The 223,401-nt window shown below is 62.8% G+C and carries 213 protein-coding genes, 3 tRNA genes, 1 other RNA gene, 2 pseudogenes and 1 riboswitch; of the genes and pseudogenes, 113 read left to right on the top strand and 106 right to left on the bottom strand.

Going from position 1 to position 223,401, the window contains the following annotated elements:
• The first annotated feature begins 346 nt into the window (after positions 1-346).
• From ACI3KW_RS11225 to ACI3KW_RS11190, 8 genes are all read left to right on the top strand, one after another.
• Positions 347-547, top strand: a complete 201-nt coding sequence (locus ACI3KW_RS11225; RefSeq protein WP_404848138.1) for a Flp family type IVb pilin — start codon at positions 347-349, stop codon at positions 545-547.
• 147 nt (positions 548-694) lie between these two features.
• Positions 695-1,195, top strand: coding sequence for a prepilin peptidase (locus ACI3KW_RS11220; RefSeq protein ID WP_404848137.1), 501 nt, complete (start codon positions 695-697; stop codon positions 1,193-1,195).
• Positions 1,196-1,413: 218 nt separating this feature from the next.
• Entirely contained in the window at positions 1,414-2,334 is a 921-nt protein-coding gene (gene cpaB / locus ACI3KW_RS11215) for a Flp pilus assembly protein CpaB (protein ID WP_404848136.1), read from the top strand.
• 14 nt (positions 2,335-2,348) lie between these two features.
• Positions 2,349-3,764: a type II and III secretion system protein family protein gene (locus tag ACI3KW_RS11210; protein ID WP_262169973.1), complete on the top strand. Its 1,416-nt coding sequence runs from the start codon at positions 2,349-2,351 to the stop codon at positions 3,762-3,764.
• A gap of 24 nt (positions 3,765-3,788) precedes the next feature.
• A complete protein-coding gene (locus tag ACI3KW_RS11205) occupies positions 3,789-5,060 on the top strand; it encodes a CpaE family protein (RefSeq protein WP_404848135.1) in 1,272 nt (423 codons plus the stop codon).
• Positions 5,061-5,090: 30 nt separating this feature from the next.
• A complete protein-coding gene (locus tag ACI3KW_RS11200; protein WP_262169970.1) occupies positions 5,091-6,578 on the top strand; it encodes a CpaF family protein in 1,488 nt (495 codons plus the stop codon).
• Positions 6,575-7,549 (top strand): type II secretion system F family protein, encoded by a 975-nt coding sequence (locus ACI3KW_RS11195; RefSeq protein ID WP_113122646.1) that lies wholly within the window; start codon positions 6,575-6,577, stop codon positions 7,547-7,549. Before ACI3KW_RS11200 ends, ACI3KW_RS11195 begins: the two co-directional genes overlap by 4 nt.
• Positions 7,550-7,565: 16 nt before the next feature.
• Positions 7,566-8,582 carry a type II secretion system F family protein gene (locus ACI3KW_RS11190; protein WP_113122647.1) on the top strand — a complete coding sequence of 339 codons (1,017 nt, stop codon included), beginning with the start codon at positions 7,566-7,568 and terminating at the stop codon, positions 8,580-8,582.
• A 77-nt stretch (positions 8,583-8,659) separates the two neighbouring features.
• Here ACI3KW_RS11190 and ACI3KW_RS11185 read toward each other — a convergent pair whose 3' ends face one another.
• Positions 8,660-9,424, bottom strand: a complete 765-nt coding sequence (locus ACI3KW_RS11185; protein WP_404848134.1) for a tetratricopeptide repeat protein — start codon at positions 9,422-9,424, stop codon at positions 8,660-8,662.
• 142 nt (positions 9,425-9,566) lie between these two features.
• Between ACI3KW_RS11185 and ACI3KW_RS11180 the strand changes: the two genes are divergently transcribed.
• Both ACI3KW_RS11180 and ACI3KW_RS11175 read left to right on the top strand, forming a co-directional pair.
• Complete coding sequence (locus tag ACI3KW_RS11180; RefSeq protein WP_404848133.1) at positions 9,567-10,919, top strand: leucyl aminopeptidase family protein; 1,353 nt, start codon at positions 9,567-9,569, stop codon at positions 10,917-10,919.
• Between the two features lie 55 nt (positions 10,920-10,974).
• Positions 10,975-11,916 carry a GNAT family N-acetyltransferase gene (locus ACI3KW_RS11175; RefSeq protein WP_404848132.1) on the top strand — a complete coding sequence of 314 codons (942 nt, stop codon included), beginning with the start codon at positions 10,975-10,977 and terminating at the stop codon, positions 11,914-11,916.
• A 6-nt stretch (positions 11,917-11,922) separates the two neighbouring features.
• Here the strand turns inward: ACI3KW_RS11175 and ACI3KW_RS11170 are convergent, their stop codons facing one another.
• The 3 genes from ACI3KW_RS11170 to ACI3KW_RS11160 all read right to left on the bottom strand — a co-directional run bounded on the left by ACI3KW_RS11170 (position 11,923) and on the right by ACI3KW_RS11160 (position 14,561).
• Complete coding sequence (locus ACI3KW_RS11170; protein ID WP_404848131.1) at positions 11,923-12,606, bottom strand: YqaA family protein; 684 nt, start codon at positions 12,604-12,606, stop codon at positions 11,923-11,925.
• 97 nt (positions 12,607-12,703) lie between these two features.
• Positions 12,704-13,642 (bottom strand): 2-hydroxyacid dehydrogenase, encoded by a 939-nt coding sequence (locus ACI3KW_RS11165; protein ID WP_404848130.1) that lies wholly within the window; start codon positions 13,640-13,642, stop codon positions 12,704-12,706.
• A 79-nt stretch (positions 13,643-13,721) separates the two neighbouring features.
• The gene (locus ACI3KW_RS11160) at positions 13,722-14,561 is read right to left on the bottom strand and encodes a c-type cytochrome (RefSeq protein ID WP_404848129.1); all 840 of its coding nucleotides are present in this window, start codon (positions 14,559-14,561) and stop codon (positions 13,722-13,724) included.
• A gap of 260 nt (positions 14,562-14,821) precedes the next feature.
• Between ACI3KW_RS11160 and ACI3KW_RS11155 the strand changes: the two genes are divergently transcribed.
• A complete protein-coding gene (locus ACI3KW_RS11155) occupies positions 14,822-15,646 on the top strand; it encodes a prephenate dehydratase (RefSeq protein WP_404848128.1) in 825 nt (274 codons plus the stop codon).
• An 81-nt stretch (positions 15,647-15,727) separates the two neighbouring features.
• Here the strand turns inward: ACI3KW_RS11155 and ACI3KW_RS11150 are convergent, their stop codons facing one another.
• Positions 15,728-16,291 (bottom strand): hypothetical protein, encoded by a 564-nt coding sequence (locus ACI3KW_RS11150; RefSeq protein ID WP_404848127.1) that lies wholly within the window; start codon positions 16,289-16,291, stop codon positions 15,728-15,730.
• Between the two features lie 145 nt (positions 16,292-16,436).
• Between ACI3KW_RS11150 and dapD the strand changes: the two genes are divergently transcribed.
• From dapD to ACI3KW_RS11125, 5 genes are all read left to right on the top strand, one after another.
• Complete coding sequence (gene dapD / locus ACI3KW_RS11145; protein ID WP_113122680.1) at positions 16,437-17,279, top strand: 2,3,4,5-tetrahydropyridine-2,6-dicarboxylate N-succinyltransferase; 843 nt, start codon at positions 16,437-16,439, stop codon at positions 17,277-17,279.
• 76 nt (positions 17,280-17,355) lie between these two features.
• Positions 17,356-17,841, top strand: coding sequence for a DUF805 domain-containing protein (locus ACI3KW_RS11140; RefSeq protein WP_404848126.1), 486 nt, complete (start codon positions 17,356-17,358; stop codon positions 17,839-17,841).
• 32 nt (positions 17,842-17,873) lie between these two features.
• The gene (gene dapE, locus ACI3KW_RS11135; protein ID WP_404848158.1) at positions 17,874-19,031 is read left to right on the top strand and encodes a succinyl-diaminopimelate desuccinylase; all 1,158 of its coding nucleotides are present in this window, start codon (positions 17,874-17,876) and stop codon (positions 19,029-19,031) included.
• Positions 19,028-19,570 (top strand): hypothetical protein, encoded by a 543-nt coding sequence (locus tag ACI3KW_RS11130; RefSeq protein WP_404848125.1) that lies wholly within the window; start codon positions 19,028-19,030, stop codon positions 19,568-19,570. The genes dapE and ACI3KW_RS11130 overlap by 4 nt, the downstream gene beginning before the upstream one ends.
• A gap of 15 nt (positions 19,571-19,585) precedes the next feature.
• Positions 19,586-20,152 carry a hypothetical protein gene (locus ACI3KW_RS11125; RefSeq protein WP_404848124.1) on the top strand — a complete coding sequence of 189 codons (567 nt, stop codon included), beginning with the start codon at positions 19,586-19,588 and terminating at the stop codon, positions 20,150-20,152.
• Here ACI3KW_RS11125 and truA read toward each other — a convergent pair.
• The 3 genes from truA to def all read right to left on the bottom strand — a co-directional run bounded on the left by truA (position 20,149) and on the right by def (position 22,503).
• Positions 20,149-20,886 (bottom strand): tRNA pseudouridine(38-40) synthase TruA, encoded by a 738-nt coding sequence (truA, locus tag ACI3KW_RS11120; protein ID WP_404848123.1) that lies wholly within the window; start codon positions 20,884-20,886, stop codon positions 20,149-20,151. The two genes, ACI3KW_RS11125 and truA, sit on opposite strands and share 4 nt — an antisense overlap.
• A gap of 2 nt (positions 20,887-20,888) precedes the next feature.
• Positions 20,889-21,809 (bottom strand): methionyl-tRNA formyltransferase, encoded by a 921-nt coding sequence (fmt, locus tag ACI3KW_RS11115; RefSeq protein ID WP_404848157.1) that lies wholly within the window; start codon positions 21,807-21,809, stop codon positions 20,889-20,891.
• 178 nt (positions 21,810-21,987) lie between these two features.
• Entirely contained in the window at positions 21,988-22,503 is a 516-nt protein-coding gene (gene def / locus ACI3KW_RS11110; RefSeq protein WP_113122662.1) for a peptide deformylase, read from the bottom strand.
• Positions 22,504-22,625: 122 nt separating this feature from the next.
• On the opposite strand from def, the gene ACI3KW_RS11105 reads away from it, so the two are divergent.
• The 3 genes from ACI3KW_RS11105 to ACI3KW_RS11095 all read left to right on the top strand — a co-directional run bounded on the left by ACI3KW_RS11105 (position 22,626) and on the right by ACI3KW_RS11095 (position 25,034).
• Complete coding sequence (locus tag ACI3KW_RS11105; protein ID WP_404848122.1) at positions 22,626-23,003, top strand: GFA family protein; 378 nt, start codon at positions 22,626-22,628, stop codon at positions 23,001-23,003.
• A 44-nt stretch (positions 23,004-23,047) separates the two neighbouring features.
• Positions 23,048-24,460, top strand: a complete 1,413-nt coding sequence (locus tag ACI3KW_RS11100; protein ID WP_404848121.1) for a DNA recombination protein RmuC — start codon at positions 23,048-23,050, stop codon at positions 24,458-24,460.
• A gap of 79 nt (positions 24,461-24,539) precedes the next feature.
• Positions 24,540-25,034 (top strand): hypothetical protein, encoded by a 495-nt coding sequence (locus ACI3KW_RS11095; RefSeq protein ID WP_404848120.1) that lies wholly within the window; start codon positions 24,540-24,542, stop codon positions 25,032-25,034.
• Positions 25,035-25,114: 80 nt separating this feature from the next.
• On the opposite strand, the gene recR is transcribed toward ACI3KW_RS11095, so the two are convergent.
• From recR to ACI3KW_RS11060, 7 genes are all read right to left on the bottom strand, one after another.
• Positions 25,115-25,711, bottom strand: coding sequence for a recombination mediator RecR (gene recR / locus ACI3KW_RS11090; RefSeq protein WP_035103847.1), 597 nt, complete (start codon positions 25,709-25,711; stop codon positions 25,115-25,117).
• Positions 25,712-25,945: 234 nt separating this feature from the next.
• Positions 25,946-26,269: a YbaB/EbfC family nucleoid-associated protein gene (locus ACI3KW_RS11085; RefSeq protein WP_404848119.1), complete on the bottom strand. Its 324-nt coding sequence runs from the start codon at positions 26,267-26,269 to the stop codon at positions 25,946-25,948.
• Positions 26,266-28,038 carry a DNA polymerase III subunit gamma/tau gene (locus ACI3KW_RS11080; protein ID WP_404848118.1) on the bottom strand — a complete coding sequence of 591 codons (1,773 nt, stop codon included), beginning with the start codon at positions 28,036-28,038 and terminating at the stop codon, positions 26,266-26,268. The genes ACI3KW_RS11085 and ACI3KW_RS11080 overlap by 4 nt, the downstream gene beginning before the upstream one ends.
• A 121-nt stretch (positions 28,039-28,159) precedes the next feature.
• An RNA gene (gene ffs / locus ACI3KW_RS11075) (signal recognition particle sRNA small type) lies at positions 28,160-28,255 on the bottom strand.
• Positions 28,256-28,294: 39 nt separating this feature from the next.
• Positions 28,295-28,621, bottom strand: coding sequence for a type II toxin-antitoxin system PemK/MazF family toxin (locus ACI3KW_RS11070; RefSeq protein ID WP_404848117.1), 327 nt, complete (start codon positions 28,619-28,621; stop codon positions 28,295-28,297).
• Positions 28,609-28,866, bottom strand: coding sequence for an AbrB/MazE/SpoVT family DNA-binding domain-containing protein (locus tag ACI3KW_RS11065; RefSeq protein ID WP_113122668.1), 258 nt, complete (start codon positions 28,864-28,866; stop codon positions 28,609-28,611). Before ACI3KW_RS11065 ends, ACI3KW_RS11070 begins: the two co-directional genes overlap by 13 nt.
• 141 nt (positions 28,867-29,007) lie before the next feature.
• Positions 29,008-30,312: a phytase gene (locus ACI3KW_RS11060; RefSeq protein ID WP_404848116.1), complete on the bottom strand. Its 1,305-nt coding sequence runs from the start codon at positions 30,310-30,312 to the stop codon at positions 29,008-29,010.
• A gap of 161 nt (positions 30,313-30,473) precedes the next feature.
• On the opposite strand from ACI3KW_RS11060, the gene ACI3KW_RS11055 reads away from it, so the two are divergent.
• Together ACI3KW_RS11055 and sthA are read left to right on the top strand one after the other, a co-directional pair.
• Positions 30,474-31,334: an LOG family protein gene (locus ACI3KW_RS11055; RefSeq protein WP_262169934.1), complete on the top strand. Its 861-nt coding sequence runs from the start codon at positions 30,474-30,476 to the stop codon at positions 31,332-31,334.
• 103 nt (positions 31,335-31,437) lie between these two features.
• The gene (sthA, locus tag ACI3KW_RS11050) at positions 31,438-32,856 is read left to right on the top strand and encodes a Si-specific NAD(P)(+) transhydrogenase (protein WP_404848115.1); all 1,419 of its coding nucleotides are present in this window, start codon (positions 31,438-31,440) and stop codon (positions 32,854-32,856) included.
• Positions 32,857-32,871: 15 nt separating this feature from the next.
• Here sthA and ACI3KW_RS11045 read toward each other — a convergent pair whose 3' ends face one another.
• From ACI3KW_RS11045 to ACI3KW_RS11005, 9 genes are all read right to left on the bottom strand, one after another.
• A complete protein-coding gene (locus ACI3KW_RS11045) occupies positions 32,872-33,693 on the bottom strand; it encodes a substrate-binding periplasmic protein (RefSeq protein ID WP_404848114.1) in 822 nt (273 codons plus the stop codon).
• Between the two features lie 112 nt (positions 33,694-33,805).
• On the bottom strand, positions 33,806-35,569 hold the full coding sequence (locus ACI3KW_RS11040) for a pyrroloquinoline quinone-dependent dehydrogenase (RefSeq protein WP_404848113.1): 1,764 nt from the start codon (positions 35,567-35,569) through the stop codon (positions 33,806-33,808).
• Between the two features lie 50 nt (positions 35,570-35,619).
• The gene (locus ACI3KW_RS11035) at positions 35,620-36,249 is read right to left on the bottom strand and encodes a c-type cytochrome (RefSeq protein WP_404848112.1); all 630 of its coding nucleotides are present in this window, start codon (positions 36,247-36,249) and stop codon (positions 35,620-35,622) included.
• 192 nt (positions 36,250-36,441) lie between these two features.
• A complete protein-coding gene (locus ACI3KW_RS11030; RefSeq protein ID WP_404848111.1) occupies positions 36,442-37,263 on the bottom strand; it encodes a substrate-binding periplasmic protein in 822 nt (273 codons plus the stop codon).
• Positions 37,260-38,072: an ABC transporter permease gene (locus tag ACI3KW_RS11025; RefSeq protein ID WP_404848110.1), complete on the bottom strand. Its 813-nt coding sequence runs from the start codon at positions 38,070-38,072 to the stop codon at positions 37,260-37,262. Before ACI3KW_RS11025 ends, ACI3KW_RS11030 begins: the two co-directional genes overlap by 4 nt.
• A complete protein-coding gene (locus ACI3KW_RS11020; RefSeq protein ID WP_404848109.1) occupies positions 38,069-39,043 on the bottom strand; it encodes an ABC transporter ATP-binding protein in 975 nt (324 codons plus the stop codon). The genes ACI3KW_RS11025 and ACI3KW_RS11020 overlap by 4 nt, the downstream gene beginning before the upstream one ends.
• A gap of 65 nt (positions 39,044-39,108) precedes the next feature.
• Positions 39,109-39,711: a nitroreductase gene (locus ACI3KW_RS11015; protein WP_404848108.1), complete on the bottom strand. Its 603-nt coding sequence runs from the start codon at positions 39,709-39,711 to the stop codon at positions 39,109-39,111.
• A complete protein-coding gene (locus ACI3KW_RS11010) occupies positions 39,708-40,676 on the bottom strand; it encodes an ABC transporter permease (RefSeq protein WP_404848107.1) in 969 nt (322 codons plus the stop codon). The genes ACI3KW_RS11015 and ACI3KW_RS11010 overlap by 4 nt, the downstream gene beginning before the upstream one ends.
• A 4-nt stretch (positions 40,677-40,680) precedes the next feature.
• Positions 40,681-42,192, bottom strand: a complete 1,512-nt coding sequence (locus ACI3KW_RS11005; RefSeq protein WP_404848106.1) for a sugar ABC transporter ATP-binding protein — start codon at positions 42,190-42,192, stop codon at positions 40,681-40,683.
• A gap of 133 nt (positions 42,193-42,325) precedes the next feature.
• Between ACI3KW_RS11005 and ACI3KW_RS11000 the strand changes: the two genes are divergently transcribed.
• Positions 42,326-43,705 carry an FAD-containing oxidoreductase gene (locus ACI3KW_RS11000; protein WP_404848105.1) on the top strand — a complete coding sequence of 460 codons (1,380 nt, stop codon included), beginning with the start codon at positions 42,326-42,328 and terminating at the stop codon, positions 43,703-43,705.
• Positions 43,706-43,998: 293 nt separating this feature from the next.
• Here ACI3KW_RS11000 and ACI3KW_RS10995 read toward each other — a convergent pair whose 3' ends face one another.
• From ACI3KW_RS10995 to ACI3KW_RS10980, 4 genes are all read right to left on the bottom strand, one after another.
• On the bottom strand, positions 43,999-44,832 hold the full coding sequence (locus tag ACI3KW_RS10995) for a sugar phosphate isomerase/epimerase family protein (RefSeq protein ID WP_404848104.1): 834 nt from the start codon (positions 44,830-44,832) through the stop codon (positions 43,999-44,001).
• A 74-nt stretch (positions 44,833-44,906) separates the two neighbouring features.
• A complete protein-coding gene (locus ACI3KW_RS10990; protein ID WP_404848103.1) occupies positions 44,907-45,728 on the bottom strand; it encodes an amidohydrolase family protein in 822 nt (273 codons plus the stop codon).
• A gap of 75 nt (positions 45,729-45,803) precedes the next feature.
• Positions 45,804-46,397 carry a YdcF family protein gene (locus ACI3KW_RS10985; RefSeq protein ID WP_404848102.1) on the bottom strand — a complete coding sequence of 198 codons (594 nt, stop codon included), beginning with the start codon at positions 46,395-46,397 and terminating at the stop codon, positions 45,804-45,806.
• Between the two features lie 315 nt (positions 46,398-46,712).
• Positions 46,713-47,951, bottom strand: coding sequence for an aminopeptidase (locus tag ACI3KW_RS10980; RefSeq protein WP_404848101.1), 1,239 nt, complete (start codon positions 47,949-47,951; stop codon positions 46,713-46,715).
• Between the two features lie 209 nt (positions 47,952-48,160).
• Between ACI3KW_RS10980 and ACI3KW_RS10975 the strand changes: the two genes are divergently transcribed.
• Complete coding sequence (locus ACI3KW_RS10975) at positions 48,161-49,051, top strand: lipid kinase (protein ID WP_404848100.1); 891 nt, start codon at positions 48,161-48,163, stop codon at positions 49,049-49,051.
• Between the two features lie 642 nt (positions 49,052-49,693).
• On the top strand, positions 49,694-51,502 hold the full coding sequence (locus tag ACI3KW_RS10970; protein WP_404848099.1) for an ABC transporter ATP-binding protein: 1,809 nt from the start codon (positions 49,694-49,696) through the stop codon (positions 51,500-51,502).
• A 175-nt stretch (positions 51,503-51,677) separates the two neighbouring features.
• Here ACI3KW_RS10970 and ACI3KW_RS10965 read toward each other — a convergent pair whose 3' ends face one another.
• Both ACI3KW_RS10965 and ACI3KW_RS10960 read right to left on the bottom strand, forming a co-directional pair.
• Complete coding sequence (locus ACI3KW_RS10965; RefSeq protein ID WP_404848098.1) at positions 51,678-52,103, bottom strand: organic hydroperoxide resistance protein; 426 nt, start codon at positions 52,101-52,103, stop codon at positions 51,678-51,680.
• Positions 52,104-52,180: 77 nt separating this feature from the next.
• Positions 52,181-54,481, bottom strand: coding sequence for a Tex family protein (locus ACI3KW_RS10960; RefSeq protein ID WP_404848097.1), 2,301 nt, complete (start codon positions 54,479-54,481; stop codon positions 52,181-52,183).
• Positions 54,482-54,649: 168 nt separating this feature from the next.
• Here ACI3KW_RS10960 and ACI3KW_RS10955 point away from each other — a divergent pair, with 168 nt between their 5' ends.
• The 6 genes from ACI3KW_RS10955 (at position 54,650) to ACI3KW_RS10930 (ending at position 60,066) form a co-directional block, all read left to right on the top strand.
• On the top strand, positions 54,650-55,036 hold the full coding sequence (locus tag ACI3KW_RS10955) for a hypothetical protein (protein WP_404848096.1): 387 nt from the start codon (positions 54,650-54,652) through the stop codon (positions 55,034-55,036).
• A gap of 54 nt (positions 55,037-55,090) precedes the next feature.
• Complete coding sequence (locus ACI3KW_RS10950; protein WP_404848095.1) at positions 55,091-55,615, top strand: YcnI family protein; 525 nt, start codon at positions 55,091-55,093, stop codon at positions 55,613-55,615.
• A gap of 233 nt (positions 55,616-55,848) precedes the next feature.
• Positions 55,849-57,432, top strand: a complete 1,584-nt coding sequence (locus ACI3KW_RS10945; protein ID WP_404848094.1) for a copper resistance CopC/CopD family protein — start codon at positions 55,849-55,851, stop codon at positions 57,430-57,432.
• A 110-nt stretch (positions 57,433-57,542) separates the two neighbouring features.
• A complete protein-coding gene (locus ACI3KW_RS10940; RefSeq protein ID WP_404848093.1) occupies positions 57,543-58,463 on the top strand; it encodes a VOC family protein in 921 nt (306 codons plus the stop codon).
• 44 nt (positions 58,464-58,507) lie between these two features.
• Positions 58,508-59,509 (top strand): zinc-binding alcohol dehydrogenase family protein, encoded by a 1,002-nt coding sequence (locus tag ACI3KW_RS10935; RefSeq protein WP_404848092.1) that lies wholly within the window; start codon positions 58,508-58,510, stop codon positions 59,507-59,509.
• Between the two features lie 11 nt (positions 59,510-59,520).
• On the top strand, positions 59,521-60,066 hold the full coding sequence (locus tag ACI3KW_RS10930; protein ID WP_404848091.1) for a DUF924 family protein: 546 nt from the start codon (positions 59,521-59,523) through the stop codon (positions 60,064-60,066).
• A gap of 165 nt (positions 60,067-60,231) precedes the next feature.
• On the opposite strand, the gene ACI3KW_RS10925 is transcribed toward ACI3KW_RS10930, so the two are convergent.
• Complete coding sequence (locus tag ACI3KW_RS10925) at positions 60,232-61,143, bottom strand: sugar kinase (protein ID WP_404848090.1); 912 nt, start codon at positions 61,141-61,143, stop codon at positions 60,232-60,234.
• Between the two features lie 129 nt (positions 61,144-61,272).
• Between ACI3KW_RS10925 and ACI3KW_RS10920 the strand changes: the two genes are divergently transcribed.
• Positions 61,273-62,742, top strand: a complete 1,470-nt coding sequence (locus ACI3KW_RS10920; RefSeq protein ID WP_404848089.1) for a mannitol dehydrogenase family protein — start codon at positions 61,273-61,275, stop codon at positions 62,740-62,742.
• A gap of 122 nt (positions 62,743-62,864) precedes the next feature.
• Here the strand turns inward: ACI3KW_RS10920 and ACI3KW_RS10915 are convergent, their stop codons facing one another.
• The 5 genes from ACI3KW_RS10915 to ACI3KW_RS10895 all read right to left on the bottom strand — a co-directional run bounded on the left by ACI3KW_RS10915 (position 62,865) and on the right by ACI3KW_RS10895 (position 69,499).
• A complete protein-coding gene (locus ACI3KW_RS10915) occupies positions 62,865-64,019 on the bottom strand; it encodes an iron-containing alcohol dehydrogenase (protein ID WP_404848088.1) in 1,155 nt (384 codons plus the stop codon).
• 187 nt (positions 64,020-64,206) lie between these two features.
• A complete protein-coding gene (locus tag ACI3KW_RS10910) occupies positions 64,207-65,589 on the bottom strand; it encodes an aldehyde dehydrogenase family protein (protein WP_404848087.1) in 1,383 nt (460 codons plus the stop codon).
• A gap of 143 nt (positions 65,590-65,732) precedes the next feature.
• The gene (locus tag ACI3KW_RS10905; RefSeq protein WP_404848086.1) at positions 65,733-67,094 is read right to left on the bottom strand and encodes a glutamine synthetase family protein; all 1,362 of its coding nucleotides are present in this window, start codon (positions 67,092-67,094) and stop codon (positions 65,733-65,735) included.
• Positions 67,095-67,170: 76 nt separating this feature from the next.
• Positions 67,171-68,685 (bottom strand): amino acid permease, encoded by a 1,515-nt coding sequence (locus tag ACI3KW_RS10900; RefSeq protein ID WP_404848085.1) that lies wholly within the window; start codon positions 68,683-68,685, stop codon positions 67,171-67,173.
• A 43-nt stretch (positions 68,686-68,728) separates the two neighbouring features.
• Entirely contained in the window at positions 68,729-69,499 is a 771-nt protein-coding gene (locus ACI3KW_RS10895; protein WP_404848084.1) for an N-formylglutamate amidohydrolase, read from the bottom strand.
• A gap of 100 nt (positions 69,500-69,599) precedes the next feature.
• Between ACI3KW_RS10895 and ACI3KW_RS10890 the strand changes: the two genes are divergently transcribed.
• On the top strand, positions 69,600-70,445 hold the full coding sequence (locus ACI3KW_RS10890; protein WP_113123990.1) for a MurR/RpiR family transcriptional regulator: 846 nt from the start codon (positions 69,600-69,602) through the stop codon (positions 70,443-70,445).
• Positions 70,446-70,588: 143 nt separating this feature from the next.
• On the opposite strand, the gene ppk2 is transcribed toward ACI3KW_RS10890, so the two are convergent.
• Entirely contained in the window at positions 70,589-71,446 is an 858-nt protein-coding gene (gene ppk2 / locus ACI3KW_RS10885; protein WP_404848083.1) for a polyphosphate kinase 2, read from the bottom strand.
• Between the two features lie 62 nt (positions 71,447-71,508).
• Between ppk2 and ACI3KW_RS10880 the strand changes: the two genes are divergently transcribed.
• Complete coding sequence (locus ACI3KW_RS10880) at positions 71,509-72,828, top strand: sensor histidine kinase (protein ID WP_404848082.1); 1,320 nt, start codon at positions 71,509-71,511, stop codon at positions 72,826-72,828.
• Between the two features lie 224 nt (positions 72,829-73,052).
• Here the strand turns inward: ACI3KW_RS10880 and ACI3KW_RS10875 are convergent, their stop codons facing one another.
• Complete coding sequence (locus ACI3KW_RS10875) at positions 73,053-73,637, bottom strand: GcrA family cell cycle regulator (protein ID WP_404848156.1); 585 nt, start codon at positions 73,635-73,637, stop codon at positions 73,053-73,055.
• A gap of 360 nt (positions 73,638-73,997) precedes the next feature.
• Here ACI3KW_RS10875 and ACI3KW_RS10870 point away from each other — a divergent pair, with 360 nt between their 5' ends.
• From ACI3KW_RS10870 to ACI3KW_RS10850, 5 genes are all read left to right on the top strand, one after another.
• Complete coding sequence (locus ACI3KW_RS10870; RefSeq protein ID WP_404848081.1) at positions 73,998-75,197, top strand: aspartate aminotransferase family protein; 1,200 nt, start codon at positions 73,998-74,000, stop codon at positions 75,195-75,197.
• A gap of 127 nt (positions 75,198-75,324) precedes the next feature.
• Positions 75,325-76,257: an ornithine carbamoyltransferase gene (gene argF / locus ACI3KW_RS10865; RefSeq protein ID WP_113123994.1), complete on the top strand. Its 933-nt coding sequence runs from the start codon at positions 75,325-75,327 to the stop codon at positions 76,255-76,257.
• A 320-nt stretch (positions 76,258-76,577) separates the two neighbouring features.
• Positions 76,578-77,579 (top strand): Hsp33 family molecular chaperone, encoded by a 1,002-nt coding sequence (locus tag ACI3KW_RS10860; protein WP_262169874.1) that lies wholly within the window; start codon positions 76,578-76,580, stop codon positions 77,577-77,579.
• A 244-nt stretch (positions 77,580-77,823) separates the two neighbouring features.
• Positions 77,824-78,663, top strand: coding sequence for a hypothetical protein (locus tag ACI3KW_RS10855; protein ID WP_404848080.1), 840 nt, complete (start codon positions 77,824-77,826; stop codon positions 78,661-78,663).
• 15 nt (positions 78,664-78,678) lie between these two features.
• Positions 78,679-79,107: a hypothetical protein gene (locus tag ACI3KW_RS10850; protein WP_404848079.1), complete on the top strand. Its 429-nt coding sequence runs from the start codon at positions 78,679-78,681 to the stop codon at positions 79,105-79,107.
• Positions 79,108-79,338: 231 nt separating this feature from the next.
• Here the strand turns inward: ACI3KW_RS10850 and ACI3KW_RS10845 are convergent, their stop codons facing one another.
• Positions 79,339-79,734: a hypothetical protein gene (locus ACI3KW_RS10845; RefSeq protein ID WP_404848078.1), complete on the bottom strand. Its 396-nt coding sequence runs from the start codon at positions 79,732-79,734 to the stop codon at positions 79,339-79,341.
• A 33-nt stretch (positions 79,735-79,767) separates the two neighbouring features.
• The gene (locus tag ACI3KW_RS10840) at positions 79,768-80,727 is read right to left on the bottom strand and encodes an IS1595 family transposase (protein ID WP_404848077.1); all 960 of its coding nucleotides are present in this window, start codon (positions 80,725-80,727) and stop codon (positions 79,768-79,770) included.
• A 105-nt stretch (positions 80,728-80,832) separates the two neighbouring features.
• Here ACI3KW_RS10840 and ACI3KW_RS10835 point away from each other — a divergent pair, with 105 nt between their 5' ends.
• The 8 genes and pseudogenes from ACI3KW_RS10835 to ACI3KW_RS10800 all read left to right on the top strand — a co-directional run bounded on the left by ACI3KW_RS10835 (position 80,833) and on the right by ACI3KW_RS10800 (position 87,419).
• Complete coding sequence (locus ACI3KW_RS10835; RefSeq protein ID WP_404848076.1) at positions 80,833-81,054, top strand: DUF6471 domain-containing protein; 222 nt, start codon at positions 80,833-80,835, stop codon at positions 81,052-81,054.
• Complete coding sequence (locus ACI3KW_RS10830; RefSeq protein ID WP_404848075.1) at positions 81,015-81,893, top strand: hypothetical protein; 879 nt, start codon at positions 81,015-81,017, stop codon at positions 81,891-81,893. The genes ACI3KW_RS10835 and ACI3KW_RS10830 overlap by 40 nt, the downstream gene beginning before the upstream one ends.
• Positions 81,894-81,963: 70 nt before the next feature.
• A pseudogene (locus tag ACI3KW_RS10825) lies at positions 81,964-83,022 on the top strand (glycosyltransferase family 2 protein); the annotation flags it as partial.
• A gap of 143 nt (positions 83,023-83,165) precedes the next feature.
• Positions 83,166-84,206 (top strand): sulfate ABC transporter substrate-binding protein, encoded by a 1,041-nt coding sequence (locus ACI3KW_RS10820; protein ID WP_404848074.1) that lies wholly within the window; start codon positions 83,166-83,168, stop codon positions 84,204-84,206.
• A gap of 105 nt (positions 84,207-84,311) precedes the next feature.
• Positions 84,312-84,536, top strand: coding sequence for a hypothetical protein (locus tag ACI3KW_RS10815; protein ID WP_404848073.1), 225 nt, complete (start codon positions 84,312-84,314; stop codon positions 84,534-84,536).
• Positions 84,537-84,545: 9 nt separating this feature from the next.
• A complete protein-coding gene (locus ACI3KW_RS10810) occupies positions 84,546-85,100 on the top strand; it encodes an RBBP9/YdeN family alpha/beta hydrolase (protein ID WP_404848072.1) in 555 nt (184 codons plus the stop codon).
• 20 nt (positions 85,101-85,120) lie between these two features.
• On the top strand, positions 85,121-86,473 hold the full coding sequence (locus ACI3KW_RS10805; protein ID WP_404848071.1) for an FAD/NAD(P)-binding protein: 1,353 nt from the start codon (positions 85,121-85,123) through the stop codon (positions 86,471-86,473).
• A gap of 58 nt (positions 86,474-86,531) precedes the next feature.
• Entirely contained in the window at positions 86,532-87,419 is an 888-nt protein-coding gene (locus tag ACI3KW_RS10800) for a siderophore-interacting protein (protein ID WP_404848070.1), read from the top strand.
• Here the strand turns inward: ACI3KW_RS10800 and dgcA are convergent.
• The 4 genes from dgcA to ACI3KW_RS10780 form a co-directional block, all read right to left on the bottom strand.
• Positions 87,416-88,405, bottom strand: a complete 990-nt coding sequence (gene dgcA, locus ACI3KW_RS10795; RefSeq protein ID WP_404848069.1) for an N-acetyl-D-Glu racemase DgcA — start codon at positions 88,403-88,405, stop codon at positions 87,416-87,418. The two genes, ACI3KW_RS10800 and dgcA, sit on opposite strands and share 4 nt — an antisense overlap.
• Before the next feature lie 108 nt (positions 88,406-88,513).
• Positions 88,514-89,341, bottom strand: a complete 828-nt coding sequence (locus ACI3KW_RS10790; protein ID WP_404848068.1) for an ABC transporter permease — start codon at positions 89,339-89,341, stop codon at positions 88,514-88,516.
• Positions 89,338-90,288, bottom strand: a complete 951-nt coding sequence (locus ACI3KW_RS10785) for an ABC transporter permease (protein WP_404848067.1) — start codon at positions 90,286-90,288, stop codon at positions 89,338-89,340. The genes ACI3KW_RS10790 and ACI3KW_RS10785 overlap by 4 nt, the downstream gene beginning before the upstream one ends.
• 54 nt (positions 90,289-90,342) lie before the next feature.
• Positions 90,343-91,842 (bottom strand): ABC transporter substrate-binding protein, encoded by a 1,500-nt coding sequence (locus tag ACI3KW_RS10780; RefSeq protein ID WP_404848066.1) that lies wholly within the window; start codon positions 91,840-91,842, stop codon positions 90,343-90,345.
• A 177-nt stretch (positions 91,843-92,019) separates the two neighbouring features.
• Here ACI3KW_RS10780 and ACI3KW_RS10775 point away from each other — a divergent pair, with 177 nt between their 5' ends.
• The 4 genes from ACI3KW_RS10775 to ACI3KW_RS10760 are packed head-to-tail and all read left to right on the top strand — an operon-like array spanning position 92,020 to position 96,013.
• Complete coding sequence (locus tag ACI3KW_RS10775; RefSeq protein ID WP_404848065.1) at positions 92,020-92,976, top strand: ABC transporter ATP-binding protein; 957 nt, start codon at positions 92,020-92,022, stop codon at positions 92,974-92,976.
• Positions 92,973-93,908, top strand: coding sequence for an ABC transporter ATP-binding protein (locus tag ACI3KW_RS10770; protein ID WP_404848064.1), 936 nt, complete (start codon positions 92,973-92,975; stop codon positions 93,906-93,908). Before ACI3KW_RS10775 ends, ACI3KW_RS10770 begins: the two co-directional genes overlap by 4 nt.
• Positions 93,890-94,894 carry a serine hydrolase domain-containing protein gene (locus tag ACI3KW_RS10765; protein WP_404848063.1) on the top strand — a complete coding sequence of 335 codons (1,005 nt, stop codon included), beginning with the start codon at positions 93,890-93,892 and terminating at the stop codon, positions 94,892-94,894. Before ACI3KW_RS10770 ends, ACI3KW_RS10765 begins: the two co-directional genes overlap by 19 nt.
• A gap of 3 nt (positions 94,895-94,897) precedes the next feature.
• Positions 94,898-96,013: an anhydro-N-acetylmuramic acid kinase gene (locus ACI3KW_RS10760; RefSeq protein ID WP_404848062.1), complete on the top strand. Its 1,116-nt coding sequence runs from the start codon at positions 94,898-94,900 to the stop codon at positions 96,011-96,013.
• Here the strand turns inward: ACI3KW_RS10760 and ACI3KW_RS10755 are convergent, their stop codons facing one another.
• The 3 genes from ACI3KW_RS10755 to ACI3KW_RS10745 form a co-directional block, all read right to left on the bottom strand.
• Positions 96,014-96,889: a DMT family transporter gene (locus ACI3KW_RS10755; RefSeq protein ID WP_404848061.1), complete on the bottom strand. Its 876-nt coding sequence runs from the start codon at positions 96,887-96,889 to the stop codon at positions 96,014-96,016.
• Positions 96,889-97,302 (bottom strand): GNAT family N-acetyltransferase, encoded by a 414-nt coding sequence (locus ACI3KW_RS10750; RefSeq protein WP_404848060.1) that lies wholly within the window; start codon positions 97,300-97,302, stop codon positions 96,889-96,891. Before ACI3KW_RS10750 ends, ACI3KW_RS10755 begins: the two co-directional genes overlap by 1 nt.
• Positions 97,303-97,628: 326 nt before the next feature.
• Positions 97,629-98,507: an N-acetylmuramic acid 6-phosphate etherase gene (locus ACI3KW_RS10745; RefSeq protein WP_404848059.1), complete on the bottom strand. Its 879-nt coding sequence runs from the start codon at positions 98,505-98,507 to the stop codon at positions 97,629-97,631.
• Between the two features lie 137 nt (positions 98,508-98,644).
• On the opposite strand from ACI3KW_RS10745, the gene ACI3KW_RS10740 reads away from it, so the two are divergent.
• The 7 genes from ACI3KW_RS10740 (at position 98,645) to hpt (ending at position 104,982) form a co-directional block, all read left to right on the top strand.
• Positions 98,645-99,706, top strand: coding sequence for an ABC transporter ATP-binding protein (locus ACI3KW_RS10740; RefSeq protein ID WP_404848058.1), 1,062 nt, complete (start codon positions 98,645-98,647; stop codon positions 99,704-99,706).
• Between the two features lie 23 nt (positions 99,707-99,729).
• Positions 99,730-100,968 carry an extracellular solute-binding protein gene (locus tag ACI3KW_RS10735; RefSeq protein ID WP_404848057.1) on the top strand — a complete coding sequence of 413 codons (1,239 nt, stop codon included), beginning with the start codon at positions 99,730-99,732 and terminating at the stop codon, positions 100,966-100,968.
• A 79-nt stretch (positions 100,969-101,047) separates the two neighbouring features.
• A complete protein-coding gene (locus ACI3KW_RS10730; RefSeq protein WP_035099835.1) occupies positions 101,048-101,968 on the top strand; it encodes a carbohydrate ABC transporter permease in 921 nt (306 codons plus the stop codon).
• Positions 101,965-102,828 carry a carbohydrate ABC transporter permease gene (locus ACI3KW_RS10725; RefSeq protein ID WP_262169843.1) on the top strand — a complete coding sequence of 288 codons (864 nt, stop codon included), beginning with the start codon at positions 101,965-101,967 and terminating at the stop codon, positions 102,826-102,828. The genes ACI3KW_RS10730 and ACI3KW_RS10725 overlap by 4 nt, the downstream gene beginning before the upstream one ends.
• Positions 102,825-103,496, top strand: a complete 672-nt coding sequence (locus tag ACI3KW_RS10720) for an N-acetylmannosamine-6-phosphate 2-epimerase (RefSeq protein ID WP_404848056.1) — start codon at positions 102,825-102,827, stop codon at positions 103,494-103,496. The genes ACI3KW_RS10725 and ACI3KW_RS10720 overlap by 4 nt, the downstream gene beginning before the upstream one ends.
• On the top strand, positions 103,493-104,377 hold the full coding sequence (locus ACI3KW_RS10715; protein WP_404848055.1) for an N-acetylglucosamine kinase: 885 nt from the start codon (positions 103,493-103,495) through the stop codon (positions 104,375-104,377). Before ACI3KW_RS10720 ends, ACI3KW_RS10715 begins: the two co-directional genes overlap by 4 nt.
• 65 nt (positions 104,378-104,442) lie before the next feature.
• Complete coding sequence (gene hpt / locus ACI3KW_RS10710; protein ID WP_113122526.1) at positions 104,443-104,982, top strand: hypoxanthine phosphoribosyltransferase; 540 nt, start codon at positions 104,443-104,445, stop codon at positions 104,980-104,982.
• Positions 104,983-104,985: 3 nt separating this feature from the next.
• Here hpt and ACI3KW_RS10705 read toward each other — a convergent pair whose 3' ends face one another.
• From ACI3KW_RS10705 to ACI3KW_RS10695, 3 genes are all read right to left on the bottom strand, one after another.
• Positions 104,986-105,885: a DMT family transporter gene (locus tag ACI3KW_RS10705; protein ID WP_404848054.1), complete on the bottom strand. Its 900-nt coding sequence runs from the start codon at positions 105,883-105,885 to the stop codon at positions 104,986-104,988.
• Positions 105,886-105,961: 76 nt separating this feature from the next.
• Positions 105,962-108,049, bottom strand: coding sequence for an ATP-dependent helicase (locus tag ACI3KW_RS10700; protein WP_404848053.1), 2,088 nt, complete (start codon positions 108,047-108,049; stop codon positions 105,962-105,964).
• Positions 108,050-108,093: 44 nt separating this feature from the next.
• On the bottom strand, positions 108,094-108,459 hold the full coding sequence (locus ACI3KW_RS10695) for a response regulator (protein ID WP_404848052.1): 366 nt from the start codon (positions 108,457-108,459) through the stop codon (positions 108,094-108,096).
• Between the two features lie 199 nt (positions 108,460-108,658).
• Between ACI3KW_RS10695 and ACI3KW_RS10690 the strand changes: the two genes are divergently transcribed.
• The 10 genes from ACI3KW_RS10690 (at position 108,659) to cysG (ending at position 122,379) form a co-directional block, all read left to right on the top strand.
• Positions 108,659-109,249, top strand: a complete 591-nt coding sequence (locus tag ACI3KW_RS10690; protein ID WP_113122522.1) for an ANTAR domain-containing response regulator — start codon at positions 108,659-108,661, stop codon at positions 109,247-109,249.
• A gap of 8 nt (positions 109,250-109,257) precedes the next feature.
• Positions 109,258-110,472 (top strand): CmpA/NrtA family ABC transporter substrate-binding protein, encoded by a 1,215-nt coding sequence (locus ACI3KW_RS10685; protein WP_404848051.1) that lies wholly within the window; start codon positions 109,258-109,260, stop codon positions 110,470-110,472.
• Between the two features lie 318 nt (positions 110,473-110,790).
• Positions 110,791-112,077, top strand: a complete 1,287-nt coding sequence (locus ACI3KW_RS10680; protein WP_404848050.1) for a CmpA/NrtA family ABC transporter substrate-binding protein — start codon at positions 110,791-110,793, stop codon at positions 112,075-112,077.
• Positions 112,078-112,144: 67 nt separating this feature from the next.
• On the top strand, positions 112,145-113,038 hold the full coding sequence (ntrB, locus tag ACI3KW_RS10675) for a nitrate ABC transporter permease (RefSeq protein WP_404848049.1): 894 nt from the start codon (positions 112,145-112,147) through the stop codon (positions 113,036-113,038).
• A 10-nt stretch (positions 113,039-113,048) separates the two neighbouring features.
• Positions 113,049-113,840, top strand: coding sequence for an ABC transporter ATP-binding protein (locus ACI3KW_RS10670; RefSeq protein WP_262169829.1), 792 nt, complete (start codon positions 113,049-113,051; stop codon positions 113,838-113,840).
• A gap of 328 nt (positions 113,841-114,168) precedes the next feature.
• Positions 114,169-115,452 (top strand): nitrate/nitrite transporter, encoded by a 1,284-nt coding sequence (locus ACI3KW_RS10665; protein ID WP_404848048.1) that lies wholly within the window; start codon positions 114,169-114,171, stop codon positions 115,450-115,452.
• A 23-nt stretch (positions 115,453-115,475) separates the two neighbouring features.
• Complete coding sequence (gene nirB, locus ACI3KW_RS10660; RefSeq protein ID WP_404848047.1) at positions 115,476-117,932, top strand: nitrite reductase large subunit NirB; 2,457 nt, start codon at positions 115,476-115,478, stop codon at positions 117,930-117,932.
• A 5-nt stretch (positions 117,933-117,937) separates the two neighbouring features.
• Entirely contained in the window at positions 117,938-118,270 is a 333-nt protein-coding gene (gene nirD / locus ACI3KW_RS10655) for a nitrite reductase small subunit NirD (RefSeq protein ID WP_262169824.1), read from the top strand.
• A 7-nt stretch (positions 118,271-118,277) separates the two neighbouring features.
• A complete protein-coding gene (locus tag ACI3KW_RS10650; protein WP_404848046.1) occupies positions 118,278-120,902 on the top strand; it encodes a molybdopterin-dependent oxidoreductase in 2,625 nt (874 codons plus the stop codon).
• Positions 120,874-122,379, top strand: a complete 1,506-nt coding sequence (cysG, locus tag ACI3KW_RS10645) for a siroheme synthase CysG (protein WP_404848045.1) — start codon at positions 120,874-120,876, stop codon at positions 122,377-122,379. The genes ACI3KW_RS10650 and cysG overlap by 29 nt, the downstream gene beginning before the upstream one ends.
• Here the strand turns inward: cysG and ACI3KW_RS10640 are convergent.
• Complete coding sequence (locus ACI3KW_RS10640) at positions 122,272-123,303, bottom strand: LacI family DNA-binding transcriptional regulator (protein WP_404848044.1); 1,032 nt, start codon at positions 123,301-123,303, stop codon at positions 122,272-122,274. The two genes, cysG and ACI3KW_RS10640, sit on opposite strands and share 108 nt — an antisense overlap.
• Before the next feature lie 146 nt (positions 123,304-123,449).
• Between ACI3KW_RS10640 and ACI3KW_RS10635 the strand changes: the two genes are divergently transcribed.
• The 5 genes from ACI3KW_RS10635 to ACI3KW_RS10615 all read left to right on the top strand — a co-directional run bounded on the left by ACI3KW_RS10635 (position 123,450) and on the right by ACI3KW_RS10615 (position 130,064).
• The gene (locus tag ACI3KW_RS10635) at positions 123,450-125,822 is read left to right on the top strand and encodes a family 78 glycoside hydrolase catalytic domain (RefSeq protein ID WP_404848043.1); all 2,373 of its coding nucleotides are present in this window, start codon (positions 123,450-123,452) and stop codon (positions 125,820-125,822) included.
• Between the two features lie 55 nt (positions 125,823-125,877).
• Positions 125,878-127,173 carry an ABC transporter substrate-binding protein gene (locus ACI3KW_RS10630; RefSeq protein WP_404848042.1) on the top strand — a complete coding sequence of 432 codons (1,296 nt, stop codon included), beginning with the start codon at positions 125,878-125,880 and terminating at the stop codon, positions 127,171-127,173.
• Between the two features lie 67 nt (positions 127,174-127,240).
• Positions 127,241-128,152: a carbohydrate ABC transporter permease gene (locus ACI3KW_RS10625; RefSeq protein ID WP_262169816.1), complete on the top strand. Its 912-nt coding sequence runs from the start codon at positions 127,241-127,243 to the stop codon at positions 128,150-128,152.
• On the top strand, positions 128,149-128,976 hold the full coding sequence (locus ACI3KW_RS10620; protein ID WP_262169814.1) for a carbohydrate ABC transporter permease: 828 nt from the start codon (positions 128,149-128,151) through the stop codon (positions 128,974-128,976). Before ACI3KW_RS10625 ends, ACI3KW_RS10620 begins: the two co-directional genes overlap by 4 nt.
• 5 nt (positions 128,977-128,981) lie before the next feature.
• Positions 128,982-130,064: an ABC transporter ATP-binding protein gene (locus ACI3KW_RS10615; RefSeq protein WP_404848041.1), complete on the top strand. Its 1,083-nt coding sequence runs from the start codon at positions 128,982-128,984 to the stop codon at positions 130,062-130,064.
• A 116-nt stretch (positions 130,065-130,180) separates the two neighbouring features.
• Here the strand turns inward: ACI3KW_RS10615 and ACI3KW_RS10610 are convergent, their stop codons facing one another.
• Positions 130,181-131,431 carry a glycosyltransferase family 2 protein gene (locus tag ACI3KW_RS10610; RefSeq protein WP_404848040.1) on the bottom strand — a complete coding sequence of 417 codons (1,251 nt, stop codon included), beginning with the start codon at positions 131,429-131,431 and terminating at the stop codon, positions 130,181-130,183.
• A 15-nt stretch (positions 131,432-131,446) separates the two neighbouring features.
• Entirely contained in the window at positions 131,447-132,925 is a 1,479-nt protein-coding gene (locus ACI3KW_RS10605; RefSeq protein ID WP_404848039.1) for an oligosaccharide flippase family protein, read from the bottom strand.
• A 228-nt stretch (positions 132,926-133,153) separates the two neighbouring features.
• Between ACI3KW_RS10605 and ACI3KW_RS10600 the strand changes: the two genes are divergently transcribed.
• Positions 133,154-134,809, top strand: coding sequence for a GMC oxidoreductase (locus ACI3KW_RS10600; RefSeq protein ID WP_404848038.1), 1,656 nt, complete (start codon positions 133,154-133,156; stop codon positions 134,807-134,809).
• A 286-nt stretch (positions 134,810-135,095) separates the two neighbouring features.
• Here the strand turns inward: ACI3KW_RS10600 and ACI3KW_RS10595 are convergent, their stop codons facing one another.
• Genes ACI3KW_RS10595 through ACI3KW_RS10575 form a run of 5 tightly spaced genes read right to left on the bottom strand, consistent with a single transcriptional unit; the run spans position 135,096 to position 142,056 of the window.
• On the bottom strand, positions 135,096-137,093 hold the full coding sequence (locus ACI3KW_RS10595; RefSeq protein WP_404848037.1) for a CocE/NonD family hydrolase: 1,998 nt from the start codon (positions 137,091-137,093) through the stop codon (positions 135,096-135,098).
• Between the two features lie 16 nt (positions 137,094-137,109).
• The gene (locus ACI3KW_RS10590; protein WP_404848036.1) at positions 137,110-138,717 is read right to left on the bottom strand and encodes an ABC transporter ATP-binding protein; all 1,608 of its coding nucleotides are present in this window, start codon (positions 138,715-138,717) and stop codon (positions 137,110-137,112) included.
• The gene (locus ACI3KW_RS10585) at positions 138,714-139,541 is read right to left on the bottom strand and encodes an ABC transporter permease (protein WP_404848035.1); all 828 of its coding nucleotides are present in this window, start codon (positions 139,539-139,541) and stop codon (positions 138,714-138,716) included. Before ACI3KW_RS10585 ends, ACI3KW_RS10590 begins: the two co-directional genes overlap by 4 nt.
• Entirely contained in the window at positions 139,538-140,485 is a 948-nt protein-coding gene (locus tag ACI3KW_RS10580) for an ABC transporter permease (RefSeq protein WP_262169801.1), read from the bottom strand. The genes ACI3KW_RS10585 and ACI3KW_RS10580 overlap by 4 nt, the downstream gene beginning before the upstream one ends.
• Positions 140,485-142,056 (bottom strand): ABC transporter substrate-binding protein, encoded by a 1,572-nt coding sequence (locus tag ACI3KW_RS10575; RefSeq protein ID WP_404848034.1) that lies wholly within the window; start codon positions 142,054-142,056, stop codon positions 140,485-140,487. The genes ACI3KW_RS10580 and ACI3KW_RS10575 overlap by 1 nt, the downstream gene beginning before the upstream one ends.
• Before the next feature lie 254 nt (positions 142,057-142,310).
• Here ACI3KW_RS10575 and ACI3KW_RS10570 point away from each other — a divergent pair, with 254 nt between their 5' ends.
• Positions 142,311-142,562, top strand: coding sequence for a cyclic nucleotide-binding protein (locus tag ACI3KW_RS10570; protein ID WP_113123465.1), 252 nt, complete (start codon positions 142,311-142,313; stop codon positions 142,560-142,562).
• Here ACI3KW_RS10570 and ACI3KW_RS10565 read toward each other — a convergent pair.
• The gene (locus tag ACI3KW_RS10565; RefSeq protein WP_404848033.1) at positions 142,559-143,485 is read right to left on the bottom strand and encodes a LysR substrate-binding domain-containing protein; all 927 of its coding nucleotides are present in this window, start codon (positions 143,483-143,485) and stop codon (positions 142,559-142,561) included. The genes ACI3KW_RS10570 and ACI3KW_RS10565 overlap by 4 nt on opposite strands.
• 455 nt (positions 143,486-143,940) lie before the next feature.
• Positions 143,941-144,912 carry an aldo/keto reductase gene (locus ACI3KW_RS10560; RefSeq protein ID WP_404848032.1) on the bottom strand — a complete coding sequence of 324 codons (972 nt, stop codon included), beginning with the start codon at positions 144,910-144,912 and terminating at the stop codon, positions 143,941-143,943.
• A 135-nt stretch (positions 144,913-145,047) separates the two neighbouring features.
• On the opposite strand from ACI3KW_RS10560, the gene ACI3KW_RS10555 reads away from it, so the two are divergent.
• Complete coding sequence (locus ACI3KW_RS10555) at positions 145,048-145,929, top strand: AraC family transcriptional regulator N-terminal domain-containing protein (RefSeq protein WP_404848031.1); 882 nt, start codon at positions 145,048-145,050, stop codon at positions 145,927-145,929.
• A gap of 313 nt (positions 145,930-146,242) precedes the next feature.
• On the opposite strand, the gene ACI3KW_RS10550 is transcribed toward ACI3KW_RS10555, so the two are convergent.
• Positions 146,243-146,713, bottom strand: coding sequence for a RidA family protein (locus ACI3KW_RS10550; RefSeq protein WP_404848030.1), 471 nt, complete (start codon positions 146,711-146,713; stop codon positions 146,243-146,245).
• A gap of 109 nt (positions 146,714-146,822) precedes the next feature.
• Between ACI3KW_RS10550 and ACI3KW_RS10545 the strand changes: the two genes are divergently transcribed.
• The gene (locus ACI3KW_RS10545) at positions 146,823-147,794 is read left to right on the top strand and encodes a helix-turn-helix transcriptional regulator (RefSeq protein ID WP_404848029.1); all 972 of its coding nucleotides are present in this window, start codon (positions 146,823-146,825) and stop codon (positions 147,792-147,794) included.
• A 194-nt stretch (positions 147,795-147,988) separates the two neighbouring features.
• On the opposite strand, the gene ACI3KW_RS10540 is transcribed toward ACI3KW_RS10545, so the two are convergent.
• The 5 genes from ACI3KW_RS10540 to ACI3KW_RS10520 form a co-directional block, all read right to left on the bottom strand.
• Positions 147,989-148,062, bottom strand: a tRNA-Gly gene (locus tag ACI3KW_RS10540).
• A gap of 103 nt (positions 148,063-148,165) precedes the next feature.
• Positions 148,166-149,215: an HlyD family secretion protein gene (locus tag ACI3KW_RS10535; protein ID WP_404848028.1), complete on the bottom strand. Its 1,050-nt coding sequence runs from the start codon at positions 149,213-149,215 to the stop codon at positions 148,166-148,168.
• 22 nt (positions 149,216-149,237) lie between these two features.
• Positions 149,238-150,893 (bottom strand): MFS transporter, encoded by a 1,656-nt coding sequence (locus ACI3KW_RS10530; RefSeq protein WP_404848027.1) that lies wholly within the window; start codon positions 150,891-150,893, stop codon positions 149,238-149,240.
• Positions 150,890-151,357 carry a MarR family winged helix-turn-helix transcriptional regulator gene (locus tag ACI3KW_RS10525; RefSeq protein WP_404848026.1) on the bottom strand — a complete coding sequence of 156 codons (468 nt, stop codon included), beginning with the start codon at positions 151,355-151,357 and terminating at the stop codon, positions 150,890-150,892. Before ACI3KW_RS10525 ends, ACI3KW_RS10530 begins: the two co-directional genes overlap by 4 nt.
• Before the next feature lie 439 nt (positions 151,358-151,796).
• Positions 151,797-152,909, bottom strand: a complete 1,113-nt coding sequence (locus ACI3KW_RS10520; protein ID WP_404848025.1) for a 2'-deoxycytidine 5'-triphosphate deaminase — start codon at positions 152,907-152,909, stop codon at positions 151,797-151,799.
• A gap of 77 nt (positions 152,910-152,986) precedes the next feature.
• Positions 152,987-153,064, top strand: a riboswitch (SAM riboswitch).
• A 35-nt stretch (positions 153,065-153,099) separates the two neighbouring features.
• Here ACI3KW_RS10520 and metZ point away from each other — a divergent pair.
• Together metZ and ACI3KW_RS10510 are read left to right on the top strand one after the other, a co-directional pair.
• The gene (gene metZ / locus ACI3KW_RS10515) at positions 153,100-154,308 is read left to right on the top strand and encodes an O-succinylhomoserine sulfhydrylase (RefSeq protein WP_404848024.1); all 1,209 of its coding nucleotides are present in this window, start codon (positions 153,100-153,102) and stop codon (positions 154,306-154,308) included.
• 178 nt (positions 154,309-154,486) lie between these two features.
• Positions 154,487-155,278 (top strand): transporter substrate-binding domain-containing protein, encoded by a 792-nt coding sequence (locus ACI3KW_RS10510; protein ID WP_404848023.1) that lies wholly within the window; start codon positions 154,487-154,489, stop codon positions 155,276-155,278.
• On the opposite strand, the gene ACI3KW_RS10505 is transcribed toward ACI3KW_RS10510, so the two are convergent.
• Together ACI3KW_RS10505 and ACI3KW_RS10500 are read right to left on the bottom strand one after the other, a co-directional pair.
• Positions 155,217-155,789: a hypothetical protein gene (locus ACI3KW_RS10505; RefSeq protein WP_404848022.1), complete on the bottom strand. Its 573-nt coding sequence runs from the start codon at positions 155,787-155,789 to the stop codon at positions 155,217-155,219. The two genes, ACI3KW_RS10510 and ACI3KW_RS10505, sit on opposite strands and share 62 nt — an antisense overlap.
• Before the next feature lie 79 nt (positions 155,790-155,868).
• The gene (locus ACI3KW_RS10500; RefSeq protein ID WP_404848021.1) at positions 155,869-156,282 is read right to left on the bottom strand and encodes a tellurite resistance TerB family protein; all 414 of its coding nucleotides are present in this window, start codon (positions 156,280-156,282) and stop codon (positions 155,869-155,871) included.
• A gap of 145 nt (positions 156,283-156,427) precedes the next feature.
• Here ACI3KW_RS10500 and ACI3KW_RS10495 point away from each other — a divergent pair, with 145 nt between their 5' ends.
• Positions 156,428-158,041, top strand: coding sequence for a lysine--tRNA ligase (locus ACI3KW_RS10495; protein WP_404848020.1), 1,614 nt, complete (start codon positions 156,428-156,430; stop codon positions 158,039-158,041).
• Positions 158,042-158,217: 176 nt separating this feature from the next.
• On the opposite strand, the gene ACI3KW_RS10490 is transcribed toward ACI3KW_RS10495, so the two are convergent.
• The gene (locus ACI3KW_RS10490; RefSeq protein ID WP_404848019.1) at positions 158,218-158,442 is read right to left on the bottom strand and encodes a helix-turn-helix domain-containing protein; all 225 of its coding nucleotides are present in this window, start codon (positions 158,440-158,442) and stop codon (positions 158,218-158,220) included.
• Positions 158,443-158,444: 2 nt separating this feature from the next.
• Positions 158,445-159,026 carry a hypothetical protein gene (locus tag ACI3KW_RS10485; RefSeq protein WP_404848018.1) on the bottom strand — a complete coding sequence of 194 codons (582 nt, stop codon included), beginning with the start codon at positions 159,024-159,026 and terminating at the stop codon, positions 158,445-158,447.
• Between the two features lie 107 nt (positions 159,027-159,133).
• Here ACI3KW_RS10485 and ACI3KW_RS10480 point away from each other — a divergent pair, with 107 nt between their 5' ends.
• A complete protein-coding gene (locus tag ACI3KW_RS10480) occupies positions 159,134-159,511 on the top strand; it encodes a chlorophyllide reductase (protein WP_404848017.1) in 378 nt (125 codons plus the stop codon).
• Between the two features lie 26 nt (positions 159,512-159,537).
• Here ACI3KW_RS10480 and ACI3KW_RS10475 read toward each other — a convergent pair whose 3' ends face one another.
• Genes ACI3KW_RS10475 through ACI3KW_RS10465 form a run of 3 tightly spaced genes read right to left on the bottom strand, consistent with a single transcriptional unit; the run spans position 159,538 to position 160,969 of the window.
• Positions 159,538-159,885, bottom strand: a complete 348-nt coding sequence (locus tag ACI3KW_RS10475) for a DUF2087 domain-containing protein (RefSeq protein WP_404848016.1) — start codon at positions 159,883-159,885, stop codon at positions 159,538-159,540.
• Positions 159,882-160,331, bottom strand: a complete 450-nt coding sequence (aac(6'), locus tag ACI3KW_RS10470) for an aminoglycoside 6'-N-acetyltransferase (RefSeq protein WP_404848155.1) — start codon at positions 160,329-160,331, stop codon at positions 159,882-159,884. Before aac(6') ends, ACI3KW_RS10475 begins: the two co-directional genes overlap by 4 nt.
• A complete protein-coding gene (locus tag ACI3KW_RS10465; protein WP_404848015.1) occupies positions 160,328-160,969 on the bottom strand; it encodes a helix-turn-helix transcriptional regulator in 642 nt (213 codons plus the stop codon). The genes aac(6') and ACI3KW_RS10465 overlap by 4 nt, the downstream gene beginning before the upstream one ends.
• A gap of 133 nt (positions 160,970-161,102) precedes the next feature.
• On the opposite strand from ACI3KW_RS10465, the gene ACI3KW_RS10460 reads away from it, so the two are divergent.
• Complete coding sequence (locus tag ACI3KW_RS10460; RefSeq protein ID WP_404848014.1) at positions 161,103-161,459, top strand: DUF952 domain-containing protein; 357 nt, start codon at positions 161,103-161,105, stop codon at positions 161,457-161,459.
• Entirely contained in the window at positions 161,456-162,565 is a 1,110-nt protein-coding gene (locus tag ACI3KW_RS10455; RefSeq protein WP_404848013.1) for a quinone-dependent dihydroorotate dehydrogenase, read from the top strand. The genes ACI3KW_RS10460 and ACI3KW_RS10455 overlap by 4 nt, the downstream gene beginning before the upstream one ends.
• A gap of 109 nt (positions 162,566-162,674) precedes the next feature.
• Here ACI3KW_RS10455 and ACI3KW_RS10450 read toward each other — a convergent pair whose 3' ends face one another.
• Positions 162,675-163,055, bottom strand: coding sequence for a winged helix-turn-helix transcriptional regulator (locus tag ACI3KW_RS10450; RefSeq protein WP_404848012.1), 381 nt, complete (start codon positions 163,053-163,055; stop codon positions 162,675-162,677).
• Between the two features lie 83 nt (positions 163,056-163,138).
• Here ACI3KW_RS10450 and ACI3KW_RS10445 point away from each other — a divergent pair, with 83 nt between their 5' ends.
• Positions 163,139-164,125, top strand: a complete 987-nt coding sequence (locus tag ACI3KW_RS10445; RefSeq protein WP_404848011.1) for an NADPH:quinone reductase — start codon at positions 163,139-163,141, stop codon at positions 164,123-164,125.
• 51 nt (positions 164,126-164,176) lie between these two features.
• On the opposite strand, the gene ACI3KW_RS10440 is transcribed toward ACI3KW_RS10445, so the two are convergent.
• From ACI3KW_RS10440 to ACI3KW_RS10430, 3 genes are read right to left on the bottom strand one after another with little or no spacing between them, the layout of a single operon-like run.
• Positions 164,177-164,383: a hypothetical protein gene (locus ACI3KW_RS10440; protein WP_404848010.1), complete on the bottom strand. Its 207-nt coding sequence runs from the start codon at positions 164,381-164,383 to the stop codon at positions 164,177-164,179.
• A 2-nt stretch (positions 164,384-164,385) separates the two neighbouring features.
• Positions 164,386-165,057 carry a nucleoside/nucleotide kinase family protein gene (locus tag ACI3KW_RS10435; protein ID WP_404848009.1) on the bottom strand — a complete coding sequence of 224 codons (672 nt, stop codon included), beginning with the start codon at positions 165,055-165,057 and terminating at the stop codon, positions 164,386-164,388.
• A complete protein-coding gene (locus tag ACI3KW_RS10430; protein ID WP_404848008.1) occupies positions 165,057-165,350 on the bottom strand; it encodes a DUF6460 domain-containing protein in 294 nt (97 codons plus the stop codon). Before ACI3KW_RS10430 ends, ACI3KW_RS10435 begins: the two co-directional genes overlap by 1 nt.
• 94 nt (positions 165,351-165,444) lie before the next feature.
• On the opposite strand from ACI3KW_RS10430, the gene ACI3KW_RS10425 reads away from it, so the two are divergent.
• Both ACI3KW_RS10425 and pdeM read left to right on the top strand, forming a co-directional pair.
• Positions 165,445-167,928 carry a ligase-associated DNA damage response DEXH box helicase gene (locus ACI3KW_RS10425; protein WP_404848007.1) on the top strand — a complete coding sequence of 828 codons (2,484 nt, stop codon included), beginning with the start codon at positions 165,445-165,447 and terminating at the stop codon, positions 167,926-167,928.
• A 38-nt stretch (positions 167,929-167,966) separates the two neighbouring features.
• Complete coding sequence (gene pdeM / locus ACI3KW_RS10420; RefSeq protein ID WP_404848006.1) at positions 167,967-168,632, top strand: ligase-associated DNA damage response endonuclease PdeM; 666 nt, start codon at positions 167,967-167,969, stop codon at positions 168,630-168,632.
• An 18-nt stretch (positions 168,633-168,650) separates the two neighbouring features.
• Here the strand turns inward: pdeM and ACI3KW_RS10415 are convergent, their stop codons facing one another.
• The 4 genes from ACI3KW_RS10415 to ACI3KW_RS10400 all read right to left on the bottom strand — a co-directional run bounded on the left by ACI3KW_RS10415 (position 168,651) and on the right by ACI3KW_RS10400 (position 175,373).
• The gene (locus ACI3KW_RS10415) at positions 168,651-169,943 is read right to left on the bottom strand and encodes a sulfurtransferase (RefSeq protein WP_404848005.1); all 1,293 of its coding nucleotides are present in this window, start codon (positions 169,941-169,943) and stop codon (positions 168,651-168,653) included.
• Between the two features lie 125 nt (positions 169,944-170,068).
• A complete protein-coding gene (locus ACI3KW_RS10410) occupies positions 170,069-170,827 on the bottom strand; it encodes a TIGR02186 family protein (protein WP_262169753.1) in 759 nt (252 codons plus the stop codon).
• Entirely contained in the window at positions 170,824-171,750 is a 927-nt protein-coding gene (locus ACI3KW_RS10405) for a sulfite exporter TauE/SafE family protein (protein ID WP_113123769.1), read from the bottom strand. Before ACI3KW_RS10405 ends, ACI3KW_RS10410 begins: the two co-directional genes overlap by 4 nt.
• Before the next feature lie 134 nt (positions 171,751-171,884).
• On the bottom strand, positions 171,885-175,373 hold the full coding sequence (locus tag ACI3KW_RS10400; protein ID WP_404848004.1) for a peptidoglycan-binding protein: 3,489 nt from the start codon (positions 175,371-175,373) through the stop codon (positions 171,885-171,887).
• Between the two features lie 206 nt (positions 175,374-175,579).
• Between ACI3KW_RS10400 and ACI3KW_RS10395 the strand changes: the two genes are divergently transcribed.
• Positions 175,580-176,251: a response regulator transcription factor gene (locus tag ACI3KW_RS10395; RefSeq protein ID WP_113123771.1), complete on the top strand. Its 672-nt coding sequence runs from the start codon at positions 175,580-175,582 to the stop codon at positions 176,249-176,251.
• 3 nt (positions 176,252-176,254) lie between these two features.
• Here ACI3KW_RS10395 and ACI3KW_RS10390 read toward each other — a convergent pair whose 3' ends face one another.
• Positions 176,255-177,877 (bottom strand): hybrid sensor histidine kinase/response regulator, encoded by a 1,623-nt coding sequence (locus ACI3KW_RS10390; RefSeq protein ID WP_113123772.1) that lies wholly within the window; start codon positions 177,875-177,877, stop codon positions 176,255-176,257.
• Positions 177,878-178,049: 172 nt separating this feature from the next.
• Here ACI3KW_RS10390 and mscL point away from each other — a divergent pair, with 172 nt between their 5' ends.
• Both mscL and ACI3KW_RS10380 read left to right on the top strand, forming a co-directional pair.
• Positions 178,050-178,484 carry a large conductance mechanosensitive channel protein MscL gene (mscL, locus tag ACI3KW_RS10385; RefSeq protein ID WP_404848003.1) on the top strand — a complete coding sequence of 145 codons (435 nt, stop codon included), beginning with the start codon at positions 178,050-178,052 and terminating at the stop codon, positions 178,482-178,484.
• Positions 178,485-178,778: 294 nt separating this feature from the next.
• Positions 178,779-179,414, top strand: a complete 636-nt coding sequence (locus ACI3KW_RS10380; RefSeq protein WP_404848002.1) for a response regulator transcription factor — start codon at positions 178,779-178,781, stop codon at positions 179,412-179,414.
• Positions 179,415-179,605: 191 nt separating this feature from the next.
• Here ACI3KW_RS10380 and hemA read toward each other — a convergent pair whose 3' ends face one another.
• Positions 179,606-180,886, bottom strand: coding sequence for a 5-aminolevulinate synthase (gene hemA / locus ACI3KW_RS10375; RefSeq protein WP_113124037.1), 1,281 nt, complete (start codon positions 180,884-180,886; stop codon positions 179,606-179,608).
• A 263-nt stretch (positions 180,887-181,149) separates the two neighbouring features.
• Here hemA and ACI3KW_RS10370 point away from each other — a divergent pair, with 263 nt between their 5' ends.
• Both ACI3KW_RS10370 and ACI3KW_RS10365 read left to right on the top strand, forming a co-directional pair.
• Positions 181,150-181,920, top strand: coding sequence for an SDR family NAD(P)-dependent oxidoreductase (locus tag ACI3KW_RS10370; RefSeq protein ID WP_404848001.1), 771 nt, complete (start codon positions 181,150-181,152; stop codon positions 181,918-181,920).
• Between the two features lie 101 nt (positions 181,921-182,021).
• Positions 182,022-182,684, top strand: coding sequence for an OmpA family protein (locus ACI3KW_RS10365; protein WP_404848000.1), 663 nt, complete (start codon positions 182,022-182,024; stop codon positions 182,682-182,684).
• 48 nt (positions 182,685-182,732) lie between these two features.
• On the opposite strand, the gene ACI3KW_RS10360 is transcribed toward ACI3KW_RS10365, so the two are convergent.
• Positions 182,733-183,032, bottom strand: coding sequence for a hypothetical protein (locus tag ACI3KW_RS10360; protein ID WP_262169745.1), 300 nt, complete (start codon positions 183,030-183,032; stop codon positions 182,733-182,735).
• 155 nt (positions 183,033-183,187) lie between these two features.
• Here ACI3KW_RS10360 and ACI3KW_RS10355 point away from each other — a divergent pair, with 155 nt between their 5' ends.
• Positions 183,188-183,577: a PRC-barrel domain-containing protein gene (locus tag ACI3KW_RS10355; protein ID WP_113124041.1), complete on the top strand. Its 390-nt coding sequence runs from the start codon at positions 183,188-183,190 to the stop codon at positions 183,575-183,577.
• Positions 183,578-183,671: 94 nt separating this feature from the next.
• Here ACI3KW_RS10355 and ACI3KW_RS10350 read toward each other — a convergent pair.
• Positions 183,672-183,746, bottom strand: a tRNA-Thr gene (locus tag ACI3KW_RS10350).
• A 180-nt stretch (positions 183,747-183,926) separates the two neighbouring features.
• Between ACI3KW_RS10350 and ACI3KW_RS10345 the strand changes: the two genes are divergently transcribed.
• The 3 genes from ACI3KW_RS10345 (at position 183,927) to ACI3KW_RS10335 (ending at position 185,992) form a co-directional block, all read left to right on the top strand.
• Entirely contained in the window at positions 183,927-184,091 is a 165-nt protein-coding gene (locus ACI3KW_RS10345; protein WP_404847999.1) for a hypothetical protein, read from the top strand.
• A gap of 229 nt (positions 184,092-184,320) precedes the next feature.
• A complete protein-coding gene (gene murA, locus ACI3KW_RS10340) occupies positions 184,321-185,613 on the top strand; it encodes a UDP-N-acetylglucosamine 1-carboxyvinyltransferase (protein ID WP_113121644.1) in 1,293 nt (430 codons plus the stop codon).
• Between the two features lie 4 nt (positions 185,614-185,617).
• Positions 185,618-185,992: a VOC family protein gene (locus ACI3KW_RS10335; protein WP_404847998.1), complete on the top strand. Its 375-nt coding sequence runs from the start codon at positions 185,618-185,620 to the stop codon at positions 185,990-185,992.
• Here the strand turns inward: ACI3KW_RS10335 and ACI3KW_RS10330 are convergent.
• Genes ACI3KW_RS10330 through ACI3KW_RS10315 form a run of 4 tightly spaced genes read right to left on the bottom strand, consistent with a single transcriptional unit; the run spans position 185,989 to position 189,639 of the window.
• Positions 185,989-187,125 carry an ABC transporter permease gene (locus ACI3KW_RS10330; RefSeq protein ID WP_404847997.1) on the bottom strand — a complete coding sequence of 379 codons (1,137 nt, stop codon included), beginning with the start codon at positions 187,123-187,125 and terminating at the stop codon, positions 185,989-185,991. The genes ACI3KW_RS10335 and ACI3KW_RS10330 overlap by 4 nt on opposite strands.
• The gene (locus tag ACI3KW_RS10325; RefSeq protein WP_404847996.1) at positions 187,122-188,060 is read right to left on the bottom strand and encodes an ABC transporter ATP-binding protein; all 939 of its coding nucleotides are present in this window, start codon (positions 188,058-188,060) and stop codon (positions 187,122-187,124) included. The genes ACI3KW_RS10330 and ACI3KW_RS10325 overlap by 4 nt, the downstream gene beginning before the upstream one ends.
• Positions 188,057-188,995 carry an HlyD family secretion protein gene (locus ACI3KW_RS10320; protein ID WP_404847995.1) on the bottom strand — a complete coding sequence of 313 codons (939 nt, stop codon included), beginning with the start codon at positions 188,993-188,995 and terminating at the stop codon, positions 188,057-188,059. The genes ACI3KW_RS10325 and ACI3KW_RS10320 overlap by 4 nt, the downstream gene beginning before the upstream one ends.
• Entirely contained in the window at positions 188,992-189,639 is a 648-nt protein-coding gene (locus ACI3KW_RS10315) for a TetR/AcrR family transcriptional regulator (RefSeq protein WP_404847994.1), read from the bottom strand. Before ACI3KW_RS10315 ends, ACI3KW_RS10320 begins: the two co-directional genes overlap by 4 nt.
• Before the next feature lie 254 nt (positions 189,640-189,893).
• On the opposite strand from ACI3KW_RS10315, the gene ACI3KW_RS10310 reads away from it, so the two are divergent.
• The 12 genes and pseudogenes from ACI3KW_RS10310 (at position 189,894) to ACI3KW_RS10255 (ending at position 200,015) form a co-directional block, all read left to right on the top strand.
• Complete coding sequence (locus ACI3KW_RS10310) at positions 189,894-190,325, top strand: DUF2948 family protein (RefSeq protein ID WP_262169735.1); 432 nt, start codon at positions 189,894-189,896, stop codon at positions 190,323-190,325.
• A gap of 26 nt (positions 190,326-190,351) precedes the next feature.
• Positions 190,352-191,644: a histidinol dehydrogenase gene (gene hisD / locus ACI3KW_RS10305; protein WP_404847993.1), complete on the top strand. Its 1,293-nt coding sequence runs from the start codon at positions 190,352-190,354 to the stop codon at positions 191,642-191,644.
• Between the two features lie 8 nt (positions 191,645-191,652).
• Positions 191,653-192,126, top strand: a pseudogene (locus ACI3KW_RS10300) (UPF0262 family protein); the annotation flags it as partial.
• Positions 192,127-192,183: 57 nt separating this feature from the next.
• Positions 192,184-192,651 (top strand): protein-tyrosine-phosphatase, encoded by a 468-nt coding sequence (locus ACI3KW_RS10295; RefSeq protein WP_404848154.1) that lies wholly within the window; start codon positions 192,184-192,186, stop codon positions 192,649-192,651.
• A gap of 115 nt (positions 192,652-192,766) precedes the next feature.
• Positions 192,767-192,985, top strand: a complete 219-nt coding sequence (gene infA / locus ACI3KW_RS10290; protein ID WP_035082742.1) for a translation initiation factor IF-1 — start codon at positions 192,767-192,769, stop codon at positions 192,983-192,985.
• Positions 192,986-192,997: 12 nt separating this feature from the next.
• The gene (locus tag ACI3KW_RS10285; protein WP_113124003.1) at positions 192,998-193,636 is read left to right on the top strand and encodes a Maf-like protein; all 639 of its coding nucleotides are present in this window, start codon (positions 192,998-193,000) and stop codon (positions 193,634-193,636) included.
• On the top strand, positions 193,636-193,833 hold the full coding sequence (gene yacG / locus ACI3KW_RS10280) for a DNA gyrase inhibitor YacG (RefSeq protein ID WP_404847992.1): 198 nt from the start codon (positions 193,636-193,638) through the stop codon (positions 193,831-193,833). The genes ACI3KW_RS10285 and yacG overlap by 1 nt, the downstream gene beginning before the upstream one ends.
• Positions 193,834-194,011: 178 nt before the next feature.
• Positions 194,012-194,087: transfer RNA gene (locus ACI3KW_RS10275), tRNA-Phe, on the top strand.
• A 150-nt stretch (positions 194,088-194,237) separates the two neighbouring features.
• A complete protein-coding gene (locus ACI3KW_RS10270; RefSeq protein WP_404847991.1) occupies positions 194,238-196,652 on the top strand; it encodes a methyl-accepting chemotaxis protein in 2,415 nt (804 codons plus the stop codon).
• A 373-nt stretch (positions 196,653-197,025) separates the two neighbouring features.
• A complete protein-coding gene (locus ACI3KW_RS10265; protein ID WP_404847990.1) occupies positions 197,026-197,970 on the top strand; it encodes a Bug family tripartite tricarboxylate transporter substrate binding protein in 945 nt (314 codons plus the stop codon).
• A complete protein-coding gene (locus ACI3KW_RS10260; RefSeq protein ID WP_404847989.1) occupies positions 197,967-198,452 on the top strand; it encodes a tripartite tricarboxylate transporter TctB family protein in 486 nt (161 codons plus the stop codon). The genes ACI3KW_RS10265 and ACI3KW_RS10260 overlap by 4 nt, the downstream gene beginning before the upstream one ends.
• 15 nt (positions 198,453-198,467) lie before the next feature.
• Positions 198,468-200,015: a tripartite tricarboxylate transporter permease gene (locus ACI3KW_RS10255; RefSeq protein ID WP_113124031.1), complete on the top strand. Its 1,548-nt coding sequence runs from the start codon at positions 198,468-198,470 to the stop codon at positions 200,013-200,015.
• 174 nt (positions 200,016-200,189) lie between these two features.
• On the opposite strand, the gene ACI3KW_RS10250 is transcribed toward ACI3KW_RS10255, so the two are convergent.
• The 4 genes from ACI3KW_RS10250 to ACI3KW_RS10235 all read right to left on the bottom strand — a co-directional run bounded on the left by ACI3KW_RS10250 (position 200,190) and on the right by ACI3KW_RS10235 (position 204,089).
• Entirely contained in the window at positions 200,190-200,360 is a 171-nt protein-coding gene (locus ACI3KW_RS10250; protein ID WP_262169691.1) for a hypothetical protein, read from the bottom strand.
• A 197-nt stretch (positions 200,361-200,557) separates the two neighbouring features.
• Entirely contained in the window at positions 200,558-203,023 is a 2,466-nt protein-coding gene (locus ACI3KW_RS10245) for an extracellular solute-binding protein (RefSeq protein WP_404847988.1), read from the bottom strand.
• 7 nt (positions 203,024-203,030) lie between these two features.
• Positions 203,031-203,702, bottom strand: coding sequence for a response regulator transcription factor (locus tag ACI3KW_RS10240; protein WP_404847987.1), 672 nt, complete (start codon positions 203,700-203,702; stop codon positions 203,031-203,033).
• Between the two features lie 234 nt (positions 203,703-203,936).
• Entirely contained in the window at positions 203,937-204,089 is a 153-nt protein-coding gene (locus ACI3KW_RS10235) for a hypothetical protein (protein WP_404847986.1), read from the bottom strand.
• Between the two features lie 214 nt (positions 204,090-204,303).
• Here ACI3KW_RS10235 and uxaC point away from each other — a divergent pair, with 214 nt between their 5' ends.
• A complete protein-coding gene (uxaC, locus tag ACI3KW_RS10230) occupies positions 204,304-205,719 on the top strand; it encodes a glucuronate isomerase (RefSeq protein WP_404847985.1) in 1,416 nt (471 codons plus the stop codon).
• A 214-nt stretch (positions 205,720-205,933) separates the two neighbouring features.
• On the opposite strand, the gene ACI3KW_RS10225 is transcribed toward uxaC, so the two are convergent.
• Complete coding sequence (locus ACI3KW_RS10225; RefSeq protein ID WP_262169683.1) at positions 205,934-206,107, bottom strand: hypothetical protein; 174 nt, start codon at positions 206,105-206,107, stop codon at positions 205,934-205,936.
• 223 nt (positions 206,108-206,330) lie between these two features.
• Between ACI3KW_RS10225 and ACI3KW_RS10220 the strand changes: the two genes are divergently transcribed.
• Complete coding sequence (locus ACI3KW_RS10220) at positions 206,331-207,182, top strand: aminoglycoside phosphotransferase family protein (protein WP_262169681.1); 852 nt, start codon at positions 206,331-206,333, stop codon at positions 207,180-207,182.
• Positions 207,183-207,197: 15 nt separating this feature from the next.
• Positions 207,198-207,713 (top strand): CAP domain-containing protein, encoded by a 516-nt coding sequence (locus tag ACI3KW_RS10215; protein WP_404847984.1) that lies wholly within the window; start codon positions 207,198-207,200, stop codon positions 207,711-207,713.
• A 161-nt stretch (positions 207,714-207,874) separates the two neighbouring features.
• On the opposite strand, the gene ACI3KW_RS10210 is transcribed toward ACI3KW_RS10215, so the two are convergent.
• The 3 genes from ACI3KW_RS10210 to glpD form a co-directional block, all read right to left on the bottom strand.
• Positions 207,875-208,267, bottom strand: a complete 393-nt coding sequence (locus tag ACI3KW_RS10210; protein WP_404847983.1) for a GFA family protein — start codon at positions 208,265-208,267, stop codon at positions 207,875-207,877.
• 31 nt (positions 208,268-208,298) lie between these two features.
• Positions 208,299-209,786 carry a glycerol kinase GlpK gene (gene glpK, locus ACI3KW_RS10205; protein ID WP_404847982.1) on the bottom strand — a complete coding sequence of 496 codons (1,488 nt, stop codon included), beginning with the start codon at positions 209,784-209,786 and terminating at the stop codon, positions 208,299-208,301.
• Between the two features lie 205 nt (positions 209,787-209,991).
• A complete protein-coding gene (gene glpD / locus ACI3KW_RS10200) occupies positions 209,992-211,482 on the bottom strand; it encodes a glycerol-3-phosphate dehydrogenase (RefSeq protein WP_404847981.1) in 1,491 nt (496 codons plus the stop codon).
• Between the two features lie 143 nt (positions 211,483-211,625).
• Here glpD and ACI3KW_RS10195 point away from each other — a divergent pair, with 143 nt between their 5' ends.
• The gene (locus ACI3KW_RS10195) at positions 211,626-212,561 is read left to right on the top strand and encodes an AEC family transporter (RefSeq protein ID WP_404847980.1); all 936 of its coding nucleotides are present in this window, start codon (positions 211,626-211,628) and stop codon (positions 212,559-212,561) included.
• On the opposite strand, the gene ACI3KW_RS10190 is transcribed toward ACI3KW_RS10195, so the two are convergent.
• From ACI3KW_RS10190 to ACI3KW_RS10180, 3 genes are all read right to left on the bottom strand, one after another.
• Positions 212,558-213,364 (bottom strand): transglutaminase domain-containing protein, encoded by an 807-nt coding sequence (locus tag ACI3KW_RS10190; RefSeq protein WP_404847979.1) that lies wholly within the window; start codon positions 213,362-213,364, stop codon positions 212,558-212,560. The two genes, ACI3KW_RS10195 and ACI3KW_RS10190, sit on opposite strands and share 4 nt — an antisense overlap.
• A 15-nt stretch (positions 213,365-213,379) precedes the next feature.
• Positions 213,380-214,354: an alpha-E domain-containing protein gene (locus tag ACI3KW_RS10185; RefSeq protein WP_404847978.1), complete on the bottom strand. Its 975-nt coding sequence runs from the start codon at positions 214,352-214,354 to the stop codon at positions 213,380-213,382.
• Between the two features lie 289 nt (positions 214,355-214,643).
• Positions 214,644-216,065, bottom strand: coding sequence for a circularly permuted type 2 ATP-grasp protein (locus tag ACI3KW_RS10180; protein WP_404847977.1), 1,422 nt, complete (start codon positions 216,063-216,065; stop codon positions 214,644-214,646).
• A 198-nt stretch (positions 216,066-216,263) separates the two neighbouring features.
• On the opposite strand from ACI3KW_RS10180, the gene ACI3KW_RS10175 reads away from it, so the two are divergent.
• The gene (locus ACI3KW_RS10175) at positions 216,264-217,196 is read left to right on the top strand and encodes a 2-hydroxyacid dehydrogenase (RefSeq protein ID WP_404847976.1); all 933 of its coding nucleotides are present in this window, start codon (positions 216,264-216,266) and stop codon (positions 217,194-217,196) included.
• A 59-nt stretch (positions 217,197-217,255) separates the two neighbouring features.
• Here ACI3KW_RS10175 and ACI3KW_RS10170 read toward each other — a convergent pair whose 3' ends face one another.
• Entirely contained in the window at positions 217,256-217,594 is a 339-nt protein-coding gene (locus ACI3KW_RS10170) for a cupin domain-containing protein (RefSeq protein WP_404847975.1), read from the bottom strand.
• Positions 217,595-217,732: 138 nt separating this feature from the next.
• Between ACI3KW_RS10170 and ACI3KW_RS10165 the strand changes: the two genes are divergently transcribed.
• Positions 217,733-219,358, top strand: a complete 1,626-nt coding sequence (locus ACI3KW_RS10165) for an alpha-glucosidase family protein (RefSeq protein ID WP_404847974.1) — start codon at positions 217,733-217,735, stop codon at positions 219,356-219,358.
• Positions 219,359-219,549: 191 nt separating this feature from the next.
• On the opposite strand, the gene ACI3KW_RS10160 is transcribed toward ACI3KW_RS10165, so the two are convergent.
• The 3 genes from ACI3KW_RS10160 to ACI3KW_RS10150 all read right to left on the bottom strand — a co-directional run bounded on the left by ACI3KW_RS10160 (position 219,550) and on the right by ACI3KW_RS10150 (position 221,437).
• Positions 219,550-219,858: a PepSY domain-containing protein gene (locus ACI3KW_RS10160; protein WP_262169657.1), complete on the bottom strand. Its 309-nt coding sequence runs from the start codon at positions 219,856-219,858 to the stop codon at positions 219,550-219,552.
• 170 nt (positions 219,859-220,028) lie between these two features.
• Positions 220,029-220,334, bottom strand: a complete 306-nt coding sequence (locus ACI3KW_RS10155) for a hypothetical protein (protein WP_404847973.1) — start codon at positions 220,332-220,334, stop codon at positions 220,029-220,031.
• A 47-nt stretch (positions 220,335-220,381) separates the two neighbouring features.
• Positions 220,382-221,437, bottom strand: coding sequence for an AbrB family transcriptional regulator (locus tag ACI3KW_RS10150; protein ID WP_113121126.1), 1,056 nt, complete (start codon positions 221,435-221,437; stop codon positions 220,382-220,384).
• Positions 221,438-221,479: 42 nt separating this feature from the next.
• Between ACI3KW_RS10150 and ACI3KW_RS10145 the strand changes: the two genes are divergently transcribed.
• Positions 221,480-221,782: a hypothetical protein gene (locus ACI3KW_RS10145; RefSeq protein ID WP_404847972.1), complete on the top strand. Its 303-nt coding sequence runs from the start codon at positions 221,480-221,482 to the stop codon at positions 221,780-221,782.
• A 174-nt stretch (positions 221,783-221,956) separates the two neighbouring features.
• On the opposite strand, the gene ACI3KW_RS10140 is transcribed toward ACI3KW_RS10145, so the two are convergent.
• Together ACI3KW_RS10140 and ACI3KW_RS10135 are read right to left on the bottom strand one after the other, a co-directional pair.
• Complete coding sequence (locus ACI3KW_RS10140; protein WP_404847971.1) at positions 221,957-223,126, bottom strand: M20 aminoacylase family protein; 1,170 nt, start codon at positions 223,124-223,126, stop codon at positions 221,957-221,959.
• Positions 223,092-223,401, bottom strand: a 310-nt coding sequence (locus ACI3KW_RS10135) for a hypothetical protein (protein WP_404847970.1), incomplete at its 5' end; no start/stop codon positions are given. The genes ACI3KW_RS10140 and ACI3KW_RS10135, both read right to left, overlap by 35 nt.

The following is a 223,401-nucleotide window of genomic DNA, read 5'->3' as shown; positions in this document are numbered from 1 at the left end:
CCATTGGAATGGTGAATTTTTTGACAAACACCCGGCAAACAAGGGTTTGGCAGGCATTCCTCGCATGCGCGGAGTTGATGGCCGGGCAATGCTATGTGGCCTTGAAGCAAATAAGTATAGCCGCGCCCTATACTTGCTGACGCCCGACGGCACAGCGACAGATAAAATGCCATAGATTTAATTAACGCTTTGATTATCATACGGAAATCGGCGCCAAAATCACTCTCTGACTGTCCGGCCGATTAACTCAATTGCAACAAGTCACGACTAGTTTTTGCCTCATGTTCGATGTGTGACGTGTCGAACGACGGCGTCACCCGATGACGTTATTTAAAGGAGCCTGGGAATGACTATTTTCGCACGTTTCGCCAAGGACGAGTCCGGCGCAACCGCAATTGAATACGGCCTGATCGCCGCACTGATTTCCGTTGGTATCATTGTTGCCGCGACCGCTTTGGGGGGGAGCCTGAGTGACCTGTTCGAACGTATCTCTGATACGCTCGATGGCACCATCCCAGCGACTGCGACACCGCCCGCGACGCCATAATAGCCAAGACGCTTCGGCGTCGCTGTAAACGATAGGGGAAGGCGTTTAGCGCTTTCCCCTTTTCTTTTTGTCGTTTCTTAACGCGCTCCGTCGCAATGTTTTTGCCGCGGCGGTACTATGCCCGTGCCGTTTTTTGGGGACGTTCTAATGGCCACGATCGCATTGCTGTTTTTTCCGCTCGGCATGGCTTTCGCTGCCTCCTCCGATCTGCTGACCATGCGAATATCCAACAAGCTCGTGCTGCTGCTGGTTGTCGGCTTTTGCATTACGGCTATGGCCATCAACCTGCCCTTGCAGCAATTCGCCATGCATGTCGTTGCCGCGTTGATCGTTCTGGTTGCCGGTTTCACGTTTTTCGCCCTGCGCTGGGTCGGCGGGGGCGACGCCAAGCTGGCAGCTGCCACCGCGCTTTGGCTCGGCTTCGGCCTTACACTGCCTTATCTGGTTTACGCCGCCGTGCTGGGGGGCGTACTGACGCTGCTTATCCTCGCCCTGCGCCGGCTTCCCCTCACGCCGTTCCTAGCCCGCTATCGCTGGCTTGAGCGGTTGCATGACCGCAAATCCGGCATTCCTTATGGTGTCGCCTTGGCCCTTGCCGGCCTCATGACATATTCCAACTCGGTGATCTTCGAGCGCTTGTCCGCCTAGGCGCCCCTCGACGGAGCCTTGCAGGCCGTAAGCCGCAAAGATCAATAAGCCCTCACGGCGAATACTTGTCCTTTCTGGAAAATTACTAAATTCGCTAAAATTTACATCCCGTTAACTGAATTCGCAAACGCCCGGTTAACCAAACTTTGACCCTTTGGGTTCACACTCACAATTGTGGAATTGGGCCAGAACGGCTCCATCCCTAAGCGGAGTGTGGCATGAAGCCGGCGCGTCTCATCTTGATCCTAGTGGCAGTGGTCGCCGCCGGGCTGGCCGCATTTCTGGTGACCCGTGGTGGCCCAGCGCCCGAACAGGTCGTGAGCGAAGTGGTGCGGCAGGAGGCCAAGGCCCAGGTCCTAGTCGCCCGCAGCGCCGTTGGCATTGGCGAGCGCCTCACTGCAGAAAATCTAGAATGGCAGGATTGGCCCGAGGGCGCCGTACGCCCCGAATACGTCACCTCCACCGCCATGCCCGATGCTCCCGCTCAATTGACGGGTGCCGTGGTGCGGTTCGAATTCTTTCCCGGCGAGCCGATCCGCGAGGCCAAGCTGGTCCGCGCCGACCAGGGCTATCTCTCGGCCGTTCTCGGCCAGGGTATGCGCGGCGTTTCGGTCGGCGTCACGGCGGTCTCCAGCGCTGGTGGCTTCGTCGTCCCCAATGATCATGTCGATGTGGTGCTGACCACCGCCACCGAAATGGGCCAACAATCCCAAGTCATCCTCTCCAATGTGCGGGTACTCGCCATCGGCAAACGCTTGGGCGAGATGGGCGTCACCGGCACCGAAGTCGGACAGACACCAACAGGTTCGCCCACGCCCGTTGTGTTCGACAACGCCACCATTGCCACGCTCGAATTGCTGCCGCCCCAGGCTGAGGTGCTGATCAATGCCGCCACCCGTGGCGAACTCAGCCTGACCCTGCGTTCGATGATTGATTTCAAGGACAATAGCGTGGCCGATGCCGGCGGCAGCCAGTCGATCCGACTGATCCGCTTCGGCCGGGAACAAAGCGTGCGCTCGACCAACGGCGGCCAGGCCTTCAATCCGCCGGCCGTCACAGGTTTCCCCGTCGATAGTGTCTACACTCCTCCCCTCAATGTGCCGGCCAGCGTCACCGCGCCGCAAGTGTTGCCCCAGTAGGGCGAGAGGCAACCATGCTCACATCCATTTCCGTTTTGCCCCGCAAGTTCCTGGCTTCGGCCGTCATGGCGCTGTTGGCCGGCGCCACTCTGCTTCAGCCGGCGGCTGCTCAGGAGGCGCAGATAACCATCTCGTCCGCCGCCTACGGCGGCACGCGGCAAATGGAACTCGACCTCAACAAATCCATCATCGTCGATCTGCCCGCGGGTGTGGCCGAAGTGGTGGTGTCCCAGCCCACTGTGGCTGCCGCCATCATGCGCACCCGCACCCGGGCGATCGTGCAGGGCATTTCGGGTGGCGATACCAATATCTTCTTCCTTGACGATCAGGGCCGCACGATTTCCGTGCTCGATATCCGCGTCATCAAGGAGCCATCCCAGGTCGGCAATGCCCTCCAGGAGGCATTGGCCCGCGTCATTCCCGGCTCCAATATCCGCGTTGAATCTGTAACGCTGGGTGATGAGACCAACCGCGTTGTGCTCACTGGCACGGTTCTGTCGACCGACGACAAGCAGCGTGCCGAACAGGTGGCCATCCAGTTTGCGGGCGATCCGCTGAACGTGGCCAATATTCTCGACATTTCCGGTTCCCAGCAGGTCATGCTGCAGGTCACCGTAGCTGAAGTGTCACGCGATACCGTCAAGCAGCTTGGCATCAATCTCTCTGGCAGTCTCTCCATCGGCAATTTCAACGCCGGCATTAACAGCACGCAGTCCACCCTACCCAATGGCGTTACGGGTGGCTTTTCGGCCGGCAATGTCTCGCTCACGGCCGAGCTGCGGGCGCTCGAACAGCGCGGCGCGCTCCGCACCCTGGCCGAACCAGTTCTCACCGCCATTTCCGGTGAACCCGCCGAATTTCTCGCGGGCGGGCAGATTCCTATTCTCTCGGCCATCGATCCGGCCACCAATAACCGCACCTATACGCTCAAGGATTTCGGGGTGAAGCTCAAATTCACGCCCACTATCAAGTCCAACGGCGTGGTGGGGCTCGAGGTCGAAACCGAGGTTTCCGAAATCGCCGAGACCGGTTTCAATATCGGTGGTGAAACCGTCCCCGGCTTCAACAATCGCAGCGCCAAGACCTCCATCGAGCTGCGCCCGGGCCAGACCATCGCCATTGCCGGCATGATCCAGGACAAATTGCGCCAGCAGATTTCAGGCCTGCCGGGCCTGGGTGATATCCCTATCCTGGGCACCCTGTTCCGCTCGCGCAATTTCCAGCGCAGCCAGACCGAGCTGGTCATCATCGTCACGCCGTATCTCGCCGCGCCGATGACCCAGCAGCCCATTCTGCCCACCGACAAGTTCGAAGCAGCCAGTGATGCCGAAGCCATTTTCCTCGGCCGCATGGAGCGAAATTATGGCGTCGGTGGCGATATCGAAATGCGCGGCGGTTTCAACGGATCTGTCGGCTTCGTGCTCGATTGAGCACGGCCCCAGGAGTTTAGTACGATGAGTTTTCTCTCTCCCGAAAAAACCAAGAGCGAAGAAGCCGCGGCCGAAATTTCGGCCGGCGCCCGCCTCATTCCGCGCATCACCATCCAGGCCTTTTGCGAGCATTCTCAAACCGCCCAATTGGTGGAAAGCGCCATTCATGACCGGCGCATGTCTAAGGTGGCGCTGACCACGCACAATGGGGGTATCGAAGGCGCCGTCGAAACCTACAAATCCAACCCCACGCCCAATCTGATCATCGTGGAAACCGCGCTCTCGCCGTCCGAGATTCCGCTGGCGCTGGAGCGGCTGGCCGAAGTCTGCGATGCCTCCACGCGCCTGATCGTGCTCGGCCATGTCAATGACGTGCCGCTCTATCGCGAACTGATCCGCTCGGGCGTTTCCGAATATGTGGTGCTGCCCGCCACCTCGGCGCAGATCGTCTCGGCCATCACCGACCTGTTCGCGGCCGAAGGGGGCGCTCCCATCGGCCGCACTATCGGCTTTGTCTCGGCCAAGGGCGGGGCAGGGGGTTCCACCGTGGCACATAATGTCGCCTGGGCCGTCGCGACCGCCCTGCGTCAGGATAGCCTCATCCTCGACATGGACCTGGCCTTCGGCACGGCAGGGCTCAATTTCAATCAGGACCCACCCCATGGCCTGGCCGATGCGGTGCTCGCCAACCAGAAGGTCGACCAGACCATGCTGGATCGGCTGATGAGCAAGGCGGCCAACCACATCAACCTGCTGACCGCTCCCGTCACGCTCGACCGTACCTTCGATTTCGAGGAGCGGGAATTCGAGCAGATCATCGAGATGAGCCAGAACACCATGCCCGTCGTGGTGCTCGACATTCCCCATGCCTGGAATGCCTGGATCCGCCATACCCTGGCGACAGTGGACGAAGTGGTCATCGTGGCCGAGCCGGACCTGGCCAATCTGCGCAATGCCAAGAATCTGGCCGACACCATCAAGGCCCTGCGCCCGACGGAAGCCATGCCCAATCTGGTGCTCAACAAGGTGGGCATGCCCCGCCGCCCCGAGATCAGCTCCGCCGAATTCGCCGCTTCGGTCGAATGCCAGCTGCTGGGTGCCATTCCGTTCGATGCGGCCCTGTTCGGCACTGCCGCCAATAATGGGCAGATGATCGCCGAGGTCGCCGCCAACAACAAGATCAACGACATCTACCGCGCCATCGGCATGCAGGTGACGGGCCGGCAGGTGTCGCACGCCGGAGGCAAGTCATCGAGCCTGATGAAGCTGCCTTCGTTTCTCAAGAAGCGGGCTTGATCGGGTTCCGATCAGCCGGATAGGACGAACATGTTTGGCAAGCGCACGACATTTGGTGGCAATACGCCGGGCCTGGCCGAAACGCGTCCGGCGCCCGCCATGCCGCTTCGCGCGGAAACCCCGGCCCCGCGCCGCGGCGTTGATAGCGACGCCATGTCGGCTCGCATGCGCACAAGCGAGGAAGTGGTCGACGTCCGCACCCCGATCGATACGCAGCGCGACAAGGATTATTTCCAGACCAAGTCGGCCATTTTCAGCGCCCTGATTGATTCCATCGATCTGAGCCAGCTCGCCACCATGGATCAGGATGCCGCGCGCGAGGAAATTCGCGACATCGTCGCCGAGATCATCGCGCTCAAATCCATCATCATGTCGATTGCCGAGCAGGAAGATCTGCTCGAGGACATCTGCAATGACGTTCTGGGCTATGGTCCACTCGAGCCCTTGCTGGCGCGCGACGACATTGCCGATATCATGGTCAATGGTTCCCAGCGTTGCTACATCGAAGTGGGCGGCCGGGTGAAGCTCACCAATGTGCGCTTCCGCGACGACGCCCACCTGATGAATGTGTGCCAGCGCATCGTGTCCCAGGTGGGTCGCCGCGTCGATGAAAGCTCTCCGATTTGCGACGCCCGCCTCCCCGATGGCTCGCGCGTCAACGTCATCGCCCCGCCGCTGGCCATCGATGGCGCGGCTCTTACCATTCGTAAGTTCAAAAAGGACAAGCTGACCCTGCCACAACTGGTCAAATATGGCTCTATCTCCCCCGAAGGCGCTGAAGTGCTGCGCATTCTGGGCCGGGTTCGGGCCAATGTGCTGATCTCGGGCGGTACCGGCTCGGGCAAGACGACACTGCTCAATTGTCTCACCGCCTTTATTGAAAAGGACGAGCGGGTCATCACCTGCGAAGATTCCGCCGAACTCCAGCTTCAACAGCCCCATGTGGTGCGGCTGGAAACCCGCCCGCCCAATCTTGAGGGCGAAGGCGAGATCACCATGCGCGATCTCATCAAGAATTGCCTGCGTATGCGGCCCGAACGCATCATCGTCGGCGAAGTCCGCGGCCCCGAAAGCTTCGATCTGCTGCAGGCCATGAATACGGGCCATGACGGCTCCATGGGCACGCTGCACGCCAACAGCCCACGCGAGGCCCTGTCGCGTCTTGAATCCATGATCACCATGGGCGGCTATTCCCTGCCCAGCCGCACCATCCGCGAAATGATCACCTCGTCCATCGATGTCGTGGTGCAGGCCGCCCGCCTGCGCGATGGCTCGCGCCGCATCACCCACATCACCGAAGTGCTGGGCATGGAAGGCGATGTCATCGTCACCCAGGATATCTTCCTCTACGACATCATGGGCGAAGACCAGTCTGGCATGCTGATGGGCCGCCATCGCTCGACCGGCATCACCAAGCCGCAATTTGCCGAACGCGCCCGCTATTTCAACGAGGAAGCCAATCTCGTCGAAGCGCTCGAGCGCTCCAATATCGAACAGCGTGAGCTGCTGGATTCATGACCACGCTCCTGCTCATCATCCTGGCCATGGTTGCCGTCGGCGCCGCCGGCTTTGCCCTTGTCCCTTCGGCGCTGGGCGACAGCACTGCGGACAAGCGGCGCAAGGCCTTCCAGGGCGACCTGCGGGTCAATCGCCTGGAGGTGGACGCGGCGCGCAGCCGCGATCAGCGCCGCAAGAGTGTGCAGCAAGCGCTCAAGACCCAGACTGACGCGCTCAACGCCAAGAAGCGTCTCACGCTGCCTCAATTGCTGTTTCAGGCCGGCATGACCATCAAACCTGCCGCATTCATCCGCAACAGCATTATCCTTGGTGTGGTGCTGTTCGTTCTTTTGGTGCTGGTGCAGGTGCCGTTCTATTTCGCCGCCATTTTCGCGCTTGCCGCCGCCTATCTGCTGCCGCGCTTCTATGTCGGCCGCAAGCGCCGCAAATATCAGGACCAGTTTCTTGACGAATTGCCCAATGCCGTTGAAGCCATCGTGCGCGGCGTCAAGACTGGCTTGCCGCTCAACGATTCCATCCGCGTCGTTGCCAAGGATGCCAAGGACCCGGTGAAATCCGAATTCGCCCGGGTGCTCGATCAGCAGGCCTTCGGCATGTCCATGACCGAAGCAGTCCAGGTGTTGCTCGACCGGGTGCCACTGCCCGAGGTCAATTTCTTCGTCGTCGTCATCACCGTGCAGCAGCAGGCTGGCGGCAATCTCAGCGAAGCCCTGGGCAATCTGGCGCGCGTGCTGCGCAACCGCAAGAAGATGAAACAGAAGGTCAAGGCCATGTCGTCCGAGGCCAAGGCCTCCGCCGGCATTATCGGCTCGCTGCCTTTCGTGGTGGGCATTCTCGTCAGCGTGGTGTCGCCCCGCTATCTCGAGCCGCTGGTCACCACCTCGCTGGGCCATATCTGGCTTGGCATCGGCGCGATCATGCTCTCCGCGGGCATTTTCGTCATGAAACGCATGGTCAAATTCGACTTCTAGGCGCGGGGAGCATGTCATGAACATCGTCGAAATGCTGACCCAGCGGGAATCGCTCATCGCCATTCTGGCGGCCATTTCCGCCGCTGCCATCGTCTATACCTTCGGCTCGTCCTTCATCGTCAGATCGGAAATGAAGACGCGCATTCGTCGGGTGGCGCTGGAGCGCGACAAGATGCGGGCAGAGGAAATGGCGCGCCTGCGGGGCCTCGCCTCCAATGGCGGGGAAGGGCGCGGCTCCATCAGGCGGGCCGGCGAAACCAAGTCCTACATGAAAAAGGTGGTCGAGCGGTTCGACCTCAAAAAGGCATTTCAGGACGATGCCACCGTCGACAAGCTCGCCATGGCCGGCTTCCGCGGACAAGGGCATTTGACCACGTTCCTGTTCATGCGCCTTGCCACTCCGCTCGGCATCTTCCTGTTCGCCGCGCTCTATCTGATGGTGCTCGCACCCGGCGGCCGCCCGCTTTATCTCAACCTGGTCTATTCGATCGGGGCCGGCATTGTCGGCTCCTATCTGCCCATTCTTTTGCTCAAGAACACGACGAGCAAACGCCAATTCTCCATCCGCCGCGCCTGGCCCGATTGCCTCGATCTGCTGTTGCTTTGCGTTGAAGCCGGCATGTCGATGGAACACGCCTTCAAGCGCGTCGCGCGGGAGATCGGCCAGCAAAGCGCCGAACTGGCTGAAGAGCTGACCTTGACCACGGCCGAGCTGTCCTTCCTCGAAGACCGCACGCGCGCCTATGACAATCTAGGCCGCCGCATCGGGCTCGATAATGTGCGCTCGGTGATGACTGCCCTGATCCAGGCCGACCGCTACGGCACCTCCGTCGGCCAGGCATTGCGCGTCATGGCCGAGGAAGGCCGCGAAGCGCGCATGATGGAAGCCGAGAAGAAAGCCGCCTCCCTGCCGCCCAAACTGACCGTGCCGTTGATCCTGTTCTTCCTGCCGGTGCTGTTCATCGTCATCCTGGCCCCGGCCGCGATCAAGATCTTCGGGCCCGGCGGCGCAGCAAGCGGCGGCATGGGTTAGCCGACTGAAAAGGTCGGGCTCATCTTGCCCGCTCATTGAATGGGTGAAGGAGCGGCAGGTCTGGTCACGTGCTAGGCCTAACCCTTCGCAACCGCGTCCCACCGGTTCTGCTGGGTCAGCATCGAGCGCACATAGGCCATGTTGCTCTCGACCTGATCGGGCGGCAACTCAGCCGCATAGAGTTTGCGCGCCTCATCGAACCGGCCCTGCAGGCCGACGATCAGTGCCAGATTCTGCCGTATCTTGCTGGTCGCGCCCGGCATCTGGGCGGCCCGGCGCAAATGCTGTTCGGCAGCGCCGAGTTCATTGGTCATGGCATAGGAGAGGCCAAGATTGGCCTCGATCGAGGCTTCGCCCGGCGCCATGACCAGGGCTTGGCCATAAACCTGCCGCGCCTCGGCATTGCGCCCCAATTGGTCGAGCGCCGCCCCCTTGACCAGGAGCGCATTCCAGTCCGGCGCATCCGGCCGGATGACGCGATCGAGTACGCCCAGCGATTGCTCGAACCGCCCGTCCGCCGTCAGTGCCTTGGCATAGGCCACGGCGATGTCGGGGTCGTTGGGATAAATCCCGACGCCCTGTTCGAGCACCGCCACGGCCTGTCCGCTCTGCCCCGCAGCGCGCAAGGCGGCGGAGTAGGTGATGATCGTGCCCTTGTCCTTGGGATTGGCGCGGTAACGCGTCGTCAGTTCGGCAATGCCCACCTGTGGTTGCCCCGCTGCGTAGCCCAGCGCCGACGCGGGAGCCCTCGTAGCGGCGCAGGCCGAAATTGACACCATGGCCGAACCAGCCAGCAACACGATGCGCAGGGGCTTGAACAATGGGGACAACAACGACAGCACGCTAGGCACTCCTCGGGCAGCCTCGCCCGCTTCCAGCAATAAATCATTAACCCTAACAGCCCGTTAAAACGGCGTTTGAGCAATTGTGAGCGCCGCGCCCGCCCGCTACAAATGCACCGGAAAATCCCTGCCGGAGCCCGCCATGTTGCACGCCCAATCCCTGCCCATCATCGTCATTGAAGAGGGGCAGCTCGCTGCGGCCGGCCTCACGCCGGCACGGACTGCCTGGGCAATGGCCAACGGCTTTTCCGGCCAGCGCGGGCGCCTGCTGGCGCTGCCAGGCGACGATGGCGCGGTGACTGGCTATCTGTTCGGCATTGGCGAGCCCGCCAACCGCTCTGCGCTGGTCATGGGCCTGGCCGGCGCAACGCTGCCGGCCGGCGACTATCACCTCGAAGGCGCCTTTGGTGACCCCGTCCTGGCCGTAGTCGGTTTTCGTCTCGGCGCCTATCGCTTCGCCCGGTACCGTAAAGCCGAACCCGCCCCAAATCTCACCCCGCCTGATGGCGCCGACACGGCTGAGATCGACCGTCTCGTCGAGGCCGCCACGCTCGCCCGCGATCTGGTCAATACGCCCACCAACGATCTTGGTCCCGAGGCTTTCGAAGCCGCCATCCGCGACTTCGCCATCACCCGCGGCATGAGCGTTTCGTCCATTGTCGGCGATGACCTGCTCGCCGCCAATTTCCCGATGATCCACGCCGTGGGTCGCGCCGCGCCCCAGGCACCCCGCCTGCTCGATCTGAGTTGGGGCCGCGACACCGATCCCAAGGTAACCCTGGTAGGCAAGGGCGTCACCTTCGATACCGGCGGGCTCGATATCAAATCGGCCACCGGCATGCTGCTGATGAAAAAGGACATGGGCGGCGCCGCCAATGTGCTGGGCCTGGCTCACGCCATCGTCTCGGCCGGCCTTGCAGTGCGCCTGCGCGTGCTCATTCCCATCGTTGAGAATGCCATTGCCGGCAATGCTTTCCGCCCGGGTGATGTGCTCACCTCCCGCAAGGGTCTCACCGTCGAAATCGGCAATACCGATGCCGAAGGCCGGCTGATCCTGGCCGATGCACTGGCCCTGGCCGACGAGGAAAGCCCCGAGCTGATCGTGGACATGGCCACCCTGACCGGCGCTGCCCGCGTCGCGCTCGGCCCTGATCTGCCGGCACTCTATTCCACCGATGACGCCCTGGCGCGAGACTTGATGGCGGCGGGCCTGCTCGCCGACGATCCGCTCTGGCAGATGCCGCTCTGGTCCCCCTATGACGGCATGATGTCGTCCAAGATCGCCGATGTGAACAATGCCGGCAGCGGCGGCTTTGCCGGCTCGATCACCGCCGCCCTGTTCATGCGGCGTTTCGTCAGCAAGGCCAAGGCGTGGGTGCATCTCGATATCATGGCCTGGGCCCCCGAGGCCCGTCCTGGCCGCCCACAGGGCGGCACCGACCATGGCATCCGCGCCGTCTATGGCGTGCTCAAGCAGCGCTATCCTGCAAACTAGTTGACTTTGACAACAAACTATTTGACTATGTCATTCATCGACATGGAGCAAATCTATGGCTGAGCAGCCGGACCAAAGCCAACAGATCGCGACCATCCGGGCGTTCAATCGGTTCTATACGGGCGTTATCGGCCTGCTGAATGAGGGCATGCACAAGAGCCCTCATCCCTTGGCCGAGGCCAGGTTGATTCATGAAATCGGCAAGCGGGTGTCGACCACCTCCGCTGGCCTTGCCGCCGATCTGGGCATGGATCGCGGGCAGATGAGCCGGCTGGTCTGGCGGCTGATCGATCAGGGCCTGCTCGCCATGGTGCCGCATAGCGATGACCGTCGATCCAGTACGCTGGCACTGACAGCCGATGGTGATCGCATCTATCGTCAGCTCAACGAATGGAGTGATGGCGCCGCTGCCGAACTGCTCGCTCCGCTGGACAATTTTCTCCGCCGCGACTTGGTGGATTCAATGCGGCGCATCCACACCATCCTGGCTGAGCCCGACCCTGCCGAGACGCTCATCCTGCGTCCCCACCGGGTGGGGGAACTGGGCTGGCTGATCCACCGCCAGGGCCTGCTCTATCATCTCGAGCAAGGCTGGAATGGCGAGTTCGAGGCCCTGATCGCCCGCATCTATGCCGAGTACGAAGCCGCACCCGCCACGCCATCTAAATCGCTCTGGGTCGCTGAAATGGCGGGGCAGGTGGCCGGCTCGCTTTTCATCGTGCCCTCAGCCGCCGATCCGGCCACGGCCCAATTGCGCATGCTCTATGTCGAACCCGCCTTCCGCGGCCATGGCATAGGCAAGCGCCTCGTCGAGGAAGCCATCCGCTTCTCCCGCGCCTCGGGCTATTCCAGCATCCTGCTCTGGACCCAGGACTGCCTCACCGCCGCCCGCAAGATCTACCAGGCGGCCGGCTTCCTTCTCGAACGCGAAGAGCCTCATCATTCCTTTGGCGCCGACCTGAACGGCCAATATTGGCGCCTGCAGCTCAAGCGATAGGATTCGCTAGCCCTCCGGGGTCAGATCCCCCAACGTATGATCGATCGCCTCCACCACGCTTTCCACCTCGGCCACGCCAGATTTGGGAAACAGCAGCGGGGCCGCGGCAAAGCCGATAATGGTCAGCGCCACCAGGGACCAGCCGGCAATCGCCTTGTGCTTTTCGATGAAATGGTTGGCGGCTGGCCCAAAGAAATAGAACAGCCCGCAGGGCCCGAAATAGCGCGTGGCGCGTCCGACCAGCCCGTAGAAAATGAAAGTCCACAGATCCAGCCCCGCCACCCCGCTGGTGATGGTCACCACCTTGTAGGGAATGGGCGAGATCGCGCCGATCAGGATCATCAGCGGGCCATTGTCGTTGAAGCTCTGCATCAGCGAGGCAAAGCCGTCTCCGGCGCCATAAAAGGCGATAATGGCGCGCCCCACCGTATCGAACAGGAAATAGCCTACCGCATAGCCGACCAACCCGCCCAGCACCGAGGTCACCGTACAGATCGTCGCCAGCCGCCACGCCCGCTTGCGGTCCGCGATAATCATCGGGGCCAGCATGATTTCGGGAAAGATCGGCAAGATACTGGCTTCGAGAAAGCACAGCAGTCCCAGTATCGGCTCGGCTAGCCGGTGCTTGGTCGCCAGTTTCAGGCGGTCATAGAACTTGATCTTCTGCGGCTGCGGCGTGGCGTCGCTCATCCGGCCCCCTGGCTGTGTGCGATGTCGGAACGGCAACAGACCGTGTTGCGCTTAACAAATCCACCCGCCGCGGGCCATCCAGTGGATAACAATCGCGTCAGTAGCCGCGCGTCCGATCCACTACATTGATCAATGGCTTGCCTGCTTCATGCGCGGCAATGATGCCGGCATAATAGGCCACCCCGGCCGTTTCGCTGGAAATCGCCGCAATGTGAGGGGTGATGTAGCAATTCTCGATTGCCCAGAGCGGGCTTTCCTGCGGCAGCGGCTCCGTCTCGAACACATCAAGACTGGCCGCGCCCAAAGTGCCATCGCCCAGCGCCCGCACGATATCGGCCTCGCGCTGATGCCCGCCTCGCGCCGCGTTAATGATCACCGGCCCCCCATGGAGTCCGCCGCGCCGCAGCTTGGCAAAGGTCTGGTAATTGAGAATGCCCGTGGTTTCGGGCGTCAGCGGCAGCAGATTGACCAGGATGTCGGTGCCCGCCAGGAACGCATCGAACTGCTCGGTCCCGGCAAAACCCTCCACACCTTCGATGGCCTTGGGCGTGCGGCTCCAGCTGCGCAGTGCAAAGCCCTGCGGCTTGAGCCTTGCGACGGCATCCTGCCCCAATACGCCCATGCCCATTATGCCCACGCTCGTTTGCGAGGCAGCTGGCGGATAAAGCTGGTCCCAACGCCGCGCCAGCTGCGCCGCGCGAAAACGGCTATAGAGTCGCTGATGCATGGTGACATGGGCCACCACATAATCGCTCATGCGCTGGCTCAGGTCCTCATCGACAAACCGCACCACCGGCACATCTGGCAGTCTGGGATGCTTGAGCAGCGCGTCCACGCCGGCGCCCAGCGACAAAATGGCCTTGAGATTGGTCAGCCCATCAAAAGCCCCCGGCTTGGGCTTCCACACAAAGATATAGCGGATGTCCTTGGGGTCGAAGGCATCGCCCTGCCGCACCACGGGATAGGGCGCCAGTGCCGCGCGCAGCTTTTCCGCCCAGCTCGCCTCGTCGACATCGGAAAGGTGCAATAGCAGCATTTTGGCCTCCCGGCTTTGACATGAAAAAGGCCGCGCCAGAATCTGGCGCGGCCCGATCGATTGGCCTGCAAATGGCCGTTTAGGGCGTGGCTGGCGCCGGTGGGGTCGTGGGAGCCGGAGCCGTCGTGGCAGGCGGTGGCGCAGTGGTGGTCGGCGTGCCTTCCACCGGCGTTTCCGGCTGGGTGGTCTCGGGCGTTTCCGTTGCTGCGCCGGCCTCAGGCGCCGCAGGAGCAGGTTCAGCTGCGGGGGCGGGTTCAGCCGCCGGAGCAGGCTCGGCAGCCGGGGCAGGCTCTGCTGCAGGGGCGGGTTCGGCAGCCGGAGCAGGCTCAGCCGCAGGGGCTGCTTCCTCAGCAGCCGGCGCTGCTTCTTCTGCCGCCGGGAATGGCACCGGATTGGCCGACAGCGTCTGCAGATAGGCCAGGATGTCGGCGCGTTCCTCGGGGGTACGCACGCCGGCAAAGTTCATCTTCGTGCCGGGGACATAGTCCTTCGGGCTGGTCAGGAAGTGGTTGAGATTTTCATAGGTCCAGGTGTCGCCGGCGTCATGATGCGCCTTCATCCCGTCCGAATAGGCGAAGTCGGGCACGCTGCCTTCAGGACGGCCCACCACGTCATAAAGGTGGGGACCGGTCTTGTTGGGATCACCCTCACCGAAATTGTGGCAGGACTGGCATTTCCGCGCCGCCGCCGCACCGCGCTCGGCACTGGCGCTGGCCAACAGCGTCCCCAGTGGCACTTCCGGCTCGGCCGGGCCGGCTTCGGCCACCGCCGTGGTCGGCTCGGGTTCGGGCAGGGCATAGCCCGGGCCGCGATCTTCGATGGGATGATAGATGGCTTCGGCAACGAGACCGACACCCATGACAAACAACAGGGTGCCCAGAACGGCGCCCATGATCTTGTTAAGTTCGAACGAATTCATTTGGTCTTCCTGCCGGTCCATCCCCTGCGGACGTCAGCCGTGCCACCCAACTTTCGATTGTCCCACAAGGAAATCGCCTCAACGGAGGGGCCCGACGCGCGCGGAAGATAGTCGCAAAAAGGCGTGAGGTGCAACAGGGCAAAGCCCAGTTGCGACAATTCCTCCACCCTCTTGGCGTGTGCCACCCCGCCCATGGCCGAATTGACACCCGATCCGCCCGGGTTCAAAAGCCATCAGCCGATAGACCTACGGACAGTGTCATGACGAAAAAGATCGCCTTCCAGGGTGAGCCGGGCGCCTTCAGCCACGCCGCCGCCGCCAATGTCTTCCCCCATGACGAGGTGATCGGCTGTGTGACCTTCGAGGAGACCATCGCTGCGGTGCAGAACGGCAAGGCCGATTTTGCCGTCGTGCCGGTGGAAAACTCGCTCTATGGCCGTATCACGGATATTCACCACCTGCTGCCCGAAAGCGGTCTCTTCATCATCGGCGAGACCTATCTGCGCGTCGAGATGAACCTGCTCGCCGTGCCCGGCGCTACGCTGGCCGATATCAAGGCGGTGCAGTCGCTCTCGGTCGCGCTCGGCCAGTGCCGCAAATTCATTTCCGAACACGGCTTCCGCACCATCAATGCGGTGGACACGGCCGGTTCTGCCCGCGAAGTCGCGGAAAAGGCCGACAAATCCGTCGCCGCCATCGCCTCCCGCTTTGCTGGCCAGATCTATGGCCTTAACGTGCTGGCCTCCAATATCGAAGATGCCGAGCACAACACGACCCGCTTCCTCGTGCTCTCGCGCGAGCAAAAAGAGGCGGCTCCCGGCGACGTCAAAACCACTTTCGTCTTCCGCGTCCGCAACGTCCCGGCCGCGCTCTACAAGGCCATGGGAGGCTTTGCCACCAATTCCATCAACATGACCAAGCTCGAAAGCTACATGGTCGGCGGCGCCTTCACCGCCACCCAATTCTACGCCGATATCGAGGGGCACCCTTCCGATGTGGGCGTGCAGCATGCCTTTGAGGAACTGGGCTTCTTCACTGACTATTTCCGCGTGCTTGGCGTCTATCCCAAGAACGAGCTGAAATAGCGTCTCTTTTGGAGAGAGCCTCCCCCTGTCAGGGGGAGGCTAGGTGGGGGTACTCCAATCCCGCAGTAGACTCGCCGGGCCTCAACCCTGCCCGCGAAAATCCTCGACCAACCGCCAGCACCCATCAAACGGCTCAAAGCTGAGCACAGCCGGCTCGCCGAACCGTTCCACGATCTCTCCCTGATCGTCTCCGCCCTCCGAATTGCCGTCAAAGCGGACATGCTGCCACTCCACGGCCCATTGATCGTACTGGCTCTGGTTGAATTCCATATCCAGATATTCCAGCTCGGCATCCGGATTGCTGTCCCAGGCCTGCATCGAGGCCCGGCTGACATAATAATAATCCATCATGCCGATAGGAAAATCGGCATAGTCCTCGCTCGCTACAGTGTTCGTTGCCCCATCTTTCACCACGGTGATTTCCGGCGCGCTATATTTGAGGCGCACCGCGTCGGATATCGCCATGGCGCCCATCAGCGCGTTAAAATCTTCATCCTTGCAGGCCGCTGCCGCCGTTTCGAGCGCATAGGTATCGGTCTCGCTCAGCGCTGGCGCCGTCTCTGCATGGATGCGGGCCGCCTGCGCCTGGCTCCCAAGCAGTCCAAAAGCCATTGCCACGCCAATAATCACTGCTTGTTTGTTCACGCCATGCTCCCTCGGGCAAGTAGTTCTGCCGCAATTGTTTAGCCGTCCATTTGCGGCGGGAAAAGGGCCTAACCAACGCTCCGAGATTGACACTATCCCGCTCCCCGCTATGGTCCGCCCAAACGCCCACCAGGATGATGAACTGATGTCCCACGCCGATCTCGCCGCCACAATCGACGCCGCCTTCGAGGCCCGCGCAGAGATCAACCTTGCCACCAAAGGCGAAGTCCGCGAGGCCGTCGAGACCGCCCTGGCCCTGCTCGATAGCGGCCAGGCCCGCGTCGCTGAAAAGATCGACGGCAAATGGCAGGTCAATCAATGGCTCAAAAAGGCCGTGCTGCTCTCCTTCCGCCTCAATGACAACAAGCTCATCGAAGGCGCCCCTGGCGGCTCCTCCTATTGGGACAAGGTGCCCACCAAGTTCGAAGGCTGGGGCGAAAACCGCTTCCGCGAAGCTGGCTTCCGCGCCGTGCCGGGCGCGATCGTCCGCCACTCCGCCCATATCGGCAAGGGCGTGATCCTGATGCCCAGCTTCGTCAACCTCGGTGCGTTCGTCGATGAAAACACCATGGTCGATACCTGGGTCACCGTCGGTTCCTGCGCGCAGATCGGCAAGAATGTCCACATTTCGGGCGGCGTCGGCATTGGCGGCGTGCTCGAGCCGCTCCAGGCCGGTCCCGTCATCATCGAAGACAATTGCTTCATCGGCGCCCGTTCCGAAGTCGTCGAGGGCGTCGTCGTGGGCGAGGGCGCGGTGATCTCCATGGGCGTCTTCATCGGGGCCTCCACCAAGATCGTCGACCGCGCCACCGGCGAAATCCACATCGGCAAAGTGCCGCCCTATTCGGTCGTGGTCTCGGGCAGCCTGCCTGGCAAACCCCTCCCCAACGGCAATCCCGGCCCCTCGCTCTACTGCGCCGTCATCGTCAAAACCGTCGACGCCCAGACGCGGTCCAAGACGGGCATCAACGAATTGCTCCGCGACTAGAAATCACGTCCCTCTCTGAACTAAACTCCTCGCGCCGGGCATGTCCGCCCGGTCCGGTGATTCTGAGGGGGACATCATGGATTTCAAAGCACTCTACACCACCACGGCGGGCCGCGTGTCGCGCAAGACCTGGTGGACCGGCGTGATCATTCTGGCTGTTGTCGGCATCGTGCTGACGCTGCTGCTGGGCGCAATTGGCCTCGGGCCCAGCGCAAGCAGCGCCGGCTGGGGCTCGCTGCTAGTCACCTTGCTGCTGCTCTATCCGAGCTATTGCCTGTCGCTCAAGCGTCGGCAGGATCGTGGCAATAATGGCCTTGATCTCAAAATCCTGCTCGGCCTGTCGCTGCTGAGCTCCGTGCTGCAAACCCTGGGCGTCGGCATCACCGCCAGCGATATCGGCAATGGCGTCATGGTGCCCGTACCCGCCGGCTGGTTCTCCATTCTGCTGCTGGCCATCGCCGCCTATGCCATCTACATGCTGGTGCAACTCGGCTTCCTGCGTGGCACGATCGGCAGCAATGCCTATGGCGCCGACCCGGTGGCCAATCCGGCCACGGCCTGATCATCAACAGACGGGATTGTCTCGTGACTGACATTGCTGCGGACGATCCCGTCCAGCTTCTCAAAGCCCTCATCGCCTGCCCCTCGGTGACCCCCGACGCCGCCGGCGCATTGGACGTGCTCGACACCGCCCTCGCTAGCCTAGGCTTCACCACGACTCACCTGCGCTTTGAGGGCGACGGCTCCTATCCCGTCGACAATCTCTTTGCCGTTCGCGGCAATTCCGGCCGCTGTCTACTGTTCGCCGGCCATACCGATGTGGTACCGCCCGGCGATCTCTCTGATTGGACGGCTGATCCGTTCGCGCCACGCGAGGCCGATGGCAAGCTCTATGGCCGCGGCGCCGCCGATATGAAATCGGGCATCGCCGCCTTCATCGCTGCCGCAGCATCCATTCCCGCCGACGCGGGCACGATTATGCTCGCCATCACCAATGACGAGGAAGCCGACGCCATCAACGGCACCGACAAGCTCATGGCCTGGGCCAAGGACCAGGGGCATAGTTTCGATTTCGCCATTGTTGGCGAACCCAGCTCGGCCGCCTTGCTCGGCGACGGTATCAAGATCGGCCGGCGCGGCTCCTTCTCCGGCGTCATCACCGTCGAAGGCGCGCAGGGACACGTGGCCTATCCACACAAGGCCAACAACCCGCTGCCCACATTGGCCCGCATCGTCACCGCCCTCAGCGACACGCAGATCGATCAGGGTAGCGAACATTTCCCCGCGACCAATCTCGAAGTCACCACGATTGACGTCGGCAATCCCATTTCCAACGTCATCCCGGCGCGCGGCACGATCCGCTTCAACATTCGCTACAATGATCTGTGGACGCCCCAGACCCTGGCCGAATGGGTGCGCGGCCGCATAGCCAGTGTCCATGCCAATGGCACCACAATTCGCTTGGAGGTCTCCGGTACGCCCTCCCGCTCCTTCCTCTCTCCGCTTAGCGCGGATGTGCAAACCCTCTCCGCGACAATCGAATCCATCACCGGCCGCCGCCCCGAACTCTCGACCGGCGGCGGCACGTCGGATGCCCGTTTCATCGCCCAATATGGCCCCGTGGTCGAATGTGGCCTGGTCGGCCCGTCCATGCACAAGGCCGACGAGCATATCGCGCTCGATGACCTCACCGGCCTCACGGAAATCTACCGCGCCTTCATGGCGCGCTTTTTCGCTGGTGCTGCGGCATGAAGCTCTGGGCCGCTCTCGCCAATGCATTTGCCGGCTGGATCAAGATCACCCGCGGAGAGGCCGATTGGCGCAGCCATTTCGCCTTCACCGCCCCCGGGCTGGTCACCGCGATCCTGATCTATTTCTTCTTTGCCTTCCTCGCCGTAGCCTTCGCCTCGATGAATATCGGCATGCCGGGTCTGACGGGCATTGCCAGTGCGCTCATCGTGCAGGGCCTGTCGCTGGTCGCGCTGGCCCTCGCCATCCAGGGCACCAAGGCGATGCTCAAATCCCCCCAGCCCATGCTCGATCTGATGGTGCCGGGCACTTACGTTCTGGTGTTCTACCTGATCGTAGGGGCGATTCTCTCGCTGATCGGTGGTCCAGTCCTCGTGCTGCTCTGGGTCGTTTTGGGCTATCTGCTCTATCGCCTGGCCCGCGTTGCGACCCCCTGGAGCACAGGCATAAGCCTGGCCTTTGCAGTTTTGACCGTCCTGCTGCTTGTCGCCATGCCGGTGACGCTTTACATGCTGTCCAACCCTGCCACCCCTCCCATCTAACATCCGAGACAGCTTTTGGCCCAATCGACCTCGACCTTTCTCGAAGAACTCAAGAACGCGGCGCGTGGCTGTTTTGCCCTGCTGACCGGCGACCGGCAGGCCCCCACGTGGTTTGATTTCAGTCAGCGCGGCCTGATCGGCAGCCTCATCGCGACCACCATTGCCATCGCCCTGGCTGGCTTCGGCCCCGTGCTGATCGGTGTGCCGCTGCCCGCGGGCGCTGCCACCCAGTCGATCGTGGTCAATGCCGTGCTTTTTGCGGCTCAGGCGGCCACTGGCTTCCTCGCTCTGCGCCAGATGGGCCGGCAGGATGGCTTCGTGCCCTATCTGGTGGCGTCCAACTGGGTCACCCTGGCCTCAGCCGTCCTGCTGCTGCTCTCGGCGCTATTGGGACCGCTGGGCGTCGTTATCCTGGCTCTCGTGGTCATCCTGGCGCTGGCCACCTTCATCAATATCGGCCGTTTCATTGTCACGCTGACGCCATTGCAGATCGGCATCCTGTTCGTCTCGCAAGCCGTCGGCGTGTTTCTGGCCCTGGCTGTTGTGGCCATCCTCTTCGTCCCGCCGGCCGCAGCGGTCTAATAGTCTACCCGCGTCAGATAGAGCCCATCCGACGGCGCCATGGCGCCACAACGCTGGCGATCCCGCGCATCCAGTGCTGCTCGTAAATCACGCGGCTTCCATTTGTCTTCGCCCACGAGCTTGAGTGAGCCCACCATGGAGCGCACCTGATGGTGCAGGAAGCTTCGCGCACTGGCCGTGATCACGATATGCTCCGCCTCCCGCCGCACCGCAAAGGCGTCGAGTGTGCGCAGTGGCGATTTGGCCTGGCATTCCGCGGAACGGAACGTAGTGAAATCATGCGTCCCCAGGATCATCCCGGCTGCATAATCCATCGCATCGGCATCAAGCGGCATGGGCAGGTGCCACACATGATTGCGCTCGATCACCGGTGGCGCCCGCCGGTTCAAAATCCGATATTCGTAATGCCGCGCCTTGGCTGAAAACCGCGCCTCGAAATCATCCCCGACTGCCTCGGCCTCGATGATCGCCACCGGATCGGGCCGCAAATGATAGTTCAGCGCTTCGCGAATGCGGAACGGGTCCCAATCTTTGCTGAGGTCAAAGTGCACCACCTGGCCCAGCCCGTGCACGCCCGCATCGGTCCGCCCCGCCGCCTGCGTGGTCACGGCTTCGCCAGAAAACCGCTCAATCGCCTCTTCCAGCGCCTGCTGTACACTCGGCCGGCTGGTCTGCCGCTGCCAGCCCGAAAATGGCGTGCCGTCATATTCCACTGTGAGCTTGTAGCGCGGCATGGCTACTGGACGATCCCCGGCATGGTCCCAACGCCGCGCAGGAACGTCGCCGCATCCATGGCCGACTTGCCCTCGCGCTGCACCTGCACCAGCCGCACGGCGCGATTGCCGCACGCAATCGTCAAATCCCCCAGCACTGTCCCCGGCGCACCGGAGCCCTCCGCCAGGCTCGAGCGCAACACCTTGACCCGCACCGGCTTGCCGCCCAATTCCACCTCGAACCAAGCCCCCGGAAACGGCGAGAGCCCCCGAATATGGTTGTGCACCTCACCCGCCGGCCGCGACCAGTCGACCCGGCTTTCGGCCTTTTCGATCTTTTTGGCATAGGTCACACCATCCTCAGGCTGCGGCTTGAAGTCCAGGCTCCCCCGCTCCAGCGCCGCCAGTGCGCGGCCCATCAGGTCCGCGCCCACCCGCATCATCTGGTCGTGCAGTTCGCCCGAGGTCATGTCCGGCGCAATGGGAATGACCTCGCCCAGAGCGACTGCGCCGGTATCGAGCCCTTCGTCCATCTGCATCACCATGACGCCGGTCTGGCTATCGCCCGCCATCACCGCCCGCTGGATCGGTGCCGCGCCGCGCCAGCGCGGCAAGAGCGAGCCATGCAGGTTAAGACACCCCATGCGCGGCGCCTCAAGGATCGCCTTGGGCAGCAGCAGCCCATAGGCCACGACAACAGCGACATCGGCATCATGCAGCGCAAACACACCCTGCTCATCCAGCCCCTTGAGGGACTTGGGCGTAAACACCGGAATGCCGAACCCTTCGGCTGCCTCATGCACCGGCGATTTGCGCTCAGCCTGCCCACGTCCTGCCGGCTTCGGCGCCCGCGTATAGACCGCCACCACCTCATGGCCGGACGACACGATCTCGGTCAGCGTAGGCACGGAAAATTCGGGCGTACCCATGAATACGACGCGCATAGTCACTCGCTTTCTTCCTTCTCCCTTGAGGGAGAAGGTGCCCGTAGGGGCGGATGAGGGGTCAGCGACGCTAGGGCAGGACGGAGGCGTCAGAAAGAACCCCTCACCCGTCTGGCGCTGCGCGCCATCCACCCTCTCCCTCAAGGGGCGAGGGTTGACGACTGATGGGGCAGAAGACCTACCCAGCCATCCGCTTGGCAGCCTTGTCGAACTTCTTGATCACCCGATCGCGCTTCAGCCGGCTCAGATAATCGATATAGAGCACGCCATCGAGGTGATCGAGTTCATGCTGGATGCACACAGCAAGCTTGCCCTCGGCATCCTTGGTGACTTCCTTGCCATCCAGATCGGTGTATTTCACCGTCACCGTACTGGGCCGCTCCACCTCGTAGAACAGCTCGGGAATGCTGAGGCACCCTTCCTCGGTCACCTGCATCTCGTCGCCAAACTTGGTAATCTCAGGATTGATCAGCACCATCGGATCAGGCGTTTCCCCTTCGGGCGCCAGGTCGATCACCACAATGCGCTTCATCACCCCGATCTGGGGCGCGGCCAGGCCAATGCCGGGCGCGTCATACATGGTGTCGAGCATGTCCTTGGCCAGCGTCTTGATCTCGTCATCGACCTCGATGATGGGGTCGGCAACGGCGCGCAGGCGCGCATCGGGAATGACAAGAATGGGGCGGATAGCCATGGGTCAATGTCCAGCGAAACAGGATTTGCCTTTCGATATGGTATTTTCCGCCCCTGGGTCAACTCCGGAGCGGAACCGCACTGCGCCAAGCTCGTTGCCGATGCAGTGACAGGAGGGTGCCGATGAACTCGATTTATGCCGGCGGCTGCCGCTGCGGGGCGGTTCGCTATCAGCTCGAAGGCGAACCCGATGTGGTCGGGCTCTGCCACTGCGCCGATTGCCGGCGCGAAACCGGCAGCTCGTTTCTGGCCTATGCCGATTGGCCGCGGGAGCGATTTTCCACTACCGGCGCCTATGCCACCTATGAAGGCCGCAGCTTTTGCCCCCAGTGCGGTGCGCCGGTCTTCCACCTGTCCGACGACCGTGCCGAAATCGTGCTGGGCTCCCTCGACGCCGTGCCCAGCCCCTTCGTGCCCTCCCGCGAAGGTTGGATCATTCGCCGCGAGCATTGGCTGACCGCGCTTCCGGGCGCCGGGCAATTCCCCCGCGACCCCTCCTAAGCTGGAACATTCCGCGAACGCGCGAATCGCGGTACAAGAGGGGCATGGATAATGTGCTTTTTCTCGTCGGCGATTTTCCCGTGACCCAGGCGCAGGCCGCCATCGGCGCGGTCATTATGCTGGCGTTGCTGGTCTTTGTTATGCTGGTTGCCGTCATGCGAGCCAGTGCGCAGCGCGCGTCCGAAGCCGCCGGTCAACTGGCCGAGCAATTGCGCACGGGTTTTCTCGACCAGCTGGCCGATCGTGACGCCCGCATTCAGGCGCTCGACCATCAGGTGCGCGTCGAGCGCGAGCGAGGCGTCGACCTGCTCGACAGGGAACGCGAGAAAACTGCCGAATTATTGACTGAAGTGTCCGCCCTGCGCGCCCGCATGGCTGAACAGGCCAAGCAGGCCGAGGCTAATCTCGCGCGCTTTCTCGAAGCTCGCCAGCAGATGACCGACGAGTTCAAGTCCATCGCCGGCGACGTCCTCAAGACCCACAGCGAGACCTTTTCCAAGCAGAACCGCGAGCAGGTCGATGTGCTGCTCAAGCCGCTCAACGACAAGATCGTCGAGTTCCAGAGCAATATGATCAAGGATCGCTCGGCCATGGGCGAACAGATCCGCCAGCTCTACGAAAGCAATATCCAGATCACCACCGAGGCCAACAATCTCACCCGCGCGCTTAAGGGCAATGCGCAGTCGCAAGGCGCCTGGGGCGAGATGATCCTCTCGACGATTCTCGAACGCTCCGGCCTGCGCGAAGGCGAGCAATTCGTCACCCAGCAGAGCCACACCGCCGAAGACGGCTCGCGCGTCCGCACCGATGTCGAAGTGCTGATGCCCAATAATGATCGGCTGGTCATCGATTCCAAGGTCTCGCTGACCGCCTTCGAGGCCTATACATCAAGCGAGGACGATACCCGTCAGCAGCACTTGCAGGCCCATATCACCTCGATCCGCACCCATATCCGCACTCTGGGCGAAAAGACCTATCAGCGCCACGCGCAGTCCAAGATGGACTTCGTGATGATGTTCGTGCCCATCGAATCCGCTTTGGCCACCGCCATGCAGGCCGACCCGCAATTGGTGGAATTCGGCATGAGCCGGGGCGTCATGCTGACCACGCCCACGACGCTGATGACCGTGCTGCGCACCGTGCGCAATGTATGGGACATCGAAAAGCGCCATCAGAATGCCGAGGAAATCGCCTCCCGCGCCGGCAGCCTTTACGACAAGGTCGTGGGGTTCCTCGCCACCATGGACAAGATGGGCACCCATATCGACCGCGCCCAGCAGAGCTTTGCCGATGCCAAGGGGCAATTGTCCGGCAAGGGCAGCGTCGTGCGCCAGGTGGAAATGCTGCGCGAATTGGGCGCTAAATCCAGCAAGCAACTCCCCGCCGGCTGGGATGGCGGTTCCGAGGATGTCCGCGTGCTGCGTCTTGTCGGCGAGGAACCCGGCGACCTCTCCTGACTTTATCGCATTCCTGTCGAACCTCTGGCGGCGCCCCGCGTTATTCAGCCACGCAAGCTGTTCAACATGGGAGACGATAATGGCTCAGCATCACGACCATCACGGCACCATGGTGCCGCAACAGACCAACTTCGATAATGCAGACCAGCCCGGCATCGCCCAACCCTATAGCCAGAGCGAAATCGAAGAGCTGCTCTATGGCGATGACCGTCCGGCCATGGAGCGGCTGGCGCGCTTACGCGAATTGCGCGAAGAAACGAGCATTCGCGAAAGCGGCGACTGGGGTGGTCAGGACCCGGCGGCCATGCTGGACGAGCTCGATCGCGCCATTGATGAATTGAGCGCCACGATCGCCAATGCCGACGACACCAATGATTTTGCCGATCTCGACGCCCCGCTCGACCGCGATCCCGACGGCCGCCTTGACATGCTGTCCCCAGACGATGAGGAAGGCCGCCAGGCCATAGAAGGCGATCCGGAGGAAGAATTCTTCGAAGAGGATGACCTTGGCCCCATCGAGGAAACTCCTTGGGATGGCAGCGACGAATTTCACCCGGAGAAGGACCTGCACTAGGACGGCGAACGGCGGGTCAGAGGCGCACCGTTCGCGTGCGGTCACGGACTTCTCGGGCCCCTCCCTTCGAGGAGGGGCACCTAAATCTCGGTTCGCGCCTTGAGCGCCTGGCTTAGCGTGCCTTCATCGAGATAATCCAGCTCCCCGCCAACCGGCACGCCATGGGCGAGGCGCGTTACCTTGGCGCCCGATCCTGCCAGCCGGTCGGTGATGTAATGGGCGGTGGTCTGCCCCTCCACCGTGGCATTGACTGCCAGCACGATCTCGCGGAATTCCGCCGCGCGCGCCAGCAGCGCCTCAATCGTCAGGTCTTCCGGGCCCACGCCGTCAAGTGGCGACAATACGCCGCCGAGCACATGATATTTGACCGCGCCCACCCCGGCGCGCTCCAGCGCCCACAGGTCAGCCACATCCTCGACGACGATCAGCATGCCGCTCTCATTGCGACGCGGATCGGCACAGATCGAGCAGGGGCTGACCGTATCGACATTGCCGCACACTTCGCAGCTACGCACGGCAATCACCGCCCGGTCCAATGCGGCCGACAGCGGGATCATCAACTGCTCTTTTTTCTTGATCAGCTGCAACACAGCTCGCCTGGCTGACCGCGGCCCCAACCCCGGCAACCGCGCCAGCAACTGGATCAATTGTTCAATCTCGGGTCCGCCGGAGGCCATTTTTTGTCACCGCTCTGAGCATACTTCCCCTCTCCCCTTGAGGGAGAGGGACGGCATTTCTGCGTTCAGCAGAAATGACAGGGTGAGGGGTTCTGCGCTCTCCCATGCCAAAAGCGCAGAAGTAGAAAGCGACCCCTCATCCCAACCGAAATTCGCCTTCGCGAATTCGCTGCCCCTTCGGGCACCTTCTCCCTCAAGGAGAGAACGAAGAACGCGCAGACAAAAGCCCAAAACCTAAAACGGAAACTTCATGCCCGGGGGAATCGGCAGCCCCGATGTCACTTCCGCCATACGCTGCTGCATCTCGGCTTCGCTCTTGGCCTTGGCGTCGGCATGCGCCGCCACGATCAGGTCCTCAAGCACCTCGACATCATCTTCCTTGAAGAGGCTCGGGTCGATCTTGACGCCGCGCAAATCGCCCTTGCCCGACAGCGAAACGACCACCAGCCCGCCGCCCGAGCGGCCTTCCACCACGAGATTGGAGAGGTCGGCCTGCATGGCCTCCATCTTGCCTTTCATCTCGCTGGCGGCCTTCATCATGCCCATAATGTCTTTCATTCGTCGTCCTCTTCTGGTGGGGGCGGTGGCACGTCAGGCGCCGCCGCGGCGGCCTCTTCGCGCACGGTCACATTGACCACCTTGGCTCCGGGAAATGTCTCGAGAATGGCTTTGACCAGGGGGTCTTCATGGGCTGCGGCATGCGCGGCCTCGACCTTTTTGGCCTGCTCCTGCTTAAGGGTCAGCCCCTCTGGCGGCTTGCTCGAAACGGTGATCAGCCAGCGCTCGCCGGTCCAAGCCTGCAGCCGCGCCGAGAGCGTCGCTATAATGCCGGGGTCGGCGCCATCGGCCAACGCCACCTCGATCCGCCCCTGCTCGAACGAAACCGGCCGCATCGAGCCTTCCAGCGCCATGCGCACGATAATGTCGCGCTTGGCGCCCGCCAGCGCGATCAAATCCTTGTAGCTACCCACGCTTGCCAAGACCGGCGCAGCAATGGGCCTGGGTGCCACTTGCGGCTGCAACGACGCCTGCGGCTGCCCCGGCTGCGGCGCCACCGCTTCCGTCCGCACAATCTGCGGCGCTTCCACCCGCATGGCATTGGAGCCACCCGAGGGTCCACGCGGCATCATGCCATTGCCCTGTGGCAGGGCAGGGGCCGGCGCCGGCTGGTTGGCCAGCTTGGCGATCAATTCATCGGGGCCGGGCAGGTCGGCAGCATAAGCCAGCCGGATCAGCGCCATCTCAGCAGCCTGCAGGCCATTATTGGCCCGCGCCACCTCATCATGCCCCTTGAACAAGATCTGCCAGGCCCGCGTCAGCGCCCGCATCGAGAGCTTGCCGGCAAATTCGGCCCCGCGCACCCGCTCGTCGGGCGTCAGCGACATATCTTCGGCCGCTGCGGGCACCACTTTGATGCGGGTGACCAAATGGGTGAAATCAGCAAGATCGGCAATCAGCGTCTGCGGATCGGCGCCCATGTCATAGAGCGCTCGCATGGTCTCTATGGCCTCGCCAATGCGCCCGCCCAAAACCTCTTCGAAGAGATCAATGATCCGCGCCCGGTCACCCAGCCCCAGCATGGCCTTGACGGTCGCAGCGGTCACACTGCCATTGCCATGGGCAATGGCCTGATCGAGCAAAGAAAGGTTATCGCGCGCCGAGCCTTCGCCCGCCCGCACGATCATCGCCAAGGCCTCGGGCTCAAACCCGATCCCTTCCTGCGCCAGGATCGATTCCAGATACCCCGACATGATTTCGGGCGTGATGCGCCGTAGATCAAACCGCTGGCAGCGGCTCAAAATCGTCACCGGCACCTTGCGGATTTCGGTGGTGGCGAAAATGAATTTCACATAGGGCGGTGGCTCTTCCAGCGTCTTCAGCAGCCCGTTAAAGGCGGCTGTCGAGAGCATATGCACCTCGTCGATCACATAGACCTTATAGGGTGCCGAGGCCGGCGCATATTTCACCGAGTCGATGATTTCGCGGATGTCGTTGATGCCCGTATTGCTCGCGGCGTCCATCTCGATGACGTCGACATGCCGCCCCTCGATAATGGCGCGGCAGTGCTCGCCCTCCACGCGCAGATCAAGCGTGGGGTGCGGCCCGCTGGCATCTTCATAATTGAACGCCCGCGCCAGAATGCGCGCCGTCGTGGTTTTGCCCACGCCGCGAACGCCAGTCAGAATAAAGGCGTGGTGAATACGGTTTTGTGCAAAGGCATTGCCCAGCGTCTGCACCATGGCGTCCTGACCGACCAGGGTGGTGAAGTCACGCGGGCGATATTTGCGCGCGAGGACGAGATAGGGCGATGTCGCAGCGTCAGCCATCGTGCCCTTCCGCATCGGTTAGTTGGAATCTGCCTGAAGCCATTTGGCCATCATAGGCATGGCAGCGTTTCCAGCAAAAGTGCATACCGGCTTTACCGAACCGAACGCCACAGGAAAACACAGTAGGAGGCTGGCAACGACCCGTGAAGGTCTCGTTGGGGCTGCTTCCTTCCGGACCTGACCCGGTTGGCGAGGAACACGTCCGCGCCAACCTCCCGACCGCTATATGCGAATAAAATGTGCCCTTGGCAAGACCTCAGAGGGAGAAGAACACGCGCAACGCGGCCAGCGTTTTCTCCAGAACGGTTTCCTCAACCTTTCCCAGACGCTTGATCAAGCGCCGCTTGTCGATCGAGCGCATTTGCTCCAGCAACAGCAGGCCGCTTTTCTCCGCGAAGTCGATTGGCAATCTGAACGGGGCAGGCCGGCTACCCGAGGTCAGGGGGATGATCATCACCAGCCGTAAATGCGCGTTGAGATCGTCCGGTGACACGACCAAGACTGGCCTTGTTTTCTGAATTTCGGATCCGACAGTGGGATCAAGCCCTGCCAGCCAGACCTCGCCACGCTTCACCAGGTCCACTCAGTGTCGTCATCATCGTTGGCGAAATCGCCCAGGACCAGTTCATCGTCACCTGCCGCCGCAATGGCCGCAGCGGCTTCGGCCCAGCCCTCGCGCACATTTTTGACGATGGGCTGCATGATAATGCGCCCGTCCACAACGCGCAGATCGACCTTGTCTCCGGCCTCTGCTCCGATCTCCTGAAGCATGGGTTTGGGAATTACAACGCCGGCAGAATTGCCGATTTTTTTGACTGCGGTTTCCATGATGTTCTTGTATCGCAAAAGCAGCGTTGTATCAACATTGTTCTAACAAAATGTGATGCAAAGTCCGCGCAACTGCTTCCCTCCCTTTGAGGGAAGGGACAGTATTGGGTGCTGAACGCTCCACCAACGCCCAGGAGGCTCTTATTTCCGCGGATCGAACGCCGCCGGCGTGACTACCAGAGGCGGCGTAAAGCTGTTGGCGATCTCAGCCCAGTCGACGAATTTGAAATTGGTCGAGGCCACTTCGCCATCCAGCCCGTTGAGGTCGCCGGCATAGCCATCCTGGGTGACGAACACCCCATTCTCGAACCCCGGCAGACTCACCGAGGTCACATCGGCGCCGTCGCTTTCCTGGACCGCATCCATTGCACCCGCCGCCGCGACCCGGAACGAGCCGAGCAGTTCGAGTGTGTCGCCGATGGCAAAGGCGGCAAAGCTGTCGTCATAGGGCGCGTCGGCCACCCCGCCTTCGCCATGGGCGCCGCCCTGGCTCGAGGCCAGCAGATATTTGACGGCGTCGGCGCCGTAATAGATCGTCAGCCCTTCGACATCGCGCGAAATGACGCTGTCGGGATTGTTGAACGGGCTCTTGGTTGAGCCGCGCGTCGCATAGACCAGCTTGGGTTCGCCCCCGCTGACCGGCACCTGCCAGATGCCCACATCTTCCTGACCCGCATAGATCACGCCCGTCGTCCGGTCGATCACACTGCCCTCAAATTGAGGGCTGAAATCGAGCAAGGCATCGTCGTCATTCTCGCTGAACAGGTCCTGCCCGTTCTGCGTCGCCGGGGCACGGAAATCATGATCCAGTTCGGCATGAACGCCATCGGCAGTCGCCACCAGCTTGAACACGCCAACCGTGGGCTGATGCCGCTGCGTACCCACGACCCACACTGTGCCGCTCGCCGTGTCATGCCACGCCGCCAGCCCATAGACGGTGTTCTGGTCATCCACTGGATTATCTTCGGTTTCCGGCGCATCCGGCAGATAGCGCGTCGGGAAAGCCCGCGCCGCTGCCGGGTCGGTAATCTCGCTCAGCGGCTCGGCCGCATCCGCGTCGATCCGATAGATGCGGATAATGTCGAGCCCGCGATCGGCCCCCACAATGATATCGGCCTTGCTGCCATCGGCCAGCGCAAAGCCATAGACCACGTCAACATTGTTGATCCGCCCATCCTCGGCCGGCAGCAACGTCTGCTTGAGCGTGCCATCGAGCCCATAAACCCTTATGCCGCCATTCTTGACCGCCGTGACCATCAGGCTGTGCGCCGGATCGGTGGGATGCACATAGATGGCCGGATCATCCGCATCGGCGTCGGCATCCGTCTCGGTCAGCACCGGCGTCTGCAACACCGGGGTCACCTCGGCGACACTCCAGTCGGCCGCCATTGCGGGCATTACGGTCAACAACGAAACGGTACACAGCAATGCGCTCAGCGTCTTCATAGCAATCTCCATGGCGCCACCGCGCCGCTGGGCGGCAGTCATGATCCGGCAATGTTACGGGCCGATGACAAGTCCGTGCGCCGCCAGCTTGCGCTTTACCGCCATGGCCGGGCGAGGTAATCCGGGTCCCATCGAATCGGACTGCACCTGCCGGAGCTCCTATGGCCAAACGCCGCCCCACCCCCTTGCGCACATCCGAGCAGGACGTTGCCGCCTCCAAGCGGGCCCCGCAGACGCCGCAGACCCAGTCCCCGGCCTTCCGCCTCGCCTTTGCCGATGATGATTTCCTCACCTCCGAGGATACCCGCGGCATCCGTTTCCAGCTCGAATATCAAAAGACCGAACACCGGCTGCGCGAACACGGCATCAATTCGACAGTTGTGCTGTTCGGCGGCGCGCGCATTCCCGAGCCTGGCAAGCCCGCCTGGGCCGCCAAGAACGAGACGCAGAAGAAAAATCTCGAACTCGCCTCCCGCTATTATGACGAAGCCCGCCGCTTCGCCCAATTGGCGGCCATGACCTCCAATAGCCTCGATGACAAGGAATTCGTCGTGGTCACCGGCGGCGGTCCCGGCGTCATGGAAGCGGGCAATCGCGGCGCGGCGGACCTGGGTGCGCAATCGATCGGGCTCAATATCGTGCTGCCGCACGAACAGGCCCCCAATCTTTTCGTCACGCCGGAACTCAGCTTCAATTTCCACTATTTCGCCACGCGCAAAATCCACTTCCTGCTGCGCGCCAAGGTGGTCGCCATTTTTCCCGGTGGCTTCGGAACGCTGGACGAGTTTTTTGAAACTCTCACCCTGATCCAGACCGGTCGCATGGAGCGCATTCCCCTGCTGCTGTTCGGGGCAGAATTCTGGGGCAAGGTCATCAATTTCGAGGCCCTCGCCGAAGCCGGCACCATCGCCCCCACCGATCCGGACCTGTTCACTGTGGTTGATACCGCCCAGCAGGGCTGGGACGTGGTGCGCGCCTTCTATGAGTTGCCCGATTTGGGGCCGCCGCCGGGTTGGAAGTAATCCGAGCATCCCTGCTCTACCCACCCCGCCATTGCCACCGTCGCAATCGCAGTGTCACACTCCTCCGCTAGGGCAGACCAACACACCAAATCGGGGCAGGGGCTTGGAGCACTATAATCTCGTCGTCATCGGCAGCGGACCGGCCGGGCGCCGCGCCGCCATTCAGGCGGCCAAGCTGGGCAAATCCGTGCTGGTGGTGGAAAACCGTCTCCGCTTGGGCGGCGTCTCGGTCCATACCGGCACCATCCCCTCCAAGACCCTGCGCGAAACCGTGCTCAATCTCTCCGGTTGGCGCGAGCGCGGCTTTTATGGCCTGGCCTATCGCGTCAAGAAGGATATCGAGGGCAAGGACCTCGGCGCCCGCCTGCGCATGACGCTCGATTACGAAATCGAAGTGCTCGAGCATCAATTCGCCCGCAACGGCGTGCGCACTTTCGGCGGCATGGCCAGGTTCACCGACGCCAACCACATCACGGTTATCGACCATGCCGGGGACGATCACGCCTTCAGCTTCGATTTCGCTGTCATCGCAGTGGGCACAGCGCCCTATCGCCCGGCCAATATCCCCTTCAACGACCATTCGGTGCTCGATAGCGATAGCCTGGTCACCGAGCCGCGCGTGCCGCGCAGCCTCACCGTGGTGGGGGCCGGCGTTATCGGCATGGAATATGCCACCATTTTCTCGGCGCTGGACGTGCCCGTCACCCTGATCGAGCCCAAGGAAAACTATCTCGATTTCATCGACCGCGAGATCATCGAGGAATTCACCCACGACTTGCGCAAGCGCGGCATGACCATTCGCCTGGGGGCCAAGGTCGACCGCGTCGAGCTGGATGAACAGGGTTGGGCCATTGCCATCCTTACCGATGGCCGCCGCGTCCGCTCCGACATGCTGCTCTATGCCGCCGGCCGGGTCGGCGCCACGGCCAATCTGGGGCTGGACGCCTGTGGCGTCGTTCCTGATGATCGCGGCCGCCTCAAGGTCGATCCGGCAACCTTCCAGACGCAGATCCCCAATATCTATGCTGCTGGCGACGTCATCGGCTTTCCCTCGCTGGCCTCCACCTCCATGGAGCAGGGCCGCATTGCGGCGCTGCACGCCTTCGGCGCCGCCATGCCGCCCGCGCCGCAGTTTTTCCCCTATGGCATTTATGCCGTGCCCGAAATCTCCACTATCGGGCTTACCGAGCAGCAGGTCCGCGCCGCCGGCACGCCGTATGAATGCGGCGTCGCGCGCTTCCGTGAAACCTCGCGCGGCCACATTATGGGCCTGCAATCGGGCATGATGAAAATGATCTTCGCGCTCGACACCCGCAAATTGCTCGGTGTCCATATCGTGGGCGAGGGCGCGACCGAATTGATCCATATCGGCCAGGCCGTGCTCAACCTGGGCGGTACGCTCGATTATTTTGTCGAGAATACCTTCAATTATCCCACTCTGGCTGAGGCCTATAAGATTGCCGCGCTCGATGCTTGGAACCGCATGCCGCGGACCACGCCCATCGCGCCACTAGCCGAATAGGTCTCCGCTGGAGGCCTATTCGCCGGCATGCCCGGCATAGCCGTATTTTTCCAGGAACCCGGCAATAGTCCCATCGGCGACCAGCGCATCGATGGCTTGGTCGACCTGGCTGCGCAGGAAGCTGTTGCGGCTCGATACCAGCGCCCCGACACGCACTTCGGCAGCAGGAATGGGATCATTGGCTATCACACGTAGCGCAGTGGCGTCGGGCCGCTGCTGCTGCAGGCGCGCCAAAGCGGGTTGCCACAGCACCATGCCGGCAATGGTGCCGTCGAGCACGCGCGTCGTCATCAGGTCGAAATTAGCGTAGGGATAGCGCACCCAGCGCTCGGCCTCAGGCTGCTGCTGCGCCCAGGTGATGTAGTTCATCTCGCCCAGGCTCGCCATGGCGGTGCCCAGCTTGCGATCCTTGGGAATGTCCCCCAGCTTCTGCCAATCTGGGTCGGCGACGACGAAGACGAAGGGAATGGTGGCATAGGGCCGGGTCAGCGCGAACGCGTCTGACACCGGAGAATTGGTCGAAACCGAAACGCCCATGAACATGTCGCAGGTATTGTTCATGGCCAGCGTCAGTTCATCGAGAAAGCCATCGCCATTGAGCGGGAAGCCGCCAAAACCTTCCACGACATTGACCTCGAGAAACAGCGCATCGCCAATCGCCTTGGCGACGTCTTCGTCAAAGGCGCGGCCCAGGCTCGTGATATCGAAGCACACATTGATGGCGTCGCCGGCCAGCCGCCGCGAATTGTCCATCTCCTCGGGCGGAATGCCGGAAGACTGCGCATAGGCGCTACTGGCCATGAGCAGGGCCAGACCCAGGGTGAGATAACGAAGCATCGAATTCTCCTTGGTCGCCTGGCGGTCCAAGGAAGGCCGGCGTCCCGTCACGAATGGCGCTACAGCGCCCAGAAAGACGAAAGGGGCCGAAGCCCCTTTCTTTGCTTGATTTTTAGCTTGCGGCCTTTGGCAGCTTGAACACGAAGACCGAGTTGCCCGAACCGGTGGGCAGCGGGATTTCCGGGAAGGCCGAGGAAATCGAGCTGGCCGAGTTGGAATAGCCGGTGGGAACCGCCAGATACTGCTCGCCGTCGATTTCGTAGGTCATCGGGTAGCCACCGATCGGCGCGTTGAGGCGCTGCGACCAGACCACATCACCAGTTTCCTGGTCCCATGCCTTGACTTCGCGGGCAGCGTCGCCGCCGAACACCAGGCCGCCAGCAGTGGCCAGAACCGAGCTGGTCATGGACGGACGCTCACGCGCCTGCCACTTGGAATCGCCCTGGGTGGGATTGATGCTGAGAGCCTGCAGCAGGCCGGCATCGGTGATGCCTTCTGGCAGCACGCGCGGACCGAACTTGACGGCGCCCACGGCGTTACCAGCCGTGAATTCAGTCTGGGTCGGAGCAACGGTGTTGCAGGCTTCGGTCAGGGGCACGAAGTAAGCCTGGGTCAGCGGGCTATAGGCGCCGGCCTGCCAGAGCTTGCCACCCGAAACCGAGGCGCAAACCAGGTGTTCTTCACCCACGGCCTTGGAGATCAGGTCTTCGTTGATGTGAACGGTGCCGTCCGGGTCGATACCGGTGACTACGTTCTGGACGACCGTGTCCTTGGACCACAGATACTTGCCGGTGTCGCGATCGAGGCCGAAAGCGATGCCGTTCTTGCCGGCTGCGGTGATCAGCAGCTTGTGCGTCTGGCCGTCGACTTCCTGGTCGACCAGGATACGCTCGAACGGGCTGTCCAGATCCCAGTTATCGCGGGGCAGGTGCTGGTAGTACCACTTCAGCTTACCCGTCTCGACGTCGAGAGCCAGGGTCGAATTGGTGTAGAGCACCGAGCCGTCGCCCGAACCACGGATGAGTTCGGAATAAGGGCCGGGCATGCCGATGCCCCAGAACGTGGTCTTGGTTTCCGGATCATAAGCGCCGGTGGTCCAAGGCGTGCCGCCCCAACGGTTTTCAGCGGGAACGCCGCCCCAGCTGTCCTGCTGGGCCTGGTTGTTGGGATCATCGATCGTGTTGAAACGCCACAGCTCGTCGCCAGTATTCACGTCATGGGCGAAGATGTAGCAGCCGCCAGCGGTGCCGGCGATCGAGCAGCCGGAAATGGCGGTGATGATTTTGCCATCGGCAATCAGCGGGCCAACGGTGTAGCTATAGCCCAGATTGTAGTCGATGACCTGCTTTTCCCAGGCAACCTTGCCGTCGGCGGCATTGAGCACGACGATCTTGGCGTCAGCCGTGGTCAGGATCACCTTGTCCTGGTAGAGCGCGATCGAGTTCTTCTGGCGGCGAGCCTGGTTGATCTGGTAGCTCCACGAGGTGGGGAGCTGGGGCAGAACATGGCGATATTGCCAGATCAGGTCGCCGGTCTTGGCGTCGAGCGCCTCGACGATATTGTTGTTGGTCTGCAGGAACATGACGCCGTCATGCACCAGCGGAGCGGTTTCCTGAATGCCGGCTTCGGCCATCGGCCAGGCCCAGGCGAGCTGCAGCTTGCCGACCGTGTCCTTGTTGATCAGGTCGAGCGGGCTATAGCCCTGGTTGTTATAGGCGCCGCGGAACATCAGCCAGTCTTCGGCCGGCGGATTGGCCAGCATCTCGTCGGTGACTGGAACATAATCCGCCTTGACGCCCTGCGCATGCGCAGGGGCGGACAGCGCGACAAACGCGGTCGTTGCCACCAGCAGAGACTTCATCAGATCGATTTTCATCGATACCTCCATATGTCAGCGCGCTTTACGCACGCCTTAGTTGACTGTTGTTAATTGCCGGCCGTGGGCAGCGTCTTGCCCCAGGTGTAAGCTTGCGGGACAGTCGGCGCAGCGGCGTCGGCCGTGGGAGCCATGTCGGCGGGCGCGAGGCCGCCGGGGAGCTGCTTGCCCCAGGTAAAGGCCTGCGGCACGGCAGGAGCGGCAGCGGCGTCCGCGGGCGCAGCGGCCCCACCGGCGTCGGCTGCGGCAGCGGCCATGCTGGCAGCGCCGGCGGCCGTTTCGGTCGCGAGCGAAACTTCGTACATCGCGTCACCGGTTGCGAGCGGGGTATCACCCGGCGCGGCGCCGTTGAACTGCATGATGTAGGCGACGATGTTGACATAGGTCTCTTCGCCGAGCAGGCCCGGCGCGGATGGGGGCATGGCGACCGAAATGAAGTCGTAAAGCCCGCCGGCAGTGTCCCAATTCTGCATCACGTCACGCCCGGCAAGGCCCGGAGCATCGGGCCCTTCGAGCTGGAAGCCGTGGCATTGGGCGCAGTTGGAGTCGAATGCAGTCTTACCGGCGGTGGCTTGTTCGGCGGTGAAGCCGGCAGCCAGGGCCGAGCCAGCGCTCAACACGCTGGCGGCAAGTGCAAACAAGGCGGCGGGGGCGGTGATCCGCTTGGATCTGAAAGGCACGGTACCCTCCCAATGAGTTGTAAAGCACAATGCGAAAAGGCGTTAGCCTTCAGTCGGTTAACGCTGGGGTTCATTGTGATGCGCCACCGTTACACATGCGGCACGAAAGCACAATGACACTTTGGTCAAATCCGTCCACTGCGGGGCGGTTTCGTGGCCATATTTAGGCGCTTAAAGTGCTGTGCGTGAACATTATTCCGCGGCGGAAGCTATCGTCCCACCCAACCCGTAACGTTCTTCCAGGGAGCTCAAAACACCGGTTTTCGCTAGGTTGTCCAACGCGTTGGCGACCGCCCGCTTAAGGGTCTGATCACCCTTCCACAGGCCAAGCGCCATTCGATAATGTGGAAAGATGCTTTCGGGTAACCAGAACAATCCGAACGTATTTTCTTTCAAATCGATCGTTCCCGCAACGAATCGCTCCGTGATGGCGGCGGCGATGGCGCCGGTTTCGAGCGAGGATTGGAGTTGGGCCGGGCTGCGCAGCAATTGGGCGCGCAGGCCTTGCTGCCGCAGCCACCCCGAAAGCGCCAGCCGGTCGAGGCCGGACGTGCCGGGCAACACGCCGACGACGCTGCCTGAGGGCGGCATGGCGCCATTGGCCGAAATGCCGACCCAGCCGGTTTCAGCCGCGGTGGGAATGGTCTGGAGAAACCCACGTGTCTGCGCTGTATCGGCAACCCCACCCGCGACAAGATCGCATTGCGCCCGGGTGAGGAACCAGTTGCGCGGATTGAAATCCTGCCCGATGGCCGGCAGCGTGTTGAGCGTCAACCTAAGGCCCAACTCCCCAGCAATGGCCGCCACCAGTTCGGCATCATAGCCGGGCGCGGCCGGATTGCCGGTGATCAGCGGGGGATAGCTTGCCGGCACGCAAACCTTGAGCACACCGGCTTTTTGCCTGTCGGCCAGCGAAGTGTCTGGCGGCAGGAAGCTGATGGCAGTGAGCAGGGCCGCGATGAAGGCGATGTTGAGCCCGGCCTGCAGCCAGCGATGCGGGCGCTTGGCGGTCATGAGCGGCCGAAATCGATCAGCGCCATGATGAAGAACACCACGGCCATGGTGCAGATGACGGCGGGGCCATAGATGGCGGGGAACTGGTTGAAGCCGATCACCACCCCGCGCAGGGCGTCCACCGCATAGGTGATCGGATTGATCTGCACCAGGAAGACCAGCCATTCGGGGTAGGCCGTGGCGGTCTGGGTGCGGGTGAGGGCCGGATCGAGTGGGAACACCGAGGACGAGGTGAAATAGAGCGGCAGGATGATGGTGTTGGAAAAAACGCCAAAACCTTCAAAGCTGCGCACCCGGGCGGCGAGCACGACACCAAAACAGGTGAGGCCAAAGGCCAGAACGAACATCAGGCCCAGCGCCATGGCCATTTGTTCGATCGTCAGCGTGACATCGGCAAAGCGGGCGAGGATGAGCACGAGGCCACCATGGATCATGGCGACGGTGCTGCCGCCCAGCACCTTGCCCAGCAGGATCAGCGCGCGGGGCATGGGCGAGACCAGCACTTCGCGCAAGAAGCCGAACTCGCGATCCCAGATCACCGAAACGGCGAACTGGATCGAGGTATACATGATGTTGAGCACGATGACGGCGGGGAACAGGAATTGCAGATAGGTATAGGGGATGACGTAGCGCACCTCCCCATAGACCTCGCCGCGGAAATATGGATTGAGGCCGACGCCCAAAATCAGCAGCCAGATCAATGGCCGGCTGACCCCGCCGATCATCTGGCCGCGGTCGCGGGTGGCGCGCATGATTTCGCGTAGCCACACGCCATAGACGCCGCGCATGAGAATAATGGGACTGTTCATCGGCGGCCCCCGCGCTTGCCGGCGGCCTTTTCGGCATCGCGCTGGCCATCGGCCCGGTCGCGCAATTCGCGGCCGGTGAGGGAGAGGAAAACGCTTTCGAGCGTCGGTTCCTGAAAGCGGACTTCGGAGAGGCTATCGCGGAATTCGGCGAGGAAGGCGTCGGTCACGGCATTCTCGCCGGCAGGGAGGGCCAGGCTATGGCTGCCCAGGGGCTGGGCATTGGGATAGCGGGCGAGGATTGCGGCCGTGGCCGCGGCGTCGCGGGGCAGGATATGCAGCCAGCGCGTGCCATATTGGGCCTTGAGGTCGTCGGGCGGCGCCTGGGCAATGATCTTGCCGTGGTCGATGATGCAGACCATGTCGGCGCTTTCGACTTCTTCGATGTAATGGGTGGTGGTGAGCACGGTCAGCTCGCGCTCGCGGCGAAGCTGGTCCAGATACTGCCAGATGCGCTGGCGGGTCTGGGCATCGAGGCCGACCGTAGGTTCGTCGAGAAAGAGGATTTCGGGCTCGTGCAGCAGGGCGCGGGCGATTTCGAGGCGCCGGCGCATGCCGCCGGAAAAGCTGCGCACGATCTCGTCGCGCCAGTCTTCGAGTTCCACCAAAGCCAGTACGGCGGCGCTGCGCTCGCGGCGGACTTTTGGCGCAAGGCCATAGACCAGGCCATGGAATTCGAGATTTTCCCAGGCGCTGAGACGATCGTCGAGGCTTGAATCCTGGAACACGACGCCGATGGAACGGCGAGCCTTGGTGGGCTGGCGCACGACATCGGCCCCCGCGACAACGGCGCGGCCGCCATCGGGGCGGCGCAGGGTGCACAGGATATTGACCAGCGTGGTTTTGCCCGCGCCGTTGGGGCCGAGCAGGGCGAAGCTGGAGCCGCGCGGAATGGTGAGGCTGACGCCATCAAGCGCGGCTTTGCTGCCATAGGTGGCGCGCACATCTTCAACGGTGACGGCGGCGGAGGTCATGGCAGGCACTTTCGCGTTGGGGTGGTTCGCGGGTGAGTTTTCTTTATCCGAACCACCGCCCGGTGTCATTCTGGGGCAGTCCAATGGGTGACCAGGTTTGCCAGGTCCGGGCGAGGGCGATCACCGGGGATATCGGTGGGCGTGCCGATATGGACGATGCCGGCAATGTGCTCGTGCGGCTTGACGCCATACACCAGCGCCGCGCCACGGCTTTCGGCAGCCCAGCCGGTCAGCAGGATCGCGCCATAGCCGCTGGCGTGACTGGCGTTGAGCAGGTTCATGGCCACGGCCCCGGCCGAGAGTTCCTGTTCGCGCAGGGCAATCTTGGCGTCGGGCGCGGGGCTGGAGACGATGAGGATGACCAGCGGCGCATAGGTGAAAACGCGGGTCATGATGTCAGCGAATTTCTCGAGGCGCTCGGGCGACATGTCTTGTTTTTCAAGGCGATAGACAGCGGAGAGGCGCTGGCCGACCTGGTGGCGGGCGTCGCCGGAAAAGATGATGAAACGCCATGGCGTGAGCGATCCGTGATCGGGGACGCGGGTGGCTATGGTGAGGATGCGGGCCAGTTCCGTCTCGCTCGGCGCGGGTTCGGCCAATTGGCTGGTGGGCACCGAGCGGCGGGTTTCGAGCACGCGGAGGGCCGCTTCGTTGGGGAAAAGGCTCATCGGCTGCGCAGGCGCTTGGTGAGGGAACTGGCGGAGACGGCGAGGATGATGATGCCGCCGACCAGGATTTGCCTGACATAGCTGTCGACGCTCATTTGCGTCAGGCCATTGTCGAGCACGCCCAGGATGAGGACGCCGACAATGGTGTAAAGAATGCGCGGCTCGCCATGTTCGCTGAGGGTCGAGCCGAGGAACACGCCGGCAATGGCGTTGAGCATGAGGCTGGAGCCTTGGGTGGGGTTGGCCGAGGCGACGCGGCTGGCATACATGATGCCGGCGAGGGCCGCCGTGCTGCCGGTGAGAGCAAAGGCGATGAGCTTGAGTTTGCGCACGGCAACGCCGCTCAAATGGGCGGCTTCGCTATTGCCGCCAATGGCATAGAGGCGGCGGCCGAAGGTGGTTTGCTCGAGCAGAACCCAGACCAGGACGACCACGGCGAGGGCCAGGAGGGTGAGGTTTGGGATGCTGACGGCGACGCCGCCCCATTCGCCTAAACCTATGCCCCCACGGGAAAATTGGGAAAAATCCTCGGGGATGGCGCGGCCCGAAATGGTCTTGCCGCCGCTCACGACGAAGGCGGCGCCGGAGAACATGGTGAGGGTGGCAAGGGTGGCGACAAAGGGCAGGATGCCGATGAAACTGATCAGTGCGCCATTGATGGCGCCGCCCACCAGGCCCACCAATAAAGCCAGGGAAACCGCGGCCCAGACCGGAATGTCGAAGGTGAAAAGCACGGCGACGACAATGCCGGCAAGGCTCGCCATCGAGCCGACGCTGAGGTCGAAATCGCCCATGACCATCACGATGGTCATGCCGGCGGCGACCACGATCAGCATAGACAATTGCTGACTGATATTGAGCCAGTTGCGGGCGGTCATGAAGGTATCGGGCAGGCTGACCCAGAAGAAAATCAGGATCGCTGCGCAGCCGATAAGCGTGCCGTAACGGCGAAGTAATGTTAACACACTGTTACCCTTGAGCGCGACCATAGGTGAGGTTGATGAGCATTTCTTCGCTCAGTGCTGATGCCGCGACGATATCGGTAATGGCCCCATCGCGCATCACGGCGATGCGGTCGGCCATGCCGAGCAATTCGGGCAGGTCGGACGAGACCAGGATGACCGCCATGCCGCGGGCGGCCATTTCGCGGATCACTGTGTAGATATCGAATTTGGCGCCGACATCGACGCCGCGGGTGGGCTCGTCGAGCAGCAGCAGACGCGGATTGCCGACCAGGGCCTTGGCGAAGACCACCTTCTGCTGATTGCCGCCGCTCAGTTCGCGGGCGCGCTGATTGGGTCCGGCGGATTTGAGGCGGACAAGCTGGCCGCGCTCGGCCGTGAGGCGGCGTTCGCGGCGGGGCGTGAGGAAGGTGCCCCAGCGGCTTTGCGCCCTGAGGTGGGGCAGGGTGGTGTTCTCGAAAATCGGGCGGGAGAGGATCAGCCCCTCCGAACGCCGCTCGCGCGGAATATAGGCAATGCCGGCGCGCCAGGCATCGGCGGGGCTGTGCGGGTGATAGGCGTGACCCGCCAGGCCCATGGCGCCGCTCGCGGGGGCGAGGTCGCCGAAAAGGGTGCGCAGCAATTCGCGCTGGCCGGCATTGGCGATGCCGGCCAGACCCAGGATTTCCCCGGCATGGACGGCGAGGGAGACGGGCGCGCGGCCGCGAATGGTGAGATTGGTGGCGGTGAAGACGATGTGGTCCTGCGGCGGGGTGAGTTGGCGCGGATAGGCTTCCTCGACGCGGCGGCCGATCATCAGGGCGACCAGGTCGTCATGGGTGATATCAGCGATTTTGCCGGTATCGACGCTGCGGCCGTCGCGGATCACGGTGGCCTTGTCGCAAATGGTCATGATCTCGTCGAGCCGGTGGGAGACGTAGAGCACCGAAGCGCCCTGGAGACGCAATTCGCGGAGCACGGTGAAGAGGCGTTCGGATTCCTCACTGGTGAGCGCGGCGGTGGGCTCGTCCAGCACATAGAGGCGGGCGCGAGCGCCGGCTTCGCCGACAAAGGCGCTGGAAATGCGGACCAGCATCTGATCGCCCAAGGTCAGCGAGCCCAGCTTCTGGCGGGGATCGATATGGGTGATACCCAGCTTGAGCAGGGTTTCTCGCGCGGCGGTGTTGAGCTTTTTCCAATCGACGAAGAGGCCGGCGCGGCGCGGATAGGCGCGGCCCATGAAGATGTTTTCGGCCACGGACAGGGCCGGAACGACATTAAATTCCTGGTGGATGAAGCGCAGGCCCAGGCGATAGGCCTGCTGGGCGCTGTCGATATGAACTGGCTTGCCGTCGAGACTTATGGCGGCGCGGTCGGGGGCGGTGACACCGGCCAGGATTTTGATCAGCGTGGACTTGCCGGCGCCGTTTTCGCCCATCAAAGCGTGAATTTCGCCCGGCGCAATGTCGAGGTCCACACCCCTAAGGGCCGGAACGCCGCCATAGGCCTTGGTCACGTCTTTGAGGGAAAGCAAGCTCATGTGGCGGTGTTCGCCGGTTTGGGGGCGGTTCGTCAAGCGTTGAGCGCACACCAGCGACGATTGTCCGCCCGTTCACCCACTGGCGTCTTTGCCAACTCCGCCATAAGCTTGGCTCGACTGTGGGGGTGCGGCCATGTCCGAACAATTCGATGCCATCATTATCGGCGCCGGTCAGTCCGGTCCCTTCCTTGCCGCAAGGCTTGCCGGCACGGGGCTCAAGACCGCGCTGATCGAGCGCGAGCATCTGGGCGGCACCTGCGTCAACGATGGCTGCACGCCGACCAAGACCCTGGTCGCCAGCGCCCGCGCCGCCTGGAGCGCGCGTCATGCCAAGGATTTCGGTGTGGTCGTCAAAGGCCCGGTTACCGTGGACATGAAAGCGGTCAAGGCGCGCAAGGACAAGGTGGTGGGGGCCTCGGTCAAAAGCCTGACCGATTGGCTGGGGAGCCTTGCAACGCTCGACTATATCAAGGGTTCGGGCAGTTTCGTTTCGCCCACCGAAGTATCGGTCAATGGCCGCACGCTGACCGCGCCGCAGATTTTCATCAATACCGGCGCCAAGGCGAGCATTCCCGATTGGCCGGGCCTCGATAAAGTCCCCTATCTCACCAACACGACCATGATGGATCTCGACACCCTGCCGAGCCATCTGTTCATTGCCGGGGCTAGCTATATCGGGCTCGAATTCGCCCAGATGTATGCCCGCTTCGGCGCCAAGGTCACGGTGATCGAACGTGGTCCGCGCCCCGCCGCGCGCGAAGACGAGGATATCTCGGCTTCGATCCGGGAAATCGTCGAGGCCGATGGCGTCACCTTCCTGTTCAACACCAATGTGCAGGCGGTGGCCCGGGCCGGCAATGGCGTGTTGCTTTCGCTCGATACCGGGGGGCGGCTCTCCTCGGTCGAAGCCAGCCATTTGCTGATCGCGCTGGGTCGCACTCCCAATTCGGCCGATCTCAACCTTGCCGCTGCCGGCATCGAGACTGACAAGCGGGGCTATATCCCGGTCGACGATCACCTGCGCACCAAGGTCAAGGGTATCTGGGCCATGGGCGACATCAATGGGCGCGGCGCCTTTACCCATACGTCCTATAATGATTTCGAGATTGTCGCCGACAATGTGATCGATGGCGGCACCCGCTCCATCGCCAATCGCATTCCGGTCTATGGCCTGTTCATCGACCCGCCGCTGGGTCGGATCGGCATCACCGAGGCCGAGGCCCGCAAGCTGGGCCGCAAGGTGCTGATGGGCACCATGCCCATGTCACGCGTCAGCCGTGCCAAGGAGCGTGGGGAAACCCAGGGCCTGATGAAAGTGCTGGTCGATGCGGAGAGCGAACAGGTGCTTGGGGCCTCGATCCTGGGGATTGGCGGGGATGAGATCGTGCACTCGCTGCTGCAATTGATGGCGGGGGGGCTCAGTTACAAGACGATGATGCACGCGGTGCATATTCATCCCACGGTGACGGAGTTGATCCCCACGCTCTTGGCGGATTTGAAGCCGTTGGAATAGGCAGGGATACCCCCACCTAGCCTCCCCCTGACAGGGGGAGTGTTTACTTTGGACGCCTTCAAGAACGCGGTGTCATCCCGGCGCAGGCCGGGACCCATCCTGAGCTGTCCAAACTCGCCGCCAGATCGCCTGACAAGCACCATCCCGGCGCCCCGCTCACACACCTTGCCGCCGCAGCATCTCAGGATGGGCCCCGGCCTGCGCCGGGGTGACACCGTGGGTGGGGCGAGTCCCGAGTAAACACCCCCTATCAGGGGGAGGCTAGGAGGGGGTACTCCGATCCCAGTGTGGGGCTATGCCTCCAGCCGCGTCGTCACAAAATCCCGTTCTGCCGCCAACCCGTGCCATTCCCCCGGCACCTCGCTGTCGAAAATCAGCGTGTAGGGTCCCTTGTATCCGGCTTCCTCCGCAGCAGCGATGCATAGGCCATAGTCCGCCTCATCCAGGTCGCCGTCGATGAAGCTGGCCTTGGCGTGACACAATTCGGCGCGGCCGAAAATCGATTGTAGATCGGCGTATTTCTCCGGGCCGGTCCAATTGCCCATATCGGCCAGGAGACCGACCCGCCCGTCGAGCTTGTCGAGCAGGTAATGCACATGGGCCGGCTCGGCCAGCAGGTCGAACCAGTTCTCGGTCACCAGCCGCACCTTGGAGCCGACATTGCCATCGGCCAAAGTGGTCAGCGCCTTGACCGAGCGGTCCAGCGCATCGCGCGTCGGCTTCTGCTTGCCGGCGATTACCCGCGCATTCTCGGCGCCCAGTTCGTTGGCGACTTCGAGCCAGCCGGCAATCCACTTGGTGTCGCGCGCGCCATGTTCGGGATGGCTGATATCGCCGGCATCGATCAGCAGCGTCTGCAGCGTCACGCCGGAGACTTTGAGCTGGTCGCGCAGCTCTCCCAGATAGACCGAATCGCGGCTGCGCAGGTGGAACGACACCAGCTCCAGCCGGTGATAACCATGGTTGGCCAGCACCGATGGGAGGCCCAGGAGCGATTCTTCGCCGTCGCCATAGCGCTGGTCTTCGGGGCCGATGGCGTTCGTGGTCAGATCGTGGGGATAAATGCTGCCCAGAATGCGATGCAGGGACCAGGTGGAAACGGCGATGCGGTCGGCGATGGTGGTCATGGGTGTGATCCCTGTTCTTGTTACCAACCAGACTGCAACGGTCCGGTGACGTCATCAAGGCGGCACAGCAAAATTCAGGCTTTGTAGATGCGTTCGGCATTGCGATGGAACAGGCGCGCCTGCTCGTCCGGGCTGGCGCCCTTGACGATCTCGCGACTGGCTTCGACCCAGCGGGTGAGCGAGCCGGTCTTGGTGACCACGGGATGGTCGGAACCCCACACCACCCGGTCCCAGCCGAAGCATTCGATGATGTGTTCGACATAGGGACGTAGCGTATCGACAGTCCAGTCGGGGCCGGAATAGGCAATGATTCCAGACACTTTGGCATTGAGGTTGGGCAGCTTGGCAATCGCCTTGATGTCGGCGCGCCAGGGGTCGAGCCCGGCGCCGGTCACGTCGGGCACGCCGCAATGATCGAGGATGAACGAGACATCGGGCGCCCGCTCCACCAGCATTTTGCCGATGCCCAATTGGTCGGCCCGCACGCAGAGATCAAAGCTCAGGTCATAATCGGGCAGGTGGCGGATGTTTTCGACGAACAGATCGGATTGGCTGAGATCATCGGGCGCCTCGTGCAGGATCCGGCGCACGCCCTTGACATGGGGATGCTCGGACAGCCGCTCGATCTGGTCGACAAAAGCCGGGTTTTCCGGGCGGCAGGCGGCGATGGCGCCGACGATGCGGGGCAAAGCGAGCACGAATTCGGTCTCGGCCAGCATGTCCTGTTCGGCGACATCGACCTCCATATGCAGTGCCGATTCGATGCCCAGCGGCAAGGCCTCGGCGAAGTAATCCTCGAGGGTCCACTCCCGGTTGAGCACCGGCTGGCCAGCCAGCCAGGGATAGGAAAACTGGCGGGGATAAACCAGGTGCAGATGGGTATCGAGAATGCGCATTGGGGTCTCCTCACCGCCGTTTTGCCATCACATCGGGCCCGTTTGGGTTAACGGACTGTTAGCATTGAGAGCCACTCACAGCCCCGCCACCAGATATTGCCCCATGAACCACACTTCGCGGGCAAGAAACGGCATTGTCGTCTCCCAACTGAGGTAGCGGCTAGTGGGGGTGGGGGAGGGCTGGGCGTTGAGACCCGCCCGACCGGCAATCAGCATGGCGCGGCGCATATGCAGCGGATCGGACACGATCAAGACGCTGGCAAGCCCCGCTTCGGTCAGCACCGGAGCGGCAAGGGCGAGATTTTCGATCGTGGTGCGCGACTGGTTTTCCTCGATGATCGCGGCGGCCGGCACGTCGTTGGCGACGAGCCAATTGCGGCTGGCTTCGGCTTCGCTCAGCTTATCTTCGGGACTGCGCCCGCCGGTCACCACGATATGGCTGACCTGGCCGGTGTCGTAGAGCGATTTGGCATGGCGCAACCGCTCGGCCAGCACGGGGCTGGGGCGGTCCCACAATACCGCAGCGCCCAGCACGAGCGCGGCATCGGCCTTCTGGGTTGAGGATTGCCCGGCATAGCGCCAGATATCGAGCGCCAACCCCCCGGCCACCACGACGATGAGCAGGGACAGGGCAAAGATCGCACGATAGATGCGGTGGACTAGGCGCATGGTCGATGTTCCGGGCCTTTCTGTGGTCCGTGTGGCACATTATCGTGTGATCGGCCAAACAATAGGGCAGGAGGTTTTCTCGCCCTCGGGCGTGGGGACGAGCTTTTCGCCAACCACGGTGTCATTCCGGCGTAGGCCGGAATCCATGCTGAAGATCATCCCCAAGCTGGATGTCTGCGGGGCGCCACGGACCTGGATTCCGGCCTGCGCCGGAATGACGCCGTGGTTGGGATGGATGGTGCCAGTGTCCCAACCCCAGCCTTGATCCCTCCCCACAAGGGGGAGGGAGACGATGGGGCTGAGGGATTGGAATGCTTAAGCCCACTCGCCCTTGCGCATGACGGGTTCGCTGCTGCCGTCGGCGTGGACGCCGTCGATGTCGATTTTGTCCGAGCCGATCATCCAGTCGATGTGGATGTTGGAGGTGTTGCCGCCCTTGGCAAAAATCTGCTCCTGGGTGAGGTCCTTCCCGCCAACGAAGCAATCGGCGTAGCACTGGCCCATGGCGATATGGCTGGAGGCATTTTCGTCGTAGAGCGTGTTGTAGAACAACAGGCCCGAGGCCGAGATCGGGGAAGAATGGGGCACGAGGGCCACTTCGCCCAGGCGCCGCGCGCCTTCATCGGTATCCAGCACGCGGTTGAAAATATCCTGGCCCTTGCTGGCCTTGAGCTCGACCAGGCGGCCGCCCTCGAAGCGCGCCTGCATATCCTCGATCAGCGTGCCGTTGTGGCTCAGCGGCTTGGTGGAACTGACAGTGCCTTCGACGCGCAGCCGATGGGGCGTGGTGAACACTTCCTCGGTGGGGATATTGGGATTGCAGGTAATGCCGTTCTTGGCTTCCGAGGCGCCGCCCTTCCAGCGGTGGCCATCGGCGAGGCCTATGGTCAGGTCGGTGCCGGGGCCGGTATATTTGAGCGAGGCGAAATTCTTGCCGTTGAGCCAGCTCCAGCGCTTCTTGAGGTTGGCATTGTGCTCCTTCCAGGCGGCAATCGGATCGTCCACATCGACGCGCGAGGCTTTGAAGATAGCATCGGCCAGCTTGCCCACCGCGATCTCTTCGCTGTCATTGGGGAACATCAGCTTGGCCCAGGCGGCGTTGGGGTAGGAGACGATGTTCCAGTTGATGTCAAAGCCGGTGATCAACTGCAGCGCCGGCTTATAGGCGGCCGAATTGGCGCGGTTGGCGCGGCTCACCTTGTCGGGGTCCTGGCCGGCCAGCATCATCGGATTGTCGCCCGAAATAGCGAGGCGCGCGGTATTGGCCTTGAAGGCCTCGGCCATGCCGGCATAGAGCCAGGCGGCGCCTTTGTCGAAGCTCTTGTCATTGGCATATTTGTAGCGCGCGAGCGTGGCTTCCTCATCGGAATAGATGGTGGTGACCAGACCCGCCCCGGCCTTATAGGCATGCTCGGTGATGCGGCGCACCAGCGGCGCAGCGCTCATCGGCGCGGTCATCAACAGGTCCTGGCCCTCGGCCAATTGCAGCCCGACCTTGATGGCCACCTGGGCCAGCTTGTCCAGTTTGACGGGATCGATGGGATTGGAGCTCATTGGGCGTCAGCCTCTTGGTTTTTGAATCGCTGAAGGCTGAGCCTAGCGCTGCTTTGTGGGCAATGTCAGCCATATAGGAAAAAATGTTGCGTGAGGGTGGTGCCCACATGCCGGTTCGGATGACCAAATGGTAATGTGCCGGCTCTTGTGACATTTCGCCGGGCCAACCATTTAGAGCACCTGCCCACAAGCCACCGGATCTTTGCCTGATGACAGCTGCCATGCCTTCCCGCCGTCGCGGCCTGATGCTGGTCAATCCCAAATCCCGCCGTGGCGGCGCGGCGCTGGAGCCGGTGATTGCCCGGCTCGAAGCGGGTGGCATCGACGTGGTGGTCGAGCGCTTCGAGACGCCCGAGGAAGTGTCAGCCGATATCGCCCGGCGCCGGCACGAGGCGGATCTGGTCATTGTCTGCGGTGGTGACGGCACCATCAATTCAGCGGCCAGGGGCGTGCTCGCCACGGGGCTACCCATGGGCATCCTGCCCATGGGCACGGCCAACGATCTGGCGCGGACGCTGGCCATTCCCGATGATCTGCTCAAGGCGGCCGATATTATCGTGGCGGGCCATCAGCGCCGCATCGACCTGGGTGAGGTCAATGGCCATCCGTTTTTCAATGTCGCCAGCCTTGGCCTCAGCGCCGATCTGGCGCGGGGGCTGACGCCCGAGGCCAAGAAACGCTGGGGGAAGCTCGGCTATGGGCTGGCGGCCATTCGCGTGCTGGCGTCGGCGCGGCCGTTCCGGGCGCAGATCATCGGTGACGACGGTGCGGCGGTGACGGTCAAGACGTTGCAGATCGCGGTGGGCAATGGCGTGCATTATGGCGGCGGCACGGTGATCCACGAAGACGCCACGATCGAGGATGGGCATCTCGATCTCTATAGTCTCGAGCTCAAGAATGTCTGGAAATTCGGGCTGATGCTGGGCGCCTTCCGGCGTGGCCAACACGGTGCCTGGGACGAGGTGCGGACCTCCAAGAGCACCGAATTCGATATTCGGACGCGCGAGCCGCGCGAGATCAATACCGATGGCGATATCGTCACCCGGACGCCGGCGCATTTTATCATCCGGCCCGGTGCGATTACGGTTTTTGCGGCTTAGGGAGACGTTTTGGGAGAGCCTCGATCCAGTCCCCTCCCCCTTGAGGGGAGGGCTAGGGTGGGGGTGCTGTGCCCTCCAAATGTTCGATAGCCTTGGATAGCTCGGCACCCCCACCCTCAATCCCTCCCCTCAAGGGGGAGGGAGGCGGATCGCGGCTCGCTTAACTCCACCCCTGGAACTTTGTTGATTCAGCCTTTGGGAGCTCCCGAAACCCCATCCCTTCGCTTCCCTCGGGTCGGGTCCGAGGACGCATCGGGGTGGGGGCGAGTGCGGTGATCGCTCGCTCACCTGAACGGCCCATTGCCCCATCTCCGACTGCGCATCTTTGCAACGGCTTTTGGTGGGCCGTCACAATGGGGTGAAAAACCGGGTTGGCAAAGCCGAACGGTTTGGCTAGTAATCGTCTACCGCTTCAGATCACAAACAAGGGAGGCGTCGTATGACAGTACCGTTTACCGCTTCCCCTCTTGGCATGGCACACCGTTAGGTCCCTGCCATCCGCGGCCCGCCGACAAGGCCAGCCGCCCGCGGTTTTTCCATCGCAGCCATTTCTGATCTGACGGGAATATTTGTCCCGTTCCCGGCTGTGCCTTTCATGACTTTCACATAAGGGCCGGCGCGATTGGCGTCCGGGTCACCACCATGAGTCGCAAGAAACTCGATTTCCGCGCCGACGCATTCGCCAATGTGCTCGGCTTCACGTTCCATCATTGGGCCAAACAGCCCTGGCGGGCCACCGGCATTGCCCTGCTGGTGCTGGCGGCGACGCTGGCGGAAGCCTTCAGCCCGGTTTTTGCCGGGCGGCTGGTCGACGCCGTCGCGTCCGGCAGCGGGCAGAACGAAGCCTTCTGGGCCCAGGCGCTGAGCGCGTTCTGGATCATGGCTTCGCTGTACCTGGCTTCGGTGATCCTGCGCCAATTCGTGTTCTTCAGCCTGATCGCCTTCACGCTGCGGATGATGAATGACGTCATCACCAATGCTTTCCACCGGGTGCAGCGCTTCTCCTCCGATTGGCACGCCAATAGCTTTGCCGGCTCGACGGTGCGCAAGATCACGCGTGGCTCGGGCGCGCTCGACCTGCTCAACGACGTGCTGCTGGTGGCGCTGTGGCCCTCGCTGGTCATGCTGATCGGTGCCACGGTCATCCTGGGTGCGGTCTGGCCGGTCATGGGGCTGGTCGTGGGCTTGGGCTCGCTAGTCTATGTGACTGTCACGGTGTGGCTGTCCATGAGCTTCGTCGCGCCTGCCGGCGCCCTCGCCAATGCCTGGGACACCAAAATGGGCGGTGCCCTGGCCGACGCGGTGAGCTGCAATTCCGTGGTCAAGGCCTTTGGCGCCGAACAGCGCGAAGAGGGCATTCTGGGCCGCGTTGTGGGCAAGTGGCGCAAGCGCACGCGTCGCGTCTGGCAGCGCGGCACGCTCAATGGTGGCGCGCAGGGCCTGATGATGGCTGTGATGCAGACCGCCATTCTGGGCACCGCGCTCTGGCTGTGGCAGCAGGGCGTGGCGACGCCGGGCGACATCACGTTTGTGCTCACCATGTTCTTCGTGTTGCAGGGGCATCTGCGCGATGTAGGTCAGCACATCCGCAATCTACAGCGCTCGGTCAACGACATGGAAGAGCTGGTCGCGCTCGACAAGCAGCCCTATGGCATTGCCGACAAGCCGGGCTCGGGCAAGATCAAGATCGGGGAAGGCGCCATCGCCTTCGACAATGTGACATTCCAGTATGGTTCGCACGCCACCCCGCTCTATCGCGATTTCTCGGTGAAGATCGCGCCGGGCGAACGCGTTGGGCTGGTGGGTCATTCGGGCTCGGGCAAGACGACGTTCGTCAAGCTCATCCAGCGCCTTTATGACGTCAATGGCGGCGCCATCACCATCGATGGGGTCAATATTGCCGACGTGCAGCAATCGAGCCTGCGCAGCCAGCTCGCCATCGTGCAGCAGGAACCCATCCTGTTCCACCGCACGCTGGCCGAGAACATTGCCTATGCCCGCCCCGGCGCCTCGCGCGCCGAGATCGAGGAAGCGGCGTTGCAGGCCAATGCGCATGACTTCATCCTCAGCCTGCCCAAGGGCTATGAGACCATGGTGGGCGAGCGTGGCGTCAAGCTCTCGGGCGGCGAGCGGCAGCGTGTCGCCATCGCCCGGGCGTTCCTGGCCGATGCACCGGTGCTGATCCTGGACGAGGCGACATCGAGTCTGGACAGCGAGAGCGAGGTGCAGATCCAGGAGGCCATGGAACGGCTGATGGTCGGTCGCACCACTTTGGTGATTGCGCACCGGCTGTCGACGGTGCGGGCGCTGGATCGCCTGCTGGTGTTCGACAAGGGCCGCATCGTCGAGGAAGGCGATCATGCCAAGCTGATCACGCTCAAGGGCGGCATCTATCGCCGGCTGTTCGAGCGGCAGGCGCTGGAACTGACCAAGGGGCTCAATGTAGCCTGATAAGGAAGCGCCGGAGTGAGAGCCCCGGCGTTTTTTTTGTGGGGATACCCCCACCTAACCTCCCCCTGATAGGGGAGGGATCTCTCCACTCTTGGAACGCGATCGAGTCCCAACCACCGCCCGGTCCCGCCCCTATCAGGGGGAGGCTAGGAGGGGGTACTCCGATGTAGCCGCTTCACACCACAGCCAAATCCACCTCGAACCCGTTCCGGCTGACCTCGCTATAGGGGCAGATGACATGGGCGCGCTTGACGATGTCCTCGACCTTGGCCTTGTCGAGACCCGGCACGTCCACCTTGAGCGCGGCCTGGATCCAGAAGCCTTCGCCATCGTCGCGGTCGCGGAAGCTGACTTCGGCGGTGACCTTGGCGTCTTCGGGAATGGTGTCGCCGCTCTTGCGGGCAGCCGCCTTCATGGCGCCCAGGAAACAGGCCGAATAGCCCACCGCGAACAGCTGTTCGGGATTGGTGCCGCGCGCGCCATCGCCACCGATTTCCTTGGGCGTGGTCAGGGTCACGTCCAGCACGCCATCATCGGTTCTGCCATGGCCCGAACGGCCGCCGGTGGAGGTGGCCCTGGCGGTGTACATGATCTTGGTCATAGAAAATCTCCTTGCGCTTGCCCGCCCCTGCGGCAGGACACGCAGGAGGGAACGTGCAAGTGGCGGAATGGTGGCGATCAGCGCTCCCTTTTGCGCATCGCCTCATTCAGCCGGTCGCCGAGCGAACCCAATGAACTGCTCGGCTGCTGCTGTGGCCGTTGCGAGGGGCGGACCGGCTTGTCGCGGGGCGTGTCGCGCGGGGCATTGGCGTCGATCTCGCGGCGCATGGTCAGGCCAATGCGCTTGCGGGGCACGTCGACTTCGACGACGCGCACCTTGACCACGTCGCCGGCTTTGACCACCGCATGGGGGTCTTTGACGAAGCTGTCGGCCAATTGGGAGACGTGCACCAGCCCATCCTGATGCACCCCGATATCAACGAAGGCGCCGAAGGCGGCGACATTGGTCACCGTGCCTTCAAGCTGCATGCCGGGCTTGAGGTGCTTGATGTCATCGACACCCTCGGCAAAGGTCGCCGTCTTGAAGGCAGGGCGGGGATCGCGGCCGGGCTTTTCCAGCTCGAGGAAAATGTCGCGCACCGTGGGCAGGCCGAAGCGGTCATCGATAAAGCGGGCGGGATCAAGCCCCGCCAACGCCGATTTGTCACCCATCAGGCTGCGCAGATCGCGCCCGCAGGCGGCGACGATCTTGCGGGCCACGCCATAGGCTTCGGGGTGGACCGAGGAGGCGTCTAGCGGTTCGGCGCCATTGCTGATGCGCAAAAAGCCGGCGCATTGCTCGAAGGTGCGCTGGCCCAGGCGCGGGACTTCGAGCAGGGCCTTGCGGGTGGGGAAGGGGCCATTGGCGTCGCGGTGGCTGACAATGGCCTCGGCCACCGATGAGCCCAGCCCGGAAATGCGGGCGAGGAGCGGGGCGGAGGCGGTGTTGAGATCGACGCCCACCGCGTTCACCGCATCTTCCACCACGCCATCGAGCGAGCGGCTGAGCCGGTATTGATCGACGTCATGCTGATATTGCCCCACGCCAATCGCCTTGGGCTCGATCTTGACCAGCTCGGCCAAGGGGTCCTGGAGGCGCCGGGCAATGGAGACGGCGCCGCGCAGCGAGACATCGAGATTGGGGAATTCGGCGGCGGCCAGTTCGGAGGCCGAATAGACCGAAGCGCCGGCTTCCGAGACGATCACCTTGGTCGGCTTGGGGGCGGGCAGGCGCTCGATCAGGTCCAGCACCAGCTTTTCGGTTTCGCGGCTGCCGGTGCCATTGCCAATGGCAATCAGTTCCACCTTATGCTTGGCGATCAGATGCTTGAGGGCCGCCTGGGCGCCCATCACATCATTGCGCGGCTGGAAGGGATAGACCGTGTCGGTATCGAGCACCTTGCCGGTGGCGTCGATCACCGCGACCTTGACGCCGGTGCGAATGCCGGGATCGAGCCCCATTGTAGCGCGGGCGCCGGCCGGGGCGGCCAACAGCAGGTCCTTGAGATTACGGGCAAAGACGGCGATGGCTTCCACCTCGGCCCGCTCGCGCAATTCCACCATCAGATCGACCGAGAGCGACACCCGTAGCCGCGTGCGCCAGGCCCAGCTGGCGACCTCGCGCAGCCAGGCGTCGCCCGCGCCGGGGCCTTGGGCTTCAAGGGCGCCGATCACCAGCCGCTCGACCGGCTTGACCGGGTCGGTCACATCCGCATCGACCTCGATTTCAAGGCTGAGCATATCCTCGTCGCGGCCGCGCATCATGGCCATGGCGCGGTGCCCGGCCACCTTGGTCCAGCGCTCGGAATGGTCGAAATAATCCGAGAATTTGGCCCCGGCCTCTTCCTTGCCGGCCACCACGCGCGCCCGCAGCATGGCCTTGTCGCGCATATGCTGGCGCAGCCGGCCGAGCAGGGCGGCATTTTCCGACAGGCCCTCGATGACGATATCGCGCGCGCCTTCCAGCGCCTCCTTGGTGCCGGGCACTTCGGGGGTGATGTAGCCACCGGCCAGCACCACCGGATCGGCGCGGCGATCAGCCAGGATCGTCTCGGCCAGCGGGCCCAATCCGCGCTCGCGGGCGATTTCCGCCTTGGTGCGGCGCCTGGGCTTGAAGGGCAGATAAAGGTCTTCCAGTTCCGCCTTGGTCGCCGCGCCCACGATCGAGGCGGTCAGCAGCGGCGTCAGCTTGCCCTGCTCCTCGATGGATTTCAGAATCGTCGCCCGCCGCGCTTCCAGCTCGCGCAGATAGCCCAACCGCTCGGCCAAGAGGCGCAATTGCGTGTCGTCCAGCCCGCCCGTCACTTCCTTGCGGTAGCGGGCGATGAAGGGCACGGTCGCCCCGCCATCCAGCAGCTCGATGGCCGCCAGGGCCTGAGCCGGGCGAGCCGCAATTTCAGTGGCAATCTGGGTGGCGATACGGGTGTCGAGGTCGGCCATAGATGTGTCGGATGCTCCAAATCGAGGCGCGACCATATCGGGCTTGCTCGGCGGATGACACCCAATGGCCCGTGATATCCTCAGCTGACGTCGCGATGACCTGCGACATCTGTAGCCTTGTGGCGAGGCGAGCCGCGCGCTACAGCCTTACCACGGGGGAAGGTTTGCATGCCGTTTCGCAACAGGACCATAGCACGCGAGATGGGCGCCGCTTTTGCGGTGCTGGCCATCTATGTGCTGACGCTCCTGGCGCCGCTGCATCAGGCCGCCGGCCTGCAGCGCGATCTGGCCAGCATCGGTTTTGCAACCGATAGCGGCTGGTCGATCTGCGCGCCGTTGGCCGAAGATGCCGACGGCAACAAGACCACGGTCGCGGTCAAATGCGCCGCCTCGGGCATTGCCAAGAATGAACTGGCGGCCGTGGAACCGTCGGTGCTGCATGTCGGGATCATCCGCATTGGCGAAGTCGTCGCCTATGCGCCGCGCCCCGCGCCCGATGCCTTCGCTCTGCCCGCCCATATCGGGCAAGCGCGCGCCCCGCCAGCAACGGCCTGATCCAAGCGGCAGCTGTGCTGCCAATCAGACCATTTTACTTTGCTGGAAATCATCATGACCCGTATTTTTGCTCGCGCGGCTGTCGCCGTCGCAACCCTTGCCGCCCTGTCCGCTCCCGCCTTTGCCCATGTCACGCTCGAAGTGCAGCAGGCCAAGCTGGGCTCCACCTATAAGGCCGTGATCCGCGTGCCGCATGGCTGCGGCACCGAGGCGACCAATACGCTGCGCATCCAGATCCCCGAGGGTTTTTACAATGTGAAGCCCATGCCCCATGCCGGCTGGACCCTGGAAACCGTCACCGGCCCTTATGCGGCTAGCTATGACAATCACGGCACTACTGTCACCGAAGGCGTCAAGGAAATCATCTGGTCGGGCGGCAGCCTGCCCAATGAATTCTACGACGAATTCGTGTTCCGCGGCACCTTTGCCAGCACGCTCGAGCCGGGCCAGTTCTACTTCCCCGTGGTGCAGGAATGCGCCAATGGCGAGGAAGCCTGGATCGATGTGACCGGCGCTGAGGATGCTGAAATGCCCGCGCCGAGCCTGGAACTGCTCCCGGCGGATGCGGCGGGGCATTAAGACTGAGAGTCGCGATCGGCCTCCCTCCCCCTTGAGGGGAGGGATTGAGGGTGGGGGTGTCGAGTTATCCACCGGCATAGAGTTCGTTGCGGTCGCGACACCCCCACCCCCGCTTTTCGCAAGCGAAAAGCTGATCCCTCCCCACAAGGGGGAGGGAGGTCAGCTTTTTTCGCATACGCGAAAAAGCGGGGATCGCGGCTTCCATAATTCACAGCCTGCCCTTGGAGTGCGCCATGCGCCATTCACGGATCATCCTTGTTTTCTGCCTGCTGCTGGCCCTGCTTGCGCCAATGCAGGCCTGGGCGCACGCGCAATTGCTGTCGACCGATCCGGTTGACAATGCCGTGCTCGACGCAGCCCCGCAGGCGGTGCAGCTGCAGTTCAACGAGCCGGTCAGCCCGCTTGCCATCAGCCTGATCGACAGCGCTGGCGGCAAAACCGACCTGCTCGCTGCCACGACCGGCGGGGAAACTATGGCGGTGACGCTGCCGGCTGAACTGCCCCAGGGCACCCATGTTCTGAGTTGGCGGGTCGTGTCCACCGATGGTCACCCGATTGGCGGCTCGCTGGTGTTTTCCATCGGCACGATCACTGGCGCTGCTGCGGCAGAGGTGAGTGATCCCGCTGTCGCTGTGATCCTGTGGGCCAGCAAGGCGGTGCTGTTCATCGCTCTGTTCGCGGGCATTGGCGGGGCGGTGTTCGGTTCGGTTGCGGGCCTGCCGCCGGGGGCGCAAAGGGCCTCTATCGGCCTGGTCATTATCGGCCTGCCGGCTGCCGCACTCAGCCTGTGGCTGCAGGGGCTGGACGCGCTGGGCCTGCCGCTGCTGTCAACCAATGCGCGCATCTTGGCCACCGGTTTTGCCACCAGCTATGGCGCGACGGTTCTCGCCATTGGCGTCGGATTTGTGCTGGCGCTGGTTGCGCTGTGCCTGCCGCGGGGCAAGGTAGCGGCGGGTTTTGCCTGGCTCGCGCTGATCACCGGCGCGCTGGCGCTGGCGCTGAGCGGCCATGCCAGCGCCGCCAGCCCGCAATGGCTCACCCGGCCAGCCGTGTTCCTGCATATTGCGGGCATTATCTTCTGGGTCGGCGCGCTGCTGCCGCTGTTTTTGTTGCTGCGCGAGCGCAGTGTTGCGGCGGACCATGCGCTGGCGCAATTCTCCCGCTTCGTACCCTTTGCCGTGGCGCCCATCGTCGTTTCCGGCGTGACGCTGGCAGCGATCCAGATGGGCTGGCCCGGTCCGCACTGGCTGGCGCCCTATGGCTTGATCCTCGGCGCAAAGCTCTGCCTGCTTGCCGTGCTGTTCAGCCTGGCACTGTGGAACCGGCAATGGCTGACCAAGCCGGCTCTGGCTGGCAACGCCAGCGCGCGGCAGCGGCTGCGCCAGTCGATCGTGCTCGAAGCGCTGCTGATCCTCGTCATTCTGGGTCTGGTGGCCGGCTGGCGTTTTACCCCGCCACCGCGCGCCCTTGCCACGGTGGAGGCGAGCATCCCCGCCGAGCCGCTGATGCTTCACCTGATGGACGCCAAGACCATGGCCATGGTCAGCCTGACGCCGGGACAGGCGGGGCCGGTGAGTCTGGACATCTGGCTGAGCGACCTTGAGGGCCTGCCGATCTCGCCGCTCGAAGTTTCGGTGACCCTCTCCGAACCCGCTTTGGGCATTGAACCGTTCAAGCGTGCGGCCATCGAACAGGACGGCGTCTGGCGTGTCGAGGGACTGACCATTCCCGTGCCCGGCATCTGGCATATGGAAATGGACATCCGCGCCAGCCGGTTCGAGCTGATCAAGCTGGCCGAAGACATCGAAATCCCCTGATTGTCGCCGATCCGTAGCCAGACCGATCACACTGTTCGATGAACTGGGGATGCCCGGCGGGCCTGCTTGCGCCTATCTCTAGGCTCAATCATCCATGCTAGGAGGCCATCGTGATCGATGCCAGCATCCAGACCGATGTTCGGTCCCAGCCTGTCCTGCCGCTGACCACCCGTTTGGGCCCGGTCCATATCGCCGTTACCGACCGGGCCCGCGCCCTTGCCATCTGGCAGGATGTGGTGGGGCTCGATCTCATTGCCGAACGGGGGAATGAACTGACCCTGGGCGCCGGCGGCAAACCGCTGATCGTGCTCGAAACTGGCGCCGTCCGGCCCAGCCAGCGCCACACGATCGGGCTTTATCACGTCGCCATTCATGTGCCGCATCGGGTCGACCTGGCGCAGATGGCGGTGCGGGCGCTGCAGCGCAATGTGCGGATTTCGCCCACCGACCATCTGGTGTCCGAGGCGATTTACCTGTGGGACCTCGATGGCAATGGCATCGAAATCACCTTCGAGACGCCCTGGCGCGGCACGCTGAGCGATCCCGACAAGGGGCATTACGCCGTGACCAAGGAAGGCAAGCCGCATTCGGGCCGCGACCCCATTGATCTTGATGGCCTGCTGGCGGAACTGGGCGAGAACCCCGTGCTCGCGCCGCGCATGCCGGCCGGCACGCGGATCGGCCACGTGCATGTGCATGTCAACGACCTGCATATGGCGATGGATTTTTATCGCGACGTCATCGGCTTTGCCGGGTTTCTGTTGATCGAGTCCTTCGGCATGGGCGATGTGGGGCTCGATTACATGCCGCACACCATTGCCTTCAACATCTGGTCCGGCCCCAATGCCGGCCTGCCGCAGGTCGGCTCGGCCGGACTGCGCTGGTTCACCATTGTCGTGCCGGATGCGGCGACGCTGGATGGCGTCAAGAGCCGGCTGGCTGCTGCCAATGCTGGTGTCACGCCCATCGAAGGGGGCGTCGAAACGCAGGATCCGTTTGGCAATCGGCTGAAAATTGTGGTCGAGGCCTAGGCTAACATGTTAGTTCTCCCGCCAATGAGGTGGGAGAACCAGACATGCGAGCCATTTCCTGTGCCGCGCCGGGCGAACTGGCATTGATCGAGATCGAACGGCCGGCGCTGAAGGCGGGCTGGGTGCGGGTGGGCATCCGCCATATCGGCATTTGCGGCACCGATTATCACATCTACGAAGGCAAGCACCCCTTCCTGCAATATCCCCGCATCATGGGGCATGAACTGAGCGGGGTGGTGCTCGACGCCAATGGCGCGACGAGCCTGCGCGACGGCGATCCGGTGGTGATCAACCCCTATTTGCCCTGCGGCCATTGCCCGGCCTGCCGCGAAGGCAAGACCAATTGCTGCGAAACGCTGAGCGTGCTCGGCGTGCATGGCGATGGCGGCATGACCGAAGAGATCGTCATGCCCGAGGCCAATCTTTATCCGGCCGGCGATCTGTCGTTGCGTGACGCGGCCATGGTGGAATTTCTGGCCATTGGCGCCCATGCGGTGCGGCGCACCGAACTCAAGCCGGGCTGGCGCGTGTTGGTGGTGGGCGGTGGGCCGATCGGGCTGGGCGCGGCGTTTTTTGCGCGGATTGCCGGCGCCGATGTCACTATTCTCGATGCCGCCGCCGACAAGCTTGCGGCGGCACGCGGCTTCGGCTTTGGTGCGGCTTCGCTGGCGGATCGCGAGGGCGAGGCGTTCAAGGCCAAGATGGGCAGCGGCTTTGACGCCGTGTTTGACGCCACCGGCGCCATTCCGGCCATGAACCAGGCGATCCACTATTGCCGCAATGGCGGCGCGCTGACGCTGGTCGGCGTGGTCAAGGGCACGCTCAGCTGGGAAGACCCCGAAATCCACCGGCGCGAACTCACCATCCGCGCTTCGCGCAATGCTACGCGCGAGGATTTCGAGCATGTCATGTCAGCGATCCGCCGGGGCGACGTGCCTACGGACCGCTTGGCTACCCACGCCACGAGCCTGGACGATGTGCCCAAGAATTTGCCCAAATGGGCGCATGAACGCGAGGGGCTGATCAAGGCGATCATCACGGTTTAGGAGAGCAGGTCATGCGCAGCAGTCACGATGTCATCCGGTTCTGGTTCATCGACCATGGCAAGGACGATTGGTTCGGCGGCAAGCCCGAATTCGACGCGGCTTTGGCGCAGGCGTTTGCGCCAACCCATGCCGAAGTGGCGCGGGGCGAAGCCTGGACCTGGCGGCGGACATCGGAGGGGCGGCTGGCCGAAATAGTCGTGCTCGACCAGTTCTCGCGGCAATTGCATCGTGGTTCGGCTGAAGCTTTCGCGCAGGATAAGATGGCGCTGGTGCTGGCGCAGGAAGCCATTGCCGCCGGAGCCGACCAGGCGGTGCAACCGGAGTGGCGAGCGTTCTTCTACATGCCCTTCATGCATGCCGAATCGCTGGTGATCCAGGAGGAGGGCGTGCGCTTGTTCACGGCCCTGGGCGATGCCGAGCAGTTGAATTTCATGAGCGGTCACCGCGACTGCATCGCCCGCTTCGGCCGGTTTCCGTTCCGCAATGTGGCGCTGGGGCGGCAGAGTTCGGCGGCGGAGCTGGCCTATATGCAGGAGCAGGGGGGCCGGGCGTTTTGAGGTGATCGTGTCGGCGCTGATCACTTCACAATCACCGTATCGCCCTCGGACTTGATCCGAGGGTCTCCTGGATTGTGTGCCGGACTGATAGTGGCCCTCGGGTCAGGCCCGAGGGAGATCCGGTGGGGGTGGAGGGGGGGGTGCAAAGCATGACCCCTTTTTGAGCTACCGCACCAGCTTGGGATCGACCAAGGCGCCCTTTTGCCCGATGACCACGCCGGCCACGCGATGCGCGGCTTCGGCGGCTTCCTGCAGTGACTTGCCTGCAATTCGCGCGCTGAGATAGGCGCCGTTGAAGCTGTCACCGGCGCCGGTCGCATCCACGACCTTGGCGCCCGGCTTGGGGGCGACCTTGACGCGGTCGGTGGCAGTGGCGATGAGCGCTTCGCCAGCACCGTCCTTGACCACCACTTCCTCGATGCCCAGTTCGAGATAGCGGTCGGCGGTTTCCTCGACGGTTTTGTCGCCGAATAGCGGAGCTTCATCGGTGTGGGTGGGCAGCACGATATCGCAGAGCGTCGCGGCGGCAGTCAGCACCGAGGCCATGACGCGGGGGCTGGTCCACAGGGCCGGGCGCAGATTGGTGTCGAAGACGATTTTCGCGCCCGCGTCGCGCGCCCTGACGATGGCGCCCAGCAGCCGGCCACGGGCGCGGGGCGCGAGGATGGCCAGCGTAATGCCCGAGAAATAGACCATGCTGGCGCCATCCAGCGCCGTATGCAACGCCTGCTTGTCGTCGGCCAGGAGCTTGGCCGCGGAGGTGTCGCGCCAATAGGTGAAGTGGCGATCGCCCTTGTCCTGGTGGATCATGTAGAGGCCGGGGCGGCGGCCAGGGATGGTGCGGATATGGCTGGTGCCGATATCGTGCGCTTCAAGAAAAGCGCGGATATCGTCGGAATAGCGGTCTTCGCCCAGCCCGGTGAAATAATCGACCGACCAATCCTGGCCCAGCAGCGCCCGCACATACCAGGCGGTATTGAGCGTATCGCCCGCATAGCCCAAGCGGTATTGGCGATCCTCGCCCCCGCTCATCTCGATCATGCATTCCCCGATGCTGACGAAACGCTGCTGTGCCAAACCAATGCCTCCTGGTTGTTCGCCCAAGGCTTATGCCGGTAAAAACAGGTGCCCCGCAAGTGTGGTGGCGATCTTCCATACAAGAATGAATGCCGCTATGGTGCGGCAAAATTTGAGCCGGAGACTTTCATGACGCGCCTTTGCGCCACCAGCCTCGCCGCCATCAAGCAGGGCGTTGCCGTTCCCGATTATGATCGCGCTGCGATCACCCCGGGCATCGTCCATCTGGGCATCGGCGCTTTCCATCGCGCGCATATGGCGGTCTATGTCGACGATCTGCTCAAGGACCAGCCCAATTGGGCCATTGTCGGCGCCAGCCTGCGCCGCCCCGACACCAAGGACGCGCTGGAGCCGCAGGACGGGCTTTATACCATTGCGGTGCGTGATGCGGCCGGCACCCATCCACGGGTTATCGGCTCCATTCTCAAAGTGCTCGACGCTAATTCCGAGCGCGAGGAGCTGCTGGCGCTGATGGCCAGCCCGCAAATCCGTATCGTCTCGCTGACGGTGACCGAAAAGGGCTATTGCCACGATCCGGCGACCGGCGAGCTCGACCAGCGCCATCCCGATATCGCCTATGACCTGGCCAATCCCACCGCGCCGAAATCGGCGCCCGGCATGCTGGTCGAAGCGCTGGCGCGGCGGCATGCGGCCGGGATTACCCCCTTTGCCGTGATGAGTTGCGATAATCTGCCCTCCAATGGGGCGACGGTGAAGCGCATTGTCAGCAGGCTCGCGAGCCTGCGCGACGCCAGCCTGGGCGAATGGGTTGCCGACAAGGTGGCTTTCCCCGGCACCATGGTCGACCGCATCGTGCCCTCGACCACCGATGCCGACCGCGCCACGGTGGCCGAATTGATCGGGGCGGACGATGCCTGGCCGATCATGACCGAGCCGTTCACTCAATGGGTGATCGAGGACAATTTCCCCGATGGGCGCCCGGCCTTCGAGCGCGCCGGCGCACAGCTGGTGGAGGATGTCGAGCCCTTCGAGCGCATGAAGCTGCGCATGCTCAATGGCAGCCACTCGACCATGGCGTATCTGGGCTATCTGGCGGGCCACGAATATGTATCCGACGCCATGGGCGATCCGGCCTTTGTGGCGCTGATCCGTGGGCTGATGAGCGAGGAAGTCATGCCCACGCTCGACATGCCGGGCACGGACCTGGGCGCCTATCGCGACCAATTGCTGGAGCGGTTCGCCAATCCTGCGCTCAAGCACCGCACCTGGCAGATTGCCATGGATGGCAGCCAGAAACTGCCGCAGCGCCTGCTCGGCACCATTCGCGACCGGCTGGCCGCCGGGCAGAGCATCGAGCGCCTATCGCTCGGGGTGGCGGCCTGGATGCGCTATGTCATGGGCATTGACGAGAAGGGCGAAAATATCGACGTGCGCGACCCGCTCGCCATGCGGATGATGGCGATTTCTGCCGGCGCGGGCGGCGACCCGGAGGAGTTGTACGAAGGGCTGGTCGGGCTGACCGAAGTGTTCGGCGACGATCTGGCCGACAATGAAGTGTTCGGCGCCGATGTGGTGGAGCACCTCGATAGTCTGTTCGATGTGGGTGCCGCCGAGACGGTGCGGGAGATTGTGGGGTAGGGGATACCCCCACCTAGCCTCGCCCTGATAGGGGGAGGGATCTCTCCACTCTTGTGGCTCGATCGTGTTTTAGCCACTGAACGGTCCCTCCCCCTATCAGGGGGAGGTTAGGAGGGGGTATTCTAAACCCTTCCCTCCATCGCCCGATCGAAAATCTCCAGCGCCCGCGCCTTGGTCAGTTCCACCGGATTGCCCCCCGCCGTGGGATCGACAATCGCCATATCCCCGATCAGCTCGCGCTTGGCTCCGTCCACCTTGAACTCGGCCAGGGTATGCGGCACGTCGAGCCGCAGGCGCAGGCCGATGATGGCGTGCAGGAACGCCTCAAAGGTCGGCGACAGGCCCAGATACGCGGCAAGCCGGGCGATCTTGGCTTCGATGACTGGCTTATTGACCATCAGCACATAGGGCATGAACACCGCATTGGTCATGCCGTGATGGGTGTCGTAGAGCGCGCCGACTGGGTGGCTCAGCGCGTGAATGGCGCCCAGTCCCTTCTGGAAGGCGGTGGCGCCCATGGCCGCCGCGCTCATCATATGGCCGCGTGCTTCCACATCATTGGGGTCGGCCACGACCTTGGGCAGGTTTTCGAACACCAGCCGAATGCCTTCCACCGCAATGCCATCGGCCAGCGGGTGATAGCCGGGCGCGCAATAGGCTTCGAGACAATGGGCCAGCGCATCCATGCCGGTGCCCACGGTGATGAAGCGGGGCATGCCCACCGTCAGTTCGGGATCGGCGATCACCACTTTTGGCATCATCAGCGGGTGGAAGATGACTTTTTTAGTGTGGGTGGTCTCGTCGGTGATGACACCGGCGCGGCCGACTTCCGAACCCGTGCCTGCCGTCGTTGGCACGGCGATGATGGGGAAAATCCCCTTGGGATCGGCGCGGGTCCACCAATCACCAATGTCCTCGAAGTCCCACATCGGGCGGGTCTGGCCGGCCATGAAGGCGATGACCTTGCCGACATCGAGGCCAGAACCACCGCCAAAGGCGATGACGCCATCATGCCCGCCTTCGCGCAAAACCTTGATGCCGGCTTCCACATTGGCCGAAATCGGATTGGGTTTGACCTCGGCGAACACCCCCACCGGAATGCCCGCATCCCTCAGCAGCTGGATGGTCTTTTGCGTCACCGGCAGATTGACGAGGCCGGCGTCGGTGACGAATAGCGGCTTGGTGATGCCGGTGGCCTTGAGCACTTCGGGCAGTTCTGCGATGCGGCCGGGGCCAAACTTGATGGCGGTGGGGTAGTTCCAGTTGGCTTTGGTCATTGTGGGCCTCGTTGTTGTCTCGGTCTCGACCCACCCTCGGTGTCATCCCGGCGCAGGCCGGGATCCATCCTGAGGTGTGTGTCTTGCCGCCAGGTCGCTTGTTCGATCCACCTTGCGGCGAGGGAGAAATCTCGGGATGGGTCCCGGCCTGCGCCGGGATGACACCGTGGGTGGGAGAAGCGCTGCGCTAAACCCGCTTCAAATGAAACGACTTGGGCTGGCTAAGGTTCGCGTAGCCGATTTCGCTGAGGCCGCCGCCCTTGCCGGTGTCTTTCACCCCGGTCCAGACCAGAGCCGGATCGAGATAATCGCAGCGATTGGCGAAGACGGTGCCGGTCTCGATCTTGGCGCCGAGCTTGGCGGCCATGTCGAGGTCCTGCGTCCAGATCGATGCGGTCAGGCCATAGGGGCTGTCATTCATCAGGGTGACGGCCTCGGCATCGTCGGCCACTTTCATGATGCCGACGACGGGGCCGAAGCTTTCTTCGCGCATCACGCTCATCTGGTGATTGACGCCGGTCAGCACTTCGGGCGCCAGATAAGGCGAACCGGATTTGTCGAGCGCGTGCTTCGAGTTGAGATGTCGCGTCGCCCCGCCGCGCACGGCCTCTTCGGTCTGCTGGCGGACGTGATCGGCAAAGCTGCCACGCGCCATGGGCCCGACAATGGTATCGGCGTCGAGCGGATTGCCCAGCGTCCAGCCCTTGGCATTGTCGATGAAGCGGGCGACGAAATCGTCATGGATCGAGGCATGCACATAGATGCGCTCGACCCCGCAGCAGCTCTGCCCGGAATTGAAGAACGAGCCATCGACCAGATTTTCGACCGCATTGGCCACATCGGCGTCCTCGCGCACATAGGCGGGGTCCTTGCCGCCCAGTTCGAGCCCCAGCGTGGCAAACGTGCCGGCGGCGGCCTGCTCGATGCGGCGTCCGCCCTCGACAGAGCCGGTGAAATTGATGTGGTCGATGGCGCCCGAGGCGATCAGCTTTTCCGTATCGGCATGGCCCAGCACCAGGTTCTGGAAAATACCCTCGGGCAGCCCGGCCTGCCGCGCGGCAGCGGCAAAGCGTTCGCCGGCGAGGAGCGTTTGGCTCGCGTGTTTGAGCAGGATGGCATTGCCCGCCATCAGCCCCGGAATGATGGAATTGACCGCGGTGAGGAAGGGATAGTTCCACGGCGCGATGACCATCACCGTGCCCAGCGGCTCGCGGGTGATGTAGCGGGTAAAGCCTTCCTTGCCGGTCTTCTCGGCGGGGGCGAGGGCTTCGGCGGCCAGGTCGATCATGTAGCGGGCGCGTTCCTCGACGCCCCGCTTTTCGCCGCCAAAGCGGATGGGGCGGCCCATTTGCCAGGCGAGTTCGGGCACGATCTCGTCATTCATGGACAAGAGCGCATCGACGAAATGGGAAACGATCTTGCCGCGCTCGGCAATGGTCAACTCCCCCCAGCCGAGCCGCGCCGCCTTGGCGCGGGTGACGGAAGCGTTGATCTCGGCGCCGCTGGCGAGCGGGCGTTCAGCATAGGTGCTGCCATCGATGGGCGAGATGATCTTGACGGTGTCAGTCATGAGTAAGCCTCGTAGTTCCTTCACCGCGTCATTACCCGGCTTGTCCGGGTAATCCATCGTGCCGCGTGTGTGGAGATATCAATGGATTGCCGGGACGAGCCCGGCAATGACGTTGGGGATGGGTCGATTTCCCTTACGGAATGCTAGCTCCGCTCGAACCCGCGTTTGAGCTCCCAATCGGTCACGCGGCGATCGTACTCTGCCTGTTCCCATTCCGCCGTATGCACGTAATGGCCGATCACTTGCTCGCCAAAGGCGTCCTTGAGCATTTTGGATTTGCGCAATGTATCGGTGGCTTCGCGCAGGGTCTTGGGGATTTCGCGCAGTTTCTTGGTCACATAGGCGTCGCCGACAAAGGCGGGTTCGAGTTCGAGCTTGTCTTCTATGCCCTTGATCCCGGCCGCGAGCAGCGCCGCGATGGCGAGATAGGGGTTGAGATCGGCCCCGCCCATGCGGCATTCGACCCGGATGGCTTTGGAATGTTCGCCGCAGAGGCGGAAGCCGGCGGTGCGGTTGTCCGGGCTCCAGATCGCCTTGGTGGGCGCGAATGTGCCGGCCTGATAGCGCTTGTAGGAATTGATATAGGGCGCGAGGAAATAGGTGATGTCGCGGGCATAGGCCAATTGCCCGGCCATGAAATGCTTCATCAGATCGCTCATGCCGCGCTCGTCCTTGCCATCGACGAATAACGGCTTGCCCGATTTGTCGGCCAGCGACATGTGGATATGGCTCGATGAGCCGGCCAGCGCATAATCCCATTTGGCCATGAAGGTCACGGCCTTGCCCTGGGCATAGGCGATTTCCTTGGTGGCATTCTTGAGCACGACATGGCGGTCGGCCATGGTCAGGGCGTCGGAATATCTAACGTTGATTTCTTCCTGGCCTGGGCCCCATTCACCCTTGGAGCTTTCCACCGGAATGCCCGAGGCCTGCAAATGCTTGCGCAAGGCGCGCATCACGCCTTCTTCCTTGGTGGTCTGGAAGATGTGGTAATCCTGAATGTAATCGCCCGCCGTCTGGGCGGTCCGATAGCCCTTCTGGCTGATCGTGCGATAATCGTCGTCGAACAGATAGAATTCCAGCTCGGTCGCCGCATTGGCGGTATAGCCCATAGCCGCGAGCCGCTCGATCTGGGCTTTGAGAATGGCGCGCGGCGAATGCGGAATGGGCTCGTGGTGATGGTGATCGCTCAGATCGCACAGCACGATGGCCGTGCCTTCGAGCCAGCTGGCCTTCATTAGGGTGGTCAGGTCCGGCTTCATGACGAAATCGCCATAGCCCTTGGCCCAATTGGCTGCCTCATAGCCGGGCACCGGCTCCATATCGATGTCGTCGGCCAAAAGGTAATCGCAGCCATGGGTTTCGTCATGGGCGGTTTCGAGAAAATACTCGGCCTGGAAGCGCTTGCCGATCATGCGGCCTTGCATGTCGGGGAAGGCCACGAGCACGGTATCGATCCTGCCGGCAGCGACATCCTCGCGCAGCTCTTCCAGTGAATAGGCCATTATTTCCCTCGTTTGTTTTTGTGATACCCGCCCGCAATGCCCCTCCGGCATCGCGAGCGGGAGTAGAACCTAGCCCTTAGGCAATGGCCTTGTGTTCCAGCGCGAACTCTTCTTCCGGCGACATGATCAGCTTGTGGCGGCCGACAATGGCGAAGTAGACGATGCCCACGGCGCACCACAGCACCACCCAGATCACGCCCTTGAAGAAGTTCGGGTCCTGGAGCTGATAGAACAGGGTGACTGCCGCGATGATGATGGTCAGCACGGCGCCCGGAATGCCTACCGGCGAGCGGAACGGCCGCTCGATATTGGGCAGGTTGCGGCGCAGGATGATGAAGCTGAGCGCCTGCATGATGTAGCTCAGCATCGCGCCGAACACCGCCATGTTGAGCAGCACCGAGCCGATAATGTCATCGCCCAGCTGGGTTTCGCCGGCACCGCCACCGCCATTGACGAACCAGATCACCAGCATCACGGCCAGACCCAGCAGGGCCCCCGAGACCATAGCGACATGGGGCGTCTTGTATTTGGGATGGGTCACCGACAGCGCGGAGGGGAAATAGCCCGCCCGGCTGAGCGAATAGACCTGGCGGCCCTGCGCATAGAGGATGGTGTGGAAAGAAGCGACCAGCCCGATCAGTGCGACAATGCCAAAGATCGGCGCGGCAGCGTCACCATAGATGGCGCGGATGCCCTGCAATGCCGGCTCGAGCGAAGAACCGAGGCTGAACGAGCCGACGCCGGCAATGGATGGGTTGAGCAGCACGATCATGAAGGCGCTGAGCAAAAGCGTGCAGAAGCCGAGCAGAATGCCCTTGGGCATGTCGCGCTTGGGATCGACCGATTCCTCGGCGGCCAGCGGCACCTGCTCGATGGCAAGGAACAGCCAGACCGCGAAGGGCAGGGTGGCCAAAACACCTTGCCAGCCAAAGGGGAACCACGAGCCATTGCCCTCGGGCAATTCGACCGCAGCGCCATCCGGGCCGACGCCGATATTGAGCGCCCAGCGCGGGAAATCGATATTGGGGAAGGCGCTGAACCAGAAGAACACCAGGCCCGCCAGCGAGATCAGCGTCACGACCAGGGTGACCTTATAGCTGAGCGCCACGCCATAGATGTTGAGCGCCAGGAATATGGCGAAGAACACGATCCACAATATGGGATAATAGGCGGTGTCGAGCCCGGTAATCGAGCCGAAATAGCCCGAGATAAAGGTGACGATCACCGCCGGGGTCAGCACATATTCGACGTTTTCAAACAGGCCCGTGATGAAGCCGCCCCATGGCCCCATCGAAGTGCGCGCAAAGGAATAGGCCGCCCCGGTATGGGGCAGAGCCGGGCTCATTTCAGCGATGGATGAGACCAGGCCCAGATACATGATGGCGATAATGCCCGCAGCCACGACCATGCCGCCCCAGCCGCCGGTCATGAAGCCGAAATTCCAGCCCGAAAAGTGGCCGGAAATCACCGCACCGACGCCCAGCGCCCATAGCGACCAGATGCCCGCATAGCGGGTGAGCCCGCGTTTTTCGAAATAGTCCTTGTCGCGTGTCGCATAGGCGACACTGCCGACCTTCCTTGTCTCAGCCATAATCACGTCCCCTGATTGTTAGCCCCGGTGAAGTCAGAAAGTTTTAGACTGCCATCGCCTCTTTCCGCGCCAATCGTGCGGTCTCAAGACAACGGGCCAGCCGGTCGGCCCAGAGGGTCACGCCGGCGGGTTCGAGAATTTCGTCATTGCGGATTTCGATCATACTGGCGTCGAGCCCGCGGCCGTCGCCATGCTTTTCCAGCGTCAGCGTCACGCCGTTGAGCGCGGCATAGGGCTCGTTCCAGCCGATATTCAGCTGCGGTGCCTCAGCCTTGAGCGCGTCGCACAGCCCTTTGGTATAGCGTGTGTCCGTCCCATGGATCAGCCCGATCGGCCAAGGCCGCGCCACGCCGTGATAGACCGGCGTGAACGAATGCATGCAGACCAGCACCGTTTCCTGCCCCGCATGGCGGCGCGCTTCGAGCAGGGTTTCGATCGCGGCGTGATAGGGTTTGTGGAAATGGGTGATGCGGTATTGGCGCTCTTCTGCATCGATTTTCTCATTGGCGGCAATTCGCGTTGCCTCCGACAGCGTCCAGATCAGGTCCGGCGCGTCCAGATCGCGATTGCAGTCGATGATCAGCCGCGAGACCGTCGATTGCACCACCGGCGCATCGAGCAGCTGCGAGAGCTCGCGGCTCACCGCCAGCGCGCCGGGGTCCCAGGCAATATGGCTGACTCGCTCGGCATGGCTCAGCCCCAGATCGCCATATTTGGCCGGCAGCCGATTGGAGGCGTGGTCGCATACGATGACGAAGGGCGATTGCCCCCGCGCATTGAGAACCCGAACCGATTTTTCTGCGCTAACGTCCACTTTCCCTCTACGCGTGGCCAATTAACTTCTGTATCAAGTGTTCCGTAATTGCAAAATCTGTCAATACTGAAATCTGAATTTCAGAAAACCGGGGGCGATCTTGGAGGGAAAAAGCGTCGCGGCGCGCATTCATGATGCCATTCACCGGCTGACCCCAGCCGAAAAGCGCGCCGCCCGTGGCCTGCTCGGCGCCTATCCCACGCTGGGTCTGGCGCCCGTCGCCGAATTCGGCCAGCAGGCCGGCGCCAGTTCAGCCACCGTGCTGCGTTTCGTCTCCCAATTGGGCTACAAATCCTATCCCGATTTCCAGCGAGCCTTGCGCGATGAGCTGGAGGAGCGCGCCAAATCGCCCTTGCAGCGCGGCCAATCGGCCAATGTCGGTGCCGGTGGCGACAATCATTTCCTCGATCGGTTCGTGAGCCAAGCCGCCGATAATCTACGCGGTTCTGCCGGGCTGATCCCGCCGTCGGAATTTGAAGCCGTCTGCCAGCGCATCGCCGAGGCCAAGGGCCAGTGCTATCTGGGCGGCGGCCGTTTCACCGATTTCCTGGCCGGTTACATGGAAGCGCATTTGCGGCTGATCCGCCCCGGCATGCGCCGCTTCGACGGCCGCCCGGCCACCCGCGCCGACCAGATGATCGATGTGCGCCCCGGCGACACCGCCATCCTGTTCGATGTGCGGCGCTATGATCCGAGCCTGCTCGAGGCCGCGGGGGAGCTGGCGGCGCGGCGGGCGCAGATCATCCTGATCACCGATGAATGGATGAGCCCGGTCTCGCGCTATGCCAAGCTGGTGCTGCCCTGCCGCACGGCGCTCGATCGCACATGGGACGCCAATGGGTCATTGTTCACGCTGGTCGAGGCGATCATTGCGCGGGTGACGGAACTTGCCTGGCCGATTGCCAGCAAGCGGATTGGCTCGATCGAGCCGGGTGGGGTGCCGTAGGGGGCATGTTCGGGCATCCGAGTACCCCCACCTAGCCTCCCCCTGATAGGGGGAGGGACCGCCTTGTGGTTTGAACGCGATCCAGTCCAAAGAGTGGAGAGATCCCTCCCCCTATCAGGGGGAGGCTAGGAGGGGGTATCCCCCTACTCACTCTTCTTCAGCCGCAAAAATGCATCCGCGCTCATCTTGATCTTGGGATCGATCTCCCCGATCGCCTTGGGGCTTTTGCCCTGAAAATCCAGGGTGTCGAGCACGGTGCGGATGACGTTGAGGCGGCCCCGGCGCTTGTCATTGGCGCGGATCACCGTCCAGGGGGCGTGCTTGCTGTCGGTGCGCTTGAGCATCACGTCGCGCGCTGCTGAATAGGCATCCCACTTGCCCAGGGCTTCGAGATCGATGGGCGAGAGCTTCCACACCTTGAGTGGATCGTGGCGGCGGTCATGGAAGCGCTTGAGCTGCATTTCCTGGCCGATCGATAGCCAGAATTTGAACAGGTGAATGCCATCGCGCGTGATGCGTTTTTCAAATTCGGGCGCTTCGTCCAGGAACGCCTCGGTCTGCTCGGGCGTGCAGAACCCCATTACCGGCTCCACGCCGGCTCTATTATACCAGGAGCGGTCGAACAGCACCGTCTCGCCCGCCGCCGGCAGCCAATCGACATAGCGCTGGAAATACCATTGCGTGCGCTCGCGATCATTGGGCTTGGGGAGCGCCGCGATCAGATTGTAGCGGGAATTGAGATTTTCGAGATAGGCCTTGATCGTGCCGCCCTTGCCGGCCGCGTCGCGCCCCTCGAACACGATCACCACGCGCTCGCCGCTTGCTTGCAGATGGGCCTGCAGCAGCACCAATTGCCGTTGCAGATTGTACATCTCGGCTTCATAAATCTTGCTGTCGAGCTTATCCTCGTAAGGGTAGCCGCCCGAACTCATGGCGTGCTTTTCAATGGCCTTGGGCAGGTCGGGATCTTCAATATCGAAGCCCTCGAAGGGATCGCTCATGGTTGTCGCTCCGTTGTCATCTTGAACGTGCTATGAAGCCGCCCTTGAGTGCAAGGGCCACGATGAAGCCCTCGATTCTGCATTGGCGCAATATGGACCAAAAGACCGCATCGCCGCCTGCTTCTGCCCTGACCCAGATCCTGGCGCGGCTCGGCGCTCAATCGAGCCTGCTGGCCGGGATTTTCGGGGTATTTGTTGCGCTGGTGCTGTTTGGCTGGCTGCCTCTATTGCCCGCCATTGTTGCCTTTCTCGCCATCGTCGCCGCCACGGCCCTGCTGCCCGTTGGCGTGGTGACGCTGACCAAGACCGTGCCGGCGCCGGCCGTGCCCCTGCTGGTGACCAATGAGCAGATCCCCATCACCGCCTTTGCCGATGCGCTGACCGATCCGTGCTTCGTGCTCGATAGGCGCGCCGTGGTGGTGCATGCCAATGCCGCGGCGCGGCGGCAATATACCAATGTGCTGCCGGGCAATCCGATTACCTTCTCGCTGCGCAATCCCGAACTGGTGCAGGCCATCGACGCGGTGATCCGCAGCGGCACGACCCGCACCATCGAGCTGCACGAAACACTGCCGTCCGAAACCTGGGACAAGGTGATCGTCGCGCCGCTGCGCCGCGAGGGCGCCGACTGGTTCGAGGACGAGGCCCGCCAATTGGTGGTGACCATGCAGAGCCTGACCGAGCTCAAGCGGGTCGACGCGCTGCGCAGCGATTTCATCGCCAATGCCAGCCACGAATTGCGCACGCCCCTGGCCTCGCTGCTGGGCTTTATCGATACTCTTTTGGGCCCGGCGGCCAAGGATGCGGCGGCGCGCGAAAAATTTCTCGGCATCATGCGCGGCCAGGCCGAGCGCATGAGCAAGCTGATCGACGATCTGCTCAGCCTCTCGCGCATCGAAATGCACCAGCATGTGCGTCCCACCGGCTCCATCGATCTGGCCGGCCTGTTGCGCGAAGTGCGCGAGGGGCTGATGACCCAGGCCAAGGCGGCCGAGCTCGATATCGTGCTCAGACTGCCATCGGGCACCGCCATGACCACGGGCGATCGCTCCCAGCTCTATGAAGTGTTCGAAAACCTGCTCGACAATGCGATCAAATATGGCGCCGATGGCAAGACCATCGAAGTCAGCCTGACGCCGGCGGGCCGGGCGGGTTTCCAGCATATGGTGACCGTGGTCGATCACGGGCCGGGCGTGGCGCCGGAATATGTGCCCCGCCTCACCGAGCGCTTCTACCGCATGGACGCCGATATCAGCCGCAAGAAAAAGGGCACGGGCCTGGGGCTCGCCATCGTCAAGCACATCGTCAACCGCCACCGCGGGCAGCTGGTCATTCGCAGCAAGGTGGGCGAGGGGATGCGCGTGGATGTGTTGCTGCCGTAGGGGGCGTTCCTTACGATAGTGTGGCAGATGCCGACCCCCCTCCACGGTGTCATTCCCGCGAAAGCGGGAACCCCAGTTTACTTTCTTGTATCCCAAACAGAGGTTCCCGCTTTCGCGGGAATGACACCGCGGTTGGGTGAGCTGGGTTGTGAATTGGCTGCTTCCGCGCAAACAAAAAGGGCGCCCCCGGCGCCCTCTTGTCATGTCCAGCTATGTCGCAACGCCTAGCGGCGCTTCTTGTCGACCTGGTGATAGGCGCGGCGCGAGTGGAATTCGCAATAGGGACCGCTTTCGAGGCTATGTTGCCCGCAGAAATAGAAGTCCTTGGTCAGCGGGTCCCCGATCGGCCACTTGCACGTGCTCTCGGTGAGCTGCAGCAGGTTGAGCCTCTTGTCTTCGGGAATGAAGAGTTCGGCCGCGGCCGGCGCGACATAAAGATTGGTCTCGATCTCGGGGCTTGCCGCCAGAGCGGTGGCGCCCATGGTCTGCGGGCGCGGCATGCTCATGCGGGCCTTGACGGCGCCGCCCATCATGCTGGAACCGCCACTGCCGGAGGAGAGGCTGGCCGAGGGGCTTGCCACCCGGCGCGGGGCGGGACGCGGCGCCGGACGGGCGCGCGGCGCGGTATTGGTGGGCTTGGCACGGGCCGAAAGCTTGAGGCGATGCACCTTGCCGATAACCGCATTGCGGGTAACGCCCTGACCCAGTTCCCCGGCGATCTGGCTGGCCGACAGGCCTTCCATCCAGAGCTTCTTCAAAGTTTCGACGCGCTCGTCAGTCCAGCCCGCCGCTTGTGCTCCTGAATCCATCGTCAAAACAGAATCCTTCATTGTGCTGCCAAATTGGACCTTGGCAGCCGTAAACTCTAGCGGTCGTATGTTAGGCGGGTCCGCCACACGAGATATCGTGTCCCCAACGATCAGGAGGATACGCCATGGGCTGAATCAGGATCAAGAGTCAGGGAAGGATATCCCCGAATATTCACTGGTTAAAATTGCCTTAACGATCATTGAGTCAAATCAGGCACTTGGGCCTGGAACATTGACTTATCTGACAAAAATGGCCTAACTCTGACCCGCAAACGCGCTGCGCAACGAGCGCGTTTTTGATTTTTGTGGCGCGAATGCCACGCCCCTCACAATTGTGCTTGCACCAGAAGGAATGACCATATGTCTGCGCTCTACGGCACCTATGCCCGGTCCGAACTCGCTTTCGAGCGGGGCGAAGGCATGCGCCTGTATGACCAGCATGGCCGATCCTATCTCGATTTCCATTCCGGCGTGGCCGTCAATGCCCTGGGCCATGGCGATGCCCATCTGGTCGCCGCACTCAAGGCAGCCGCCGAAAAGGTGTGGCACACGGCCAATACCTTCACCATTCCCGAGCAGGAACGGCTGGGCCAGCGGCTGGTGGATGCCACCTTTGCCGATGCGGTGTTTTTCACCAATTCGGGCGCCGAGGCCATCGAATGCGCCATCAAGACGGCACGGCATTATTTCTGGGCCAAGGGCCAGCCCGAGCGCTACGAGATTATTGCCTTCACCGGCTCCTTCCATGGCCGCACGCTCGGCACCATCGCCGCCGGCGGCAATCCCGATTATCTGCAGGGCTTCGGCCCCGCAGCACCTGGCTTCAAGCATGCCAAGCCGGGTGATCTCGACAGCGTCAAGGCGCTGATCACCCCGCAGACCTGCGCGATCCTGATCGAGCCGGTGCAGGGCGAGGGCGGCGTGACCGCCATGAGCCCCGAATTCATGCAGGGTCTGCGTAAGCTCTGCGACGAGAACGACATGCTGCTCGTGCTCGACGAAGTGCAGTGCGGCTATGGCCGGACCGGACGGTTCTTTGCCTATGAATGGAGCGGCATCACCCCCGATATCGTCGCGGTGGCCAAGGCCATTGGTGGCGGCTTCCCGCTCGGCGCATGCCTTGCCAAGGGCGACGTCGCGGCCTCCATGGTGCCCGGCACGCATGGCTCGACCTATGGCGGCAATCCGCTGGCTTCCACCATCGGCAATGCCGTGCTCGACCGGATTCTGGCGCCCGGCTTTATCGACCATGTCAACCAGATGGGCCAGAAGCTGGCCTGGCATTTGCAGCAATTGGCCCAGCGGTATCCCGACTACGTGCTCGAATTGCGCGGCAAGGGCCTGCTGGCCGGCATCAAGATCGCCCCGCCCGTGCGCGATCTGGTCTCCCGCCTGCGCGACGATCACCAGTTGCTGACCATTGCCGCCGGCGACAATGTGCTGCGGCTGCTGCCCCCGCTCATCGTCACCGAGGCTGACATTATCGAAGCTGTCGAGAAAATCGCCGCCGCTTTCGACGCGATCGAGGCCGAAACGGCGTCGGTTCCGGCGGTGGGGTAACATGACCTCCACCGTGTGGCATTTTGGGCGTCGACGACGCGGCTTGTTCCCTCCTCCCTGAATGGAGGAGGAGCAGACACGCGGCAATTTGCCGACCATATCAGCGTCACATAAGGAAACCCGGCCCATGACGACGACCGGCACACCAAACCATTTTCTCTCGATCGACGATTTCACCTATCCCGAACTGCGCGGCATGCTGGATGCCGCCGTCTCGCTCAAGGGGCGCCTCAAGGAAGGCGACCGGCCGCAATTGCTCAAGGACAAGGTCCTGGCGATGATTTTCGAGCGCCAGTCGACCCGCACCCGCGTGTCTTTCGATGTCGGCATGCGCCAATTGGGCGGGGAGACCATCATGCTCTCCGGCCAGGAAATGCAGCTGAGCCGCGAGGAAACCCTGTCCGATACGGCCAAGGTGCTCAGCCGCTATGTCGATGCGATCATGATCCGCATTCTCTCCCATGCCGATCTGCTCGACCTGGCCGAGGCGGCCACCGTGCCGGTGATCAACGGCCTGACGCGCCGCGCCCATCCCTGCCAGATCATGGCCGATCTGATGACCTTTGAAGAGCATCGCGGCAATATCAAAGGCGCCAAGGTCGCCTGGGTCGGCGACAGCAATAATGTGCTGCATTCCTGGGTGAATGCGGCCGAGCTGTTCGAATGTCACCTGACCATTGCCGTGCCGGATGAATATAGCCCGGAAAAGGACCTGATGCAGGATATCCGCCGGGCCGGCGACTATGTGAAGCTGATCGAAGACCCGCGCGAGGCGGTCGAGGGTGCGGACCTCGTCATCACCGACACCTGGGTGTCGATGGGCGATGTGGACGTGGCCGAACGCCGCCGGGTCTTGAAACCGTACCAGGTCAACACCAATTTGATGGCGCTGGCGGACAAAAACGCTCTTTTCATGCACGACCTGCCCGCCCATCGCGGGGACGAAGTGACCGACGAGGTGATCGACGGTCCCCAATCGGTCGTGTGGGACGAAGCCGAAAACCGCCTGCACGCCCAAAAAGCCATACTGTGCTGGGCCTTCGGGGTCGAAACGAACTAAACTGCTTCGATCTTCTGATCGGGACGGCCTGCAAATGGCGGTCTTCTGCGCAACCGGCGCTCACGTACCTATGTACGCTCCGCTCCGGTTCTCGAAGACCACCATTTTCGGCTCGTCCCAACCAGAAGCTCATCGCAGTTGCGGTGCCACCAACCGCCGTGTCGTCCGCGCGAAAGTGGGGACCTCCGTTTTGCTTGAACGGAATAAGAGGTTCCCGCGCGCCGGGAATGACACTGTTGTTGTGCGTGATGCGCTAGAACGTTTCGCCTTGAGGGTTTAGCCTCACGAAAGCCAAAAGAATGACGACGGATTCGACTGCAATGACCGAGAACCTGATGACTGCCCTGGGGCTCGACCGGCCGGAAACTGGCGATGACGCCGTCGTGCCGTTCACCCTCGACAAGCTCGACACACGCGGCCGCGCTGTCCGCCTGGGCGATGCGCTGGACACGATTTTGTCCCGCCACAATTACCCCGCCCCCGTAGCGCGCCTCTTGGGTGAAGCCGTGGTGCTGGCCGGGCTGATCGGTTCCTCCCTCAAATTCGAGGGCCGTTTCATCATGCAGACGCAGACCGATGGACCGGTCAACCTGATCGTGGTCGATTTCGACGCGCCCGACGGGCTGCGCGGCTATGCGCGCTTCGATCATGACGCGCTGGTCAAGGCGGCCGAAGAGGGCAGGACCCGTCCCGCCGACCTGCTCGGCAAGGGGCATCTGGCCATGACCATCGATCAGGGCCCGCATACCGAACGCTATCAGGGCATCGTCGCGCTCGAGGGCAATTCGCTTGAAGAGGTGGCGCATACCTATTTCATGCAGTCCGAGCAGATCCCCACCATGGTGCGGATCGCGGTGGCCGAATTCCAGCAAAAGGGCGATCATCGCCCCCATTGGCGCGCCGGTGGCGTGCTGATCCAGCACTTGCCCGAGCACGGCCTGTCCAGAATGGCGGACCTGCCCGGCGACGGCAATTTCGACAATCCGCACACTGCCGATCCCGACTTCGAGGAATCCGACGGCTGGAGCGAGGCCAAGGCCCTGTTGACCACGCTCGAAGACGTCGAACTGGCCGACCCGGACCTGTCGCCCGAACGGCTGCTGTTCCGGCTCTACCACGAGACGGGCGTGCGGGTGTTTTCGCCCCTGCCCATGGTCGAGCGCTGCACCTGCTCGGCTGACCGCATCGAGGATATGCTGGCGACGAGCTTCACCGCCGAAGATCGCGAAGAAATGGCGGTCGATGGCGAAATCGAAGTGGTCTGCGAGTTCTGCTCGACCGCCTACCACTTCAATCCGAACCAGTTCGGGACCAAGCACTGAGCGGCAACACGGCTAAACAGTAAGTGTAAATCGCTTTACTCGAACGGTCGCCATCTGGCGGCCGTTTCTTTTTGATCTGACAATAACTTAGCGCAGCTGGTGGCTTGCGTACCCGCTAAAATTTAGTCAGTATTTATGCGGATCGACCGGGCAAAGGGGGCTGTGCCAGGTGAACGCGACAAGCATGACATGCGCGCGACGAAGACGCTTGGACTATGGGTGGCAACGCCGATGAGCTGAGCTCATGTCGCCCGCCCAAAGCCTGATCCAGGCCGTTCTGGCAGAGCATTGTCCCGATGCGGCCACGGCGCAGCGCGTGCTCGAGACGGCGCTGGAACGCGAGGTCGATCCGCTGCGCTATTGCGCCGCGAGCCTGGGGATCGGGGAAACCCTCGTCATGGAGCGCGCGGCGCGCTGGGCCGGCTTTGCCTTTTACGACACGGTGCCCATCCATTTGCGCGGCCAGACGACCCCGACCCGGCTCGAAGCACTGGCGGAAGTCCGCTTGTTCCGCGTCACCCTGTTCGACACGGAAATTGCCTTCAGCGCCCCCGATTTCTTCGGCATGCTGCGGCTGCAGGCGCGGCGGCTCGACAATCCCGATCTGGCCCGGCGGCTCTGCCTCGTGCCTGAAAGCGCGCTGCGCGATTATCTGGTGCGGGCGGCTGCGCCGGCTTTGGTCGATGGCGCGAGGCAAAACCTGACCCGGCGCTGGCCCTATGCCGCCGCCCAACTCGAACTGACCGTGCCGGCGCGCAATATCTTTGTCGGCCTGGCGCTGGCTTTGTTCTGCTTGGTCTTGCTGGCGCCGCATACCGGCGAGGTCTGGCTTTTGCCGGTCTGGGCCTTGCTGTTGCTGGGACCGGCTTTTATCCGCCTGGCGGCGCTCGGCGTGTCCAATCCGCCTCGGCCGTCGGCCAAACATCCGCCTGATCCGGCCGAATTGCCCATCTATAGCGTGCTGGTGCCGCTGCGCGACGAGGCCCATATGGTGCCCCAATTGTTCCGCGCGCTGGGCGCCTTGCGCTATCCGGCCTTATGTATCAAACGCACCAAGGGAATAGCTGTTTGTAATCGCTTGTAGTGCTATTGTCTATCTATGAGCGACACACCACAGGTTATAAACACGCTGCGCACCAAGGCCGATAGGCTGGCCGCGCACATCGTCACCCTAGAGGCTGAGATAGAGGCGGCACGGCGGGCGTTGGCGAACGTCAACGCGACCATTGTGCTGTTTGAGAAGCCCGACGCCACAAGCGCTCATCCGGTGCTGATGGACGTGAACCGGCTGTTCAAGCGCCGGGAAATTGGCTTGCTATGCGCAGAAGCGTTGAAGGCAGGGCCGATGGATACGCGCCAACTTGCGGCCTACGTCATCGCTGCCAAGGGTTTTGACAGCGATGATAGACACCTGCGCACGGCCATTGCGTATCGGATTGTGCAAGCGCTACGATTGCAAGAGAAGCGACGCAGTGCCATAGAGCGCGCATCTAAGAACGCGAACGTTATCACGTGGCGTTTAGCTTAGCGTACAGACAGAACGTGCAGGGAACAGAACATTAAATCGCGTATCCGTGTACATGTTAACCATTGCGCAAGCGGAACGCAGATAGTATCTACTCGTTCGTACTAGGCGCATCTGAGGTGAGAACGGCCTACTCACACACCCGCAAGGGTCAGTAGCCGCAAGGTGAAGAGATCTAGGGATTTGGCATCCTGGCTATGCGCACGAGGAGCCCCGCGAGAGCGGGGTTTTTTGTTACACAAAAATCAAATGACCCTTTTTGACTCGGTTGTTCATAGTTACGCCTGAGATTGGGTATGTGCTCGTTGCCATGTAGATACCGCTGCTGGTCGGCTTAATGCACACCGCGACCAAAATGATCAGACCTTGGTCGTCAATTTCTTTAACTAGCTCGAATCCTGAATTCACGTGGTGGGGTGATTGCCCGACCAGTGACGGCGTTTCCACGACCTCCGAGAGGTACGGATGACATAGATCGAACTCAGCAGGGTGGCTCTTGATCGCGTGTTTCTGGGCCGGGATAGACATAAGCACTTGCCCGTCGGGAAGCATCAGCCCGAATTGCTTCAGTTGGATAGTGGGAAGCTCGCCAAGGAAAAGTGGCTGGAGTTTAACCGGTTGGGACAACATCTACTCTCGTGAACACGTCGCACAAACTAGGGCTTACTGCGCCCGTTGCCAATAACCAGCCCAATTCCGGCTGACCGGATGCACCATGACGTTCGCCACTACGGCATTGGCATTGTCGCCATTCGAGCGGCGGCGATGATCCTCAAGCCAAGCGGCATGGGCGCTGTACTGGTGCAGGTACTTGGGCGAAACGCCGTGGTGCTGGCCGTTGACCATGCGGCGCAGGCGGGAAAAGAAGCTCTCGACCTGATTGGTGTTGGCGCCGTCCTGCGAGTAAGCCTCGCTGTGATTGATGCGGCCAGTAGTCCAACCTTCGTGCAGGCGGTCCCAATGGCTGGCTTCGTCGGCATAGATCACCGACTTGCGGGAGACGACCTGTGAGGCAATCTCAACGCCATGAGCTTCGGTCGGGCGAACGAACGTCAGGGTACGCCCTTTGCGCTGGCGAAGGGCCACCACGACGCGCCGGGTGCCGGTCTGGTGCCGGGCAAGGCGACGGTCAATCCGTTCGTCCTTGAGGTTCGTTGGGCGGATATAGCCACCGAAGTAAGCACCGTCGATTTCGACCTCACCGTCCAGAGTGTGGCCAATGACTTCGGCGGCAAGGGCTTCGCGCAGCTTGTGTGACAGGACGAATGCCGTCTTGTACTGGCAATCCAAATCGCGGCTAAGCTGCAAGGCCGAAAGGCCCTTCACAGCGTTGACGAAAATGCAGATCGCGGCCAGCAGATCGACAAACGCCATCTTGCGGCTGGCGAAGATGGTGCCGCTGGTGACGCTGAACTGATGCAGGCAACCTGCGCACTTGAACTTGCGGCGGGTGGTGATTTCATAGCTCTCAACCGAACCGCACTTCGGGCAAACGGCGTGGCCTTCGTTCGCAGCCCAACGAATGGACTTGAACGTCTCATAGGCGGCTTCTTCGCCACCCTTGTAGACTTCCTTGATGGACAGGGTGCGAGCCGCTGCCGAAAGAAGGAAATGCTGCGCCATTTGTCATCGTCTCCGATACTTATGTATCGGATATAGTACGTTGACGTACTGGATGCAAGGGCCTATGTAATCATTTACGATACATTTTGTATCGCGGGCGATTACATGGTTGAAAAAACAGACTATGAGCTAAAGGCAGCAAACCTCCTGAAGGCTGAGTTGAAGCGCAAGGGCGTGACCTACGCCCAGCTCGTAGACAGGCTTGCAGCAATAGGCGTTGACGAGAAAGAGGCCAACGTGCGCAATAAGCTCTCTCGGGGCAAATTTACGGCGGCGTACTTCCTGCAATGTCTGGCAGCTATAGAGACGACCGACCTGCGCTTATAGCTTTAGGGCTCACTCTTGCCGCTATCGTGTTTATTGCCTTTTTCGAGACGGGGGCGCGTTACTCGGTCCACCGTGAGCCACCCCAGACCAGCAAGCAGAGCATACAAGAAAACGCCGAAGGCGATGTCCCGCAAATTGTACCCAGCGCGGACGACTTCAGCTTTTGGGAAGACCCGTTCCCGCAGTGGGCTATGGCTGTACTGGCCGCATTTGCTACGGGGGCCAGCTTCTGGGCAATCTTCGAGGTTCGCAGAACTTTCGGGGAGACCAGGCGTACGGCAGACGCTGGCATAAAGGCTGCTGAAGCTGCCCAACAGGCAAACGCCATCGCAGAACGTGGCCAGCGTCCCTACGTGTTCGTCGAAAACGCCACCACCAACCGCATTAGCGCTGATAACCTTCTGCGGTGGGACTTCACCATCAAGAACTATGGGGCGTCCCCGGCCATTCTCACCCGGATACAAACTTGGACCCAGTTCGCTCCTGAGTTCTCGTTTAAAGAGCACAACTGGGCACAAGATGACTCTGTCAGCATCGTTCTGAGTGCAACCGCCGAACACGCGGGAAGTGCTGTGCTGCTGGGGTACATTCCTGCGCTCATGCAATTGCCAGTCATCGAAGGAGACGCCCATAATCAAGCTTGGCGCTCCCAGATGGGCGAGCAGGTCAGTCAGTTCCTGAACGGCGACGCCTATATTTTCCTCGTTGCGCGAGTTGAGTATCGAGACGTGTCCAGCAGAAAGTTCGAGCGGTGTGCTTGCTTCCGCCACTCCTTCGCTGGCCCACAATACCAACAGTACGGCAACAATTTGCTGAACTACGACCGTGAGCTTGCTTAGCGGCCTCACGATTCGCCACCGGCTTGGTGCGTTTGATACATAAGGCCGGCGCTATCCACCGGAAAAGCTCGACATCAAATTCGTGGTCGAGGATTGCTCGGTGGCAACGCTCGAGGCGGTGCGGCGGCACTTGGGCGATCCGCGCTTTTCGCTGCTGGCGGTGCCCGATGCCTTGCCGCGCACCAAGCCCAAGGCGCTCGATTTCGCCCTGCCGCTCTGCCAGGGCGAACTGGTCGTGGTTTACGATGCCGAAGATACGCCCGAGCCCGATCAGCTCTGGCTGGTGGCGCAACGCTTTGCCGATGCGCCGGATATCGAATGCATCCAGGCGCAATTGGTGATCGACAATGGCGGGGAGAATTGGCTGGCCGGCATGTTCGCCGCCGAATATGCGGGCCTGTTCACCGTTCTATTGCCCGCCTTGGCCAAATGGGGGCTGGTGGCACCCTTGGGCGGCACCTCAAACCACTTCCGGCTGGCCACCCTGCGCGCCTTAGGTGGCTGGGACGCGTTCAACGTCACCGAAGATGCCGATCTGGGTGTGCGGCTGGCCCGGCGCGGCCACCGCGTCGATGTCATCGCCTTGGCCACACTGGAGGAAGCCCCGGTCGCGCTGGCGACCTGGATGGGGCAGCGCACCCGCTGGATCAAGGGCTGGATGCAGACCCTGATTGTGCATAATCGCCGACCGCTGCAATTGCTCGCCGATCTCGGCTGGCGCCGCATGTTGGCTTTTGAGGTGCTGGTGCTTGGCATGATCCTGGCGCCGCTGCTGCATAGCGCGCTGATCCTGCTGCTGCTGGGGCGATTGGGACTGGGCGAACCGCTGATGGATAGCGACGGGCTATGGTCCTGGGCCTGCCTGATTGCGCTGGGCATCGGCTCCGGCTCGGCCATTGTTGTCAATATGGCGGGCCTGGTCCGCCAGCGCCGATTTGCCCTGCTGGCTATCCAATTGAGCTTGCCGCTCTATTGGTTGCTCGTAGCCTGGGCGACCATACGGGCGCTTTACGCTTTGGCCAGAAGCCCGTTCGACTGGGCCAAGACCACCCATCGCGGCGTCAATCGCACCCTGTCGGGCAGCGAAGTTCCGGCGGGCGCCGAAGAAGTGCCGGCGATCGCCGAGTAAGGCGTCCCGCGCTCCATATTTCGCGAACACGGCTCGCCGCACGATAATTTTTCCCGTTTGCCGCCGCAGAGAAAAGCCCAGCCCTCGCAAAACACGACTGAGCTGATAGGGTTTATATGGGAACTTAACTCAGGGAGGGCCCGATGCAGGCCACCACATTCAAGGCGACCAAACTTCTGGCCTATGCCGCGCTGGCGGCTTCGCTCACGCTAGGCTTTGCAGTCACCACCCATGCCCAGGACCGCACCATCATCAATGTGAGCTACGATCCGACACGCGAGCTCTATCAGCAGTTCAACCAGGCCTTCATCGCCCATTGGCAAGAAACCAAGGGCGAGACCGTGGCCGTCCAGACCACCCATGGCGGCTCCGGCGCCCAGGCTCGTACCGTCATCGATGGTCTCGAAGCCGATGTGGTGACCCTGGCGCTCGAAAGCGACATCAACGCCATCTCCGACGCCGATCCGACGTTGATCCCGGAAAACTGGCGGGGCACGTTTGAGAACAACAACGCCCCCTATACCTCGACCATCGTTTTCCTGGTCCGCAAGGGTAACCCCAAGGGTATCCAGGACTGGGGCGACCTGACCAAGGATGGCGTCGAAGTCATCACGCCCAATCCGAAAACCTCGGGCGGTGCTCGCTGGAACCTGCTGGCCGGTTGGGCCTGGGCCAAGGCGCAGCCCGGCGGCAGCGATGAAACCGCCAAAGCCTACATCACCGATCTCTATAAGCACGTCCCCGTGCTCGATACCGGCGCCCGTGGTTCCACCACCACCTTCGTGCAGCGCGGCATTGGTGACGTCCTCCTGGCCTGGGAAAACGAAGCCTACCTCGCTCTCGAGGAACTCGGCCCCGACGCCTTCGACATCGTCACCCCCTCGGTCTCCATCCTGGCCGAACCGCCAGTGGCTCTCGTTGTCGGCAATGCCGAAAAGAAGGGCAATACCGACGTCGCCACGGCCTATCTGGAATATCTCTATTCCGACGAAGGCCAGGCCATTGCGGCGGCCAATTACTACCGTCCGTTCAAGCCCGAAGCCGCCGCCCCTGAGGACATCGCCCGCTTTGGCGAGGTGAATCTCGTCACCATCGAGGACTTCGGCGGCTGGCGCAAAGCCCAACCCGAATTCTTCGGCGATGGCGGTGTGTTCGACCAGATCTATGCCGGCCCGACCCAGTAACCAGCCTGCTCCGGCCCGCGTCGAGCGGGCCGGCCTCTGCCCAATCGAGACCACCGACCAGGCCACAGGTCCGCTGGAACGGACCGCAACTCAGGAGTGAAGACGATGGTGCATTTCTTCGGTATTTTGAATCCAGATTTCGGCCCGCGCGTTGCCACGGCCGATGCCCCGCTCAAGGCCGGGTTCTTTGGCGGCGAACCATCGGCCATCCTGCCCAGCCGGTCGGAGATGGATGCCGATTTTCTCGCCGGCAAGCGGCCCGAACCGGCCGATGAAGTCGATGACGACGAATTGCGCTTCGTGCGCTTCTGCCTGCCGCCCCATCTCTGAGGCGGGGTCATGTCCGCGACCACGCTGATCGTGCCGGGCCTGCACGGCTCGGACGGCGAGCATTGGCAGGCCCAATGGCGCAGCGATCATCCCGACGCCATTCTGGTTGAACAGGCCGATTGGTCTAACCCTGAGGCGGATCGCTGGCTGGCCAATCTCGAAGCGGCCGTCATCGCCCACCCGCAGGCGCTGATCGTGGCGCATAGCCTGGGAAGCGTGCTGACGGCGCGGCTGGCGCGCAGCCGGGTTGCTCCATTGGTTGCGGGCGCCTTGCTGGTGGCTCCGGCCGATATCACCCGCACCGAAGGCCTGCACAAACGAAGCTATGAATTCGGCGATATGCCGCAGGATGCATTGCCATTTCCCGCGCTCGTGGTGGCGAGCCGAGATGATATCTATATGCCGTTCGACAAGGCGCGCGATCTGGCTACGGCCTGGGGCGCTCCGCTGCATGATCTGGGTTATGCTGGTCACATCAATATTGCGAGCGGCTACGGCCGCTGGCCGGCGGGATACGCCCTGGCGGCCCGATTGGCTGATTGCCGCAGCCCGGCAACAGCCTGAATTTTCGCGGAGGGGCGAATATGAGTAATCACCAGAACGGCCGGCCATCGGTGACCATTATCGGCGGCGGCGCCAGCGGCGTGTTGCTGGCCGCCCATTTGCTGCGCGACCCGGAAACCGATATCCGCGTGACGCTGGTCGAGCGGCGCGGTGAATTCGGGCAGGGCGTGGCCTATTCGGCCAATCAGCGCGACCACAAGGTCAATGTGCCGGCCCGCGGCATGAGCGCCTTCGCCGATGACCCGGAGCATTTCTGGCGCTGGCTGCAGACCCGCGGCTATCCGGCTGCGCGCGGTTCCTGGGTCTTCGTGCCGCGCCGGCTCTATGGCGCCTATCTCGAGGATGTGCTGCGCCAGGCCGGGCAATCCAAGCTGGGCCGGCTGATCGTGCTGTCCGAGGAAGCCGTGGCCGTGCATGAAGGCAAGAACGGCGTCGAAACGGTGCTGGCCAATGGCACGAGCCTGATCAGCCGCACGGTCGTGTTGGCGGTGGGCCACGAAACCCAGCCGGCCCGCGGCAAGGGCATTGCGGTGCGTGTCGGTTCGGAGCGCGACACCCCGCTCGATCCCAATGCCGAGGTGATCATTCTGGGTTCGGGCCTCAGCATGGTGGATGCCTGGCTCTCGCTGGCCGATGCTGAGCATCAGGGCACCATCACTGTGGTGTCGCGCAATGGCCTGCTGCCCAAGGGCCATCGCGAACTTTCGCCCATCAGCATGGACGCGGCCGACGTGCCCTTTGGCAGCAGCCTGCCCTATTTCCTGCGCTGGTTCCGCGACCTGGCCGACGATATCGAGCGTGATGGCGGCGATTGGCGGAGCCTCGTCGATGGGCTGCGGCCGTTCAATCAGCGCATCTGGCAAAGCTGGTCCACCCATACCAGGCGGCAATTCCTGCGCCATCTGCGGCCGTGGTGGAATATCCATCGCCACCGCCTGCCGCCCGAATTGCATGAGCGCATGGACCGCGCGGTGGCGCGCGGCCAGGTGCAATTGGTGGCCGGGGAATTCCTTGATCTGGAACGGCGCGGCAGTGGCGTGCGCGCCTTTGTCCGTCCGCGCGGCACCCAGGAACGCCGTACTATGGATGTGGCGCGTGTCTATGATTGCGGTGGGGTCAGCGTCGATGTCTCGGCCAGCTCCAACCCCGTGGTGCGCGAATTGGTGGCCAACGGCCTGGCAAGGCCCGATGTGCTGCATATCGGGCTCGACGTGGATGAGCACTGTGCCGTGGTCGACGCCGATGGCAAGCCGTCGCGCCATCTCCTGGCGGTAGGACCGCTGACGCGGGGCCGGTTCTTTGAAATCGAGGCCGTGCCGGACATTCGCGTGCAATGCGCCGGCATTGCCAAGCAGATCCTGGCGCAGCACTAACTTGACGAGCTAAGTCATAATATATAGCACCCGGTCTTGACGACGGAAGGGGTGCGCGATGACCAGGATGTTTCATGAGGCTAGGCTTGTCGGCCGCCAGGTGCTTTCGCCGGGCATGCTGCGGCTGACCTTTGGCGGGCCGGGCCTGGCGGAGTGGAAAACCACCGGCATTGGCGACGAATATCTGCGCCTCTTCTTCCCCAACGAAAAGACCGGCAAGCTGCATTTGCCTGAGATCAGCGAAGATGGCCGCTGGACCTATCCCGATGGGCAGGACGCCATCCGCTGCTCCACCTACACCATCCGCCGCCACGATGCGGCCAAGGGCCAGATCGATATCGATTTCGTCATCCATGAAGGCGGGCTCGCCAGCGAATGGGCGCAGCGGGCGCAAGTGGGTGAGGTGATCACCATCAACAATCCGCGCGGGCTTTATACCCCGCCCGCCGATACGAGCTGGCAATTGCTGGTTTCCGACGCGACCGGCCTGCCGGCACTGTCGCGGCTCCTGGAGCAGACGCCGGCCCATATCGAAACCCGCGCCTTTATCGAAGTGGCGGAGGGTAGCCACGAATTGGATCTGCCGCGCCATCCCAAGGCGACAGTGACGTGGCTGCATGGCAGCGGCAATGGCGTGGCGCCCAGCCGGCTTGAAGACGTGGTCCGCGCCGTGCCCATGCCCAAGGCGCCCGGCTATCTCTGGGTGGCGGGCGAACAGAAGACCGTCCGCGCCATCCGCAAATATGCTCGCAAGGAACTGGGCCTGCCTGCTGAGCGCTACGAGCTGGTCGCCTATTGGATCCACGAAGGCGAAGACTGGGAAGCCAAATTCGCTGCGCTCGATCCGGCGCTAAAGGCTCGCATCGACGCCGCCTGGCATTCGGGCCGTGACCCGGAAGAGGTGCGGGATGAATATGAGGCGACGCTGGAGAAGCACGGGCTTTAGGCTGGGCGTCCGCCCCAAATCCCCCCGGCCCGCATCACTCCATCGGCAAACTTGAACCCGCCCGGCCGATCCGCCGCCAGCAGCAGCGCGCCATCGAGATCGCACCAATCGGCCTGCCCGGCCAACAATGCCGCCGGGGCCATGGAGAGTGATGTCGCCACCATGCACCCCACCATGATCTTGAGATTTTTGGCCTTGCCCGCCCGAACCAGGTCGAGCGCCTCGGTCAGCCCGCCCGTCTTGTCCAGCTTCACATTGACCGCGTCATAGCGGCCGACCAGCGTGCCCAAAGTGGCCAGCCCGTGCGCGCTTTCATCGGCACAGATCGGCACCAGATGCTCTATATCTGCCAGCGCCGCATCGTTACCAGCGGGCAGGGGCTGTTCCACGAGCTCAATCCCCACCGCGCGACAGGCCAGCAAATTGGCCGCCAGATCATCCGGCACCCAGGCCTCATTGGCATCCACCACCAGCCGCGCCTGTGGCACCGCTTCGCGCACCGCCGCCAGCCGCTCCCGGTCTCCCACACCACCCAGTTTGAGTTTGAGCAGCGGATAATCACGCGCCGCTCGCGCTGCTGTAGCCATCGCCTCAGGCGTTCCAAGGCTGATCGTATAGGCGGTGACGATGCTTTCCGGCATGCTCACGCCCGCCAGTTCCGCAACGCTGACCCCGGCCAGCTTGGCCTCCAGTTCCCAGAACGCACAATCGATGGCATTGCGCGCCGCGCCCGGGGGCAGCGCGCTCTGCAACCCCGCCCGGTCCAACCCATTGGCGATGGCCGGTGCCAGTGCTTCGATGGCCGCGACAGTCTGCGCCATGCTCTCGCCATAGCGGGCATAAGGTACGCATTCGCCTTGGCCGACCTGCCCATCGCGCGTCAGGGTGACCCGCACCACGTCGGCCACAGTCTTGGAGCCGCGCGAAATGGTGAATGTGCCGGCGATGGCAAACTGCTCGGCAAAGACGTTCAGTTTCGTCGTCATGACGGCTCCCCAGTAGACCTCATCCTGAGCGTGTCGAAGGACGAGGCCGTGGCAATATCTCGGGCACGACCTCGTGGTTCGACAGGCTCACCATGAGGTCTACTGCGTTCAACTCGCCTTGCGCAGGCGCGGATCGAGCGTGTCGCGCAATGCATCACCCAAGAGGTTAAAGCCAAACGACAGGAACAGGATCGCAAAGCCCGCGAACACCGCCGGCCATGGTGCCAGCAGCAGGAAGTTGCGGCCCTCGGAGAGCATCAGCCCCAGCGAGGGGATCGGCGGCTGCGAGCCGAGGCCGAGGAAGGACAGCGACGCCTCGACCAGAATGGCCGCACTCAGCAACAGGCTCGTCTGCACCAGCACGACCGAAGCCAGGTTGGGCAGCAGGTGCAGGAAGATGATACGGAAATCTGAAGCGCCGATAGCCTTGGCGCAGTTGACATATTCGCTCTCGCAAATGACCAAAGCCGGCCCGCGCAGCAGCCGCGCAAAGATCGGCGCATAGACAATGGCAATGGCAATCGCCGCGCTCCAGGCGCTCGGCCCCAGAATGGCGATGACGCCAATGGCCAAGAGCATGATGGGAAAGGCGAACAGGATATCCATCAGCCGCATGACGATGCGCTCGAACCAGCCGCGATAATAGGCGGCGAGCATGCCCAGCGTGCCGCCCAGCACCAGCGCCAGCACCACGGCGGTCACGCAGGTCAGCAACGACGCGCGATAGCCATAGACGATGCGCGACAGCACATCCCGGCCCAATTGGTCGGTGCCCAGGAAATTGAGCAGGTTTGGGCCCTTCATGCGTTGCACGATGACCTGCGCATAAGGGTCCTGCAGGCCCAGGACGGGCGCGAAAATAGCGCCCAGAACCTGCAGCGCCACCAGCGCCACGGCAAAGGAGAGGAGCTTATTGCGGCGGATGGAGGCGATCATTTCGACACCCGGGGGTCGATCACGGCATAGAGCAGGTCGACCAGGAAATTGACGATGACGAAACTGGCGGTGAGCACCAGAATGGAGGCCTGCACCAGCGGATAATTACGCTCGGAAATCGCACCCAGCACCAGCCGGCCCAGTCCGGGAATGGCAAACACCTGCTCGATGACAATGGCGCCGCCGAGCAGATATCCCGCCGAAACACCGACACTGGTGATGAAGGGGATCAGCGCATTGCGCAGCGCATGCTTGTAGATGATGCGCCGGCGATCGGCCCCCTTGGCCTTGGCGGTGCGGATATAGTCCTGGCTCAAGGCATCGAGCATGGCCGAGCGCACCAGCCGCGACAGGTTCGCCAGCATGGGCAGCGACAGCGCGATCACCGGCAGCACCATGCGCTGCAGATTGCCCAAGGGGTCCTGGGTGAACGGTACATAGCCCAGCGCCTGCACGCCGGGCAGCAGCTTGGAGACGAGGAAAATCGACACGATCCCCAGCCAGAATGAGGGAATGGTGAGCCCAGCAATCGCCCCGATGCGCACCGCCACTTCGGAGGCATTGCCGCGTGCCTGCGCCATGAAAGCGCCCAGCGGAATGGAGAGGCCCGCGCCGACCAGGATCGACAGCAGGGTCAATTCAATCGTGGGCCACATATTGGCGGCAATCTCGTCCAGCACCGGCCGCCCGGTCCAGATCGAGGTGCCGAAATCGCCCCGCAATATGCCCCAGATCCATTGCCCATATTGCTGGAAGAGGGGCAGATCGAGCCCCAGCCGGCTGCGCAGCGCGGCGACGCGCTCGGGCGTCACCTCGGTATTGGCGCCCAGCACAATGGTCACGGCATCGCCCGGGATCAGCCGGATCATCAGGAAAACGACGATCGAAATGCCGAACAGCACGACACCAAGGTCGATCAGCCGGCCGATCCAGAAGCGCTGCGCCATATTTTTGGAACCTGAGGAAGAAGGCCGGCGCCGCTGGGGCGCCGGCTTGAGGGACTATTCCGCCTTGGTCGTATTGACCAGGCTGGTCAGCCGCCCATTCGGGAAGATTTCAAAGCCTTCCACGCCATTGGCGACGGCGGTGTAGAGCGTGCCATAGGCGATATGTGCGGCCGGGCCGTCACAGGCGAGTTTTGCCTGCACCTGATCGTAGATCGCCTTGCGGGCGGCCGGGTCGGTCTCGGCGCGACCCTCATCGAGCCACGTGTCGATTTCGGGGTCGTCATATTTGAACACATTGGTCGAGCCGCCGCCGCGGAAGGTGCGGTAGAAATATTCGTCCGGATCGGGGCTGCCGCCATTGGCGGAGATGAAGGTGTCGAAGTCCGAATTCTTCCAGGATTGGACGAAATCGCCGATTTCCTGGGTGACGAGGCTCACTTCGATGCCGCCGGCCGCCAGTTGCTGCTGCACCACCTGGGCGATGTCGCGCGTATCCTGGCGCGGCAGCACATTCATGCTGACCTTGAGCGGGGTGGTGACCCCAGCCTCGGCCAGCAGCGCCTTGGCCCCTTCAACGTCCTGCGTGTAGCAGGCGTAAGTTGAGGGATCGACGGCCCAATTGACCAGGGCCGGCGAGAGCGGGCCGGCCGGAACGCCCGAGCCGAACAAAGCCGCGTCGATGATTTCCTGCCGGTTGAGCAGCATGTTGATCGCCGTGCGCACCTTGGGATTGGTGAAGGGCTCGCGGCTGACATTCATGCCGAGCAGCGTATAGGCGATGTCGCGGGTTTCCTGCACCGTCACATTGGGCTGGCCCTGCAATTGCAGCGCCGTGGCCGGATCGATGCCGGGCAGCAGGTCATATTCCCCGCTGGTGACGCCCACCTGGCGGGTTGCCGATTCCGGCACGAAATTGAACTTCACGCCATCGAGCTTGGGCAGGCCAGCGAGGTAATAATCCTCGTTCTTGGTGAGCCCGATAAAGCCATTGGGCTGCCATTCGGCAAACTTGAACGGCCCGGTGCCGATCGGGGTCTGCTGCAGGCCCTCGACATTGGTTTCGACCTCGGCCGGCACAATGGCAATGCCCGAAAGCGAGGTCAGGATCGGCGCAAAGGGCGCATCCAGCGTGAACTTGATCGTCGTCGGATCGACAACTTCAATGCCGGTGATCGGGGTCACGCGGCTGGCCAGCGGGGAAGCAACGGCCGCCGATTGCACGCGGCGGATCGAGGCGGCAACGTCTTCGGCATCCATGTCCGAACCGTCATGGAATTTGACGCCGCTGCGCAACTTGAATGTATAGCTCAGCCCGTCTGGCGAAATCTCCCAGCTTTCCGCCAGCCCTGGCACCACGGCAAGGTTCTTGTCGATGGCCGTCAGCCCCTCATAGATATTGGACTGCACGATCACTACCGAATTGAATGCGGTGATCAGATGCGGGTCGAGCCCGGCCGGCGATGAATCGATCGCGACATTCAGAGTGGCCGCCGACGCCATCCCCGTCAGCAGCGTAGTGGCCAGAAGCGTGGCCAGGGTCTTTCTCAACGACATTGTTCCCTCCAGGAAGCGATGAGTGACGCGATTGGTACTTAAAATCTAAGTCCAATATAAAACCAGTCTGGACTTTTGTGACGCTATGGTACTAACTCGTCAAGCGCTAGTAAGCGCGAAACCTCGTAAATCCCTGTCTTTCCGGCAGATTTGCATTCGACTTTCGGCGGAGTGGTCATGCCGGCAGAGGCACTGCTGACTATTGAGGATTTGCGGATTTCCGCTGGTGGCCGTCCGGTCATCGAAGGGGTGTCGCTCGAGATCAAGGCTGGCGAAATGCTGGGCCTGGTCGGGGAATCGGGCTGCGGCAAATCGGTGACTGCGCTCTCCATCATGCGGCTCTTGGCCGAGCCGCCCATGCATATCGATGGCGGCTCCATCCGCTATGACGGGCAGGACATTCTGGCGCTGGACGAACGCGCGCTCGAACGCTTGCGCGGCGACCGCATCGCCATGATTTTTCAGGAGCCGATGACCTCGCTCAATCCGGTTTTTACCGTTGGCGACCAGATTTCCGAAGTCGTGCTGCTGCATCGCGATGTGTCGCGCCAGGTTGCCGATGCCCGCGCCGTGGAACTCCTGACCCGCGTCGGCATTCCCGCGCCCGCCGCTGCCATGGGGCGTTATCCGCATCAGCTCTCCGGTGGCCAGCGCCAGCGGGTGATGATCGCCATGGCGCTCGCCTGCGACCCGAGCCTGCTGGTTGCCGACGAGCCGACCACCGCGCTTGACGTGACCGTGCAGGCGCAAATTCTCGATCTCATCGATGATCTGCGCCGCGAGACCGGCATGGCCGTGTTGCTGATCACCCATGACCTCGGCGTCGTCTCGCAATATTGCGACCGGGTCGCGGTCATGTATGGCGGGCGCGTGGTCGAACAGGCGCCGTCGGCCGAACTCTTCGCCCATCCGCGCCATCGCTATACCGAGGCCCTGCTGGCGACCATTCCGGCCTCCAACCCGCCCGGCACACGGCTCCCCGCCATTTCCGGCACGGTCCCGTCGCCCGGCAAGCGGCCCAATGGCTGCACCTTCCACCCGCGCTGCCACGCAACCGTCGCGCGCTGCTCGGTGGACATGCCGGACCTGGTGGGCGAGGCTCACCTGATCCGTTGCTGGAACCCGGCATCATGAGCCTGCTCGAACTCGACAATCTCTCCAAGACCTATCCCGGTGGCGTGCGTGCGGTGTCCGAAGTCTCGCTCACCATCGAGGCCGGCGAAGTGCTGGGGGTCGTGGGGGAGTCCGGCTGCGGCAAATCCACCCTGGGCCGCACGCTGTTGCGGCTGATCGAGCCCAGCGGCGGCTCGATCCATTTTGCGGGGCGCGATCTCACCAAGCTGAGCCGCCACGATATGAAAGCGGTGCGCCGCGACCTGCAGGTGATCTTTCAGGACCCCTTCGGCTCGCTCAATCCGCGCCATACCGTGGGCTATATCATTGCCGAACCGCTGGTCGTGCATCACGTCGGCGACCGGCAGGCGCGGGCCAGGCGCGTCGCTGAATTGCTCAACATTGTCGGCTTGCCCGAAGACGCTGCCAGCCGTTATCCGCACGAATTTTCCGGCGGCCAGCGCCAGCGCATCGCCATTGCTCGCGCTTTGGCGCTCGAACCCAAACTGCTGGTGGCCGACGAGGCCGTGTCGGCGCTGGACGTTTCGATCCAGAGCCAGATCATCAATCTGATCGCCGAACTGCGCCAGAAGATGAACCTGGCGATCCTGTTCATCAGCCATGATCTGTCGGTCATCCGCCATGTCAGCGACCGCATCGCCGTCATGTATCTGGGCCGCATTGTCGAGATCGGACCGACCGAAGCGATCATGACTGCGCCCAAGCATCCCTATACGCAGGCGCTGCTCTCTGCCGTGCCGCGACCGGGCGTGACGCGGGCCGATCGTGTGGTGCTCAAGGGCGAATTGCCGGACCCCGCTAATCCGCCCGCCGGCTGCGCCTTTCACACCCGCTGCCCCAAGGTCATGGATATCTGCCACACCAAGCGGCCCGTGCTGGCCGCGCCGGGCGGAACGCTTGCCGGAGACGTCGCATGCCACCTCTATCCCTGACTTTTGAGCGCGCCTTCGCCCCGCTTGAGGCCGCTGTGGCCGCCGGCCGCATTCCCGGCGGCGTGCTTGGCGTGATTGATGTCGATGGCACCAAGCAGGTCCGCCATATCGGCAAGGCCCAGACCGTGCCGACCGAACGCGCGATGACCGAACACACCTGGTTCGATCTGGCTTCGCTGACCAAAGTGTTGTTCACCACCCCGGCCATTCTGGCGCTGGCCGATGCCGGAACCATCGATCTCGACGCGCCGCTGACGACTATCCTGCCCGATTTGCGGCACTACAAAGCCGATGCCTGGGAACGCCAGGTCACCTTCCGCCAATGCCTGGGCCACCAGACCCCATTCCCGGCGGTCGAGCCCATCTATACCTATGGCCGCGATCCGGACCTGCTGCGCACCTTCATCCTGCAACGCGAATGGCGCGCTGGCCCTGCGGTCTATTCCGACATCAATTTCATCCTGCTCGGCTTCGTACTCGAACGGCTGAACAAGAAGTGGATCCGCGAGCTCAACGCCGGCCCCGGCTTTGCTTGGTCGGCCAATCCGGAGGACGCCGCCGCCACCGAAGACTGCTATTGGCGCCATCGCATGCTGGTCGGCGAAGTGCATGACGACAATTGTTCGGCCCTTGAGGGCGCGGGGCACGCGGGCCTGTTCGGCACGGTCCATTCCGTGCTCGACCACGCTCGTGGCCTGCTCGATGGCACCGGCGCCTCGTCTCAAGCCATTGCGCTCATGCGAGAACCCATCCACGGCAACCGCACCTATGGCTGGGAAAAATCCTATGCCGGCTGGTCCGGCGGTGATCTCTGCAGTCCCCAAACCATCGGCCATACCGGCTTTACCGGCACCGGCCTTTGGATCGACTTTGCCGCCGGCCGCGCCTGGACCCTGCTGACCAATCGCGTCCACCCCACGCGCCATTTCGATAGCGGCATTGTCGCCCTGCGCCGCGCCGTCGGCGACGCCATCAACGGGAACTAGAACATGCAACCCATCTGGGCCATCGGGCTGATGACCGGCACCGTGCTGGACGGCAATATCGACATTGCCCTGCTGCGGACTGACGGCGAGACCATCTCCGAATTCGGCGCCTATACCCTGGCCCCCTATGGCGCGGACCTGCGGGCCCTATTGGTCGAAACCCTCGGCACCGCTCGCAAGTGGAACTTTGCCGCCGAGGACCCCGCCATCTTCGCCAGGGCGGAAAAGGCCCTAACGGAAGCCCAGTCCAATGCTGTGCGCGACTTCGTCATTGCCCAGGGCCTGAGCATGGCCGATATCGGCATTGTCGGCTTTCACGGCCAAAGCGTGCTGCATCGCGCGCCCCAGCCCGGCCGCATCGGCGCCACCCGCCAACTGGGTGATGGCGCGCTGATGGCGGAGATGCTGGGCACCAAGGTCGCCTATGATTTCCGCAGCGCCGACGTGGCCGCAGGCGGGCAGGGGGCGCCGCTCTCGGCCATCTATCACGCAGCGCTCCTGCGCGGCCTCAAAGCCAATGGGGATACGGCTGTGCTCAATCTGGGCGGCGTCGCCAATATCACCTGGTGGGATGGCGAGGACCTGGTCATCGCCTTCGATACCGGCCCCGCCAATGCCCCGATCAACGATTTTGTCGGCGCGCTCGGCCTGGGCGATATGGACCGTGACGGCAAATTGGCGCTGGCCGGAACGGTCGACGAAGCCCGGCTCGAGAGGCTGCTCGAACACCCCTATCTGCGTGCGGCCTATCCCAAGTCGCTCGACCGTTTCGATTTCACCGCCGATATGGCCAAGGGCGAAAATGCCGAAAACGGCGCGGCCCTCCTCACCGCCTTCACCACCTCGGCGGTCGGCAAGGGGCTCGACCTGCTGCCGCGTCGGCCCAAGCGGATCATCGTTTGCGGTGGCGGCCGGCGCAATCCGGCGATCATGGCGATGCTGCCCCAGCGCGCCGGCGTGGAGGTAATCCCCGCCGAGACCGTCGGCTGGCGCGGCGACGCCATTGAAGCCGAATGTTTTGCGTTTTTGGCCGTGCGGGTTTTGCGTGGTCTGCCGATTAGTTTTCCGACGACAACGGGCGTGCCGGCGCCGATGACGGGCGGGCGGTTGGCGGGGTAGTCAGGCCGCCACCGGCTTTTGCGAAGTCCGCGCCCCCGTCGCGCAAGCCGCAATGATCAGTGCGCCGCCCAGATAGAGCTCCAGCCCCGGCACTTCGGCAAAGAACAGCCAGCCGAACACCGCCGCCCAGATCAGCCCGGTATAGTCGAGCACGGCGAACACCGAGACCGGCACGCGCTTGAGCCCGTTGATCAGCAGCAGGAACCCGCCCGCGCCCAATAGGCCGATAAGGACCGCCTGACCCGCGACGATCCCCGTTGGAATAACGAAATTGCTCGCCGCCAAGGGCAGGGTGAACGCCGCCGCCACCACTGATTGCGCCAATGTGATCGCCGCCGCGCTTTCATCGCCCGAATGGTGCTTGAGCAGCACCAGCGTCAGCGCGTAGCAGAGCGGCGCCAGGATCGCCGCGCCCCAGGCCAGAATATCGGCCGAGCCGCCCGTCACGGCGTCCCCGCCGCCAAAAACGATTATGGCCGAGCCGATGCCGCCTAGCACCAGCGCAATCACCGGCTGCAGCCGCACCGGCTCGCGCAAAGCCAGCATGCCCAGCCCCGTCACATAGACCGGCGCGGTCATCGCGAGCGCCGCCGCAATCGCCAACGGCAAATGGCTCACGGCATAAAAGAACATGAAGGCGGTGACGGTGAACAGCGCCCCGCGCATGATATGGCGTTTCAGATTGCTCCGCTTGGGCCAGGCGCCGCGGCTCAACCAGATCCACAGCACTAGCCACACCGCAGCGCCAAGAAAACGCACGAACACCACTTCAAATGTCGGCAGATGCGCGCCCAGCGCCTTGGCCACCGCATCCATGCTGCACAACACGACAATGCCTGCGGCGCCGAGCCCGATGCCGCCCAGGGGAGTATTCATCAAGGCAAGGCTTTCATGAGGAAAGAACGGGTGCGGCCCCTGGGGAAGTCTTCGAGCGCGCCGAATACGGCATAGCCCGCTTTGCGATAGGTCCGCAACGCCACGGGGTTGAAGGTGTCGATATAGGCGCCGTGACAGCCGCGGGTAATCGCTTCGGCCTCGGCCGCTGCGAGCAATTGCCCGGCAATGCCTTGGCCGCGATGGGCTTCGTCGATCCACAGCCGCTGGATATAGAGCCAGCCCCAGGCGGTGTAGCCGGACAGGCCGGCGGTGACGGTGTCGCCATCGCGGAGCAGGACGGCGAGGGTGCGGCGGTCGGAGGGACCGACATCTGCCTGGTTGAATGCGGTGAGTTCATCGCCGATCCGGGCGATAGCCGGGTCGGTGGCGTCATCGGTGATGTCGAATTGCATTGCCCAGTGCCTCCCTCAATTTGTCCGCTACCCACGATGTCATTCCCGCGAAAGCGGGAACCTCCGTTTACTTCCCTTGCCTCGCCAACAGAGGTTCCCGCTTTCGCGGGAATGACACCGTGGTTGGGGGCTAGATGTAGCGCTGTCCTGCCGGCTCCCGCCCCCTCATCCGCCCTTCGGGCACCTTCTCCCACGAGGGGAGAAGGTTGGCTCCGTGGTTGGATAAAACACTGAGCCAACCCTCGCCCCTTGTGGGAGAGGGATAGACCTGACGCGTTCAGCGGAAGGTCAGGGTGAGGGGGCGATCTCCCCGCAACCACCAACCCCTATTCCAACGCCTTCCGCAAATTCCCCCCGGCGGCCTCCAGCGCCTTGCCCGCCGCCAGCGCATCCACGCCCTTTTCCAGCATCACGGTCGCCAGCTTGATGCTGCCATCGGCAATATCCAGCGTTTCCCTTGCTGTGTCATAATCCGCCCCGGTCAATGCCGCGACCATCTTGGCGGCGCGGTCGACCAGCTTCACATTGGTCGGCTTCATCTCCACCATCATGCCGCGATAGACAAAGCCCAGCTTGATCATCACGCCGGTCGAAATACAGTTGAGCGCCGCCTTTTGCGCCGTGCCTGCTTTCATGCGGGTCGACCCGGCGAGGAACTCGCTGCCGGTCGCCAGCAGCACGGCAATATCGGCCACTTCGCCCAGCTTCCCGCCGGGATTGTTGAAAATACCAATGGTCAGCGCCCCCGCCTTGCGCGCATGCACCAGCCCCGCAATGGCGTAAGGCGTGCGGCCGCTGGCGGCGAGGCCAAGCACCACATCATTGGGGCCAACCTGCACCTTGTCGAGGTCGGCCTGCGCCAGTTCCTCGCTGTCCTCGGCGCCTTCGGCGGCCAGCGTCAGCGCGGTTGAGCCGCCGGCCATCAGCGAGAGAGCGCGCTCATAGGGCCAGTTGAAGGTGGGCGGCAATTCGGCGGCGTCCTGCGTGGCGATCCGGCCCGACGTGCCCGCGCCCATATAGATCAGCCTTCCGCCCTTGACCAAGCGCTCGGCGCCCCGGTCGATCGCTTCGGCCAAAGCGGGCGCTGCGGCCTGCACGGCGGCGATGGCGGCAAACTGTCCCTCAAGGATGCCCAGCACCAGATCGCTGCTGCCCCAATCCTCGATACCGGCAAAGCGGGGGGAGGCGGATTCTGTGGTGCTCATGGAATAACCTTTTTGTCGGAACGCCGTTCGGCTGTGCATAGGCCGGCGATTTTTGCTTTACACATTTCACCGGCTGGTGAATGATATTGGTATTGAATTGGCTTTCAAGTGGTCTTGTACAGACCGGGTGAGGATATATGGCACGGTTGTCGCTGCGCGGCATCAAAAAGCGCTTCAAGGCAACCGAGGTCTTGCATGGCATCGATCTCGATATCGGCGACCGCGAGTTCGTGGTTTTCGTCGGCCCCTCCGGCTGCGGCAAGTCCACTTTGCTGCGCCTGATCGCCGGGCTCGATCCGATCAGCGACGGCGAATTCACCCTCAATGAAAAGCGCATGAACGACGTGCCGCCCTCCAAGCGCGGCATTGCCATGGTGTTCCAGTCCTATGCACTTTATCCGCATATGGACGTCTATGAGAACATGGCCTTTGGCGCCCGCCTCATGGGGCTCGACAAGGCCGAGGTCGAAGCGCGCATTGCCGAAGCTGCCCGCATGCTGCGCCTCAATGAGCTCCTGCAGCGCAAGCCGCGCGAACTCTCGGGCGGCCAGCGCCAGCGCGTGGCCATCGGCCGGGCGCTGGTGCGCAAGCCTGAGGTTTTGCTGCTCGACGAGCCTTTGAGCAATCTCGACGCGGCCCTCCGCTCGGAAGTACGGCTCGAAATCGCCAAGCTGCACCGCGATATCGGCGGCACCACCATTTACGTCACCCATGACCAGGTCGAGGCCATGACGCTGGCCGACAAAATCGTGGTCATGAACCGCGGGCGGATCGAACAGGTCGGCAGCCCGCGCCAATTGTTCGAAACCCCGGCCAATACCTTTGTGGCCACCTTTATCGGCTCGCCCAAAATGGCGCTGATCGATGTCACCGCTCAAGGCGGCAAGGTGGGCATTGCCGATGGCGGCGCGGTGTCCATGGCCGCGCCGGCCGGCGAAAGCGCCTTCAAGCTCGGCGTGCGGCCCGATGCGCTCAAGCTGATGCGCGGGTCCGGCGAGGGTTTTGCCGCCAGCGTCGTCTACGCCGAATATCTTGGTGACAACGCCTATGTCTATGCGCGCCTCGCCGATGGCACGCTGGTCAGCGTGCGCACCGAACCCAACGATCTCTACGTGCCCGACGAGGCGGTGACCATCTCGGTCGACCCAGCCCAGGTACACTTCTTTTCCGCCGCGGATGGACGGCGGCTGACAGTTTAGCGACGACATTCAAGGAGGGAACTATGAACAAGACTGCAATCCGTATCACAGCTGGCCTGGGAGCACTGCTCATCGCACTGCCCGCCATGGCCCAGGACCTGACATTCTGGAGCTGGCGCCAGGAAGACCGCGCCCAATATGAGCAGTTCATCGACACGTTCGAGGCTGCCAATCCAGGCATTACCGTCACCTTCGAAACCTTCGAAGCTGCTAATTACAACACCATCCTGTCGACGGCTCTGGCCGGCGGCACCGGCCCCGACCTGATGATGGTGCGCGCCTATGGCGGCATGGAAAACGTCGCCTCGGCCGGCTATCTCGAGCCGCTGTCCACCGAAACCATCCCGGCTCTGGCCGATTTCGCTGATACGGCGCTCGCCGCCGAAACCATGCGCTCGGACCAGAAGCTTTACGCGGTGCCCTTTGCCAGCCAGACCCAACTGGTCGTCTACAACAAGGGCATTTTCGACGCCAATGGCATCGCCGAGCCCCAGACCTGGGACGAGCTGTTGGCCGCCGCGAAAAAGCTCAAGGACGCGGGCATCATGCCCTTTGCCAATGGCACCGCGACTGCCTGGCAGAACGAAACCATCGTTTTTGATCTGACCTCGTCCATCATGGGCAAGGGCTTCTACGACGATCTGATGGCCGGCAAGGCCGACTTCACCGACGCTCGCTTCGTCGAGGCGCTGACCGCGCTCAAGGACATCACCCAGTATTTCCCCGATGGCTTTATTGGTCTCGACTACCCCTCCGCCCAGCAGCTGTTCAGCTCGGGCATGGCGGCAATGTTCGCCGGCGGCTCCTATGAGCTGGCAACCTTCGCCACCCAGAATCCGGATCTCGAACTGGGCGTCTTCGCCGCCCCCGGCAAGACGGCCGAGGACGAAAAGCTGGTCGGCCTCTATTACGATGGCGGCTATGCGGCCAATGCCAACGGCGCCAACAAGGAAGCCGCGCTGAAGTTCCTCAACTTCGTTGCCAGCCAGGAATTCGGCCAGGCTTTCGCCAATAGCCTCAACAATATCTCGACCATTCCGGGCGTCACCTTCGACAACCCGCTGCTGGCCGAAGTCGCCGAGCTGAACAAGTCGTCCATCCCCTATCTGATGCTGGTCCACTTCCGCTATGGCGAGCCTTCCGGCTCGGTGCTGCTGCAACAGGAAGTCCAGAAGCTGCTGGCCGACCAGACCACGCCGGAAGCTGCCGGCAAGGCAATCACCGACGGCCTGGCCGCCTGGTACGAGCCGTTCAAGAAGTAATTGATCCGGCCTCTCCCCCTGTGGGGAGGGGCCAAATATTTAAGGCTTGGCCAGCGGCCATCCGAACTGCGAGAATTCAATGCCCCAATTACGGATGACTGGACGTGGCCTCTGGATCACGGCGCTGCTGGTGCCGCCCCTGGCCTTTGTGGCGCTGTTCATCGTCTATCCGATCGTGGCGGCTTTCGCTTATGCCTTTTTCGACTGGAATGGCCTGCTGCGCGGCGAATTCAGCGGCCTCGCCAATTTCCACACCGTGCTGTTCGTCGAGCCTTATGCCAGCTGGACGCGCAATGCCTTCACCCACAATGTCATCGTGTTCTTCGCGCTGATGGTGCTGCAAAACGGGCTGGGCTTTATCCTGGCCTATGCGCTGTGGCGCGAATTGCCCGGCGCCCGCTTCCACCGCGTCGCGGTTTTCCTGCCCGTCGTGCTCTCCACCATCATCGTGGGCTACCTGTTCAAGCTGTTCCTCCACCCGCTCTTCGGCGTGGTCAATATCAGCCTGCGCGGCATGGGCCTGGGCTTTATCGCTCAGCCTTGGCTGGGGCAGGATTCCACCGCGCTCTGGGCGCTGATCGTTGCCAATGCCTGGCACATGGTGGGCTTCCCCACTTTGGTGTTCCTCGCCGGCATGCAGCGCATTCCCACCGAAATGCTCGATGCCGTGCGCATGGAAACCCAGAGCGAATGGGTCAAGATCACCAAGATCGTCTGGCCGCTGGTCGCGCCCAGCGCCACCATCGTCTTCACCCTGCTCTTCGTGGGCGCCTTCAACTGGTTCGAACTGCCCTATATCATGGCCGGGCTCGATGGCTCGCCCTATGGCTCGACCGACGTATTGGGCCTTTATTTCTACCGCACCGCCTTTGGCAATGTCTCCTCCGGCCAACAGGATTTTGGCCTCGGTAGCGCTCTGGCAGTGCTGATCTTTGTCTTCATTGCGGCCATTGCCAGCGTCATCACCGTCCGGTTGCGGGCCCGGGAGATCCAGATTTGAGTACCGCCACGACTATCAACTACGACCGCCGTGGCCTGCTCGGCACGCTGGGCCGCGATGGCCTGCTCCAGATCATCCTGATCGCCAATACCGTAATCATGCTGCTGCCCATCATCATCATGGTGTTCTCGGCCTTCAAAACCACGCCGCAGATTTTCCAGTCGCCCTTCGGCATTCCCGATTTCACCAATGTGGTGAACTTCGTCAAAATCTGGAACGAAACCAATTTCCTGCGCTACCTGCTCAACTCCTTCATCGTCACCGGCGCCTCCATGGCGTTGATCCTGACGCTGGGGACCATGGCCGCCTATGCCATTGCGCGCTATGAATTCTGGGGCGCCGGCTTCATCCTGATGTTCTTCCTGGCCGGGCTGACCCTGCCGCTCAAGCTGGCCATCATCCCGCTGTTCATGCTGATGCGCGATCTCGGGATTCTCAACAATCAGCTCAGCCTGATCTTCGTCTATACCGCCATGGGCCTGCCCACGACGGTGTTCATTCTCACCGGCTTCATCCGCACTCTGCCCAACGAACTCGAAGACGCCGCCCGCATGGATGGCGCCAGCGAAGCGCGCATCATGTGGTCCATCATGCTGCCTTTGGTGCGGCCCGCCATGGTCATTGCTGGCATTCAGAACGTGGTGCCGATCTGGAACGATTTCTTCTTCCCGCTGGTCTTCATCCAGCGCGATAACCTCAAAACCCTGCCGCAGGGCCTCACCACCTTCATGGGTGAATACACCACCGATTGGGGCGTGCTGTTCTCGGGCCTGACCCTGTCGGCGGCACCGATCATCATCATCTATATCGTGCTCTCCAAGCAGTTCATTTCCGGCATGACTTCGGGAGCCGTCAAATGAAGCTGGTCAAAGGTTCGCTGATCGTTTCCTGCCAGGCGCGGGCCGACAATCCCCTGCATGGCCCGGCCTTTATGGGCGCCATGGCGCTGGCCGCGCGCGATGGCGGTGCCCTGGGTATTCGTGCCAATGGCGTGGCCGACGTGGCGGCGGTCAAGGCGGCAGGCCTGCCGGTCATCGGCATCGACAAGGTGTTTTCGCCCGATGTGCCGGTCTATATCACCCCCTCCATCGCCGCGGCCGACGGACTGGCCGCAGCGGGCGCCGATATCATCGCCTTCGACTGCACTCAGCGTCCCCGCAAGGGCGATGCGCCGGCAGAGATCATCCGCCATATCCGCGACACGCTGGGCCTCGAAGCCTTTGCCGATATCTCGACGCTGGAGGAAGGCCTGCTCGCCGCCGAACTGGGCGCGACTTATATTTCGACCACGCTGTCAGGCTATACCGAATATACCGAGCCTAAGCCGGACCTGCCCGATTTCGCCCTGATCGAAGCGCTGGCCAGCCGTATCAGTGTCCCCGTGGTTGCCGAAGGCCGTTTCAACACGCCCGAATTGGCCCGCCGCGCGCTCGATGCCGGCGCCTATGCCGTGGTGGTGGGCACCATGATCACCAATCCGCGCGAAATCACCAAGGGTTTCGCTCGCGCTATCGCGGCCGCCCAATGAGCTATCTCGGCGTCGATATCGGCGGCACCGCCTCCCGCTATGTGCTGGCCGACGCCGATGGCGCCGTGGCCGCGCGTGGCTCCGCCGGCGGCGCGACGGGGCATATCTTCAATCCCGTCGAGCGCGAAAAACTGGTGGCCGTCCTGCAATCCATCGCGGCGGCATTGCCCGCTGGAACAATGCTCTCCGCCGCCTGCCTCGGCATAACCGGGCTGGGCGACAAAATCCGCGACGAAGCCGCCAGCCTGATCGGCGACCATCTTTCGCTGCCCGCCAGTTCCCTCCGCCTCACCGACGATATGGAACTGGCCTATCGCGCCGCGTTCGCGCCGGGCGCGGGGCATCTGATCTCCGCCGGTACCGGTTCCATTGGCCTGCATGTCACCGCCGACGGCCAGATCATCCGGGTCGGGGGCAGGGGGCTGCTCATCGACGATGGCGGCTCGGGCACCTGGATTGCCCTCACCGCGCTGGATCGGCTCTATCGCGGAATCGACGAAACTGGCTCCACAGCCCAAGCTCAAATCCTGGCCGACGAACTCTTCACCGCCATCGGCGGCAGCGATTGGGACGCTACCCGCGCCTATATCTATGGCAGCGATCGCGGCCGCATCGGTGCGCTGGCTCAAGCCGTCGCCCGCGCCGCCATCAAGGGCGATGCATTGGCGCTCGACATTCTCACCCAGGCCGGCACGGAACTGGCCCGCCTCGGCCAGGCACTGGTAGCGCGGGCCGGGCATTTGCCCATCGGCTATGTCGGCGGCATTATCGATCTGCACCCGCAAATTCGGCTCAGCCTCGCCGATGCCCTGCCCGATGAAGTCCTGCTCTATCCGCGTCTCGACGCCGCCGCCTTCGCGGCGCAGTGGGCGCGCGGCTGAAAGCCATTGCCCAAGCCGCCCCGTTTGCCTAAGGGTGGCGCCATCGCAACCGGGATTCCCGCACCATGACCGGCAAAGCCTATGTCGTCGATGAACTGATCTCCGCCAAGGCCATTGCTGCCCGCGTCGAAGGTCTCGCCCGCGAAATTTCCGCTCATTACGCCGATACCGACAAGCTCGTCGTCGTTGGCCTGTTGCGCGGCTCGTTCATCTTCATCGCCGATCTGGTGCGCGAACTGGACCTGCCCGTCGAGGTGGATTTCATGGAAGCGTCGTCCTATGGCAATTCCACCGAATCCAGCCGGGAAGTGCGCATCCTGAAAGATTTGCGCGGCGAAATCGAAGGCCGCGACGTGCTGGTCGTCGAAGACATTGTCGATACCGGCCACACGCTACGCCACGTGCTCGACATCCTGGGCACCCGCCACCCCCGCCGTATCGAGGTCTGCGCCCTGCTCAACAAGCCCTCACGCCGCGAGACGGATGTGAAAGCCCGCTGGGTCGGCTTCGACATCCCCGACCGCTTCGTCGTCGGCTATGGCATCGACTATGCCCAGCGCAACCGCAACCTGCCCCATATCGGGGCGGTGCGGTTTACCGAATAGGCGTTAAGCCACCGCCACCCGTCGTCCGCGCCGCTCGTTACACGCCAGCATCAGTCCGGCCGCCACCACCAGCAGCGCGCCGTAATACACCATCTGCGTCGGCTCCTCGCGCCAGAACAGATAGCCGAACACAAAGCTCCAGATCAGCGCCGAATATTCCACCGTCCCCAGCACGCTGGCCGGCACCAACCGCGCGGCATCGACCAGCAGATATTGCGCCGTGCCGCCCACCAGGCCCGTCGCCACCACCATGACGATCTGCGGCGTGCTCATGCCCTGCCAGAAGGGCAGTGATACCGCGCCCATCACCAGCACATAGAACAGGTTGAGCGAAAAGATCTGCACCAGCGAACTTTCGGTCTTGGAGATGGTGCGCATCAGGATCATCGCCACCGCCCAGCACAGCGCCGCAGCCAGCACCAGCATGGCGGGCAGGCTGAGCCCAAGCCCGGCGGGGTTGCAGGCGACGATCACCCCGAAAAACCCGATGCCCGCCGCGCCGACCCGGGCCAGCGTCAGCTGTTCCTTGAGGAAGATCACCGCCAGGATTGTGGTCAGCACCGGGGCGAAATAATAGAGCGTCGTCATCTCGGCCAGCTGCAATTCGCGCCCCGCCGTATAATACATGCACCACGCCGCCAGCGTCAGAATGGCCCGCAGCAGCATCATGGATTTGTTGGGTGACGCGACCAGCCCGCGGATCAGCTTGCCCCGCCCGAAGATGAGACACAGCGCGGCAATCACCACGCTGCGCGTGAACAGGATTTGCATCACCGGCAGGTCATAAATGACGCCCTTGACCAGCGCGTCATGCACGGCAAACAGCGAATAGGCGAGCGTCCCCAACGCCATGCCCTTGAGCGAGGCGACATCGGCAACACGGGGCATGGATTGGGCGGACACGGGGGTGAACTCTGGGCTCGAAGCTGTCGCATCTAGCTGCAAATCAGATGACCCGGCAAGGGGGCTTATCGGGCGCCTATTTCGTCCACATCCCCCGCATCTGCGCGCCGATATCGATCCGTGCCGGACCCGGCGACAGCCCCTCGATATGGGCCGGTTTCACCGCCGGCCACAGCACGTCATCGAACAGCACGCTCATCGAGCGCGGAATGAACCGGCTGCGCTGGGCATAGATGTGGCGGTCGCCATATTGGCTCTGCTGGGTCACGTAGAAGCGCTGTGGCGTGATCACATGCAGCTCGTCCTTGGCGCGGGTCATGGCCACATAAAGCAGCCGCCGCTCTTCCTCCAGTTCATGGGTCGAGCCGGTCCCCAGGTCCGATGGAATGCAGCCATCCACCACATTGAGCACATGCACCGATTTCCATTCCTGCCCCTTGGAGGAATGGATGGTGGACAAGATCAGATAGTCCTCGTCGCGGCTGGGCACGCCCGATTGGTCCGAGGTGGCATCGGGCGGATCAAGCGTCAATTCGGTCAGAAACCGCTCGCGGCTGGGATAGCCAGCGGCGATCTGCTCGAGCTGGATGATATCGGCCACCCGCACAGCCGCGTCCTCGTAAGTCTGCTCCATCAGCGGCTCATACCAGAGCCGGGCATAGCCCAGTTCCAGCGGCCAGCTGGCCTCCCGCCGCGCCAATCGGCCGACCAGATCTACCAGCCCCGCCCAGCCCTCGGCTGCCCGCAGCGGCACTGGTAACTCCGCCAGCGCCTTGACCGGCTGCGGCGCGGCGCTCATCGCGTCCAGCACCTTGCCCGCCGAAGCCGGGCCGATCCCCGGCAGCAATTGCAGCACGCGGAACCCCGCCGCCCGGTCGCGCGGATTTTCCACCCAGCGCAGAATGGCCAGCAGGTCCTTGATATGGGCGGCGTCGAGGAATTTGAGCCCGCCGAATTTAACGAAGGGAATATTGCGTCGCGTCAGCTCGATTTCGAGCGGCCCCGAATGGCTCGAGGTGCGGAATAATACCGCCTGCTGGATCAGCGCCGTGCCGCCCTCGCGCGCCTCCAAAATCTTGTGCACGACATAGCGCGCTTGATCGGCCTCGTCCTTCACCGTCACCAATTGCGGCTTGGCGTCCGATTGCCGCTCGGTCCACAAATTCTTGGTGAAGCGCTCACTGGCCAATTCGATCACCGCATTGGCCGCGGTCAGGATCGGTTGGGTCGAGCGATAATTGCGGTCCAGCGTCACGATATCGGCGGGCGGGGTAAAGGCCGCTGGGAAATCGAGAATATTGCGCACCGTCGCCGCGCGGAACGAATAGATCGATTGGGCATCATCGCCCACCACAGTCAGCCCATGGCCTTGGGGCTTGAGCGCCATCAGCACGCTCGACTGCAGGCGATTGGTATCCTGATATTCGTCGACCAGCACATGATCGAACCGGCCCGATACCTCGGCAGCAATGGCCGGCTCGGCCATCATCCCGGCCCAATAGAGCAGCAGATCATCGTAATCGAGCACGTTCTGCGCCTGCTTGGCCTCGACATAGGCCTGGAAGAGCGTGCGCAGCGGCTCGCCCCACATGGCGCACCAGGGGAATACATTTTTTAGCACCTCATCCAGATCGCCCTGCGCATTGACCACGCGCGAATAGATGGCAAGGCACGTGCCCTTGGTCGGAAATCGGCTCTTGGCATCGGACAGGCCGAGTTCATGCCGCACCAGATTCATCAGGTCGGCCGAGTCTTCCCGGTCATGAATGGTGAAAGCCGGATCAAGGCCCAATTGGCTGGCATGCTCGCGCAAGAGCCGCGCGCCAATGCCGTGAAACGTCCCCGCCCAGGTCAAGGCATCGGTCAGCGCGCCCGAGGATGTGCCCAATACCTTGCCGGCAATCCGCTCTACCCGGCGGCTCATCTCGCCGGCCGCCCGGCGTGAAAATGTCATCAACAGAATCCGGCGCGGATCAGCGCCATTGACCACCAGATGGGCCACACGGTGGGCCAGCGTATTGGTCTTGCCCGATCCCGCCCCGGCAATCACCAGCAGCGGGCCGGGATTGGCCTGTCCCACGCCATGCTCCACCGCTCGCCGCTGTTCAGCATTGAGGGCGTCGAGATAGGTGGCGGGGAGGGTCGAATCGCGCAGAGCAAGCATGGCCGCACGATGCCATCTTTCCCCTTTTGTTCCAATCGCCGTGATCAACCCAGCATCTGCCGCATCGAATTCGTGATCTCGGCGTGATGATAGGGCTTGGCGAAGAATATGCTGCCATCGGGCAGGTCGTCGGCCGTGACCGCCCGGTGCCCCGAGGTCACGATGATATGCACCGGCGGCCAGCGGTCACGCACCGCGGCGGCGAGCTTGAGCCCATCCATGCTGCCCGGCATGTCGATATCGGTGAAGATCAGCCGCACCCGCGCGTTCTGCTCGAGAATGGCAATGGCCTCGTCGGCATTGGCCGCCTCCAGCACCACAAAGCCTTCATCCCGCAAATGGGCGACGATGCTCATGGCGACCAGAGGTTCGTCTTCGACGACCAGTATCGTGACGTCCGCTGAGGTCATACCCCAGGCTCCCAAAAATGCGAGCCAGCGCGTGGCCTCGCCGCAAACCAACGGGCATCTCTGCCTTTCGATCCAGGTGAACTCATCACAAACAGTGGATAAATCGCGATTTGATCGCTGTAGCCCCGGCAAAAATGACGAGTTCCTATGCAGAACAGGACTATTGCGCTTGTTTTAGGCACGGGGGTAACTAGCGCCAATGTCCAATGCCGCGCTGTCCATCCTGATCATCGACGAAAACCGCATTCGTGCCTCGATCATCGAGAGCGGTTTGCGCGAGGCCGGGCATGAGCGCGTCACGGTGATCCACGACGTCAACGAGGTTGCCCGCACCATCCAGGCGTCTGCTCCCGACGTCATCGTCATCGATCTCGAAAATCCGCAGCGCGACACGCTCGAACACTTCTTTTCGCTATCCCGCGCCATCCAGCGGCCCATCGCCATGTTCGTCGATCGCTCCGATGGCGCCATGATCGAAAAGGCCGTCGAGGCGGGCGTCTCCGCCTATGTGGTCGACGGTCTCAAGAAAGAGCGGGTCAAACCCATTCTCGATATGGCCATTTCCCGCTTCAATGCCTTTTCCCGGCTGACGCGCGAACTCGAACAGGCGCGCAGCGAGCTTGAGGATCGCAAGATCATCGACCAGGCCAAGGGCATTCTGATGAAGACCCGGGGGCTCAGTGAGGCCGATGCCTATAGCCTGTTGCGCTCCACCGCCATGAACCAGAACCGGCGCCTGGTCGATATTGCCCAAAGCCTTGTGACGGCCGCGAGCCTTTTGGGGCCGTAGGAGATAACATGTCCACCACCCAACTCACCGCTGGCTTCCTGCCTCTGCTCGACAGCATCCTTCTGGTGCTGGCGCGCGAGAAAGGCTTTGCCGAGGACGAGGGGCTGGACCTCACCCTGGTGCGCGAAACCAGCTGGGCCAATATCCGCGACCGCGCGGCGCTCGGTCATTTCGACATTGCCCAGATGCTGGCCCCCATGCCACTGGCCGCAAGCCTCGGGTTGACCCCGCTCGGCATGCCCATGATCGCGCCAATCGTGCTGGGCCTGGGCAATAATGCCATCACCGTCAGCGATGCGCTTTGGCAGGCCATGGCGGGGCAGGGCGCCCCGGGCAATCTTGATCCGGCGCTGACCGGCGCGGCCTTGGCCAAAGTGGTCAAGGCGTCGCCGCGCAAGCTGCGCTTTGGCGTCGTCCACCAGACATCCTCGCACAATTACGAACTGCGCTATTGGCTGTCCGCCAGTGGCATCGTGCCGGATCGCGACATCGAAATCGTCGTGCTGCCGCCCCCTCTGCTGCCCGATGCGCTGGGCAGCGGTGGCATTGATGGCTATTGCGTGGGCGAGCCCTGGAACAGCATCGGCGTTGCCACCAGGGGCGGTCACATCGCCACGGTCAAGGCGCTGATCTGGCAATCAAGCCCCGACAAGGTCGTGGGCATGCGCGCAAGCTGGGCGGGCCAGCATCCCGACCTCGTCGCTGCCATCATCCGCGCCGTCTACCGCGCCGGTCTGTGGTGCGCCGATCCGGCCAATCGCCACGAAGCGGCGACCATCATGGCTGGCGCTTCCTATCTCAACAACGCCCCCGACATCGTCGAGCGCGCGCTAACCGGCATGCTCGATATCGGCGGCGGCGTGTTGCGGCAGGTGCCCGATTATTACATCCCCCATGCCAGCGCGGCCAACTTCCCCTGGAAGAGCCATGCCGTGTGGTATTATGCGCAAATGGTGCGCTGGGGCGAAGTCGCGGCCAGTCCCGGCAATGCGGAGATCGCGGCGGCCTGTTTCCGGCCCGATCTCTATCGCGCCGCGCTCACGCCGCTCGGCGCGGCCCTGCCGCTTGTCGATTTCAAGACCGACGGCACCCACGCTCAGCCCTACGATATCCCCGCCGAAAACGGTCCGCTGCTCATGGGCGCCGACCGCTTCTTCGATGGCGGAATATTCGACCCAGCAGCGCTGGACGACTACATCGCCAGCCAGTCGATTCCGCGCTGACTCTATTTTAATCACTATTTCATCTTGCAAATTTTATAGGCGAAATGGCGTCATTTTGATCCATTCTCGCCTGTTGGCCGTATTATGAGCCAGACGAGCCAAAATCCTAATTCCCTGAAGCCAAACGATAAAGTGCCAAGAATACAACTTGGCACACTTCCTGCAATGTCTGTGGCGAAGGGGCGTTCGCGCTCTCCAAATTGACGTCCAATGACGGGCGTCTCAGGCAAAGCTGCCAACAGGTTCGTTTCCGGTCCCCTCCGACCGGTGCGTCGCCCGTTGGCAGCTTTTTTGTTTTCTTTGCAGCTGGAGAATTCGATGACGCTAACGACCACCCGCCGCAGCTTTCTCAGAGGGGCAACGGCCACCGCCGCCACCCTGCTCGCAGCCAAGGCCCTGTTCCCCTCCGGGGCCTTTGCGCAGGGCCCTGGCCCCGAAGTCACCTCAGCCAAGCTGGGCTTCATCGCGCTCACCGATTCCTCCCCGCTGATCATCGCCAGCGAAAAGGGTCTGTTTGCCAAGCATGGTGTGCCCGACGTGCAAGTGCTCAAGCAGGCAAGCTGGGGCGCCACCCGTGACAATCTGGTGCTCGGCGGCGCGGCAAACGGCATCGACGGCGCTCATATCCTGACGCCCATGCCCTATCTGATGAGTGCCGGCACCGTCACCGGCGGCACCCCGCTCCCCATGTCGATCATCGCCCGGCTCAACCTCGACGCACAGGCCATCTCGGTCAGCCAGGAATACAAGGACATTGGCGCGGGCCTTGATTCCTCGCCCCTCAAGGCGATCTTTGCCGAGCGCAAGGCGGCGGGCAAGGAAGTCAACGTCGCCATGACCTTCCCCGGCGGCACCCATGATCTATGGATGCGCTATTGGCTCTCTGCCGGCGGCATCGATCCCACCAAGGAAGTTTCGCTGATCACCGTGCCGCCTCCGCAAATGGTCGCCAATATGAAGGTTGGCACCATGGATGCCTTCTGCGTCGGCGAGCCGTGGAACGAGCAGCTGGTCAATCAGAATATCGGCTTCACCGCCACCACCACGGGCGAGATCTGGCACCACCACCCCGAAAAGGCACTCAGCCTGCGCAATGATTTCATCGAGGCCAATCCGGTCGCCACCCAAGCCATCCTGATGGCGGTGATGGAAGCGGCCCAATGGGCCGATGCCACTGAAAATAAGGAAGAACTGGCGCAGATCCTGGGCAAACGTCCCTGGTTCAATATCCCCGCTGCCGACGTCGCCGGGCGCCTCAAGGGCGATATCAATTACGGCAATGGGCGGCTCGAAACCGCCACCGGCCTCGAAATGAAGTTCTGGAAGGACCACGCCTCCTATCCCTTCAAGAGCCATGACGCCTGGTTCCTCACCGAGAATGTGCGCTGGGGCTATCTGCCCGGCACCACCGACATCAACGCCTCGGTCGATGCGGTCAACCGCGAAGACATTTGGCGCGCTGCCGCCGCGGCCCTCGGTATCGCTGCCGCCGATATTCCCGGAGGCACTTCGCGCGGTGTCGAAACCTTCTTCGATGGCAAGGTGTTCGACCCCGCCAACCCGTCGGCCTATCTCGATAGCCTCGCCATCAAGGCGATGGTCTGACCCCAATTGATGGTGCGGGGCCAGTCCCCGCACCCTTTCCCGGCACCGCCCCGAAAGGATTTCTCCCATGTCCGCCAATGTCCAGCGCCTCACCCCGGCCGCTCCGTCTGACGCCAAAGCCGCGGCCGAAGTTTTCGCCCTGCCCACGCCCGCTGCGCGCCCCGGCTCCTGGTCCAAGACACTGGCCAGCATCGCCGCTAACGTCGTGCCCCCGCTGGTAGTCATCGCGCTGATCCTGGTCATCTGGCAAATCCTCTGCGCCAGTCCCGGCGCCACGCTCCCCGCGCCCAGCCAGGTCTGGGCCGACGCGGGCGAGCTCATCGTCAGCCCCTTCTTCGATTACGGCCAGGGCGACATTGGGCTCGGCCTGCGCGTGCTGACTTCGTTGCAGCGCGTCGCCATCGGCTTCGGCATTGCGGCGCTGGTGGGGGTCACCGTGGGTGCCGTCATCGGCCAATCGATCTGGGCCATGCGCGGGCTCGACCCGATCTTCCAGATCCTGCGCACCGTGCCGCCGCTGGCCTGGCTGCCGCTCTCGCTGGCTGCCTTCATGGATTCCGCCCCCTCGGCCATTTTCGTGATTTTCATTACCTCGGTCTGGCCGGTGATCATCAATACGGCGGTGGGTGTGCGCAATATCCCGCAGGATTACCGCAACGTGGCGCGCATCCTGCAGCTCAACCAGGTCGAGTTCTTCTTCAAGATCATGATCCCGGCCGCCGCTCCCTACATTTTCACCGGGTTGCGCATCGGGGTGGGCCTCAGCTGGCTGGCCATCGTCGCCGCCGAAATGCTGACCGGGGGCGTAGGCATCGGTTTCTTCATCTGGGATGCGTGGAACAGCTCGCGCCTCTCCGACATCATCGTGGCGCTGGTCTATATCGGGGTCGTGGGGTTCATCCTCGACCGGCTGGTAGCGGCCGTCGGCGCCTTCGTCACCCGCGGCACCACCGCGAACTGAGGGCCCTTTCATGACCTATCTCCGCATCGAAAACGTCGACAAGCACTTTGACCGTGGTGGCGTCCGCTCCGAAGTCCTCAAGGATGTCAGTCTGGATATCGCCCAGGGCGAAGTGATCTCGATCATCGGCCATTCCGGCTGCGGCAAGTCCACTCTGCTCAATCTCATTGCGGGCCTCACCGAAGTTTCCTCCGGCGGCATCCAGCTCGAGGGGCGGGAGGTCAATGGCCCCGGCCCCGAACGCGCCGTGGTGTTCCAGAACCATTCGCTGCTGCCCTGGCTCACCGTCTATGAAAACGTCAACCTGGCCGTCGCCAAGGTGTTCGGCAAAACCAAGACCGGTGCCGAGCGCCATGACTGGATCATGCAGAACCTCGATCTGGTGCAGATGAGCCACGCCAAGGACAAGCGCCCCACCGAAATTTCGGGTGGCATGAAACAGCGCGTCGGCATTGCCCGGGCGCTCGCCATGCAGCCCAAAATCCTGCTGCTGGACGAGCCCTTTGGGGCGCTGGACGCCCTGACCCGCGCCCATCTGCAGGATGCGGTGATGGATATCCAGAAGCGCCTGGGCTCCACTATGATCATGATCACCCATGACGTGGACGAGGCCGTGCTGCTGAGCGACCGTATCGTCATGATGACCAACGGCCCTTCTGCCCGCATCGGGGAAATCCTGCCCGTGCCACTGGAGCGTCCGCGCAATCGCATCGAGCTGGCCGGCGACCGCACCTATCTCAAATGCCGCGAAGCGGTGCTCAAATTCCTCTACGAACGCCATCGCTTTGTGGAAGCCGCATAAAACTGCCTACAAATTAATCTTGCCCGCGTTTTGGGCATATTGATGCCCAATTGAGCCGCCCCATCGGTCCATAGCTTTTACGGGCGGGTCGGGCGCTTTCTTCAAGGCCTTGCAATTAAACGATAAATTCAGACGAACCGCACTTGGCACGCTTCGTGCAATGTTGACGGCGAAGAGGCGCCTCCCGAGGTCGCTTTCACAATCGATGTCCAATGACGGGCATCATCCCCAGGCAAAGCTGCCAACTGTTCTTCGCGCGGTCCCCAACCGACTGCGCCGAACCGTTGGCGGCTTTTTTGTTTTCGAGCGTGCAGACGGAGCTATTCCAATGACCAAGGACCAGGCGGGCGGACGCCCTGCGCTCATGGCCGAACCCACCCGCGCCCTGAGCGTGTCGACCATCGCGTTCACGGTGTGCTTTGCCGTGTGGACCATCTTTTCGATCATCGGCGTGTCGCTCAAGGAGCAGCTCGGCCTTTCCGAAACCCAGTTTGGCCTCCTCGTCGGCACCCCGGTGCTCACCGGCTCGCTGGTGCGCGTCGTGCTCGGCATCTGGACTGACCGCAAGGGCGGGCGTCTGGTCTATACGCTGACCATGCTGGCCGCCGCGCTCGCGACCTTCCTGCTCGCCTTTGCCCAGACCTATGAGCAATTGCTGCTGGCGGCGCTCGGCGTGGGTCTGGCCGGCGGCTCGTTTGCCGTGGGCGTTGCCTATGTCTCGCGCTTCTATCCGGCCGACAAGCAGGGCACGGCGCTCGGGATTTTCGGCGTCGGCAATGTCGGCGCCGCGGTCACCAAGTTCACCGCGCCCTTCGTCATGCTGGCCTGGGGCTGGCAGTCGGTGGCGCTGATCTGGGCCGGGGCCCTCGTGCTCATGGCCGCGATCTTCTGGTTCACCACCAAGGACGATCCGGTCACCATCCGCCGCCGCACCGAGGCTTACACCCCCAAGAGCCTGCTCAGCGAGTTCGCGCCGCTGCGCAACCCGCGGGTGTGGCGCTTCGCGCTCTACTATTTCTTCGCCTTCGGCGCTTTCGTTGCGCTGACCCTGTGGCTGCCGCGCTACCTCATCGGCGTCTACGGCTTCGATATCGCCACCGCCGGCATGGTTGCCGCCGCATACTCCATTCCCGCCAGCGTGTTCCGCGCCTATGGCGGCACGCTCAGCGACAAGGTGGGCGCCCGCGTCATCCTGTACTGGACCTTTGGCGTATCGCTGTTGGCCACGTTCATCCTCTCGCTGCCCGCCGGCGATTTCGTGGTGCAGGGTATTAATGGGCCGGTCGCCTTCCACTTCGCCATCAGCCACTGGGCCTTCATCGCACTGGTGTTCGTGCTCGGCTTCTTCATGAGCCTGGGCAAGGCCGCCGTGTTCAAGCACATCCCGGCCTATTACCCGCAGAATGTGGGAGCGGTAGGCGGGCTGGTCGGCATGATCGGTGGCCTGGGCGGGTTTTTCCTGCCGCTCCTGTTCGGCGTCCTCAACGATCTCACCGGTATCTGGTCGAGCTGCTTCATGGCTCTGTTCGTCCTGGTCGCCATTTCCCTCATTTGGATGCACACGGCCATCCGGCGCATGGAGCGCCGGCAGACCGTGACGCAGCCGGCCTGAGCCTTATGCAAGGAGACCCCCTCATGCAAAAGACTGAAAGACTCGTTATTATCGGCAATGGCATGGCACCCGGCCGCGCCCTCGAGAAACTCTTCGAGACCGATCCGGGCCGCTACAGCGTCACCATTTTCAACGCCGAACCGCGCGTCAATTACGACCGCATCATGCTCTCGCCGGTACTGTCGGGTGAGAAGTCCTTCGAGGACATCATCATCCATGGCGATGCCTGGTACATCGAAAATCAGATCATGCTCTACAAGGGGCACAAGGTCGTCGAGATCGATCGCGAAAACCGCATCGTGCGCTCCGAACAGGGCGCTACGGCCGAATATGACAAGCTGATCATCGCCACCGGCTCGGTGCCCTTCATCATCCCTGTGCCCGGCCACAAGCTGGCTGGCGTGCTGAGCTATCGCGACCTCGACGACGTGCATGCCATGATGCTGGCCGCCAAGGCACGCGGCCATGCAGTGGTCATTGGCGGCGGCCTGCTTGGGCTCGAAGCCGCGGCCGGCCTCATCAACCAGGGCATGACGGTCACCGTGCTGCATATCGCTCCCACGCTGATGGAGCGCCAGCTCGATCCGGCTGCCGGCTATCTGCTCCAGAAGGAGTTGGAGCGCCGCGGCATCCAGGTCATCACCAAGGCCAATACCAAGGAAATCACCGGCACCGACCGCGTCGAGGCGGTGCATCTGGATGACGGCACCGTCATCAAGGCCGATATCGTGGTCATGGCCGTCGGCATCCGTCCCAATTCGGGCCTGGGCAAGCAAGCCGGTCTCGCGGTCAATCGCGGCATCGTCGTCAACGACCAGATGCAGACTTCTGATCCCGCCATCTACGCACTGGGCGAGTGCGCCGAGGTGGGCGGCATGTGCTATGGCCTTGTCGCCCCGCTCTACCAGCAGGCCAATATCGTGGCCGCGCATCTGGGCGGCGATCACGGCGCGGCCTTTGTGCCGCAATATACCGCCACCCGCCTCAAGGTCACCGGCATCGATCTCTATTCGGCCGGCGATTTCGGCGAGGGCGAGGACCGCGAGGAAATCGTGCTGCGCGATGCCAATGCCGGCGTCTACAAGCGCCTGATCCTCAAGGACGACAAGATTATCGGCGCCGTGCTCTATGGCGAAACCGCTGACGGTCCCTGGTTCTTCGACATGCTCAAGAACAAGACCGATACACGCGACATGCGGGACACATTGATCTTTGGCCAGGCCTATCAAGGAGGGTCCCCACTGGACCCTATGGCGGCCGTTGCAGCATTGCCGGATGAGGCAGAGATTTGCGGCTGCAACGGCGTATGCAAAGGCAAGATCACCGGCGCCATCACGGCCAAGGGCCTGACCACGCTCGATGGCGTGCGTGCCCACACCAAGGCTTCCGCCTCCTGCGGTTCCTGCACCGGGCTGGTCGAGCAGCTCCTGCACGCTACTTTGGGCGATGCCTATAATCCCGCCGCCGTGCAGCCCATGTGCCCCTGCACTGAATATGGCCATGACGACGTGCGTCGCCTGATCATCGCCAAGTCGCTCAAATCCATTCCCGCCGTGATGCAGGAGCTGGAATGGAAAACGTCCTGCGGCTGCGCCAAGTGCCGCCCGGCGCTCAATTACTATCTCGTGGCCGATTGGCCGGGTGAATATGAGGATGATGGCCAGTCCCGCTTCATCAACGAGCGCGTCCACGCCAATATCCAGAAGGACGGCACCTATTCGGTGGTCCCCCGCATGTGGGGCGGCATGACCAATCCCAAGGAATTGCGTGCCATTGCCGATGTGGCCGACAAATTCCACATCCCGGCCGTCAAGGTCACCGGCGGCCAGCGCATCGATCTGCTCGGCGTCAAAAAGGAAGACCTGCCCGGCGTCTGGGCCGATCTCAATGCCGCCGGCATGGTCTCGGGCGCCGCTTACGCCAAGGGCCTGCGTACGGTCAAAACCTGCGTCGGCTCCGACTGGTGTCGCTTCGGCACCCAGGATTCGACGGGCCTGGGCATTCGGCTGGAAAAATTCATGTGGGGCGCCTGGACCCCGGCCAAGGTCAAGCTCGCTGTCTCCGGCTGCCCACGCAATTGCGCCGAAGCCACCTGCAAGGATATCGGCGTGGTCTGCGTCGATTCTGGCTACGACATCCACTTCGCTGGTGCCGCCGGCCTCGACATCAAGCCCACCGAATTGCTCTGCCATGCCGAAACCGAGGACGAAGCCCTCGAGATCATCGTCGCGCTGACCCAGCTCTATCGCGAACAGGCCCGCTATCTCGAGCGCATCTACAAATGGGCCAAGCGCGTCGGTACCCCGTCGATCCTGGCCAATGTGGTCGCCGACCGCGACAAGCGCCGCGCCTGTTACGAGCGCTTTGTCTATGCGCAGACTTTTGCGCAGATCGATCCCTGGGAAGAACGCGTCAACGGCAAGGACGCCCACGAATTTGCCGCCATGGCCGAATTCGGCATGCCGGTAGCAGCGGAGTAATGGCAATGACCGACTGGATCGAAATCGGCGAGATCAACGCCATTCCCCGCCGCGGCGCCCGCTGCGTCAACACGCCGAGCGGCAAGATCGCGGTGTTCCGCACCCAGGAAGACCAGATCTTCGCCATCGAAAACCGCTGCCCTCATAAGCACGGCCCCTTGAGCGAAGGCATTGTCCACGGCGCCTCGGTCACCTGCCCGCTGCACAATTGGGTTTTTGACCTCGCCACTGGCCAGGCCCAGGGCGCCGACGAAGGCTCGGTGCGCACCTATCCCATCGATGTCGTCGACGGCCGCATCTTCATGGCCGCCGAAGCTGCACTGGTGGCAGCGGAGTAGGGCAGGGATGACCACCACCCGCACCACCTGCCCCTATTGCGGCGTCGGCTGCGGCGTGCTGGCCACCCCGCAACCCGACGGTTCCGTCGCCATTGCCGGCGACCCCGATCACCCGGCCAATTTCGGCCGGCTCTGCTCCAAAGGGTCCGCCCTGGGCGAAACCCTTTCGCTCGATGGCCGCTTGTTGCATCCCGAAATCAACGGCGCCCGCGCCACTTGGGACGACGCCCTCAACCTCGTCGCCGCCAGGTTCCAGGCCACCATTGCCGAACACGGCCCCAATTCCGTCGCCATCTATGGCTCGGGCCAATTGCTCACCGAGGACTACTACGTCGCCAACAAGCTGATGAAAGGCTTCATCGGCTCAGCCAATATCGACACCAATTCGCGCCTCTGCATGGCCTCCTCCGTCGCCGGCCATAAGCGCGCCTTCGGCTCCGATACCGTGCCCGGCAATTACGAAGATCTCGAACTGGCCGACCTCATCGTGCTGGTCGGCAGCAATCTTGGCTGGTGCCACCCGGTCCTCTACCAGCGCATCGTCGCCGCCAAGGCAGCGCGCCCCGATATGCGCGTGGTGCTGATCGATCCCCGCCGCACCGTCACGGCCGACATTGCCGACCTGCACCTGCCGGTGCAGTCAGATGGCGACAGCGCGCTGTTCGTTGGCCTATTGGCTCACCTGTCCCGCAACGGCGTCACTGCGCCCGCTTTCGTTACCGACCACACCTCCGGTGCGGAAGCCGCATTGCTGGTGGCCGAGGATTGGCCCATCGCTCGCGTCGCCACCGCCACGGGCCTGTCCGAACACGCCATTACCCTGTTCTACGACTGGTTTGCCCGCACCGAAAAAACCGTCACTGTCTATTCGCAGGGGGTCAATCAATCGGCCTCGGGCAGTGACAAGGTCAACGCCATCATCAATTGCCACCTGCTGACCGGCCGCATTGGCCGGCCGGGCATGGGCCCGTTCTCGGTCACCGGCCAGCCCAATGCTATGGGCGGCCGCGAAGTCGGCGGGCTCGCCAATATGCTGGCCGCCCATATGGATTTCACCCCCGAGGCGATCGAACGGGTAGGGCGCTTCTGGGGCAGCGACAATGTCGCCCAAAATCCCGGCCTCAAGGCCGTCGATCTCTTTGCCGCCATGGCGCGGGGGCAGATCAAGGCCGTCTGGATCATGGCGACCAACCCGGTCGATTCCATGCCCGAGGCCGATGCCGTCCGCGCGGCGCTCGCCGCCTGTCCCTTTGTCGTCGTCTCCGACATGTCGGCCCGCACCGATACCGGTGTGGTTGCCCATGTCCGCCTGCCCGCCGCCGGCTGGGGCGAAAAGAACGGCACCGTCACCAATTCGGAGCGCCGCATCTCGCGCCAACGGCCCTTTCTGGCAGCGCCGGGCGAAGCCCGTCCCGATTGGTGGATTGTCAGCCAGGTCGCCCAGCGCATGGGCTTCGACGCGGCTTTCGCCTATACGAGCCCCGCCGAAATCTTCGCCGAACACACCGCTCTCTCGGCCTTCGAAAATGACGGCGCCCGCGACTTTGATCTCACCGGCCTGCTTGGCGCCGATTATGACAGCCTGACGCCGACCCAGTGGCCCATCCGCAACAAGCCCGCCGCCCGCATGTTCGGCGCCGGCGCCTTCTACACGCCCGATGGCAAGGCCCGTTTCGTGCCCGTCCTGCCCCCGCCGCCCTTTGCCCCGGCGCCGGGCAGTTTCATTCTCAATACCGGCCGCGTGCGCGATCATTGGCACACCATGACCCGCACCGGCAAAGCCGCGCGCCTCTCCGCGCATTACGCCGAGCCTTTCGTTGAAATTCACCCCCAGGATGCCGAGGCGCTCAACATCCGCCGCGCCACCCTGGTGCGGCTCAACAACAATCACGGTACGGCCATCGTGCGCGCTTTGGTCACCGACCGGCAGCGCCGCGGCCACGTCTTCGTGCCCATGCATTGGACCGACCAATTTGCCTCGCATGGGCGCGTCGATGCCCTCGTTACCGCCAAGGTCGATCCGGTCTCGGCCCAGCCCGCCCTCAAAATGGCACTGGTTCATGCCGAGCCCGTCGCCGTGCGTCTCTACGGCTTCTTCGTCGCCGCCCATCGCCCGTCGCTCGACACATCCGACTATTGGGCCATTGCCGAAGCCCCCGGCGGCGTGCGCGGTGAACTGGCCTGGTTCGAGGAACCTGCCGACTGGGAAGCGTGGCTTCGCTCGGCCTTCGCCCTGCCGGACACCATCCGCATGCTCTCCGCCCTCGATACCCGCTCGGGTCGCCGCAGCTTTGCCGTCATGGCCGACGGCAAGCTGATCGCCGCGCTCTACACGTCGCCCGATCCGGTGCTCGTCTCGCGCCAATGGGCGGTGGGCCTGCTCACGGCGGATAAGCTCGATGGCTCCGCCGTCCTCGCGGGCCGCCCCGGCGCCGACATGCCCGATAGCGGCGCCATCGTCTGCTCCTGCTTTTCCGTCGGGATCAACACCATCGCCGCCGCCGTCACCGGGCAGGGCTGCACCACTGTCGAAGCCGTCGGCGCCTGCACCAAGGCCGGCACCAATTGCGGCTCCTGCCGCGCCGAAATCAGGGGGATCATCGATGCACATCGTCTCGCCGCCGCCGAGTAAGTCGCGTCCCGACCGCATGGCTCCGCTCGCCGTGCTGCCGGTATTTTTCAGCCTTGAAGGCAAGCGCGTGATCGCCATTGGCGGCTCCGAGCCCGCCACCTGGAAAATCGAATTGCTCGCCGCCGCCGGTGCCCATGTGCAGGTGCTGGCCCCGATCGACGAATGGTGCGACGAGCTGATCGCATTGGCCGAAACCGGTGCCTCGGCGGGCACGATCAGCCTGGTCGATTGCCATTGGGCGCCCTCCGACCTCTCCGGCGCAGCGCTTGCCGTCGCCGATATCGAGGACGACGCGGAAGCGCTCGCCTTCACCGAGGCCGCTCGCGACGCCAGCGTGCCCTATAACGTCATCGACCGGCCCGAATATTGCCAGTTCCAGTTCGGCGCCATCGTCAATCGCTCGCCCGTCGTGGTCAGCATTTCGACGGCCGGCGCGGCCCCCATTCTGGGCCAGGCCGTGCGCCGCCGCATCGAAACATTGCTGCCGCAAACGCTATCCGCCTGGGCGCAGCTGGCGCAGGATATTCGCGGCAAGGTCATGGCCGCGCTCGAACCCGGCCCGCAGCGCCGCGCCTTCTGGGAACGCCTGGCCGACCGTGCCTTTGGCGATGCCGCGCCCACACCAATGGACAGCGATATCGCGGCGATCAGCGCCGCCCCTGCCACAGGACGCGTCACGCTCGTCGGCGCCGGGCCCGGCGATGCGGACCTGCTCACCATCAAGGCCGTCCGCGCCCTCCAATCCGCCGACGTCATCCTGTTCGACGATCTGGTTTCGGCTGAAGTGCTCGAACTCGCCCGCCGCGAGGCCAAGCGCATGCTGGTCGGCAAGCGCGCGGCGCGCGAAAGCTGCCGCCAGGAAGATATCAATGCCATGATGTTGTCCCTGGCCCGCCAGGGCAAACATGTGGTGCGGCTAAAGTCCGGCGATCCAATGATTTTCGGCCGCGCCGGCGAAGAAATCGAAATGCTCGAACGGCACGGCATCGCCGTTTCCGTCGTCCCCGGCGTCACCGCCGCTTTGGCCCTTGCGTCCCGCCTCGGCGTCTCGCTGACCCATCGCGATCACGCCCAATCCGTGCGCTTCGTCACCGGCCATTCGCGCCAGGGCGTGCTGCCTGATACGCTCAATTGGCAAGCGCTATCCGACCCTGCCACCACCAGTGTCTATTACATGTCCCGCCGCACGCTGCCGGCCATCGTCGCGCAACTGCAAGGGCAGGGCATGTCGATGGTGACGCCCGCCATCATCGCCGGCAATGTCGGTCGGGCCGATGAGCAAATCTGGCGCGGTACGATCGGCCAAGCCGTCGCCGCCGTGACCGATTTCCCGCTAAGCGCCCCAACCATTTTCGCCGTCGGCGACGCCCTACACCGCGCTGCGCTTGGAACTGCTGCGGGCGACGACCCGCGGGGTGACGACGAAATGCTCGGCTTCCGCCCTGCCGCGAATGCGCTCGATTACCAGGCGGGCTGACTGCAGGCCCAGCAATTCCCCGGACTGATCCACACTGGTCAGCCCGTTCTGCGCGAAGTCGCAATACATCGTATTGTCATAGCCCACGATCGCCAGGTCCTGGGGGATGCGCAGGCCTAGTTCGGTCGCCACGCTGATGACCTCAAGCGCGATGAAATCGGTCCAGCAGAACAGCGCCTCGGGCTTGCTCGGCCCCTCCAGCAGCCGCCGCGCGGCGATCTGTACTTCGCGCAAAGTCTGCGGCGCGCGGATGATGTTGATATTCTCCCCCAGTCCGTTCTCGATCATTTCGCGGCGATAGCCCAGTTCCCGCTCGGACAGAATGGTCGAGGTGGTGGACGCCAGGCTCAGCATGGCGATGTTGCGAAAACCGTTGGTCAGCAAGTGCTTGACGACGAGGCGCGCGCCCAGCTGATCATCGTTGTTGACCGTGTCGAACAGCTGGCTGGTCTCGGCATGATGTCCGATTGTCACCAGCGGCTTCTGCTTGGCGATACTGCCCAGCCGGTCCATATATTCGGTGGTGCCGATCATGATGATGCCGTCCATCTGCCGGTCGATCATCGCCTCGACCAGCGCCTCTTCGGCCAGTCCCTGCGAATGGCTGGTCCCCATCATCAGCTGGTATTGCGTGCGCTCCAGCGCCGAATTCACCCCCGCCAGAATGTCGGCAAAGAACGGGTTGCGAATATCGGGCAGCACCAGGCCCAGCGTATAGGTCTGCCCGCGCATGCCCCGCGCTGAAGCCAGCGGCCGGTAATTGAGCTTGTTCATCGAGGCGCGCACCTTGCTGCGCAGCGACTCGCTGACGCCATAGGCTTCCCGCAACACCTTGGAAACGGCCGCGACCGAGACGCCGGCATCCTCCGCCACCTCCCGGATTGTTACGCGGTCGTTTTTCTTTTCCGGTTTTGCTTCAGCCATTCAAACGCCTTTCAGCCCTTCAAAATCGGGCATTTCCCCTTGTGTCATTATTCGGTGCGAACGCCTATTGCCAAACAAATGAAAATGTAGAACGCTATACGTAGAACAGTACACACTCGGAAACTACCGAGCCAGAGGAGAATGCCATGCACGATATCCGGGACAAGCACGCGCCGAGCCAGGCTCATGCAAACTGGGTCGCGCAGATGGTCCATCCCCTGGCCGACCAGGGCGTGGAAACCCCGGCATCTTTCATCAGCAAGGATTTCGAGCTATCCTCCGTCACGGGTGACGAGGTGCTGCGCATCAGCGCGCTGGGCCTTTATCGCTGCTTCATCAACGGCAAGCGCGTCGGCAATGACCTGCTGACCCCCGGCTGGACCAGCTATGACGCCCGCCTGAGCTACCAGCGCTATGCCGTGGCCGACCTGCTGGTGCCCGGCCGCAACCACATCGAAATCTGGCTGGCCGATGGCTGGCTGCGCTCGCAGATGATGTGGGGCGAGCACCCCATCTTCAACACCTGGGGCGACAAGATCGCCGCCATTGCCGAGTTGCGCAGCGGTGGCGCGGCCCCACTGCTCGTCACCGACACCAGCTGGCAGAGCGGCGAACTGCCGATCCGCAAATCCGGCATCTATTTCGGCGAGGTTTTCGACGCCCGCATTGCGGCCAAAGTATCCGCCGGCACCGAGGCATTGTCCTTCGATCCCGCCATTCTCATCCCGCATGAAACCACCCCGGTGCGCGAACTCGCTCCGCTGCCTGTGGTCAAATCCTGGGCCGATGCCGAAGGCCGCAATGTCTACGATTTCGGCCAGAACATGGGCGGCTACGTCGCCTTCACGGTCACCGGCGATGCCGGCGCCACCGTCAGCATCGAACATGCCGAAGTGCTCGATCAGGACGGCGCGTTCTACAATGGCAATTACCGCACCGCCGCCGCGCGTATCGACTACACCCTTGCCGGCACGGGCGAAGAGCAATACCGGCCCCATTTCACCTTCCAGGGCTTCCGCTATGCGCGGGTCACCCTCTCCGGCAATGCCCGCATCACCGCCATCGAGGCGGTGCCGATCAGCTCCGTTACCGAAGCCAAGGCCAGTTTCACCTCCGGCAATCCCCTGGTCGATCGGCTGGTGCTCAACACGCTGTGGTCCCAGCGCGCCAATTTCATCGAAGTGCCCACCGATTGCCCGCAGCGCGACGAGCGCCTGGGCTGGACCGGCGACGCGCAGGTCTTTGCCGGCACTGCCTGCTATCTGGGCGACAGCCACGGCTTCCTGACCAAGTGGATCCGCGACGTCATCGTGGATCAGCGCCCCGATGGCGCCGTGCCGCATGTTGTGCCTGATCCGACCCGCCAGCAGCCCGAACACTATCCCGGTTTCTTCGGCAGCACCGGCTGGGGCGATGCCATCGCCATCGTGCCCTGGCAGCTCTACCTGCATTATGGCGACGCCAATATCCTGCGCGAGGCACTGCCCGCCATGACCAAGTGGGTCGATTTCGTCTGGTCGATCAGCGATGGCCCGATCGTCAATCCACCCCGCTTCTGGGGCGGCCGTGGCTTCTCCTTCGGCGATTGGCTGCAGCCCAAGGGCCCCTCGGCCAAGCCGCTGCCCACCATTGGCGACGATGCCGCGGCGACCATTTATCTCTTCATCACCAGCACCTTGGTCGGCCGCATCGCCACCATTACCGGCGACGCCGCTTTGGCCGCCCGCATGGCGAAAATGGCCGCCGAGGTGAAGGCCGCCTTTGCCCGCGAATTCATCACCGCCTCGGGCCGCCTCTGCTACGACGATCAGACTTCCTATGCCTTGGCATTCCTGCACGACCTTATCCCGGACGAGCATGTCGAAGCGGCCAAGCGCTATTTCAAAGCGACCATTGCCCGCGCCGAGGGCCGTATCGGTACCGGCTTTATCGGTACCCCGGCTTTGCTGCCGGCGCTGGTCAAGATCGGCGAACCCGGTCTGGCCGCCAGCGTGTTCCTGCAGGAAGAAGTGCCCGGCTGGCTCTACCAGGTCAAAAAGGGCGCCACCACCATTTGGGAACGCTGGGACGCCATCCAGGCCGATGGCTCGATCTACAATCCGCAGATGAATTCCTACAATCACTACGCCTATGGCGCAGTCTGCCAATGGCTGTTCGAAGGTGTCGCCGGCTTCCAGCCGGATGCCAGCGATCCCGGCTTTGCCACCGTGATCTTTGCGCCCACCATCATTGCCGAACTTTCGCCCGTCGCGGCCAGCCATGACAGCGCCAACGGTACTATTCGTGCCGGCTGGACGCTGGATGGCAACCAGGTCCGCTACGATATCGAAGTGCCCCAAGGCGCCCGCGGCGTGTTGCGGCTACCGGCCGAATACCGCGACGTGACTGTCGATGGCCAGCCCCACCAAAGCGGCGCAGACCGCGAACTGGCGGCCGGTCCCCACCACGTCACCTTCACCTACGAAGCGCCCGAACATGCGGCCTTCGCCAAATCCAGAGTCAATGCGCGTACGCCATAGGCGGCGCGGAGGAGAATTCTGCCCGCTTCGGGCCAGATAAACATGGGAGGAAACTATGTTGAACAAGACCACCAGAATGCTGACCGGCCTGGCCGCCGGCCTCTTGACTGTCACGGCCCTGTCGGGCGCTGCCTTCGCCCAGAGCGTCAATCTTACCTATCTGATCCCCAGCGGCCCTGAAAACCAGGTCATCGCTGACGAGGTGGTCAAGGCCTTCGAAGCCGCCAATCCTGATATCAATGTCGATATCGAGACCCGGCCCGGCGGCTCGGAAGGCGACAATCTGATCAAGACGCGGCTGGCCACCGGCGCCATGGCCGACGTCTTCCTCTACAATTCCGGCTCGCTCTTCCAAGCGATCAATCCCCAGCAATTCCTGGTCGATCTCACCAACGAGCCCTGGCAGGCCGATGTACAGGCCAGCTTCAAGCCAGTGGTGACCGCGCCCGACGGCACCATTCGCGGCGCCCCCGCGCGCGCCGCCATGGCCGGCGGCATCTATTACAACAAGAAGATCTATGAAGAGCTGGGTCTGTCGGTCCCCAAGACCTGGGCCGAATTCATGGCCAATAACGAAAAGATCAAGGCCGCCGGCAAGGTCGCCGTGATCCAGACCTATGGCGACACCTGGACCAGCCAACTATTCGTGCTGGCCGACTTCTTCAACGTCCAGGCCAAGGACCCGCAATTCGCCAGCCGCTACACGGCCAACGAAGCCAAGTTCGCCACCGACCCGGCGGCCCTGCGCGGTTTTGAAAAGCTGCAGGAAACCCATGACGCCGGCTTCTTCAACGAAGATTTCGGCGCCGCCAAATATGACGACGGCATCCGCATGATCGCCATGGGCGAGGGCGCGCATTACCCCATGCTGACCTTTGCCACCACCGCAATCGCCCAGGCCTATCCCGATAATATCCAGGATGTCGGTTTCTTCGCCCAGCCCGGCGACGAAGCTGACCTCAATGGCCTGACGGTCTGGATGCCCGATGGCGTCTATATCGCCCAGACCACGCCCAATCTGGATGCCGCCAAGAAGTTCGTTGCCTTCATCGCCAGCGTTCCGGGCTGCGAAGCCCAGACCCGCGCCGGTGGCGCCTCTGGCCCCTATCTGGTCAATGGCTGCACCCTGCCGGCCGACGTGCCGCCGGCCGTGACCGACATGCTGCCCTACTTCGCCGAAGGCGGCCAGAACGCCCCGGCGCTGGAATTCCTCTCGCCCATCAAGGGCCCGGCGCTCGAACAGATCACCGTGGAAGTCGGCTCGGGCTTCCGTCCCGCCGCCGAGGGCGCCGCGCTCTATGATGAAGATGTTCGCAAGCAGGCTCAGCAGCTCGGCCTCCCAGGCTGGTAAGCACTTGTGATCGGGCGGCCCGGAGTTTCTGCGCTCCGGGCCGCGCTCTGTTCGAGGAGGAACGGTGATGACCGTATTGTCTGAAGCGGGTTCTGCCCTACCGCATGGCGGTAGCAAGGCGATCCGCCGCTCGCCCTATCCAGGCTGGTTTTTCCTGCCGGCCGCGCTGATCTATGGCGTGCTGTTCCTGGCGCCGACCTTCGCCTCGCTCTATTTCAGCCTCACCCGCTGGACGCTGTTCAATTCCACCTTCATCGGGCTGGACAATTTCGCGCAATTCTTCCGCGAGCCGTTCCTGGTGCAGGGCCTGGTCAATACCGTGCTCTATGCCGCCATAACCTCCGGCCTCAAGGTCGTGCTTGGCATGTTGCTGGCTTTGCTGCTGACCTCGGCCATTATGGGGCGCGGCTATCTGCGCTCGGTAGTGTTCTTCCCGGTCCTCGTCTCCACCGTTGGCGTCGGCATCACCTTCACCGTCCTGATGCATCCCACCCAGGGCATGATCAACGACGCTTTGGCCCTGTTCGGCATCAAGGGGCCGGGCTGGCTGGTCGATCCGCGGCTGGCTTTGTTCTCGGTGGCGCTGGTCGATGTGTGGAAGGGCGTGGGCCTCGCCACCGTCATCTACATTGCCGGCATCGTTGCCATTCCCAAGGATTACTACGAGGCTGCCCGCATCGATGGCGCCACCAAGTGGCAGAACTTCCTTTATGTGACGCTGCCGCTCAGCCGCCCCGCTACCGCCACCGTCATTATCCTCAGCTTCATCGGCGGCTTGCGCACCTTCGATCTGATCTGGGCCATGACCCGCGGCGGCCCCGGCTTTGCCTCCGACACCATCGCCTCGGTGATCTACAAGCAATACCAGGCCGGGTTCTATGGCCTCTCCACCGCCGGCAATGTCGTGCTCTTCGTGCTGATCGGCATCCTGGTCGTGCCGCTGACCATGTTCCTCAACCGCAAGCAGGGTCACGAATGAAATCCCGGCCATCGATCGTTCTCGGCATCATCGCCATCCTGGTCTCGGCGCTGGTCTTCCTCGTGCCCTTCGCCTTCATCATCCTGACCGCGTTCAAGAACAAACAGCAGGCCACCCTGCTCGATTTCTCTTGGCCCGATGGCTTCCACCTGTGGAGCAACATTGTCGAGGTGGTCACCACCCGCAATTGGATGCTGCTGACCGCCTTCATCAACTCCACCATTCTCACCGTCGCCAGCGTGACACTCCTCGTCGTCTTTGCCGCCATGGTCGGCTTCGTGCTGGCCCGCCGCAAGACGCGCTGGAATGGCCTGATCGAATTCCTCATCCTGGCCGGCCTGATGATCCCGCCCGCGGTGGTCCCCACCATCTGGCTCCTGCAGGGCGTGGGTCTCTTCGGCAAGCTGCATGGCCTGGTGCTGATCGAAGTGGCCTATGGCCTGCCCTTCTCGATCATCCTCTACCGCGCCTTCATCGCCACCATTCCACGCGAGCTGGATGAGGCGGCGATTATCGATGGCGCCCGTCCGTTCGATGTGTTCTTCCGCATCATCCTGCCGCTGCTCTGGCCGGTCACCGTCACCAATATCGTGGTGCAATCGGTGGGCGTGTTCAACGACTTCACCAACCCGCTCTATTACCTGCCGGGCAATGCCAATGCGACCGTGCAGCTGACGCTCTATAATTTCCAGAGCCAGTTCAACACCTCCTACAACCTGCTCTTCACCAATATTCTGCTCATCACCATCCCGCCGCTGCTGGTCTTCCTGTTCTTCAACCGGCACATCGTAGCGGGGATGACTGCTGGCGCCGTCAAAGGATAATCACCATGGCTGGACTGGAACTGAAATCGCTCCGCAAGAGCTATGGCGAGGTCGAGGTTATCAAGGGCGTCGATCTTGATGTCCAACACGGTGAATTCGTGGTCTTTGTCGGCCCCTCGGGCTGTGGCAAATCCACCCTGTTGCGCATGATAGCGGGCCTCGAAGAGATCACCGGCGGCGATCTCTTCATTGGCGACAAGCGCTGCAACGATGTCGAGCCGCGCGACCGCGGCATCGCCATGGTGTTCCAAAGCTACGCGCTCTATCCGCATATGACGGTCTACGACAATGTCGGCTTCGGCCTCAAACTGGCCAGGGCTCCCAAGGAGGTCCGCGACCAGAAGGTCCGCGAGGCCGCGCGCATCCTGCAGATGGAACACCTGCTCGATCGCAAGCCCAGCCAGCTCTCGGGTGGCCAGCGCCAGCGCGTCGCCATCGGCCGCGCCATTGTACGCCAGCCCGAAGTCTTCCTCTTCGATGAGCCCCTATCCAATCTCGACGCCGCCCTGCGTGTCGACATGCGCATGGAGCTGTCCAAGCTCCATCATGACCTCGGCGCCACCATGATCTATGTCACCCACGACCAGGTCGAGGCCATGACCTTGGCCGACAAGATCGTCGTGCTCAATGCCGGCGTTGTGCAACAGGTCGGCAGCCCGATCGAGCTCTACCAGCGCCCCGCCAATCTCTTCGTCGCCGGCTTCATCGGCTCGCCCAAGATGAATTTCGTCGAACTGACCGTCGAAGAACTGAGCACAGACACAGTCACCGTCTCCGGCAAGGATATCGGCCCTACCACCGTCCCCGCCGATCCCACCAGCCTCAAACCCGGCGACAATGTCACCCTGGGCATCCGCCCGCATGACCTCACCGACCAATCCTCGGGCAATCTGGTGGGTGAAGTGAGCTTGGTCGAACGGCTCGGCAACGAAACCAATGTCAGCCTGCGCCTGCCCTCCGGCGCCGCCTGGCTCGCCGTGCTCGATGGCGACCACGAACTGCGCATCGGCCAAAGCCTGCCGCTATCCTTTGCCCCCGACCGCGCCGTCATTTTCAACACATCGGGGATCGCCCTGCACCGGAAGTAGGGTCGGCGGAATGGGCCCGGAGCGGGTGAGAGGCGCTTGTGCCGAACGAAGCAGCACCCCCTGAGCGGCGTCCGGCCGGAGGGGTGCACCGGCTCAATCGTGCAGGCACTGGCATCTCAATGCATGTAGGCCTGCTTGTAGTTCAGCATCGCATTGACGATGGGCTGTCGCATCCAGCGGGGCAAGGTGCTGACCAGGAAGATCAGCCTTGTAAGGCGGGAGACCGGCACGCCGAGCTTGTTCCATTGCGCACGAAGGTGCCGCAACTGGTCTTCGCTCCCGTCCGGCTTTTTGAGTTCGGCGACCAGGCTGTGCCGAAGGGTCCGCGCGATATGTTCGTTGATATAGGGCCCCAGCAATTGCCGTGTTCTGGCGATCTCCCTGCGTTGCTCATCATCGAGCGGCTTTTCCGCAAGCTCGTCGAGAATGCCGATAATCTTGCTTTGCGCAATGTGCGTGGCATTGATGGCGTCATTATAGCCGCTCTCGAGGGCCGATGAGACCGATGTGCCGTGCAGTCGGATATTGCACAAGGCCTGCTTGTCGCAAATGACTGGTCCCAGCGTTGCCAATTGCACCCAGGCAAGCCGGTCGGCATGGCGTGCGGCGTAAAGGTCGGTGAAGCCGCCCAGCGCCTTGAGCTGTTCAGGCCGGAACATGAAACCCGTGAGGTTCACCCAAAAGGTCTCCGATTGCGGCCGGAAAAGATCGAGAATGAACCGGGTTGACGATGAGACCTCGGGGGATTCGGGATCGAGCTGGATTTGCTGGCCATGCAGGTCGATACGATTATTGCGTGATCGCAACAGGCTCGCCTGCGGATAGCGACGAGCATTTTCGATCAGGCGTTCGACGAATTGCGGCTCGAAAACGTCATCGTCGCACAGGATCACCATCCAGTCGCCCTTGGCCTGGCTCAGGAAATTGTTGAGCTTGGGCACAAATCCGAGCGCCGGCACGTTTTGCTGGTAGCGCAGGTTGGGCGATGCGTATGCTTCCACTATCGAGCGGATGTCGTCACCCGGAGTGTCGTCATTCACGAAAATCTCGACATTCGGATAAGTCTGCCGCAAGGCAGATTCCAGAGCGTGTCGGATAAAGCTCGTACGTTTGTAGGTTGGCAGGCAAATTGACACCAAGGGCATGCGCTCGGTGCCATGCGACATGTCCGCAAGCGGCCGGGAGGCGGCCGAACCGGCCTGGCTCGGTGCACCAAGCGTCGACGTCCGGCTTTGCATATTCCCCCCTTTTGCTTGCCCTGTCTCATAATAACGACGTGGTCTCAGCAAGTACAGTTCGAAAAGAACTGGAAAAAATGCATGATGACGCCGGTATTCGGTCGAATATCCTGGATTTCGTTGGGGCAACAACTTTCCAGCGAACTAATTTGTGCGAAGAAGTGGACCAGCAAAACGCTTTAGACCCGGAAACATCTCGCTGGCCTCCTGTACCACTTGGGCGCTGTGGCGCGGGAAAGCTAGGATCATCGTGGCCGTATAGGTCAAGGCTCCGGTCAGGACTGGGGCGGCCAAAGCCAGTATCGCGGGCAGATCATCCGGCAGTACGTGTCGTATCGCGATGGCAGCGGCCAGCATGACAAGCGAGCTGATAAAGGGCGGAGCATTGGCCAGCAGGATCGCCCGCGGGTCGATACCAACCTCTCGCTTCAACACATAGAGGATGCCAGCCAGACCGAGATAGATCCGGACCGCCAGAACAATGGAAATAACGACAGGACCATAGGGAGCAAAAATGGCGCAGGCGGCCACCATGATGATCGCGGAGCCGAGATTGAGCTTGAAGATCAGCGAGGTGCGGCCCAGTGCGTTGAGCAAGGGATGAAGAAGTATGCCGAGAATGCTAGGGGGAGCACTCACCGCAAGGGCGATCAGAACGAGGCCCGATGTCTGCCATTTCTGTCCGAAGAACAGGGGAACCAGTTGTTCAGCAACGACCGCCGTGCCGAAAAAGAGCGGGAAGCTGAATGTGCTGAAAAAGCCGGTCGTGCTGATATAGGCCTTGGCCAGCGACTCCCGATCGGGTAGGCGGGCGAAGCTCGACATCGCAGCGCTCAAAAGGGGAAAGGCTGTGAGCTGGTAGAGCGCTTCATAGGTTCTGATGCCCACGCCATAAATGGCAACGCTCAACGGTCCCTGCGCGATGCCCAAGGCCAACTCTGGAACGCGCTGGATGATGATCTTCAGCGTGCTGGCGCCCAGCAATCCAACGCCATGGACGATCTGCTCCGATGCATATTCCCGGGACCAGACCAGGCTCGGACGCCAATTCGAGGATAACCAGGTCACCACTGTGGTGACCACTGACGCCACCAGACGTTGGGCGACCAGCGCCCAGACGCCGTAGCCCGCATAGGCCGCCCAGACACCAACAACACCGGAGACCAGCGTACCCACCATGTAGCGGACGGCAAGTGCCCGATATCTGAAGTCCCGGCGAAACTTTGCCTCATGCACGAACCGGCTGCCGTCGACCAGGAAGCTGAGCGACAGTACCGCCAGCACGATGCCGCTGCCCGGCGCGAAGACCCGATCGATCAAGGGCGCCAGGACTAGCGCAAATAACAGGACCACAATGGCCGAGTTGGCCAGGCTGAGCCAGAATGCAACCGAAGCATAGCGTTCATCGAAGTCCTTGCGTCTCAGGATGAGTTCGCTCGTGCCCGCTTCGACGAACACGCGGCCGAACACGATGAAGGCCATGGCGAAAGCAACAACGCCGACGGCGTCGGCTTCAACCAGGTGCACCACCAGCGCGAAAACAATAAAGCTGATAAGACTGCTGGCCCCATTGCCTACGCTGGACCAGAAGGCACTCACAACGAACTGGCGCTTGAAGTTCATTCCACGCGCCTATTCTTTGAGGAACGATGCGATGTTGACCAAGATCAGCTTAGCTTACGTCCCGCCTGTAAGCATGATCAATAGTCGACGGCAAAAGAATTATTAGAATAATAGAGTATTTTTCCTGCTGCCCAAGTAATCTAAGTCTTAGCGCTGGCGGGGGCGCCCGCGCTTCCGAAACGTTGCTATGAATATCGTCATGCGGATCGCAGGGCCCAGGATTGCCACATGTTAGAAGATATCCGCCATCTGCCGGATGGGTCCACCGTCGAGTTCGATCTGTGCATCGTCGGCAGCGGACCGGTTGGCCTCTCGCTGGCACGTGAATTCATTGGTTCTCAGCTCCGGGTCTGCGTCTTGGAAAGCGGCGGCGTCGAACTTGATGCGCCGACGCAGTCTCTCGCCGCCGGAGAAAGTCAGGGCGATCGGTTCGTCAGTCTTTCACGCATGCGCCGGCGCCAGTTCGGCGGCCTGTCCAATGCCTGGAACGTACAAGTGGAGGATTATGCCCAGCATGGCGTGCGGCATGCCCCTTTCGAGGCCATCGACTTCGAAAAGCGCGACTGGCTGGTCCATAGCGGATGGCCTTTTTCGCGCGAGCATCTGGACCCTTTCTACCAGCGTGCATCCGATATTTGTGGCATCGGATCGCTCGACTATTCGGCCGATAGCTGGGAGGAGAGGCTTTCCCGGCGCCTGCCGTTTGCCGGCAGCGAACTTGAAACTACAATGTTCAAATTTGGTCCCAGCGCCCGATTTTTTGGTGATGGGCGCATGGCGCTCGAAGGGGCGTCGAACATTACGGTCTATCTCTATGCCAATGTTCTTGAGATTGAGGCCAGCCACAATGCCGGCGAAATAACGGGGCTGCGGGTGGCCGCATTGTCGGGTCAGCGCTATGCTGTCAAAGCCAGGCGCTATGTTCTTGCTACGGGCGCTATCGAGAACGCCCGACTGCTGCTGGCATCCAATCGTGTGCAGAAAGCCGGCCTTGGCAACGGCAAGGATCTGGTCGGCCGGTTTTTCATGGATCATCCCATCATCCGCACGGGTTTCCTGTACCCCTATGAGCAGAGTGCATTTTCCACCCACGCGCTCTATGACATGCGCTATCTCGACAAGCTGACCGTAATGGGCAGGCTGACCTTTGCCGAGGAAGCCCGGCGGCGCCAGCAGCTTCTTGGATTTGCCACGCTGCTTTTTCCGCGGACCCGCCGCCAGCAATCGCCTGCGCATGTAGCCGTACGCGAACTCCGCCAGGCCATGCGGGAGCGTCGGGTGCCGACCAATGCAGCCAGGCTTGTGGCCGACTTTGCCGGCAATCTCGATGACTTCGTGCTGGATTATTACAAGCATGCCGTCCGCCGGGATCATCTGTTTCCCAGCCTGAGCCGTGGCGGCTGGTCGAGCCAGGCGGGCAACGAGAAGCGCTACGACAAATTCGAACTCATCAGCCAGACCGAGCAATCTCCCAATCCGGACAATCGGATCACGCTCAGTCAGCGGCGGGACCCGCTCGGCTCAAATCAGCCTAAGCTCACCGTGCATTGGGCTGGCTCGGACAAGGACAGCATTCATCGTGCTCATGGGATCCTGGTGCGCCAGCTGGCGGCGGTGGGGTTGGGGCGGCTGGAGCTGGAGAATATCAACAACAGTGTCGGTCTCAGCCTGCACCATAATATGGGCACGACGCGTATGCACGAAGACCCGAGTCAGGGTGTGGTCGATCCCGATGGCAAAGTGCACGGCATTGCCAATCTCTATATTGCCGGTGGCTCGGTGTTCCCCACCGGCAGCTATGCCAACCCCACGCTGACCATGATTGCCCTGACGCTCCGCCTAGCCGATCATCTCAAGGCCACCGGGGCGCCGCTGACCCTCTAAAAAAGCACGCGCGCGGCGGGTGACTGCGCCTAGTCAGTTCTAAATGTGAACGATCCTGAGCAGCAATGACCGCCTGGGCACGTGTGTATCTTGATTGGGGTACACGGGGAGATCATCTCCACCATCCTCGACTGGTCTCCGGCGCGGTCGTCGAAATCGATTAGCCCCTGGTCAACGCCCGCTTTCGGCAGTGCAGCAGATGGTCCGAACGCCCGGAATGGCGTCGGAAGCTGGTCGCCGCGTTCTCGGGATCGGCTCAGGCTAGCGAGTTCATTGCGCGAAACAGCTATAGCCCATCCCTCTTTACCACCTGATCCCAATTTCTTGTGGCAACGACGGCGCCGTTTTCCGAAGCTGTGAGTTCGCCGCGAATATAGAAATTGGTCAGGTCCGAGTGCATTTCGGTCACCGTATCGACCTTGGTGCGCCAGCCATCGCGGCCCATTTCATAGCTCTGGATGAGCTTGTAATGGGAGCTGAGCGGGTCATTGTCGGCGATAGTCAGCTCGCGTTTGAGGCTATGGCTGAGTTCGGTGCCGATGTCGTCAAAGCGCAGAATGCCCTCGCCGAACAGGCCGCCAATGCCTTCGGTGACATAGGTGGTGGTGCCCGCAACGTGATCCTGGCTGGACCAGCGCTTGACGCTGCCCGGATCGAGCTGGGTGAGCGGGGTGGCCGGGCCATGCGCGGGCGGCGCGAAGCTGACAGCCCCGTCGCCTGTGTCACTGCGGGTGGGCAGATCGAGCCGGCTGGTGGCGGTGTCGATGGTGAGCGTTGCCGCTTCCGGCGATGGCCAGACCATGGGCCAATAGGCCGTGGCGATGGATACGCGGATGCGGTGGCCCGCGGGGAAGCGATAGCCGCAATCATTGAGTTTGACGGTGACATCATAGGCCCGGCCCGGCACCAATGGCGTCGGTTCGGCGTGGCTGTCCCGGTGGGTGAGGTTGAGCACCTGATAGCTGACCCGGATCACGCTGCCATCGGGCCGCACATCGGAGAGGCGCACCGAGACCTGTGCCACCGGCTTGTCTGAACTCAGCTTCAGCCGCAGTACCGGAGCGCCCAGCACTTCAATCGCATCGGCCAGAATAGGCGTGTCAAACACCAGCGCGCCGCCATCGTCGAGCCGCTGGTCGGTGGGGTGTTCACCCACGCATCCCGTGCCCATCCATTCGCCACCTGCTTTGCCATGGCTTTGCGGCGAGCAGATCGACAGCTGCCCGGCCGGAGCCGTGCCAGTGTGCAGGCCATGGTCAGCGCCCAGCTGGAAGCCGGTCGTGCCAATCTCAGGCGAAGGCCATTGCGCCTCCCCGACCCAGCGGCCGGGGGTGAAATTACGGGTGCCTTCAGGCGCGACGCTGTCCGAAATATAGGCGCGCAGATCGGGCTCGTTCATCACGCCGGTGTCGCGACCCTTGAGCCAATGGTCCCACCAACGCACGGCCTCTTGCAGGAACCCGATGGCCGGGCCCGGCACGCCGTCATGCGGATAGATATGGCCCCATGGCCCGATGATCGCCTTGCGCGGCGTCTTGAGCCCTTCGAGCAGACGCGGCACGGCATTGGTATAGCTGTCGGCCCAGGCGCCAATGGCCAGCACTGGCACTTCGATATCGGAAAAATCCTCGCAGACCGAGCCATGCTGCCAATAGGCGTCATAGCGCTGGTGTTCCAGCCACAGCGCGGGGAAGAAGGGCAGCTTTTGCAGCCGCTCCAGCCAGCTTGCCCGCCAGCTGTCGCCCACGATTTCGGGATCAAGCGGCCGCGACTGGTAGGCCAGCATGATCGTGCCCCACCACAGATTATCGTTGAGCAGCAAGCCGCCCATATAGTGGATGTCGTCGGTATAGCGATTGTCGGTCGAATAGGCGGTGATGATGGCCTTGAGCGCGGGCGGGCGGCGCGCGGCCACCTGCAGCCCGTTAAAGCCGCCCCAGCTCTTGCCCATCATGCCGACATTGCCGTCGCACCAGGGCTGTGCCGCGATCCAGGCAATCACTTCAAGCGCGTCGTCCTGTTCCTGGGCCAGATATTCGTCGGCCATGTGACCATCGGATTCGCCAGTGCCACGCATATCCACGCGAATGGCGGCATAGCCATTCTGGGCGAAATAGCCATGCATGGGTTCGTCGCGCCCGCGTGTGCCGTCGCGCTTGCGATAGGGGATATATTCGAGCACGGCCGGAACCTTGGCATCATCCTCCGGCAACCAGAGACGCGCGCCCAGGCGCGTGCCGTCGCTCATGGGGATCCAGATATGCTCTTGAATACGGATGGTCATGGATGGTCCAGAAAGTTCAGGCTTTTGCCAGCTGGCGCTTGGCCAGAATTGTGTCGAGCCAGTCCCGGCGGAGTTCCGGCACCGAGGTCACCAGCTCTTCGGTATAGGGATGGAAGGGCGGCTGGAAGATTTCAGCCGTCGGCCCCTGCTCGACGATCTTGCCGCGCTGCATCACCAGGGTCCGGTCGGCGAGCCGCCGCACCACGCCAAGATCGTGGGTGATGAAGAGGTAGGACAGCCCCAATTCGTCCTGTAGCCGCCGGAGCAGCCGCAAGATGTCCTCGGCCACCAGCGGATCGAGCGCGGAAGTGACCTCATCGCAGATGATCAGGTCCGGCTTGGCCGCCAGCGCGCGGGCAATGCAGACGCGCTGCTTCTGTCCACCCGACAGGGCGTCGGGAAGGCGTTCGGCGAAGTCCTGCGGCAGCCCGATCAGATCGAGCAGGCGCGCGACTTCCGCCTTGCGGGGGATTTCCTGCATGCCGAAATAGAATTCCATCGGTCTTCCGATGATCTCGCCCACGCTCTGGCGCGGATTGAGCGCCACGTCGGGCAGTTGATAGACCAGTTGAATGCGGCGCAGTTCCTCGCGTGTGCGGTTCTTGTAGGACCGCTCCAGCCGCCTGCCATCCAGGCTGATCATGCCCGAGGCATGGGGCGGCAGGCCCGCAATGGCGCGGGCCAGCGTGGATTTGCCGGAGCCGGATTCCCCCACCACGGCCAGCGTTTCCCCACGCCGCACCTGGCAGGAAATATCGTCCAGCACGGCCGTCTTGCCGTAATAGGCGCGAATATTGCTAACCTCGAGCAGGACTTCGCCGGCCTCGTGGCGCACCATCTCGCCGGCCAGATTGCCGTGCCGCTCAGCGACTAGGCTCTTGGTATAATCCTCGCGCGGGGCCTCAAGCACCTGCTCGGCCGTGCCTTCTTCCACCAGCTTGCCGTGGCGCAGCACCATGATGCGATTGGCAATCTGGGCGACCACGGCCAGATCGTGGGTGATGTAGAGCGCGGCAGTCTGATAGCGCTGGATCAGTTGGCGTAGCAGCGCCAGCACTTCGATCTGGGTGGTGACGTCCAGCGCGGTGGTCGGCTCGTCCAGCACCAGAATATCGGGGCGGCACGACATCGCCATGGCCACCATGGCGCGCTGCAATTGCCCGCCCGAGACCTGGTGCGGATAGCGCTCGCCAAATGTTTCGGGATTGGGCAGTTGCAGCGTCTTGAGCAGCTCGAGCTTCCAGGCTTCGGCCTCGGCCCGGCTCATACGGCCGTGATAGAGCGCGCCCTCGATGATCTGCTGGCCGATGCGAATGGCCGGGTTGAACGCCGCCGCCGCGCTTTGCGCGACATAGGCGATGCGGGCGCCGCGAATGGCCTCGCGGGTGCTGCGGGTGCCCTCCATTAGCGAGGTGCCGCCGATATCGATGCTGCCCCCCACTATTCTGCAGCCGCCCCGGCCATAGCCCATGGCGGCCAACCCGATGGTGGATTTACCCGCGCCCGATTCCCCGATCAGCCCCAGCACTTCGCCGGGCGCCAGATCGACATCGATGCCATCAACCAGGATGGCCCCATTGGGCGCCGCGACCTTGAGGCCGCGAATGGTCAGCACATTGTTCATCGGTCGGCTCCCTGGGTGGTGCCATGGCCCGACAGTAGCCAATCGACCACCAGGTTGACGCCAATGGTCAACAGCGCAATCGCGGCAGCCGGGAACAGCGGCGCATAAAGCCCATAAAGAATGGCCTGCTGGTTATCCTTGACCATCCCACCCCAATCGGCAAACGGCGGCTGGATGCCCAGGCCGAGGAAGGAGAGGCCCGCCACGAACAGGAAGGTGAAGCAGAAACGCATGCCGAATTCGGCAATCAGCGGCGGCAGCGCATTGGGCAGGATTTCCCGCGTGATCAGCCACCCGAGGCTTTCCCCGCGCAGCCGTGCGGTTTCGGCATATTCGAGCACGCTGATGCCCTGGGCAACGACGCGCGCCAGGCGGAACACGCGGGTGCTGTCGAGCAGCGCAATGGTGATGATCAGCACCGGCAGGGACGAGCCCAAAGCCTGCAACACCACCAGCGCCGAAATCAGCACCGGAATGCACATCACCGTGTCGACCACGCGCGACAGCACCGTATCGATCCAGCCGCCAAAAATGGCCGCGATAAAGCCCAGCGGAATGCCGATACAGAACGAAATCAGCGACGCCGCCAGCGACACGCCAATCGACATCTGCGCCCCGGCCAGCAGCCGCGAGAACAGGTCGCGCCCATTCTGGTCGAGCCCGAACCAATATTGCGCCGATGGCGGATCAAACGGCGAGCCGACGATTTGGTTCTGTCCATAAGGCGCCAGAGCGGGCCCGAGCAGGAAGACCAGCAGGTTTGCCGTAACGATAAACAGGCCCAGCCAGGCCGAGAAGGGAATAGCCTTGAGTGTGCGGGTCATCGTGGGTGCCTCAGACGCGGGTTGAGCGCGATCGCGGCGATATCGGCGATGCTGTTGAGAATGACATAGGCGGCGCCGAACACCATGGCAGCGGCCTGCACCAGCGGCAGATCGCGCTTGGCGACGGCATCGACCATAAAGCGCCCCAGCCCGTTATAATTGAAGATCGCCTCCACCAGCACGACGCCGGTGATGAGATAGGCAATGTTGAACGCCACCACATTGACGATAGGCGCCGCCGCATTGGGCAGCGCATGGCGCAGCACCACGCGCTTGGTGCGCAGGCCCTTGAGGAAAGCGGTTTCCACATAGGCCTGGTCCATCACCGACAGCACGGCGGTGCGCGTCATGCGCATCATCTGCGCCACCGTGACCAGCACCAGCGTCAGCGCCGGCAAGGTCGTGGCGCGCAGCCAATCGCCAAAGCTCATGCCGGCATAGGTATCGGCAAGGCTGGGCAACAGATTGAACTGCACGGAGAGGAAGAGGATCAGCAGCAGGCCCAGGAAATATTCGGGCAGCGAGACAAAACCGAGCGCCACGATATTGATGGTGCGATCAAACAATCCACCACGCTTGACCGCAGCGGCCAGCCCCAGCAGCACGGCCACTGGCACGCTGACAATGGCGGCATAGGCGGCCAGCGCCATCGTGTTGCCGAAGCGCGGCCAGAGCAGATCGGCGACAGGCTGGCGATTGGCCAGCGACATGCCGAGGTCCCCGGTGACAAAGCCGGAAAGCCAGGAGACATAGCGCTGCCATGCGGGCAGATCGAGGCCGAGATCCGTTCGGAGAGCAGCCAGGGATTCCGGCGTCGCATTCTGTCCGAGAATTGCGGAAGCAACGTCGCCCGGCAGGAGCTGGGTGCCCGCGAAAATCAACGCGGACACCAGCAGGAGCGTCAGGATCCCAAGCGTGAGACGCTTAAGGATGAGTGTGATCATTATGCTTCCAGCCAGACCTTTTCAGCCAGCCGCGCACCCATAAGATTGAACATGGGGTGGGAGGTTACGCCCTTGAGCTTGGTTGATACGGCGTCGAGATAATCGCCGAACATCGGGATCAGTGCGCCGCCATCATCGGATACCAGCTGCTGCAATTCGGCATAGATTTCCTTGCGCTTGGTCGGATCGAGCAGGGCGCGCGCCTCGGTCAGCTTGGTATCGAACGACTCGTTCTTCCAATGCGTGTCGTTCTGCGACGAGGTGGAGGAATAGGCAATGGTCAGCATCTGATCGGCAGTGGGGCGGCCACCCCAGTAACCCATCGAGAACGGCGCCTTCATCCACACATTGGACCAGTAGCCGTCGGCCGGCTCGCGCTTGATGGCGAGGTTAATGCCCGAGGCAGCAGCGCTGCCCTGGAAAATGGCCGCCGCGTCGACGGCGCCCGAGAACGCCGCGTCCGATGCCGACAGCTCGATGTCGAGCTTATCCATGCCGGCCTGCTTGAGGTAGAACTTGGATTTTTCCGGATCATAGGCGCGCTGCGGCAGGTCCATCGCGTAGAACGGGTCGGTGACCGGGATTGGATGGTCGTTGCCCAGCTGGCCATAGCCGCGCAGGGCGGTTGCCAGCAATTGCTCACGGTCGATCGCATATTTGATCGCCATGCGCACATTATTGTCGGCGTAGACGCCCTGGGTGCAATCCATCAGGAAGGTGAAGTGCTGGCCACCGGCCGACTGCACCACGGTCAGGTTAGGATTGCGCTTGAGCAGGTCGACGGTCTTGAAATCGAGCTGGTTGATGGCATGCACCTGCCCGCTCATCATCGCATTGGTGCGGGCGGCAATGTCGTTGATGACGATGACTTCCACTGCATCGACCCAGGCCGTATCGGGCTTCCAATAGCTTTCATTGCGGGTGAAGCGCGCACGCACGCCTGGATCATAGCTTTCCATCACGAAGGGGCCGGTGCCGATCGGCTTGGTCCAGTCGGTGAAGCCTTCCGGCACGACCAGGAAGTGGTAGTCCGACAGAATATAGGGCAGATCGGCATTGCCGCTTTCGAGCACGAACTTGATCTCGGTATCGGACACCTTGACCACATCGGCGAACTGGGCTGCCGTCGAGCGGGCGGCCGAAGTCGTATCGGCGCCGCGATGCAAGTTCAGCGAATAGAGGATGTCCTCGGCCGTCATGGTCTTGCCATTGTGGAAGGTCACGCCCTGGCGGATCGTGAAGGTCCATTCCTTGGCGTCGGCAGACGGCTCCCAGCTTTCAAACAACTCGGGGCGGACGCGATTGTCCTTGTCGATTTCGACCAGACCGTTGAACACCATATAGGCCTGGTTCACCGGCACCCAGTCATTGAGCACGCGAATATCGAAATTGTCGGTGGTCGAACCCCCGCCAATGCCCATCTTCAACACGCCCCCACGACGCGGTGCAGCTTCCTGGGCCATGGCCGATGGTACGATCAGCCCCGAGGCCAGAGTGGTCAGGCCCAGTCCGGCGGCGCCTGCCATGAACTGGCGGCGGCTCAAGTCGAACGAACGCGTCTGCTGCGACATATATTCACCTTGCTTGATTGATCAGCCGCGCCCCGTCAAAGGACGCGGGCTGGGGTTCCCGTGGCTGAAATACTAGTCGGCAAAAGCGCCATCCCGGTATGATTTAAAATCATACCCCCATCAGAATACAGCGTGCATACTTTGCCGAGCCCCGTCGCTAAATGGCACTTCGCTTCGAGCTCCCGGGAGGGGTTTCGAGGGCGTTGTCGATCATCTTCGCGACCATTGCATGGCCGCGCTCTGGAGCATTTGAGATGGAGCTTGCGACAATCGTAGGTCTCGTCGGCGCCGTTGCCTATCTGGCTGGCTACGCATTGATTCAGCTGCGTATTTTGACCATCGAGGATGGCCGTTATGCCGCGCTCAATATCATCGGGGGCTTGGCGCTGATCTATTCCCTGATGTGGGATTTCAACCTCGGCTCCTTCCTGACGCAGATCGCCTGGCTCGTCTTCACCGTGGTCGGCTTCGTACATGGCCAGCTCAAGCGCCGCAGCGCGATCTAGCGGTCATTGCTCACATTGTTGGCTATGAGCCAGTCCGAGACTTCCCGCACGATGCGGCGCTGGTGCCGGTCGGCCGGGCGCATCAGATAGAACCGCCCTTCGGACTGCATCCAATGGTCGTGCATCGGCACCAGCGTGCCGGCCTCCAATTGCTCGCGGATCAGCCAGGTCCAGCCCAGCACATAGCCAACGCCCTGCATGGCTGCCGCCACGCATAGCCCATAATCGCCCAGCAGCCAGCGCCGTGCATCGGGAGGAGGCTCAAGCCCCGCATCGCGCCACCATTGCGGCCAATCCTGCCATTCGCGCATGGAATCCTCGATGCCGATAATCACCGGGTCGGCCACGCTATCGAGCCGCGGCAGACTGGGCGCGGCGACTGGCACGATCTCCTCACGCCCCAGCACGATCAGATTGACCCCGACCGGCCGCTCGCTGCGGTAGAACACCGCCAGATCGAATTCATCGAGCCGCAAATGCACGATGTCGTCGGTCACCTTGAGCCGCAATTCGAGCCCCGGTACTTCCTGCCGCAACCGGGTCAGGCGCGGCATGAACCATTGGTCGGCGATGCCGCGCGAGCAGGCAATGGTGACCTGGCGCGGTCCGCTCCAGCTGCGCACGCCCTCGGTGACCGCCGCCACTTCCCCAAGCAGCTTGCCAATATCGACCGCATAGGCCTCCCCGATCGGGCTGAGCTGCACACCATGGCTGGCGCGTACGAACAGCTTGGAGCCGATATAGGCCTCAAGCTTGCCGATCTGCCGGCTGACCGCACTCTGCGTCAGGCCCAGCTCATGCCCGGCGCGCGAGAAGCTGCCCATGCGCGCCGCAGCCTCGAACACCACAAGAGAATTGAGCGGCGGCAGCGCACGGCTTCGCGTCATCGGAATGGCGTTAGCCTGGTCTCGGATGGAAGGCACGACGATCCTGAATTAACTGCCATTTGCGACCGTCCAAATTATCTGGCGCGCCAAGAAGGTCCCGGAGAACACATCCGCCGGAACATCTCAAACCACAGTCATATTCACTCAGTCGGGCGCAACCGCAATGCCGAATTCCACATGTCAGCCGTTGCAGGAATCGACGGGAAGGTTGCAGTTGCTAGGCCAGTGGCCCGATGGCGCCAGCTGCGCGAAGAGATGGCAGCCGAGGTTGACGCCGACATTGTGGGCGGTTGCGGCCCTTCGGAGGGGATATTGGAGGGACGAGGTGACGACCGCGTGGGACGGCGGTCGCGTTGCTCCTCCCTAACCGCCGCGCACAGCCGAAATGGGGTACACAGCGGAATGTCTGAATCTGGACATCCCGCTGCAGCAGAACATTCCCGTGATGCCAGCAATGATGGGTGGTCAGCAATGCCGGCCACCCATGTCTGTTAAATCCAGTCTGGGACCATATCGCCGGCGTAGCGCGCCCCGAAAGCGCCATCCGGCAGGATGCTCCCTATGCGGACAAGGTCATCGTCAGACAGCGTGACGTCAGCGGCCGCCAGGTTTTCCTCCAGTCGCTCGATCCGACGTGTGCCGGGGATCGGCACGATGTCGTCGCCTTGCGCCAGCAGCCAAGCGAGGGCTAGCTGGGACGCCGTGATGCCCTTTGACTGGGCCAGAGCGCCGAGTTGTCGGACGGCATCGAGGTTCTTTTCGAAATTGCCGGGCTGCCAACGTGGGTCATACCGGCGCATGTCGCTCGCTTCATATTCGGCGGCCGGCTTGACAGTGCCGGTGAGGAAACCGCGACCCAGCGGCGAATAGGGAACGAAGCCGATGCCCAGTTCGCGTATCGTGGGCAGTATGGCTTCGACTTCGCGTTCGAAGACGGAATATTCGGTCTGCAGAACCGTCACCGGCTGCACGGCGTGAGCCTTGCGAATGGTCTGCGGTCCAGCTTCGCTGAGGCCAAAATACTTGACCTTGCCTTCGGCGATCAGGTCTTTGACGGTGCCGGCGACGTCCTCGATCGGCACATTGGGATCGACGCGGTGTTGGTAGAGAATGTCGATCTGCTCGACGCCAAGATAGCGCAGGCTGTTTTCCGTCACCTGGCGAATATGGTCCGGCTGGCTGTTGGCGCCGTAATTGCCATCCTCGAAGGTGAAGCCGAATTTGGTGGCGATAACGATATCGTCGCGAAAGCCTTTCACCGCCTCGCCGATGAACTTCTCGTTCTCGCCCCGGCCATAGAGTTCGGCGGTATCGAAGAAGGTAACGCCCAGATCATAGGCGCGCTTGATGAGGTCGAGGCCGGCTTGCGTGTCGGCCGCGCCATAAGCCAGATGAAACCCCATGGCGCCGTAGCCGATGGCTGATACTTCCGGTCCGTTCTTGCCGAGTTTGCGCTTCTGCATCGCAATATCCTTTCCTGCGTGTGCCGCCGGAATGTAGGTACGACCGGTTGCCGGCTGGATGTCTGATGGTCCCAAATGATTGCCTGATCCTGCTGATTGCTTGACCTTTTGAGGCAAGAAGCGTGGAATAGCGCCATGACAGACCTGGACGATATTCGCACCATTGCGCAGCGCCATGCCGGCGCGCCCCACCCGGCAATGCCGCGGCTTCATATCTATCGCATCGATAATCCCACCGACGCCGCCGGCCTGATTTATCAGCCGGTCGTTTGCCTCGTTCTGCAGGGCCGCAAGCGCACGTTTATCGGCGATGGCGTGCTGGAATATGGCCCAAGCGAATGCATGGTGGTGGCTGCCGAACTGACGGCCATGGGACAGGTTTGCGAGGCATCCACCGACGAGCCCTATCTGGCGCTCAATCTCTTTCTCGACCCCGCCGTGATCTCGTCGATCCTGCTCGAAATGAACGCGCTTGCTGAGCCCGCCATCGGCTCGGGCTTCGGCGTCGCCAAGGCGGGGCCTGCGCTGCTCGATGCCTGGCGCCGGCTCGTCAGCCTGCTGGACCGACCCGACGAGATACCGGTCCTCGCGCCGCACCTCGAGCATGAGCTGATGTTCCGGCTGCTGATGGGCCCGCATGGTGCCTTGCTGCGCCAGATTGCCGGCGCGGACACAAGGCTATCCCATATCCGGCGGGCCATGGCCTTTGTTCGCCAGTATTATGCCGACCATCTCAGCATCGATGCCATGGCGGCGGTCGCCGGCATGAGCGTGTCGGTGTTTCATCGCCGTTTCAAGGCGGTGACCGGCGTCAGCCCGCTGCAGTATCAGAAGCATATTCGGCTGCACGAGGCGCGCCGGCGCCTAGTGACTGAACATGCCGAGGCAGCCAGCGTGGCCTACGCCGTTGGATATGAAAGTGCGTCTCAGTTCTCGCGTGAGTATAAAAGACTGTTCGGCGCGCCACCACGTCGCGACGCGGACACCTTGCAGTCGATCGTTGAAGCCGATCCATAAAGCCCAGCATTATCTCGTTCGCAAACCACGGGAGCTTACAGGATTTTGCCCGCGCGCTGCGAACGGCGATTTAGGCGAAAGCTCGCCGAGCGGACCGCCATTTTGCGCCTGCCGCTGCCATTCCTTGTTGAGCCGTGATTCCTGCACTTTCAGCTGCCCATGCCCCCATTCGCCACGTGCCGGGAGATGCGAGTCGGGGCAGGGTGGGAAACGGACGGGGAGCTTTCGGTCTAACTATCGGAATCAGCCGCCCCACCGTCGTGTTAAAAGAAGTTGGTCGCGTGTTCAGCCACCGTGACCAGTCCGCCAATCTCTATTCCAGAACGACGATTGCCTCGACCTCAAAGAGCATGGCGGCAATTGCGAGCTTGGGAACAGGAACCAGTGTCTGCGCCGGTAGCCTATCGCCAAACATGGCGGTGACGTTCTGTGTCAGCACTCCGAGCTTGGACATGTCGTGATCGACCACGAAAACCGTAAGCTTGGCGACCTGATCCGGTCTGGCGCCAATTCCTTCAAGCGCGGCACCAAGGTTTGCATATGCCTGCTCAACCTGAGCTGCGAAGTCGGGTGACAAACCTCCCGTGCTGTCTTGGCCGCCTTGACCGGAGATATAAGCCACCCGTGCATTGGCAGGCAGGATCACCGCGGTGCTGTAGCCGTTCGGCGTAGGGTCTCCCAGTGCCGGCGGGTTGATGATGGTTAGCTCCTGCGCCGTCGTTGCAGTCGATATTGCCATGATAATTAGTCCTCCAATGAGCAGGTGCTTGATAGCGCGTGACATGATTTTCCTTAGGGATTCCGAGACAGGGCGGGTGGGCATTGTGTGACTGCCCCTGATCGACGGCGAGACTTTAGCCCGCCATACCTGTCAACTTGTGTCAGGTTGGTTTATGCTCTTTTTCATGCGAGCAAGCCGCCTTCCATCGATCCTGACCACGCTTCAAGCCAAAGGACACGTTACCGCACAGGCGCTTGCCGATGAGTGCGAGGTATCCCTGCGAACGATCTACAGGGATGTGGACGCGTTAAGTGCAGCAGGCATCCCCGTTTACAGCGTACAGGGGAGCAATGGCGGCTATCGCCTGCTCGACGGCTATCGGGTTCGTTTAAATGGCTTGTCCTCGACGGAGGCCGACGCACTGTTTCTCGCCGGTCTCACCCGACAGGCCGCCGATCTGGGAATGGGTGCTGTTGCGGCAAGCGCGCGTGCAAAGCTTGTAGCTGCGCTGCCAGAGGCCATGCGGTCCGGCGCGATGAAGGCCCGTTTCCACTTTGATGCGCCAGCTTGGTTCGCAGAACCCGAGACTCTGGACATCCTCCCAGCAATTGCCGATGCGGTGTGGAACCAGCACCCGATACGCATGCAATACCAGAGCCGAACGACCGACGAGGAGAGGCGAGTTGAGCCCCTTGGGGTCGTGTTGAAAGGTGGTGCCTGGTATTTGGTCGCTCAAGTTCACAATGACATCCGCACTTTCCGTATTTCGCGAATTGGCAAGATGACTGTGCTGGATGGGCGTTTTGAATATCCAATGGCTTTCAACCTTGAAGCATATTGGACAGAGAGCATTCGGCGATACGAAGCGGATCTTCATCCAAACCGGGCAGAAGTTCGTCTCTCGCCTCGTGGCTTGGACTTAATGGAGGAGCTTCTGCCTCCCTATATCCGCACCGGTGCTGTGATCTCGGAGCAAGCCGATGCGCGGGGCTGGAAGCAGGTTTCAGTGTCGGTAGGTTCCATAGCGCACGCCGCCATGGACCTGCTGCGCTTTGGTAGAGAACTGGAGGTAATTGGGCCGCCCGAACTTCGAGCTGAAATGACCCACGTTATTGGCGCACTTGCAGACATCTATAAGTGCTGAGCCAGAGGAAGGCGCATGGCGAACGGCAGATTTCGATCTTCTGCACGGAACGCCCGAATTGAGGCCGACAGCGGCCAGGCTGCGCGCCATTTTAGCCATTTTGCGCGGTACGCGTGCGCAAGGGCGCAGCAGACCTATTTTCCTGATTTTCTTTGGAGGTTTTGGACTGCGACGGCCCTAGTCAGACAGGCCGCTGGAGCGGGTGAAGGGAATCGAACCCTCGTCATCAGCTTGGGAAGCTGCTTCTCTACCATTGAGATACACCCGCAACGGGGTTCTAGATGCTGGAAATCGCTGGCGCCGTCAAGCGGGTGCTGCAGGCTAGGGCTTGCGATCGTCAAGAGATTGCAAGCCCCGCCCCAGGGCACGCACTAAAGCGTCGTTGCTGTATCCACCGAAACCTCCACCGACATGCCCGGCAATAGCCGCGCCGCCAGGTCCTGGCCCTCGTCCAATTCAATCCGCACCGGGATGCGCTGGGCGATCTTGGTGAAATTGCCGGTGGCATTGTCGGGCTTCAGCACGCTGAATTCCGAGCCCGCCGCCGGGGAAATTTCCGAGATATGGCCGGTCAGCGCGCCATAGCCGAGTGCATCAACCTTGATATTGGCCTGCTGCCCAACGACAATCCCCGCCAGCTGGGTTTCCTTGAAATTGGCGATCACCCAGGTCTGGGGCGGTGTTACCGAGGTCAGCTGGGTGCCGATCGACACATATTGGCCCAGGCGCGCCGTGACTTCGCCCAATACGCCATCGACCGGCGCCACGACTCGTGTGTTGGAAATATTGATCCGCGCCAGTTCCACTGCAGCTTCGGCGCCCTTGACCGCGCCTTCCAGCGCCGGTTTGCCGCCTTCCACCAGCGACAGGTTCTGTTCGGCAATGCTGACCGAGGCACTGGCCTGGTCGACACTCGATTGCGCCTGCGCCAAGGCCGAATGCACCTGATCCACCGTCGATTGCGGCGACAGCCCCGAGGCGAGGAGCGAATCGGTGCGTGCCGCATCCGCCTGTGCCTTGCTCAGGGCGGCTTGCGCCGCCGTCAGCTGCGCCTTGGCCAGATCGACACTGGCTTGCTTGGAGGCATAATTCTGGTCGTAATTGGCCAGCGCATTCTGCTGTTGCAGCAAGGCCGCTTCGGCCTGCGCCAATTGCTGGACATAGATGCGGTCATCCAACTGCACCAGCACGTCGCCCTTATGCACGTTCTGATAATCGGTCACCGGCACAGCCACGACATAGCCCGCCAGCTGCGGCGCAATCAGCGTCACGCGGCCTTTGACATAGGCATTGTTGGTGCTCTGCACGCTGGTAGTGAAGGGCGGCAATTGCCAGGCATAGAGCACCGCGCCGATGCCGATGAGGCCAGCCAGCACAGCCGGGATTGTCGCCTTGGACAGAACGAGTTCTTTGATACGCATAGTTTGGTCTTTCAGGTCGATATCAGGCGGGCTGCGCCTGGAGCGGGGTGGCAGGCTTGCTCAAAGCGGCAAGTGCCAAATGGGTGAGCAGCACGGCGATGGCCGCCAGCGTTGCCGCGAAAATCAGCAGGAACAAATCGTTATAGGCCAGCACATTGGCCTGCTGGGTGGCGGATTGGCCCAGTAGCGCCAGCCCCCTGGCATCGCGCTGCGCCGGATCGGTCAGCACCCTTGCATAGGCGCCGCCATAGGCCTGGATACGCTGCGCCACCAACGGATCGAGCAGGGTGATCCCTTGCGCGATCACATTGGAATGGAACTGCTCGCGCAGCGTCACGAAGCTGCCGAATATGGCCGAGCCCAATAGGCCACCCAGCGTCTGGCTGGTCAGAAACACAGTGAGAAACGACAGGATATATTGCGGCCCCCGTGCCAGCGCCCGCAAAAAGCCATGCAGCATGGCCGGGGGCAGGAACAGGCCCGTCGCCATCCCGATCAGCGCCTGGCTGACAAAGAATTGCTCGGGCCGGCTCAGCACCGTGCTTTGCGAATCCATCCAGGCGGCAATGGCGATCAGCACCAGCGCGGTCAGGTGGAACAGCGGCGTGCGCGCGGGCTTCATCACCATGCTCAGTCCCGCCGTGGCCGCGAAGGTCGCCACCCCGACAATGCTGAACAGGCCAATGAGCTGGTCATTCTGCAGGTTGAGTACGGTGAACAGGCCAAACACCCCCACCGATTGCTCCGACAGCAACAGGCGGATGACGATCAAGGAGCCCGCAAAGATCAGCATGTCGCGGCTGAACAGCCAGCGCAGGTCGATAATGGGGTTCTTGCGATGCAGTTCGACGAGGCAAAATAGCACCAGCGAGCCAATGCCCACGGCCAGCAGCACGCCGATCCATGGCGCTTCGAGCCACCAATAGACCCGGCCCATGCCCAGCACGATGGCCATGCATGCGAAGCCCGTTGCCATCAGCGGCAGGCTGATTATGTCGTCCTTGTCGAACACTTTGGCGCGGGGCGGCGGCACCAGTGGCACCAGGAACACAATGGCGAGGCTCACCAAAGCGAGCCCGGCTTCGACCATATACAGCCCCTGCCAATCGCCCATGGCGAGCAGGTCCGGCGAAATGACGCGGGCCAGCGGCAGCGAGAGCGAGCTGCCCAGCATGCCGAAGCACAGCCCGATGGTCAGCTTCTTGGCCGGCGGCAGCCATTCGAGCATGTAGAAGAAGGCCAGCGTGCTCAGCGGCGCCGCAGCAATCCCCATGATTGCCCGCACCCAGATGGCCGATTGCAGGTCATGGGCAAACAGATGCGCCAGAACGATCAGTGCATAGACAATGATGCCCAGCTCGGCAAAACGCCGCATACCGAACTGGCTGCGGATTTTGAACATGACGATCGTGCCGGTCATGTTGGTGGCAAAATAGACCGTCGGCAGCCAGGCCATTTCGGTGGCGGTCGCGCCAAACGAGGCCTGCAGGCCGGTGAGGTTCGCCGTGACCAGATTGAGCCCGAGCCCTTGGGTAATGCCCAGCACGATGGAGCTGATCACATAGACCATGTTCCACAGCGGGGATTTCGGCACAAAGGGCGCCATGCCCGGCGGACCAGCCGGGGCAGGGGCCGGGGCGACAGGCGCCGCGGCAGCAATTGGAGCGGGTTCGTTCACGACACGCGCTCCCCAAGCTCGTCGCTGACCGGCGGCTTCAGCGCCTCGATGCGCTCCAGCAATATCGTCAGAATCCGATTGGTGGTCGCCACGTCCTCGGCGCTCAGCCCATCCAGCAACTGCGCATTGAGCCCGTCGGTCAACACGCCAACCTGCTCGGCCAGCGGCCGCCCGGCATCGGTCAGCATGATCAGCTTGGCTCGCCGATCATGCGGCGACGGCTCGCGGCGGATATGGCCCAGGCTTTCCAGCCCATCCAATATCCGCACCGCCGTCGGGTGCTCGACGCCGAGAAATTCCGTCACCGCCGCCTGGCTCACCCCCTCGGGGCTGCGCACCAATTGCAGCAGCACGCGGGCGCGCGCCGAGGTCAGGCCCAGGCTCTTGAGCTGGGCATCAAAGCCCGTGCTCAATTCCCGGCCGACCCGGCCAATGATGCGCAACAGATTAGGGTTCGGAGACATTATGTAGACCAATACAATGTAGCATGCTACTTATATTGGCGATGTAAGCCCGATACCGCATTCTGTCCATGCCCCATTTCGGCATGGCTCCTTTGCAATCAGGAATTGGGATGCCTGTTTACCCCACAGCTTCCTCCCCACCGCATCTTCCTCGGGCTCGACCCGAGGACCTCTCCCCGCCAGCGCCAAGCTGAGAATGGCCCCGGGTCAAGCCCGAGGGAAACGCGGTGCGTATGCTGGGAGGGAAGAAGAAGGCCCGGGTCCGAGAGCCACGATCCGCCTCCCTCCCCCTTGAGGGGAGGGATTGAGGGTGGGGGTTCTGAGCTTTCCACCGGCATGGAGTTTGTGGAGGGTGCAGAACCCCCACCCTAGCCCTCCCCTCAAGGGGGAGGGAACGGCATCGGGGCTCTCCGCCCATCAAGGTAAAGCTCGGCCGCCCCTAGGGCGTATACGGCCTAAAATGCTTGGACAGTTTGAGCGTCTGCGCCTGATAATTCGAGCCCAAAGCCGTGCCATAAAGCCGGTCCGGCGCCTCGGCCAGCGTCTCGTAGATCAGCCGGCCAATAGTCTGGCCGTGCCCGAGCAGAAACGGCACTTCGCGGCTGCGCACTTCGAGCACCGCCCGGCTGCCGCTGCCGCCAGCCGGCGAATGCCCGAAACCGGGGTCGAAAAAGCCCGCATAATGCACGCGGAATTCGCCCACCAGCGGATCAAACGGCACCATTTCGGCGGCATGGCTCGGGGGCACATGCACCGCCTCGTCGCTGACCAGAATATAGAATTCGTCGGGATCGAGGATCAGTTCTTCCCGCCCGCGATTGGTCAGCGGCTCCCAGAAGTCCAACACATCGAGCGCGGCCTTCTTGTCGACATCGACCACCGCCGTATGCCGCTTGGAGCGGAACCCGATCAGCCCATTGCGCCCATCGCCTTTGAGGTCGATGGACAGCGCAATGCCCTCCCCAACCGGATAATGGCCGCCAAACACCAAAGTGTCGGAATCGTGCAGCGCCCGGTGTTCGGCGATGGACAGCCGCGTATCGCCCGAGCGGAACCGCATCTGGCTCAGCCGCGATCCGGTCCGCACCAGCACCGGGAAGGTGCGCGGGCTGACTTCGAGGTAAAGCGGGCCCTTATAGCCCTCCGGCATCTGGTCGAATCCGCGCGCCCGATCGCCGATGACGCGGGTGAACACATCCAGCCGCCCCGTCGAGCTTTTGGGATTGGCCGAAGCGCTGACCGCGTCCGGCAGGTCCAGGCTCTCCTGCAGCGGCACCAGATAAACGCAACCACGCTCCAGCACGGCGCCGTTCTTGAGGTCGATTTCATGCAGCTTGAGTGCTTCGATCCGCTCGGCCACCGAATGGCTGGGGCCGGGCAGGAAGCTGGAGCGCACCCGATAGGCGACATCGCCCAGCCTCAGGTCGAGGCTCGCCGGCTGCACCTGATCGTGATCGAAGGGGCGCGCCGCGATGATGGCGCCTTCGCCAGCCAGCTTTTCGATCAATCGCGCCGGAAACACGCCCCGCGGCCAGGCCTGCTGCTTGTCCATGTTACCTTCGCATGCGTATCGAGGGCTTAGTCCCTAGCAATCCCTGCAATTGACGCCAACAGGCAATTGGCCTTAGATCACAGCCCAGTGGTGATTTGGCCGGTCAGGTTGCAGCCACTTTAAACAAGTTGCTAAATGACCGTTTCAACCGGCCACCTTCGTGCGCCGGTTTTTTGTTGAAAGTGCCGTCATGTCCAAGACCAACAATCCGCTGCTCGATCCGGCCCGCCTGTCGCCGCAAACCCAGCTGGTCCATGGCGGCGGCATGCGCACCGATTTCAACGAAACCAGCGAAGCCATTTTCCTCAATTCGGGCTATTCCTATCCCAGCTCCGAGCACGCCGAACGCCTGTTCCAGGGCAAGATTCCCGGCGGCCACAATTATTCGCGCTTCGCCAATCCCACCGTCGATATGTTCCAGGAGCGCATGGCGCTGCTCGAAGGGGCAGAGGCCGGTCGCGCCTTCGCCTCGGGCATGGCCGCCGTCACCAATGCAGTGATGAGCCAGGTGCGGGCAGGGGATCATATCGTCGCGGCCCAGGCCCTGTTCGGCGGCTGCCGCTATGTGGTGGAAGATTATGCGCCGCGCTTCGGCGTCACCTCGACGCTGGTCGATGGCCGCGACCCCGAAAACTTTGCCCGCGCCATGCAGCCCAATACCAAGGTCGTGTTCATCGAAACCCCGACCAATCCGACGCTGGAACTGGTCGACATCAAGGCCGTCGCCGAGATCGCCCACGCCCATGGCGCCAAGCTCATCGTCGACAATGTCTTTTCCACCGCTCTCTACCAGAAGCCGCTCGAGCTGGGGGCGGATCTCGTCACCTATTCTGCCACCAAGCATATTGACGGGCAGGGTCGGGTGCTGGGGGGCATCGTGCTCGGCAGTAAGGAACTGATCGAAGGGGACGTGCACACCTTCCTGCGCCAGACCGGGGCAACCCTCAGCGCCTTCAACGCCTGGGTGCTGCTCAAGGGCCTTGAAACCTATGCCATCCGCGTCGAGCGCATGACCGACAGCGCCGAAAAACTGGCCGCGGCCCTCGCCAGCCATCCCAAGATCGAGCGCGTCATTTACCCGCATCACCCGAGCCACGGGCAATACGACCTCGCCAAGCGCCAGATGACGCGCGGCTCGACCCTGCTCGCCATCGACGTCAAGGGCGGCCAGGACGCCGCCTTCGCCTTCTGCGACAGTCTGGCGGTGATCCTCATCTCCAACAATCTGGGCGATGCCAAATCGCTGATCACCCACCCGCGCACTACCACCCATGCGCGCCTGACCGAGGAAGTTCGGCTCGAAACCCGCGTCACCCCCGGCCTCGTGCGCCTCTCGGTTGGCCTTGAATCCAGCGACGACCTGATTGCCGACCTGATGTACGGTCTCGATCAGGTCTGAAATGTTCACGACTAGACCTCATGGTGAGCCTGTCGAACCACGAGGTCGTGCCCCGATGCCGTCCAGGCTACCATTGCTGAAGCGTGCCATATTGGGCTGGGTGCAGTCCCATCCACGGAACAGCACCTCCCCCTCGATGGGGGAGGTTGGGAGGGCATGGAGCCGCGCGCTGCAATGCGTGGTCGCGTCACTACTTCTCGCCACCCCAACCCTCGCCCAATCGCTCCCCTATCACAGCGATCCCGGCGCCCGCGAAATCTTGCCCAGCCTCTCGCCCGTGCCGGCCATACGCTTCCTCACCACCACCGATTTTCCGCCCTTCAATTTCCGCGATCCCGGTGGCGAACTCATCGGCTTTAATGTCGATCTGGCCCGCCGCATCTGCACCGAGGTCAATGTCGCCTGCACCATCCAGGCCTGGCCCTGGGAGCAGGCCGCCGATGCGCTGGCCGATAGTCAGGGCGATGCCCTGATTGCTGGGCTCGACATGTCCGATGACAACGGCAAGCGCTTCGATTTTTCCGCCACCTATCTGGCGCTGCCGGGCCGCTTCGTCACCCGCTCCGCTGATATCGCCACCTTCGACGCCACAGCCCTAGCCGGCAAAACCATCGCGGTCCGCGCCGGCAGCACCCACGAAGCCTTCGTGAAACGCTACCTGTCCGGGGCCAATATCGCCCCCTTCGCCAATGAAGTCGAAGCCTTGGCCGCCGTGCAAAATCGCGCCGCCGACCTGTTCTTCGGCGACGCCATGCGCGCGTCCTTCTGGCTCAATGAAAATCTCGATTGCTGCGGCTTTGCCGGCGACGCCTATTTCCGCCCCGCCCAATTTGGCGAAGGCCTCTCCATCGCCGTTCCCGCCGGCAATGACGCCGTGCGCCACGCCATCGACTGGGCCCTGATCCGCCTCAAGGAAAACGGCACGCTCGACGAACTATATCTTCGCTGGTTCCCCGTCGGATTCTATTGAAGAAGCGGTTCAGCCCGCCATCCCAATATTTCAGATCGATCAGGTTGCGCCGGTCAACTGGCGCCTTCAGCACGCTCAGCGTCAGCGTGAACGGCACCCCGGCCATATAAAGGCCGGTCGTGCGGTGATTGCCATCCAGCAGCAGATAGCCATCCGAGCCGAGGTCATAGGCGGGAACCTCGATGCGCTGATGCTTGCCTTCGGCAATGAAATAATCGCGCATCGAAAGGAACGAGGTGCGCACGACGTCACAATGTTCGTCGATCCGCGCCACCAGGTCTTTGACCTTCAGCGGGCGGGCGAAAGGGTTGGCCAGCGCCGCCTCGACACGATGATGCGTGGCCCGGAACGCAGTGTAGAATTCGCCCAGCTCGGCAGGCGAGGTAAATTGCCGCCGCTCGATGCTCACTTCATGGTCAGCGATGCGCTCGGGATGGAGGCGCAGGCTGATATCAGGAAAACGCTGCAGATATGCCGCAGCGGCGCGGCGGTCGGAAGTCGATCTGGTCATCGAGCGAGTGCACTAAATTGAGTTTTTTTAATGATGACAAGAATGTCATAATTGGCCTACTCGCTCAATGACGGAAATGTCACACAGGCATCCGCCGATGCCGCGCCCGCGCTGCCGCTTCGATCGCCGCCGTCGTCAACCGGTCCAGATCCAGCTTGTCGCGCAGCATCTCGAGGAACCGCAATTCCTCCTGCTCCAGATGTAGATCGACCGCGGTCACCTCTACCGCCACGGCATAGGCGGTGTCCTGCAACTTAGCCGGCAGCGCCGCGATCGCATCGTCCAGCACCTTGTCCAGCCCACCCGGCCCGTTCAGCGTATCGGCGCAGGCATTGGCCACCGCCGTCAGCCGCGTCTTGTCGAACCCGTCAAATACCGGCAGCCGGCCGACCAGGGCCTGGATGCGCAGCAATTCCTTTTCGGTCATGGCACTGTCGGATGAAGCGGCCACCAGCATCAAGTGGATCAAGGCGTCATGGGCGGCAAGGGTCATCGCGTTTTCCATTCCTGGCGTCGTGTCGCCGATAGCTAGGCAGGCGCCCCGCTCATGGCAAGCAGCGCACCACCGAGATTGACGCAGGCGTGCGGGAATGCAACACACCTCCCCGCCTCCCACAAAATACCGAAAGGCTGGTTCCTTGTCGCCCGCTCCTTTGCCCCCACTCGATCCTGCGTTTTTCGACGCTGCCCAAACTGCCCGTGCCTGGCCGTTTGAGGAAGCCAAAAAACTGGTGGCTAGGCTGGAGAAAACCGGCAAGGGCGAGGCCGTGTTCGAAACCGGCTATGGCCCCTCGGGCCTGCCCCATATCGGCACGTTCGGCGAAGTGGCCCGCACCACCATGGTGCGCACGGCCTTTCGCCTGCTGACGCGCGATCAGATTCCGACCCGGCTCATCTGCTTCTCCGATGACCTCGATGGCATGCGCAAGATCCCGGACAATGTGCCCTCCAAGGAGGCCATGGAGCCGCATCTGCAAAAGCCGCTCAGCGCCGTGCCCGATCCTTGGACCAATGAATATGCCAGCTTCGGCGATCACAACAACGCCATGCTGCGCCGGTTCCTCGACACCTTCGGCTTCGACTACGAATTCGCCAGCGCCACCGATTACTACCGCTCCGGCAAGTTCGACACCGTGCTGCGCCGTGCCGCCGAGCGCTATGACGACATCATGGCCGTCATGCTCCCCACTCTGGGCGCCGAACGGCAGGCGACCTATTCGCCCTTCCTGCCGATCTCTCCGATTTCGGGTCGCGTGCTCTATGTGCCCATGAAGGAAGTCGATGCCGCCAACGGCACCGTCACCTTCGCCGATGAAGATGGTCGCGACACCACCGTGCCGGTCACCGGCGGCCACGTGAAGATGCAGTGGAAGCCCGATTTCGGCATGCGCTGGGCCGCCCTTGGTGTCGATTTCGAAATGTTCGGCAAGGACCACCAGACCAACGCCCATGTCTATGACAAGATTTGCGAAATCCTCGGCGGCAAGGCGCCCGAGCACTATGTGTTCGAGCTCTTCCTCGATTCCGAAGGGCAAAAGATCTCCAAGTCCAAGGGTAATGGCCTGACCATCGATGAATGGCTGACCTATGCTGGCAATGAGAGCCTGGGCCTCTACATGTTCCAGAAGCCGCGCACGGCCAAGCGGCTGCATTTCGATGTCATCCCGCGGGCAGTCGACGAATATTATAGTTTCCTGTCCGCCTACCAGGGCCAGGACGTTGCCGCGCGGATCGAAAACCCGGCATTCCACGTCCATTACGGCAATGTGCCAAACCCCGAAGTGCCGCTCAGCTTCGCGCTGCTGCTGAACCTGGTGGCCACGGCCAATGCCGAAGACACCAAGGTGCTCTGGGGCTTCATCTCGCGGTACCTACACGGCGCCACCGCCCAGACCCATCCCGAGATCGATCGTCTCGCTGCCTATGCGGTGCGCTACTTCAACGACAAGGTAAAGCCGAACAAGGTCTATCGCGCTCCCACCGATCAGGAACGCGCAGCCCTCCAGGACCTGCACGATCAGCTTGCCGCCTACGAAGGCTCCACCGATGGCGGCGCCTTGCAGGATCTGGTCTACGCCATCGGCAACGCCCACAAGTTCGAGCCCCTGCGCGACTGGTTCAAGGCCATCTATCAGGTCCTGCTTGGCGAAGACCAGGGCCCCCGCTTCGGCTCCTTCATCGCCCTCTTCGGCGTGGCAGAAACCCGCAAGCTCATTGAAGACGCCCTGGCCGGGAAAATGCTCAAGGCTTAGGTGCCGGGCAGCAGCCCAATCTCTCCCAACCACCGCATCTCCCTCGGGCTCGCCCCGAGGGCCGCTCGCAACACGGCACAAGCGGCTGGGGCCAACCTAGCCAAACACCAAAAATGCGGCGCGTGGACTACGGGATCACGCGCCGCACCAATACCCCGCCGGCGCCGGCAGGATGCCTAGTCGGCGCCTTCCACAGCCGCCGCATCATGTTCGAGAATGTCGCCCGGCTGGCAGTCCAGATAGCGGCAAATGGCGTCCAGCGTGTCGAAGCGGATGCCCTTGACCTTGCCCTGCTTGAGCAGGCTCAGATTGGCCTCGGTAATGCCGATATATTCGGCGAGGTCCTTGGACTTGGCATTCCGCCGCGCCAGCATCACCGCCAGATTGATCTTGATGGCCATGGTCACACGAACTGACTATTTTCTTCGGCAATGGCGGCGGCCTTTTCCATCGCCCAGCCCAACGAGGCCACAATGGCGGCAAACAGCGCCATGATCAGCATGTCGCTATTGATCTGAATGGCGAGCTGACGCATGCCCGGCGGGGCGCTCCAGGTCAGCACCAGCATCAGCAGGGTAAAGCCGACCAGCTTGGCGAGGGCGGCGAGTGCCACCCCGGCGGCAAAGTCGCGCAACCCGGCTATGCCCCGCGCCGCGAAGGGACGCCCATTGGCAAATTCGGTGAAGCATACGCGCAGTCGCACCAGCGCCCAGGACAGCGGCAATACGGTCAGCACGGTAACAAAGGCCGCGCCGAAACGCTGGGTCGCGCCAAACTCACGCATGATGTCCGGCGTCAGCCCGCTCGAGCGCAGCACCTCTGCCTGGTCCGCCATGGCCCAATACAGCACCACGGCCAATGGCAGCAGGGCGGCAATGGCGACTGACGCGACGGCCAGCAGGTTGAACAGCCGCGCCGTGCGGGCGGCAACGGGAATGCTGCTGGGGTGCCCGGCAAGCAGCGGGTCGGCTTTGGTGTCGATCATCTGGGTTCTCCGCGATGACCAACAATTAATCCAAAAATTATCGTTTGACAATAAAAAATCGCTGAAAAAGAATATGGACGCATCATAGAACGATAAGGAAATCAAAAATGCGTCTGTCTCCGCTTGCCTTTGCCGGCCTGTTGCTGATCGCCACCCCGCTCATTACCCAGGCCGCGCCCACCACCAGCACCGGCCAGATATCGGTCGCCCAGGTGGTCGAACTGTCCTCGCGTTCCGGGGCTGACCCCAATGCCCGCATGACCATGATTGCCTATCTGGCGGGGGTGGGCGAGGCCACCGGCCTCATGGTGGGAGAGGCCAAGCAGCGCGGCGCCTCCGTGCAATGCAGTCGGGATTTCAACCTGGACGAGAATACCGCTCTTGCTGCAGTCGCGGCGGCAGTGCCCGACCGCGATAAATGGACCGAAACGCCGGCCACCCCGATCATCATCGCCGACATGTTCAAACGCGCCGGCTGCCGCTGATAGGCCCGCCCGCCGCCGTCGCGTCGCTATGGCGCGGCGGTTGGCGTGAACCGCTCCACCAGGGCTTTTGCCTCCGCCGGCAGCTCCCCCGAAACCTTGCGATAGACCCGGCCATTGGGCGTGCGCCGCAACATGTTGAGATCACACAGCTCCCGCCGCAGCAGCGCATAATCCTCGTAATCATGCCAGTCGCGCAGCATGGAACTGACCTCGGGCTCGCTCATCTGCACATCGTCCGGCAGATACGACCAGACCACAGCCAGCACCAGCAATTGATCACTCCGCTTGCTTGGCCAGCGCTGCAGCCGCCCACTGGCATCAAAGCAGCGCGCCACACTCGCAAGCCGTTTGGCGTCGATTGGCTGCTCCGTCATAGCCCCAGCACCTTGCGGAAATAAACCACGCGCCGGGTTTCGCTAAAGCCCAATGCACCATGCATCTGGTGGCTTTCCAGATTGTCCAGCGCCGCGTCCGAGGCAAATTCACTGCAGCCTTGCGCGCGCCCCCAATCCTCCACCGCCGCCACCAGCCCACGGGCAATCCCCAGGCGGCGACAGTCCGGCGCCACATAGATGCCCTCAAGAAACGCCACCGGCGAGGTTTTGCACCCCTCGACATAGTCGCGCCGCAGCGAAGCCTCGGCCAATCCCACCGCCCGCCCATCCGGCAGACGAGCGATAAAGTTGATATTACTCCCGGGCGCCGCCAGCAAGGCTGCGATATCGGCCTCATGCGCACCGGCCGCATTATTGGGCCACAGCGCCTGGCGCAGCTCCGCCCAATCAGCTGTATCCGCCGCCGTGGCCGCCGCGATCCTCATTGGCTGGCCCAGATAATCCTGGCGATCCATTCCACGTCCGCCATCTCGATCAGCCGCGGCTCATAGGCGGGGTTCAGCGAATGCAGCTCGATCTGCTTGGCCGTCTGCCGCGCCAGGATCTTGGCCATGACTTCGCCATCGCGCGTGCGCACCACCACCCGGTCGCCGCGCCGCACCTGCTCGGTGGGCGACACCACGATCCGGTCCCCCTCCCGATAGAGCGGCTCCATCGAATCGCCTTGCACTTCGAGGGCATAAATGCCCGCTTCGCCCGAAGAGGGCAGGGCGATTTCGTCCCAGCCCTGTCCCGCCGGAAACCCCGCACTGTCGAAAAACCCGCCCGAGCCCGCCTGCGCCAGCCCCAGCAGTGGCACGGTCGGATTGCCGGCGGACGGCCCCCCCTGGAAGAACGCACCGGTGCCGCTGAGAAAACTGTCAAACCCTTCCCCCGTGGCTTCCAGAATTTTGGAAATGCTCTCGGTGGAAGGCCAGCGCTCGCGGCCATCCTTGCTCACGCGTTTGGAGACATTAAAGGCGGTGGCATCGAGCCCGGCCAGCTTGGCCAATGCCGACACCGAATGCCCGTGCCGGCGCGCCAGCGCGTCAATGCCGTCCCAGATGGCCCTGTGTGAAAGCATGGCAGCGTCCTGTTTCAGGAAATATGTCTTATTGGATGGAAATTAGTCCTATTCCTAATCCTCTCTCCTCCCCTTGTAAAGAGGGCCCAATCCGGCTTGCCCGCCGCTGGCTCGCCCATTAGGGTCGCGGCCCATGACCACGCCAGATTTGATCTACAAAATCGCCACCGAGGCCGCTTACGCCCCTGCGCGCCGCGCCGCCTCCTTTGCGGGCATGCCGATCGACGCCCTCGACGGCTATATGCACTTTTCCACTGCCGCCCAATTGACCGAAACCCTGCGCCTGCATTTTGCCGGCCAATCGGGCCTGGTCATCCTCGGCGTGCGCGCCGCCGACCTGGGCGAGAACCTAGTCTGGGAAGCCTCGCGCGGTGGCGCGCTGTTCCCCCACCTTTATGGCGGCCCGCTGCCCGCTTCCGCCATTGCCTGGGAGGCCAGGGTCGACGTCGCCGCCGACGGCTCCTGCACACTGCCCGAGGCCGTTCGATGATCTTTTCTGCCCTCTCGCCTTTGCTGCGTCTGCCTGCTGTCTCGGGTCTCACCCAGCAGACCCTGCTCAAAATGGACGCCGAAACCGCCCACCGCGCCACCATCACCGCGCTGCGCCTGGGCCTTGCCCCCGAACAGGCCCATGCCGAGGCGCCCGAACTGGCGACCACGCTCTGCGGTATCGAGCTGAAAAACCCCATCGGCATGGCCGCCGGCTTCGACAAGAATGCCGAAGTGCCCCGCCCTCTGGCCCTGCTGGGCTTTGGCATGGTGGAAATCGGCACCGTCACCCCGCGCCCGCAGACCGGCAATCCCAAGCCGCGCCTGTTCCGCGTTCCGGGCGCCGATGGCGTTATCAACCGCATGGGCTTCAACAATGAAGGCCATGACGCCGCCTTTGCCCGCCTCAAGGGCCTGCGCGTGCCCGCCGCGCTTGGTGTCAATATCGGCGCCAATAAGGACAGCGCCGATTTCGTCGCCGACTATGTGCTGGGCGTCAAACGCTTCGCCGATCTGGCCGATTACCTTACCGTCAACGTCTCCTCGCCCAACACGCCCGGCCTGCGCAATCTGCAATCCGACGAGGCCCTGCGCCGCCTGCTCGGCGAAGTGCTGGATGCCCGCGCCAAGGCTAGAACCCGCGTGCCGGTCTTCCTCAAGATCGCGCCGGATCTGGACAAAAAGGAACTCGACGCCATCGCCAAGGTCGTGCTTTCAACCGACCTCGATGGCCTGATCGTGTCCAACACCACCGTGACCCGCGACGCCATTGCCGGCCTCGAAAACGCCAATGAAACCGGCGGCCTCTCCGGCAAGCCGCTGTTCGAACTCTCCACCCAACGCCTCGCCCAGATGCGGCAGCGCGTCGGCACACTGCCGATCATTGGCGTCGGCGGCATTCATTCGCCGCAATCGGCCCTGGCCAAATTCGAAGCCGGCGCCGACGCCATCCAGCTCTATTCCGCCATGGTCTTCGGCGGCCTCGACCTGCTCGACCGCATCAAGCGGGGCCTGGTCGCGGCAGTGCGCGCCGAGGGCAAAACCAATATCAGCCAGCTGGTTGGCGCCCACACGGCGGATTGGGCCTCCGGAAAAGCTCGGCTCTAGGATTTAGAAGGCGATCGAGGCGGGCAGGGCGATTTTCCACCTCAAATGGATATTGCGGGTGCGCAGCGTCTTGGGCGGTCATTAGTCGGTAGCGGCCGCGAGGCTTCGCTCAGGGACACACTTGCAGGTCTTGCCGATCCTCGTCCGAAGCAAACCCCGTGCCCCAGTTGCGCATACTGAGCAGCACCGGCTCGAGCGAGCGCCCAAGCTCGGTCAGTTCATATTCAACCCGGGGCGGCACTTCGGGATAAACAATGCGGTTGATCACGCCATCCCGTTCCAGTTCGCGTAATTGCAGCGTCACCATGCGCGCGGTGGCATTGGGCACCATCCGGCACAGCGCATTGAAGCGCAATTTGCCGCCGAGCAGGTGAAACAGGATCACCGGTTTCCACAGGCCCCCGATCACCGAAAGGGTCACTTCCACCGCGCAACCGGTGCGGCCGGCTCTGCGGCGTGGGCGGGTCAGAACAGGGGTGCTATCATTCATGATAGTACATGTTGCCTTTGTACGTACTGTTATCCGATGCATTGAAGACCTAGTTAGGCTGGGAAACAAGAGGAACGTGCAAAATGAAAGCTGCCTGGTATTCCAGCAAGGGTCCCGCCCGCGACGTATTGCAAGTCGGCGAACTGCCGACGCCGACGCCTGCGCCCGGCGAAGTGCTGATCCGTGTCCGTGCCTCAGGCGTCAATCCATCCGACACCAAGGGCCGCAGCGGCAACGGCGCCACGGCCTTCCCCCAGATCGTACCCAATCAGGATGGCGCCGGCGAAATTGTCGCCGTGGGCTCCCCCGAACTGGAGGGTCGCATCGGCGAGCGCGTCTGGTTCTACGAATCCCAGCTTGGCCGCTGGAACGGCTCCGCCGCCGAATATACCACGCTCCCCGCCCACAAGGCCGTTCGCCTACCCGATGGCGTCAGCTTCGAGGAAGGCGCCTGCCTCGGCATTCCGGCGATGACGGCCTATCGCTGCGTCTTCGTCGATGGCCCGGTAACGGGCAAGACCGTGTTCGTCTCCGGCGGTGCCGGCGCCGTTGGCCGCTACGCCATCCAGTTTGCCAAGCTCGGTGGTGCCCGTGTCATCGCCTCGGTCGGCAATGACGATGCCGCCGCATCAGCCACCGCGGCCGGCGCCGATCTGGTCCTCAATCGCCACACCGATGACCTGCCGGCCCGCGTTGCGGCGTTCACCGGCGATCCCAAGGGCAGGGGCGTCGATCGCTTCGTCGAAGTCGCTTTCGGCGCCAATCTCGAGCTGATCGGCAAGACCCTGGCTCCCAACGGCGTCGTCGCCACCTATGCCAGCGATGCGGTGCCCGAACCGACCATCCCCTTCTGGCCGATGGTCTTTCTCGATGCCACCATCCGCTTCGTGCTGGTCTATGTCATGTCCGCCGAGGCCCATGCCGAAGCTGTAGCCGGCATCAGTGCGGCCCTGGAGGCCGGCCAGCTGACCCACCAGATCGGCCGGGTCCTGACCCTCGACGATATCGTCGCCGCCCACGAATCCGTCGAACGCGGCGACCTCGGCAAGACCGTGATCATGCTGGGCTGAGAGTTCGCGTCCAATTCCCTCCCCCGCGCGGGGAGGGAGAATTCTGGTGGCCTAATTGCCCTCATATCCCGAGCAAACCTTCGCTGCCTGCACTTCCACGTCGCGCGGGTCCAGTGTGGCGGTGGGATTGTCGCGCTCGATCTCAGCGCTGACCACACCCACACATTGCCCAAACCCCGTCGGCCGCAACACAACTGCCCCGGCCACCACCACGGCGCCCAGCACGATCGCAACAGCCAGAACCAGCGTCTTGCACATGCTCACCGCTCCACCATCAGCTCGATCACCACATCCGCCCGGTCCTGCGAAGCGCTGACCAGGTCATAATTCGGCAAATCATTGCGCTCGATATGCGCCGCATTGCGTTCGGGGGTAAACAGACCCTCCTCGCCATGCCGTTTCATCAGCCGCTGGCGCACCAGCTCGCGCGGCACATCGATAAACACCGCATAATCGAGCAGCGCCCTGACGCCGGCAAACGGGCCCTCGCTCAGCAGCAGATAATTGCCCTCTGCCACCAGCACCCGCACTTCGGGCTGCACGGCAAAGGCATCCTCGACCACGTCTTCGATCTTGCGCGAATAGCCCGGCCCGCTGACCACGCCCGTCGCGCTCTTCAGATGCTGCAAAAAGTTGACGAATTCCGCGCCCTCGAACGTATGCGGCGCGCCCTTGTAATCGGTCTGCCCCATGGCCTCGAGCTTGGCATGGCGCATATGAAATCCATCCATCGGCACCAAAGCGGCGCTGCCGGGATGGGTGGCATTGAGCATGGTCACCAGCTCCGCCGCCAAGGTCGATTTGCCCGTCCCCGGCCCGCCCGCCAATCCGATGGCGATGCGCTTATGGGCCAGGCTTTCCATTTCCAGAATATGCGGCACCAGCCGCGACAGCGCCTGCTGCGGCGTCAGCTTGAGCCGGCCCGGGCCCATCAGCGCCTCTTGAGCAGGCGCAGCACGATCCAGATCGGCACCACCAGCGCGGCGCCCGCCAGCGTGTAGCTGACCATATTGCCCAGCACGCCCGTGCCATCGCGCAAGGCGTCTTGCACCAGCCGCACCGCGCCCTGCACGACATCGCGGGCATCAAAGCCCAGCACCGCCATGACAAAGCCCACGATCAGCGACAACACCACCAGCCGGATAACCAGCCCGCCCGGCCGCTCGCCCAACAGGCGCTCCAAACCGCTGCGCTGGCGCGGCTGGCTCTCATATTGCTCGCTCATCGCTGAACCCTCACATGCTCTGTTGAGTTACTTGGCGATCATATAGGCTCTTTTATGATTTGCAGAAGGGGTTGCGCTTCTGTCGGAGCCAAACTTGGTTGATCTGCCGCCCATCATCGCCAACTGGTTCACCGCCAAAGGCTGGTCCCCCCGCGCCCACCAGCTCGACGTGCTCGCCAGCTGGAACGCCAATGCCTCGGCGCTCCTCATCGCCCCCACCGGCGCCGGCAAAACCCTCGCCGGGTTCCTGCCCAGCCTCACCGATCTGGTGGACGGCAAGTTCGAGGGCCTCCACACCCTCTATATCTCCCCGCTCAAGGCGCTGGCCGTCGACGTGCAGCGGAACCTCGCCACCCCCATCGCCGAGATGGGCCTCAGCATCAAAGTCGAGACCCGCACCGGCGACACCCCCGCCAGCCGCCGCGCTCGCCAACGCTCCAATCCGCCCCACATTCTGCTGACCACGCCCGAGCAATTGGCGCTGCTGATCAGCCATCCCCATGCCGAACTGTTCTTCGGCTCGCTCCGCCGCATCGTGCTCGACGAACTGCACGCTCTGGTCACCTCCAAGCGCGGCGAACTGCTCTCCCTCGCTCTGGCCCGCATCACCCGCCTCGCGCCAGACCTGCGCATTACCGCGCTCAGCGCCACCGTCGCCCGGCCCGATCTGCTGCGCGACTGGATCGCCCAACCGCTGCAAGACAGCGACACCCACCTGCTTACCGCCACCGGCGGCGCGCCCCCGGTGCTCTCGATCCTCCACACCGAACAGCGCCTGCCCTGGGCGGGTCACTCCGCCAATTACGCCCATCGCGATCTCTACGAGACCATCAAGCAGCACCGCACCACGCTGCTTTTCGTCAATACGCGCAGCCAGGCCGAAATGCTGTTTCAGGGTCTCTGGGCCATCAATGATGACCTGCTGCCCATCGCGCTGCATCACGGCTCACTCTCGGTCGAACAGCGCCGCAAGGTGGAAAGCGCCATGGTCTCCGGCGCGCTCAAGGCGGTGGTCTGCACCTCAACCCTGGATCTGGGCATCGATTGGGGCGATGTCGATCTGGTCGTCCAGGTCGGTGCGCCCAAGGGCAGTTCGCGCATGCTGCAACGCATCGGTCGCGCCAATCACCGGCTCGACGAACCCTCCAAGGCCGTGCTGGTGCCCTCCAATCGCTTCGAAGTGCTCGAATGCGAAGCCGCCGTCGAAGCGGTCGCCGAAAGCCATCAGGATAGCGAAGACCCGGTCTCGGGCGGTTATGACGTGCTCGCCCAGCACATTCTGGGCATGGCCTGCGCCGCGCCCTTCACGGCCGACGATCTCTTCGCCGAAATCAGCCATGCCTGGCCCTATCGCGATCTGCCGCGTCCCCAATTCGATCGTATTCTCGATTTCGTCGCCACCGGCGGCTATGCCCTGCGCGCTTACGAGCGCTATGCCCGCCTCAAGCGCACCGAGGACGGCTTATGGCGTATCGCCAATCCGCAGGTCGCCCAGCAATACCGGCTCAATATCGGCACCATTATCGAAGAGCCCATGGTGCGGGTGCGGCTGGTGCGGGGCAGGGGCTTCAAGAAGGGGCAGAGCAATAGCCCCATTGGTGCGGGCGGCCGCGTACTGGGCGAAATGGAGGAATATTTCTTCGGCACATTACTGCCGGGCGATACCTTCATGTTCGGCGGCGAAATCGTCGCCTTCGAGGGCATGAAGGACAATGAGGCTTTCGTCAGCCGCGCCCAGGCCGCCAATCCAAAAATCCCCTCCTATATGGGCGGCAAGTTCCCGCTCTCGACCTATCTGGCCGATCGCGTCCGCCGCATGCTCGATAGTCCCCAAAGCTGGGGTGTGCTGCCCGACCAGGTCAGCGATTGGCTGCGCCTGCAGCGCGATGTCTCGGTGCTGCCCCGCCGCGATAGCCTCTTGGTCGAAACCTTCCCACGCGGCGCGCAGAATTTTCTAGTCTGCTACCCCTTCGAGGGGCGCCTCGCGCACCAGACCCTGGGCATGCTGCTTACCCGCAGGCTCGAACGCGCCCGCGCCCGTCCCCTCGGCTTCGTCGCCAGCGAATATGCCCTCGCCATCTGGGGCCTGGGCGATCTCTCCGCCCTGATCAAAACCGGCCGCCTCTCGCTCGATGACCTTTTCTCCCAGGACATGCTGGGGGATGATCTCGAAGACTGGCTCGATGAATCGGCCCTAATGAAACGCACCTTCCGCAACTGCGCCATCATCGCCGGGCTGATCGAGCGCCGCCACCCCGGCAAGGAAAAGACCGGCCGCCAGATCACCATGAGTTCAGACCTGATCTATGACGTGCTCTACCAGCACGAGCCCGACCACATCCTGATCCAGGCCACCAGACGCGACGCGGCCCGCGGCCTGCTTGATATTGAACGGCTGGGCGACATGCTGGCGCGCATCCGCAACCACATCGTCCACCAGCCACTCGAGCATATCTCCCCGCTCGCCGTACCCCTCATGCTCGACATCGGCCGCGAACCGATTTTCGGTGAAGGCCGCGAATCAGCTATGGCGGATGCTGCAGATGAATTGATGCGCGAGGCCCTCGGCCAATCGTGAGCCAGGCATTATATCAAAGTCAGATAACGGAGACCCCGTTGCTGCGCTTTGCCGGACACAATTTTGAGCCGCTCCCCTCCGGCGCCCTCTATTGGCGCGCCGAGGCGACTTTGCTTGTCGCCGATCTGCATCTCGAAAAGATGAGCAGCTTCGCCCGCGCCGGCCAGCTTCTGCCCCCCTACGATACTGGTCTCACCCTGCGCCGCCTCGAGGCAGATTTGCGCCGCACCGGTGCGCAGCGCCTGATTTCACTAGGTGATAGTTTTCACCGCGTCGATGCTAGCAGTCAGTTAACCAATTCGGACCGGATGCACCTCGATGCGCTCACCGATCTGGTCGATTTTACCTGGCTTTCCGGCAACCACGACCCGGCCCCACATGCCCTCGGCGGCATCTGCCTGCCCAGCCTCGAACTCGCCGGCCTGACCCTCTGCCACGAACCACAGCGCGGCATTTCTGGCTTGATTTCCGGGCACTTGCACCCTGCCGCCCACATTTTCATGGCCGGCCGCTCCACCCGCCGCCCCTGCTTCGTGCACGACAATCGCCTGCTGATCCTGCCTGCCTATGGCAGTTCCACCGGCTCGATCAACATTCTATCCCCGCCCTTCATCGGCCTACTAAACTGGCCCTCGCTTGAAGTCACGATGTTGGGAAAAGACCGCACCTATCCGATCAGCCCCAAGCGGTTGGTGCGGGGCTAGACCCCGCACCGTTGGGATTTACACCGCCGGGCGGAACGCGCCGTTCTGCCAGCCTTCGAACTTGCCGGTGAAGAAGTCGATATCGCTGAAGCCGAGCAGGTTGAGCACGGTGAAGCTGTGCGAGAGTTGCAGGCCACCGCGCGTGAAGAGCACCACGCGTTTGTCCGGCGTCACGCCGGCCGCGGCATAGAGCGCCTGCAATTCCTCGGGGGACTTCAGCACGCGATCGCCATCGAAAGTGTCGTCCCAAAACACATTGACCGAGCCAGGAATGTGGCCAGCGGCATAGTCGGAGGGCGAGCGCACGTCGACCACGACGACATTGGGGTCAGAGGCCAAAGCCTTGACCTCATCGGCATCGAGGAAGGCAGGGCCATTGCCGGTCAGCGGCGTGCCCTCGAATGTGTAATTGGCGAGCGAGACCTGCTGGCCGGCGCGCGGATCGCGGCTCCATTCGTCCCAGCTCGCGTCGTAGAGCACGACATTTTCATAGCCCAGATTGCGCAGCGCCAGATAATTATTGGCCGCAGCGACGCCACTACCGCAATAGGAAACCACCTCGCGATCGGGGCTGACGCCGGCCGTATCGAGCAGGCGCTGCAGCACGGGCTGAGACTGCAGGGTAGCCGTTTTGGTCAACAGGCTCGACGCCGGCAACGCCTGCGCGCCCGGAATATGCCCATCCTCATAGGCATCGAGATTGCGGCCATCGATGATGACCGACCCGGCGTCGCCAATCTTGCCGGCCACATAATCCTTGTCGACGCGGATATCGTTCCTGCGGGTCAGCGTGAATGTGGTCGCCGCAACCTGCGGCACATCCTGGGTCAGCCCGCCCTGCCAGGCGCCGATGCCGCCATCCAGCACATGCACATTTTCAAAGCCGGCATAGACGAACGCGACATAGGCGCGGCCGGGCAGGGCCGTGGTGTCATAGATCAGGATCGTGTCGTCATAGCTCAGGCCCGCTGCCCCGAGCAGGCGTTCAAATTCTGCGTCGGCGGCAAATTCGTTACGGATGCCATCGCTTTCCGAAACGTTGAGCGCCTGCCAGGGCAGGTTGATGGCGCCAGTCACGTGGCCTTCGGCATAGGCCGTGGGCGAGCGCACGTCGATGAGCTTGGCGCCCTCGGCAATCAGTGCCTCGAATTCCGCCTGGCCGGTAATGATGGAGGCCTGGGTTTGCGCCTGGGCCGCGACAGTCATCAGGACCATGCCGGCCGGGGCCATGCCGAGCGCCAGGGCATTGAGCGACAGCGCCGTAACAGCAGAGCGCAGGAAGGGTTTGACGGTCGAACGGTGTGCAGTCATTTCAGCCTCCAGATGTGGATGGCCGATTATCAACTAACTCGATAGACATTCACAGCGCATGGCTTTGCTTATGTCCCGCGCGGGAGGAATATTGCTTTCTCTCCAAAGCCATACGGCGGAAAAAATCAGCGCCTGAACAACACGCCGCCCAGCCAGCCGGTGAACAGCGCCAGCGCCACGCAGACCAGCCCATAGAGCAGCGGCTGCTGCACCGCCGACAGCGCCAGGAACCGCTCAAACCCGATCTTGCGCACCGCAAAGCCTTCCGACTTGCGCGCAATCACCTTGCCGTCCTTGAACACATAGGTCAGCGCAATATAGGGCCCCGGCGGCGCATTGCTGGGCAGGGTCAGCCGGGCCGAATAAAAGTTGTCCGCCAGGAAGTTGACGCCGCCTTCATTGACCCCGAACAGCCCCTGCTCGGTCATCAGTCGCACCAGTTCGCGCCCGAACACGGCAGTCTTCCACCAGCCCGCATCATTGGCCACCAGCGTATGGGCCTCGGGCAGAATATATTCGGTGGTCAGCGTCGTGATATCGGTGATGTCGCGCAGTCGCGCGCTCGACAATACCTGGAAATAGCTTGGAAAATTGTCGAATTCGACCTGGTCTGTGTTGAGCCAGATGCCAAAATTATTGGTCATCTGCCGCGCCACCCGGTTCTGTGTCGGCCCCAAAACGACCACCACCACATGGAATGGCCCGGTCACGAATTTCTGCTCGGACCCGGCATCCGGCATGATCGTGCCGAAAAAATTCATCCGCTCGCCATCAAAGCTCGAGGTGATCTCGACGCTGTCATTGGACAATTGCGAGACCAGCCGTTCGGCCCGCGCCGTGCCGGCCAGCAAGAAAGCCAGCATGAGGGCCAGCCACCATTTCATCGCGCGCCACCCAGCACGGCCATGCTGAACGGATCGGCCGGCGCCAATATCAGCGACAGCCCGAAGCGGATCGCCACGGCCAGCACCAATATGGCCAATAGCCCCCGCAATTGCTCGCCGCGCAAATGCTTGCCCGCCGAAGCCCCGAATTGCGCCCCCGCCGTGCCGCCCACCATCAGGCAGAAAGCCAGCATGATATCGACGCTTTGGCTCTGCACCGCATGCAGGATCGTGGTCGCCGCCATCATCGCCACCACCTGCGCCAGCGAGGTGCCGATCACCACATTGCCCGGTACCCGCAGCAGATACACCAGCGCCGGCACCATGATGAAACCGCCGCCAATGCCCAGCAGCGAGCCGACAAAGCCGATGAACAGCCCGATAATCAGCACCGGCAAGACGCTGATATAAAGCCGGCTCTTCTTGAACCGCACCCGCATCGGCAGCCGGTGCATCCAGTTATGCTGGTTGGGCAGCCGCTCGCGGACCACCACGCCCTTGCGCTGCTTGATGATGGCGCGGATCGCCTCGTTGAGCATCAAACTGCCCACAAAGCCCAGCAAAACCAGGAAACCGACGGAAATGAACAGGTCGAGTTGCCCGGCATCGCGCAGCACGGCAAAGGTCGCAACGCCGCCGAACGCCCCCAGCACGCCCGACAGCACCAGATACATGGCCAGATGCAGGTCGATGCCGCCGCGCCGGTAATGACTAAGCGCCCCCGAGGTGGAGGCCGCTACCACCTGTCCGGTGACCGAAGCCACCGCAACCGGTGCCGGCACGCCGGAGAAAATCAGCAGCGGTGTCAGCAGGAACCCCCCGCCCACGCCGAACAGACCCGACAGGAATCCGACTGCCCCCCCGATCCCCACAAGGAAAAAGAGGTTCATCGATAGCTCGGCGATCGGCAGATAGACCTGCAAGACCGTGGGTTCCGTTCAATAGATTCGTCGCCCGCACCTCTTTTTGAGGGCGAGCGACGACAACAATATGGCCGGTCGGGTTAGCAGCGCCTAAACCCTTTTGAAAAAAGGGCGGGTGGCGGAATTTTTATCCGTCAGACCGGCTGGCTGCCCAGGACGGCCAGCAGGCGCGGATTGATCTTGCCGCTCGGAGCCATGCCTGTGCCGGTCTCGAAGGACTTGATGGCTTCGGCTGTCTTGGGGCCCGCCAGGCCATCGGGCGTGCCGACATCGAAGCCCAGCTTGACCAAAGCCTGCTGCACCTTGGACACTACATCCTTGGTGCTGATGGCCTGACCGGGATCGAAATCCTTGGCCCAGGTGCCCAGCGGTGCGAAATTGGCAGCCAGGTCGATCGGCTCGGCCGTCCAGCCTGCAATGTCGGTGCCCAGGCGCTTGATCGCGTCGGCGGTCAGCGACTTGGCGATGTCGTCGCGCGCCTTGCCGGCATCGGCATCCCCGCTGCGCGCTGCCAGCGAAAACCACTTGTAGGACTGCTCGAAATCCTGGTCGACGCCCAGCCCGCGGGCATAGAGCATGCCCAGGTTGAACTGGCTGTCGGTCATGCCCAGCTTTGCCGCCTTGGTGAACCACTCGGCTGCCGTCTCGAATTCCTGGTCGCCCAATTGCCCGCTGGCATAAAGCGCAGCCAGATTATGCATCGCCATGCGATTGCCCGCCTCGGCGCCGCGCTGGTACCAGAGCTTGGCGACTTCGATATCCTTTTCGACGCCCGTGCCGGCCTCGTAGAGATTGCCCAACCGGTATTGCGCGGGCACGAACCCCTGCGCCGCCGAGCGTTCATACCATTTTGCCGCCTCGGCATAATCCTGCTCGACCGCGCGACCCTCGGTATAGATGGCGCCGATCTCAAATTGTGCCCGCGCATCGCCGTCAGCGGCGGCCTGCCGCAATTCCACGGGGCCAAGGGCCTCGGGCGGCAGCTCGAAACTCTCGGGTGCCGCCGCGGCAATGTCGGGGATACGGTCGGCCGTTGCGGCTTCCGGTGTCGCGGCCACGCTTTCAGGCATGATTGCGGCCTCATCGGCCACCGGCAAAGTCAGCGCCGCGGGGATCGGGGCGGCAGCAGGCTTGCTGAAGCTCATCGGCGTGCCCGAATTGATCGAGCCCACCTGGGTGGTATCGATCATGTCGATCACCCGTGGGGTTGCCGTCGAGACATCGCCCACCGGCTGGTCGGCCGTCGGCGTCGGGTCGATCATCGTGCTTTCGACTGGCGGTGGCGTTGGCGTGGCGCGCGCCGCGTTCATGCGCTGCATGACCAGGTTCAGCGCCAGCATCGACACAGCCACCAGCGTCGCCGCCAGCAGCAGCGGGCGGCGATTGCGGGTCAGGAAACTCTGGCGCGGTGCAATTTCCTCGCCCGGCAGGCCGATCTCGGACAGCAGCGGCGCGGCCTCGGCCTTTTTGGTCTTCTTTTCCTTCACCGGCTTGGCCGGCTTCTCCGCTTTTTCAGCAGGCAGTGTAGCGGCTTGCTCGGGGTTTGCAGTCGGCTTGACCCGGGCCAGGGCGCGGCCGATCAGCGAATTGGTCGATGCCGCTCCGCCGGATGCCTCCTGCCGGGCAAGCTGGGCGCGGCGGGCTGCGGCAACGAATGTGCTGGTGCTGCTCTGGGCAATTGGGGCTTCCACGCTCGGGGCAGGGGCCTCGACCGGCTCGGCGACAAAGGGGTCGGTGCTGGTGCTGGTGGCAAAGCTCGATTGCGGCTGGGGCGGGCGTTCCACCTTGTCCGGGTCAAACATCGGCCGCGGCATGATCGGGGCTTCGGACGCCAGCGGTTCCGGCGCAACACGGCCACTGACTTTGGCTTCGAGCGCAGTACGCACCGGGCCGGCATTGGCAAAGCCGGGATCGGTCAGCGGCGCGTCCACCGACGGATTGGCCGGCATGACATCGGCATCCTTGGTGGGCTTGATGGCGGCCAGCGCGGCTTTCACTTCGCTCAGGCTGTCGCCACCCACGGGCTTGAGGTCGGCTCGGAACGCCGCCAGCGGCCGCGTGTCCCGGCGATTGGCCAGGGCCGCTTCCAGCCGGGTCAGCCGTTCGGCCGTGTCCTTGCCTGCCGTGTTGAACAGCGCCGCCATCCGCTCTTCGAGCGCGGACATATTCTCGGGGTCGATCCCGCCCACAGCACCAGCCGGCGCCGCCTTGGCGGCGCGCTCCGCGATCATGTCGGCCAGCTTGTCATAATCGGGCGCCTTGCTGGCGCTTTTGAGCAGGCCGGTAATCTGGCTTTCAACGCTTTTGAGGCTATCGGCGCCGAACATGGCCACCGGGGCCGGCGCCTTGCGGGTCATCGCGTCGCTGGTGCGTTCGGCCACCATAGTGGCCAGGGCTTCGAGCCCGGAAATATCCTGCTGCTGGCTATAGAGCTTGGCGAGGCCATCGAGCTGGGCGCCGGTCTCGTCCATGCGCTGCATCAATAGCTTGAGCTGGTCTTCGACCTGGCCCTCACCGGCGCGCTTGCTCAACGCCTCGATCTGGGTCTCGATCTTGGCAAAACGCGGCTCCATGCCGGCCAAAACCGCATCGCGCAGTGCCGCAATATCCTTCTTGAGCCCGGCAACGTCGCCATTGGCTGTTTTTAGCCCACCGATCTGGCTGGCCAGCGCATCGACCTTGCCCACCAGCAATTCAGGTTGCCCGCTGCCAGCCTGCATGGCCTGGGTAAACCCGGCCATTTCCGCGGTCAGTTTCTCGAAATCGCTCGACGACAGGGCGACATTCTTTTCGATCGAATCGATCCGGTCATAGACATTGCGCACGCTTTTTTCGATCGCATGCATGGCGGGCGCCAGGGCACCGGTGCCGTCCACCATTTCCGTCGCAGCGCGATCCTCGCGGATGACTTCGCGCTCCATCTGCTGGGCCTGCAATTCGGCAAGCTTGGCCACCGTGCCCGAAACATCGTCCAGCCGCTTGTTGATCGTGCTGAGATCGACCCGTGGGGCCTCCTCGATCATGGCGCCGAGCGCCGCGATCTGCACTTCGAGCCGCTTGACCTGGCCCGTTTCGCCTACGGCGCCGGCCAGCAATTCCACCACATGGGCCAATTGCTCGACTTGGCTCGCCACTTCGCGGATATCGCCATCGGCGGCACGCTGGGCATGCAATTCATCCTCGAGCCGTTCCAGCCGCCCCGAAAGCCCGCCCACCAGGGCGCTCAATTCCCGGAATTCGGGCATATCGGCCGGCCGCCGGCCCAAAGCCGCCGCGGTCCCCGACATCTGCCGCCCACGAATTTCAGCAATGGCCGAACTCAGCGGATCGCGATCATCGTCCGGCTCCATGCCACGGTCGCTGAAACGGTCCACCGCGCGCTTGACGGTGCGCAGGGCCTCCTGCCGCCGTACTATCGGCTCAGGACGCTCGACCTGGTCGCGTAGATTGCGCACCCGCTGGCTCAATCCGCTCAGGCCCGGGTCGACCCGCTCGGTCTGCGCGTAGCGCCCCTCCACCTGGTCCAACAGCGCCACCAATTCGCCACGCAGCGCCTGCCACTCGCCGGCGCGCGGCTCGTTGTCAGGGTCGGTGATGTCCGAAGTCTGGTAAGCGCGGGCCATGGTCAGTCCCTGTCATGAATCGACGTGCCCCTCGCGATTCAACACGAAGGTATGACGGTCACTCTTGGGAAAACATGGTAAAGAACCCGTTAAGCATTGCTGCAATATGCAAGACCATGAAGCGATTTGCGCCGATTTTTAGGGCTGTTGCCTATCTGAATCCGCAGTATTGCTGACTTGGGACTGCCACGGAGAGAGCCCGGCTTATGACTCGTCGCCGCATCATCATTGTCGATGACCATCCTTTGTTTCGTGCGGCGCTGCGGCAAACCCTGGCGGGGGGCGATGCGACGGTCAGCGTGGAAGAGGCCGGCGATCTTAATGGCCTGAGCGCTTCGCTCGAAACCGATCGAGATTGCGACCTGGTCCTGCTCGATCTCAACATGCCCGGCGTACGCGGCTTTTCCGGCCTTTTGCTGCTGCGCGCGCAATATCCCGACATTCCGGTGATGATCATCTCGGCCGTCGAGGACGGTACCGTGGTGCGCCGCGCTTTCGAGCTGGGCGCGGCCGGGTATCTGCACAAATCGGTCGGCCCCACCGAAATCCGCCGCGCCATCGAAACCGTTTTGTCCGGCGAGGTCTTTGTGCCTGATGGCATGACGCTGGGCGGCGAGGACAACCAGACCGCCCTGATGCGGCGCCTCTCCACCCTCACGCCCCAGCAGGTTCGCGTGCTGATGATGCTGAGCGACGGGTTGATGAACAAGCAGATCGCCTACGAGCTCACCATTTCCGAGGCGACCGTCAAGGCGCACGTCTCGGCCATCCTGCAAAAGCTCGACGTCGATAGCCGCACCCAGGCCGTCATCGCCGCCGCCCGCATCGAGGAAGGCCAGTTCGAGGCGCTGTTCTCGACTGGCGGCGAGAAGGCCTGAGCCTCACACCGCCCGCTTGGCCGCCCGTCCGCTCTGATTGGCCAGCCCGCTGATTGCGGCCCGCAACGCCGCCGGCTTGACCGGCTTGGTCACCACGGCAATGCCGCGATCCTCAGCCAAGGCTCGCACTGCCGGGCTGCGGTCTGCCGTCACCAATGCCGCCGGCAAATGCCCGCCCAGATTGTGCCGCAGCCATTCAATGGCATCGAGCCCCGAGGTTTGCTCGAGGTGATAATCCATCAGCACCATATCGGGATACCACCCCTCCAATAGCCGCTCGCGGTCGATCTGCTTGAGCGATAGCGCGGTTCGCACATCGCAGCCCCAATGGGTCAGCAGCCCCTCCATGGCCTCCAGGATTGCCCGTTCATTGTCGACGCACAGCACCTTGACGTCGAGCACGCCCACATTGCTCTCGCTGGGCTCAATTCCGCTCTCGATACTGGCCTGGGTCGAGCGCGACGCCGGCAGGAACAGCGAAAAGCGCGAGCCGCGGCCCTCCTGGCTGTCGAGCTCCAGCGTCAGCCCCAGCGTCGCCACCAGGCGCTGCACGATGGAAAGGCCCAAGCCCAAGCCCTGCGCCATGCGGGCGCCGCGGTCGAGCCGCGAAAATTCGGCAAACACCAGCTTGTGCTGATCCCTGTTGAAGCCGATGCCGGTATCGATCACGTCGATCCGGATGCGATTGCCGCGCCGCCGGGCCCCCACCAGTACCTTGCCGCCGCTGGGCGTATATTTGATCGCATTGGACACCAGGTTCTGCACGATGCGCCCCACCAGCATGCGGTCGGCCAGCACCACGGACTGGGTGTTCACGATGCGCAGCGTGATGGCCCGCTCCCGCGCCATGGGCGCGAATTCCACTTCGATGCGCTTGAGCAGGTCCCGCGCGCTCACCGCCGTCGGCGCCGGCCGCACCGCGCCGCTATCGATGCGCGAAATATCGAGCAGCGCCGACATGATGTCTTCCACCGCCGTCAGCGAGGCCTCGATGGAATTGGCCAATTCGGCGAAGGCGGTCGATTTGGCCTGTTCGATCAGGGTGGAGGTATAGAGCCGCGCGGCATTCAGCGGCTGCAGCAGATCGTGGCTCGCCGCCGCCAGAAACCGCGTCTTGTCGTGATTGGCGGCGTCGGCTTTGGCTCGCGCATTTTCAAGCTCGGTATTGACCCGGGTCAGCGCCGCGGTGCGTTCTTCCACGCGCCCTTCCAGCGACTGGTTCATCCGCTCCAGTTCGCGTTCGGCCCGCACCCGGGCGGTAACATCGGAAAAGCTGATGACCAGCCCGCCATCGGGCAGGCGCGAGGAGTGAAATTCCAGCGTCTGGCCAGTATTGCCCAGCCGCTGGGTCACCGTCGAGGGCAGGGCGGTCAGCAGGTTGATGCGCTCGATGGCCAGCCGCGCGGCATCGCCTCGCCCCAGATCCCCGCGATCCCCCAGATAGAGTGCGATATCGAAGAGCGGCGTGCCCGGCCGGACCAATTCCTCGGGCAGCGCCAACAGCGTGTTGTAGCGCTTGTTGGAGGTGACCAGCCGCAGCCCGCTATCGAACACGGCCACCCCTTGCGGAATGTGATCCATCGCCTGGGCCAGGCTGGCTGGCATGATGTCGCGCTGGCTCGGCATGGAAGTCTGAACGCTCCGTTGTGGTGGCGACTATCCGCCCCTCTGCCAGGCCGCGCAAGATCGACTCTCGACCCATTGCCTTGTTGCCGCTAGTAATAAATCCTTAACCCGCCACGAGTGCGGCAGATGCCGACGGGGAAGTGGCGGGTCAAAATAACGGAGAGGGCTTCTCATGCTAAAGGAATTTCGTGACTTCGCCATCAAGGGCAACATGATCGACCTGGCTATCGGCGTGATCATCGGTGCTGCCTTCGGCGCCATTGTATCATCGCTTGTCGACGATGTTTTCATGCCGCTGATCGGCCTGATCATCGGTGGTATCGATTTCTCCAATCTGTTCATTGTGCTGCACAATCCCGGTGACGTTGCCGTTCCCTCGCTCGCCGCCGCCAAGGCGGCCGGTGTTGCCACGCTGAATATCGGCCTGTTCATAAACGCAATCGTGAAATTCACCATCATCGCCTTCGTGCTGTTCATGGTGGTCAAGGCCATCAATTCGCTCAAGCGCAAGGCCGCTGCCGAGCCGGTGGAAACCGCTCCTGCGCCGACCAAGGAAGAAGTGCTGCTCACCGAAATCCGTGACGCGTTGCGCGCCAATCCACGCTGAAAATCCAGAGGGGCCGGAAACATTCCGGCCTTTTTCTTGCCGCAATCATAGGACGAAAGTCTGTTGACCTTGGGTAAAGAGGTAAATATACCTAGAAACTAGGTAGTGACTCCTACGTGTTGTCCCGATGGGACGGCAGGAACACTTAGTGCAAAATACCGGGGCGATTTTCACCGCACGAATTCCGCTTCGTCACGCAGACCGGCGGCAGCGAGTGGCAGCGCGACATTGGAATCAAGCTGCAGGTGAATTTTTGAATTAAGCGAAACTTGCCAACTGGGCAGAGAGGGCAAAATGAGCGACCAGACTTATTATCATTCGTTTCTCAACCGCGACCGGCTGATCCACATTGTCGATGCCGATCCATCCACCTGCGAGGCGCTGAGCATTCTGTTCAGGCTCGAGGGTTTTCAGACAAGCTTTTCACTCGATGCCAGCCATTTTCTGGCCAGCCTCGATCGCCGCCGCCCCGATGTGGTGGTGATCAATCTGCGGCTCGGCGAGGAAAGCGGGCTGGCCCTGCTGCGTCGTATCAAGGCCATGCGGACCGGCACGCCGGTGTTCATGCTGTCTGACATTCCCCAGCTCGACGCGGCCGTAACCGCCATGAAGCTGGGTGCCTCCGACGTTATCAGCAAGCCCATCGACACCGAGCATTTCCTGGGCGTCGTGCGCGATGCCCTGCGCCGGGATGTGCATCTGGGCGCCATGCAGGGCGGTCGCCGCCCGGTCGAAGTGCGCGGCTTCTCCCAGCTCACGCCCCGCGAGCGCGAGGTACTGCAATTGATCACCAACGGCCAATCAAACAAGGAAGCCGGCCGCGAACTGGGCATTTCCCCCCGCACTATCGAAGTGCACCGCGCCCGGGTGATGGAAAAACTCGGCGCCCGCAACACCGCCGATCTCATGCGGATCGTATTGACGAGCTAGGCCTTTAAGGGGGAGTGACTTCGCAGCTTGCGCTGTTCCCTCCATTCATCGTCATCACCCGGTTTGTCCGGGTGATCCATCTCTCAGCCTGTGCGGAAGCGTGGATTGCCCGAACAAGCCGGGCAATGACGATGGACTTGGCTTGGGAGAGCGCGGCGAAGTCCTAAAGAGACCCTCGACGGGTCGTGAAACTACCCGCCCGTCGTCGGCAGCGTCAGATCGCCCGAGGTCAGTTTCCGTGCCGTGATCGCCGCATCGGCCCGCTCGCGCGGCAGTTCCAGGCTTGTCCACACACTCACCAAAGCATGGCGCAGCTCGAAGATCATTTCATCGGTATGCAGCGGGGTGGGGGTAATGCGCAGCCGCTCGGTGCCCTTGGGCACGGTGGGGTAATTGATCGGCTGGATATAGATATTGTGCTTGTCGAGCAGCATGTCGCTGGCCGCCTTGCACTGGCGCGCATCGCCCACGATCAGCGGCACGATATGGGTTTCGGTTTCCATCACCGGCAGGCCCGCATCGGCCAGAATCGCCTTGGTCAGTCGGGCCTGGCGCTGGTGCAGCATGCGCTCCTGCCCATTGCCCTTGAGGTGCTCGATCGAAGCCCGCGCGGCCGCGCACAAAGCCGGGGGCAGGGCCGTGGTGAAAATGAATTCAGGCGCATAGGACCGCACGGCATCAACGATGGCACGATTGGCCGCGATATAGCCGCCCATCGTGCCAAAGCCCTTGGCCAGCGTGCCCTCGATAATATCGATGCGCTCCATCAGCCCGTCGCGCTCGGCAATACCGCCGCCGCGTGGGCCATACATGCCCACGGCATGGACTTCATCGATATAGGTTAGCGCGCCGAATTCCTCGGCCAGGTCGCAGATGTCCTTGATCGGGGCGATATCGCCATCCATCGAATAGATCGATTCAAAGCAGATCAGCTTGGGCCGCTTGCGATCCACCTGCATCAGCAATTCGCGCAGATGCGCCACGTCATTGTGCCGGAAGATGACCTTCTGCATGCCCGATTGGCGCACGCCCTGGATCATCGAGGCATGGTTGAGCTGGTCGGAAAAAATCACGCAATCGGGCAATAGCCGCGCAATGGTCGAGATCGCCGCCTCGTTGGACACAAAGCCCGAGGTGAATACCAGCGCCGCTTCCTTGCGGTGCAGATCGGCCAGCGAGCGCTCCAGCTCCACCAGCGGGCGATTGGTGCCCGAGATATTGCGCGTGCCGCCGGCGCCAACGCCCAGCTTGCCGGCCGTCTCCTGCATGGCCGCGACCACCTTTTGGTGCTGGCCCATGCCCAGATAGTCATTGGAGCACCAGATGGTGATCTCGCGCGCATTGTCGGCGTCGTCGCGATAGATCGCCTTGGGGAAATGCCCGGCCACCCGTTCGAGATCGGCGAAAACGCGATAGCGTTTTTCCGCCCGCAGCGTATCCACTGCGTCTTCGAAGATACCGCGATAGTCCATTCGAACGTCCCTTTGTGCCCTGCCGCGGCCGATCCTTTGCCGGTCTGGCAGAATAGAAGAGTACCTAATCCTCGCGGCCAGCCATTGACATAGGTCAATTCGCCGCGCGGCTTTGCGGGGTCCGTCCGTGGGGGGCGGTCGCGAGCAACGTCAGACTCATTCTAAAGTGCAAAGGCTCTGCTGCCAATGCTTTGCATAGACTTTTGGCAAGCCGTCTTGCACGCCCCTCCGCCTCACGCTACCACTCCGGCGGAGGAGCCGTCATGACCCGATTTGCCCACTATCCCAGCCTGACCGGCATGCCGGTCGTTATTTCCGGCGGCGCCTCCGGCATCGGGGAAAGTCTGGTGCGCAATTTTGCCGCCCAGGGCGCCAGGGTCGGCTTCGTCGATATCGCGCTCGATGCCGGCGAAAAGCTTGCCGCCGAGCTGGTCGGGCAGGGCCAGGAAGTGCTGTTCACCCCCTGCGATGTCACCGAAATCGAAATCTACCGGGCCGCGATTGCCGGCTTTGCCGCCGCCCATGGCGATGCGCTGGCACTGGTCAACAACGCCGCCCATGACCAGCGTCACGATTGGGCCGATGTCACCCCCGCCTATTGGGACGATCGCATGGCGGTCAATCTCAAGCATGCCTTCTTTGCCATTCAGGCCGTGGCGCCGGGCATGGTCCGCGCCGGGCGCGGCTCGATCATCAATACCGGCTCGATCAGCTGGATGATCATGTCCTCCCGCATCCCGATCTATGAAACCGCCAAGGCCGCTGCCCATGGGCTCACCCGTGCCATGGCGCGCGAATTGGGCGGCTCGGGCATTCGCGTCAATTCCCTCGTCCCCGGCTGGGTCATGACCGAGCGGCAATTGACCCATTGGCTCGATGCCGAGGGCGAGAAGCTGATCGACCAGAACCAGGTGCTGGCCGGCCGCGTCTATCCTGACGATATCGCCCGCATGGCCCTGTTCCTTGCGGCCGATGACAGCGCCATGATTTCGGCCCAGCAATTCGTCGTCGATGGCGGCTGGGCCAATGCTTGAACCTCATTCTCGTTCATCACTTGTTCAGCATATTTGATTCATCACCTTCCTGCCGCATTCCATCCGCAAAACGGGCACTTAATCCTTCAGGGGGACAATCGATGAAATCCAAGATTCTCGTGGCTTTTGCCGCGACGTTGGCGCTGACCGCCTGCACCACCAATCCCTATACCGGTGAATCCCAGCTCTCCAACACTGCCGGCGGCGCGCTGATCGGCACGGGTGGCGGCGCCATTGCTGGTGCCTTGGTGGGCGCAGCCGTGGGCGGCGATCCGCGCGTTGGCGCGCTGATCGGCGCTGGCGTGGGTGGCCTCACCGGTGCCGCCATCGGCAGCTATATGGATCAGCAGGAAGCCGAATTGCGCGCTCAGCTGCAGGGGACCGGCGTTTCGGTGACCCGCGTTGGCCAGCAGATCATCCTCAACATGCCGTCCAACATCACCTTCGCCACCGACCAGTCGAACGTGCAGCCCCAGTTCAACCAGACTCTGGTCTCGGTGGCCCTGGTGCTCAAGAAGTTCGACAAGACCATTGTCGATGTCTATGGCCACACCGATAGCCAGGGCGATGACAATTACAATCTGTCGCTGTCCCAGCGTCGCGCCGTTTCGGTCGCCACGATCCTCGCCAATCAGGGCATCGACCAGCGCCGCTTCTTCATCGAAGGCAAGGGCGAATCAAGCCCGATCGCATCCAACGCCACCGAACAGGGCCGCGCCCAGAACCGCCGCGTCGAAATCCAGATCTCGCCTATCAACGGCTGATCGGACCTCTATCCAAAATGAAAAGCGCGGCCTTGATGCCGCGCTTTTTTATTGCGCCGGCGCCACCGGCTCCACCACCGGGGCAGACGTTGGTGTCGCCGGCTGCACATCACTGCCCGGCGCACCATTGAACATTTGCAGCACCAGCAGCACTGCGATCACGATCGCCAGCCCCACCACGCCGTAAAGCCACCAATTGGTCGGCCCCGTCGCGCCCACGGTCTCGTCATGCTCGCCCGCCACCTTGATCGGCGTGCCATCCGGCAAGTCGACACGCGCGCCATTCTCGTCGATCAGATTGTCCACATTGGCGACAGTGGGCGTCGGAGTCTTGGGTGCATCGGCCATGTTCGTCTCCCTCGTTTCTGCCGATTCAATGCCCGTTGCAGGCAGCGGTTCCAAGGCCGCGCCCACACCGGGCTTTTCGATCACGCTTTTTCTATCGCGGAACCCAACGGGAAAAATTCGCGTTGCCCTAGCATCCCAACGAAGAGGAGTTCGAAATGGCTTACGACGACATTCGCAACCGCGACCCCGACGTCAAGGAAACCCACGATCTGATCGCCTCCGACAAGGTCGAGGGTACCAAGGTCTACGATCCCCGCGGCGAGCACATTGGCTCCATCGAACGCATTCTGGTGGAAAAGCGCAGCGGCAAGGTATCTTACGCCGTCCTCAGCTTCGGCGGCTTCCTCGGCATGGGCCACGACCATTACCCACTCCCCTGGAGCAAGCTGAACTATGACGAAAGCCTGGGCGGCTACCGGGTCGACGTCACCAAGGACCAGCTCGAAGGCGCCCCCAAATACGACACCGACGACGAAGACTACTGGACCGCCGAAAACGGCCGTCGCGTCTACGACTATTACGGCGTCGCCCCTTACTGGATCTAACCCCGGCAACACAAGCCATGCACAGCCGGCGTCCCTCAGGGGCGCCGGTTTTCTGCGTCACTGCAGCGGCAGGTCGATATCGAGAAAATCTGAATGGTGCTGCCGGACAGGATTGAACTGTCGGCCTCTCCCTTACCAAGGGAGTGCTCTACCACTGAGCTACGGCAGCATCTGCGCGGCGGGCTTGGCCCGGGTCCGGCGACGGGCGCTCTAGTGCCATAGGCCAAACCTCGACGCAAGGCTAAAAAGCGCATATCAACCTGCAAGTGCCAACCTGAGATCAAGGGGCCAAAGCCGCGGGCCGGCTTTTCGCACAAACCTTGCGACAACACGGGCTAATGCCGGACCGATGAGCAAATCCGAACAGGCAGCGCAACGCGAGCAAAGACTGGCCGCCAAGCTGCGCGAAAATCTCAAACGCCGCAAAGGTCAGCTCAAGGCCCGTGCCGATGCCGATACGCGCTCACCCGAGATCGATCCGGCCGTCCAACGGCAAACGGGCAATAAACCGTAAACCATTTTCGGGCTGAATTGGCCCTCACGCCACAGGGTCGAAATCGCCACCATGTTTTCGACAAACCCGGCAGACATTTAAGATCATGGGGCGAAGGTGCTGATTCCAGCACAATCTCCCGCGTTCCGGGCCTGAGCCACATCGCCCGCCTTGTTGGCGGAGCACGATTCGGCTATTGAGGCCAGCTTTCACCCCAGGGGCGTTTCCGCCCCGCTTGAGGATATCCAGGATGGATCGCATTCGTTTGGTCGGCGGCAATGAACTGCACGGGGAAATCGTCATCTCCGGCGCCAAGAATGCCGCGCTGCCGCTGATGATCGCCTCGCTTTTGACCGATGAGCCGCTCGTGCTGCAGAATGTGCCGCGCCTGGCCGACGTCAAACAGCTCGAGCGCATCCTTGAAAATCACGGCGTCGATATTGCCGTGCATGGCCGCCGCCGCGGCGAGGATGAGGGCGTCGGCCAGCGCATGACCTTCCATGCTGCCGATATTGTCGACACCACCGCGCCCTATGATCTGGTCTCCAAGATGCGCGCCAGCTTCTGGGTCATCGGCCCGCTGCTGGCCCGCGAACACAATGCCCGTGTTTCCCTGCCCGGCGGCTGCGCCATCGGCACCCGGCCCGTCGATCTCTTCTTGTTCGGCCTCAAGGAACTGGGCGCCGAAATCGACATCGACGAAGGCTATGTCGTGGTCAAGGCGCCCAAGGGTGGCCTCAAGGGCGCCCATATCGTCTTCCCCAAAGTGTCGGTCGGCGCTACCCACACCATCATGATGGCCGCGACGCTCGCCAAGGGCACGACCATCATCGAAAATGCCGCCCAGGAACCCGAAATCACCAATGTCGCCGAATGTCTCGTCGCCATGGGCGCCAAAATCTCGGGCATCGGCACCCGTACGCTGACCATTGAAGGCGTCGACAAGCTGCATGGCGCCACGGTCGATGTTATCCCTGACCGTATCGAAACCGGCACCTTCGCCATGGCCACCGCCATGACGGGTGGCAATGTGTTGCTCAAGGGCGCTCGCGCCGAGCATCTGGAAGCCGCGCTCGATATTTTGGGCCGGACCGGCACGGTGATCACCCCCGAAGCCGATGGCCTGCGCGTCTATCGCAATGGCAATGGCATCCAGCCGGTCGATATCGAAACCGATCCCTTCCCCGGCTTCCCCACGGACCTGCAAGCCCAGTTCATGGCGCTGATGACCATGAGCTCGGGCACCAGCCAGATTCGCGAAACCATTTTCGAAAATCGCTACATGCATGTGGCCGAACTGGCCCGCTTCGGCGCCGATATCACCGTTGATGGCCAGGTCGCCACGGTCACCGGCAAGTCCCAGCTCAAGGGCGCCCAGGTGATGGCAACCGATCTGCGCGCCTCGGTTTCGCTGGTCATTGCCGGCCTTGCCGCCAAGGGCGAAACCGTGGTCAACCGCATCTATCACCTTGATCGCGGCTTCGAACGGCTGGAAGACAAGCTGAGCCGTTGCGGCGCCGAAATCGAACGCCTCGCCGGCTAGCGTCATGAGCAGGCCGCACGGGTTATTCGCCTGGCATGACCTGCTCACTACGGATGTGGAGAAGGCCAAGGCCTTCTTCACCGCGACGCTGGGCTGGACCTACGAGAATTACGATCTGGCCGGCGAACCCTATTTCGTCATCCGCTCGGGCGATGAAATGGTCGGCGGCCTTGGCACCTTGAGCCAAGGCTATCTGGCCGGCTCGCAATCCTATTGGCTGGGCTTTGTCGAAGTGAACGATATCGACCGCCGCTTCGCCATTGCCGTTGAGCACGGGGCCAGCGTAATTCGCGGTCCTCATGACGTGCCCGGTATCGGACGGCTTTGCGTACTCAGCGACCCCACCGGCGCCATTATCGGCTGGATGCAGGGGCTCTAATCCAGCGTCTGCCGATACCGCATCATCGCCACCACTGAGATTACGCCGACGATCACCGCCAGCGCGAAAAACTCGCCGCCCAGATCCCAGCTATCGGCCCCTTTCAGCATCACCATGCGCACCAGCCGCATGAAGTGTGTCGCCGGCACGGCGACCCCGATGCTTTGTGCCCAGCCCGGCATGCCGGCAAAGGGAAACATGAAGCCACTCAGCAGGATCGAGGGCAGTATGGTGAAAAGGCTCAACTGCATGGCCTGCATCTGATTGCGCGCCAGCGTCGAGATCAGAAAGCCCAGCGCCAGATTGCCCAGGATGAACAGGTTAAAGCCGATGAAGAAGGCCATGAACGTGCCCTCGAACGGTACGCCGAACAGCGCAAACGCTGCCACGAGGAACACCGCGGTCTGCACATAGCCCACCAGCACATAGGGCAGGATTTTGCCCAGCATCACTTCGAATGGCCGCACCGGCGTCGAGATCAGCATTTCCATCGTGCCGCGCTCGCGCTCCTTGACGATGGCCACCGCGGTAATCATCACCATGGTCATCGAGAGGATGATGGCCAACAGGCCCGGCACGATATTGGTCGAGGTCTTGCCCTCGGGGTTATAGGCGCGGTGCACGATGACGCCGAACGGGGCAGGGGCCGCTGCCACCTGGGCCAGCGGCCCGGTCAGCGTCTGGCTCATCGCGCCCGCAATGATCCCGCTCAGCGCCGCCACCGCGCCGCCCACCGCCGACGGGTCCGCCGCATCGGCCGCCACCAGAATATCGGGCCGGTGTCCCCGGATCACATCGCGCTCGAAATGGGCTGGAATGACCACGACGAAATTGGCACTGCCGCGCCGTAGCGCATCTTCGCCTTCGCTCGGACCATGCACCACGCCTTCAAAATCGAAATAACCCGAGGTCTGCATCCCGGTCAGCACCGCGCGCACCAGCGGGCCGTCATCATTGACTTCGACCAGCGTCGGCAAATGGCGCGGATCGGTATTGATGGCAAAGCCGAACAGCAGCAATTGAATGATGGGCAGGCCGATCATCATGGCAAAGGTGACGCGGTCGCGCCGCATCTGGATGAATTCCTTGAGCAGCACCGCGCCAAAGCGCGACAGCGAGAAGAACCGGTTCATGCCGCATCCCGCGCGAAATTATCGCGCGCCCCCGTCATGAGATAAATGAACGCCTCCTCAAGCCCCGCCGCCTGCAGGCTCCAGCGGAAGCGCCCCTCGGCCTCATGTTGCCGCACCGTGTTTTCCAGCGCCGCCGCATCGGTGCCCGAGACATGCAGGGTCGAACCGAACCGCGCAATCTGCAGCACGCCAGGCTGCCCGGTTAGCTCGGCCTCCAGCGCCGCGAGGTCCGGCCCCTCCGCCCGCCAGGTGGTCAGCCCCACCATTTTGGGAATGTCGGCGGCCGGCCCGTCGATCAGCTTCTTGCCATAGGCGATATAGGTGATGAAATCGCACTGCACCGCCTCGTCCATGTAATGGGTCGAGACCAATACGGTGACGCCGGCCTTGCTCAGCCGGCGGATTTCATCCCAGAAATCGCGTCGCGCCTTGGGATCGACGCCTGCCGTGGGCTCGTCCAGCAGCAGCAATTGCGGGTCGTGGATCAGGCAGGCCGCCAGCGCCAATCGCTGCTTCCAGCCGCCCGACAGGGTGCCCGCCAATTGTCCTGAGCGATCGGCCAGCCCCAAATCGGCCAGCGCGGCGCTCACCCGCTGGTCCCGATCGGCAACGCCGTACATCCGCGCCACGAAATCGAGATTTTCGCGAATGGTCAGGTCTTCATAGAGGCTGAATTTCTGCGTCATATAGCCGACCTGCGTTTTGATCGCGGCGGCCTGCTTGCGCACGTCGAACCCGAGGCACGTCCCTTGCCCCGCATCGGCCAGCAGCAGCCCGCACAGCATGCGGATCGTCGTGGTCTTGCCCGAGCCGTTCGGCCCCAGAAAGCCATAAATGGCGCCGCGCGGCACCCGGATGTCGAAATGGTCGACCACCAGCTTGTCGCCAAAGCTCTTGGTGAGCCCGGTCACGTCGATGACGTTTTCCCCGTTCACCGCGTCACCGTCACCGGCTGGCCCGGCCGCAAACCGCCGGGCGCTTCCAACTCGGCTTCCACCAGATAGACCAGCCGCCCGCGCTCCTCCTTCGAATAGATCACCGGCGGGGTGGTCTGTGGCTCGCTGGCGAAATAGGTGATCCGGGCTGACATGGCCGTGCAGCCATCGCATCCCACCTGCACCATGCCGCCCACCGCCAGCGCCGACCGGTCAGCCTCCGGCACAAAGAACCGCGCCTTGAGCGCCCCTGCCGGCAGAATCGAAACCACCGGCGTTCCCGCCGTCGCAATTTCCCCCGCCGAATAGAACAATCGATCCACAATGCCCGCCACCGGCGCCGTGGTCTGGCGATCCCTCAGGTCAAGCTGCGCCCGATTGGCATCGGCTGCCGCGGCCTCCAACTCGGCCTCCGCCGCCACCTGTTGGGCATTGCGCGCCGGCAATTCGGCCACGCCCACTTGCGCGGTGAATTGGGCCACCTGCGCCTGTGCCGAGGCCAGCGCCGCCCGGTCCTGCTCGACCCGCGCTTGCGTTGTCGTACCTGCCGCCAGCAATTTCTCGCTGCGCGCCAGGTTCGATTGCGCCAGCGCCAGATCCGAGCGCGCCTTGGCCAGCGAGGCCCGGATCACGTCCACTTCGAGCGCACGGCTGCCGGTCGTCAGGTTATCCAGATTAGCCTCTGCCGATTGCCGGCGCGCCAGCGCTGCCTTGAGCAGCGCCTGCTGCTGCGCATCGTCCTGGGCGAACAATAAGTCACCCAGCCCAACCGGCTCGCCTTCCGTCACCGTCACATCGACAAGGCGCCCGGCACCCACCGGCGCCACATAGACATAGTCGGCCTCCAGATATCCCGGATAGCCACCCGCATCACCCGCCCCGCCCGGCAGCAGGGCCATCAACGCTGCGAAAATACCTCCGAGGAAATCGCTCATGGCCGCGCCTCCGCCGGTTGCGTGCTGATGCCGTGAAACAGGATATCGAGATGGTTGGCAACGAACCGGTCAAGCGCCAGGTCCCCGCCTTCCGGCATGATGCCGAACAATTCGCCCAGCGCCACATGGGCCAGCAGCGGGCCGATGATCGAGCGCACCGTCAGTTCGGGATCGACCTTGCGCAGTTTGCCACTGTCCACCCCGCGTCGGACCAGCCCGATCAGTGCCGGCATCACCTTGTCGAGCACTTCGTTGCGATAGAATGTGGCGATGAAGGGAAAGCTCAGCACTTCCCGAAGGATCAGCTTGGGCACCGCAATCGCCTCGGGCCGCGCCAATTGCTGGATCAGTACAGTCAGCAACATGGTGATGGGCACCCGCGGATCGCCCTCATAGGTCTCAAGATCCGGCAGCGCGCGCAACGCAATCGGCGCCACCGCCCGCCGTACGATCCCCTCGATCAGCGCTTCCTTGGATGGAAAATAGAGGTAGACCGTGCCCTTGGACACGCCCGCCCGCCGCGCCACCTCATCCACCTTGGCCGCCGCATAGCCCTTCTCCACAAACACCGCCAGCGCCGCATCCAGCACCTCATCCGGCCGCGCCTCAGCCCGCCGGCGGAATTTCTTCGGTGTCTCGGTCATGGGTGGGCTCCAATTTGTTGCCGTACAAAATAACTGACTGGTCAGTCATTTGCAAGAGCGGTGTTTTTGGTGAGCAGGGAAGGCAGGGGCGGGAGGCGAGAGGCGGGAGGCGGGGTGCTGCGGCCGAGGCAAAGGGATAGCTAGGCGAGACGCCTTTTTTCCCCGCCCGCATTGCCCCCATGCCGGCAAACTTGTAGATCGGGTATTGCGTGACCAGATAGGGTCGTCTCGACACACAAAAGGCCGCCAATACCATGACCGATCTCAAGCTTCTGGCGCTTGATACCGAAGATCTCGATGTGCTGTCCGCCCATGTGCAGGATGCCGTGGTGCGGGTGGCCGACATGGGCTATGCCCGCGGCGACCGGCGCTTTGCCCTGCTGATGAACCGCTATGATTGGGAAAGCGACAAGCCGCGTGGCAAGGGCGTGCGCAAGCGCGCTGCGCTGCATTTCGATGCCGTCCAGTCGGTGGTCACGGCCGGGTTCGATCCCAACGCCCATGATGGCGTGCTGAACCTGCTCGCCATCACCTTCATCCCCATCGATGGCCCGGCCGGCATGGTCGAGCTCAGCTTTGCTGGCGGCGGCACCGTGCGGCTCGGCGTCGAATGCCTTGAAGCGCGCCTCTCCGATCTGGGCGCCGCCTGGGCCGCCACGGCCAAGCCTGCCCACACGCTCGACTGACCAATCCTTAGACCGACAGGAATTTCATGCCGATCCGCCTCGACAGCGCCAGCCCCGATTTCGAGCAAGCCTTTGTTGCCCTGCTCGGCGGCAAGCGTGAAAGCAGCCAGGAAGTGGGCGACATCGTCGCATCCATCATCGCCGACGTGCGCGCGCGCGGCGACGTGGCCGTGGCGGAACTGACCAATAAGTTCGATTCCGCCGGCGTCACCCCGAACACACTCAAATTCAGCCAGGACGAGATCGACGCCGCCACCGCCCGGGTTACCCCCGAGGTGATGAGCGCGCTGCAATTCGCCCATGACCGCATCCGGGCCCACCACGAAAAGCAGCGGCCCGAAGATCACATTTATACCGATGATCTGGGCGTCACCCTGGGCACCCGCTGGACGGCGATCGACGCCGTCGGCATCTATGTGCCGGGAGGTCTTGCCTCCTACCCCTCCTCGGTGCTGATGAATGCGGTGCCCGCCAAGGTTGCCGGGGTCGAACGCATCGCCATGGTCGTGCCCACGCCCAATGGCCAGCTCGCTTCGGCCATTCTCGCCGCCGCCAGGATTGCCGGCGTCACTGAGATTTACCGGATCGGCGGCGCCCAGGCTATCGCGGCCCTCGCTTACGGCACCGCTGCCATCCCCCGCGTCGACAAGGTCGTCGGCCCCGGCAATGCCTTTGTCGCCACTGCCAAGCGCCAGGTCTTCGGCCAGGTCGGCATCGACATGATCGCCGGCCCCTCCGAAGTCCTGGTCATCGCCGACGGCTCGGCCAATCCCGCCTGGGTTGCCGCCGATCTGATCGCCCAGGCCGAACACGGGGCAGGGGCCCAGTCCATTCTCGTCACCACCGAAAAAGGCCTGGCCGACGCTGTGGAAGCCGAGGTCGATCGCCAGCTGTCCCTGCTGCCCAAGCAGACCATCGCCCGCCAGGGCTGGGACGAATTCGGCGCCATCATCACCGTCGGCTCGCTCGATGAAGCGGCGGACCTGGCCAATCGCATCGCCTCCGAGCATGTCGAACTGGCGCTCAATGATCCCGAGATGATTCTGCCCGCCATCCGCCATGCCGGCGCGATCTTCCTGGGTCATCACACACCCGAAGCCATTGGCGACTATGTCGGCGGCTCCAACCACGTGCTGCCTACCGCCCGCTCGGCGCGATTCGCCTCAGGTCTTGGCGTGCTCGATTTCATGAAGCGCACCTCCATCCTGCGTTGCGACCCGATGTCGCTGGCTGCCTTGCGCGAGGCCGCCGTCACCATCGCCGAGGTGGAAGCCCTTGATGGCCATGGGCGGTCCATTTCCATCCGGCTCAATCATTGAGCATCACGATGGCAACAGCGGGCGAAATCGCAACGACCGACCGCCTGGTGACCGTAACTCTCGACCCCAACACCATCACCTCGATCAATCCCGACGAGGTGCATGAATGGCGCATCGCCATTTACGACCTGCTCGAAAACAACAGCTTTCGCCCCGCCCGCGTCGCTGCCAAGGGGCCGTTTGCGCTGCACATGTCGATCATCGGCAATTTCATCGTGCTCGATGTGCGCCACCCCGAGACCTTCCAGCCCATCGCCGCCCATTATCTCTCGCTCACCCCGTTCCGCCGGCTGATCCGCGACTATTTCCGCATCCGCGACGCCTATTACGAGGCGATCCGCTCCGCCCAGCCCTTCCAGATCGAAACCGTCGATATGGCTCGGCGGGGCCTCCATAATGACGCCGCCGAGCTGCTGCGCACCCGCCTCACCAACAAGATCATCATCGATCTCAATACCGCCCGGCGCCTCTTCACCCTCATCTGCGCCGTCCAGCCCTATGCCAGCCGGATCGACGAGAGCAAAAGCGAATTGCCCAGCGTGCTGTTTGTCTGCTCGATGAATTCGGTGCGCTCGCCCATTGCCGCCGCCCTGGCGCGCCAGGCGTTTCCCGGCCGTATCATCGCCCGCTCGGTGGGCGTCAATGGCGGCAAGGCCGATCAGTTCGTCCATGAGGTCATGGAGGAGATCGGCATTGATATGAGCGTGCACACGCCCCATATCCTGGATGAACTGGTTGCCAACCGTTTCGATCTCGTCATCACCCTTTCCGACGATGCTCCCGAAGCCGTGGCCCGCAAGGGTCTCGAGGCCGGTGCGGTTGAGCAATGGCAGGTGGCTGATCCTTCGCTTGTGGAGGGCAGCCGCGAGCTGATTTTGCAGGCCTATCGCGATCTGCGCGACAGCCTGCGCAAGCGCGTGCGCACGCGCTTGGAACCATTGGTTTCAGGAGCGCTTCCAGCAAAAGTGGACCCCACTTTTGCGGTTCGGAAGGGCGACCAGAACTGACTTGCGCGGACGTGGCGCAAGTGGTTCACAAATCCTTTGAATTCCTATAGGTTGCGCGCAATTTCCGGCCCCCGGGCGGCAAATCGATGCCCCGTGGGTCCTTTCAGGAGACAGTATGGCGAAGGAAGAAGTGCTCGAATTTCCGGGCGTGGTAACTGAATTGCTTCCCAACGCGACCTTCCGGGTCAAGTTGGAAAACGAGCATGAAATCATTGCTCACACCGCTGGCCGCATGCGCAAGAATCGCATTCGTGTGCTGGCTGGCGACAAGGTCCTGTGCGAAATGACGCCCTATGACCTGACCAAGGGTCGCATCACCTACCGCTTTAAGTAAGGCACCGCGCCGATGGCCAGCCGTCCAGAACTTATCCTGGCTTCCGCCTCGCCGCGGCGTCTTGCCTTGCTCAACCAGATTGGCATCGAGCCCGAGCATCTGGTGCCCGCCCACGTCGATGAAACCCCCGAAAAGGGTGAATTGCCGCGCAAGCTGGCCCAGCGCTTGGCCGATCTGAAGGCATTGACCGCTCAACACAAAGCCCGTTCCGCCGGCTATGGCGCCGGCGCCCTCGTGCTGGCCGCCGATACGGTGGTTGCCGTTGGCCGCCGCATTCTGCCCAAGGCCGAGACCATGGAAGAGGCATCCCAATGCCTTGCTTTGCTCTCGGGCCGCGCCCATCGCGTTTACACCGCGCTGACCGTGCTGACGCCCTCGGGCGCCAAGCGCCAGCGCCTGGTCGAAACCCGCATCCGCTTCAAGCGCCTCTCCACCCGCGAGATGGAAGCCTATCTGGCCTCGGCCGAATGGCGCGACAAAGCCGGCGGCTACGCCATCCAGGGCATTGCCGGGGCCTTCGTCGTCAAGCTTGTCGGCTCCTATACCGGCGTCGTCGGCCTGCCCCTGGCGGAAACCGCCTCGGTCCTCGCCGGGGAGGGCTATCCGGTCCATTTCAACTGGCTCAACCAATCAGCGCTGTCCGGCGTCTGATGGCTAAGGTCCCCGTCAAAACCTGCCCTATTTGCGGCAAGCCCGCGGTCGAAAAATACCGCCCCTTCTGCTCGGCCCGCTGCGCCGATGTCGACCTCAACCGCTGGTTCACCGGCAGCTACGTCATCCCCGCCCGCGACGACGAGCCGGTCAACGACACCTCCATCCCCGGCATGGACGAAGACGATAATATTTAGCCATCGCGGGACTATGCCGAGTAGACCTCATGGTGGGCCTGTCGAACCACCAGGTCGTGCCGCTATTCCTGCACCATTCCCAAACTCCTTTTCCACACCCCCTTTTCCCGCTTGCGCGCCAAAAACCCTTCCCCTATAAGGCCCATGGCTTGACGCCGGGCGGTCCTTCCGCCCCGTTGCCCGGGTAGCTCAGTTGGTAGAGCAGCGGATTGAAAATCCGCGTGTCACTGGTTCGATTCCGGTCCCGGGCACCATTCCTTCCTAACATTTGCCAGCACGCCGCGCCCGCTCGCCATTGCGGCCATTTTGCGGCAAACGATGCCTTAACGGCTTTCCCCTAAATTCGCCTCGAGCTGTCCGGATCGCGCGGTCCGGTACGAGTTGCATTGGGAAAACCTCACGCCATGAATTTTCGCTCTCTGTCGGTCAAGACTGCCATTCTGAGCGGATTGGCGCTCGCCATCGTCTTTGCCATCGGCATTTTTGTGCTGGTCCAGCAGGTGGGCCAGACCATCGACCGGCAGACCCGTGCCTATCAGGCTGCCAGCACCGCCAGCGTCGCCGATGAAGTGGCGGCCAGCCTCTCCGCTGCGGCCGCGACTGCCGATGGCGTGGTGACGGCGCTCGAATCCCTCAAGGAAGCCCGCACCGCCAGCCGCTCGGTCTATGGCGCACTGCTCGAGCACACGCTCGAGCGTAACCCTTCCCTGCTTGGCGTGTGGTCGGGCTGGGAACCCAATGCACTTGACGGTCGCGATGTCGATTTCGCCAACCGTCCCGGCCATGACGCCACCGGCCGCTACATCCCCTATTGGAACCGCGGCAGTGGCGAGATCGTCAACGAGGCCCTGACCGGCTATGACGATCCGGTCGCTGGCGCCTATTATCAGCGTCCCAAGGCCGAAGGCCGCATGGTCGCGATCGATCCCTATCTTTATGCGGTGGGCGGCAAGGACGTGCTGATCATGTCCTTCGGCGCGCCGATCATGGTGGGTGGCACCTATATGGGCACGGGCGGTGTCGATCTGTCGCTGGCCGAGGTCAATGCCCGCCTTGCCGAAATCAAGCCCATGGGTACCGGCACCGTGACCGTGCTGACCGCCGCCGGCATGGTTGTCGCTCACCCCGACGCGAGCCTGATCGGTCAGACGCTGCCGGCCTCCGATCCGCTGACCGGCCTGGTCGCGACCGCGCTCGCCAATGGCAGTGCCGAGGCCGATCTGGCCGCTGCCGACGGCACCGCCTTGCGCGGCGTCGCCGTTCCCTTCGCCGTGGGCGGCACGCTTGATCAATGGGTCGTGGTTTCCAGTGTACCGCTCGCTACCCTCACCGCGACGCAGACCGAAACCCAGTTCACCATTATCGGTCTCTCCGCTATCTGCGTACTGATCGCGTGCCTCGTGATGTTCGCGCTGATCCGCACCATGATCGGCAAGCCCCTCGGCACGCTCGGCGCCACCGTCGATGCCGTCGCCGGCGGCAATTATCACAGCGAGATCAAAGGTACTGAGCGCGCCGACGAAATCGGCACGCTGGCTCGCGCCGTCGAGATTTTCCGCGATAACGGCCTCAAGATCAGCCAGATGACCGAGGAAGAACGCGCCGCCGTGATCCAGCGCCGCGTCGAGCGCACCGATATGATGGTGGCGTTGCAGGCGGCCTTCGGTGAAGTGGTCGATGCCGCCATCGCCGGGGATTTCTCCAAGCGCGTCCACGCCCAGTTCCCCGATGCCGAACTCAACGCCCTGGCCGGCAGCGTCAATGCCCTGGTCGAAACCGTCGATCGCGGCCTCGGTGAAACCGGCGCGGTGCTTGCCGCCATGGCCGATACTGACCTCACCCGCCGCATGCAGGGCAATTACAGCGGCGCCTTCGCCAAGCTGCGCGACGACACCAATGCGGTAACCGACAGGCTCACCGAGATTGTCGGCGGCGCCAAGGCCATCTCTGGCACATTGCGCGCCGCCACCAGCGAAATCCTGTCCGGCGCCAACGATCTGTCCGAACGCACCACCAAACAGGCCGCGACGATCGAGGAAACCTCGGCCGCCATGGAACAGCTTGCGTCCACCGTCGCCGAAAACGCCAAAATGGCCGAAGCCGCCAGCACCAAGGCCCAGACCGTCTCGACCAGCGCCGCGCAAAGCGGCCACACCATGGATCAGGCCAATGCCGCCATGGAGCGGATCACCGAGGCCTCGTCCAAGATTTCCAACATTATCGGCATGATCGACGACATCGCCTTCCAGACCAACCTGCTGGCGCTCAACGCCTCGGTCGAAGCCGCCCGAGCCGGCGATGCCGGCAAGGGCTTTGCCGTGGTGGCGGTCGAAGTGCGGCGCCTTGCCCAATCGGCGGCCTCTGCCTCCGCCGACGTCAAGCATCTGGTCGAACAAAGCGCCAGCGAAGTCCGCGGCGGCACCAAGCTCGTCTCCAACGCCGCCGAGCAATTGGCGTCCATGCTTGCCGCGGTCGATGAAAATGCCCGCCTCATGCAGGCCATCGCCAAGTCGAGCCTCGAACAGGCCGCCGCCATCGGCCAGGTCAATGTCGCCGTGCGCACCCTCGACGAAATGACCCAGCATAATGCCGCCCTGGTCGAAGAAATGAACGCCGCCATCGAGCAGAGCGAAAACCAGGCCAGCCAACTCGACATGGCCGTGGACGTCTTCACCCTCGAACCCAGCGCCACCGAACCGGCTCCCGCCAAGCCTCGTCGCGCCGCGCCACCAACCACCATCGAACGCGTCCGCTCAGCCTCGCAGTCCTACTTGAGCCAAGGCAGTGCGGCTATCGCCAAGGATTGGTCGGAGTTCTAGGGCCAGTCAGTATTGTGCGTTTTAGGAAGAGTTAGAGAGCCGCGATCCGCCTCCCTCCCCCTTGAGGGGAGGGATTGAGGGTGGGGGTGCTGAAGTCCCCCACGAACATGATGTATTTGGATGCCGCGGCACCCCCACCCTAGCCCTCCCCTTTAAGGGGAGGGGACTGGATCGTGGCTCCCCATCGCCCGACACGTTCCCCAGCCACTCCTTGCCTTTTCCCCGCCCCAGGCGCAGTCTTCCCCACAGAAAAACCGCCACTTACGCCAGCATCAGACCAATGCTGGCGACGACAGGACGGTGACAGGGAGCCGCCCTAGTATGGCAGCCCTGCCGGACGGAACGACGTCCGGATTTTTACATGGGAGGATCTATGAACAAGCTGCTTCTCGCTGCGCTGGTTTCCGGCGCACTCGCGCTCCCCGCTTATGCGGCGGACTATACCATTATGGCGCCTGCTGCCCCCGGCGGCGGCTGGGACCAGACGGCCCGCACCATGCAGGAGGCTCTCCAGGCCGAAGGCATTTCGGGCAATGTGCAGGTCACCAACGTTCCCGGCGCCGGCGGCACGATTGGCCTCGCCCAGTTCGTCAACCAGTACAATGCCAATCCCAATGCGTTGATCGTCGGCGGCTATGTCATGGTGGGCGCCATCCTCACCAATGCATCGCCCGTCTCGCTGGCCAATGTCACCCCGATCGCCCGCCTCACCGGCGAATCCGACGTCATCGTGGTGCCCGCCGCTTCCGAACTCAAGACCGTCGATGACCTCGTCGCCAAGCTCAAGGCTGATCCGGGCTCGGTGTCCTGGGCTGGCGGTTCGGCCGGCGGCGTCGATCACATCGCGGCTGGCCTCTTCGCCAAGACTGTTGGCGTCGATCCCACCACGGTCAATTACATCGCCTATTCGGGCGGTGGCGAAGCCCTGGCAGCCGTGCTCGGCGGCCAGGTCACGGTCGGCATTTCGGGCCTCGGCGAATTCGACGCCCAGATCCAGTCCGGCGACCTGCGCGCCCTGGCCTCGACCGGCGCAACCCGCCTCGAAGGCTCTGATATCCCGACCCTGAGCGAATCGGGCGTCGACCTCGTGGTTGAAAACTGGCGCATGGTCGCCGCTGCCCCCGGCATCACCGATGAGCAGAAGGCCGCCATCTCTGCCGATATCGACAAGATGGTGCATTCGGAAGCCTGGAAGGCCGCCCTTGCCACCAAGGGCTGGGCCGACATGTACCTGGCTGGCGCCGACTTCGACACTCAGCTCGCCGCTGATACCGAAGCCACCACCGCCATCCTGAAAGACATTGGCCTGGTGCAATGACGACTGGCCAACCCAATCTCTCGCGCCGCCCCGATGGGGCGGCGCTTGTCATAGCGGCCGTGCTGGCCATCATCGGGGCTGTCATCATCTGGCAGACCTCGCTGATGCGCGTGCCCCCCATTCAGGCGCGCGTCGGCCCCACGGTCTTTCCCTATGTCATCGCCGGCGGGCTGTTGTTGCTCTCCATCGGCACGGCCTTGGCCGCCTTCCGCGGCAAGTTCCCGGCGCGCGAGCGCGACAATTACGGCCCCATGGCCTGGATTGTCGGCGGCCTCGTCGCCCAATTGCTGCTGCTCGGCTGGGCCGGCTTCTCGATCGCCACCGGCCTGCTCTTCGCCTTCACCGCCAAGGGCTTCGGCCGCGGTCCATTGTGGCAGACCATTCCCATCGGCGTGGTTTTCGCCTTCGTCGTCTGGTTCATTTTCTCGCGCGGCCTGCAGCTTTCCCTGCCCACCGGCCCGCTCGAACGTCTCGTTCCCTGATCGGAAGGCGCTGATATGGATACCTTCGGTCTGCTCGCCCAGGGGCTCGTCGCCGCCCTCCAGTGGCAAAATCTCATCTATGGCCTGATCGGGGTGACTCTGGGCACCGCCGTCGGCGTGCTGCCCGGCATCGGCCCGGCGCTGACCGTGGCGCTACTGTTGCCCGTCACCTATCGGCTCGATCCCACCGGCTCGCTGATCATGTTTGCCGGCATTTATTACGGCGGCATGTATGGCGGCTCCACCACCTCCATCCTGCTCAACACACCCGGCGAAAGCGCCTCCATCGTCACCGCGCTCGAGGGCAATAAAATGGCCCGCAAGGGCCGTGGCGGACCCGCTCTCGCCACCGCCGCCATCGGCTCCTTCGTTGCCGGCCTCATCGCCACTTTGGCGCTCGCCTTCCTCGCCCCTTGGGTCGTCAAGGTGGCGCTGTCCTTCGGCCCCGCCGACTATTTCGCGCTGATGGTGCTGGCCTTCATCACCGTCTCGGCTGCCTTCGGCAATAGCGCCCTGCGCGGCATCACCGCGCTGTTCATTGGTCTGGGGCTTGGCGTCATCGGCATTGATCTCCAAACCGGCCAGTCGCGTCTCGCCTTCGGCATTCCCGATCTGCTCGACGGCATCGAAGTCACCACCCTGGCCGTGGCGCTGTTTGCCATTGGCGAAACCCTGGCCATTGCCGCCACTCCCAACCAGATCAAGGAAGAAGTGCTGGCGGTCAAAGGCTCGGTCTGGATGACCGCGCAGGATTGGAAACGCTCCTGGGGCGCCTGGCTCCGCGGCACGCTGATCGGCTTCCCCATTGGCGCCATGCCGGCCGGCGGCGCCGAAATCGGCACTTTCTTCTCCTATGCCACCGAGCAGCGCCTCACCAAATATCCCGAGGAATTCGGCCACGGCGCCATCGAAGGCGTCGCCGGACCCGAGGCAGCCAACAATGCTTCCGCAGCCGGTACGCTCGTGCCGCTCTTGACCCTGGGCCTGCCCACCTCGGCCACCGCCGCCATCATGCTGGCCGGCTTCCAGCAATTCGGGCTGCAGCCCGGCCCCTTGCTGTTTGCCAATAACGCGCCCCTCGTCTGGTCGCTGATCGCCAGCCTCCTCGTGGCCAATTTCATGCTGCTGGTGCTCAACCTGCCGCTGATTGGCCTCTGGGTCCGCCTGCTGACCATTCCAAAGCCCTGGCTCTATGGCGGCATTCTGGTCTTTGCCACCCTGGGCACCATCGGCGCCAATGGCGCCATGTCCGGTCGGCTCGGCCCCATCCCGTTCTCGTTCGAATTGGGCATGCTGCTGGTCTTTGGGCTCCTGGGCTATATCCTGCGTCGCTTCGATTACCCCATCGCGCCGGTCGTCGTGGGCCTTATCCTGGGCCCCATGGCCGAGCAGCAATTGCGCCGCGCGCTGGCCATCAGCCAGGGCGATCCGATCATCCTGGTGCATTCCCCGATTGCGGTGGTGATGTATGCCGTGGCGCTGGTCGCCATCGTCCTGCCGCTGATCATGCGCCTGCGGGGCAGGGGGGCAGTCCTCAGCTCCCTCGCCGCCAACGAAGACTAAAGCCCCAGTAGACCTCATCCTGAGCCTGTCGAAGGACGAGGTCGGGGCACAATGGCCTGAAAAAGCAAAAAGCCCGGACGCGCCATTACAGCGCATCCGGGCTTTTTCACGTTGATCGGCAACTCGATACGAGTCGCACAGGGAGGGGCCAGCGCCCCGCTTCGAGCAGGAGACTTACCTGCCGATCGAACGGAAAGCGTCAGCGTCGATGCCGAGGGACTTGAGGTGCTTGGTTTTGGGCATCCGCCCGGCTTCCACCGCGTTGGACACAGCAGCAGCGCTGCCGAACACTTCCACGAAGGTGCCAAGGGCTGCAAAGAAACGATTGTTCCGATGAGTGCTCATTGCCATTTTCCTCTTAAAGCCCGGCCAGATCGCCGTTCGCTTTCATGAGTGTGTAAATGGGCTCATCCCCGCCCGACCGGTAGGGCCATTCCATCATTCCAGCTATGCGTCTAGCGCGAATGCCTGGCTAGAAACGCCCATTTTCAGCCGATATTCCAAATACCCACCCACTGCTATGCGATAGACGCATGGTATTTTTACGGCTTGGGCGAAACAATCTCCTGCCACGTATCCAAAAACCGCCGCTTCCTCTGCTGATCGAGCGATACCAGCAGCGCCGGCCCCAGCGGTATCGGCTGGATCACCCCGCGCCCCCGCGCTGCAATGGCCTCGCTGCTCCATTCACCCACGCCGCCCGCCACCACCGAGCCCAGCGCCGTCTGCCCCGCCGCAATGGCCTGCCCCTCCGGCGACAGGGCAAAATCGACAAACGCCTTGCCCAGTTCAGGGTAGGGCGCATCGCGCGGGATCAGCATCGAGCGCGTCAGCACTAGCACATAATCATCGGGCACCACGATTTCGATATTGGCGCCCGCCGCCTTGCGCGCAAAGGCATAGGAGCCCAGCACATTATAGCCCAGCGCCAGCGAGCCATCGGCCACCCCATTCAGAATGGCCGGGCTCGATCCGCTGAATTGCGCATTCACCCGGCCAAACGCCGCCGCCAGCCGCCAGAAATTCGATGAAATCGTCTGGTCCTGCGCCGCCAGCAGGTAACCCACACCCGAGACCCCGATATCATAGGTCGCGATCTTGCCGCGGAATCGCGACGTCTGGTTTTCCAGCAGTTCGGCCAGCGTCAAATGCGTACGCGGCACTTCGTCGGTCCCGATCAGGTCGGGATTGTAGATGATCACCGCCGGCTCAAAGGTGAACCCGAACAGTTCATTGCGCCAATGCGCCCATTCCGGCAACTGCGCCAGATAGGGGCTGTCATAGGCCAGCGCATAGCCATCATTGGCGAGCTTGACCTGCAAATCCGAGGCCGAACTGATCACCAGATCCGGCTTGGGGTCGGTATCTCCCGCCAGAAACCGCTCATAAAGCGGCACCGAATCCGTCTCTTCATAAATGACTGATACCCCCGGCCACCGCAGCTGAAACCCCGCCACGAACTGCGCAAATAGCGGCGTATCCGTCACCCCCAATATGGTCAGCACCTGCTCGCTGCTGCCGTCCGGCGCCGGATAGCGGGACTCCACCGCCCGTGCCTCCTGCGGCTGCACCATCACTAGGCACAGCGCCAGCATGGCCACGCTCCCCAGCGCCTTGCGCATCTGCTCCAGCCTGGCATTGCGCCCCACGAGTGGCAATTCAATCTCCACCGCCAGCCCGCCGCCCTCCCGGTCCTTCAATCGCAGTGCCCCACGATGCGCCTCCACCACCCGCTTGACGATCGATAGCCCCAGCCCCGACCCCACCTTGGCGCTGGCGCTACTGCCCCGCTTGAACCGCTCCAGCACCACGGCTTTCTCCCCCTCGGGGATGCCCGGCCCGCTATCGGTCACCACCATGGTCAGCAACCCATCCTGCACCGCTCCGGCAATGGAAACCGAGCCCTCCGAATAGACCATGGCATTATCCACCACATTGCGGACCATCTCGCGCAACGCCACCCGGTCGCCGCGAATTTGCGCCGCTGCCACCGCCTCGGGAATATCCAGGTTCAGCCGCGCCGATTGATCGCCATCCAGCCTCTGCCGCACATCCTCGATCACCGCGCCAAACGGTGTCGTGTCGCTTTCCTGATTTTCCAAGCGATGGGAAATGGTCGCGTCCATCAGCAATTGCGACACCAACTGGCTGGCATGGATCGCCCCCTGGTGAATGCGTCCCACCCGCCGCCGCAACGCATCGGGGTCCTGCTCGTCCATCGCCACTTCCGCCTGCGCCCGCAATGAAGCCAGCGGCGTGCGCACTTCATGGGCCGCCTCCGCCACCAGCCCGCTCAGCCGCTCCATACTGCTGCCCAGCCGCGCCATGAAGGCATTGAGCGCCCCCACCAACTGGCTCACCTCCACCGGCACCGGCACATTCAGTGGCGACAGATCATCGGGCGTGCGCCCGCGCAAAGCCTGCTCCAGCTGATAGAGTGGGGCAAACATCCGCCCAATGCCAAACCACACCAGCGCCACCGCCAGCAGCGTCAGCGCCACCACCGGCACGATGGCATTGCCCAAAATCTCATTGGCCAGCGCCTCCCGCTCATTCTGCGTCTCGGCCACATGGATGGTCACCCAATCCGTCTCGCTCGCCGACGAAGTCAGCCGCCCAACACTCGCTACGCGCACCAGCTCGCCGCGATACATCGCGTCCTGAAACACCGGCCCCGCCGACTGCATTTCCATGAGGTTCGCCGATAGATCGTCATACCCCGTCACCGCCCGCCCACGCGGGTCTTCCACCGCATAAAACACCCGGTCCCGCCCCGAAAACATGCCGAACGAGGCAAACGGCAATTCCACGATCACCGCATCGTTTTCCACCTGCACCGCCCCGGCAATGGTCAGCGCCGACGCCGCCAGCAGCCGGTCAAACGCCCGATCGGCGGCCCGCTCCGCATAATCGCGGATAAACACCACAAGGATAACCGCCGCCCCCAGCAGCAGCGCCACTGCCAGTGCCAAAATCCGCCGCCGGATGGAAAACGAATGCGCCGGCATCAGCCCGCTACCCATTGGGCGCCCGCAGCACATAGCCCACGCCGCGCACCGTGCCGATCTCGATATCAGCCGCTTCCAGCTTCTTGCGCAGCCGCGAAATATGCAGCTCCAGCGCATTGACCGACACAGCTTCATCGAAATTGAACAGCTGGTTCATCAGCCGCTCCTTGGGCACCACCTTGCCCGCATTGGTCACCAGAATTTCCAGCAGCCGGAATTCGCGCCGTCCCAGTTCCAGCGATTTGCCGCCAATCGAGGCATTGAGCCCGGCCATATCCAGCGCCAGATTGCCCACGCCCAGCGTGCTCGTGGTCTGCCCGCCCGTGCGCCGCATCAGCGCCCGCAGCCGCGCTTCCAACTCGCGCAGGTCGAACGGCTTGACCAGATAATCATCCGCCCCCAGATCGAGCAGGCTCACCTTGTCATCGATTTCCGAGCGCGCCGTGATCACCAGGATCGGCGCATTGAACTTGCGCTTGCGCAATTCGGCGATCAGCCCGATTCCGTCGCGATTGGGCAGCATCAAATCGAGCGCCACCGCATCGAACGTATCGCCCTCGGCGGCCGACACCACATCATTGCCGTCCCGCACCCATTCCACCGAGTGCCCAGCCGTGCGCAGCCGCTTCTCGATGGCCTCGCCCAAATCCTCATTGTCTTCGACAAGCAATATTCGCATCGGCGCCGATGGTCCCCCCGCCGGCACAGTATGGAGTTTCGCCTCGCGTGTCAGCACCAGCGCTGGCAAGCCGCGATCTGCCTCCCTCCCCCTTGAGGGGAGGGATTGAGGGTGGGGGTGTCGGACTTTCCGCCGGCACGGAGTTTGTGGAGGTTCCGACACCCCCACCCCGGCCCTCCCCTCAAGGGGGAGGGGGCGATTGCCCGCCTATCAAGGGCAAGGACTAAATTGGTTCTAAAACACCGCCATCATCGAAGCCGCCACCGCCACGATGCCCAGCGCCGCCAGCCCCGCCGCCATCAGCATGGTCTGCGTGCGCTGCATCTGCGCCGAGCGATGCGCCGCCAGCCGCGTTGCCTTGATGTCGGATGTATCCAGATGTGTCATTTGCCGCCCCTAATTGTCACCGGCCACTGCGCCAGTCATTGCCAAGGGTCGTCGCCATTAAGCTCTTCTCACCCACGAGAAAAAGCTAACCCGGACATCGCTGCTGCGCGAAAGCCTCCCTGCCAAAGCGGTTAATTTACATAAAATCCGATCTATCCTAATCTTGTATGGTAGATGCTTGATCCCGCCCGCGCGCCGTGGCAGAACATGTGCCATGACCCATTCAGCCCATCTCCACCCCGATCGTTTGTTCTCCGCTTCCCAACCGGCCCAGTCGATTGCGCGCGAGCTTTACCCCGCCGTAGCCGACCTGCCGCTGATTTGCCCGCATGGCCATACCGATCCGTCCTGGTTCGCCAATAATGGGCGCTTCTCCGATCCGGCAGCGCTCTTCCTCACGCCCGACCATTATGTCCTGCGCATGCTGCGCAGCCGCGGGCTGGACTACGATGCGCTGGGCGTGCCCCGTAAGGATGGCAAGCCGGTCGCCGATGGCCGCACCGCCTGGCGCCTCTTTGCCGCCAATTACCACCTCTTTGCCGGCACCCCGTCCAAGACCTGGACCGACCATTCCCTGCACTGGGCCTTCGGCATCACCGATGAGCTGTCATCCGCCACGGCCGACGCCATCTATGACAAAATCGACGCTGCCCTCGCCACGCCCGATCTGTTGCCGCTGGCGCTGCTCGACCGCGCCAAGGTGGAAGTCATCACCACCACCGAATTCGCCCTCGATCCCCTGGTCCACCACCAGAAAATGGCCGAGACCGGCATTCTGGGCCGCGTCCGCACCACCTATCGCCCCGATGACGTGACCGACCCCAGCCGCCCCGCCATCGTCGACAACCTCAAGAAATTTGCCGAACTGACCGGCGAGGACGTCACCAATTGGGCTGGGCTGATCAATGCCCACCGCGCCCGCCGCGAATATTTCCGCCGCTACGGCGCGCTCGCTACCGACCATGGCGTGCCCTCCGCCAACACGGCTGACCTGCCGCTGATCGAAAAGCAGGCTTTGCTCGACAAGATTCTCTCCGGCAAGCATGACGCCGCCGATGCCGAACTGTTCCGCGCCCAGATGATGACCGAAATGGCCTTGCTTTCGGTCGAAGACGGCATGGTCATGCAGCTCCATGCCGGCTCGCGCCGCAATACCGATCCGCTGCTGTTCGCCACCCGCGGCGCCGATCTGGGCGCCGACATCCCGGGCACCACCGACTATGTCAACGGCATGCGCGCCCTGCTCGCCTGCTGCGGCAATGAGCCAAACCTGCGCCTGATCATGTTCGTGCTCGACGAAACCACCTATGCCCGCGAACTGGCCCCCATGGCCGGCTATTGGCCTTCGCTGATGATCGGCCCGCCCTGGTGGTTCCACGATAGCCCGCAGGGCATCCGCCGTTATCTCGATCAAGTGGTCGAGACCGCCGGCTTCTACAACCTCGCCGGCTTCAACGACGACACCCGCGCTTTGCTCTCCATCCCCGCCCGCCACGACGTCTGGCGCCGCGAAGTCTGCGGTTTCCTCGCCACCTGGGTCGCCGAAAACCGCCTCAGCAAGAGCACGGCCGAAGAGCTAGCCAAGCATCTGAGCTATCAAGCTGCGAAAGACGCCTACAAGATCAGCTAAAAGAAACCCCTGATCCCAACCGAAATTCGCCTTCGCGAACTCGGTGTCCCTTCGGGCACCTTCTCCCACAAGGGGAGAAGGGTAGCTCTGTGGTTAGGCTAAGCGCTGAGGCCAACCCTCGCCCCTTGTGGGAGAGGGACAGTAATTTCTTCGTTCAGAAGAAATTACAGGGTGAGGGGTACTGCGCCATCCCATGCCAGAAGCCCGTCGTCCCTCACGGCGACTTCCACAGCACCACCAGCAGCACCAAAATCCCGGTCACCAGCAACACCAGTGTCCCGGTCAGCCCGTTGAATACCTGCCGCCCCAGGCTCGGCGCAGCCTCGTCGGCCGCCAGGATGTCGGAAAGTCCTTTGGGGTCATGCCCCTTTGCGCTCGAATACGTCATGGTCCAGTTCCCTTGTGCTTTGGGCGCTGTCTCTGCGTCGCGATCAGTCTAACTCCGGCCAACTTTATCAAAACTTGCAGCAGGCCGGTTTGCTGGCGTTAGGGTTGCCATTGTGCCAAATATCTTGCTTAGCAAATGCCTACCGCGCCGCATTTCGATCAAGTTCTTTTGCCAAGCGCAGTTAATGTCGAAAGCAAGCACGCCTTCTGATCTAATGGCTGACATGAATCAGTCTCCCGCCGAAACCGCGCTCAGCCGCGCCATGATCCGCTGGTCCCTGACCAAGTCGACGCCCGTGGCGGAAACCGCCACCAGTTGGATTTTCCGCGTCGAGCAAAATGGCCGCAACTTCGCCGCCCTCAAAATCCTCAAGCCCCTGGCCCTCGAGGAAGAGAGCCGCGGCGCCCAATTGCTGAACTGGTATGGCGGGGAGGGTGCCGCCACCGTCTTCGACATTCACGGCAATACCATTTTCATGGAATGGCTCGATGGCAGCACGCTGGGCGATGCCGTCCGCGCCGGCCATGATGATGAGGGCACCATCGCCATTGCCACTGTCGTCGCCAATCTGCACCGCCCCCGCGACGGCGCGCCCGAAAGCCTGCAGGTCCTGCGCGAGCGCTTCCAGACCCTGTTCGATACCGACGTGCGTCTCTGGCCCCACACCTCGCGCGATCTCTATGCCCGTGCCACCGGCATAGCCCTTCGCCTGTTCGACCGGCCCACGGCGCAGATTCCGCTGCATGGCGATTTGCACCACGACAATATCATCTCCTCCGATCGCGGCTGGCTCGCCATCGACCCAAAGGGCCTATTGGGCGATCCGGTCTATGAAGTCGCCAATGTCTTCATCAATCCCGAGCGCGCCGATGCCGTCGCCGCCGATCCGCGCCGCATCGCCGCCCGCGCCGATATCCTGGCCCAGCGCCTCGCCTACCCGCGCAAGCGCATCCTCGGCTGGGCCGCCGCCCACGCCGCGCTCTCTGCCTGCTGGGACCTGGCCGATGGCAATGCCATAACCGGCCAGCTCGCTTGCCTGCCCAATCTGCTCAGCGCCTACGACCAGGCCGTCTAAATCATGGAATCATCGATGATGTTGACTACTACGCGACGCGGCCTGCTCATGGCCGGCGCGGCCCTGACGCTTTCGGCCTGCGCCTCCGCCATGCCGGCTCTGGCGCCCGCTGTGGCGACCCCCACGCCCGAAACCCTCACCGACGATCAGATCATGACGGCGGTCAATGCCGTGCGCAAAGCCAATGGCGCCGCCCCCTGGAGCTATAGCCAGCGCCTCGAAGACGCCGCTCGCTCCCAGGCCCGCCTCATGGCCCAGCGCGATACGCTCAGCCACGATCTGGGCGTCACCCTGCGCGAACGCGTCACCGAAGCCGGCTATATCGGCGCGGTCGGCGAAAATCTCGCCCGTGGCCACACCTCGCTCGAAGCCGCCCTGCAAGGCTGGATGAACTCCGCCGGCCATCGCGGCACCCTGCTCAGCCCCAAATTCACCGAATTCGGCCTCGCCGTCACCCGCACCCCAGCCGGCCGCCTCTACTGGGCCCTGATCGCCGGCGGCAGCTTCGACGCCTGGCGGGTCTATCAATAGCAGGCACAACTTCGCCCACCCACCGGGCCCACCCTCGCCCCTTGTGGGAGAGGGACGGCATTTCTTCGTCCAGAAGAAATGACAGGGTGAGGGGTTCTGCGCCCGCCCATCCGCCCTGCGGGCACCTTCTCCCACAGGGGGGGAGAAGGAACGCTGTGTGCCTAATCCTCCGTCCGCCCCGCACCCTCCCGATCCCGCTCAAACCCCCTCAGCCCCGCAAACACCGGCAGCCATCCCTCCCGCCGAACAGTCCACAATTCATAACTCGGCCTGAACTGGTCAATCTCATCCAGCGCCCCGAGATTGACCTCAACCTCATCCCCGCTGCGCGAAAAAACCGACGAACCGCAATTGGGACAGAAAAACCGCCCCCTGTAGTCGCGAACCTCGCCCTCGATCGCCACCGCCTCCTGCGGAAAGATCGCGGAGGCATGAAACAGCGCCCCATGATGCTTGCGGCACTCAAGGCAATGGCAAAGCCCCACCCGATAGGGCCGCCCCGATGCCACAAACCGCACCTTGCCGCACAGGCATCCGCCGCTGACCTGATCCATGCCGCGTCTCCCTTAAAGCGGGCAGGGGACCTTACGAACTCAGCGTCCGCCGCACCGCCGCATCCCAACCCCTGATCTTGTCCTTGCGCTCCCGCGCGTCCATTTTCGGCTCAAACCGGCGGTCCCGCGCCCAGCTCGCCGCAAACTCAGCCATTCCCGGCCACACGCCGGCGCGTGATCCGGCCAGCCACGCCGCGCCCAGCGCGGTGGTCTCGAGGATCGTCGGCCGGTCCACCGGCGCGTCCAGCACATCGGCCAGGAACTGCATGGTCCAGTCCGATGCCACCATGCCGCCATCCACCCGCAACACCGTGTCCTGCCCGCCCTTCCAGTCCTTGCGCATCGCCGCCAGCAGGTCCAGCGTCTGGTAGCAAACCGCCTCCAGCGCCGCCCGGGCGATTTCCGCCGGCCCCGAATTGCGCGTCAGCCCATAAATCGCCCCGCGCGCCTCGGCATCCCACCAGGGCGCACCCAGCCCCACAAAGGCGGGCACCATATAGACATGCTGGCTCGGATCGGCGCTCTGCGCCAGCGGCCCCGTCTCGCTGGCATGCTTGACCAGCTTCAGCCCATCGCGGATCCACTGCACCGCCGCCCCGGCGATAAAGATCGAGCCTTCCAGCGCATAAGTGGTCTGCCCATCCAGCCGATAGGCGATGGTGGTCAGCAGCCGGTTCTTGCTCGCCACCATGTCCTTGCCAGTATTGAGCAGCGCAAAACATCCCGTGCCATAGGTGGATTTCAGCATGCCCGGTTCAAAACAGGCCTGCCCGATCGTCGCCGCATGCTGGTCGCCCGCTACTCCCAGAATAGGGATCGCCGCGCCAAACAATTCAGCCTCGGTCACCCCGAAATCAGCCGCACAATCCTCCACCTCCGGCAACAAAGCCGCCGGCACTTCGAACAACTCCAGCAGGCTCTTGTCCCAACGGTTTTTGCCGATATCGAACAGCAGCGTGCGGCCCGCATTGGTCGCGTCGGTCACGTGCCGTTTGCCGCCCGTCAGCCGCCAGATCAGGAAAGAATCCACCGTGCCAAAGGCCAGCTCGCCCTTTTCCGCGCGCTTGCGGGCGCCCTTCACATTGTCCAGCAGCCAGCGCACTTTCGTGCCGGAAAAATACGGGTCGAGCAGCAGCCCGGTCTTTTTGGTGATCGCCTTTTCATGGCCCGCCGCCTTGAGCTTGGCGCAAAATGCCGCCGTCCGCCGGTCCTGCCACACAATGGCATTGTGAATGGGCTTGCCCGTCTTGCGGTCCCAGATCAGCGTCGTCTCGCGCTGATTGGTAATGCCGATCGCCGCCACATCGCTGGCCCCAATCTTGGCCGCCTTCAGCGCCTCTTTGACCGCCCAGACCACGCTCTCCCAGATTTCCTCGGGGTCATGCTCCACCCAGCCATCCCGCGGAAAAATCTGGGTAAATTCCTTCTGCCCCGATCCGGCAATCTTGCGATCCGCGCCAAACACAATCGCCCGGCTCGACGTCGTCCCCTGATCGATCGCCAGAATATATCCGCTCATTATTCCTCCAACTGTCTGTTCTTACCCTCTCCTCTTGAGGGAGAGGGACAGATCATTCTTCGTTCAGAAGAATGATCTGGGTGAGGGGTCCTGCGCCACCTCATGCTTGGATGCCTGCGCAACCCCTCATCCCAACCGAAATTCGCCTTCGCGAATTCGGTGTCCCTTCGGGCACCTTCTCCCACAAAGGGAGAAGGAAAAGGGCCTAGCTCCGCCCCGCCATATACCCATCCAATTCCACCGCCTCATCCGCACTCACCCGCAGCCCCAGCTTGGTCCGCCGCCACAGCACATCCTGGCCCACCCGCGCCCATTCGTGTGCCATCAGATAATCCACCTCGGCCTGATATAAATCCGCCCCAAAATGCCGCCCCAGCCCGCCGACATCGCTTGCCGTGCCCAATATCACCCGCGCCTTTGTGCCATAAAGCCGCATCAGCCGCCGCACCAGCCCGTCGGGCATGCCGGCATAATCCTTATGCAACCGCCGCACTTCGGCCTCGAACGACAGCGGCTCGAATTCCCCGCCCGGCAGCTTGCTCACCTTGGTCCAGGCCGGACCCTTCTTGCCCAGCACGCCCTCGATCTTTTCCAGCACCGACTCGGCCAGTCGCCGCGATGTCGTCAGCTTGCCGCCGAACACATTGATCGCCGCGCCGCTCTGGGCGTCGCCATCCACCTTGAGCACATAGTCCCGCGTGGCTTCCTGCGCCGCGCTGGCCCCGTCGTCGAACAGCGGCCGCACCCCCGAATAGGTCCAGACAATATCCCCCCGGCTCACCGGCTTGGCGAAATATTCGCTCGCCGCCGCACAGAGGTAATCCGTCTCCCGCTCCGAAATCGCCACGTCCTTGGGGTCGCCGGAATAATCCTCGTCGGTCGTGCCGATCAGCGTGAAATCGCCCTCATAGGGAATGGCGAAAATGATCCGCCCATCCGCATTCTGGAAAATGTAGCAGCGATCATGGTCATAGAGCTTGTTCACCACGATATGGCTGCCTTTGACCAGCCGCACATTATGCGCGCCGTTCTTGCCCATCGTGCCATTGATGACGCTATCCACCCACGGCCCCGCGGCGTTCACCACCAGCTTGGCACGCACAGACTGCCGCCCGCCTTCGCCATCCAGCTCAATGGTCCAGCCGCCAGCTTCCCGCCGCGCGCTGGTCACCTTGGTCCGCACATGCACAATAGCGCCGCGATCCGCCGCGTCACGTGCGTTCAGCACCACGAACCGCGCATCGTCCACCCAGCAATCGGAATATTCAAACCCCAGCCGATAACCGGGCTTCAGCGGCTTGCCCACTTCGTTCCGCGTCAGGTCCAGCGTCTTGGTCGGCGGCAATAGGCGCCGCCCACCCATATAATCATACATGGCGAGGCCCGCCCGCAGCACCACAGCCGGCCGCAGTCCCTTGTGATGCGGCAGCACGAACCGCAGCGGCTTGATGATGTGCGGCGCATTGGCCCACAGCACTTCGCGCTCAGCCAGCGCTTCATGCACCAGTCGGAATTCGTAATGTTCGAGATAGCGCAGCCCGCCATGCACGAGCTTGGTCGCCGCCGACGAGGTGCCCGATGCCAGATCATGCATCTCGGCCAGCATCACCGAATAGCCGCGCCCCACCGCATCGCGGGCGACGCTGGCGCCATTAATGCCCCCGCCAATCACAAACACATCGACTTGCTCGGTCATCGCTGCAGCCTCTTTCGTTATGCTTTCGTTTGTACGAGAAATGATTTCGTTTTGAAAGGCTACTAATCTTCCATACAAGATCAAGTTGACCCATGCGGCGCGACAGGCTAGGGCAGGATGTCCTTCGGCCCCGGGTTCCGGCCATGCTCGCCATCATCACCGTTATTGCGCCGGTTTTTGCCCTGATGGCGCTTGGCTACGGCGCCGTGCGCTTCCGCCTGTTCCCCGCCGATGGCATCAAGAGCCTAATCGCCTTCGTGAACAATTTCGCGACGCCGTGCCTCTTGTTCCATTCCCTGCTCACCAGCGATTTCCGCTCGGCGTTCAACCTCGCCATCATCGTGCCGTTCTATGCCGGCGCGCTGGTCTGCTTTGCCCTCGGCATTTTCATCGCCATAAAATTCTTCCGCACCCGGCCGGGCGAGGGCGTCTCCGCCGCCTTTTCGGGCACCTTCACCAATACCGTGCTGGTCGGCCTGCCCATTATCCAGCGCGCCTATGGCCCCGAAGCGCTCCCGGTCACGCTCTCCATCATTGGCCTGCATGGCGCCATTCTGCTCACCATCGGCATGGTCACCATGGAACTGGTCCGCCGCGATGGCCAGTCCCTGGGCAAGACCCTCATCGTCGCCGGCAAGCGCGTCGGCTCCAATCCGCTGATCTGGGGCATTGCCGCGGGCATGATCGCCTCGTTTGCCGGCGTCACCCTGATCGAGCCGGCCGAGGCCTTCTTCGTCATGATGAGCCAGGCCGTGGTCCCCGCCGCCCTGTTCGGCGTCGGCGGCGCGCTCAACGAATATAAGCTCAGCGACAGCTGGAAGCACGCGCTGGTGGCCTCCTCCATCAAGCTGATCCTGCACCCCGCCATCGCCTATGGCTTGATGATCTGGGTGTTCCATGTCGACATGGCCATTGCCCGCTATGGCATTCTGCTGGCCGCCATGCCGGTCGGGGTCAACGCCTATATCTTTGCCACCTATTACAATCGCAGCGTCAGCGTCGCCACCAATACGGTGCTGATCACGACCCTCGCCTCCGCCGTCACAATTTCGGGCTGGCTCTATATTTTAAGCCTTTAGGCCGCCGTTACGCTGACCTCGATCTCGTGCACGCCATCCCCCGCCGGCACCAGCCGCAACGGTTGCGTCGAGAGCCCGTCCAGCCCCGCTGCCAGCCGCACATGCCGGTCGGTGGGACACATCTGCAGCCGCGGATCAAACCCGATCCAGCCCAAGCCGTCGTCAAACGCTTCCGCCCAGGCATGGAACGACGCGACGCCATCCTCGGCGTCCACCAGATAGCCCGTCACATAGCGCGCCGGAATATCGAGCGCCCGCGCGCCGCCGACAAAGCCATGGGCATAATCGCCGGCCGGGGGCAGGGGCTTGTCCACCCCGCTTTGGCTCTGGCTTTGCCCGCCATCGGCCTGCATCTGGCTCTGCGCCGGCGCTTCATCGGTGCCCAGCATTTCGCCCACCCGCGCCATCAGCCCATGCAGCACATCGAGCCGGCTTTCCCGGGCATTGCGATATTTGCCATAGAGCGTAACCGGCGCTTTGGTCAGCGGCGTAACCCGGCGATAGAGCGCCGGCACCGGTTCACCCCCGACCCTTCCGAGCACGCCATGCCGATCGGTCGTCTCGATCACGCCCTTGACCGTCACCACCAACTCGCCCTCGGGCCGGCTCTGGTTCACCAGATGCGCGATATTGCCATAGGCATCGCTAAAGCGGCCGGCATTGCCGATCCCCGCCATTTCAACGCTCCAGCTTTCTACAGTCTGCGTCGGCCCGCTTTGCGGCGTCAGCAGCAATTGCAGCACGGCATTGGCCGTGCCGGAAGGCGGCGTCACGCTGAGTTGGTGGCGTATGGCAATGCGCATCAAGACCGGACCCGGTTAATAGAAATTGTAGCTTTCGGACAGCGCGTCGGTGACCCGATTGTTGCGCGCAATGAATTCGGTGAGAAATTCATGCAGCCCATGGGTGAAGATCTTTTCCATGCTGGTGTCTTCCACCATGGCCAGCAATTGGCTCGCCGCCTCCTGGCAGGCCTGCTGACGCCCATAAAAATCGGCCAGCAGATTGAGATTTTGCTGCACGAATTGCGCACAAAAATTCAGCGAGCGCGGCATTTCCGGCCGCAGGATCAGGAAGTCGGCGATATTCTGCGCCTTGTAGCGGTCGTGATAGACATGCCGATAGCTGCGATGCGCCGATGCCGCCCGCAAGATCAGCGTCCATTGCTGGATATCGAGATCGCCCCCCACCAGCGTCGCGCGCGGCAGCAGCACATAATACTTCATGTCGAGAATGCGCGCCGTATTGTCCGCTCGCTCGACGAAATTGCCCGCCTGCAAAAACGCGAAGCCATCGTCGCGCAGAATCGTGCCCAGCAGCGCTCCGCGGAATTCATGGCTGCGCTGCTTCACCCATTGCAACAGGCCCAGCAGCTTGGCCCCGCGCACATCGCGCGGCCTGATCTGGGAATATTCCAGCCACGCCCCGTTCATGCTTTCCCACATATCGGTGGTGATGGCGGTGCGCACCGATCGCGCATTGGTCCGCGCCGCTTGCAGGCACGAATAGACCGAGCTCGAATTATCCGGGTCGAACATCATGAAATGCGCGACCGTATCCACATCGGCCGTCTTGTGCTTGGCGGCAAAAGCTTCATCGACCTCCGCCGCCTGCATCATCGACATCAAATGCTCGCTCGACCCGCCCTCGCGCCGGCTGGTGAGACTCATGCGATAGCCGACCTCCAAGAGCCGCGCCATATTCTCCGCCCGCTCCACATAGCGGCTCATCCAGAACAGATTTTGCGCCGTCCGACCGAGCATCATGGCCGCACCCCGCCAAGTACGAGCCATCGGGTCCCGCCTACCCTCCCCATTGAGGGGAGGGCTAGGCTGAACCGATGTTCAGGTCTGGAGCTAATTTGGAGAGCCCCGATCTGCCTCCCTCCCCCTTGAGGGGAGGGATTGAGGGTGGGGGTTCTGAGGCCTCCATCGGCATTGGATATGTGGAGGCCGCAGAACCCCCACCCTGGCCCTCCCCTCAAGGGGGAGGGGACTGGATCGGGGCTCCCGGCCTGAATATCAATTGACCCCTGGCTGGGGGGGCTCTCTCTCAACACGCGCGAAATACCGGAATTCATCATCAATCTTCCAGCACCCACGTATCCTTGGTCCCGCCGCCCTGGCTCGAATTGACCACCAGCGAGCCCTTCTTCAGCGCCACCCGCGTCAGCCCGCCCGGCGTGATCCGCACCTTGTCGCCCACCAGCACATAGGGCCTGAGATCCACATGACGCGGCGCCACCCCGGCATTGACATAAGTGGGGCAGGTGCTCAGCGCCAAGGTCGGCTGCACGATGTAATTGTCCGGCCGCGCCTCGATTTTCCGGCGGAATTCGGCATGCACGGCCTTGGTCGAGGTCGGCCCCACCATCATTCCATAGCCGCCCGAGCCGTGCACTTCCTTGACCACGAGGTCAGCGATATTGGCCAGCACCCAATTGCGCTGGTCCTCGTCGGTGCAATTATAGGTCGGCACATTGTTCAGCAGTGCCTTTTCCCCGAGATAGAATTCGATGATTTCGGGCACATAGGTATAGACCGCCTTGTCATCGGCAATCCCGGTGCCCGGCGCATTGACCAGCGTCACATTCCCCGCCCGATAGGCGTTGAACAGGCCCGGCACGCCCAGCATGGAATCGGGCCGGAAGGTGAGGGGATCGAGATAATCGTCGTCGATCCGGCGATAGATCACATCCACCCGTTCCGGCCCGGTCGTGGTGCGCATATAGACCTTGCCGCCATCGACAAACAGATCGGGTCCCTCGCAGAGCTGCGCGCCCATCTGGTCGGCCAGGAACGAATGTTCGAAATAGGCCGAGTTATAAATCCCCGGCGTCAGCACCGCGATATTGGGCGATTGCCCCGCGCTGGCCGGCGCCACGCTTTCCAGCGTCCGCCGCAGGTTTTCGGGATAGGTTTCCACCGGCGCCACCTTGCAGCGATGGAACAGGTCCGGCGCCAGTTGCATCATCGCCTCACGGTCTTCCAGCATATAGCTGACCCCCGAAGGCGTGCGCAGATTGTCTTCCAGCACATAATATTCGTCCGGTCCCACCCGCACGATATCGACCCCGATAATATGGGCATAAACGCCCTTGGCCGGCTCCAGCCCCATCATTTCGGGGGCAAAGGCGGCATTCTGCAGGATCAGCTTTTCGGGGATGCGTCCCGCCTTCAGAATTTCCTGGCGGTGATAGATGTCATACAAAAACGCGTTGAGTGCCTTGACGCGCTGCTCGATCCCCTTGGAGAGCTTGCGCCATTCCTGTGCCGCGATAATGCGCGGGATCACGTCGAACGGGATGACCTTTTCGGTGCCTTCTTCCGAGCCGTAAACCGCAAAGGTAATGCCCAGCTTGCGGAAAATCGCTTCCGCATCCGATTGCATCAAGGTCAGGGCTTTGTCGGGCTGTTCCTCCAGCCAGGCGTTCAGGGCCCGATAAGGTTCGCGGACAGAACCATCCGCATTGTACATTTCATCGAACGGCGCAGTTTCGGCCATTATGCTCCGCGTGGTGTTACGGCTTAGCCCATCGCCTTCACATTGCTACACATTTGTACGCAGCCGTCCAGCCGCTCAGCGCGACAATCGCAAGATGCCACCGCGTGAACCCCACCTGACGGATCGCCCTCCACAGGGCTTGCGATACCCATCATGCCCATTATGCTGCCGCCAAACACCACCGGGAGGAGCCCATTCATGACCATCGAAATCCTGCAAACCGGCAAGCTCCTCGCCTCCTGCGAAGCGGCCCTCGCCCAGCGCTACACTGTCCATAAGCTGCACGAACAGGCCGACCCCAAGGCCTGGCTGGCCGAAAACGGCGCCCGCATCCGCGCCCATGCCGGCTCGGGCGTGCAGGCCGATCTGATGGACGCGCTGCCCAATCTCGAAATCATCGCCAGTTTCGGCGTCGGCTACGACAATATCGACACCAAGGCCGCCAAGGCCCGCAATATCCGCGTCACCAACACGCCCGACGTGCTCAACGACGCGGTGGCCGAGCTCACCATCGGCCTGATGATCGCCTTGGCCCGCCGCATTCCCCAGGCCGATCAATATGTCCGCCAGGGCAAGTGGCAGCCCGGCGCCAGCATGCCGCTGTTTTCCGAACTGACCGGCAAGACCCTGGGCATTCTGGGCCTGGGCCGTATCGGTAAGGAAATCGCCTCCCGCGCCCAGGCCATGAAGATGCGCGTGGTCTATCACGGCCGCCACCGCCAGCTTTCCGAGCCGCATATCTATTACGACAATCTGGTCGACATGGCCCGCGACAGCGATTGGCTGGTCATCATCGCCCCCGGCGGCAAGGGCACCGAACGGATCGTGTCGCGCGACGTCCTCACCGCCCTGGGTCCCAAGGGCATGCTGGTCAATGTCGCCCGCGGCACGCTGGTGGACGAGCCGGCCATGCTCGAGCTGCTGCAGAATGGCGGCCTGGGCGGTGCCGCGCTCGATGTCTTCGAAAACGAGCCCAGCGTCCCCCAAGCCTTCTTCGCCCTCGACAATGTCGTCCTCTCCCCCCACCAGGGCAGCGCCACGGTACAAACCCGCGACGCCATGGGCGCCATGCTCGTCGCCAATCTCGACGCCCACTTCGCCGGCGAACCCCTGCTCAGCCAGGTGGTTTGATCTCACCTCTCCCTTGGGGGGAGAGGTCGGCGCGCAGCGCCGGGTGAGGGGGCGTTTCGCTACTCCAAATTCTCCTGCACCATCGTCCCGGCGGCGTGGATGCACACAATCTCCAGCCGCCCCGGCCCGATATTGGTGAATTTATGCGGCACCCCGCCCGGCACCACGGCAATATCGTTCGGCCCCACCTCGATCACCTCATCCCCCGCCACCACGCGCGCCCGCCCCGATTTGACGATCCAGGTTTCGGCATAGGGATGCACATGCAGGCCCGGCCCTTGCCCCGGATCATTGTCCACCGAGAAAAACGAAATCCCCGCGCCATAGCCATCCCCCTCGAACCGGATCGTCCGGCTCTTGCTCATTGGTCGCTCCGCTGCGCGCAATACATGCACCATTTGCCTGTCTCCTCTGGTTCTCTGACCACACGACGGGTGACCCCCGCCAGTTTCGACACGTCTTCCTTGCGCAACGCGGCGATTCCCATATCCGCCGCAATTGGCTAGCTTCACTGCAAACGAACAGGAGACGACGACATGGCTGATTGGTGGCGCGGTGGTGTGATCTACCAAGTGTATCCGCGCTCCTTCCAGGACAGCAACGGCGACGGGGTCGGCGATCTGCCCGGCATCCTGCGCCGCCTCGATCATATTGCGGGCCTGGGCGTCGATTGCATCTGGCTCTCTCCCATCACCCAATCCCCGCAAGAGGATATGGGCTACGACGTCTCCAATTATATCGATGTCGATCCGCTGTTCGGCACGATGGAGGATTTCGATAGCCTGATCGAACGCGCCCACGCCCTGGGCCTCAAGGTCATCATGGACCAGGTGGTCAGCCACACCTCAGACCAACACCCCTGGTTCCGCGAATCCCGCCTCTCGCGCGATAATGCCCGCGCCGATTGGTATGTCTGGGCCGATCCGCTCCCCGATGGTTCCCCGCCCAACAATTGGCCCGCTGTCTTCGGCGGCCGCGCCTGGGAATGGAACCCCACCCGCGGCCAATATTACCTGCACAATTTCCTCGCCAGCCAGCCCGACCTCAACTTCCACAACGCCGAAGTCCAGGACGCCGTGCTCGATATCATGCGCTTCTGGCTCGAGCGCGGCATCGACGGCTTCCGGCTGGACACCGTCAATTACTATTTCCACGACAAGAAACTGCGCTCCAACCCGCCCAACAAGCGCGACGAGCATCTGCCCTATGCGGTCAATCCCTATGACATGCAGGAGCACAAATATTCCAAGAGCCAGCCGGAAAACGTCGCCTTCCTGCAGCGCGTCCGCGCTTTGCTCGACCAATTCCCCGGCGCCACCTCGGTGGGCGAAGTCGGCGACAGCCACAAGGCCGTGGAACTGATGGCCGAATACACCTCCGGCGGCGACAAGCTGCACATGTGCTATTCCTTCGAGTTCCTGGGTCCCCAATTCACCGCCAAGCACTTCCGCACCCGCATCGAGCAATTCTTCAAGCACAGCACAGATGGCTGGCCGTGCTGGAGCTTTTCCAACCACGACGTGCCCCGCCACATCACCCGCTGGGCGCCCCATAGCCTCGATCCCGCGGCCCTGGGCCGCCAGGCCGCCGCGCTCCTCCTCAGTCTCAAAGGCTCGGTCTGCCTCTACCAGGGCGAGGAATTGGGCCTGCCCGAAACCGACCTCATTTTCGAGGAATTGACCGACCCGCGCGGCATCCGCTTCTGGCCCGAGGACAAGGGCCGCGACGGCTGCCGCACCCCCATGCCCTGGGACGATGGCGAGACGCCCAATGGCTTCACCACCGGCACGCCTTGGCTCCCGGTCAAGCCGCCCCAATCCGCCCTCAACGCTGCCCTGCAAAACGCCGACGCCAACTCCACCCTGGCCTTCTACCGTGCCATCCTCGCCTGGCGCCGCAGCCACCCCGTCCTGAGTGATGGCGACATCGATTTCCTCAAAACCCCCGAACCCATCCTCGCCTTCCGCCGCACCGGCCCCGACGCAACCATGCTCTGCGTCTTCAACCTCTCGCCCGAACCGCACCAGCTCACCCTGACCGGCGCAAACGCAGCGCCCGAGTCGATCTCCCAGCACGCCAGCCTCGACAACGGCGCCCTGACCCTCGGCCCTAACGGCTACGCCTTCATCGCCCTGCCCGACGGCAAGGTGAAACTAGGCTAGGGCAGGGCTCTCGTTACCCCCACCTAACCTCCCCCTGATAGGCGGAGGGACCGCCTTGTGAATAAAACCCGATCCCATTCCAAGAGTGGAGAGATCCCTCCCCCTATCAGGGGGAGGTTAGGAGGGGGTATCCCCCAAAAAAAGGCCCCCGGGCTTCCCCGAGGGTCTCTTTCACGCCGCCTATGCAGCAACTATCCCTTCGCCGCATTCGGCCCCACCGGCTTGAGCGTCAGGGGATCGAAAAACGCCATGGTCTGGCTGCCATCCGTCTTGGTGATGAAGGCCTGCACGCAGCCATTCCAATCATTCACGCTGGACACATTATAGCCTTCGCGCTTGAGCCCCTGTTCGATGCCAAATTCGTGGTGCCGCACCGAATAGCTGGTGTCGCAGCTCACCGGCGATACCGTATTGGCCGAGAGCGTATTGGCCTGTGCGGGCAGGGCAGCGGCACCCAGAGCCAGGCCGGCGGCGGCTATTGTCATGAAAAGCTTGATCATTTTCCACATCCTTTCGTGTGTTGTGGATGTGATGACTGTGATCCCGCTTTCGCCCCGCCGCCAGTTAAAGCCCGTTCACCTGCATTACGCTTCGGACAGGCTCGTAAGGAGCGCTTCCAGAAAAAGTGGCTACCGGTTTTTCGGTTCGGAAGCGCGACGAAACAATGGCCTTAGTAGACCTGCTCAAGCGTGTTCGGATCGAAGAATTGCATGATTTCCCCGCCGCCCGGCTGGCGCACAAAGGCGCGGATGCAGCCATTCCATTCCTCGGCGCGCGTCGCATCCACCCCGATCCGGCGCAGCCGCATCAGGTTGATCTCGTGCCGGTCGTCCGCATCTATCGTGCCGATGCGGATGCCCCCGCTGATCCGGATCCCGCCCGAGCCCCAATCGCCCCCGGTGCAAAATGGCGCCGCCGTGGCGGGCGTAGCCGCCAGCAAGGCCAGCGCGAAAACGCTCATCAATTTCTTGGACATGGAAATCTCCTCATTCCGCCTTCATGTGACCGGCGATTGTGGCCGTCTCACGCCGGCTTTTCCCGCCGCCGGATCAACACCACCACCGCCGGAATGGCAAAGCTCAGCATCAGCAGCCGGATCACATGGTGTGCCGCAATAAACGCCGTGTCATAGCCCAGCGCAATCCCCAGCGCGCCCATGCCCTCCAGCGCGCCGGGCGATAGCCCCAGCCAGATCTGTCCAAAGGGCATGTCCACCAGCAGGCTGACGATCCACGCCATGATTGTCACAATGCCTACCGTCATCGCCGTCGCCACCACGCCGCCCTTGGCCGCCGTAATGAATTCGCGGGCCGTGATCCCCGCAAAGCGCGAGCCGATCTGCGCCCCCACCAGAATAAAGGTCAGCACCACCAGCGGCCCGGGCATGGCCTCGGTATAAAGCCCGCCCAACTTGGCCGCCGTCGCCGCCGCCATCGCGCCCAGCACCAGCCCCGCCGGCACTTTGAGCCGGATAAACACCAGCCCCACCGCAATGCACCCGGCCGCCAGCGCCAGCAATTGCCAGACATCGAGGAACTCGCTCGCCACCGGTGGCGCAAAATGATCGATCGGCAAAAACATCGCCCCGATCGGCACCACAATGGTCAGCATGAGAATGCGGATCACCTGGATAATGGCGATCTGGCGCGGCTCGCCCACCCCCGCCGAGGCAATGCCCATCACAAACGACAAATGCCCCGGAAACGAGCTCATATAGGCCGTGCCGGTATCCAGCTTGAACACCGCCGACAGCATCCAGCCGGTCAGCGAAATGATCAGCACCAGTTCCAGCGCCAGCGCGGCCAGACTCACCGGCCAGCTGGCAATCAGGCTCAAACTATCGGGCGCCACGCTCGCCCCCATCATCATGCCCACCAGCACGAACACCACATCCCGCAGCCGATTGGGAATGCGCATCGGCAGTCCAGCCATCGCGGCCGCCGTCACCGCCAGTGCTCCGCCCATCAACCAACCCGCCGGCATGCTCAGCGCGGTTGCGACGGCACCCCCACCGGCCGAAATGGCGAGGGTCAGCAGGGTAGGGTAGAGATTTTTGACGAGAGGAGAACCAATAGACATTGTAGGTATGCGCCTCTACTCAGCAGGAGACCATGACCGGTGATGCGCTTTTTGCTCGATCTGCCGGGCCGTTTTTTTGAAATTGTCGGCAAGATAGCCGTGGTGGTGCTGCCAATTCTACTGGTCTGGACCCTTTACGGCATTGCCACGGAGCACTGCATATCGTTCCGGCGCGGCCAATCCTGCATGAATGACGAACCCATAAGTTTCTGGTTTTTCACCGGTCTGATCAGCATTTCGCTTATGGTCTATGTGATCGCAGCGATTTTCTTGCTGCTCAATGTCCGGAAGGCTCTGCGCGCGCGCCGCAATCTGCGAGTCCAGCAAGCGGGAAAGAGACGGTAGAGCCTTGCGCCCTCAGTTTCTGCGCCTCCCTCCCCCTTGATGGGCTTCGAGCCGTCCCGCAGGGCAAATCGCTCCAGTGGAGCGATTTGAGGGGAGAAGGCCATGAGAGCTATGCTCGAATGGCCAGGAACGAGGGTGGGGTGAGGGGAGCCACCAAGGTTCGGGCTTGGGAGCCTAACCCACCGGCATAGCCCGCTCCGCCAGCCGCACCCAATAACTCGCACCCACCGGAATAACCGCGTCGTTGAAATCATATGTATCGGTATGCAGTTCCGAGCTATCCCCATTGCCGAGGAATATATAGGCCCCCGGCCGCTCCTCCAGCATGAAGGAAAAATCCTCGCCGCCCATCGATGGCGGCACGTCGGCATCCACCCGGTCCGGCCCCGCCACCTCAGCCGCCACTTCGGCGGCAAAAGCCGTCCGCTCCGGTTCATTGACCGTCACCGGATAGCCCCGCGCATAGCGAATGCTCGCGCTCGCCCCAAAGCTCGCCGCAAACTGGGGCACCATCTCACCCAGCCGCGCCTCGATGAAATCCTGCACTTCGCTATTCAGCGTGCGCACCGTCCCGGTAATTTTGGCCGTTCGGGAAATCACATTGTCGGCTTCCCCGGCCTCGACCATGGTCACCGACACCACAGCGCTTTTGAGCGGATCGACATTGCGCGACACAATGGTCTGCAATGCCGTCACCAGATGCGCCGCCACCATGATCGGGTCGATCGTCTGCTGCGGCCGCGCCGCATGCCCGCCCACGCCGGTAATATCGATATAAAACCGGTCGGTCGCCGCCATGATGCCGCCAACCCGAATGCCGAAATGCCCAATCGGCATGCCCGGCCAATTGTGCATGCCATAGACCTCGGAAATGCCGAAGCGCTCCATCAGCCCGTCGCGCACCATTTCCTTGCCGCCGCCGCCGCCTTCTTCTGCCGGCTGGAAAATCACCGCCACCCGCCCGTCGAAATTGCGTGTCTCGGCCAGATATTTCGCCGCGCCCAGCAGCATGGCCGTATGCCCGTCATGCCCACAGGCATGCATCCGGCCTGCCACACTGCTGGCATAGTCTTTCCCGGTCTTTTCCGTCACCGGCAGCGCATCCATATCGGCGCGCAGCCCGATCGTCTTGCCGCTGCCATTGCTGCGGCCATTGATGATGCCCACCACCCCGGTCCGACCCAGTCCGGTCACGATTTCATCGACCCCGAACTCCGCCAGCAATTCCGCCACCTTGCCCGCCGTCCGCTCCACATCGAACAGGATTTCCGGATGCGTGTGGAAATCCCGTCGCCAGGCGGTAATCTCGTCATGAAATTCGGCAATTCGGTTCAATACGGGCATCAAAAAGTCCAAAACAGGCAAAGCTAACGTCAATGTCGCTGCCCCAAAGCCCGCCGTCAACCATGGGCACACTGTCCACCGCAAACCATGTCGTGTTCTTGGCTCCCAACCACACCCCACCCACGGGGTCATTCCGGCGCAGGCCGGAATCCATGCTGAAGACCATCCACACGCTGGATGGCGCGGCACGCCACGGACATGGATTCCGGGCTGCGCCGGAATGACCCGGTGAAGGGATCAGCACGGTGAGCAAGCCCCCAACCCCTCCTCCCCAC

The sequence above is a fragment of the Devosia sp. ZW T5_3 genome (assembly GCF_044987315.1).
Lineage (GTDB): Bacteria > Pseudomonadota > Alphaproteobacteria > Rhizobiales > Devosiaceae > Devosia.
The sequence above is the reverse complement of the archived record's forward strand: the minus strand, read 5'-3'. Positions and strand labels throughout refer to the sequence as shown.

What these genes read in the sequence shown, in the direction of transcription:
- ACI3KW_RS11225 (WP_404848138.1), top strand. Translation starts at nt 347, where the DNA reads ATGACTATTTTCGCACGTTTCGCCAAGGACGAGTCCGGCGCAACCGCA.
- ACI3KW_RS11220 (WP_404848137.1), top strand. Translation starts at nt 695, where the DNA reads ATGGCCACGATCGCATTGCTGTTTTTTCCGCTCGGCATGGCTTTCGCT.
- cpaB (WP_404848136.1), top strand. Translation starts at nt 1,414, where the DNA reads ATGAAGCCGGCGCGTCTCATCTTGATCCTAGTGGCAGTGGTCGCCGCC.
- ACI3KW_RS11210 (WP_262169973.1), top strand. Translation starts at nt 2,349, where the DNA reads ATGCTCACATCCATTTCCGTTTTGCCCCGCAAGTTCCTGGCTTCGGCC.
- ACI3KW_RS11205 (WP_404848135.1), top strand. Translation starts at nt 3,789, where the DNA reads ATGAGTTTTCTCTCTCCCGAAAAAACCAAGAGCGAAGAAGCCGCGGCC.
- ACI3KW_RS11200 (WP_262169970.1), top strand. Translation starts at nt 5,091, where the DNA reads ATGTTTGGCAAGCGCACGACATTTGGTGGCAATACGCCGGGCCTGGCC.
- ACI3KW_RS11195 (WP_113122646.1), top strand. Translation starts at nt 6,575, where the DNA reads ATGACCACGCTCCTGCTCATCATCCTGGCCATGGTTGCCGTCGGCGCC.
- ACI3KW_RS11190 (WP_113122647.1), top strand. Translation starts at nt 7,566, where the DNA reads ATGAACATCGTCGAAATGCTGACCCAGCGGGAATCGCTCATCGCCATT.
- ACI3KW_RS11180 (WP_404848133.1), top strand. Translation starts at nt 9,567, where the DNA reads ATGTTGCACGCCCAATCCCTGCCCATCATCGTCATTGAAGAGGGGCAG.
- ACI3KW_RS11175 (WP_404848132.1), top strand. Translation starts at nt 10,975, where the DNA reads ATGGCTGAGCAGCCGGACCAAAGCCAACAGATCGCGACCATCCGGGCG.
- ACI3KW_RS11170 (WP_404848131.1), bottom strand. Translation starts at nt 12,606, where the DNA reads ATGAGCGACGCCACGCCGCAGCCGCAGAAGATCAAGTTCTATGACCGC.
- ACI3KW_RS11165 (WP_404848130.1), bottom strand. Translation starts at nt 13,642, where the DNA reads ATGCTGCTATTGCACCTTTCCGATGTCGACGAGGCGAGCTGGGCGGAA.
- ACI3KW_RS11160 (WP_404848129.1), bottom strand. Translation starts at nt 14,561, where the DNA reads ATGAATTCGTTCGAACTTAACAAGATCATGGGCGCCGTTCTGGGCACC.
- ACI3KW_RS11155 (WP_404848128.1), top strand. Translation starts at nt 14,822, where the DNA reads ATGACGAAAAAGATCGCCTTCCAGGGTGAGCCGGGCGCCTTCAGCCAC.
- dapD (WP_113122680.1), top strand. Translation starts at nt 16,437, where the DNA reads ATGTCCCACGCCGATCTCGCCGCCACAATCGACGCCGCCTTCGAGGCC.
- ACI3KW_RS11140 (WP_404848126.1), top strand. Translation starts at nt 17,356, where the DNA reads ATGGATTTCAAAGCACTCTACACCACCACGGCGGGCCGCGTGTCGCGC.
- ACI3KW_RS11130 (WP_404848125.1), top strand. Translation starts at nt 19,028, where the DNA reads ATGAAGCTCTGGGCCGCTCTCGCCAATGCATTTGCCGGCTGGATCAAG.
- truA (WP_404848123.1), bottom strand. Translation starts at nt 20,886, where the DNA reads ATGCCGCGCTACAAGCTCACAGTGGAATATGACGGCACGCCATTTTCG.
- fmt (WP_404848157.1), bottom strand. Translation starts at nt 21,809, where the DNA reads ATGCGCGTCGTATTCATGGGTACGCCCGAATTTTCCGTGCCTACGCTG.
- def (WP_113122662.1), bottom strand. Translation starts at nt 22,503, where the DNA reads ATGGCTATCCGCCCCATTCTTGTCATTCCCGATGCGCGCCTGCGCGCC.
- ACI3KW_RS11105 (WP_404848122.1), top strand. Translation starts at nt 22,626, where the DNA reads ATGAACTCGATTTATGCCGGCGGCTGCCGCTGCGGGGCGGTTCGCTAT.
- ACI3KW_RS11100 (WP_404848121.1), top strand. Translation starts at nt 23,048, where the DNA reads ATGGATAATGTGCTTTTTCTCGTCGGCGATTTTCCCGTGACCCAGGCG.
- ACI3KW_RS11095 (WP_404848120.1), top strand. Translation starts at nt 24,540, where the DNA reads ATGGCTCAGCATCACGACCATCACGGCACCATGGTGCCGCAACAGACC.
- recR (WP_035103847.1), bottom strand. Translation starts at nt 25,711, where the DNA reads ATGGCCTCCGGCGGACCCGAGATTGAACAATTGATCCAGTTGCTGGCG.
- ACI3KW_RS11085 (WP_404848119.1), bottom strand. Translation starts at nt 26,269, where the DNA reads ATGAAAGACATTATGGGCATGATGAAGGCCGCCAGCGAGATGAAAGGC.
- ACI3KW_RS11080 (WP_404848118.1), bottom strand. Translation starts at nt 28,038, where the DNA reads ATGGCTGACGCTGCGACATCGCCCTATCTCGTCCTCGCGCGCAAATAT.
- ACI3KW_RS11065 (WP_113122668.1), bottom strand. Translation starts at nt 28,866, where the DNA reads ATGGAAACCGCAGTCAAAAAAATCGGCAATTCTGCCGGCGTTGTAATT.
- ACI3KW_RS11060 (WP_404848116.1), bottom strand. Translation starts at nt 30,312, where the DNA reads ATGAAGACGCTGAGCGCATTGCTGTGTACCGTTTCGTTGTTGACCGTA.
- ACI3KW_RS11055 (WP_262169934.1), top strand. Translation starts at nt 30,474, where the DNA reads ATGGCCAAACGCCGCCCCACCCCCTTGCGCACATCCGAGCAGGACGTT.
- ACI3KW_RS11045 (WP_404848114.1), bottom strand. Translation starts at nt 33,693, where the DNA reads ATGCTTCGTTATCTCACCCTGGGTCTGGCCCTGCTCATGGCCAGTAGC.
- ACI3KW_RS11040 (WP_404848113.1), bottom strand. Translation starts at nt 35,569, where the DNA reads ATGAAAATCGATCTGATGAAGTCTCTGCTGGTGGCAACGACCGCGTTT.
- ACI3KW_RS11030 (WP_404848111.1), bottom strand. Translation starts at nt 37,263, where the DNA reads ATGACCGCCAAGCGCCCGCATCGCTGGCTGCAGGCCGGGCTCAACATC.
- ACI3KW_RS11025 (WP_404848110.1), bottom strand. Translation starts at nt 38,072, where the DNA reads ATGAACAGTCCCATTATTCTCATGCGCGGCGTCTATGGCGTGTGGCTA.
- ACI3KW_RS11020 (WP_404848109.1), bottom strand. Translation starts at nt 39,043, where the DNA reads ATGACCTCCGCCGCCGTCACCGTTGAAGATGTGCGCGCCACCTATGGC.
- ACI3KW_RS11015 (WP_404848108.1), bottom strand. Translation starts at nt 39,711, where the DNA reads ATGAGCCTTTTCCCCAACGAAGCGGCCCTCCGCGTGCTCGAAACCCGC.
- ACI3KW_RS11005 (WP_404848106.1), bottom strand. Translation starts at nt 42,192, where the DNA reads ATGAGCTTGCTTTCCCTCAAAGACGTGACCAAGGCCTATGGCGGCGTT.
- ACI3KW_RS11000 (WP_404848105.1), top strand. Translation starts at nt 42,326, where the DNA reads ATGTCCGAACAATTCGATGCCATCATTATCGGCGCCGGTCAGTCCGGT.
- ACI3KW_RS10995 (WP_404848104.1), bottom strand. Translation starts at nt 44,832, where the DNA reads ATGACCACCATCGCCGACCGCATCGCCGTTTCCACCTGGTCCCTGCAT.
- ACI3KW_RS10990 (WP_404848103.1), bottom strand. Translation starts at nt 45,728, where the DNA reads ATGCGCATTCTCGATACCCATCTGCACCTGGTTTATCCCCGCCAGTTT.
- ACI3KW_RS10985 (WP_404848102.1), bottom strand. Translation starts at nt 46,397, where the DNA reads ATGCGCCTAGTCCACCGCATCTATCGTGCGATCTTTGCCCTGTCCCTG.
- ACI3KW_RS10980 (WP_404848101.1), bottom strand. Translation starts at nt 47,951, where the DNA reads ATGAGCTCCAATCCCATCGATCCCGTCAAACTGGACAAGCTGGCCCAG.
- ACI3KW_RS10975 (WP_404848100.1), top strand. Translation starts at nt 48,161, where the DNA reads ATGACAGCTGCCATGCCTTCCCGCCGTCGCGGCCTGATGCTGGTCAAT.
- ACI3KW_RS10970 (WP_404848099.1), top strand. Translation starts at nt 49,694, where the DNA reads ATGAGTCGCAAGAAACTCGATTTCCGCGCCGACGCATTCGCCAATGTG.
- ACI3KW_RS10965 (WP_404848098.1), bottom strand. Translation starts at nt 52,103, where the DNA reads ATGACCAAGATCATGTACACCGCCAGGGCCACCTCCACCGGCGGCCGT.
- ACI3KW_RS10960 (WP_404848097.1), bottom strand. Translation starts at nt 54,481, where the DNA reads ATGGCCGACCTCGACACCCGTATCGCCACCCAGATTGCCACTGAAATT.
- ACI3KW_RS10955 (WP_404848096.1), top strand. Translation starts at nt 54,650, where the DNA reads ATGCCGTTTCGCAACAGGACCATAGCACGCGAGATGGGCGCCGCTTTT.
- ACI3KW_RS10950 (WP_404848095.1), top strand. Translation starts at nt 55,091, where the DNA reads ATGACCCGTATTTTTGCTCGCGCGGCTGTCGCCGTCGCAACCCTTGCC.
- ACI3KW_RS10945 (WP_404848094.1), top strand. Translation starts at nt 55,849, where the DNA reads ATGCGCCATTCACGGATCATCCTTGTTTTCTGCCTGCTGCTGGCCCTG.
- ACI3KW_RS10935 (WP_404848092.1), top strand. Translation starts at nt 58,508, where the DNA reads ATGCGAGCCATTTCCTGTGCCGCGCCGGGCGAACTGGCATTGATCGAG.
- ACI3KW_RS10930 (WP_404848091.1), top strand. Translation starts at nt 59,521, where the DNA reads ATGCGCAGCAGTCACGATGTCATCCGGTTCTGGTTCATCGACCATGGC.
- ACI3KW_RS10920 (WP_404848089.1), top strand. Translation starts at nt 61,273, where the DNA reads ATGACGCGCCTTTGCGCCACCAGCCTCGCCGCCATCAAGCAGGGCGTT.
- ACI3KW_RS10915 (WP_404848088.1), bottom strand. Translation starts at nt 64,019, where the DNA reads ATGACCAAAGCCAACTGGAACTACCCCACCGCCATCAAGTTTGGCCCC.
- ACI3KW_RS10910 (WP_404848087.1), bottom strand. Translation starts at nt 65,589, where the DNA reads ATGACTGACACCGTCAAGATCATCTCGCCCATCGATGGCAGCACCTAT.
- ACI3KW_RS10905 (WP_404848086.1), bottom strand. Translation starts at nt 67,094, where the DNA reads ATGGCCTATTCACTGGAAGAGCTGCGCGAGGATGTCGCTGCCGGCAGG.
- ACI3KW_RS10900 (WP_404848085.1), bottom strand. Translation starts at nt 68,685, where the DNA reads ATGGCTGAGACAAGGAAGGTCGGCAGTGTCGCCTATGCGACACGCGAC.
- ppk2 (WP_404848083.1), bottom strand. Translation starts at nt 71,446, where the DNA reads ATGAGCGATCCCTTCGAGGGCTTCGATATTGAAGATCCCGACCTGCCC.
- ACI3KW_RS10880 (WP_404848082.1), top strand. Translation starts at nt 71,509, where the DNA reads ATGAAGCCCTCGATTCTGCATTGGCGCAATATGGACCAAAAGACCGCA.
- ACI3KW_RS10875 (WP_404848156.1), bottom strand. Translation starts at nt 73,637, where the DNA reads ATGGATTCAGGAGCACAAGCGGCGGGCTGGACTGACGAGCGCGTCGAA.
- ACI3KW_RS10870 (WP_404848081.1), top strand. Translation starts at nt 73,998, where the DNA reads ATGTCTGCGCTCTACGGCACCTATGCCCGGTCCGAACTCGCTTTCGAG.
- argF (WP_113123994.1), top strand. Translation starts at nt 75,325, where the DNA reads ATGACGACGACCGGCACACCAAACCATTTTCTCTCGATCGACGATTTC.
- ACI3KW_RS10860 (WP_262169874.1), top strand. Translation starts at nt 76,578, where the DNA reads ATGACCGAGAACCTGATGACTGCCCTGGGGCTCGACCGGCCGGAAACT.
- ACI3KW_RS10855 (WP_404848080.1), top strand. Translation starts at nt 77,824, where the DNA reads ATGTCGCCCGCCCAAAGCCTGATCCAGGCCGTTCTGGCAGAGCATTGT.
- ACI3KW_RS10850 (WP_404848079.1), top strand. Translation starts at nt 78,679, where the DNA reads ATGAGCGACACACCACAGGTTATAAACACGCTGCGCACCAAGGCCGAT.
- ACI3KW_RS10845 (WP_404848078.1), bottom strand. Translation starts at nt 79,734, where the DNA reads ATGTTGTCCCAACCGGTTAAACTCCAGCCACTTTTCCTTGGCGAGCTT.
- ACI3KW_RS10840 (WP_404848077.1), bottom strand. Translation starts at nt 80,727, where the DNA reads ATGGCGCAGCATTTCCTTCTTTCGGCAGCGGCTCGCACCCTGTCCATC.
- ACI3KW_RS10835 (WP_404848076.1), top strand. Translation starts at nt 80,833, where the DNA reads ATGGTTGAAAAAACAGACTATGAGCTAAAGGCAGCAAACCTCCTGAAG.
- ACI3KW_RS10830 (WP_404848075.1), top strand. Translation starts at nt 81,015, where the DNA reads ATGTCTGGCAGCTATAGAGACGACCGACCTGCGCTTATAGCTTTAGGG.
- ACI3KW_RS10820 (WP_404848074.1), top strand. Translation starts at nt 83,166, where the DNA reads ATGCAGGCCACCACATTCAAGGCGACCAAACTTCTGGCCTATGCCGCG.
- ACI3KW_RS10815 (WP_404848073.1), top strand. Translation starts at nt 84,312, where the DNA reads ATGGTGCATTTCTTCGGTATTTTGAATCCAGATTTCGGCCCGCGCGTT.
- ACI3KW_RS10810 (WP_404848072.1), top strand. Translation starts at nt 84,546, where the DNA reads ATGTCCGCGACCACGCTGATCGTGCCGGGCCTGCACGGCTCGGACGGC.
- ACI3KW_RS10805 (WP_404848071.1), top strand. Translation starts at nt 85,121, where the DNA reads ATGAGTAATCACCAGAACGGCCGGCCATCGGTGACCATTATCGGCGGC.
- ACI3KW_RS10800 (WP_404848070.1), top strand. Translation starts at nt 86,532, where the DNA reads ATGACCAGGATGTTTCATGAGGCTAGGCTTGTCGGCCGCCAGGTGCTT.
- dgcA (WP_404848069.1), bottom strand. Translation starts at nt 88,405, where the DNA reads ATGACGACGAAACTGAACGTCTTTGCCGAGCAGTTTGCCATCGCCGGC.
- ACI3KW_RS10790 (WP_404848068.1), bottom strand. Translation starts at nt 89,341, where the DNA reads ATGATCGCCTCCATCCGCCGCAATAAGCTCCTCTCCTTTGCCGTGGCG.
- ACI3KW_RS10785 (WP_404848067.1), bottom strand. Translation starts at nt 90,288, where the DNA reads ATGGCGCAGCGCTTCTGGATCGGCCGGCTGATCGACCTTGGTGTCGTG.
- ACI3KW_RS10780 (WP_404848066.1), bottom strand. Translation starts at nt 91,842, where the DNA reads ATGTCGTTGAGAAAGACCCTGGCCACGCTTCTGGCCACTACGCTGCTG.
- ACI3KW_RS10775 (WP_404848065.1), top strand. Translation starts at nt 92,020, where the DNA reads ATGCCGGCAGAGGCACTGCTGACTATTGAGGATTTGCGGATTTCCGCT.
- ACI3KW_RS10770 (WP_404848064.1), top strand. Translation starts at nt 92,973, where the DNA reads ATGAGCCTGCTCGAACTCGACAATCTCTCCAAGACCTATCCCGGTGGC.
- ACI3KW_RS10765 (WP_404848063.1), top strand. Translation starts at nt 93,890, where the DNA reads ATGCCACCTCTATCCCTGACTTTTGAGCGCGCCTTCGCCCCGCTTGAG.
- ACI3KW_RS10760 (WP_404848062.1), top strand. Translation starts at nt 94,898, where the DNA reads ATGCAACCCATCTGGGCCATCGGGCTGATGACCGGCACCGTGCTGGAC.
- ACI3KW_RS10755 (WP_404848061.1), bottom strand. Translation starts at nt 96,889, where the DNA reads ATGAATACTCCCCTGGGCGGCATCGGGCTCGGCGCCGCAGGCATTGTC.
- ACI3KW_RS10750 (WP_404848060.1), bottom strand. Translation starts at nt 97,302, where the DNA reads ATGCAATTCGACATCACCGATGACGCCACCGACCCGGCTATCGCCCGG.
- ACI3KW_RS10745 (WP_404848059.1), bottom strand. Translation starts at nt 98,507, where the DNA reads ATGAGCACCACAGAATCCGCCTCCCCCCGCTTTGCCGGTATCGAGGAT.
- ACI3KW_RS10740 (WP_404848058.1), top strand. Translation starts at nt 98,645, where the DNA reads ATGGCACGGTTGTCGCTGCGCGGCATCAAAAAGCGCTTCAAGGCAACC.
- ACI3KW_RS10735 (WP_404848057.1), top strand. Translation starts at nt 99,730, where the DNA reads ATGAACAAGACTGCAATCCGTATCACAGCTGGCCTGGGAGCACTGCTC.
- ACI3KW_RS10730 (WP_035099835.1), top strand. Translation starts at nt 101,048, where the DNA reads ATGCCCCAATTACGGATGACTGGACGTGGCCTCTGGATCACGGCGCTG.
- ACI3KW_RS10720 (WP_404848056.1), top strand. Translation starts at nt 102,825, where the DNA reads ATGAAGCTGGTCAAAGGTTCGCTGATCGTTTCCTGCCAGGCGCGGGCC.
- ACI3KW_RS10715 (WP_404848055.1), top strand. Translation starts at nt 103,493, where the DNA reads ATGAGCTATCTCGGCGTCGATATCGGCGGCACCGCCTCCCGCTATGTG.
- hpt (WP_113122526.1), top strand. Translation starts at nt 104,443, where the DNA reads ATGACCGGCAAAGCCTATGTCGTCGATGAACTGATCTCCGCCAAGGCC.
- ACI3KW_RS10700 (WP_404848053.1), bottom strand. Translation starts at nt 108,049, where the DNA reads ATGCTTGCTCTGCGCGATTCGACCCTCCCCGCCACCTATCTCGACGCC.
- ACI3KW_RS10695 (WP_404848052.1), bottom strand. Translation starts at nt 108,459, where the DNA reads ATGACCTCAGCGGACGTCACGATACTGGTCGTCGAAGACGAACCTCTG.
- ACI3KW_RS10690 (WP_113122522.1), top strand. Translation starts at nt 108,659, where the DNA reads ATGTCCAATGCCGCGCTGTCCATCCTGATCATCGACGAAAACCGCATT.
- ACI3KW_RS10685 (WP_404848051.1), top strand. Translation starts at nt 109,258, where the DNA reads ATGTCCACCACCCAACTCACCGCTGGCTTCCTGCCTCTGCTCGACAGC.
- ACI3KW_RS10680 (WP_404848050.1), top strand. Translation starts at nt 110,791, where the DNA reads ATGACGCTAACGACCACCCGCCGCAGCTTTCTCAGAGGGGCAACGGCC.
- ntrB (WP_404848049.1), top strand. Translation starts at nt 112,145, where the DNA reads ATGTCCGCCAATGTCCAGCGCCTCACCCCGGCCGCTCCGTCTGACGCC.
- ACI3KW_RS10670 (WP_262169829.1), top strand. Translation starts at nt 113,049, where the DNA reads ATGACCTATCTCCGCATCGAAAACGTCGACAAGCACTTTGACCGTGGT.
- ACI3KW_RS10665 (WP_404848048.1), top strand. Translation starts at nt 114,169, where the DNA reads ATGACCAAGGACCAGGCGGGCGGACGCCCTGCGCTCATGGCCGAACCC.
- nirB (WP_404848047.1), top strand. Translation starts at nt 115,476, where the DNA reads ATGCAAAAGACTGAAAGACTCGTTATTATCGGCAATGGCATGGCACCC.
- nirD (WP_262169824.1), top strand. Translation starts at nt 117,938, where the DNA reads ATGACCGACTGGATCGAAATCGGCGAGATCAACGCCATTCCCCGCCGC.
- ACI3KW_RS10650 (WP_404848046.1), top strand. Translation starts at nt 118,278, where the DNA reads ATGACCACCACCCGCACCACCTGCCCCTATTGCGGCGTCGGCTGCGGC.
- cysG (WP_404848045.1), top strand. Translation starts at nt 120,874, where the DNA reads ATGCACATCGTCTCGCCGCCGCCGAGTAAGTCGCGTCCCGACCGCATG.
- ACI3KW_RS10640 (WP_404848044.1), bottom strand. Translation starts at nt 123,303, where the DNA reads ATGGCTGAAGCAAAACCGGAAAAGAAAAACGACCGCGTAACAATCCGG.
- ACI3KW_RS10635 (WP_404848043.1), top strand. Translation starts at nt 123,450, where the DNA reads ATGCACGATATCCGGGACAAGCACGCGCCGAGCCAGGCTCATGCAAAC.
- ACI3KW_RS10630 (WP_404848042.1), top strand. Translation starts at nt 125,878, where the DNA reads ATGTTGAACAAGACCACCAGAATGCTGACCGGCCTGGCCGCCGGCCTC.
- ACI3KW_RS10625 (WP_262169816.1), top strand. Translation starts at nt 127,241, where the DNA reads ATGACCGTATTGTCTGAAGCGGGTTCTGCCCTACCGCATGGCGGTAGC.
- ACI3KW_RS10620 (WP_262169814.1), top strand. Translation starts at nt 128,149, where the DNA reads ATGAAATCCCGGCCATCGATCGTTCTCGGCATCATCGCCATCCTGGTC.
- ACI3KW_RS10615 (WP_404848041.1), top strand. Translation starts at nt 128,982, where the DNA reads ATGGCTGGACTGGAACTGAAATCGCTCCGCAAGAGCTATGGCGAGGTC.
- ACI3KW_RS10605 (WP_404848039.1), bottom strand. Translation starts at nt 132,925, where the DNA reads ATGAACTTCAAGCGCCAGTTCGTTGTGAGTGCCTTCTGGTCCAGCGTA.
- ACI3KW_RS10600 (WP_404848038.1), top strand. Translation starts at nt 133,154, where the DNA reads ATGTTAGAAGATATCCGCCATCTGCCGGATGGGTCCACCGTCGAGTTC.
- ACI3KW_RS10595 (WP_404848037.1), bottom strand. Translation starts at nt 137,093, where the DNA reads ATGACCATCCGTATTCAAGAGCATATCTGGATCCCCATGAGCGACGGC.
- ACI3KW_RS10590 (WP_404848036.1), bottom strand. Translation starts at nt 138,717, where the DNA reads ATGAACAATGTGCTGACCATTCGCGGCCTCAAGGTCGCGGCGCCCAAT.
- ACI3KW_RS10585 (WP_404848035.1), bottom strand. Translation starts at nt 139,541, where the DNA reads ATGACCCGCACACTCAAGGCTATTCCCTTCTCGGCCTGGCTGGGCCTG.
- ACI3KW_RS10580 (WP_262169801.1), bottom strand. Translation starts at nt 140,485, where the DNA reads ATGATCACACTCATCCTTAAGCGTCTCACGCTTGGGATCCTGACGCTC.
- ACI3KW_RS10575 (WP_404848034.1), bottom strand. Translation starts at nt 142,056, where the DNA reads ATGTCGCAGCAGACGCGTTCGTTCGACTTGAGCCGCCGCCAGTTCATG.
- ACI3KW_RS10570 (WP_113123465.1), top strand. Translation starts at nt 142,311, where the DNA reads ATGGAGCTTGCGACAATCGTAGGTCTCGTCGGCGCCGTTGCCTATCTG.
- ACI3KW_RS10560 (WP_404848032.1), bottom strand. Translation starts at nt 144,912, where the DNA reads ATGCAGAAGCGCAAACTCGGCAAGAACGGACCGGAAGTATCAGCCATC.
- ACI3KW_RS10555 (WP_404848031.1), top strand. Translation starts at nt 145,048, where the DNA reads ATGACAGACCTGGACGATATTCGCACCATTGCGCAGCGCCATGCCGGC.
- ACI3KW_RS10550 (WP_404848030.1), bottom strand. Translation starts at nt 146,713, where the DNA reads ATGTCACGCGCTATCAAGCACCTGCTCATTGGAGGACTAATTATCATG.
- ACI3KW_RS10545 (WP_404848029.1), top strand. Translation starts at nt 146,823, where the DNA reads ATGCTCTTTTTCATGCGAGCAAGCCGCCTTCCATCGATCCTGACCACG.
- ACI3KW_RS10535 (WP_404848028.1), bottom strand. Translation starts at nt 149,215, where the DNA reads ATGCGTATCAAAGAACTCGTTCTGTCCAAGGCGACAATCCCGGCTGTG.
- ACI3KW_RS10525 (WP_404848026.1), bottom strand. Translation starts at nt 151,357, where the DNA reads ATGTCTCCGAACCCTAATCTGTTGCGCATCATTGGCCGGGTCGGCCGG.
- ACI3KW_RS10520 (WP_404848025.1), bottom strand. Translation starts at nt 152,909, where the DNA reads ATGGACAAGCAGCAGGCCTGGCCGCGGGGCGTGTTTCCGGCGCGATTG.
- metZ (WP_404848024.1), top strand. Translation starts at nt 153,100, where the DNA reads ATGTCCAAGACCAACAATCCGCTGCTCGATCCGGCCCGCCTGTCGCCG.
- ACI3KW_RS10505 (WP_404848022.1), bottom strand. Translation starts at nt 155,789, where the DNA reads ATGACCAGATCGACTTCCGACCGCCGCGCCGCTGCGGCATATCTGCAG.
- ACI3KW_RS10500 (WP_404848021.1), bottom strand. Translation starts at nt 156,282, where the DNA reads ATGACCCTTGCCGCCCATGACGCCTTGATCCACTTGATGCTGGTGGCC.
- ACI3KW_RS10490 (WP_404848019.1), bottom strand. Translation starts at nt 158,442, where the DNA reads ATGGCCATCAAGATCAATCTGGCGGTGATGCTGGCGCGGCGGAATGCC.
- ACI3KW_RS10485 (WP_404848018.1), bottom strand. Translation starts at nt 159,026, where the DNA reads ATGATCGACACCAAAGCCGACCCGCTGCTTGCCGGGCACCCCAGCAGC.
- ACI3KW_RS10480 (WP_404848017.1), top strand. Translation starts at nt 159,134, where the DNA reads ATGCGTCTGTCTCCGCTTGCCTTTGCCGGCCTGTTGCTGATCGCCACC.
- ACI3KW_RS10475 (WP_404848016.1), bottom strand. Translation starts at nt 159,885, where the DNA reads ATGACGGAGCAGCCAATCGACGCCAAACGGCTTGCGAGTGTGGCGCGC.
- ACI3KW_RS10465 (WP_404848015.1), bottom strand. Translation starts at nt 160,969, where the DNA reads ATGCTTTCACACAGGGCCATCTGGGACGGCATTGACGCGCTGGCGCGC.
- ACI3KW_RS10460 (WP_404848014.1), top strand. Translation starts at nt 161,103, where the DNA reads ATGACCACGCCAGATTTGATCTACAAAATCGCCACCGAGGCCGCTTAC.
- ACI3KW_RS10455 (WP_404848013.1), top strand. Translation starts at nt 161,456, where the DNA reads ATGATCTTTTCTGCCCTCTCGCCTTTGCTGCGTCTGCCTGCTGTCTCG.
- ACI3KW_RS10450 (WP_404848012.1), bottom strand. Translation starts at nt 163,055, where the DNA reads ATGAATGATAGCACCCCTGTTCTGACCCGCCCACGCCGCAGAGCCGGC.
- ACI3KW_RS10445 (WP_404848011.1), top strand. Translation starts at nt 163,139, where the DNA reads ATGAAAGCTGCCTGGTATTCCAGCAAGGGTCCCGCCCGCGACGTATTG.
- ACI3KW_RS10440 (WP_404848010.1), bottom strand. Translation starts at nt 164,383, where the DNA reads ATGTGCAAGACGCTGGTTCTGGCTGTTGCGATCGTGCTGGGCGCCGTG.
- ACI3KW_RS10435 (WP_404848009.1), bottom strand. Translation starts at nt 165,057, where the DNA reads ATGGGCCCGGGCCGGCTCAAGCTGACGCCGCAGCAGGCGCTGTCGCGG.
- ACI3KW_RS10430 (WP_404848008.1), bottom strand. Translation starts at nt 165,350, where the DNA reads ATGAGCGAGCAATATGAGAGCCAGCCGCGCCAGCGCAGCGGTTTGGAG.
- ACI3KW_RS10415 (WP_404848005.1), bottom strand. Translation starts at nt 169,943, where the DNA reads ATGACTGCACACCGTTCGACCGTCAAACCCTTCCTGCGCTCTGCTGTT.
- ACI3KW_RS10410 (WP_262169753.1), bottom strand. Translation starts at nt 170,827, where the DNA reads ATGAAATGGTGGCTGGCCCTCATGCTGGCTTTCTTGCTGGCCGGCACG.
- ACI3KW_RS10400 (WP_404848004.1), bottom strand. Translation starts at nt 175,373, where the DNA reads ATGGCCCGCGCTTACCAGACTTCGGACATCACCGACCCTGACAACGAG.
- ACI3KW_RS10395 (WP_113123771.1), top strand. Translation starts at nt 175,580, where the DNA reads ATGACTCGTCGCCGCATCATCATTGTCGATGACCATCCTTTGTTTCGT.
- ACI3KW_RS10390 (WP_113123772.1), bottom strand. Translation starts at nt 177,877, where the DNA reads ATGCCGAGCCAGCGCGACATCATGCCAGCCAGCCTGGCCCAGGCGATG.
- mscL (WP_404848003.1), top strand. Translation starts at nt 178,050, where the DNA reads ATGCTAAAGGAATTTCGTGACTTCGCCATCAAGGGCAACATGATCGAC.
- ACI3KW_RS10380 (WP_404848002.1), top strand. Translation starts at nt 178,779, where the DNA reads ATGAGCGACCAGACTTATTATCATTCGTTTCTCAACCGCGACCGGCTG.
- hemA (WP_113124037.1), bottom strand. Translation starts at nt 180,886, where the DNA reads ATGGACTATCGCGGTATCTTCGAAGACGCAGTGGATACGCTGCGGGCG.
- ACI3KW_RS10370 (WP_404848001.1), top strand. Translation starts at nt 181,150, where the DNA reads ATGACCCGATTTGCCCACTATCCCAGCCTGACCGGCATGCCGGTCGTT.
- ACI3KW_RS10365 (WP_404848000.1), top strand. Translation starts at nt 182,022, where the DNA reads ATGAAATCCAAGATTCTCGTGGCTTTTGCCGCGACGTTGGCGCTGACC.
- ACI3KW_RS10360 (WP_262169745.1), bottom strand. Translation starts at nt 183,032, where the DNA reads ATGGCCGATGCACCCAAGACTCCGACGCCCACTGTCGCCAATGTGGAC.
- ACI3KW_RS10355 (WP_113124041.1), top strand. Translation starts at nt 183,188, where the DNA reads ATGGCTTACGACGACATTCGCAACCGCGACCCCGACGTCAAGGAAACC.
- ACI3KW_RS10345 (WP_404847999.1), top strand. Translation starts at nt 183,927, where the DNA reads ATGAGCAAATCCGAACAGGCAGCGCAACGCGAGCAAAGACTGGCCGCC.
- murA (WP_113121644.1), top strand. Translation starts at nt 184,321, where the DNA reads ATGGATCGCATTCGTTTGGTCGGCGGCAATGAACTGCACGGGGAAATC.
- ACI3KW_RS10335 (WP_404847998.1), top strand. Translation starts at nt 185,618, where the DNA reads ATGAGCAGGCCGCACGGGTTATTCGCCTGGCATGACCTGCTCACTACG.
- ACI3KW_RS10330 (WP_404847997.1), bottom strand. Translation starts at nt 187,125, where the DNA reads ATGAACCGGTTCTTCTCGCTGTCGCGCTTTGGCGCGGTGCTGCTCAAG.
- ACI3KW_RS10320 (WP_404847995.1), bottom strand. Translation starts at nt 188,995, where the DNA reads ATGAGCGATTTCCTCGGAGGTATTTTCGCAGCGTTGATGGCCCTGCTG.
- ACI3KW_RS10315 (WP_404847994.1), bottom strand. Translation starts at nt 189,639, where the DNA reads ATGACCGAGACACCGAAGAAATTCCGCCGGCGGGCTGAGGCGCGGCCG.
- ACI3KW_RS10310 (WP_262169735.1), top strand. Translation starts at nt 189,894, where the DNA reads ATGACCGATCTCAAGCTTCTGGCGCTTGATACCGAAGATCTCGATGTG.
- hisD (WP_404847993.1), top strand. Translation starts at nt 190,352, where the DNA reads ATGCCGATCCGCCTCGACAGCGCCAGCCCCGATTTCGAGCAAGCCTTT.
- infA (WP_035082742.1), top strand. Translation starts at nt 192,767, where the DNA reads ATGGCGAAGGAAGAAGTGCTCGAATTTCCGGGCGTGGTAACTGAATTG.
- ACI3KW_RS10285 (WP_113124003.1), top strand. Translation starts at nt 192,998, where the DNA reads ATGGCCAGCCGTCCAGAACTTATCCTGGCTTCCGCCTCGCCGCGGCGT.
- yacG (WP_404847992.1), top strand. Translation starts at nt 193,636, where the DNA reads ATGGCTAAGGTCCCCGTCAAAACCTGCCCTATTTGCGGCAAGCCCGCG.
- ACI3KW_RS10270 (WP_404847991.1), top strand. Translation starts at nt 194,238, where the DNA reads ATGAATTTTCGCTCTCTGTCGGTCAAGACTGCCATTCTGAGCGGATTG.
- ACI3KW_RS10265 (WP_404847990.1), top strand. Translation starts at nt 197,026, where the DNA reads ATGAACAAGCTGCTTCTCGCTGCGCTGGTTTCCGGCGCACTCGCGCTC.
- ACI3KW_RS10260 (WP_404847989.1), top strand. Translation starts at nt 197,967, where the DNA reads ATGACGACTGGCCAACCCAATCTCTCGCGCCGCCCCGATGGGGCGGCG.
- ACI3KW_RS10255 (WP_113124031.1), top strand. Translation starts at nt 198,468, where the DNA reads ATGGATACCTTCGGTCTGCTCGCCCAGGGGCTCGTCGCCGCCCTCCAG.
- ACI3KW_RS10250 (WP_262169691.1), bottom strand. Translation starts at nt 200,360, where the DNA reads ATGAGCACTCATCGGAACAATCGTTTCTTTGCAGCCCTTGGCACCTTC.
- ACI3KW_RS10245 (WP_404847988.1), bottom strand. Translation starts at nt 203,023, where the DNA reads ATGCCGGCGCATTCGTTTTCCATCCGGCGGCGGATTTTGGCACTGGCA.
- ACI3KW_RS10240 (WP_404847987.1), bottom strand. Translation starts at nt 203,702, where the DNA reads ATGCGAATATTGCTTGTCGAAGACAATGAGGATTTGGGCGAGGCCATC.
- ACI3KW_RS10235 (WP_404847986.1), bottom strand. Translation starts at nt 204,089, where the DNA reads ATGACACATCTGGATACATCCGACATCAAGGCAACGCGGCTGGCGGCG.
- uxaC (WP_404847985.1), top strand. Translation starts at nt 204,304, where the DNA reads ATGACCCATTCAGCCCATCTCCACCCCGATCGTTTGTTCTCCGCTTCC.
- ACI3KW_RS10225 (WP_262169683.1), bottom strand. Translation starts at nt 206,107, where the DNA reads ATGACGTATTCGAGCGCAAAGGGGCATGACCCCAAAGGACTTTCCGAC.
- ACI3KW_RS10220 (WP_262169681.1), top strand. Translation starts at nt 206,331, where the DNA reads ATGAATCAGTCTCCCGCCGAAACCGCGCTCAGCCGCGCCATGATCCGC.
- ACI3KW_RS10215 (WP_404847984.1), top strand. Translation starts at nt 207,198, where the DNA reads ATGATGTTGACTACTACGCGACGCGGCCTGCTCATGGCCGGCGCGGCC.
- ACI3KW_RS10210 (WP_404847983.1), bottom strand. Translation starts at nt 208,267, where the DNA reads ATGGATCAGGTCAGCGGCGGATGCCTGTGCGGCAAGGTGCGGTTTGTG.
- glpK (WP_404847982.1), bottom strand. Translation starts at nt 209,786, where the DNA reads ATGAGCGGATATATTCTGGCGATCGATCAGGGGACGACGTCGAGCCGG.
- glpD (WP_404847981.1), bottom strand. Translation starts at nt 211,482, where the DNA reads ATGACCGAGCAAGTCGATGTGTTTGTGATTGGCGGGGGCATTAATGGC.
- ACI3KW_RS10195 (WP_404847980.1), top strand. Translation starts at nt 211,626, where the DNA reads ATGCTCGCCATCATCACCGTTATTGCGCCGGTTTTTGCCCTGATGGCG.
- ACI3KW_RS10190 (WP_404847979.1), bottom strand. Translation starts at nt 213,364, where the DNA reads ATGCGCATTGCCATACGCCACCAACTCAGCGTGACGCCGCCTTCCGGC.
- ACI3KW_RS10185 (WP_404847978.1), bottom strand. Translation starts at nt 214,354, where the DNA reads ATGGCTCGTACTTGGCGGGGTGCGGCCATGATGCTCGGTCGGACGGCG.
- ACI3KW_RS10180 (WP_404847977.1), bottom strand. Translation starts at nt 216,065, where the DNA reads ATGGCCGAAACTGCGCCGTTCGATGAAATGTACAATGCGGATGGTTCT.
- ACI3KW_RS10175 (WP_404847976.1), top strand. Translation starts at nt 216,264, where the DNA reads ATGACCATCGAAATCCTGCAAACCGGCAAGCTCCTCGCCTCCTGCGAA.
- ACI3KW_RS10170 (WP_404847975.1), bottom strand. Translation starts at nt 217,594, where the DNA reads ATGGTGCATGTATTGCGCGCAGCGGAGCGACCAATGAGCAAGAGCCGG.
- ACI3KW_RS10165 (WP_404847974.1), top strand. Translation starts at nt 217,733, where the DNA reads ATGGCTGATTGGTGGCGCGGTGGTGTGATCTACCAAGTGTATCCGCGC.
- ACI3KW_RS10160 (WP_262169657.1), bottom strand. Translation starts at nt 219,858, where the DNA reads ATGATCAAGCTTTTCATGACAATAGCCGCCGCCGGCCTGGCTCTGGGT.
- ACI3KW_RS10155 (WP_404847973.1), bottom strand. Translation starts at nt 220,334, where the DNA reads ATGTCCAAGAAATTGATGAGCGTTTTCGCGCTGGCCTTGCTGGCGGCT.
- ACI3KW_RS10150 (WP_113121126.1), bottom strand. Translation starts at nt 221,437, where the DNA reads ATGTCTATTGGTTCTCCTCTCGTCAAAAATCTCTACCCTACCCTGCTG.
- ACI3KW_RS10145 (WP_404847972.1), top strand. Translation starts at nt 221,480, where the DNA reads ATGCGCTTTTTGCTCGATCTGCCGGGCCGTTTTTTTGAAATTGTCGGC.
- ACI3KW_RS10140 (WP_404847971.1), bottom strand. Translation starts at nt 223,126, where the DNA reads ATGCCCGTATTGAACCGAATTGCCGAATTTCATGACGAGATTACCGCC.